General features: G+C 67.7%; 213 protein-coding genes and 5 tRNA genes (2 of these 218 only partly in view). 153 read left to right on the forward strand and 65 right to left on the reverse strand.

All coding sequences use genetic code 11. The features are described from left to right. Positions 1-951 carry the 5' portion of a PucR family transcriptional regulator gene (locus BJ980_RS12865; RefSeq protein ID WP_343047805.1) on the reverse strand. It extends 273 nt beyond the left edge of the window, so the window shows 951 of its 1,224 coding nt (coding positions 1-951); the start codon lies at positions 949-951; the stop codon falls past the left edge of the window. A 72-nt stretch (positions 952-1,023) separates the two neighbouring features. Between BJ980_RS12865 and BJ980_RS12870 the strand changes: the two genes are divergently transcribed. The 9 genes from BJ980_RS12870 (at position 1,024) to BJ980_RS12910 (ending at position 13,142) form a co-directional block, all read left to right on the forward strand. Then, positions 1,024-2,166, forward strand: coding sequence for a ferredoxin reductase (locus BJ980_RS12870; RefSeq protein ID WP_179502656.1), 1,143 nt, complete (start codon positions 1,024-1,026; stop codon positions 2,164-2,166). Between the two features lie 18 nt (positions 2,167-2,184). After that, a complete protein-coding gene (locus BJ980_RS12875; protein ID WP_179502657.1) occupies positions 2,185-3,432 on the forward strand; it encodes a fatty acid desaturase family protein in 1,248 nt (415 codons plus the stop codon). Positions 3,433-3,538: 106 nt separating this feature from the next. Next, on the forward strand, positions 3,539-5,185 hold the full coding sequence (locus tag BJ980_RS12880) for a PQQ-binding-like beta-propeller repeat protein (RefSeq protein ID WP_179502658.1): 1,647 nt from the start codon (positions 3,539-3,541) through the stop codon (positions 5,183-5,185). Positions 5,186-5,291: 106 nt separating this feature from the next. Next, on the forward strand, positions 5,292-6,824 hold the full coding sequence (locus BJ980_RS12885; RefSeq protein WP_179502659.1) for an acyl-CoA synthetase: 1,533 nt from the start codon (positions 5,292-5,294) through the stop codon (positions 6,822-6,824). Positions 6,825-6,868: 44 nt separating this feature from the next. Next, complete coding sequence (locus tag BJ980_RS12890) at positions 6,869-8,308, forward strand: flavin-containing monooxygenase (RefSeq protein ID WP_179502660.1); 1,440 nt, start codon at positions 6,869-6,871, stop codon at positions 8,306-8,308. Positions 8,309-8,489: 181 nt separating this feature from the next. Further along, the gene (locus BJ980_RS12895; RefSeq protein ID WP_179502661.1) at positions 8,490-9,986 is read left to right on the forward strand and encodes a DEAD/DEAH box helicase; all 1,497 of its coding nucleotides are present in this window, start codon (positions 8,490-8,492) and stop codon (positions 9,984-9,986) included. 185 nt (positions 9,987-10,171) lie between these two features. Continuing rightward, positions 10,172-10,816: a DUF5701 family protein gene (locus BJ980_RS12900; protein ID WP_179502662.1), complete on the forward strand. Its 645-nt coding sequence runs from the start codon at positions 10,172-10,174 to the stop codon at positions 10,814-10,816. A gap of 65 nt (positions 10,817-10,881) precedes the next feature. Next, positions 10,882-12,069, forward strand: a complete 1,188-nt coding sequence (locus tag BJ980_RS12905; RefSeq protein ID WP_179502663.1) for an acyl-CoA dehydrogenase family protein — start codon at positions 10,882-10,884, stop codon at positions 12,067-12,069. A gap of 56 nt (positions 12,070-12,125) precedes the next feature. After that, positions 12,126-13,142 (forward strand): luciferase domain-containing protein, encoded by a 1,017-nt coding sequence (locus BJ980_RS12910; protein ID WP_179502664.1) that lies wholly within the window; start codon positions 12,126-12,128, stop codon positions 13,140-13,142. Between the two features lie 202 nt (positions 13,143-13,344). On the opposite strand, the gene BJ980_RS12915 is transcribed toward BJ980_RS12910, so the two are convergent. Beyond that, complete coding sequence (locus BJ980_RS12915) at positions 13,345-14,070, reverse strand: MerR family transcriptional regulator (protein ID WP_179502665.1); 726 nt, start codon at positions 14,068-14,070, stop codon at positions 13,345-13,347. 169 nt (positions 14,071-14,239) lie between these two features. On the opposite strand from BJ980_RS12915, the gene BJ980_RS12920 reads away from it, so the two are divergent. Then, positions 14,240-15,451, forward strand: a complete 1,212-nt coding sequence (locus tag BJ980_RS12920; RefSeq protein WP_179502666.1) for an acetyl-CoA C-acetyltransferase — start codon at positions 14,240-14,242, stop codon at positions 15,449-15,451. 34 nt (positions 15,452-15,485) lie between these two features. Next, positions 15,486-17,690, forward strand: coding sequence for a 3-hydroxyacyl-CoA dehydrogenase NAD-binding domain-containing protein (locus tag BJ980_RS12925; protein WP_179502667.1), 2,205 nt, complete (start codon positions 15,486-15,488; stop codon positions 17,688-17,690). Between the two features lie 430 nt (positions 17,691-18,120). On the opposite strand, the gene BJ980_RS12930 is transcribed toward BJ980_RS12925, so the two are convergent. Next, entirely contained in the window at positions 18,121-18,669 is a 549-nt protein-coding gene (locus BJ980_RS12930) for a hypothetical protein (RefSeq protein WP_179502668.1), read from the reverse strand. A 75-nt stretch (positions 18,670-18,744) separates the two neighbouring features. On the opposite strand from BJ980_RS12930, the gene BJ980_RS12935 reads away from it, so the two are divergent. Beyond that, positions 18,745-19,518, forward strand: coding sequence for an SDR family NAD(P)-dependent oxidoreductase (locus BJ980_RS12935; RefSeq protein WP_179502669.1), 774 nt, complete (start codon positions 18,745-18,747; stop codon positions 19,516-19,518). A 49-nt stretch (positions 19,519-19,567) separates the two neighbouring features. Next, positions 19,568-20,242, forward strand: coding sequence for a histidine phosphatase family protein (locus BJ980_RS12940; RefSeq protein ID WP_179502670.1), 675 nt, complete (start codon positions 19,568-19,570; stop codon positions 20,240-20,242). 52 nt (positions 20,243-20,294) lie between these two features. Here the strand turns inward: BJ980_RS12940 and BJ980_RS12945 are convergent, their stop codons facing one another. Then, complete coding sequence (locus BJ980_RS12945) at positions 20,295-21,041, reverse strand: SDR family oxidoreductase (protein ID WP_179502671.1); 747 nt, start codon at positions 21,039-21,041, stop codon at positions 20,295-20,297. Between the two features lie 29 nt (positions 21,042-21,070). Here BJ980_RS12945 and BJ980_RS12950 point away from each other — a divergent pair, with 29 nt between their 5' ends. The 14 genes from BJ980_RS12950 (at position 21,071) to BJ980_RS13015 (ending at position 38,893) form a co-directional block, all read left to right on the forward strand. Then, on the forward strand, positions 21,071-21,448 hold the full coding sequence (locus BJ980_RS12950; RefSeq protein WP_179502672.1) for a VOC family protein: 378 nt from the start codon (positions 21,071-21,073) through the stop codon (positions 21,446-21,448). A gap of 120 nt (positions 21,449-21,568) precedes the next feature. Then, on the forward strand, positions 21,569-22,291 hold the full coding sequence (locus BJ980_RS12955) for an ATP-binding cassette domain-containing protein (RefSeq protein WP_218855505.1): 723 nt from the start codon (positions 21,569-21,571) through the stop codon (positions 22,289-22,291). A 5-nt stretch (positions 22,292-22,296) separates the two neighbouring features. Beyond that, entirely contained in the window at positions 22,297-24,843 is a 2,547-nt protein-coding gene (locus tag BJ980_RS19475; RefSeq protein ID WP_179502673.1) for an FtsX-like permease family protein, read from the forward strand. After that, positions 24,843-25,997 carry a DUF6801 domain-containing protein gene (locus BJ980_RS12965; RefSeq protein ID WP_179502674.1) on the forward strand — a complete coding sequence of 385 codons (1,155 nt, stop codon included), beginning with the start codon at positions 24,843-24,845 and terminating at the stop codon, positions 25,995-25,997. The genes BJ980_RS19475 and BJ980_RS12965 overlap by 1 nt, the downstream gene beginning before the upstream one ends. 78 nt (positions 25,998-26,075) lie before the next feature. Continuing rightward, positions 26,076-26,717, forward strand: a complete 642-nt coding sequence (locus tag BJ980_RS12970; protein WP_343047806.1) for a TetR/AcrR family transcriptional regulator — start codon at positions 26,076-26,078, stop codon at positions 26,715-26,717. Then, a complete protein-coding gene (locus BJ980_RS12975) occupies positions 26,714-27,514 on the forward strand; it encodes a TIGR03084 family metal-binding protein (protein WP_179502675.1) in 801 nt (266 codons plus the stop codon). The genes BJ980_RS12970 and BJ980_RS12975 overlap by 4 nt, the downstream gene beginning before the upstream one ends. Continuing rightward, positions 27,511-29,250 carry an acyclic terpene utilization AtuA family protein gene (locus tag BJ980_RS12980; protein ID WP_179502676.1) on the forward strand — a complete coding sequence of 580 codons (1,740 nt, stop codon included), beginning with the start codon at positions 27,511-27,513 and terminating at the stop codon, positions 29,248-29,250. Before BJ980_RS12975 ends, BJ980_RS12980 begins: the two co-directional genes overlap by 4 nt. 316 nt (positions 29,251-29,566) lie before the next feature. Beyond that, a complete protein-coding gene (locus tag BJ980_RS12985; protein ID WP_179502677.1) occupies positions 29,567-30,052 on the forward strand; it encodes an SRPBCC family protein in 486 nt (161 codons plus the stop codon). Beyond that, positions 30,049-31,647, forward strand: a complete 1,599-nt coding sequence (locus tag BJ980_RS12990; RefSeq protein ID WP_179502678.1) for an acyl-CoA carboxylase subunit beta — start codon at positions 30,049-30,051, stop codon at positions 31,645-31,647. The genes BJ980_RS12985 and BJ980_RS12990 overlap by 4 nt, the downstream gene beginning before the upstream one ends. Beyond that, positions 31,644-33,623, forward strand: coding sequence for an ATP-binding protein (locus tag BJ980_RS12995; RefSeq protein ID WP_179502679.1), 1,980 nt, complete (start codon positions 31,644-31,646; stop codon positions 33,621-33,623). The genes BJ980_RS12990 and BJ980_RS12995 overlap by 4 nt, the downstream gene beginning before the upstream one ends. After that, positions 33,620-34,795 (forward strand): acyl-CoA dehydrogenase family protein, encoded by a 1,176-nt coding sequence (locus BJ980_RS13000; RefSeq protein WP_246279971.1) that lies wholly within the window; start codon positions 33,620-33,622, stop codon positions 34,793-34,795. The genes BJ980_RS12995 and BJ980_RS13000 overlap by 4 nt, the downstream gene beginning before the upstream one ends. 178 nt (positions 34,796-34,973) lie before the next feature. Then, positions 34,974-36,404 carry an adenylosuccinate lyase gene (purB, locus tag BJ980_RS13005; protein ID WP_179502680.1) on the forward strand — a complete coding sequence of 477 codons (1,431 nt, stop codon included), beginning with the start codon at positions 34,974-34,976 and terminating at the stop codon, positions 36,402-36,404. Between the two features lie 239 nt (positions 36,405-36,643). Further along, on the forward strand, positions 36,644-36,937 hold the full coding sequence (locus BJ980_RS13010; protein WP_179502681.1) for a hypothetical protein: 294 nt from the start codon (positions 36,644-36,646) through the stop codon (positions 36,935-36,937). A 165-nt stretch (positions 36,938-37,102) separates the two neighbouring features. Continuing rightward, positions 37,103-38,893 carry a BCCT family transporter gene (locus tag BJ980_RS13015; protein ID WP_179502682.1) on the forward strand — a complete coding sequence of 597 codons (1,791 nt, stop codon included), beginning with the start codon at positions 37,103-37,105 and terminating at the stop codon, positions 38,891-38,893. Positions 38,894-38,956: 63 nt separating this feature from the next. Here BJ980_RS13015 and BJ980_RS13020 read toward each other — a convergent pair whose 3' ends face one another. Both BJ980_RS13020 and BJ980_RS13025 read right to left on the reverse strand, forming a co-directional pair. After that, positions 38,957-39,265: an antibiotic biosynthesis monooxygenase family protein gene (locus BJ980_RS13020; protein WP_179502683.1), complete on the reverse strand. Its 309-nt coding sequence runs from the start codon at positions 39,263-39,265 to the stop codon at positions 38,957-38,959. Between the two features lie 28 nt (positions 39,266-39,293). Further along, positions 39,294-39,914 carry a hypothetical protein gene (locus tag BJ980_RS13025; protein WP_179502684.1) on the reverse strand — a complete coding sequence of 207 codons (621 nt, stop codon included), beginning with the start codon at positions 39,912-39,914 and terminating at the stop codon, positions 39,294-39,296. 64 nt (positions 39,915-39,978) lie between these two features. On the opposite strand from BJ980_RS13025, the gene BJ980_RS13030 reads away from it, so the two are divergent. The 12 genes from BJ980_RS13030 to BJ980_RS13085 all read left to right on the forward strand — a co-directional run bounded on the left by BJ980_RS13030 (position 39,979) and on the right by BJ980_RS13085 (position 50,753). Then, positions 39,979-40,863, forward strand: coding sequence for a phosphoribosylaminoimidazolesuccinocarboxamide synthase (locus BJ980_RS13030; RefSeq protein WP_179502685.1), 885 nt, complete (start codon positions 39,979-39,981; stop codon positions 40,861-40,863). After that, on the forward strand, positions 40,860-41,282 hold the full coding sequence (locus tag BJ980_RS13035) for an SRPBCC family protein (RefSeq protein WP_179502686.1): 423 nt from the start codon (positions 40,860-40,862) through the stop codon (positions 41,280-41,282). Before BJ980_RS13030 ends, BJ980_RS13035 begins: the two co-directional genes overlap by 4 nt. Continuing rightward, positions 41,279-41,749: a ribonuclease HI gene (rnhA, locus tag BJ980_RS13040; RefSeq protein WP_179502687.1), complete on the forward strand. Its 471-nt coding sequence runs from the start codon at positions 41,279-41,281 to the stop codon at positions 41,747-41,749. Before BJ980_RS13035 ends, rnhA begins: the two co-directional genes overlap by 4 nt. A 100-nt stretch (positions 41,750-41,849) precedes the next feature. Further along, positions 41,850-43,400: a long-chain-fatty-acid--CoA ligase gene (locus BJ980_RS13045; protein ID WP_179502688.1), complete on the forward strand. Its 1,551-nt coding sequence runs from the start codon at positions 41,850-41,852 to the stop codon at positions 43,398-43,400. 85 nt (positions 43,401-43,485) lie between these two features. Further along, positions 43,486-43,797: a hypothetical protein gene (locus tag BJ980_RS13050; protein ID WP_179502689.1), complete on the forward strand. Its 312-nt coding sequence runs from the start codon at positions 43,486-43,488 to the stop codon at positions 43,795-43,797. Beyond that, the gene (locus BJ980_RS13055) at positions 43,797-46,220 is read left to right on the forward strand and encodes a DUF6571 family protein (RefSeq protein ID WP_179502690.1); all 2,424 of its coding nucleotides are present in this window, start codon (positions 43,797-43,799) and stop codon (positions 46,218-46,220) included. The genes BJ980_RS13050 and BJ980_RS13055 overlap by 1 nt, the downstream gene beginning before the upstream one ends. A gap of 113 nt (positions 46,221-46,333) precedes the next feature. Further along, entirely contained in the window at positions 46,334-47,068 is a 735-nt protein-coding gene (locus BJ980_RS13060) for an SGNH hydrolase domain-containing protein (protein WP_179502691.1), read from the forward strand. 309 nt (positions 47,069-47,377) lie between these two features. After that, entirely contained in the window at positions 47,378-49,060 is a 1,683-nt protein-coding gene (locus BJ980_RS13065) for a sodium:solute symporter family protein (protein WP_179502692.1), read from the forward strand. Beyond that, positions 49,060-49,197 (forward strand): putative transporter small subunit, encoded by a 138-nt coding sequence (locus tag BJ980_RS13070; protein ID WP_179502693.1) that lies wholly within the window; start codon positions 49,060-49,062, stop codon positions 49,195-49,197. The genes BJ980_RS13065 and BJ980_RS13070 overlap by 1 nt, the downstream gene beginning before the upstream one ends. 124 nt (positions 49,198-49,321) lie before the next feature. Further along, positions 49,322-49,594, forward strand: a complete 273-nt coding sequence (gene purS / locus BJ980_RS13075; protein WP_179502694.1) for a phosphoribosylformylglycinamidine synthase subunit PurS — start codon at positions 49,322-49,324, stop codon at positions 49,592-49,594. Further along, positions 49,594-50,265, forward strand: a complete 672-nt coding sequence (purQ, locus tag BJ980_RS13080) for a phosphoribosylformylglycinamidine synthase subunit PurQ (RefSeq protein ID WP_179502695.1) — start codon at positions 49,594-49,596, stop codon at positions 50,263-50,265. Before purS ends, purQ begins: the two co-directional genes overlap by 1 nt. Continuing rightward, positions 50,262-50,753: a DUF3817 domain-containing protein gene (locus tag BJ980_RS13085; protein WP_218855506.1), complete on the forward strand. Its 492-nt coding sequence runs from the start codon at positions 50,262-50,264 to the stop codon at positions 50,751-50,753. The genes purQ and BJ980_RS13085 overlap by 4 nt, the downstream gene beginning before the upstream one ends. Positions 50,754-50,825: 72 nt before the next feature. On the opposite strand, the gene BJ980_RS13090 is transcribed toward BJ980_RS13085, so the two are convergent. Beyond that, positions 50,826-52,154 carry a glycoside hydrolase domain-containing protein gene (locus tag BJ980_RS13090; protein ID WP_179502696.1) on the reverse strand — a complete coding sequence of 443 codons (1,329 nt, stop codon included), beginning with the start codon at positions 52,152-52,154 and terminating at the stop codon, positions 50,826-50,828. Between the two features lie 153 nt (positions 52,155-52,307). On the opposite strand from BJ980_RS13090, the gene purL reads away from it, so the two are divergent. Continuing rightward, positions 52,308-54,569, forward strand: coding sequence for a phosphoribosylformylglycinamidine synthase subunit PurL (gene purL / locus BJ980_RS13095; RefSeq protein WP_179502697.1), 2,262 nt, complete (start codon positions 52,308-52,310; stop codon positions 54,567-54,569). Between the two features lie 83 nt (positions 54,570-54,652). Here purL and BJ980_RS13100 read toward each other — a convergent pair whose 3' ends face one another. Both BJ980_RS13100 and BJ980_RS13105 read right to left on the reverse strand, forming a co-directional pair. Beyond that, positions 54,653-55,462 (reverse strand): ABC transporter permease, encoded by an 810-nt coding sequence (locus tag BJ980_RS13100; protein WP_179502698.1) that lies wholly within the window; start codon positions 55,460-55,462, stop codon positions 54,653-54,655. Beyond that, positions 55,459-56,553: an ATP-binding cassette domain-containing protein gene (locus BJ980_RS13105; RefSeq protein WP_246279972.1), complete on the reverse strand. Its 1,095-nt coding sequence runs from the start codon at positions 56,551-56,553 to the stop codon at positions 55,459-55,461. Before BJ980_RS13105 ends, BJ980_RS13100 begins: the two co-directional genes overlap by 4 nt. A gap of 62 nt (positions 56,554-56,615) precedes the next feature. Here BJ980_RS13105 and BJ980_RS13110 point away from each other — a divergent pair, with 62 nt between their 5' ends. Continuing rightward, positions 56,616-57,578: a helix-turn-helix transcriptional regulator gene (locus tag BJ980_RS13110; protein WP_179502699.1), complete on the forward strand. Its 963-nt coding sequence runs from the start codon at positions 56,616-56,618 to the stop codon at positions 57,576-57,578. 209 nt (positions 57,579-57,787) lie between these two features. Here the strand turns inward: BJ980_RS13110 and BJ980_RS13115 are convergent, their stop codons facing one another. Continuing rightward, entirely contained in the window at positions 57,788-59,176 is a 1,389-nt protein-coding gene (locus BJ980_RS13115) for a hypothetical protein (protein ID WP_179502700.1), read from the reverse strand. A gap of 105 nt (positions 59,177-59,281) precedes the next feature. Between BJ980_RS13115 and BJ980_RS13120 the strand changes: the two genes are divergently transcribed. The 12 genes from BJ980_RS13120 to BJ980_RS13175 all read left to right on the forward strand — a co-directional run bounded on the left by BJ980_RS13120 (position 59,282) and on the right by BJ980_RS13175 (position 74,969). Beyond that, a complete protein-coding gene (locus tag BJ980_RS13120) occupies positions 59,282-59,626 on the forward strand; it encodes a sterol carrier family protein (protein WP_179502701.1) in 345 nt (114 codons plus the stop codon). 69 nt (positions 59,627-59,695) lie between these two features. Beyond that, the gene (locus tag BJ980_RS13125; protein ID WP_179502702.1) at positions 59,696-60,919 is read left to right on the forward strand and encodes an aminotransferase class I/II-fold pyridoxal phosphate-dependent enzyme; all 1,224 of its coding nucleotides are present in this window, start codon (positions 59,696-59,698) and stop codon (positions 60,917-60,919) included. Between the two features lie 86 nt (positions 60,920-61,005). Then, positions 61,006-62,136: a steroid 3-ketoacyl-CoA thiolase gene (locus tag BJ980_RS13130; RefSeq protein WP_179502703.1), complete on the forward strand. Its 1,131-nt coding sequence runs from the start codon at positions 61,006-61,008 to the stop codon at positions 62,134-62,136. Then, positions 62,136-62,975, forward strand: coding sequence for an SDR family oxidoreductase (locus BJ980_RS13135; protein ID WP_179502704.1), 840 nt, complete (start codon positions 62,136-62,138; stop codon positions 62,973-62,975). Before BJ980_RS13130 ends, BJ980_RS13135 begins: the two co-directional genes overlap by 1 nt. 110 nt (positions 62,976-63,085) lie before the next feature. Further along, positions 63,086-64,096 (forward strand): iron ABC transporter substrate-binding protein, encoded by a 1,011-nt coding sequence (locus BJ980_RS13140; protein WP_179502705.1) that lies wholly within the window; start codon positions 63,086-63,088, stop codon positions 64,094-64,096. Positions 64,097-64,132: 36 nt separating this feature from the next. After that, positions 64,133-65,713 (forward strand): ABC transporter permease, encoded by a 1,581-nt coding sequence (locus BJ980_RS13145; protein ID WP_179502706.1) that lies wholly within the window; start codon positions 64,133-64,135, stop codon positions 65,711-65,713. Beyond that, complete coding sequence (locus tag BJ980_RS13150; RefSeq protein WP_179502707.1) at positions 65,710-66,789, forward strand: ABC transporter ATP-binding protein; 1,080 nt, start codon at positions 65,710-65,712, stop codon at positions 66,787-66,789. The genes BJ980_RS13145 and BJ980_RS13150 overlap by 4 nt, the downstream gene beginning before the upstream one ends. Further along, positions 66,786-69,359, forward strand: a complete 2,574-nt coding sequence (locus BJ980_RS13155) for an AMP-binding protein (RefSeq protein WP_179502708.1) — start codon at positions 66,786-66,788, stop codon at positions 69,357-69,359. The genes BJ980_RS13150 and BJ980_RS13155 overlap by 4 nt, the downstream gene beginning before the upstream one ends. A gap of 10 nt (positions 69,360-69,369) precedes the next feature. Then, positions 69,370-70,722, forward strand: a complete 1,353-nt coding sequence (locus tag BJ980_RS13160; RefSeq protein WP_179502709.1) for a dipeptidase — start codon at positions 69,370-69,372, stop codon at positions 70,720-70,722. Between the two features lie 7 nt (positions 70,723-70,729). Further along, complete coding sequence (locus BJ980_RS13165; protein WP_179502710.1) at positions 70,730-71,938, forward strand: PucR family transcriptional regulator; 1,209 nt, start codon at positions 70,730-70,732, stop codon at positions 71,936-71,938. Between the two features lie 151 nt (positions 71,939-72,089). Further along, complete coding sequence (locus BJ980_RS13170) at positions 72,090-74,444, forward strand: molybdopterin cofactor-binding domain-containing protein (RefSeq protein ID WP_179502711.1); 2,355 nt, start codon at positions 72,090-72,092, stop codon at positions 74,442-74,444. Between the two features lie 24 nt (positions 74,445-74,468). Next, on the forward strand, positions 74,469-74,969 hold the full coding sequence (locus BJ980_RS13175; RefSeq protein ID WP_179502712.1) for a (2Fe-2S)-binding protein: 501 nt from the start codon (positions 74,469-74,471) through the stop codon (positions 74,967-74,969). Positions 74,970-74,999: 30 nt separating this feature from the next. Here the strand turns inward: BJ980_RS13175 and BJ980_RS13180 are convergent, their stop codons facing one another. After that, positions 75,000-76,832, reverse strand: coding sequence for a sensor histidine kinase (locus BJ980_RS13180; protein ID WP_179502713.1), 1,833 nt, complete (start codon positions 76,830-76,832; stop codon positions 75,000-75,002). A gap of 133 nt (positions 76,833-76,965) precedes the next feature. Between BJ980_RS13180 and purF the strand changes: the two genes are divergently transcribed. The 3 genes from purF (at position 76,966) to BJ980_RS13195 (ending at position 80,120) form a co-directional block, all read left to right on the forward strand. Continuing rightward, the gene (gene purF, locus BJ980_RS13185) at positions 76,966-78,558 is read left to right on the forward strand and encodes an amidophosphoribosyltransferase (RefSeq protein ID WP_179503907.1); all 1,593 of its coding nucleotides are present in this window, start codon (positions 76,966-76,968) and stop codon (positions 78,556-78,558) included. A gap of 18 nt (positions 78,559-78,576) precedes the next feature. Continuing rightward, positions 78,577-79,674 carry a phosphoribosylformylglycinamidine cyclo-ligase gene (gene purM, locus BJ980_RS13190; RefSeq protein ID WP_179502714.1) on the forward strand — a complete coding sequence of 366 codons (1,098 nt, stop codon included), beginning with the start codon at positions 78,577-78,579 and terminating at the stop codon, positions 79,672-79,674. Positions 79,675-79,925: 251 nt separating this feature from the next. Beyond that, positions 79,926-80,120: a DUF3073 domain-containing protein gene (locus tag BJ980_RS13195; RefSeq protein ID WP_179502715.1), complete on the forward strand. Its 195-nt coding sequence runs from the start codon at positions 79,926-79,928 to the stop codon at positions 80,118-80,120. Positions 80,121-80,270: 150 nt separating this feature from the next. Here BJ980_RS13195 and BJ980_RS13200 read toward each other — a convergent pair whose 3' ends face one another. Beyond that, positions 80,271-81,368, reverse strand: a complete 1,098-nt coding sequence (locus tag BJ980_RS13200; protein ID WP_343047808.1) for a Glu/Leu/Phe/Val dehydrogenase dimerization domain-containing protein — start codon at positions 81,366-81,368, stop codon at positions 80,271-80,273. A gap of 206 nt (positions 81,369-81,574) precedes the next feature. On the opposite strand from BJ980_RS13200, the gene BJ980_RS13205 reads away from it, so the two are divergent. Continuing rightward, on the forward strand, positions 81,575-81,769 hold the full coding sequence (locus BJ980_RS13205) for a BldC family transcriptional regulator (RefSeq protein WP_179502717.1): 195 nt from the start codon (positions 81,575-81,577) through the stop codon (positions 81,767-81,769). Between the two features lie 51 nt (positions 81,770-81,820). On the opposite strand, the gene BJ980_RS13210 is transcribed toward BJ980_RS13205, so the two are convergent. The 3 genes from BJ980_RS13210 to BJ980_RS13220 all read right to left on the reverse strand — a co-directional run bounded on the left by BJ980_RS13210 (position 81,821) and on the right by BJ980_RS13220 (position 85,214). Beyond that, positions 81,821-84,355 (reverse strand): SCO7613 C-terminal domain-containing membrane protein, encoded by a 2,535-nt coding sequence (locus tag BJ980_RS13210; protein ID WP_179502718.1) that lies wholly within the window; start codon positions 84,353-84,355, stop codon positions 81,821-81,823. Between the two features lie 51 nt (positions 84,356-84,406). Then, on the reverse strand, positions 84,407-85,045 hold the full coding sequence (locus BJ980_RS13215) for a hypothetical protein (RefSeq protein WP_179502719.1): 639 nt from the start codon (positions 85,043-85,045) through the stop codon (positions 84,407-84,409). 95 nt (positions 85,046-85,140) lie between these two features. Further along, positions 85,141-85,214: transfer RNA gene (locus BJ980_RS13220), tRNA-Phe, on the reverse strand. A 133-nt stretch (positions 85,215-85,347) separates the two neighbouring features. On the opposite strand from BJ980_RS13220, the gene BJ980_RS13225 reads away from it, so the two are divergent. The 3 genes from BJ980_RS13225 to BJ980_RS13235 all read left to right on the forward strand — a co-directional run bounded on the left by BJ980_RS13225 (position 85,348) and on the right by BJ980_RS13235 (position 86,006). Then, positions 85,348-85,420, forward strand: a tRNA-Glu gene (locus BJ980_RS13225). Positions 85,421-85,506: 86 nt separating this feature from the next. Next, positions 85,507-85,580, forward strand: a tRNA-Asp gene (locus BJ980_RS13230). Between the two features lie 75 nt (positions 85,581-85,655). Beyond that, positions 85,656-86,006, forward strand: coding sequence for a metallopeptidase family protein (locus BJ980_RS13235; RefSeq protein WP_179502720.1), 351 nt, complete (start codon positions 85,656-85,658; stop codon positions 86,004-86,006). A 39-nt stretch (positions 86,007-86,045) separates the two neighbouring features. Here the strand turns inward: BJ980_RS13235 and BJ980_RS13240 are convergent, their stop codons facing one another. The 3 genes from BJ980_RS13240 to BJ980_RS13250 are packed head-to-tail and all read right to left on the reverse strand — an operon-like array spanning position 86,046 to position 87,729. After that, positions 86,046-86,390, reverse strand: a complete 345-nt coding sequence (locus BJ980_RS13240; RefSeq protein WP_179502721.1) for a fluoride efflux transporter FluC — start codon at positions 86,388-86,390, stop codon at positions 86,046-86,048. After that, positions 86,387-86,761, reverse strand: coding sequence for a CrcB family protein (locus BJ980_RS13245; RefSeq protein WP_218855507.1), 375 nt, complete (start codon positions 86,759-86,761; stop codon positions 86,387-86,389). Before BJ980_RS13245 ends, BJ980_RS13240 begins: the two co-directional genes overlap by 4 nt. Beyond that, complete coding sequence (locus tag BJ980_RS13250; RefSeq protein WP_246279973.1) at positions 86,758-87,729, reverse strand: ATP-binding protein; 972 nt, start codon at positions 87,727-87,729, stop codon at positions 86,758-86,760. Before BJ980_RS13250 ends, BJ980_RS13245 begins: the two co-directional genes overlap by 4 nt. Before the next feature lie 152 nt (positions 87,730-87,881). On the opposite strand from BJ980_RS13250, the gene BJ980_RS13255 reads away from it, so the two are divergent. Then, positions 87,882-89,339, forward strand: a complete 1,458-nt coding sequence (locus tag BJ980_RS13255) for an NAD(P)/FAD-dependent oxidoreductase (RefSeq protein WP_179502723.1) — start codon at positions 87,882-87,884, stop codon at positions 89,337-89,339. A gap of 182 nt (positions 89,340-89,521) precedes the next feature. Here the strand turns inward: BJ980_RS13255 and BJ980_RS13260 are convergent, their stop codons facing one another. Then, positions 89,522-90,178 (reverse strand): PaaI family thioesterase, encoded by a 657-nt coding sequence (locus BJ980_RS13260; RefSeq protein ID WP_179502724.1) that lies wholly within the window; start codon positions 90,176-90,178, stop codon positions 89,522-89,524. Positions 90,179-90,261: 83 nt separating this feature from the next. Here BJ980_RS13260 and BJ980_RS13265 point away from each other — a divergent pair, with 83 nt between their 5' ends. After that, complete coding sequence (locus BJ980_RS13265; protein ID WP_179502725.1) at positions 90,262-90,771, forward strand: GNAT family N-acetyltransferase; 510 nt, start codon at positions 90,262-90,264, stop codon at positions 90,769-90,771. 11 nt (positions 90,772-90,782) lie between these two features. Here BJ980_RS13265 and BJ980_RS13270 read toward each other — a convergent pair whose 3' ends face one another. Then, a complete protein-coding gene (locus tag BJ980_RS13270) occupies positions 90,783-93,917 on the reverse strand; it encodes a hypothetical protein (protein WP_179502726.1) in 3,135 nt (1,044 codons plus the stop codon). A gap of 135 nt (positions 93,918-94,052) precedes the next feature. Further along, positions 94,053-94,125, reverse strand: a tRNA-Lys gene (locus tag BJ980_RS13275). A 385-nt stretch (positions 94,126-94,510) separates the two neighbouring features. Here BJ980_RS13275 and BJ980_RS13280 point away from each other — a divergent pair. From BJ980_RS13280 to BJ980_RS13295, 4 genes are all read left to right on the forward strand, one after another. Next, entirely contained in the window at positions 94,511-94,714 is a 204-nt protein-coding gene (locus tag BJ980_RS13280) for a cold-shock protein (RefSeq protein WP_045548871.1), read from the forward strand. A 205-nt stretch (positions 94,715-94,919) separates the two neighbouring features. Further along, positions 94,920-95,072, forward strand: a complete 153-nt coding sequence (locus BJ980_RS13285) for a hypothetical protein (protein WP_179502727.1) — start codon at positions 94,920-94,922, stop codon at positions 95,070-95,072. A 165-nt stretch (positions 95,073-95,237) separates the two neighbouring features. Further along, the gene (locus BJ980_RS13290; protein WP_179502728.1) at positions 95,238-95,855 is read left to right on the forward strand and encodes a DUF47 family protein; all 618 of its coding nucleotides are present in this window, start codon (positions 95,238-95,240) and stop codon (positions 95,853-95,855) included. A 3-nt stretch (positions 95,856-95,858) separates the two neighbouring features. Then, on the forward strand, positions 95,859-96,860 hold the full coding sequence (locus tag BJ980_RS13295; RefSeq protein ID WP_179502729.1) for an inorganic phosphate transporter: 1,002 nt from the start codon (positions 95,859-95,861) through the stop codon (positions 96,858-96,860). Between the two features lie 150 nt (positions 96,861-97,010). Here BJ980_RS13295 and pstB read toward each other — a convergent pair whose 3' ends face one another. From pstB to BJ980_RS13320, 5 genes are all read right to left on the reverse strand, one after another. After that, positions 97,011-97,790 (reverse strand): phosphate ABC transporter ATP-binding protein PstB, encoded by a 780-nt coding sequence (gene pstB / locus BJ980_RS13300; protein WP_179502730.1) that lies wholly within the window; start codon positions 97,788-97,790, stop codon positions 97,011-97,013. A 19-nt stretch (positions 97,791-97,809) separates the two neighbouring features. After that, a complete protein-coding gene (pstA, locus tag BJ980_RS13305) occupies positions 97,810-98,880 on the reverse strand; it encodes a phosphate ABC transporter permease PstA (RefSeq protein WP_179502731.1) in 1,071 nt (356 codons plus the stop codon). Beyond that, on the reverse strand, positions 98,877-99,830 hold the full coding sequence (pstC, locus tag BJ980_RS13310) for a phosphate ABC transporter permease subunit PstC (protein WP_343047809.1): 954 nt from the start codon (positions 99,828-99,830) through the stop codon (positions 98,877-98,879). Before pstC ends, pstA begins: the two co-directional genes overlap by 4 nt. 88 nt (positions 99,831-99,918) lie before the next feature. Continuing rightward, the gene (gene pstS / locus BJ980_RS13315) at positions 99,919-101,013 is read right to left on the reverse strand and encodes a phosphate ABC transporter substrate-binding protein PstS (protein ID WP_179502733.1); all 1,095 of its coding nucleotides are present in this window, start codon (positions 101,011-101,013) and stop codon (positions 99,919-99,921) included. Positions 101,014-101,194: 181 nt separating this feature from the next. Then, positions 101,195-102,067 carry an NUDIX hydrolase gene (locus BJ980_RS13320; protein WP_179502734.1) on the reverse strand — a complete coding sequence of 291 codons (873 nt, stop codon included), beginning with the start codon at positions 102,065-102,067 and terminating at the stop codon, positions 101,195-101,197. Between the two features lie 38 nt (positions 102,068-102,105). Between BJ980_RS13320 and BJ980_RS13325 the strand changes: the two genes are divergently transcribed. Beyond that, positions 102,106-103,119, forward strand: coding sequence for a hypothetical protein (locus BJ980_RS13325; protein ID WP_179502735.1), 1,014 nt, complete (start codon positions 102,106-102,108; stop codon positions 103,117-103,119). Between the two features lie 116 nt (positions 103,120-103,235). On the opposite strand, the gene BJ980_RS13330 is transcribed toward BJ980_RS13325, so the two are convergent. Further along, positions 103,236-105,431: an RNA degradosome polyphosphate kinase gene (locus BJ980_RS13330; RefSeq protein ID WP_179502736.1), complete on the reverse strand. Its 2,196-nt coding sequence runs from the start codon at positions 105,429-105,431 to the stop codon at positions 103,236-103,238. 219 nt (positions 105,432-105,650) lie between these two features. Here BJ980_RS13330 and BJ980_RS13335 point away from each other — a divergent pair, with 219 nt between their 5' ends. The 3 genes from BJ980_RS13335 (at position 105,651) to mshD (ending at position 108,697) form a co-directional block, all read left to right on the forward strand. Then, entirely contained in the window at positions 105,651-106,724 is a 1,074-nt protein-coding gene (locus tag BJ980_RS13335; protein ID WP_179502737.1) for a hypothetical protein, read from the forward strand. 75 nt (positions 106,725-106,799) lie between these two features. Continuing rightward, a complete protein-coding gene (locus BJ980_RS13340; protein WP_179502738.1) occupies positions 106,800-107,846 on the forward strand; it encodes an alpha/beta hydrolase in 1,047 nt (348 codons plus the stop codon). After that, positions 107,843-108,697, forward strand: coding sequence for a mycothiol synthase (gene mshD / locus BJ980_RS13345; protein WP_343047810.1), 855 nt, complete (start codon positions 107,843-107,845; stop codon positions 108,695-108,697). The genes BJ980_RS13340 and mshD overlap by 4 nt, the downstream gene beginning before the upstream one ends. Before the next feature lie 51 nt (positions 108,698-108,748). Here mshD and BJ980_RS13350 read toward each other — a convergent pair whose 3' ends face one another. After that, positions 108,749-109,498 (reverse strand): response regulator transcription factor, encoded by a 750-nt coding sequence (locus tag BJ980_RS13350; protein WP_179502739.1) that lies wholly within the window; start codon positions 109,496-109,498, stop codon positions 108,749-108,751. Positions 109,499-109,553: 55 nt separating this feature from the next. Here BJ980_RS13350 and BJ980_RS13355 point away from each other — a divergent pair, with 55 nt between their 5' ends. Beyond that, a complete protein-coding gene (locus BJ980_RS13355) occupies positions 109,554-109,841 on the forward strand; it encodes a MoaD/ThiS family protein (RefSeq protein WP_179502740.1) in 288 nt (95 codons plus the stop codon). A gap of 88 nt (positions 109,842-109,929) precedes the next feature. Here BJ980_RS13355 and BJ980_RS19050 read toward each other — a convergent pair whose 3' ends face one another. Beyond that, complete coding sequence (locus BJ980_RS19050; protein ID WP_343047811.1) at positions 109,930-110,412, reverse strand: TlpA family protein disulfide reductase; 483 nt, start codon at positions 110,410-110,412, stop codon at positions 109,930-109,932. A gap of 198 nt (positions 110,413-110,610) precedes the next feature. Between BJ980_RS19050 and BJ980_RS13365 the strand changes: the two genes are divergently transcribed. From BJ980_RS13365 to BJ980_RS13375, 3 genes are read left to right on the forward strand one after another with little or no spacing between them, the layout of a single operon-like run. Further along, a complete protein-coding gene (locus BJ980_RS13365) occupies positions 110,611-111,417 on the forward strand; it encodes an LpxL/LpxP family acyltransferase (protein WP_246279974.1) in 807 nt (268 codons plus the stop codon). 12 nt (positions 111,418-111,429) lie between these two features. Further along, a complete protein-coding gene (locus BJ980_RS13370) occupies positions 111,430-112,716 on the forward strand; it encodes a lipopolysaccharide biosynthesis protein (protein WP_179502743.1) in 1,287 nt (428 codons plus the stop codon). A 21-nt stretch (positions 112,717-112,737) separates the two neighbouring features. Then, positions 112,738-113,829, forward strand: a complete 1,092-nt coding sequence (locus tag BJ980_RS13375) for a glycosyltransferase (RefSeq protein ID WP_179502744.1) — start codon at positions 112,738-112,740, stop codon at positions 113,827-113,829. Between the two features lie 12 nt (positions 113,830-113,841). Here the strand turns inward: BJ980_RS13375 and BJ980_RS13380 are convergent, their stop codons facing one another. Continuing rightward, positions 113,842-114,495 carry a methyltransferase domain-containing protein gene (locus BJ980_RS13380; protein WP_179502745.1) on the reverse strand — a complete coding sequence of 218 codons (654 nt, stop codon included), beginning with the start codon at positions 114,493-114,495 and terminating at the stop codon, positions 113,842-113,844. A 79-nt stretch (positions 114,496-114,574) separates the two neighbouring features. Here BJ980_RS13380 and BJ980_RS13385 point away from each other — a divergent pair, with 79 nt between their 5' ends. Next, positions 114,575-115,282 carry an FkbM family methyltransferase gene (locus tag BJ980_RS13385; protein ID WP_179502746.1) on the forward strand — a complete coding sequence of 236 codons (708 nt, stop codon included), beginning with the start codon at positions 114,575-114,577 and terminating at the stop codon, positions 115,280-115,282. Between the two features lies 1 nt (position 115,283). Further along, on the forward strand, positions 115,284-115,877 hold the full coding sequence (locus BJ980_RS13390; protein ID WP_179502747.1) for an LbetaH domain-containing protein: 594 nt from the start codon (positions 115,284-115,286) through the stop codon (positions 115,875-115,877). A 6-nt stretch (positions 115,878-115,883) separates the two neighbouring features. Here BJ980_RS13390 and BJ980_RS13395 read toward each other — a convergent pair whose 3' ends face one another. After that, a complete protein-coding gene (locus BJ980_RS13395) occupies positions 115,884-116,561 on the reverse strand; it encodes a CatB-related O-acetyltransferase (RefSeq protein WP_179502748.1) in 678 nt (225 codons plus the stop codon). 164 nt (positions 116,562-116,725) lie between these two features. Between BJ980_RS13395 and BJ980_RS13400 the strand changes: the two genes are divergently transcribed. From BJ980_RS13400 to BJ980_RS13425, 6 genes are all read left to right on the forward strand, one after another. Beyond that, positions 116,726-116,983 carry an acyl carrier protein gene (locus tag BJ980_RS13400; RefSeq protein WP_179502749.1) on the forward strand — a complete coding sequence of 86 codons (258 nt, stop codon included), beginning with the start codon at positions 116,726-116,728 and terminating at the stop codon, positions 116,981-116,983. A 6-nt stretch (positions 116,984-116,989) separates the two neighbouring features. Then, on the forward strand, positions 116,990-118,357 hold the full coding sequence (locus BJ980_RS13405) for a class I adenylate-forming enzyme family protein (protein WP_179502750.1): 1,368 nt from the start codon (positions 116,990-116,992) through the stop codon (positions 118,355-118,357). Next, positions 118,354-119,121, forward strand: coding sequence for an SDR family NAD(P)-dependent oxidoreductase (locus tag BJ980_RS13410; protein ID WP_179502751.1), 768 nt, complete (start codon positions 118,354-118,356; stop codon positions 119,119-119,121). Before BJ980_RS13405 ends, BJ980_RS13410 begins: the two co-directional genes overlap by 4 nt. Beyond that, complete coding sequence (locus tag BJ980_RS13415; RefSeq protein WP_179502752.1) at positions 119,118-119,924, forward strand: SGNH/GDSL hydrolase family protein; 807 nt, start codon at positions 119,118-119,120, stop codon at positions 119,922-119,924. Before BJ980_RS13410 ends, BJ980_RS13415 begins: the two co-directional genes overlap by 4 nt. Positions 119,925-119,973: 49 nt before the next feature. Further along, complete coding sequence (locus BJ980_RS13420; protein ID WP_179502753.1) at positions 119,974-120,966, forward strand: class I SAM-dependent methyltransferase; 993 nt, start codon at positions 119,974-119,976, stop codon at positions 120,964-120,966. A 76-nt stretch (positions 120,967-121,042) separates the two neighbouring features. Then, positions 121,043-121,933, forward strand: a complete 891-nt coding sequence (locus tag BJ980_RS13425; protein ID WP_179502754.1) for a class I SAM-dependent methyltransferase — start codon at positions 121,043-121,045, stop codon at positions 121,931-121,933. Between the two features lie 23 nt (positions 121,934-121,956). Here the strand turns inward: BJ980_RS13425 and gmd are convergent, their stop codons facing one another. Beyond that, positions 121,957-122,934 (reverse strand): GDP-mannose 4,6-dehydratase, encoded by a 978-nt coding sequence (gene gmd, locus BJ980_RS13430; protein ID WP_179502755.1) that lies wholly within the window; start codon positions 122,932-122,934, stop codon positions 121,957-121,959. A 64-nt stretch (positions 122,935-122,998) separates the two neighbouring features. Here gmd and BJ980_RS13435 point away from each other — a divergent pair, with 64 nt between their 5' ends. Further along, positions 122,999-123,874, forward strand: a complete 876-nt coding sequence (locus BJ980_RS13435) for a class I SAM-dependent methyltransferase (protein WP_179502756.1) — start codon at positions 122,999-123,001, stop codon at positions 123,872-123,874. Between the two features lie 148 nt (positions 123,875-124,022). Here the strand turns inward: BJ980_RS13435 and BJ980_RS13440 are convergent, their stop codons facing one another. Both BJ980_RS13440 and BJ980_RS13445 read right to left on the reverse strand, forming a co-directional pair. Further along, positions 124,023-124,937, reverse strand: a complete 915-nt coding sequence (locus BJ980_RS13440) for a hypothetical protein (RefSeq protein WP_179502757.1) — start codon at positions 124,935-124,937, stop codon at positions 124,023-124,025. Between the two features lie 369 nt (positions 124,938-125,306). Beyond that, the gene (locus tag BJ980_RS13445; RefSeq protein WP_179502758.1) at positions 125,307-126,347 is read right to left on the reverse strand and encodes a glycosyltransferase family 4 protein; all 1,041 of its coding nucleotides are present in this window, start codon (positions 126,345-126,347) and stop codon (positions 125,307-125,309) included. Between the two features lie 198 nt (positions 126,348-126,545). Here BJ980_RS13445 and BJ980_RS13450 point away from each other — a divergent pair, with 198 nt between their 5' ends. The 7 genes from BJ980_RS13450 to BJ980_RS13480 all read left to right on the forward strand — a co-directional run bounded on the left by BJ980_RS13450 (position 126,546) and on the right by BJ980_RS13480 (position 132,533). Then, on the forward strand, positions 126,546-127,523 hold the full coding sequence (locus tag BJ980_RS13450; protein ID WP_179502759.1) for an NAD-dependent epimerase/dehydratase family protein: 978 nt from the start codon (positions 126,546-126,548) through the stop codon (positions 127,521-127,523). A 22-nt stretch (positions 127,524-127,545) separates the two neighbouring features. Continuing rightward, on the forward strand, positions 127,546-128,736 hold the full coding sequence (locus BJ980_RS13455) for a glycosyltransferase (RefSeq protein WP_179502760.1): 1,191 nt from the start codon (positions 127,546-127,548) through the stop codon (positions 128,734-128,736). After that, entirely contained in the window at positions 128,733-129,536 is an 804-nt protein-coding gene (locus BJ980_RS13460; RefSeq protein WP_179502761.1) for a hypothetical protein, read from the forward strand. The genes BJ980_RS13455 and BJ980_RS13460 overlap by 4 nt, the downstream gene beginning before the upstream one ends. Beyond that, positions 129,533-130,369: a sugar transferase gene (locus tag BJ980_RS13465; protein ID WP_179502762.1), complete on the forward strand. Its 837-nt coding sequence runs from the start codon at positions 129,533-129,535 to the stop codon at positions 130,367-130,369. Before BJ980_RS13460 ends, BJ980_RS13465 begins: the two co-directional genes overlap by 4 nt. A 483-nt stretch (positions 130,370-130,852) precedes the next feature. Then, positions 130,853-131,296, forward strand: coding sequence for a DUF4395 domain-containing protein (locus BJ980_RS13470; RefSeq protein WP_179502763.1), 444 nt, complete (start codon positions 130,853-130,855; stop codon positions 131,294-131,296). A 56-nt stretch (positions 131,297-131,352) separates the two neighbouring features. Beyond that, positions 131,353-132,207, forward strand: a complete 855-nt coding sequence (locus tag BJ980_RS13475) for a sulfurtransferase (RefSeq protein ID WP_179502764.1) — start codon at positions 131,353-131,355, stop codon at positions 132,205-132,207. Between the two features lie 29 nt (positions 132,208-132,236). Then, entirely contained in the window at positions 132,237-132,533 is a 297-nt protein-coding gene (locus BJ980_RS13480; protein WP_179502765.1) for a DUF1416 domain-containing protein, read from the forward strand. A 167-nt stretch (positions 132,534-132,700) separates the two neighbouring features. On the opposite strand, the gene BJ980_RS13485 is transcribed toward BJ980_RS13480, so the two are convergent. Beyond that, the gene (locus tag BJ980_RS13485; protein ID WP_179502766.1) at positions 132,701-133,639 is read right to left on the reverse strand and encodes an endonuclease domain-containing protein; all 939 of its coding nucleotides are present in this window, start codon (positions 133,637-133,639) and stop codon (positions 132,701-132,703) included. A gap of 361 nt (positions 133,640-134,000) precedes the next feature. On the opposite strand from BJ980_RS13485, the gene BJ980_RS13490 reads away from it, so the two are divergent. From BJ980_RS13490 to BJ980_RS19485, 18 genes are all read left to right on the forward strand, one after another. Further along, entirely contained in the window at positions 134,001-135,251 is a 1,251-nt protein-coding gene (locus BJ980_RS13490; protein WP_179502767.1) for an ABC transporter substrate-binding protein, read from the forward strand. Positions 135,252-135,282: 31 nt separating this feature from the next. Further along, a complete protein-coding gene (locus BJ980_RS13495; protein WP_218855510.1) occupies positions 135,283-136,077 on the forward strand; it encodes an ATP-binding cassette domain-containing protein in 795 nt (264 codons plus the stop codon). Further along, positions 136,074-136,778, forward strand: a complete 705-nt coding sequence (locus BJ980_RS13500) for an ABC transporter ATP-binding protein (RefSeq protein ID WP_179502769.1) — start codon at positions 136,074-136,076, stop codon at positions 136,776-136,778. Before BJ980_RS13495 ends, BJ980_RS13500 begins: the two co-directional genes overlap by 4 nt. Before the next feature lie 9 nt (positions 136,779-136,787). Next, positions 136,788-137,672: a branched-chain amino acid ABC transporter permease gene (locus BJ980_RS13505; RefSeq protein WP_179502770.1), complete on the forward strand. Its 885-nt coding sequence runs from the start codon at positions 136,788-136,790 to the stop codon at positions 137,670-137,672. Further along, on the forward strand, positions 137,669-138,751 hold the full coding sequence (locus tag BJ980_RS13510; RefSeq protein WP_179502771.1) for a branched-chain amino acid ABC transporter permease: 1,083 nt from the start codon (positions 137,669-137,671) through the stop codon (positions 138,749-138,751). Before BJ980_RS13505 ends, BJ980_RS13510 begins: the two co-directional genes overlap by 4 nt. A gap of 120 nt (positions 138,752-138,871) precedes the next feature. Beyond that, entirely contained in the window at positions 138,872-140,023 is a 1,152-nt protein-coding gene (locus BJ980_RS13515; RefSeq protein ID WP_179502772.1) for an acyl-CoA dehydrogenase family protein, read from the forward strand. A 105-nt stretch (positions 140,024-140,128) separates the two neighbouring features. Continuing rightward, a complete protein-coding gene (locus tag BJ980_RS13520; RefSeq protein WP_179502773.1) occupies positions 140,129-141,655 on the forward strand; it encodes an AMP-binding protein in 1,527 nt (508 codons plus the stop codon). Between the two features lies 1 nt (position 141,656). Continuing rightward, on the forward strand, positions 141,657-142,466 hold the full coding sequence (locus tag BJ980_RS13525) for an enoyl-CoA hydratase/isomerase family protein (RefSeq protein ID WP_179502774.1): 810 nt from the start codon (positions 141,657-141,659) through the stop codon (positions 142,464-142,466). Beyond that, positions 142,463-143,548 carry a CaiB/BaiF CoA transferase family protein gene (locus BJ980_RS13530; RefSeq protein ID WP_179502775.1) on the forward strand — a complete coding sequence of 362 codons (1,086 nt, stop codon included), beginning with the start codon at positions 142,463-142,465 and terminating at the stop codon, positions 143,546-143,548. The genes BJ980_RS13525 and BJ980_RS13530 overlap by 4 nt, the downstream gene beginning before the upstream one ends. 66 nt (positions 143,549-143,614) lie before the next feature. Next, a complete protein-coding gene (locus BJ980_RS13535; protein WP_179502776.1) occupies positions 143,615-144,808 on the forward strand; it encodes a lipid-transfer protein in 1,194 nt (397 codons plus the stop codon). 1 nt (position 144,809) lies between these two features. Beyond that, positions 144,810-145,271, forward strand: a complete 462-nt coding sequence (locus tag BJ980_RS13540; RefSeq protein ID WP_179502777.1) for a MaoC family dehydratase N-terminal domain-containing protein — start codon at positions 144,810-144,812, stop codon at positions 145,269-145,271. Then, complete coding sequence (locus BJ980_RS13545) at positions 145,268-145,678, forward strand: MaoC/PaaZ C-terminal domain-containing protein (protein WP_179502778.1); 411 nt, start codon at positions 145,268-145,270, stop codon at positions 145,676-145,678. Before BJ980_RS13540 ends, BJ980_RS13545 begins: the two co-directional genes overlap by 4 nt. A 36-nt stretch (positions 145,679-145,714) precedes the next feature. After that, positions 145,715-146,542 (forward strand): SDR family NAD(P)-dependent oxidoreductase, encoded by an 828-nt coding sequence (locus BJ980_RS13550; RefSeq protein WP_179502779.1) that lies wholly within the window; start codon positions 145,715-145,717, stop codon positions 146,540-146,542. Then, complete coding sequence (locus BJ980_RS13555; RefSeq protein WP_179502780.1) at positions 146,539-147,396, forward strand: enoyl-CoA hydratase; 858 nt, start codon at positions 146,539-146,541, stop codon at positions 147,394-147,396. Before BJ980_RS13550 ends, BJ980_RS13555 begins: the two co-directional genes overlap by 4 nt. A gap of 50 nt (positions 147,397-147,446) precedes the next feature. Further along, positions 147,447-148,616: a TetR family transcriptional regulator gene (locus BJ980_RS19480; protein ID WP_179502781.1), complete on the forward strand. Its 1,170-nt coding sequence runs from the start codon at positions 147,447-147,449 to the stop codon at positions 148,614-148,616. A gap of 173 nt (positions 148,617-148,789) precedes the next feature. Beyond that, on the forward strand, positions 148,790-150,337 hold the full coding sequence (locus BJ980_RS13565; protein ID WP_179502782.1) for a long-chain-fatty-acid--CoA ligase: 1,548 nt from the start codon (positions 148,790-148,792) through the stop codon (positions 150,335-150,337). A gap of 65 nt (positions 150,338-150,402) precedes the next feature. Beyond that, complete coding sequence (locus BJ980_RS13570; RefSeq protein WP_179502783.1) at positions 150,403-151,158, forward strand: SDR family NAD(P)-dependent oxidoreductase; 756 nt, start codon at positions 150,403-150,405, stop codon at positions 151,156-151,158. Further along, positions 151,155-151,811, forward strand: coding sequence for a hotdog domain-containing protein (locus BJ980_RS19485; RefSeq protein WP_179502784.1), 657 nt, complete (start codon positions 151,155-151,157; stop codon positions 151,809-151,811). Before BJ980_RS13570 ends, BJ980_RS19485 begins: the two co-directional genes overlap by 4 nt. A gap of 19 nt (positions 151,812-151,830) precedes the next feature. Here BJ980_RS19485 and BJ980_RS13580 read toward each other — a convergent pair whose 3' ends face one another. From BJ980_RS13580 to BJ980_RS13590, 3 genes are read right to left on the reverse strand one after another with little or no spacing between them, the layout of a single operon-like run. Beyond that, positions 151,831-152,601 (reverse strand): SDR family NAD(P)-dependent oxidoreductase, encoded by a 771-nt coding sequence (locus BJ980_RS13580; protein ID WP_179502785.1) that lies wholly within the window; start codon positions 152,599-152,601, stop codon positions 151,831-151,833. An 11-nt stretch (positions 152,602-152,612) separates the two neighbouring features. After that, the gene (locus BJ980_RS13585) at positions 152,613-153,818 is read right to left on the reverse strand and encodes an acyl-CoA dehydrogenase family protein (RefSeq protein WP_179502786.1); all 1,206 of its coding nucleotides are present in this window, start codon (positions 153,816-153,818) and stop codon (positions 152,613-152,615) included. A gap of 9 nt (positions 153,819-153,827) precedes the next feature. Continuing rightward, positions 153,828-154,850 (reverse strand): phosphotransferase family protein, encoded by a 1,023-nt coding sequence (locus BJ980_RS13590; RefSeq protein WP_179502787.1) that lies wholly within the window; start codon positions 154,848-154,850, stop codon positions 153,828-153,830. A gap of 136 nt (positions 154,851-154,986) precedes the next feature. Here BJ980_RS13590 and BJ980_RS13595 point away from each other — a divergent pair, with 136 nt between their 5' ends. Then, positions 154,987-155,826 (forward strand): TetR/AcrR family transcriptional regulator, encoded by an 840-nt coding sequence (locus BJ980_RS13595; protein ID WP_179502788.1) that lies wholly within the window; start codon positions 154,987-154,989, stop codon positions 155,824-155,826. A 179-nt stretch (positions 155,827-156,005) separates the two neighbouring features. Here BJ980_RS13595 and BJ980_RS13600 read toward each other — a convergent pair whose 3' ends face one another. The 6 genes from BJ980_RS13600 to BJ980_RS13625 form a co-directional block, all read right to left on the reverse strand. Beyond that, positions 156,006-157,214: a glycosyltransferase family 61 protein gene (locus tag BJ980_RS13600; protein WP_179502789.1), complete on the reverse strand. Its 1,209-nt coding sequence runs from the start codon at positions 157,212-157,214 to the stop codon at positions 156,006-156,008. A 7-nt stretch (positions 157,215-157,221) separates the two neighbouring features. Then, entirely contained in the window at positions 157,222-158,031 is an 810-nt protein-coding gene (locus BJ980_RS13605; protein WP_179502790.1) for an FkbM family methyltransferase, read from the reverse strand. 106 nt (positions 158,032-158,137) lie between these two features. Further along, complete coding sequence (locus tag BJ980_RS13610) at positions 158,138-158,632, reverse strand: hypothetical protein (protein WP_179502791.1); 495 nt, start codon at positions 158,630-158,632, stop codon at positions 158,138-158,140. Beyond that, complete coding sequence (locus tag BJ980_RS13615) at positions 158,629-159,900, reverse strand: winged helix-turn-helix transcriptional regulator (RefSeq protein ID WP_179502792.1); 1,272 nt, start codon at positions 159,898-159,900, stop codon at positions 158,629-158,631. The genes BJ980_RS13610 and BJ980_RS13615 overlap by 4 nt, the downstream gene beginning before the upstream one ends. 43 nt (positions 159,901-159,943) lie before the next feature. Continuing rightward, on the reverse strand, positions 159,944-160,705 hold the full coding sequence (locus tag BJ980_RS13620) for a hypothetical protein (protein ID WP_179502793.1): 762 nt from the start codon (positions 160,703-160,705) through the stop codon (positions 159,944-159,946). Further along, positions 160,702-162,144 (reverse strand): glycosyltransferase family 2 protein, encoded by a 1,443-nt coding sequence (locus BJ980_RS13625; RefSeq protein ID WP_179502794.1) that lies wholly within the window; start codon positions 162,142-162,144, stop codon positions 160,702-160,704. The genes BJ980_RS13620 and BJ980_RS13625 overlap by 4 nt, the downstream gene beginning before the upstream one ends. 295 nt (positions 162,145-162,439) lie before the next feature. Between BJ980_RS13625 and BJ980_RS13630 the strand changes: the two genes are divergently transcribed. Then, on the forward strand, positions 162,440-163,351 hold the full coding sequence (locus tag BJ980_RS13630; RefSeq protein WP_179502795.1) for a sensor histidine kinase: 912 nt from the start codon (positions 162,440-162,442) through the stop codon (positions 163,349-163,351). 41 nt (positions 163,352-163,392) lie between these two features. Here the strand turns inward: BJ980_RS13630 and BJ980_RS13635 are convergent, their stop codons facing one another. The 6 genes from BJ980_RS13635 to BJ980_RS13660 all read right to left on the reverse strand — a co-directional run bounded on the left by BJ980_RS13635 (position 163,393) and on the right by BJ980_RS13660 (position 171,057). After that, positions 163,393-165,957 (reverse strand): LuxR C-terminal-related transcriptional regulator, encoded by a 2,565-nt coding sequence (locus BJ980_RS13635; RefSeq protein WP_179502796.1) that lies wholly within the window; start codon positions 165,955-165,957, stop codon positions 163,393-163,395. A 307-nt stretch (positions 165,958-166,264) separates the two neighbouring features. After that, positions 166,265-167,695 carry an O-antigen ligase family protein gene (locus BJ980_RS13640; RefSeq protein ID WP_179502797.1) on the reverse strand — a complete coding sequence of 477 codons (1,431 nt, stop codon included), beginning with the start codon at positions 167,693-167,695 and terminating at the stop codon, positions 166,265-166,267. 3 nt (positions 167,696-167,698) lie between these two features. Then, on the reverse strand, positions 167,699-169,087 hold the full coding sequence (locus tag BJ980_RS13645) for a polysaccharide biosynthesis tyrosine autokinase (protein ID WP_179502798.1): 1,389 nt from the start codon (positions 169,085-169,087) through the stop codon (positions 167,699-167,701). Between the two features lie 70 nt (positions 169,088-169,157). Further along, the gene (gene dtd / locus BJ980_RS13650; protein ID WP_179502799.1) at positions 169,158-169,607 is read right to left on the reverse strand and encodes a D-aminoacyl-tRNA deacylase; all 450 of its coding nucleotides are present in this window, start codon (positions 169,605-169,607) and stop codon (positions 169,158-169,160) included. Further along, positions 169,604-170,122, reverse strand: coding sequence for a hypothetical protein (locus tag BJ980_RS13655; RefSeq protein ID WP_179502800.1), 519 nt, complete (start codon positions 170,120-170,122; stop codon positions 169,604-169,606). The genes dtd and BJ980_RS13655 overlap by 4 nt, the downstream gene beginning before the upstream one ends. Positions 170,123-170,217: 95 nt before the next feature. Continuing rightward, the gene (locus BJ980_RS13660) at positions 170,218-171,057 is read right to left on the reverse strand and encodes a beta-keto acid cleavage family enzyme (RefSeq protein ID WP_179502801.1); all 840 of its coding nucleotides are present in this window, start codon (positions 171,055-171,057) and stop codon (positions 170,218-170,220) included. 68 nt (positions 171,058-171,125) lie between these two features. Here BJ980_RS13660 and BJ980_RS13665 point away from each other — a divergent pair, with 68 nt between their 5' ends. The 3 genes from BJ980_RS13665 (at position 171,126) to BJ980_RS13675 (ending at position 174,100) form a co-directional block, all read left to right on the forward strand. Then, on the forward strand, positions 171,126-171,692 hold the full coding sequence (locus BJ980_RS13665) for an arsenate reductase/protein-tyrosine-phosphatase family protein (RefSeq protein WP_179502802.1): 567 nt from the start codon (positions 171,126-171,128) through the stop codon (positions 171,690-171,692). Positions 171,693-171,859: 167 nt separating this feature from the next. Beyond that, positions 171,860-172,273: a hypothetical protein gene (locus tag BJ980_RS13670; RefSeq protein ID WP_179502803.1), complete on the forward strand. Its 414-nt coding sequence runs from the start codon at positions 171,860-171,862 to the stop codon at positions 172,271-172,273. A 126-nt stretch (positions 172,274-172,399) separates the two neighbouring features. Next, positions 172,400-174,100 carry a DUF4012 domain-containing protein gene (locus BJ980_RS13675; RefSeq protein WP_179502804.1) on the forward strand — a complete coding sequence of 567 codons (1,701 nt, stop codon included), beginning with the start codon at positions 172,400-172,402 and terminating at the stop codon, positions 174,098-174,100. A 20-nt stretch (positions 174,101-174,120) separates the two neighbouring features. On the opposite strand, the gene BJ980_RS13680 is transcribed toward BJ980_RS13675, so the two are convergent. Beyond that, positions 174,121-174,483 carry a DsrE family protein gene (locus BJ980_RS13680; RefSeq protein WP_179502805.1) on the reverse strand — a complete coding sequence of 121 codons (363 nt, stop codon included), beginning with the start codon at positions 174,481-174,483 and terminating at the stop codon, positions 174,121-174,123. A 23-nt stretch (positions 174,484-174,506) separates the two neighbouring features. Here BJ980_RS13680 and BJ980_RS13685 point away from each other — a divergent pair, with 23 nt between their 5' ends. Both BJ980_RS13685 and BJ980_RS13690 read left to right on the forward strand, forming a co-directional pair. Beyond that, a complete protein-coding gene (locus BJ980_RS13685) occupies positions 174,507-175,001 on the forward strand; it encodes a heme-binding beta-barrel domain-containing protein (RefSeq protein ID WP_179502806.1) in 495 nt (164 codons plus the stop codon). After that, positions 174,998-175,462 carry a Fur family transcriptional regulator gene (locus tag BJ980_RS13690; RefSeq protein ID WP_179502807.1) on the forward strand — a complete coding sequence of 155 codons (465 nt, stop codon included), beginning with the start codon at positions 174,998-175,000 and terminating at the stop codon, positions 175,460-175,462. Before BJ980_RS13685 ends, BJ980_RS13690 begins: the two co-directional genes overlap by 4 nt. On the opposite strand, the gene BJ980_RS13695 is transcribed toward BJ980_RS13690, so the two are convergent. Continuing rightward, a complete protein-coding gene (locus BJ980_RS13695) occupies positions 175,401-175,868 on the reverse strand; it encodes an acyl-CoA thioesterase (RefSeq protein WP_179502808.1) in 468 nt (155 codons plus the stop codon). The two genes, BJ980_RS13690 and BJ980_RS13695, sit on opposite strands and share 62 nt — an antisense overlap. Positions 175,869-175,901: 33 nt before the next feature. On the opposite strand from BJ980_RS13695, the gene ygfZ reads away from it, so the two are divergent. From ygfZ to BJ980_RS13790, 19 genes are all read left to right on the forward strand, one after another. Beyond that, complete coding sequence (ygfZ, locus tag BJ980_RS13700) at positions 175,902-176,858, forward strand: CAF17-like 4Fe-4S cluster assembly/insertion protein YgfZ (RefSeq protein WP_179502809.1); 957 nt, start codon at positions 175,902-175,904, stop codon at positions 176,856-176,858. Between the two features lie 36 nt (positions 176,859-176,894). Next, positions 176,895-177,260, forward strand: a complete 366-nt coding sequence (locus tag BJ980_RS13705) for a phosphomannose isomerase type II C-terminal cupin domain (RefSeq protein WP_179502810.1) — start codon at positions 176,895-176,897, stop codon at positions 177,258-177,260. Between the two features lie 61 nt (positions 177,261-177,321). Further along, positions 177,322-177,395 (forward strand) — tRNA-Gly (locus BJ980_RS13710). A 118-nt stretch (positions 177,396-177,513) separates the two neighbouring features. Beyond that, entirely contained in the window at positions 177,514-177,810 is a 297-nt protein-coding gene (locus BJ980_RS13715) for a DUF4193 domain-containing protein (RefSeq protein ID WP_179502811.1), read from the forward strand. Between the two features lie 102 nt (positions 177,811-177,912). Then, positions 177,913-178,368, forward strand: a complete 456-nt coding sequence (locus BJ980_RS13720; RefSeq protein ID WP_179502812.1) for a hypothetical protein — start codon at positions 177,913-177,915, stop codon at positions 178,366-178,368. 242 nt (positions 178,369-178,610) lie between these two features. Continuing rightward, the gene (locus BJ980_RS13725; protein ID WP_343047812.1) at positions 178,611-178,808 is read left to right on the forward strand and encodes a cupin domain-containing protein; all 198 of its coding nucleotides are present in this window, start codon (positions 178,611-178,613) and stop codon (positions 178,806-178,808) included. Between the two features lie 270 nt (positions 178,809-179,078). Beyond that, positions 179,079-180,593 (forward strand): hypothetical protein, encoded by a 1,515-nt coding sequence (locus tag BJ980_RS13730; protein WP_179502813.1) that lies wholly within the window; start codon positions 179,079-179,081, stop codon positions 180,591-180,593. 240 nt (positions 180,594-180,833) lie between these two features. Further along, positions 180,834-181,604 carry an FkbM family methyltransferase gene (locus BJ980_RS13735; protein ID WP_179502814.1) on the forward strand — a complete coding sequence of 257 codons (771 nt, stop codon included), beginning with the start codon at positions 180,834-180,836 and terminating at the stop codon, positions 181,602-181,604. 215 nt (positions 181,605-181,819) lie between these two features. Next, positions 181,820-182,848: a polysaccharide biosynthesis protein gene (locus BJ980_RS13740; protein ID WP_343047813.1), complete on the forward strand. Its 1,029-nt coding sequence runs from the start codon at positions 181,820-181,822 to the stop codon at positions 182,846-182,848. Then, complete coding sequence (locus BJ980_RS13745; protein ID WP_179502815.1) at positions 182,845-183,822, forward strand: MraY family glycosyltransferase; 978 nt, start codon at positions 182,845-182,847, stop codon at positions 183,820-183,822. The genes BJ980_RS13740 and BJ980_RS13745 overlap by 4 nt, the downstream gene beginning before the upstream one ends. After that, complete coding sequence (locus tag BJ980_RS13750; protein WP_179502816.1) at positions 183,819-185,051, forward strand: glycosyltransferase family 4 protein; 1,233 nt, start codon at positions 183,819-183,821, stop codon at positions 185,049-185,051. The genes BJ980_RS13745 and BJ980_RS13750 overlap by 4 nt, the downstream gene beginning before the upstream one ends. Beyond that, positions 185,041-185,982, forward strand: coding sequence for an NAD-dependent epimerase/dehydratase family protein (locus BJ980_RS13755; protein ID WP_179502817.1), 942 nt, complete (start codon positions 185,041-185,043; stop codon positions 185,980-185,982). Before BJ980_RS13750 ends, BJ980_RS13755 begins: the two co-directional genes overlap by 11 nt. Then, on the forward strand, positions 185,979-187,100 hold the full coding sequence (locus BJ980_RS13760) for a polysaccharide biosynthesis C-terminal domain-containing protein (RefSeq protein ID WP_179502818.1): 1,122 nt from the start codon (positions 185,979-185,981) through the stop codon (positions 187,098-187,100). Before BJ980_RS13755 ends, BJ980_RS13760 begins: the two co-directional genes overlap by 4 nt. Positions 187,101-187,105: 5 nt before the next feature. After that, complete coding sequence (gene wecB, locus BJ980_RS13765) at positions 187,106-188,227, forward strand: non-hydrolyzing UDP-N-acetylglucosamine 2-epimerase (protein WP_179503911.1); 1,122 nt, start codon at positions 187,106-187,108, stop codon at positions 188,225-188,227. 1 nt (position 188,228) lies between these two features. Then, positions 188,229-189,197 carry a glycosyltransferase gene (locus BJ980_RS13770; protein ID WP_179502819.1) on the forward strand — a complete coding sequence of 323 codons (969 nt, stop codon included), beginning with the start codon at positions 188,229-188,231 and terminating at the stop codon, positions 189,195-189,197. 1 nt (position 189,198) lies between these two features. Further along, the gene (locus BJ980_RS13775; protein WP_179502820.1) at positions 189,199-190,062 is read left to right on the forward strand and encodes a glycosyltransferase family 2 protein; all 864 of its coding nucleotides are present in this window, start codon (positions 189,199-189,201) and stop codon (positions 190,060-190,062) included. A gap of 304 nt (positions 190,063-190,366) precedes the next feature. After that, on the forward strand, positions 190,367-191,425 hold the full coding sequence (locus BJ980_RS13780; protein ID WP_179502821.1) for a glycosyltransferase family 4 protein: 1,059 nt from the start codon (positions 190,367-190,369) through the stop codon (positions 191,423-191,425). 2 nt (positions 191,426-191,427) lie between these two features. Then, entirely contained in the window at positions 191,428-192,696 is a 1,269-nt protein-coding gene (locus BJ980_RS13785) for an oligosaccharide flippase family protein (protein ID WP_246279977.1), read from the forward strand. Beyond that, positions 192,693-193,838 (forward strand): glycosyltransferase, encoded by a 1,146-nt coding sequence (locus BJ980_RS13790; protein ID WP_179502823.1) that lies wholly within the window; start codon positions 192,693-192,695, stop codon positions 193,836-193,838. The genes BJ980_RS13785 and BJ980_RS13790 overlap by 4 nt, the downstream gene beginning before the upstream one ends. On the opposite strand, the gene BJ980_RS19595 is transcribed toward BJ980_RS13790, so the two are convergent. The 4 genes from BJ980_RS19595 to cysD all read right to left on the reverse strand — a co-directional run bounded on the left by BJ980_RS19595 (position 193,835) and on the right by cysD (position 198,781). Continuing rightward, positions 193,835-194,815 (reverse strand): CgeB family protein, encoded by a 981-nt coding sequence (locus BJ980_RS19595; protein WP_425490326.1) that lies wholly within the window; start codon positions 194,813-194,815, stop codon positions 193,835-193,837. The two genes, BJ980_RS13790 and BJ980_RS19595, sit on opposite strands and share 4 nt — an antisense overlap. A gap of 353 nt (positions 194,816-195,168) precedes the next feature. Continuing rightward, positions 195,169-196,449 (reverse strand): nucleotide sugar dehydrogenase, encoded by a 1,281-nt coding sequence (locus tag BJ980_RS13800; protein ID WP_179502825.1) that lies wholly within the window; start codon positions 196,447-196,449, stop codon positions 195,169-195,171. A gap of 110 nt (positions 196,450-196,559) precedes the next feature. Further along, entirely contained in the window at positions 196,560-197,804 is a 1,245-nt protein-coding gene (locus BJ980_RS13805; RefSeq protein ID WP_218855872.1) for a sulfate adenylyltransferase subunit 1, read from the reverse strand. Positions 197,805-197,866: 62 nt separating this feature from the next. After that, positions 197,867-198,781 (reverse strand): sulfate adenylyltransferase subunit CysD, encoded by a 915-nt coding sequence (cysD, locus tag BJ980_RS13810; protein ID WP_179502827.1) that lies wholly within the window; start codon positions 198,779-198,781, stop codon positions 197,867-197,869. A gap of 257 nt (positions 198,782-199,038) precedes the next feature. On the opposite strand from cysD, the gene BJ980_RS13815 reads away from it, so the two are divergent. The 3 genes from BJ980_RS13815 (at position 199,039) to BJ980_RS13825 (ending at position 200,530) form a co-directional block, all read left to right on the forward strand. After that, positions 199,039-199,476, forward strand: a complete 438-nt coding sequence (locus BJ980_RS13815; RefSeq protein ID WP_179502828.1) for a helix-turn-helix domain-containing protein — start codon at positions 199,039-199,041, stop codon at positions 199,474-199,476. A 9-nt stretch (positions 199,477-199,485) separates the two neighbouring features. Then, positions 199,486-200,142 carry a hypothetical protein gene (locus BJ980_RS13820; protein ID WP_179502829.1) on the forward strand — a complete coding sequence of 219 codons (657 nt, stop codon included), beginning with the start codon at positions 199,486-199,488 and terminating at the stop codon, positions 200,140-200,142. A 91-nt stretch (positions 200,143-200,233) separates the two neighbouring features. After that, a complete protein-coding gene (locus BJ980_RS13825; RefSeq protein WP_218855512.1) occupies positions 200,234-200,530 on the forward strand; it encodes a DUF2516 family protein in 297 nt (98 codons plus the stop codon). Here the strand turns inward: BJ980_RS13825 and BJ980_RS19490 are convergent. After that, positions 200,463-201,953 (reverse strand): polysaccharide biosynthesis tyrosine autokinase, encoded by a 1,491-nt coding sequence (locus BJ980_RS19490; protein ID WP_179502830.1) that lies wholly within the window; start codon positions 201,951-201,953, stop codon positions 200,463-200,465. The genes BJ980_RS13825 and BJ980_RS19490 overlap by 68 nt on opposite strands. 224 nt (positions 201,954-202,177) lie before the next feature. Here BJ980_RS19490 and BJ980_RS13835 point away from each other — a divergent pair, with 224 nt between their 5' ends. After that, the gene (locus BJ980_RS13835; RefSeq protein ID WP_179502831.1) at positions 202,178-204,016 is read left to right on the forward strand and encodes a polysaccharide biosynthesis protein; all 1,839 of its coding nucleotides are present in this window, start codon (positions 202,178-202,180) and stop codon (positions 204,014-204,016) included. A 28-nt stretch (positions 204,017-204,044) separates the two neighbouring features. Here BJ980_RS13835 and rfbB read toward each other — a convergent pair whose 3' ends face one another. Then, the gene (gene rfbB / locus BJ980_RS13840) at positions 204,045-205,043 is read right to left on the reverse strand and encodes a dTDP-glucose 4,6-dehydratase (protein ID WP_179502832.1); all 999 of its coding nucleotides are present in this window, start codon (positions 205,041-205,043) and stop codon (positions 204,045-204,047) included. Between the two features lie 59 nt (positions 205,044-205,102). Between rfbB and rfbA the strand changes: the two genes are divergently transcribed. Continuing rightward, a complete protein-coding gene (gene rfbA, locus BJ980_RS13845) occupies positions 205,103-206,002 on the forward strand; it encodes a glucose-1-phosphate thymidylyltransferase RfbA (RefSeq protein ID WP_179503913.1) in 900 nt (299 codons plus the stop codon). 24 nt (positions 206,003-206,026) lie between these two features. Here the strand turns inward: rfbA and cysC are convergent, their stop codons facing one another. Both cysC and BJ980_RS13855 read right to left on the reverse strand, forming a co-directional pair. Continuing rightward, positions 206,027-207,187, reverse strand: coding sequence for an adenylyl-sulfate kinase (cysC, locus tag BJ980_RS13850; RefSeq protein ID WP_343047814.1), 1,161 nt, complete (start codon positions 207,185-207,187; stop codon positions 206,027-206,029). Positions 207,188-207,394: 207 nt separating this feature from the next. After that, positions 207,395-208,465 carry an LCP family glycopolymer transferase gene (locus BJ980_RS13855; protein WP_179502833.1) on the reverse strand — a complete coding sequence of 357 codons (1,071 nt, stop codon included), beginning with the start codon at positions 208,463-208,465 and terminating at the stop codon, positions 207,395-207,397. 157 nt (positions 208,466-208,622) lie between these two features. On the opposite strand from BJ980_RS13855, the gene BJ980_RS13860 reads away from it, so the two are divergent. The 5 genes from BJ980_RS13860 to BJ980_RS13880 all read left to right on the forward strand — a co-directional run bounded on the left by BJ980_RS13860 (position 208,623) and on the right by BJ980_RS13880 (position 212,560). Further along, on the forward strand, positions 208,623-209,444 hold the full coding sequence (locus BJ980_RS13860) for an N-acetylmuramoyl-L-alanine amidase (RefSeq protein WP_179502834.1): 822 nt from the start codon (positions 208,623-208,625) through the stop codon (positions 209,442-209,444). A gap of 56 nt (positions 209,445-209,500) precedes the next feature. Continuing rightward, complete coding sequence (locus BJ980_RS13865) at positions 209,501-210,418, forward strand: quinone oxidoreductase family protein (RefSeq protein ID WP_179502835.1); 918 nt, start codon at positions 209,501-209,503, stop codon at positions 210,416-210,418. A gap of 44 nt (positions 210,419-210,462) precedes the next feature. Further along, entirely contained in the window at positions 210,463-211,371 is a 909-nt protein-coding gene (locus BJ980_RS13870; RefSeq protein ID WP_179502836.1) for an alpha/beta hydrolase, read from the forward strand. 19 nt (positions 211,372-211,390) lie between these two features. Continuing rightward, a complete protein-coding gene (locus BJ980_RS13875; RefSeq protein WP_179502837.1) occupies positions 211,391-211,537 on the forward strand; it encodes a DUF1059 domain-containing protein in 147 nt (48 codons plus the stop codon). A 147-nt stretch (positions 211,538-211,684) separates the two neighbouring features. Then, a complete protein-coding gene (locus tag BJ980_RS13880) occupies positions 211,685-212,560 on the forward strand; it encodes a PDDEXK family nuclease (RefSeq protein ID WP_179502838.1) in 876 nt (291 codons plus the stop codon). A gap of 118 nt (positions 212,561-212,678) precedes the next feature. Here BJ980_RS13880 and BJ980_RS13885 read toward each other — a convergent pair whose 3' ends face one another. Further along, positions 212,679-213,440 (reverse strand): SDR family oxidoreductase, encoded by a 762-nt coding sequence (locus BJ980_RS13885; RefSeq protein WP_179502839.1) that lies wholly within the window; start codon positions 213,438-213,440, stop codon positions 212,679-212,681. Continuing rightward, positions 213,440-214,609, reverse strand: a complete 1,170-nt coding sequence (locus BJ980_RS13890) for an acyl-CoA dehydrogenase family protein (protein WP_179502840.1) — start codon at positions 214,607-214,609, stop codon at positions 213,440-213,442. The genes BJ980_RS13885 and BJ980_RS13890 overlap by 1 nt, the downstream gene beginning before the upstream one ends. 110 nt (positions 214,610-214,719) lie before the next feature. On the opposite strand from BJ980_RS13890, the gene BJ980_RS13895 reads away from it, so the two are divergent. The 3 genes from BJ980_RS13895 to BJ980_RS13905 all read left to right on the forward strand — a co-directional run bounded on the left by BJ980_RS13895 (position 214,720) and on the right by BJ980_RS13905 (position 218,421). Next, a complete protein-coding gene (locus BJ980_RS13895; RefSeq protein WP_179502841.1) occupies positions 214,720-216,372 on the forward strand; it encodes an AMP-binding protein in 1,653 nt (550 codons plus the stop codon). Next, positions 216,369-216,998, forward strand: a complete 630-nt coding sequence (locus BJ980_RS13900) for a TetR/AcrR family transcriptional regulator (RefSeq protein ID WP_246279978.1) — start codon at positions 216,369-216,371, stop codon at positions 216,996-216,998. Before BJ980_RS13895 ends, BJ980_RS13900 begins: the two co-directional genes overlap by 4 nt. A 220-nt stretch (positions 216,999-217,218) precedes the next feature. Continuing rightward, entirely contained in the window at positions 217,219-218,421 is a 1,203-nt protein-coding gene (locus BJ980_RS13905; protein ID WP_179502842.1) for an acyl-CoA dehydrogenase family protein, read from the forward strand. A 120-nt stretch (positions 218,422-218,541) separates the two neighbouring features. On the opposite strand, the gene BJ980_RS13910 is transcribed toward BJ980_RS13905, so the two are convergent. Then, positions 218,542-221,184: a LuxR C-terminal-related transcriptional regulator gene (locus tag BJ980_RS13910; protein WP_179502843.1), complete on the reverse strand. Its 2,643-nt coding sequence runs from the start codon at positions 221,182-221,184 to the stop codon at positions 218,542-218,544. A gap of 336 nt (positions 221,185-221,520) precedes the next feature. Between BJ980_RS13910 and BJ980_RS13915 the strand changes: the two genes are divergently transcribed. From BJ980_RS13915 to BJ980_RS13930, 4 genes are all read left to right on the forward strand, one after another. After that, positions 221,521-221,916: a nuclear transport factor 2 family protein gene (locus BJ980_RS13915; RefSeq protein ID WP_179502844.1), complete on the forward strand. Its 396-nt coding sequence runs from the start codon at positions 221,521-221,523 to the stop codon at positions 221,914-221,916. 186 nt (positions 221,917-222,102) lie between these two features. Further along, a complete protein-coding gene (locus BJ980_RS13920) occupies positions 222,103-222,546 on the forward strand; it encodes a flavin reductase family protein (protein ID WP_179502845.1) in 444 nt (147 codons plus the stop codon). After that, entirely contained in the window at positions 222,543-224,144 is a 1,602-nt protein-coding gene (locus BJ980_RS13925; RefSeq protein WP_218855513.1) for a fatty acyl-CoA synthetase, read from the forward strand. The genes BJ980_RS13920 and BJ980_RS13925 overlap by 4 nt, the downstream gene beginning before the upstream one ends. A 30-nt stretch (positions 224,145-224,174) precedes the next feature. Beyond that, complete coding sequence (locus BJ980_RS13930; RefSeq protein WP_179502846.1) at positions 224,175-225,524, forward strand: MFS transporter; 1,350 nt, start codon at positions 224,175-224,177, stop codon at positions 225,522-225,524. Positions 225,525-225,718: 194 nt separating this feature from the next. Here the strand turns inward: BJ980_RS13930 and BJ980_RS13935 are convergent, their stop codons facing one another. Both BJ980_RS13935 and BJ980_RS13940 read right to left on the reverse strand, forming a co-directional pair. Continuing rightward, positions 225,719-226,336, reverse strand: coding sequence for a PaaI family thioesterase (locus tag BJ980_RS13935; RefSeq protein ID WP_179502847.1), 618 nt, complete (start codon positions 226,334-226,336; stop codon positions 225,719-225,721). 37 nt (positions 226,337-226,373) lie between these two features. Beyond that, positions 226,374-226,847, reverse strand: a complete 474-nt coding sequence (locus BJ980_RS13940) for a RidA family protein (protein WP_179502848.1) — start codon at positions 226,845-226,847, stop codon at positions 226,374-226,376. A gap of 192 nt (positions 226,848-227,039) precedes the next feature. Here BJ980_RS13940 and BJ980_RS13945 point away from each other — a divergent pair, with 192 nt between their 5' ends. After that, the gene (locus tag BJ980_RS13945) at positions 227,040-228,239 is read left to right on the forward strand and encodes an ABC transporter substrate-binding protein (RefSeq protein ID WP_179502849.1); all 1,200 of its coding nucleotides are present in this window, start codon (positions 227,040-227,042) and stop codon (positions 228,237-228,239) included. Between the two features lie 92 nt (positions 228,240-228,331). Further along, positions 228,332-228,525 carry the 5' end (the start) of an ABC transporter permease subunit gene (locus BJ980_RS13950; protein WP_179502850.1) on the forward strand. 688 nt of this gene lie beyond the right edge of the window, so only the first 194 of its 882 coding nucleotides appear in the window; the start codon lies at positions 228,332-228,334; its stop codon lies beyond the right edge, outside the window.

Raw genomic sequence — 228,525 nt, forward strand, 5'->3', positions numbered from 1 at the left:
GACCAGGTGATCCGCGGCGTCGGAGGAGGCATCGGTCGCGGCCAGGCCCAGGTCGAGCGCCCGCTTCGCACGCACGTATGACGACTGCGCGGCCTCCCAGGGCAGCGTCGGGCCGATCATCGCCTCGCGGTCGCCGAGTGAGTCGAGCAGGCGCGTGCGAGCCAGCTCGGTGAGGTCCGCCGCCAGGATCGCGGTGAGGTCAGGACGATCCTCGAGCCCGGGCGCCTCGCCCCCGGCATACAGACTGCTCGCCGCCAGGTGCGGACGGACTCCGGACAGCGCCGACTCCGGGACGATGAGTGCGGTCAGTGACTCCGGCGGCTCCCACCCCGCCCGCTCGGACATGGTCGCCACGGTGTCCGGTCCGGATCCGTTGAGCAGGGCCACCGCGAGTCGCTCGAGATGCCGCTCGCGCACCCGGCCGGTGGTGGCGAGCTCGTCGGCGTGGCCGGAGACACTGACGTCGGAGAGCTCGTCGATGTAGTCGAAGACCAGCTCCGCAAAGCGGCCGAGCTCTCCGGCGGAGAGGCCGGCCTCGACGGCGGCGGTGCTGAGGTCGTGCCAGGCGGTGCGGGCGCCGACCCGATAGGCGGCGGTCAGCGCGTCCATCGTCCGACCGCTGCGCGCCTCGCCGCGGCCCAGGGCATAGGCGGCCTGGAAGACCGACTCCACCCGGATGCCCTGGTCCTCCTCGACCGGTCCGTCGGTAGCCATCATGTCCAGGAAGCCACCCAGGGCCAGGGCCACCGCGTTCTCGATGTTGCGGCCCATCCGGCCGCGGAACGGCTCGGAATAGCTCGGCACCTCGCCGACGACTGCGACGACCACGCGCTCGGCGCACCCGGGCAACTCGGCACGCATCGCCGCGATGACGTGGTCGGGGAGGCGGAGCCCGGCCAGTCGGCGGGCATCGCTCCTCGACACTGAACCTCCGCCAACTTCACTCTTCACGAACAAAAGAGTACTCCTGTTTCACGCACAACGGGTCATGAATCATTCGCATTGACCCGCCACTATGGAGTCATGGCACTCCTCGAAGCATCTGGGCGCGGCTCCCGTCCGAGCAATCGCCTGGCGGACCGCGTGGTCCGGCTCGTCGAAGCGGCGACCACGCCGCTGCTGCCGGCCGACTACCTCGACCTGTTCGCCCCCTTGCGCAGTGGGGCGCCCCTTCGGGGTCGCATCGAGCAGGTCATCCCCGAGACCCGGGACGCGGCCACCATCGTGATCCGTCCCGGGGCGGACTGGGCCGGCCACGTGCCCGGGCAGTACATCCGCCTGGGCATCGACGTCGACGGTGTGCGCCAGTGGCGCGCCTACTCGCTGACGCACGGCCCCCGTGCCGACGGGTTCATCTCGATCACGGTCAAGGCCGTGCCCGGTGGCGTCGTCTCCAACCACCTGGTCCACGAGGCCCAGCGCGGCACCCTGGTCCACCTCGAGCAGGCCACCGGCGACTTCGTCCTGCCCGACGACCTCGCGGGACGCAAGCTGCTCTTTCTCACCGCCGGCTCCGGGGTCACGCCGGTGATCGGCATGCTGCGCAACCTGTTCCCGGTCACCGACACCGGCGTGCTCAAGCTGGAGCGCAGCGACGACCTCGACATCACCGTCGTCCACGTCGCCCCCAGCGAGCCGGACTCGATCTTCATCCAGAACCTGCGCGAGCTCGGCGAGGCCGACGCGATCAACCTGATCGCCCGCTACGACGACGAGCACGGGGTTCTCGCCGTCGACGACCTGGCCTCGCTGGTGCCCGACCTGGCCGAGCGTACGACGTACGCCTGCGGCCCGGCGGGACTGCTGGACGCCCTCGGCGCCCACCACACCGAGCGCGGTCTGGAGCTGTTCACCGAGCAGTTCCGCCCGGTGACCATCGCTGCCGGCGAGGGCGGCACGGTGGTCCTGGAGAAGTCCGGCGTCGAGCTCGACCTCGACGGAGCGACCACCATCCTGGACGCGGCCGAACAGGCCGGCGTCCTGATGCCCAGCGGCTGCCGGATGGGCATCTGCATGGGCTGCGTGCTGCCGCTGCGCGAAGGGGCGGTGCGCGACCTGCGCAACGGGGAGATCACCACAGCGACCCCCGGCGAGACCAACACCGGCGGCGTCTCCATCCAGACCTGCATCAGCGCGGCCGCCGGGCCGTGCCACATCGACCACTGATCCTGGGAGGACACCCACATGACCACGATCACCCGCAAGGAAACCAACCCGACCGCGCACCTCACCGAGGCCGACGTCGAGCAGGTCGGCATCGAGCTCGACGCGATCCGCCAGGACATCATCGACTCGCGGGGCGCCAAGGACGCGGCGTACATCCGCAAGGTCGTCGACGCCCAGCGCAAGCTCGAGCTCGGCTCGCGCGCCGTCCTGCTCGCCTCCGCGTTCCCGCCCGCCTGGATCGCCGGCACGATCGGCCTCTCGATCGCCAAGATCCTCGAGAACATGGAGATCGGACACAACGTCATGCACGGCCAGTGGGACTGGATGCGTGACCCGAAGATCCACTCGACCACCTGGGAGTGGGACAACGCCTCCACCGCCGAGGGTTGGAAGCACTCGCACAACCAGGTGCACCACACCTACACGAACATCGTCGGCAAGGACAACGACCTCGGCTACGGCATCATGCGCGTGGACGAGGACCAGAAGTGGTACCCGATGTACCTCGGCCAGCCGCTGTGGAACTTCATCAACGCCTGCTTCTTCGAGTACGGCATCGCGGCCTACGACCTCGAGCTGGGCAAGAACCTGAAGGTGCCCAAGGCCAAGCGCAGCGAGGCCTTCAAGCGCAACGCGAAGAACACCCTTGCCAAGATCCGCCGCCAGGCCACCAAGGACTACGTCGTCCACCCGGCACTGTCGATCCCGACCGGCTCGTTCCTGCCGACCCTGGCCGCGAACTTCACCGCCAACCTGGTCCGCAACCTGTGGACCCACTCGGTGATCATGTGCGGTCACTTCCCCGAGGGCGTCGAGACGTTCGAGAAGAAGTCGATCCCCGCCAACGAGACCCGCGGCGAGTGGTACGTCCGTCAGATGCTCGGCTCGGCCAACATCTCCGGGTCCAAGCCGATGCACCTGATGACCGGCAACCTGAGCTTCCAGATCGAGCACCACCTGTTCCCGGACCTGCCGAGCAACCGCTACTCGGAGGTCGCACCCAAGGTGCAGGCGCTCTTCGAGAAGTACGACCTCAACTACCACTCGGCCTCCCTGCCCCGCCAGGTCGGCAGCGCATGGCACAAGATCGTCCGGCTCTCGCTGCCCAACGGCTGGCTCGAGCAGACCAACGTCAAGAACGCGCCCCAGCAGGCCGGCCTGCTCTGGAAGCTCGCCACCGGCGGCCCCAAGGTGCGTCGGGCGTACGACGCCGCGCAGCGTCGGGCGGAGAACCAGCGCAAGGCTGCCGCACTCACCGCTGCCTGAGGTTTCGCACCCACGCCACACCAGCGCGCCGTTCGTGTCGCTTCGCACCCTGCCGACAGGGTGCAAAGCGACACGAACGGCGCGTTGCATGTGCCAGCATGTCGCCGTGCGCGCTCCCTCCCTGAGCCGGATCACTCCGCTCCTCATCCCCACTGCAGCTGTCCTGGCCGCCCTGGTGGTGATCTGGGCGATCGGGCCGCTCGGAATCGTGCTGGTCCTCGCGCCGCTGCTGGTCCCGCGGCTGCGGCACCGGATCCTGGGCGGGGCCCGGGACCTGGTCGGCTGGCGTTCCACCGGGACCGGAGTCGTAGTGGTGGCCGCCCTGGCCGGGCTGGTCCTGCTGCTCCCGGACGGCCTGCTCCCGATCCCGCCGGGCATCGGTGCGCTGACCACCCCGTCGTACGTCGGTCATCCGGCCACGGCACGTCCGATCAGCGGGGTGGAGCTGCCGCAGCACCCGTTCCTGGCTCGCAACGGTGCCAACAACATGCACAACGACGCGGGTGCGAGCGACGCATACACCTGGGCCGGGCCCCGCGGAAGCGAGCCCTCGGTGAAGACCGCTTGGTATGGCATCGAGGAGTGCGCGACGCTGGCCTTCGACCGGCACGAGCGGTTGATCGCGCTGTGCGGTGACGTGAACAGCGCCAACCTGCACATCATCGACCCGGACTCGATGCGCAAGCTGGACAGCTTCGCGCTTCCGGCGCGGCCCAAGGTCGAGGGGACCAAGCCCTGGGAGAACCTGTGCGGCGGGGCCTACTTCTACCTGGACGCCCAGGACCGGGCCGTGGTCGCGACCAGTGACCGCCGGGTGCTCACCTTCACCACGTCCGACTCCGATGGCGAGGCGCAGCTGGCCAAGGTCGAGACGCTGGACCTCTCCACCGAGATCCCCGACGGCGACTGCCTGATCGCGCTGCTGCCCGACTGGGACGGCCGGATCTGGTTCGAGTCCCAGGGCGGGCTGGTCGGGGTGTTCAGTCCGGACACCGGCCAGGTGCGGGTGCACGATCTCGGCGAGGAGCTGGTCAACTCGTTCTCCGTCGACGAGACCGGAGGCGTCTACATCGTCTCGGCCGAGGCGTTCTACCGCTTCGAGGCAGATCCCAAGGGCGCGCCCAGGGTGGCCTGGCGCACGACGTACGACCGCGGGGTCAAGCACAAGCCCGGCCAGCTCAGCCAGGGGTCGGGGACGACGCCGACCGTCGTGGACGAACGCCTGGTCGCGATCACCGACAACGCCGACGACCGGATGAACGTGGTCTTCCATGACCGCGAGACCGGCAAGGTCGTGTGCAAGGCACCGGTCTTCGAGAGCGGGCGCAGTGCGACCGAGAACTCCCTGGTCACCGTGGACGGTGGGGTGATCGTCGAGAACAACTACGGCTACACCGGCCCGCAGCGGGTGATGCTCGGCCGGGCGAGCGAGCCCGGCATCGCACGAGTGAACGTCAACGGCGACGACTGCGAGGTCGCCTGGACCAGTGACGTGGTCGCGCCGACCTCGGTGCCGAAGGTCTCCCTGGAGACCGGCCTGCTCTACGTCTATGCGAAGCGGCCGAACCTGTGGGGCGTGAACGCGTGGTACTTCACCGGGATCAACGCCCGCACCGGCAAGACCGTCTTCAGCGTCCGGACCGGGCTCGGCACCCTGTTCAACAACCACTATGCCGCGGTGACGATCGCCCCGGACGGCTCGGCGTTCATCGCGACCCTGGCCGGGATGGTGCGGGTGCGCGACCGTTCCTGAGGGTTGGCGGGGCATCGACGGGGTTCTGTGACGGGCGCCACATGCCGACTGGCAGACTCACCGCAGGCACTCATCGCCCACGCCGCTCGCGAGCCAGGAGGAACCGATGTACCCCGGAGTCCACGCAGCCAAGAACCCAGACAAGCCCGCGCTGATCAAGGCCGACACCGGTGAGGTGGTCACCTATGCGCAGCTCGAGGAGCGGTCGGTCCGACTGGCGCACGTGTTCCACGACGCGGGGCTGCGCAAGGGCGACAACGTGGCGTTGCTCAGCGAGAACAGCCTGCGCTACTACGACGTGTTCTGGGCGACGATGCGCAGCGGGCTCTTCCTGACGGCGGTCAACTTCCACCTCTCGCTCGAGGAGCAGCTCTACATCCTGCGCGACTGCGGCGCGAAGGTGCTGATCGTCTCGGCCGAGCAGGCCGACGCTGCCCGGGCGATCCTCGAGGAGGTCCCGGACCTCGGCCTGAAGCTGGTCTTCGGCGGTGAGATCGAGGGGTACGACGACTTCGAGGCCGCCCTGGCCGGCGCCTCGGACGTGCCGTTCGAGGTGCAGCCTGCCGGCGCTGACATGCTCTACTCGTCCGGGACCACCGGGCGTCCCAAGGCGATCCAGGTGGCGTTGCCCGACCGGCAGATCAGCGAGCCCGGCGACCTGATGGTGGCCGTCTTCGGCGGCATCTACGGCTTCGACGAGGACACCGTCTATCTCTCCCCGGCACCGCTCTACCACGCGGCCCCGTTGCGTTATGTCGGCATCGTCGGCGCGACCGGCGGCACCGCGGTGATCATGCCGCGCTTCGATCCCGAGCAGGCGTTGATCAACATCGAGAAGTTCAAGGTCACCCACAGTCAGTGGGTGCCGACGATGTTCGTCAGGCTGCTCAAGCTGCCCGACGCCGTCCGGGAGAAGTACGACGTCTCCAGCCTCAAGATCGCCATCCACGCGGCCGCGCCGTGCCCGATCGAGGTCAAGCAGCGGATGATCGCGTGGTGGGGCCCGATCCTGCAGGAGTACTACGCCGCGACCGAGGCTGCCGGTGTCACCCTGATCAACTCCCAGGAGTGGCTCGAGCGACCGGGCTCGGTCGGCAAGGGCGTCCTGGGCACCGTGCGGATCTGCGACGAGTCGGTCCCGGATCGTCCCGAGCTGCCCGTCGGCGAGACCGGCCTGGTCTACTTCGAGCGCGACGTGATGCCGTTCAGCTATCACAACGACCCGGAGAAGACCCGCGAGGCGCAGCACCCCGTGCACGACAACTGGGCGACCACCGGGGACATCGGGCACCTCGACGAGGACGGCTTCCTCTACCTGACCGACCGCAAGGCGTTCATGATCATCTCCGGCGGGGTGAACATCTATCCGCAGGAGACCGAGAACGCGATGACCCTGCACCCGAAGGTCCTCGACGTCGCCGTGATCGGCGTGCCCGACGAGGAGATGGGGGAGCGGGTGCACGCCGTCGTCCAGGTCGCCCCGGGGCACGAGGGCGGCCCGGCGCTGGCCGACGAGCTGACCGCCTACCTGCGTGAGCGCATCGCGACCTACAAGGTTCCGCGGTCGTTCGCCTTCGTCGACGAGCTGCCGCGCACCCCCACCGGCAAGCTGCAGAAGCGCAAGTTGCTGGACGCCTGAATCTCGGGGTTCCGCAATTGAACTTCATTCAGTAGCCTGTGTTCATGGCCGAACACGTCGACGTCCTCATCATCGGTGCCGGGCTCTCGGGCATCGGCGCAGCCGCGATGCTCACCCGCGAGCAGCCGGGCAAGAGCTTTGCGATCCTCGAGGGGCGCTCGGCGAGCGGCGGCACCTGGGACCTGTTTCGCTATCCCGGCGTGCGCTCGGACTCGGACATGTACACCCTCGGCTACAAGTTCAAGCCGTGGCTGGGGGAGAAGGCGCTGGCCGACGGCGCGTCGATCCTCGACTACGTCCGCGAGACCGCGCGCGAGCACGACATCGACCCGCACATCCGCTACGACCACTGGGTGACCGGCGCCGAATGGGACACCGCGAGCAAAACCTGGTCGGTCACCGCGACCGTCGACGGTGAGGAGAAGGTGCTCACCTCGTCGTTCCTGTGGGCCTGCAGCGGCTACTACGACTACGACCAGGGCTTCACGCCCGACTTCGCCGGCACCGAGGACTTCGCCGGACAGATCGTGCACCCCCAGCACTGGCCCGAGGACCTCGACCACACCGGCAAGAAGGTGGTCATCATCGGCTCCGGCGCGACCGCGGTCACGCTGGTTCCGGCCCTTGCCGACGAGGCCGCTCACGTGACCATGCTGCAGCGCTCCCCGACGTACATCCTCTCGCTGCCCTCGCGTGACCCGCTCGCGCTGGGCATGCGCAAGGTGCTGCCCGGCAAGGCCGCCTATGCCGTGACCCGGCTGAAGAACATCACCCAGGCGAGCGCGCTCTACACGATCAGCCAGAAGCAGCCGAAGCTGGTGCGCAAGGTGATCCGTCGGCTGACGATGAAGCAGCTGCCGCAGGACTACCCGGTCGACGTGCACTTCAAGCCGACCTACGGCCCGTGGGACCAGCGACTGTGCCTGGTGCCCAACGGCGACCTGTTCCGCGCGATCCGCAAGGGCCGGGCCGAGGTCGTCACCGACACCATCGAGACCTTCACCGAGAAGGGGCTGCGGCTCGGATCGGGTGCCGAGCTCGAGGCCGACATCATCATCACCGCGACCGGCCTCAACCTGAAGATCTTCGGGGGAGCCCAGCTCAGCGTCGACGGGGAGAAGCTCGATGCCCCCTCGACGATGGCCTACCGCGGGCTGATGCTCAGCGGCGTGCCCAACTTCGCCTACACGATCGGCTACACCAACGCCTCGTGGACGTTGAAGGCCGACCTCGTTGCCGAGTTCGTCTGCCGGACCCTGGCCCACATGGACGAGGTCGGCGCCAGCGAGGTCGTGCCGGTGCGCGATCCGTCGGTGGGCGAGGAGCCGTTCATGGACTTCGAGGCCGGCTATGTGCTGCGCTCGATCGACGAGCTGCCCAAGCAGGGTGACCGCGAACCGTGGAAGCTGAAGCAGAACTGGTTCTATGACGTGCGCCAGATCCGCAACAGCGACCTGGGCGACGGAGTGCTGCAGTTCACGTGAGCTCGATGGGGTGATTCGGTGCCCGGTGCTCTAGGCTGGGAACAGCGATCCGTCCAGTCTTGCCTCGGATCGCCGGCGCGCGGCTCGATTGATTGAGCTGCCTTTCACATGCGTCACCTTCCGGACTTCCGAGTCCGTGATCGTTTGGTGAGACACACCAACGGATAGCGAATCTCTCAACGTGTCTTCTTCTTCCTTTGCCGATCTCGGCGTGCCCGCAAACCTCGCGGCCATCCTCGCCGGACTCGACATCACCGTCCCCACGCCGATCCAGGCAGCGACCCTGCCCGACTCCCTCGCGGGTCGCGACGTGCTCGGCCGTGGCCGCACCGGCTCCGGCAAGTCCTATGCGTTCCTGCTGCCGCTGGTCGCTCGCCTCGACGCCCAGCGTCGTACGCCGCGCAGCAAGGCGCCGCGCGCGCTGATCCTGGCCCCGACCCGTGAGCTGGTCAACCAGCTCCTCGAGGCCCTCAAGCCGCTGGCCGCTGCTGCCGGGCTCTCCACCCAGACCGTCTTCGGCGGCGTGGGCCAGAACCCGCAGGTCGCCGGCCTGCGCAAGGGTGTCGACATCGTCGTCGCCTGCCCCGGTCGTCTCGAGGACCTGATCCAGCAGGGTCACTGCAACCTCGGCGACGTCGAGGTCACCATCCTCGACGAGGCCGACCACATGGCCGACCTCGGCTTCCTGCCCGCCGTGCGCCGCCTGCTGAAGCAGACCCCGCCCAAGGGTCAGCGCCTGCTCTTCTCGGCCACGCTCGACAACGCGATCGACACCCTGGTCAAGCAGTTCCTGCACGACCCGGTGACCCACGAGGCCGACTCGGCGCAGTCGCCGGTCGCCAAGATGAGCCACCACGTGCTGCACCTCGATCGTGAGCACCGCGTCCCGGTCCTGGTGGACCTGGCCAGTGCTCCCGGCCGCACGGTGATCTTCACCCGCACCAAGCACGGCGCCAAGGCGCTCGCCCGCCAGCTCAACAAGAACGGCGTGCCCTCGGTCGACCTGCACGGCAACCTGTCGCAGAACGCCCGCACCCGGAACATGGACGCCTTCCACAGTGGCAAGGCGACCACCCTGGTGGCGACCGACGTCGCGGCTCGCGGCATCCACGTCGACGACGTCGCACTCGTCGTCCACGCCGACCCGCCGGCCGAGCACAAGGCCTACCTGCACCGCTCGGGCCGTACCGCCCGCGCCGGTGCCGAGGGCACCGTGGTCACGCTGATGACCAGCGACCAGGTCGGCGACGTCCGCGCGCTGACCCGCGCGGCCGGCATCAAGCCGACCACCACCCGCATCAATGGCTCTGCCCACCCGATCCTGATCGAGCTCGCCCCCGGTGAGCGGTCGGCGCCCGGTGGCCTGGTCATCGAGTCCGGCGGCAGCGCGATGGCCTCCGGCGGCTCGCCCAAGAAGAGCGGTGGCGGTGGCGGACGCAACCGTCGTCGCACCGGCGGCGGTGCCGGTGGCGGCGCCTCGGCCAACGCTTCGGGTGGCGCGCGCAGCGGCGGCGGTCGCTCACGCAGCGGCTCCGGCTCTGCCTCCACCTCGGGTGGCGGCAACTCCGGCCAGCGTCGCAGCGGCGGTGGACGACGTACCGGCGCCGGTGCCGGCTCCAGCGGTGGCAACGGCGGCGGCTCGCACAGCGCGGCGTCGTTCAGCTCCGGTCGTCGCTGACCAGAACCCCTTCATGACGTCCTGCGTCCTGGCTGCTTCGGCAGCCGGGCCGCGGGACGTTGTGCATTTCGGCGACGACGACGAGCTGCCGCGTCACCAGGTGGTGGAGCCTTGGCCCGCCTCGTGAGGGGAACGATCGGCGCGCGACAGGCGTTGAACTCGCGTCACCGACAAGAGGAGAGCCCTTGACCGACGCATCCCGCATCGAGTTCGACCGACAGACCGAGCGCCTCGTGGAGCTGGGCCTGCCAGCACTCGCCGGCATCTCGGAGGAAGACCTGCGCGCGCTGGTCGCGCCACTGGCCGATCGCCTGCCGGAGCCTAGTGTGCCGCGTGAGGGACATGCGCCGTTCGTCATCGTCCTCACCCGGGAGCTGGTCGATCCCTGTGCGGCCGTGCCGCTGCTGCGGCTGATGGGCGCGCGTGGGCTCGGCAGCAAGCCGGGCATCGTCGACCGCAATCACGGCGAGGGCGATTTGGCGACGTACCACCCGCTCGAGGAGCTCGGCGTCCCCGAGGCGAAGGCCTACCTGCTGGTCGACGTCGAGCGCGGCGAGGAGTTCTGCGACGTCCGCCCCGAGGACGCGCTGCCGGTGATCCGGGGCCGCGGCCGCACGCCTCTCACCATCGACGAGGGGATCGCCCTGGTGATGCAGGCGCCGCACCTGCTGGAGAAGAACAAGTGCTTCATGCTCTCCGGCTCGCGGCGCAGCGACCGACGGGTGCCTGCCCTGTGGATCAGCGAGAACGCGCCCAAGCTCGGCTGGTGCTGGGACGGCAACCCGCACACCTGGCTCGGGGTCGCCTCGGCAGGGCAACGGCGTCACTGAGCGACCCCGTGGAGTCGCCGCCCGAGTCGTGGTCCCGGACCCTCGATGACTGACATGCTGGGGGGATGACCTCACCGCTCGGCCTGTTCGACACCGACTCGCTCCTCTCCGACGAGGAACGCGCGATCCGCGACACCGTCCGCCGCTGGGTCGACGAGAAGGCCAGGCCGCACCTGGGGAGCTGGTACGAATCGGCCAGCATCCCCGGTCGTGAGCTCTCCAAGGAGCTCGGTTCCCTGGGTCTGCTCGGCATGCACCTGGAGGGCTATGGCTGTGCCGGCACCAGCGCCACGGCGTACGGCCTGGCCTGCATGGAGCTCGAGGCGGGTGACTCCGGTTTGCGTTCGCTGGTCAGTGTCCAGGGGTCGCTGGCGATGTATGCCATCTGGAAGCACGGCTCGCAGGCGCAGAAGCAGGAGTGGCTGCCGCGGATGGCCGCCGGCGAGGCGATCGGCTGCTTCGGCCTGACCGAGCCCGACTTCGGCTCCGATCCCGGTGGCATGCGCACCCGGGCGCGCAGGTCCGGGACCGGCGAGGAGGCCGACTGGATCCTGAACGGCAACAAGATGTGGATCACGAACGGCTCCATCGCCGATGTCGCGGTGATCTGGGCGCGCGCCGACGAGGCTGCCGGCGGCCGGATCCGCGGATTCGTCGTGCCCACGGACACTCCCGGCTTCAGCGCCCACGAGATCAAGCAGAAGCTGTCCCTGCGTGCCTCGGTGACTGCCGAGCTGGCACTGGACGACGTACGTCTGCCGGCATCGGCCGTGCTGCCTGAGGCGGAGGGGCTCTCCGGCCCGTTGTCGTGCCTGACCGAGGCACGGTTTGGGATCATCTTCGGCGCCCTGGGGGCCGCACGCGACTGCCTGGAGACCGCGCTGCGCTATGCAGGCGAGCGGGAGATCTTCGACAAGCCGCTGGCCGGGTTCCAGCTCACCCAGGCCAAGCTCGCCGACATGACCCTCGAGCTGGGCAAGGGAATGCTGCTCGCCCTGCACCTGGGCCGGCTCAAGGACTCCGTGGGAATCGCGCCGGCGCAGGTCAGCCTGGGCAAGCTGAACAGCACCCGCGAGGCGATCGCCATCGCCCGGGAGTGCCGCACCATCCTCGGCGCCGCCGGCATCACCCTGGAGCACCCGGTGATGCGCCACGCCAACAACCTCGAGTCGGTGCTCACCTACGAGGGGACCTCCGAGGTACACCAACTGGTGATCGGGCAGGCGCTGACCGGGGAATCCGCCTACCGCTGAGCCGGACGGTTTCCGGTTGCCCCCACCGGCGTCCGGATAGTGCCAGAATGCGGCACATGACTGAGACCTCGACTGCGGCAGTGTTCGTCCTCCTCCACGAGGCAGGTGCTCCGGCCGATGCCCGGGCGCTGGTCAGTGCGCTTCCCGCAGCGTTGTCCGCGACGACCCTTGCGGAGGTCGAGGGGGAGAGCGCCGAGGCGCTGCGCGGGCGGATCGACGAGGCGGCCGCTGGCCGTCCCGTCATTGTCGCCGCGCACGGTCACGCTGTTCCCGCCCTGGCTGCGGTCGTACTGGCCGACCCGGCAGCCTTCGCCGGTGCCGCCTTCGTCAACGGTGCCTTCGAGCCCGTCGAGGGCGCGCCGCTGACCGGGCTGCCGGTCTTCTTCGCGCTCGGCGAGCAGGACCTCGAGGTCCCGATCCCGGTGCAGAACGTCACCTGGCGCTGGATCATCTCCGAGTCAGGCGCCCCGGTCACCGCGCACCTCGACGACGGTGGCCACGGCCCGACCACTCGCACCTGGGCCGAGCTGGTGAAGTGGGCCGAGCACCGCCTGGCGCGGATCGCCGAGAACGGCGTCGGCCAGGTCGGCGTCGTCGGCCAGGCCGACTGGTCCTTCGGTGAGTTGCCGGTGCGCAACAGCGGCGGTCGCCCGCTGGTGACCTGGTCGGTCCCGCAGCAGCAGTACACCGACCAGGCGATGCTGCCGTTCCAGGAGAAGCTCTTCGAGAAGGTCTCAGCACTCGACGGTGTGAAGCTGGGTGACTCGGACTTCGCCGTCCCCGGCGCCCGCGCCCTGTTGATCGAGAACGGCAGCACCGACACGGCGCGCTACCTCGACGCGGCCTCCGGCGAGTTCGCCCACCTGCACCCTTGGTACGACGGTTCGCTGCACGTCGTACTCCCCGCGGACAAGGCCTCCGACGCGATCACGAAGGGCTGGGCCCAGCCGCACATGTGGGCCGGCACCCGCTTCACCGAGGGCTTCGTGCTGGTCTACGGCCCCCGCAACGACGCCGAGGTCGAGATCGTCGCCGGGATCGTCGACGCGGGTCGGGAGTACGCCGCGGGCTGACGCCTGCGGCTGTGGCGCTTGCGGCGAGGCGGCGGAGTCACCGGGTACCGGGTTCGCCTGCGGCGAGGCGGCGGAGTCACCGGGTACCGGGTGACTCCGGTGGTTCCCGGGCAAGATCTCGCCCGGGAAGCGCCAGACTTGCCCGGGAAGTTCCGCGAAAAACTGACCGCGAACGTCTTCTGGCCCAGATGGTGGCGCAGGGTCAGCGCGCGCGGCGCTGGATCGTCTCGCGCTTCTGGGCGTTCATCGCGTGCTCGAAGGCGGAGACCAGGGTCGCGATCGAGAGCGGCTTGAGCACCTCGATCGCCTCGGCGAGCTCGGCATCGCTGGCGCCGGAGGCGCGGTAGGCCGGCCAGACCTCGTCGCGGAAGATCTGCGTGATCGCCTCGGCGATCGCATCCGCGTGATGGCTGAAGATCTTGCTCGCGGCAGTCGCTGCTGCCTTCGGATAGCCGATCGAGATCAGCTTCAGCCCGGCCTCGAGATGGCCGATCGCGACGTCATACTTCCCGCGCTCCGCAGGAGTCAGGATGCCCAGCTCGGCGAGGGTCTCGATGTCGCTGCTGGTCAGCTTGCGTCCGCACCGCTCGGTCAGCTCGGCCATGCCCAGCGTCTCCGGGTGCTCGGCCATCCAGGGTGCCAACAGCGTGCGGTGCAACGAGATCGTGGAGGCTGAAGCGTCCTCGGGGATGCGTCCGACGTACTTCTCGATCGCGGCGAGGGTGAACCCGTGGGCCTGCAGCTCGAGGACGAGCTCGAGCCGGGCGACGTGATCGGCGGTGTAGTAGCCGGAGCGACCACGACGGATCGGTGGCGGCACCAGCCCCCGGGTCGTGTAGAACCGCACGTTGCGGACGCTCATTCCGAGGCGCTTGCACAGCTCATCGAGGGTCATCAGCTCCTTGAGGGAGTCGACCGTCTCCTGCATGTGGTTCCGTCCTTGTGACGAGCGGATGTATCTATGAAGCGGGTCACATGTTGACCCCGCTCTTGACCATACTGACAGTAATGGTGTCACAATCGAAGCAGTGCGGCGCACTTCTCTACGGATGCGTCTCGCTCCACACACCGAAAACGCAAGGAATACAGGGACGGTCATGGCTGAAGCATTCGTGTACGACCACATTCGTACGCCGCGTGGCAAGGGCAAGGCGAACGGCTCACTTCATGAGGTCAAGCCGATCGACCTCGCGGCAGGACTGATCGAGGAGATCCAGAAGCGGAACCCCTCGCTCGACCCGAACACGGTCGACGACGTCGTCCTCGGCGTGGTCTCCCCGATCGGTGACCAGGGTGGCGACATCGCCAAGACCGCTGCCCTCAAGGCCGGCCTTCCCGACACGGTCGCCGGCGTCCAGCTGAACCGCTTCTGCGCGTCCGGTCTCGAGGCCGTGAACCAGGCCGCCTCCCGCGTCCGCGGTGGCTTCGAGGAACTGATCTTCGCCGGTGGCGTCGAGTCGATGAGCCGCGTCCCGATGGGCTCCGACGGTGGCGCCTGGGCCGGTGACCCGGCCACCGCGCTGGCCACCGGCTTCGTGCCCCAGGGCATCGGTGCCGACCTGATCGCGACCCTCGAGGGCTGGAGCCGCACCGACGTCGACAACTTCGCCGCCGAGTCGCAGGCCCGTGCCGCCAAGGCCCAGGCCAACGGCTACTTCGACAACTCGATCATCCCGGTCAAGGACATCAACGGCCTGACCATCCTGGACAAGGACGAGTTCATCCGTCCCGGCACGACCGCCGAGAGCCTCTCCGGCCTGAAGGCGTCGTTCGCCCAGATCGGTGCGGACGCCGGCTTCGATGACGTCGCCCTGGAGAAGTACCACTGGGTCGAGAAGATCAACCACGTCCACCACGCCGGCAACAGCTCGGGCATCGTCGACGGCGCCTCCCTGGTTGCCATCGGCACCGAGGCCGCGGGCAAGGCCAACGGCCTGACCCCCCGCGCCCGGATCGTCTCCGCCGCCGTCTCGGGCGCCGACCCGACGATCATGCTGACCGGTCCGGCCCCGGCCGCCCGCAAGGCGCTGGCGAAGGCCGGCCTCGAGGCCAAGGACATCGACCTCTTCGAGATCAACGAGGCATTCGCCGCAGTCGCGATGCGCTTCATGCGCGACATGGACATCAGCCACGAGATCACCAACGTCAACGGTGGCGCGATCGCGATGGGTCACCCGCTGGGTGCGACCGGCGCGATGATCCTCGGCACCCTGATCGACGAGCTGGAGCGCCGCGAGCTCAAGCGCGGCCTCGCCACGCTCTGCGTCGGCGGCGGCATGGGCATCGCCACCATCGTCGAGCTCGTCTGATCTCCCTCCACGACTTCCAAGGACTTATTCCGAAATGACTGAGACGCAGAACCAGACCGCCGTCCACTACGAGCGCGATGCCGACGGCATCGTCACCCTGCTCCTGGACGACCCCACCTCGAGCGCCAACACGATGAACGACCTCTACAAGGACGGGATGAACGCCGCAGTCGAGCGTCTCCTGGCCGAGGTCGACGACGTCACCGGCGTCGTCGTCGCATCGGCGAAGAAGACCTTCTTCGCCGGCGGAAACCTGAAGAACATGATCACCGCGACCAAGGAGCAGGCGGCCGAGATCTTCGCCCTCTCCGAGGGCATCAAGGCAGCCCTGCGCACGCTGGAGACCTACCCCCGCCCGGTCGTCTCGGCGATCAACGGCGCCGCCCTCGGTGGTGGCTTCGAGATCTGCTTGGCCACCAACCACCGCATCGCCGTCGACGACAACTCCGTCAAGGTCGGCCTCCCGGAGGCCAGCCTCGGCCTGCTCCCCGGTGGCGGCGGCGTCACCCGGATCATCCGGATGCTCGGCATCCAGTCCGGCCTGATGGACGTCCTGCTCCAGGGCACGCAGTTCAACCCGGCCTCGGCCAAGGAGAAGGGCCTCATCGACGAGCTCGTCGCCACCCGCGAAGAGCTCGTGCCCGCCGCCAAGGCGTGGATCAAGGCCAACAAGGACAACCCCGAGGCTGCCCAGAACCCGTGGGACCGCGCCGGCTACAAGATGCCTGGTGGCACCCCGTCCAACCCCAAGCTGGCTGCGTTCCTGCCCGCCTTCCCGGCGTTGCTGCGCAAGCAGCTCAAGGGCGCTGACTACCCCGCGCAGAAGGCGATCCTCTCGGCCGCCGTCGAGGGTGCCCAGGTCGACTTCGCGAACGCTTCGCGGATCGAGTCGCGCTACCTCACGAACCTGATCATCAACCAGGGCTCGAAGAACATGATCCAGGCGTTCTTCTTCGACCTGCAGGCCATCGGCGCCGGCTCGCTGCGTCCCGACGGCTTCGAGAAGTTCAAGGCCACCAAGGTCGGCGTCCTCGGCGCCGGCATGATGGGCGCCGGCATTGCCTACTCCTGTGCCCGCGCGGGCATGGAGGTCGTGCTCAAGGACGTCTCGACCGAGAACGCGGAGAAGGGCAAGAACTACTCCGAGAAGATCCTCGACAAGGCGATCTCCCGCGGCAAGAGCACCGAGGAGAAGAAGGCCGAGCTGCTCGGCCGGATCAAGGCGACCGCAGACCCGGCCGACCTGGCCGGTTGCGACCTGGTCATCGAGGCCGTCTTCGAGGACCCGTCCCTCAAGGCCAAGGTCTTCGGCGAGATCCTCGAGCACGTCAACCCCGACGCGCTGCTGTGCTCGAACACGTCCACCCTGCCGATCACCGAGCTCGCCGAGGGCGTCTCCCGCCCCGCCGACTTCATCGGTCTGCACTTCTTCAGCCCCGTCGACAAGATGCCGCTGGTCGAGATCATCCGCGGCAAGGAGACCTCCGACGAGGCGCTGGCCAAGGCGTACGACGTCGTCCAGCAGATCAAGAAGACCCCGATCGTGGTCAACGACAGCCGTGGCTTCTACACCTCGCGCGTCATCGGCTTCATGGTCAACGAGGGCCTGGCCATGCTCTCCGAGGGCGTCCACCCGATCAGCATCGAGCGGGCCACCACCCAGGCCGGCTACCCGGCTCCGGTGCTGCAGCTCTCCGACGAGCTCAACCTCGAGCTGATGGGCAAGATCGCCAAGGCCACCGCCGAGGCAGCCGAGCGCGACGGTACGCCGTACACCCCCCACCCCGGCCAGCACGTGGTGGAGCAGATGCTGGAGGCCGGCCGTCCCGGTCGCCTGCGGGGCGCCGGGTTCTACGACTACGACGAGTCCGGCAAGCGCGGCTCGATCTGGTCGGGCCTCTCGGAGCTGTTCCCGCTCGCCGACAAGCAGATCCCGCTCCAGGACATCAAGGACCGGATGCTGTTCGCCGAGGCGATCGAGACCGCGAAGACCTTCGAGGAGGGCGTGATCACCTCGTCCGTCGCGGCCAACATCGGCTCGATCATGGGCATCGGCTTCCCGGCCAACACCGGTGGCGCGGCGCAGTTCATCACCGGCTACGAGGGCGCTGACGGCGAGATCGGTATCTCGGCCTTCATCAAGCGTGCCGACGAGCTCAAGGCGGCGTACGGCGAGCGCTTCGACGCGACCGACTACCTCCGCAACCTGGCGGCGAAGGGCGAGTCCCTCCCCGCCTGATCGATCACTGGCACCACCAGAGCCGGCGCAGGCCTCCGTTTCCGGAGCAGCTTGCGCCGGCTCTGGCCATTTCGTGGCGCGAGGCTTATGTCAGGCGAGCGGTCGCGCGGTAACTGATGGGTTGGTCGTGGCGCGCCCGGTAACTGATGGGTTGGCGCGAGGCCCCGCGGCAACTGATGGGTTGGTCGTCCAAAACACCCGGATATCGGCCCCAAAGCATCAGTTGGTTGCCATGCACTCCCCAACCCATCAGTTGGTCCGCGTCAGCAGAGATCGATCGCATGAGGCGTCAACAACTGCCGGCTCGACGAGAAACCAGCCCGCGCAGGGCGTCAACAACTGCCGGCTCGACGAGAAACCAGCACGCGCAGGGCAGTCAACAACTGACGGGTCGGCGCGAACAGAGCGTCAACAACTGACGCCTCGGGGGTCAGCTGACCTTGGGTACGCCGAGCATGTCGGTGCAGGGCTTCGTCGCCTTGAGGTACTTCTCCGACGCGGTGCTGCTCTTCGCCTTCGTCGCGGACTCGAGCACCGCGGCGCGGAGCAACTTCGGGTCGACGTCCTCCATGCAGGCCACGTAGTCGTCGACGACCTGATCGGTGGCGTCGGGATAGAACTCGCGACTGCTCTCGATCTCGGCGCGCGGGTCCTGGCACTCGACGACCGCATCGGCATAGGCCGCGGCGATCTCCGGCGGCACCACCTCGGGCAGCTCGGCGTTGATCGCGAGGTCCTCGGTCAACATCCCCGAGGAGACCAGCTTCTTGACCCCGGCGCCGCTGACGAGTGCCTTGCCCAGGCAGATCCCACTGTCGCGCTGGGCGGCGGTGGGCTGGTTGCCCTGGAACTCGGCGGCCAAGGAGCGGGCCGCCTTCTGCTCGTCCCCGGAGAGCTTGGCCGTGTCGTCGGCGTCCCCACCGCACGCGGTCAGGGTCATGACGGCAGCGAGGGAGAGGGCGAGCAATGCGCGATGCATGGGGGTCATCATGGCAGTAGTGGTGACCCGAGCCACATGAATGACCGTTCCATGGAGCCGACTAGATTCTCAGCCATGGAGAACACAACGGGCAGGCGAGTGCTGATCACTGGCGCGGCATCCGGTCTCGGGGCCGCACTGGCAACGGCCTTCGAGGCCCGCGGGGACAGGGTCCTGCGCACCGACCGGAGTGCCGAGGGCGTCGACCTGGCCCTCGACATCACTTCCGAGCAGGACTGGGCGGCCGCGCGAGCCCACGTCGCCTCCACCTGGGGTGGTCTCGACGTACTGGTCAACAACGCCGGCGTGGCTGGGGGAGGCCGCCTCGACATCGCCACCCTCGAGGAGTGGCAGTGGATCACCGACATCAACCTCTTCGGCGCCGTGCGCGGGCTGCGCGAGTTCGTGCCGATGTTCAAGGAGCAGGGGACCGGCGGCCACATCGTCAACGTCGCGTCGCTGGCCGGGCTCGTCCACCCAGCAGGCATGGGCTCCTACAACGCCGTCAAGGCCGCGGTGGTGGCGCTCAGCGAGACCGCCGGGCACGAGCTTGCGGCGTACGACGTGCAGGTCTCGGTGGTCTGCCCCTCCTACTTCCGCACCAACCTGATGGACAGCCTGCGAGGTGCCGACACCGGCCTCGGGGCCGTGATGTCCTCCCTGGTCGAGCGGTCACCGATCACCGCCGAGGAGGTCGCTGCCGCAGTACTCGCCGGGATGGACGCGGGGGAGCAGGTGATCATTCCTGACGATTCCGCACGCGGCGCATGGTCTTTGAAGCAGAATGACCGCGCGGGGTACGACGAGGTCATGCGACGGCAGGCAGCCAAGCTCGACCAGATGGAGTGACGGTGCGCGAGAACGATGCACGGAACCGGTCCCGTCAGGTGAATGCCTGATGGGACAACTGCTGTTGGTACGTCACGGCCAGGCCTCCTGGGGCGCCGACGACTATGACGTGCTCTCCCCACTCGGCTGGGAACAGTCCCGGATGCTGGGGCAAGCCCTCTCGGCGCGCGCCCTGGCACCGACCGTGCTCATCCAGGGCACCATGCGGCGGCACCGGGAGACCGCGGAGTCCGTCGCGGCCGGGGCCGGCTGGGTCGACACCCCGATCATCGAGGACGGTGGCTGGGACGAGTTCGACCACCTCGCCATGCTGCGTCGCCACCCGGCGCCCTTCGGGGACCGCGAGCCCACCCGGGCCGAGTTCCAGGAATGGTTCGTGCAGGCTGCGACCCGATGGACCAGTGGTGAGCACGACGAGGACTACGACGAGACCTTCGCGGCCTTCGCCGACCGGGTCGACGGCGCCATCGACCGGGCAGCAGCGCGCGTCGGGTCGCACGAGACCGCCCTGGTCTTCACCTCCGGTGGGCCGGTGGCCTGGGCGGCCACCTCACTGGTGGCGGCCGCGGGCGAGGCCAGGACCCACGCGTTCGTGTGGAACCAGTTCAACAAGGTCGTCGTGAACTCGTCGCTCACCAAGATCGTGGTCAGTGCGCGCGGGGAGACCCTGGTCTCCTTCAACGAGCACTCGCACCTCGAAGGGGACGGGCTCACCTACCGCTGAGGGCTGGCGCCCCCACGCAACCGCAGGCCCTCAGCAAGAACAGACCGACGGGTCAGGTCAGCTTCTTGAACAACGGCAGCGGGGCGTGCTTCATCACCACGCTCATCGGTGCCCACGGCAGTGCCGGCACGCAGGCCGACTGCTTCTCCTTCTCGATCGCGTGCACGATCGACCTGACGCCCTTCTCGGTGGAGACCTGGAACGGCTGGGCTCCCGGGGTGTCGTTCATCTCGGAGTCGATGAAACCGGGATAGATCACCGAGACCTTGATCGGCGTGCCGTGCAGCTCCGCACGCAGACCCTCCGCCAGGTGGGCGACCCCTGCCTTCGTGGCGGCGTACGTCGCCATCGCCTTGGGCATGCCGCGCATCGCCGACATCGACGAGATCATCACGAAGTGGCCCGTGTCCTGGGCCCGGAAGACCTCCATCGCCGCTTCGGACTGGGCGAGGGCGCCGACGAAGTTCGTCATCGCGGTCTCCTTGTTGGCCCAGAACTTGCCGGTGCCCAGGGGCGCGCCCTTGCCAAGGCCGGCATTGATCACGATCCGGTCCAGGGTGGTGAAGTCCTCGGCGAAGCCGGCGAACACCTCGAAGACCTGGTCGTGGTCGTTGACGTCCAGCTGCCGGATCTCGATGCGGCGATCGGGGTGAAGGTTGAGGATCTCGTCGCGGAGCTCCTCCAGCTTGTCCGTACGGCGCGCACACAGCGCCAGGTCGTTGCCGTGGTGAGCGAACTGGCGGGCCATCTCGGCGCCGAGACCTGCGCTCGCTCCACTGATCAGGATCGTCTTCGTCATGGGTTGAGTGTCGCGTACTGTTCGGAACCATGAGCGGACGCGTGGTGCATTTCGAGATTCCCTTCGGAGACAGCGACCGAGCGCAGGAGTTCTATGCCAGCGCCTTCGGATGGCGCCTGAGGGACTCCGCGACCGGAAGCTCCTACATCCATGCCGACACCGGCCCCTCTCAGGCCCTCGAGCCGACCGAGGTCGGGTTCATCAACGGCGGACTGCTCCGCCGCGAGGACCCGGGCCAGGGGCCGATCGTGGTCATCGAGGTCGACGACATCGAGGCCGCGCTGGCCAAGGTCGTGGATGCGGGTGGCTCGGTGGTCCTGGCCGCGAGCAAGGCCGGAGACACCGGAACGGCGGCCTACTTCAAGGACGTCGAGGGCAACATCATGGGTCTCTGGCAGCGCGCCTGACCCAGTCCGAGGCCCTTGTCGCGCCGTGTGAGTCCAGCCACAAGGCGTGACTGATCGCCGCCTCGGGCGTTCATCTTGAGGGACACTCGTCCCGACGCGGGCAGACGTGAAGGGTGGAGCGTGGTGAAGACGGCCGACGCTGTCGTTGTCCAGGACCTGGGCAAGTCCTTCCGCCGTCGCGACGGCGAGACCGTGGTGGCCCTCGACGGGGTCACCCTCAGCGCACCCGCTGGCGCGATCACCGCCGTCACCGGCCCGTCTGGCGCCGGAAAGACCACGCTGCTGCAGTGCCTCGCGGGGCTCGAGAAGCCGGACTCCGGCACGGTCCGGATCGCCGGCGACGATGTGACCGCGATGCGGGAACGGGAGCTGACCCGGTTCCGCCGCGAGCGTCTCGGGTTCGTCTTCCAGTCGCTCAACCTGCTGCCGAACATCTCGGCGCGCGAGAACATCCTGCTGCCGCTCCGGCTCGACGGGGCAGCCGTCGAGGAGACCCGCCTGGCCGAGCTCGCCGAGCGCCTCGAACTCTCCTCGCGACTCGGTCACCGCCCCGGTGAGCTCTCCGGGGACCAACAGCAACGCGTCGCCATCGCACGTGCCCTGCTGCCGATGCCCGACGTGCTGCTGGCCGACGAGCCCACCTCCGCGCTGGATCCGACCTCCCGCGGAGCCGTGCTCGACCTGCTCGACGAGTGGGTCCGTGAGCACGGCCTGAGCGTCGTCGCGGCCACCCACGATCCCGAGGTCGAGGCGCGAGCGGGCCGGGTCCACCGCCTGACGGCTGGCCGCACGGCCGGCGCTGTCGCCGCCGAGCGCCCCCTCACGACGCGAGCCACCGTGTGAATCTCGTGCCCACCTCTCTGTTCGCCACCGCGTGGGCGGAGGTTCGCGCGCACCGCACCCGCAGCCTCGCGCTGGTGCTCGTCGCCGTCCTGGGGGCAGTGCTGATCAGCGCCGCCCTGGTGCTCGGCGCCAGCATGCAACGCGCCGTGGACCAGGGGATCGGTGTCGACGTCGAGAACGCCGACCTGATCCTCGAGGCCGGCCTCTCCACCAGCCAGGTGAAGGAGATCGCGGGCACCGACGGCGTCGAGGTCGTCGGCACCCACGTGCGCACCCGTGCGGTCGCCCAGGTCGTCGGCGTCACCCGCGGCATCCTGATCGATTCCCAGTCCAGCTCGGACGAGTTCCGCTGGCAGCGCTGGTCCCGGGGTCGGGCACCAGCCGCGCCGACGGAGATCGCGCTGACCAGGCATGCCCTGGACCAGCTGCGCATCCACGTCGGTGACGAGGTGGCGCTCGGCCGGGCCGGCACGGAGCGGACCAACTTCCGCGTGGTCGGCGAGGTCGACACCCGGGGTTCCTTCCGTCACGCCGCGATCGCCTACGGCATCCTCACGCCCGACGCAGCGCACGAGCTGTCCGGTTCGCGACGCGACAACGTCGCGCTGGTCTCGGTGGATGCGGGCGCGGACCGCGACGCCGTGGCCGATCGGATCGAGACCGTCGCCTCGGTCAAGCCCCGTGCCACCGCCGACCTCGCACGCGCAGGCGTGGGCGGGCAGGCAGAGCGGTTGGCCGACCTGGCGAGTGTCGTCAAGGCGTTCGCTGCCACGGCCGTCGTGGTGGTCGGGCTCCTGCTCCTCGCCCTGTGCCTGATCAGCATGGAGTCCCGACGTCGCGCGGTCGCACTGCTCCGCAGTGCCGGGGCCTCGCGGGCCCAGGTGCTGCTCGGCGTCGCGTTCGAGACGCTCGTGCTCGGCCTGACAGGTGCCGTGCTCGGGACCCTGTTGGGCGTGCTGGTGGTCCGCGGTCTCGTCCCGGCGGCCGCTCAGGTCTCCTTCCTGCCGGCCCTGCCCCCGGACGCGGTGACCGTGCCCGGCGGGGCCTGGGTGTGGCCGGTGGTCGTCACCGTCGCCGCGGTGGCGGTGGCGCTCCTGGTGCCCGCGATCCTGGCCAGCAGTGTCCGCCCCGCGCGAGCGATGCGCGAGGTGGCTGCCCCGTTCTCGACCCGCGCCGCGATCATCTCCGCCGGACTGGGCGCGGTCCTCCTCGCGGGGGCCGGGTTCCTGCTGGCCGACGCGGTGGCGGCGACCGCCCTGATCGCCGGGGCCGTGCTGCTCCTGGCCGGTATGGCGCTGCTCCTGCCGCTGCTCATCGCTCGCATCGCCACAGTCCTGCAACGCCTCGGATTCGTACGCCGCGACGCGGGCCGCTCCCTGGCCGCCGGCTGGATCCTCGAGCGACCGGGTCGCGCCGTCGGTGAGGTGCTCCCTGCGGTGTTGGCCTTCGCCCTGATCGCCTTCTCCTGGCTCGTGGTCGGTTCGGTCAACGAATCGGCGACCTCCCGGCTGAGTGCCACCGGTCAGGCGGACCTCGTGCTCGGCTCACCGACCGCGGCCGTTCCGCTCGGGCAGGACACCCTCGACGCCCTGGCCGGCGTCGACGGGGTGGACCAGGTGACCCCGGTGCCGTTCGGCCAGAAGGTGAGCATCATCGGTCGCGGCGTCGACGGCAAGAAGGTCAAGTTCACCGGCGGGACCGTCGCCGGGGACGTCGCCGAGCTCGACCGCAGCCTCCCGAGCGACTTCCCGGTGCGCACCATCGAGGAGGACCGGATCTATCTCCCGGCCTCACCGGACTCGCCCTTCGCCGAGGGCGCGAAGGTCTCGCTCAAGGGTCCGGACCGCACCCTCGAGGGCTTCCGCGTGGTCCATGTCGACGGACTCGACCTGCCCAGCGTGGCCAGTGTCGACCCGGTCTTCCAGGTCACCGAGTTCAACGACATCCGGATGGCGTGGCTCTCCCTGGATCCCGGCGCCGATCGCAGCCGGGTGCTCGAAGAGGTCACCGGGATCGTTCTGCAGTCCGGTGAGCTCTCGAACGGAGCCTCGCCGCGTGGCGGCGTACAGCCGGTCGGCACCGCCGAGGTGGTGGCCGTCGGCGGCTCCGTGCCCATCGACCTGAGCATCGCCGCCGCGGTGGGCCTGGTCGGCGCGGCCGCATCCGGCCTGTTCCTGCTTGCGGTGCTGGTCGCGGTGGCCGGGATGCTCTGCGCCGGCTGGCTCGGCATCCGAGGGCGTCTGCGCGAGCAGGCGATGTTGCGCGCCCTGGGGCTCGAACGCCCCGGCCTGCGGCACCTGCTGATGCTGCGCGTCCTGCTGACCGGCGTCATCGGCGTGCTGGTGGGGCTGCCACTCGGCGCCGCCCTTGCCGTCCTCACCACCCGCGCGGTCGCGGCCAGTCTCGGCGTGACCACTGAGCTGTCGGTGACGTGGCTGCCGATCGTGGTGCTGGTTCCCCTTGTCCTGATGGCCCTGCGCATCGTGTCTGCGACCGCCATGGACCGCCCTTCCTACGTCCGACCGGCCCGTGTGCTGGCAGAGGAGATGTGATGAGAAATCGGATGATCACCGGCGCCGCGGTCGCGGCCCTCGCCGTACCCCTCGGTGCGTTCGGTGCCCTCGGCGTGGCCCCGGCAGCGCATGCGGCCACGGGCTCGGGCAGCGCGAGCTATGCCTGCCAGCTCAGCGGCGGCCTGGATCGCAACACCGACGTCAGCGTGCAGGTGGATCTCTCAGTCCCCGACTCGGTCACGGCCGGCGACACCGCGACGGCAACCGGCACGCTGCGCGTGAAGCTGCCCGAGGACGTACGCCGTGAGGCGCGGGCATCGTGGGCCGCCAACGCCACCCTCTCCTCCTCGACCATGTCGCTGGTGGTCACCGTCGGCGGTGAGAGCCGCAACATCGTGGTCTCCGTCCCGGCCAACAAGCAGAAGCTCAGCTCGCCCGTGACCTACACCTATGACATCTCGCTGAGCGACGTGACCGTGCCCGAGAACGCGACCGGTGCGCTGGAGGTGTCCCTGCCGGGCAACGGTTATGCCACCAACACGGCGAACTCGTCGTCGACCAAGGTCGCATTCAACGCAGTGATCGCGATGGACGGGGTGACCCGGTCCCGCAACCTCGCCTGCGCGCTGCCCAGCAGTGCCAACCCGCGGGTGGCGAGCGTCCCGGTCACGGCGCGGGCAGAGACCCCGGCACCCGACCCGGGCGGCGAGACTGGCGGTCCCGGCGACGGCAGCGGCAGCGGGGGCACCGGTGGATCCGGCGGCGGCGGTGGCACGGGTGGCAGCGGGGGCAGCACTGGTGGGGGCGGAGCCTTCGGGCTGCCCACCATCCCCGGCGGAGGCTCCGACTTCGGCGCGTTCGACCCGCCCGCGTCCGGAGGGTCTGCGGGGGTGGCACCACCCGGTGGCACCGTGCCGGGCACTCCCAAGCTCGGCTCGCTGCTGAGCCCCGGGTCGGCGTTGACCGGCAGCCCTGACGGCGAGACCCCGGTGCCGCTGGCGCCCGGGTTGGAGTCGCGCGCCGATCAGAAGGACACGGCAGACACCGGCCTTCCGCCGCAGACCCGGACAGGCCTCTCGCTCCCGTCGAACGAGATCCTGGTGGGGGTCGCTGGGGCGATCGTCCTGCTTGCGCTGGGCGTGCTGCTTCCGGCGCGGCTGCACCTACGCCGCCGGCGCGAGGAAGCTGCCTGAGCTCGTTCAGGACTGACCCCGTCCAAGAACTAAAAAGCAGGCTTGACTGTTTGTTCACGGCCCGTCAGAGTGGTCACCGTGAGCACCCCGACCCGCGTCCCCCAGGAGGAGCGCACCCGCGTCATGCGCCAGCGCCTCCTCGAGGCGACGGTCGAGTGCCTGGTCGAGGTCGGCTTCGCGCGCACCTCCACGACGCTGGTCTCCCAGCGCGCTGGCGTCAGTCGCGGCGCCCAGCTGCACCACTTCCCGACCAAGAACGACCTCGTCCTGGCCGCGGTCGGGCACGTGACCCAGATCCGCGGCAGCGACCTGGAGACCGCGGCAGCGACGATGCCGCACGGAACACGACGTACCCGCGCGGTCCTGCAGATGCTCGGAGACCACTTCGCCAGCCCGGTCTTCTCCGCCGCCCTGGAGCTCTGGGTCGCCGCGCGCACCGATCCCGCCCTGCTGGCCGCAGTGGGTCCGCTCGAGCAGCGGGTCGGACGCGAGGTGCACCGGCTCACCGTCGAGCTGCTAGGCATCGACGAGGAGGTTCCCGGCAACCGGGAGCTGATCCAGGCCACCCTCGACCTGGTCCGTGGGCTCGGCCTGGCCAACACCATCTCCGACGACACCCGCCGTCGCGCTCGGATCCTCGACCGTTGGGCGGACCGGCTCGACGCCGTACTCGCCGCTCAACCGTCATCTCGTGACCACTCGACGAAGGAGCAGCCGTGAACGCAGTCCTCGAAGGGGTCCTCGCAGACCTCGATGCACAGAGCAACGAGCTCGACCAGCACGTCTCGGCGCTGGCCGAGGACGCCTGGCGGCAACCGACCCCGGCAGCGGGCTGGGACATCGCCACCCAGGTCGCGCACCTGGCCTGGACCGACGAGGCCTCCGTGGCCGCCTGCGGCTGGGTGCATGGTGAGAAGGAGCCCTGGGACAACCTGGTCCTCGACGCTATCGCGGACCCCGAGCACGTCGTCGACACCGCGGCCCTTGAGGGCGGCAAGGCGCCGGCCGCCGAGCTGCTCGAGCGGTGGCGCACCGGCCGCAAGGCACTGCACGAGGCCCTCCGCGCGGTCCCCGAAGGACAGAAGATCCCGTGGTTCGGCCCGCCGATGTCCCCGACGTCGATGGCCACCGCCCGCTTCATGGAGACCTGGGCACACTCCCTCGACGTCTTCGAGGCGCTCGGTGTCAAGGTTGCTCCGACCGATCGGATCGTGCACGTGGCCCACATCGGGGTCCGCACCCGCAACTTCTCCTTCGCCGCGAACGACCTGGCCCCGCCCGCGGACGAGTTCCGGGTCGAGCTGACCTCGCCGAGCGGTGAGCTGTGGGCCTACGGTCCCGAGGACGCGGCGCAGCGCGTGACCGGCTCGGCCCACGACTTCTGCCTGCTCGTCACCCAGCGCGTCAACCGGGCCGACACCGACCTCGTTGCCGTCGGGCCGGACGCCGAGACGTGGCTCGGCATCGCCCAGTGCTTCGCAGGGAACCCGGGCACCGGCCGGGAGGCGCGCAGATGAGCGTCGTACGGATCGGGAACTGCTCCGGCTTCTACGGCGACCGGCTCTCCGCGATGCGGGAGATGCTCGAGGGCGGACAGCTCGATGTCCTGACCGGTGACTACCTGGCCGAGCTGACCATGCTCATCCTCGGCAAGGACACGATGAAGGACCCCTCGCTGGGCTATGCGCGCACCTTCGTGCGCCAGGTCGAGGACACGCTGGGCCTCGCGCTCGAGCGGGGAGTGAAGATCGTCAGCAACGCCGGCGGCTTGAATCCCGCCGGGCTGGCCGACCGGCTCCGCGAGGTGGCCCGCGGCCTGGGCCTCGACGTCGCCATCGCGCACGTCGAGGGCGATGACCTGCGCGGCTCCGGCCTCGAGCAGCTGGGCAGCAACGCACTCACCGCCAACGCCTACCTCGGCGGCTTCGGCATCGCCCGAGCCCTGCAGCAGGGTGCCGACATCGTGGTCACCGGACGGGTCACCGACGCCTCGGTCGTGGTCGGCCCGGCCATTGCGCACCACGGCTGGGACGAGACGGCGTACGACGCCCTCGCCGGCGCGGTCGTCGCCGGCCACGTGATCGAGTGCGGGACACAGGCGACGGGCGGGAACTTCTCCGGCTTCCGCAGCCTGATCGCCAGCGGCGCGATGGGCAGTGCTCTCGAGCCGCTGGGCTTCCCGATCGCCGAGGTCGCCGCCGACGGCTCGTGCGTGATCACCAAGCACGACGGGACCGGCGGCGCGGTCACCGTCGACACCGTCACCGCGCAGCTGGTCTATGAGATCCAGTCGACGCGCTACCTCAACCCCGACGTCACTACGCTGCTCGACACGATCGAGCTCGAGCAGTCCGGCCCCGACCGGGTTGCCATCACCGGGGTGCGCGGCGAGGCGCCGCCGTCGCAGCTGAAGGTCTGCGTCAACGAGCTCGGCGGGTTCCGCAACACCATGGAGTTCGTCCTGACCGGGCTCGACATCGAGGCCAAGGCCGACTGGGTGCGGATGCAGATGGATTCCGCTCTGGCGAAGAACCCTCCGGCCGAGGTCACCTGGTCGCAGACATCCCAGCCGCGCAGCGACGCCGAGACCGAGGAGGCCGCCTCCTGCCTGCTCCGGGTCACCGTCAAGGACCCCGACGCCGGACCGGTCGGCAAGCCGTTCACGGCCGCCGCGGTCGAGCTGGCACTGGCCTCCTACCCGGGCTTCACGATGACCGGCCCGCCCCCGAGCCCGACACCCTTCGGGATCTATCGCGCGGAGTACGTCGACCGCTCGGCCGTCACCCACACAGCCGTCCACTCCGACGGTCGCCGCGAGGTCGTGGCGGACCCGACTGCGTTCCTCGATCGGGAGTCCGAGCCGGGTGGCCGACCCTCGCCCTATCCCTCTCCGTCCGACAACCTCACCCGCCGCCTGCCGTTGGGCACCTTCGTGCACGCCAGGTCCGGGGACAAGGGCGGCAACGCCAACCTCGGCCTGTGGGTGGTCAACGACGGCTCGCCCAAGCGGGCCGAACGCGTGACCTGGTTGAGCAAGCTGATCAACCCGCGCAAGATCCGCGAGCTGGTCCCGGAGGCGGCCGACCTCGAGGTGGAGGTCTTCCTGCTGCCCAACCTTGGTGGCGTGAACGTGGTGATCCACGGGCTGCTCGGCGACGGTGTCGCCGCCGCCACCCGTTTCGACCCGCAGGCCAAGGGCCTCGGCGAATGGGTGCGCTCGCGGATGGTCAGCATCGAGGAAGGACTGCTGTGAGGAGCGCCGTACCGGCTCCCCGGGCGGGGTCCTTCCTGGGGGCTGTCGTAACTGATGGGTTGGCGGGGCAGGACGGACTAACTGATGGGTTGGGGACTGATTTGGCCGTGTTTGGTCGCCCAAAGCATCAGTTAGCGCGACCGTTCCGCCCAAGGCATCAGTTAGCGCGACCGTTCCGCCCAAGGCATCAGTTAGTCGCAACGGCCCGCCCAACCCATCAGTTGGCGCAACCCGAAACCCCCAACCCATCAGTCAACGCAACCAGACCAGCCTCGCCCGCACGACTTCCCAACCCCACGAACTGAAGGAGCACACGATGGAGATCATCAAGCCGCTCGGCGGCGAGGTGTCGATGCAGATCGAGGCACCGCCGGAGAAGATCTGGGCGCTGGTCAGCGACGTGACCCGGATCGGGGAGTTCTCCCCGGAGACCTTCGAGGCGAAGTGGACGCACGGCGCCACCGGCCCCGCGGTCGGGGCCCGGTTCAAGGGACACGTGAAGCGCAACGGCGTCGGGCCGACCTACTGGACCCCCTGCACCGTGACCAAGTGCGAGGAGCCCGGCGCCGATGGGCAGGCGCAGTTCGAGTTCTCCGTCGGCCTGGACAAGAACCCGGTCAACAACTGGGGCTACCGGATCGCACCGTCCGGCACCGGCTCACTGGTCACGGAGTACTTCCGGCTCACCCCGGCGTGGTACCTCCGCGCCTACTGGCTGGTCCTGGGCCGGCTGCGCGGTCGGACCAACGAGCGCGGGATGCGCACCACCCTGAGCAGGATGAAGGAGGTGCTCGAGCGATGACGGTGGACGCGGCACCCGAGAGCCGACGGGACTCCATGCTCGCCAAGATCGAGGAGCTCCACGCCGAGCAGACCAAGGCTGTGGAGGCCGGCGGCAAGTACATCACCCGGCACAAGGAGCGCGGCAAGCTCACCGCCCGCGAGCGCATCGAGCTGCTCGTGGACGAGGGCTCGGCCTTCCTCGAGCTGATGCCACTGGCCGGGTGGGGCAAGGACTTCGCAGTCGGCGCCAGCCTCGTCACCGGCATCGGCGTCGTCGAAGGCGTCGAGTGCATGATCGTGGCCAACGACCCGACGGTGAAGGGCGGCGCCCTCAACCCCTGGTCGGTGAAGAAGAACTTCCGTGCCCTCGACATCGCGGCCGAGAACAACCTGCCGACGGTGAACCTCACCGAGTCCGGTGGCGCCGACCTGCCGACCCAGAGCGAGATCTTCATCCCCGGCGGACGTGGCTTCCGCGACCTCACCCGGTCCTCGGCCCGCAAGGTGCCCACCGTCTCGGTGGTCTTCGGAAACTCGACCGCCGGTGGCGCCTACGTCCCGGGGATGAGCGACTACGTGATCATGGTCAAGGAGCAGGCCAAGGTCTTCCTCGCCGGCCCTCCGCTGGTCAAGATGGCGACCGGTGAGGAGACCGACGACGAATCACTCGGCGGCGCCGAGATGCACTCGCGGATCTCCGGATCCTCCGACTTCCTCGCCGTCGACGAGCGCGACGCGATCCGGATCGCCCGCCGGGTCGTCGCCCGGCTCAACTGGCGCAAGCGTGGAGCGGTGCCGACCCCCGGCCTCACGACGTACGCCGAGCCCGACCTGGATCCGGACGACCTGCTCGACCTGATCCCCACCGACCTCAAGGAGCCGTTCGACCCGCGCGAGGCAATCCTGCGGATCGTCGACGGCACGTCGGCGGACAACGGCGTCGCCTTCGACGAGTTCAAGCCGCTCTACGGGACGTCCCTGTGCGTGGGGTGGGCCAGCCTGCACGGCCAGCCGATCGGCATCCTGGCCAACGCCCGCGGTGTATTGATGAGCGAGGAGGCCCAGAAGGCTGCCCAGTTCATCCAGTTGGCGAACCAGAAGGACACCCCGCTGCTGTTCCTGCACAACACCACCGGCTACATGGTCGGCAAGGACTACGAGCAGGGCGGGATCATCAAGCACGGCGCGCAGATGATCAACGCGGTCTCCAACTCCAAGGTGCCGCACCTGACCGTGATCATGGGTGCCTCCTACGGCGCCGGGAACTACGGCATGAACGGTCGCGCCTACGACCCGCGGTTCCTGTTCACCTGGCCCGGCGCGAAGTCCGCGGTGATGGGCCCGCAGCAGCTGGCCGGGGTGCTCGAGATCGTCGCCCGCGAGTCCGCGGAGAAGAAGGGCCAGGTCTTCGACGCCGACGGCTTCGTGGCCGTCAGGGAGATGGTCGAGGGGATGGTCGAGGAGCAGTCGCTGCCCTACTTCCTCTCCGGGATGGTCTATGACGACGGGGTCATCGACCCGCGCGACACCCGCACCGTCCTGGGCATCTGCCTGTCCGTCATCAACAACCAGCCCATCGAGGGCGAGATGAACTTCGGGGTGTTCCGGCTGTGATCACGAGACTGCTCGTCGCCAACCGCGGCGAGATCGCCCGCCGCGTCCTGCGCACTTGCCGCGAGCTCGGCATCGAGACCGTCGTCGTCCACTCCGACGCCGACGCCGAGATGCCGTTCGTGCAGGAGGCAGACGCCGCCGTACACCTGCGGGGCAACAGCCCCGCGGAGACCTACCTGCGCGCCGACCTCGTCCTCGAGGCCGCTCGACGCACCGGCGTGGACGCGATCCACCCCGGCTACGGCTTCCTGTCGGAGAACGCCGACTTCGCCCGCGCCGTGACCGAGGCCGGCCTGACCTGGGTCGGTCCGGCACCGGAGTCGATCGTGTCGATGGGCTCCAAGATCGAGTCCAAGAAGCTGATGGCCGCGGCCGGCGTACCCGTCCTGGCGAACCTCACCGTCGAGACCGCCACCCAGGACGACCTGCCCCTGCTGGTCAAGGCGTCCGCCGGCGGTGGCGGGCGCGGCATGCGCATCGTCCGCACGCTGGCCGAGCTTCCCGGCGAGATCGAGACCGCACGGGCCGAGGCCGAGTCGGCGTTCGGCGACGGCACCGTCTTCGTGGAGCCCTACATCGCGCACAGCCGTCACGTCGAGGTCCAGGTCGTCGGCGACCGGTTCGGTGAGGTGGTGGTGCTCGGTGAGCGCGACTGCTCCATCCAGCGCCGGCATCAGAAGGTCGTCGAGGAGGCGCCCGCCCCGAACATCGACGCTGCTGTCGTCGCGGCGATGCACGAGGCCGCGCGCAGCGCCGCCAAGGCGATCGACTACCTCGGCGCCGGCACCGTCGAGTTCCTCTACGACCCCGACCGAGAGCGGTTCTTCTTCCTCGAGATGAACACCCGCCTGCAGGTCGAGCACCCGGTGACCGAGGCGATCCTCGACGTGGACCTGGTCGCGTTGCAGCTCTCGGTGGCCGAGGGCGGTGCCGTGCCGAGCGCGGCAGAACCGGCCGGACACGCCATCGAGGTCCGGCTCTATGCCGAGGACCCGGCCCAGGACTGGCAGCCGCAGAGCGGACACCTGACCAGCTTCGGGATCCCGGGCGCCACCACGTTCGCGCGGTCCCCGCGAGCCGGGATCAGGGTCGACTCCGGCTTCGCCGCGGGCAACGACGTGTCCACGCACTACGACGCGATGCTGGCCAAGGTGATCGCCTGGGCACCCACCCGCACCGAGGCCGCACGGATGCTCGCCGGTGCCCTGCGCCGGGCTCGCCTGCACGGCGTCGTCACCAACCGGGACATGCTCGTCGCCGCACTGACCAACGAGGCATTCCTTGCCGGAGAGGTCAGCACCGACTTCTTCGACCGCCAGCCGGGCGTCCAGGCGGCCGGCCTCGCTGAGCCCGACGTCACCACGCTCTTCGCCGCCGCGGTGCTGCGCGCCGAGCACGTCGCGGCTGTGCGCAAGGTCCAGCAACGGATCCCGACCGGGTGGCGCAACGTGGTCTCCCAGCCGCAGCGCACCACGTTCGCCGTCGGCGAGCAGGAGCATGTCGTCGAGTGGCTGGCCGGACGCAACGGCCCCGTCCCGGCCTCTGCGGACACCGACATCGAGGTGCTCGAGTCCTCGCCGTACGCCGCACAGCTGCGGGCCGGCGGGATCTCGACGACCTTCCACGGCGTGGTCACCGACGACCACGTCCACGTCGACGGCCCGATGGGGTCGCTGAGCCTGCGCGTCGTACCCCGCTTCGTCGATCCCGCCGACCAGGTGGCCGAGGGCTCGCTGCTCGCGCCGATGCCCGGCAGCGTCGTCGCGGTGCACGCCGCGCTCGGGGACACCGTCGCCGAGGGCCAGCCGATCGTCGTGATGGAGGCGATGAAGATGCAGCACACGGTCTCCGCGCCGTACGCGGGAACCGTCACCGAACTCCCAGCACACACGGGTGACCAGGTTGAGGCGGGCGCAGTGCTCGCCGTCGTCGAACCCACCGAGAGTCAGTCCACCTCCCAAGGAGCAGACGCATGACCGCAACACAGACCATGTTCAGCGAGCCCGAGGAGCGCGTCGCGCTTCGCGAGTCGGTGAAGAAGCTTGCCGGCAAGTACGGCCACGAGTACGTCGCCAAGCAGGCCCGCGAGGACGGCAAGATGACCGACATGTGGCTCGAGATGGGCCGCAACGGCTTCCTCGGGGTCAACATCGCGGAGGCGTACGGCGGCGGCGGTGGCGGCATGTCCGACCTCGCAGCGGTGCTCGAGGAGTGTGCGGGTGCCGGGGCGCCCTTGCTGATGATGGTGGTCTCACCGGCGATCTGCGGCTCGATCATCATGCGCTGCGGCACCGAGGAGCAGAAGAAGCAGTGGCTGCCGGGCATCGCGGACGGCACGCACCTGATGGCGTTCGGGATCACCGAGGCCGACGCCGGCTCCAACTCGCACCAGATCACCACCACCGCCACCCGCGACGGCGACGACTGGGTGCTGAACGGCCAGAAGACCTTCATCTCCGGCGTCGACGAGGCGCAGTCGGTGCTGATCGTCTCGCGCACCGAGGACGCGAAGACCGGCAAGCTGAAGCCGGCGCTGTTCGTGGTGCCCACCGACTCCGAGGGCTTCGAGAAGCAGGTCATCCCGATGTCGTGGCAGGCGCCGGAGAAGCAGTTCACGCTGTTCCTCGACAACGTGCGTGTGCCGGCGGACGCACTGGTCGGTGACGAGGACGGTGGGCTGTGGCAGCTCTTCGCCGGCCTCAACCCCGAGCGGATCATGGGCGGTGCTTTCTCGTGCGGGATGGCCCAGTTCGCGCTGGACAAGGCCGTGGCCTATGCCAAGGAGCGCTCGGTCTGGAAGGACCAGGCGATCGGTTCCCACCAGGGCATCGCGCACCCGCTGGCGAAGATCAAGATCGAGCTCGAGCAGGCGCGACTGCTGTGGCAGAAGGCCGCCGCGCTCTATGACGCCGGCGACGACATGGAGGCCGGCGAATACGCCAACATGGCCAAGTACGCCGGTGGCGAGGTGGCCTGCAACGCCACCGACGTCGCGGTGCACACCCATGGTGGCAACGGCCTGACCGAGGAGTACGGGCTGGGCAACATGCTGGTCGCCGCCCGGTTGGGCCGGATCGCTCCGGTCTCCCGCGAGATGATCCTCAACTTCGTGGCGATGCACTCGCTGGGGCTGCCGAAGTCCTACTGAGTCAGAGCCGCGGTGTTCGAACCGCGTGATCCAGCCGGGGTGGTCGCAGTCGAGTGGGCAATGAGCCCGCTCGGCCGCGACCACCCCGGTCGCGTTCCACCGGTCGCGACCACCCCGGCTACGGCAGGCGGATGGGACGTGTGGAGGCCGCTGGCGCCGGGATGGGAGAATCCCCAACGTGACCGTTCCCAACGTCCTCGCCACCCGCTATGCCGCCGCCGACCTCGCCGCGATCTGGTCGCCCGAACACAAGATCGTCCTGGAGCGCCAGCTCTGGGTCGCCGTGCTCCGTGCCCAGAAGGATCTCGGCATCGACGTCCCCGACGGCGTCATCGAGGACTACCAGCGCGTCGTGGACGGTGGCGAGGAGAGCGTCGACCTGGCCTCCATCGCCGCCCGCGAGCGGGTCACCCGCCACGACGTGAAGGCGCGCATCGAGGAGTTCTGCGCGCTCGCCGGGCACGAGCACATCCACAAGGGAATGACCTCGCGCGACCTGACCGAGAACGTCGAGCAGCTCCAGGTCCTGCAGTCCCTCACCGTGATCCGTGATCGCGCCGTGGCCGCCCTGGCCCGCCTCGGCCGTCTGGCCACCGAGCACGAGACCACCGTGATGGCGGGCCGTTCGCACAACGTCGCCGCCCAGGCCACCACCCTCGGCAAGCGCTTCGCGACGATCGCCGACGAGATGCTCACCGGCGTCGCCCGGGTCGAGGACCTGATCGCGCGTTATCCGCTGCGCGGCATCAAGGGCCCGGTCGGGACCGCCCAGGACATGCTCGACCTGCTCGACGGCGACACCGCCAAGCTGGCCGAGCTCGAGTCCCGGGTCGCCGCGCACCTCGGCTTCGACAACGTGCTGACCAGCGTCGGCCAGGTCTATCCGCGCTCGCTCGACTTCGACGCCGTCTCCGCGCTGGTCCAGCTCGTCTCCGGCCCCTCCAACCTGGCCACCACGATCCGGCTGATGGCCGGCATCGAGCTGGTCACCGAGGGCTTCAAGGAGGGCCAGGTCGGCTCCTCGGCGATGCCGCACAAGATGAACACCCGCTCGTGCGAGCGGGTCAACGGCCTCGCCGTGATCCTCCGCGGTCACCTCTCGATGGTCAGCGAGCTCGCCGGCGACCAGTGGAACGAGGGCGACGTCTCCTGCTCCGTCGTACGCCGGGTCGCCCTGCCGGACGCGTTCTTCGCCGCCGACGGCCTCTTCCAGACCTTCCTCACCGTCCTCGACGAGTTCGGCGCCTTCCCGGCCGTGATCCAGCGCGAGCTCGATCGCTACCTGCCGTTCCTGGCCACCACCAAGGTGTTGATGTCCGCGGTCCGCAACGGGGTGGGCCGCGAGGCCGCCCACGAGGCGATCAAGGAGAACGCGGTCGGTGTCGCGCTCGAGATGCGCCAAGGCCTCGCCGTCAACGACCTCTTCGACCGGCTCGCCGCCGACGAGCGGCTCGGTCTCTCCAGGGACCAGATCGACGCCCTGGTCGCGGAACCGATCGCGTTCACCGGGGCTGCCGTCGACCAGGTTCAGGCCGTCGTACGCCGTGTCGCGGAGCTGGTGGACGAGCACCCGGCGGCCGCCGCCTACGCCCCCGGGGAGATCCTGTGACGGACATGACGCCCCCTCCCCACGGCGGGCAGCCCCAGGTTCCGGCACAGTTCCCGGGCCAGTTCCCCGGCCAGCCGTCCGGGCCGCCGTACCAGGGACCGCCGCCCGGACCGCACCAAGGACAGCATCAAGCGCAGCATCAAGCACCGGGCCAGCTCCCCCCGCCCGGATTCATCCGGGTGCACGCCTCGCACAACGTCTGGATGAGCATGGTCCCGCCGACCATCACAGTCGACTCCATGCCGGTCGCCCTGTTCCAGGGCCAGCAGGTGGTGCCGGTGGTTCCCGGCAACCACCTGGTCGCCGGGCACGGCCAGTGGATGTGGCAGTACGGCCGCGCCGAGCTCCCGGTCCACGTCCAGCAGGGCCAGACGGTCGACGTGCACTACAAGCTGCCGATGATCACCTTCATGAAGGGCGCGATCGGCTTCGGGCCGGTGAAGGCGCCCGGAAAGCTCGCGCTGGTGCTGCTGCTCACGGCCATCATCGCGATCCCGGTGCTGCTCATCCTCGTGGGTGTGCTCGCCTCCTGAGGGCTGTCCCGCCTGATCGGCCTGGCCCCGATCCGAACGAATCCGGACGGGCGTCTGCGTCGGGGGCGGCTTGCAATCCACCTTCGCACCTGTCACGGTCGATGAGTTTGGGACCAATCACTCGTGAAGGAGGATGACGCCCGATCTGGGGCGTCGTGACACAACGTGAGCATCAAGCAGGGTGGCCAGCCGCCCGAATCAGAGACCAACGAGGACCAGCATCCGGCCCTCGACTTCCTCCCTGTTGAGGAGGCACGCGACACCTCGAAGCTCGACTGGGTCGTGTTCGGTGTCACCGCGACGATTGCGATTGCGTTCCTGCTCTGGGGCTTCATCAGCGCCGCGTCCCTGCGTGAGGCATCGGGGGAGGGGCTCGCCTGGACGATGGACTACCTCGGCTGGGTCTTCATCCTGACCTCGTCGGCGTTCGTCGTCTTCGTGTTGTGGCTCGCCCTCGGCAAGTTCGGCAACATCCCGCTCGGCCGTGACGGTGAGGCGCCTGAGTTCCGGACCATCTCGTGGATCGCGATGATGTTCTCCGCGGGCATGGGCATCGGCCTGATGTTCTATGGCGTGAACGAGCCGCTCACCTTCTTCGCCGACAAGGCCGGCTACGGAGTCCCCGGCACCAGCTCGGCGGAGGTCGCCGAGCTGCAGCGAATCGCGATGGCGCAGACGCTCTTCCACTGGACGCTCCACCCGTGGGCGATCTATGCGGTGGTCGGTCTCGCCGTGGGCTACGGCGTGTTCCGCAAGGGCCGCCTGCAGCTGATCAGTGCCGTCTTCGAGCCGATCCTGGGCCAGCGCGTCCACGGCCCGGCTGGCAAGGTGATCGACATCCTGGCCATCTTCGCCACCCTCTTCGGCTCAGCGGCCTCGCTCGGCCTCGGTGCCCTGCAGATCAGCGCCGGGCTCGAGATCGTCGGCGGAATCGGCGCGGCCGGCAACGGCGTCCTGGTCGGGATCATCGTCGTACTGACGATCTGCTTCATCCTCTCCGCGGTCTCGGGTGTCTCCCGGGGCATCCAATACCTCTCCAACATCAACATGGTGCTGGCCCTGGTGCTCGCCGTCTTCGTCTTCGTGGTCGGCCCCACGCTGTTCATCCTCAACGTGATGCCCTCCGCGATCGCCGAGTATGTCGGCCAGATGCCTGAGATGGCCGGTCGCTCCAACGCCGAAGGCGCCACCACGGCCGCCTGGCTGAGCAGCTACACCGTCTTCTACTGGGCCTGGTGGATCTCCTGGACACCCTTCGTCGGGATGTTCATCGCGCGGATCTCGCGTGGTCGCACGATCCGGCAGTTCGTCACCGGCGTGCTGCTCGTGCCCAGCCTGGTCAGCCTGGTCTGGTTCGCGATCTTCGGTGGCAGCGCGATGAAGCTGCAGGAGCAGGGCAAGCCGATCTACAACAACGCCGACGGCACCGCCGCGGACGTCAACCACCAGCTGTTCAACCTGCTGGAGCAGTTCCCGCTGACCACGGTGGCCTCCATCCTGGTGATGGTCCTGGTCGGCATCTTCTTCGTCTCGGGTGCCGACGCGGCCTCGATCGTGATGGGGTCGCTCTCGCAGAACGGTGCCCTCGAGCCCAAGCGGCTCCCGGTCATCTTCTGGGGTTGCGCCACCGGTGGCGTCGCTGCGGTGATGCTGCTGGTCGGTGGCGAGAACGGCCTCGAGGGGTTGAAGACGATCACCATCCTTGCCGCGGTGCCGTTCGTCTTCGTGATGGTCGGAATGTGCGTGGCGCTGGTCAAGGACCTCAGCAACGACCCGCTGATCGTCCGTCGCCAGTACGCCGTGGAGGCGGTCACCCAGGCCGTCATCACCGGTGTCACCGAGCATGGTGACGACTTCGAGATCTCCGTCCAGGAGGCCGAGGTCACCACCGACCCCGCTGAGGTCGACGTGAAGAAGTCGACGACGCCAGCACAGACACCGCCCCCGGTGGGCTGAGCCAGCCCGCACCGGAGGACGTGGCCGCGACACGCCGTGAAGACGGCGTGTCGCGGTCATTTGTCAGTTTGTGGGGCGCACGTCCAGCACGACCTCGAACTCGAGCAGGTTCGCGCCCTGGGCGACCGGCTTGCCGTGCTCGCCGGAGTGCGCGGCCCGGGCGTCGCCGTCGCGCCATGCGGCGAACGACTCCTCGTCCTCCCACTGGGTGACGACGAAGTAGCGCTCCTCCCCGGCGACCGGGCGGAGCAGCTGGAAGCCGAGGAAGCCCGCGGCTGTGTCAATGGTGCCGGCGCGCGCGGAGAAGCGGCGCTCGAGCTCCTCGTGGGCCTGGGGCGGGACGTTGATGGCGTTGATCTTCACGATGGGCATGACACCAGCGTGGCAGAGCGCAACCGGGTCACACCAGCGCCCGTCCTCCGTGGGTGGCCAGCTTGCGGGCGACCGTGGCGAGGTCTGCGCGCCACACCGGTTCCGGACCTGGCGGCAGCATCGCGTCCCACTCGAGGGCCATCGAGCCACGGATCATCGGGAAGCGCGCCGGACGCGCGAGGAACCACGCGTGCATGTGCTCGGCGCCGTCGCCCCAGCGGCTCATGTGCACCCGGCCGATGTGCTCCATGTTCGACATGATCCGGGTCAGGATCACCGACAGCTGGCCGAACTCTGCGGCCTGGGTGTCATCGAGCTCGGTGAAGTCGAGGTGGTCGTTGCTGTTCAACCACAGCACCAGCGGGAACCCGCTGGGCGCGGCGGGCGCCTTCACGTGGAAGTTCCAGCTCTCCCAGATCCGCTGCGGGTCCGACTCACCCTCGTCGCAGAGCTTGCAGTCCACGCCGTCGCGGCCTTCGCGGGGCTCCTCGGCCGCGACCGGTTCGGGCAGCACCTTTGGCATCAGCTCGCCGTCGACCAGCTCCCACGGGAAGGTCTCCCAGTCGGCCACCGGGGGCATGGGCAGGCGACCGTCGGGACCGACAGCGGCCGCGACCCGGGCGTGGATCACTTCGGGGGACTCGGGCATGCGCTCAGCGTGCCATGACCAGCGTGCCATGACACGAGATGTCGGGCCTCGATAGGCTCCGGACATGCTGAACATCCCGGCCGCGCCGGCCATCGAGGGCACCACCCACCTCCACTCGGGCAAGGTCCGCGACCTCTACCGCATCGACGCCGGTGAGCACGCCGGCAACCTGTTGATGGTGGCCAGCGACCGGATCAGCGCCTATGACTTCGTGCTGTCCAGCACGATCCCGGACAAGGGGGAGATCCTCACCCGGATGTCCCTGTGGTGGTTCGAGACCCTCGGGGTCGACAACCACGTGGTCTCCACCGACGTGCCGGCCGAGGTCGCCGGCCGCGCGGTGATCTGCGAGAGCCTGGAGATGTTCCCGGTCGAGTGCGTGGCGCGGGGCTACCTGACCGGCTCCGGCCTGGCCGACTACCGCGGCAGTGGTGCCGTCTGCGGGGTCGAGCTCCCCGCCGGGCTCGAGGACGGCAGCCGCCTGGCGCAGCCGATCTTCACCCCGGCCACGAAGGCCGAGGTCGGCGACCACGACGAGAACGTCTCCTACCAGGCCGTGGAGTCCGCCGTCGGCGCCGAGGTCGCCTCCGAGCTGCGTGAGCGGACCCTTGCCATCTATCGAACGGCCGAGGAGATCGCCCGCGGCCGCGGGATCATCCTGGCCGACACCAAGTTCGAGTTCGGCGCCCGCGCCGACGGCACGATCGTGCTGGGCGACGAGGTGCTGACCCCGGACTCGTCGCGGTTCTGGCCGGCCGCCGAGTGGCAGCCCGGGCGGACCCAGCCGTCCTACGACAAGCAGAACGTGCGCAACTGGCTGACTTCGCCGGCGAGCGGCTGGGACAAGTCGTCCGGTGAGGAGCCGCCGGCCCTGCCCGACGAGGTGGTCGAGCTGACCCGCGCGAAGTATGTCGAGGCCTACGAGCTGCTCACCGGCAACCGCTGGTGAGCTTCACCCTCGACGTCGACTTCGCTGCCTCCCCGGCGGAGGCGTTCGCGCTGCTCTCCGATCCGGTACGCCGTCCCGAGTGGCAGTCGAGCCTGCGCACGGTGCAGGTGCTCACCGAGGGGCCACCCCGGGTGGGCACGCGCTGGCACGACGTGACCTGGCCCGGCCTGCGCCCGCTGATGGAGATCACCGTCTTCGAGCCGGAGCAGCGATGGGCCGAGCGTGGCACCTGGCGCGGCGTCACCGTCGACCTGCTGCTCGACTTCGTCGCCACCCCGACGGGCACCAGGGTGACCGCCACCTGCACGGCGTACGCCGTTGGCCTGCTGCGCCCGGTCGGCCCGGTGCTGGACCGACTCGGACCGCTGGCAGCCCGCGACGACCTGCGCCGGGCCGCCCGCATAGTCTCTGCCGCATGAACGACGCCGCACCCGAGGACATGCCCAAGGTCGAGATGTGGACCGACGGGGCCTGCAAGGGCAACCCCGGTGTCGGCGGGTGGGGAGCCTGGATGCGCTCCGGCGGCCACGAGCGCGAGCTCTTCGGTGGCGAGCTGATGACCACGAACAACAAGATGGAGCTCCAGGCTGTCATCGAGGGACTCACCGCACTCACCAAGCCGTGCGAGGTCACCCTGCACGTCGACTCGTCCTATGTGATGAACGGGATGAAGACCTGGATCGCCGGCTGGAAGAAGAACGGCTGGAAGACCTCGGCGAAGAAGCCGGTCAAGAACGTCGACCTGTGGCAGATGCTCGACGAGCAGGTCGCCCGGCACACGATCCACTGGATCTGGGTCAAGGGGCACTCCGGTGACCCGGGCAACGACCGCGCCGACGAGCTGGCCAACCGGGGCGTCGAGATGGTGCGCTCGGGCACCAGCTGACAGCGACGCACCCGACGGGTGTGCGTGCACGCCCCGACACCGCCAAGTTGCAGTGCCCGCATCGGTGACGTGGGGCACTGGTGCGAGATAGGTTCTGTCCATGAACCTCGCCTCGCTCCTCGAGAACTCAGCCCGTGACTTCGCCGACCGCGACGCCGTGGTCCTCGGTGACACCCGACTCAACTATGCCCAGGTCAACGGTGCGGCCAACCAGGTCGCCAACCTGCTCGTCGAGCGTGGCATCGAGCCCGGTGACAAGGTCGCCCTGACCTGTCCAAACCTGCCCTTCTTCACGATCGTCTACTACGGCATCCTCAAGGCCGGGGCGACCGTGGTGCCGCTGAACGTCCTGCTCAAGGGCCGCGAGATCGCCTACCACCTTGAGGACTCGGACGCGAAGGCCTACTTCTGCTTCGAGGGCACCGCGGACCTTCCGATGGCCAAGGAGGGCAGCGTCGGGTTCGAGCAGGTCGCAGGCTGTGAGTCGTTCTTCGTGATCACCGCCGACCCCGCTGCCGCGTCGCCGATCGAGGGTGCCGAGACGTTCGGCTCGGCCCTTGCCGGCAAGGCACCGGCCTTCGAGACGGTTGCGGCCGACTCCTCCGACACCGCGGTGATCCTCTACACCTCGGGCACCACCGGCCAGCCCAAGGGCGCCGAGTTGACGCACTCCAACATGATCTCGAACGCGCTCTCCGGTGAGCAGCTGTTCGGTGCCGACTCGGCCAACCCCGACACCTATCTGTGCGTGCTGCCGCTGTTCCACTCCTTCGGCCAGACCGTGATCCAGAACGGCGCCTTCGCCTTCGGCGGCACCGTCGTGATGCTGCCGCGGTTCGAGGCGCAGGCGGCGCTCGGGTTGATGCTCAAGGAGAAGGTCACCTTCTTCGCCGGTGTGCCGACGATGTACTGGGGCCTGCTCGGCGCACTCGAAGAAGGCGTGGACGTCAGTGCGCTCGCCAAGAACCTGCGCATCGCGGCGGCTGGCGGGTCCGCGCTCCCGGGTGAGGTGCACAAGAACTTCAAGGAGCGCTTCGGCGTCACGATCCTGGAGGGCTACGGGCTCTCGGAGACCTCGCCGGTCGCCTCCTTCTCGCCCTACGGCGAGGAGCCGCGGGTGGGATCGATCGGGCTGCCCATCCCGGGCGTCGAGATGAAGCTGATCAACGACGACTGGACCGACACCGCCGAGGGCGAGGAGTCGGTGGGCGAGATCGCCATCAAGGGACCGAACGTGATGAAGGGGTACTACGACCGTCCCGACGCCACCGCCGAGGCGATCCACGACGGCTGGTTCCGCTCCGGCGACCTGGCCCGCAAGGACGCCGACGGCTTCTACTACATCGTCGACCGGTCCAAGGACATGATCCTGCGCGGCGGCTTCAACATCTATCCGCGCGAGATCGAGGAGGTCCTGCTCTCGCACCCGGACGTCAGCCTCGCCGCCGTGATCGGCGTACCCCACGAGAGCCATGGCGAGGAGGTCAAGGCGGTGGTGATCCTCGAGGAGGGCGCGAGTGTCACCGCCGAGGAGCTGGTGGCGTGGGGCAAGGAGCAGTTCGCGGCCTACAAGTATCCGCGCATCGTCGAGATCGTGGACGCTCTGCCGATGACGGCCACGGGCAAGATCCTCAAGCGCGAGCTGAGCTAGTCACAAGAGTTTGCCGTCCACGTCGCCGGGTATGCACCTGTGATCAACACGTGTCGATGCTCGGCGCATCGCGGGAGGAGTTCCGGTGGCTGGAGAAGGAACCGAGGTCATCACCAACGATGTGACTCGGGCTGCTGCGCAGATCAAGGCGGCGGCCAAGGATGTCGCATCGGCCGATCCCAGTGAGGACCTCACCATCATCGGAACTGCCCTCCCGGGGAGCAAGAGCGCCACGGCGGCCACCACTTTGAGCACCACCTGGGAGAAGCGCTTCACGAACTGGAAGAAGGACGCCAAGGACCAGAGCGCCGAGATGGTCGCGAGTGCAGACACCTACGACCAGGCCGATGCGGACGTGAACCGCAACATGGGCCGACTGAAGCCGGAGCTGATCTGATGGGACTCACGGCCAAGACCCTGTTGAGCTGGACGCCCGCCGATCTGGCCGGCCTCGGCGACACGCTGGTGACCAAGCGCAAGACGTTGATCGACCTCAACGACGAGATCCTGGCGGCCGAGCCGCCGGAGACCTGGAGCGACGAGGCGGCGACTGCCGCGCGGACCAACCACAGTGATCTCTCCACCCGCCTGGCCGACATGGTGGCCGAGGTCTCCCAGGTCACCACTGAGGTCGACGAGGCGGAGATCTCCCTGACCAAGGCCAAGGCCGACCTCGAGTCCGCACTGGGCACCGCGCGAAGCCGCGGGATGACGGTGAATCTGACCACCGGGACGGTCAACCCTCCCGAGGGAGACACCGACGTGACGCAGGGCGAGGTCGACGAGATTGCCGCGCTCATCTCGGACGCACTCACCGACGCCGACAATGCCGACACCGCCCTGAGCGCGGTGCTCACTCGCGCCCACAACAGCTCCTACGACGGTGGTGACGGGTCGCTTGCGGACGCTGCCCTGCCCGCGCACATGCGCGACATGACCGATGCCGAGCTGGTCCAATATGCGCTGGACCACCCCGACCAGGTCGACAACTTCATCTCGGCCTACCCCGAGCGTGTTCGCCAGGACCTCGGCGACAAGTTGGGCGAGATGGGGACCGACATCGCCGACAACGGCAGCGACGACTACCCGGCGTACGTCGATCTGCTCGAGGCCTATGGTGACGACGAGGTCGTGGCGACGAGCCAGCTCGAGACGATGGGGCCGGAGAACTTCATCGACCTGAGCGGCCGGATCATCGGTGCCGACACCGACGACTCCACCAAGAGCGACCTGCAGAAGGCCCTGGGCAACGTGTTGGCCAACGGCACCCGGGGGACGGCTGCGACAGATGACACCGGCAGCCCGAGCCACGTCTCCTCCGACTGGATCGACGCCCTGCTCGAGCGTGGCGAGGAACGGATCCCGATCCCGGGGATGGACTCCGACGGTGGCAAGCACACCTACATTCGCGGCTACCAGCTGCTCGGTCCCCTCCTCGGCACCGGCGACCATGGCGAGGGGTTCCTCGACCGCGTGGGCGACGGGATGTATGAGTTCGAGCGGGAGTGGGTCAAGGAGCACGGCAACACGCCGTGGGGTCAGGTCACCCAAGCCATTGACGGCCCGGGTGCGGGCACTCGCGCCGGCTACATCCCCAACCCTCCCCTCGACATCGACTTCACCGACGGTTCTGGCACCGACAAGCCGCTGGGCCACGATCCGATGGCCGGCCTGATGGAGGCGCTGACCCGCAACCCTGAAGCGGCCCGCGAGTTCTTCGCGCCCAGTGATCATGACGACTCCAACGGGCTGGAGCGCGTGGACTACCTGCTCACCGACCGCGACTGGCCCCAAGGGTTCGCCGTCGACATGGAGGCCGACGACTACCGCCACGAGTTCCCCTCGAGCATGTCCACCCTGGGTGATGCGCTCGAGGCCGCGACCACGGTCGATGCCAACGACCGCTCGGTGCTCATCGTGGAGTCGATCGTCGACGAGACCTACACCGACTTCACGAGCGAGGGGAAGCAGGGGAAGTTCTCCGAGGAGAACACCCTGGATCCCTCGGTTCGCGAGCAGCTGTCCCGGGTCCTGGGTCGCTACATGCCGTCGGTGCACACAGCGCTGGGCTCTGACCCCAGCGCGGGTGACCTGACGCCCGGCTATGTCTTCGACGACGCTCGGTTCAACACGGGGGGAGAGGACGGTGGGAACGCCACGCGATTCGTGCTCGCTGAGCTGGCCAAGGACGCGGAGGGTCGCGAGATCCTGCGCGGGATGTCGAACGCCACCGCACTGGACGCGCTCAACGGACGACTTCACGGGGTGGACACCCCCGGGTCGGCCGAGACGGACATCGATCCGGTCGCGCGGGTCAACGGCGAGGTCCTCGGCTCGATCGACTTCGGGGCATCCACTGAGATCGCCCAGGACAACCTCAGCAAGGACGAGGCGTACAACGCTCGGATAGATGGCTACGTCGATCTGGGCACAGCGGTGCTCGGCGAGCTCGACCCCGGCAAGGTGCCGCTGACGGGCTATCTCACCGATCAGGTGGCGGAGGCCATCAAGGAGGGGCTGCACCAGGACAGCACCGGCGAGACCAACCTGCTCACCAGCAGGCTCTTCGAGGGATCGCACGAGGCCAATGCCCACTTGGTTCGTGACGCCTACTGGCACAACATGCCCGCCGAGGCCTATCCGGAGGGCATGGGGCCCAAGACGAACCTCGATGACCTGACCCCGGAGCAGCAGCGGAAATACTCGGAGTGGCTCACCACCAGCGACTGGGGTCAGCGGCTCGACACCGAGATGGGTCGTGCCGGCGACAGCACGGACGACGGGCGGGAGCGGGCCAAGTCCCGGCTGGAGAACTACTGATCGGCGGTCGTCGGGATCCTCGAGCGCGAGCTGGGCTGAGGCCACACATCCTGACCCGACGCCCGCAGGCAGGGGGTGGCCAGCATGCGGCGGCGAACGTACGATCGACAGCGATGACTCCTCTCGGCTCGGTTCCGACCCGTCGTCGTCGGGTGCGGTGCACCCGGCTGGTGGCGGCGCTGGTCAGTGTCCTGGTGATCGGCATGCCGCCGCCCGGGACTGCGGCGCCGATCCCTTACCGACCCAATGACAAGCCGTTCGTCTATGCCACCGGCGAGCACCGTCCGGCCGACGCGACCAAGCCGCTGTGGAGCTCCTACGGCTCGCGGAGCTCGAAGTCGCGAGTCGTCTACCTGGTCGGCGACTCGATGGCGGCCCAGCACGCCGATGGCCTGCGGGCGGCCACGAAGTCGCGTGGTTGGGGCTTCAAGCCGCGCACCCGGTCGGGCCGGCCGTTCATCCTGCCCGCCGCCGACTCCTACAACAAGGCGCTCTATCGCCAGATCCACCGCGACCGCGCCCGGCGCCCGATCGTGGTCCTCTCAGGGATCAGGAGCTCGCGCGCGCAGTTGAACGGGACCCTGTGGCGGTTGCGCTACGTGGGTGCCGACGTGGTCTTCGCGACCGCGACGACGCTGAGTCGCACCACCTCGGCCAGCTCCACGGCGCCGATGCGCACGGTGGCAAGGGAGAAGGACGTGCCGCTGCTGGAGACCGACGAGATCGCCGATCGCGGGTATGTCCAGAAGGGCGTGGTGGTCTGGCGGGGTGTCGGCAACCACACCACCGGCTCCTTCTCGCGCAGGCTCCTGACCTGGCATGACAACAAGCTGATCGGTCGCGCCTGAGCGCACGCCGCTGCCGCTGGCCCAGCACGTGACCAGCATGTGACCGGCAACTGACCGGTCGATGACCCGTCGGCTGATCGGCAGCCCTGCCGCCGACCTGGCACCGTCCGCCGCCGATCTGGCGCCGCCTCCCGCGCTCCGTGGTCCCCGACGACGAATGGGCGCCCGTGCCCGACCTTGTTATGGTGCGCCAGCAGCATTGAACTTTGTACAACACAACAGTGAATTGAGGCGGATGCCGCGGGAACCATGCCTGTCCACCCGACAACTCTCGACATTTTGGGAGGTGACGCGTTGAACGCGTCAGAGATGGAACAGTTCGGCATCCCCTTGGTGGTGTTGCTGCTGGTGATCTTCTATGGGGGGACCTTCTGGATCTCCCTCAGCATCGGCAAGAAGAACGAGAACGCCGACGGTTACATGACCGCCGGGAACGACATCGGATTCGGCATCTCCGCCGCGAGCATGACGGCCACCTGGATCTGGGCATCGTCGATGTATGCCTCGGCCACCTCCGGCTACACCTACGGGATCTCCGGCCCCATCCACTACGGGCTGTGGGGTGCGTTGATGATCCTGTTCATCTATCCCTTCGGCAAGCGGATCCGTGAGGTCGCGCCGAAGGCGCACACCCTCGCCGAGGTGATGCACGCGCGGCACGGGGCCTCGAGCCAGTTGCTGCTGGCCGGCTCCAACGTGGTCGGTTCCCTGATCAGCCTGATGTCGAACTTCCTGGCCGGTGGCCTGCTGATCGCCCTGCTCTCCCCGTTCAACTTCGTCCAGGGCGTCTTCATCGTCGCGCTCGGCGTGCTGCTCTACTCGCTGTGGTCCGGCTTCCGTGCCTCGGTGCTGACCGACTTCGTGCAGGTCGCGGCGATGCTCGGGGCGGTGGCCATCCTGGTTCCGGTCATCTTCTTCTCCGCGGGCTTCCCGGCGGCCTTCGAGACCGGTGCGGGCAACCTGACCGCGCACCAGTCGAACTTCTTCTCCAGCGAGGCATTCCTCAACCAGGGTGCGCCATACATCGCCGCAGTCCTGGCCTATGCGATCGGCAACCAGACCATCGCGCAGCGGCTGTTCGCGGTGCGCGAGAGCCTGATCAAGCCGACCTTCATCACGGCGACCATCGGCTATGGAGCGATGGTGATCGGGGTCGGGATGCTCGGCGTGCTCGCGCTCTACCTCGACATCGACGTGCTGGAGGGGGACGTGAACAACATTGTCCCGCAGATGGCCTCGTCCTACCTGCCGCTGGCCCTGCTGGTGCTGTTCTTCATCATGATCATCGGCGCGCTCTCCTCGACCGCGGACTCGGACCTCTCGGCCCTTTCCTCGATCGTGATGGCCGACATCTATGGCCAGAACATCGCCGGCAAGGAGAACGCCGACCCGAAGACGATGCTGCTGATCGGGCGGATCACGATGGTGGTCGCCACCGCGATCGCGATCGCGCTGGCCAGCCTCAAGCTCGACATCCTCGACCTGCTGGTCTTCGTCGGGGCCCTCTGGGGTGCGCTGGTCTTCCCGGTGATCGCCAGCTTCTACTGGCGCAAGGTCACCAACTCCGCCTTCACCGTCTCGGTGATCGCGGCGCTGGCCACCTTCATCCCGGTCCGCTTCGGGTGGATCCCGATGGACGGCGTGGCGGGCATCGTGGTCGACCTGCTCAACGTCGTCGGGATCGGCGTCGTCGCAGGGCTGATGGTCTTCGGCTTCCTCGGCCAGCGGGTCGCCCTCATCGTCGGCGTCCTCGCCGCCGTGGTGTCGGGACCGTTCGTGATCGGGTTCCTGCACGACTACGCCACGTTGAGTGGATCGCTCGTCGCCTACGCGGTGAGCACGATCGTCTGCGCGGCCATGTCGTTCCGTTCCGAGATGGAGTTTGACTTCGCGCTGATCAAGCAGCGGACCGGCGACTTCGACACCGGCGAGCAGGCAGCGGTGCCTGACGCCGGCGACGAGCCGCTGCCCGCAGGAAAGGCAGGCAAGTGATGGATGCAACCGCACTGGCACTCACCATCTATGTGCTGATCTGGCCGATCATCGTGGCGATCGTGCTCGCCGTCATCGGCGGTGCGTTCTTCCGCGAGTGGGCGCAGGCCCGCCGTGACGGCCGTCCGATGATCTGAGCAACGTGCGGCCTCGGGTGACCACCGTGACAACCACCGTGGTCACCCGAGGCCCGCCAGCGGCTCAGGCCCAACTAGACTGACCCCTGTTCGCGCAACCACCCCGTGCACCTAGGAGCCTCCCGTGGCCCGAGTCGTCGTCGACGTCATGCTCAAGCCCGAAATCCTCGATCCCCAGGGCAAGGCCGTCCACGGTGCGCTGCCGCGGCTCGGCTTCGGCGGCATCGTCGACGTCCGCCAGGGCAAGCGTTTCGAGCTCGAGATCGAGGGCGAGGCCACCGAGGAGCGCCTCGCCGAGGTGCACAAGATCGCCGAGACGCTGCTGTCCAACCCGGTGATCGAGGACTACGCGATCCACGTCGAGGGCGCCACCGCCAGCGGAAAGCACACCGCCTGATGTCCCGCATCGGTGTCGTCACCTTCCCCGGTTCGCTCGACGACGTCGACGCCCGCCGCGCGGTCCGGATCGGTGGCGGCGACGCCGTCGCGCTCTGGCACGGCGACGAGGACCTCCAGGGCGTGGACGCGGTCGTCCTTCCGGGGGGCTTCTCCTACGGCGACTACCTGCGTTGCGGTGCGATCTCCCGCTTCTCGCCGATGATGACCGTGATCATCGAGGCGGCCGGCAAGGGCATGCCCGTGCTCGGCATCTGCAACGGCTTCCAGATCCTCTGCGAGTCCCACCTGCTGCCCGGCGCACTGATCCGCAACGACCACCGCAAGTTCGTCTGCCGTGACCAGCAGCTGCGCATCGAGAACAACCGCACCCCGTGGACCTCGGCCTTCGCCGAGGGCGCCGAGATCACCGTGGTCCTCAAGAACGGCGAGGGCTCGTACGTCGCCGACGCGGCCACCCTGGACCGGCTCGAGGGCGAGGGGCGCGTGGTCGCTCGCTACCTGGGCGGCAACCCGAACGGCTCGCTGCGCGACATCGCCGGCGTGAGCAACGAGGCCGGCAACGTGGTCGGCCTGATGCCTCACCCCGAGCACGCGATCGAGGACCTGACCGGTCCCGGCACCGACGGGCTCGGCTTCTTCACCTCGCTCGCCGAGAGGGTGTTTGCGTGAGCAACACCGAGACGGCCGTCCAGCAGACGTCCGCCAAGAGCGGACCGCGCACGCTGTTCGTGCGACTCGGCGCGCTGGAGGCGTTCACCTGGGCCGGGCTGCTGGTCGGCATGTTCCTGAAATATGTCACCGAGACCACCGAGCTCGCCGTCCGGATCTTCGGTGGCCTGCACGGCTTCGTGTTCCTCGCCTACTGCGTGATGGCGGTCCTGGTCGGGATCGACTCCCGATGGAAGCTGACCCGCCACGCGACCGCACTGGTCGCCGCGGTGGTCCCGTTCCTCACCCTGTGGACCACGGTCAAGGTCGAGCGTGGCGACTGGGGTGTGGAGCCTGCCTGGCGTCTGCGCACCGAGCAGCCGACCGGTCCCCTCGAGCGGGTCACGGCCACCGTCGTGCGCAACCCGGTCAAGGGCGTGGTCGTCATCCTGGCCCTGGTCGCGGTGTTGTTCGTCGTGCTGCTGTTCGTGGGCCCACCCGGCAAGTAGCCGACCTGCTTCGGTCCGCGGGCGTCGTCGTACCCGTTCCGTGCAGCCGAGGCGGGATTCGTCGGCCGCGACTCAGCGCTTGGAGAGCCCCCGGCCCAGCAGTCGCCAACCTTCGGTGTTGATCACGCCGGACTGACGCGCGTTGATGTTGTCCTGCCACAGCTTCGCGGCCTTCTCGGTGGCGGCGTCGAAGGTCCCCGTGGTCGGGACGTGGTTGGCCGTGGCTGCGGTCAGGGTGCGCTGCAGTCGGCTGATCGCCGGCGAGGTGTGTCCGCGCTTGACGGTGCGGGTGCCGCCGTCGCTGAGCAGCATCATCCAGAACCGTCGTGTCCAGGTGCTGGCAGGCGTGGCGCCCTTGGCGCTCTGGAACTTGTACTGCGCGCGACGGACCCCGACGTCGAAGATCCCGTCGATCTTGCCCCAGTAGAGGCGCTTGGAGCGCAGCAGGCACTGGAGGGCGAGCACCGAGGCCTTGTCGTTGTCGCGGGTGGCCGAGAGCGTGCGGTACGTCGACAGGTTGATGTCCACGCCCGAGCACGTCGTGCCCTCCCGATAGCGGAGCGAGCCGCGACCCAGGCTCATCCAGTTGCTGTCGATGTTGATCGTGGTCGCGCCCCACTTCTCGTTGTGGCCGCCCTTGTACTGCTTGACGCGGCGGTGCGGCATCCAGCCGCTGTTGGAGATGTAGGACGTGGTCAGGTTCGCCTTGCCGTCCCAGCGAGCGATCCAGATCGCGTCGGGGAGCTCGATCACCCGGGGACCGTTGATGCGGACGTCGTCGAGCATCTTGATGCCCGAGGACGCGCTCGAGTAGACGCCCGACTTCCAGCCCTTGTCGTGCAGCCGCTGGGTCCAGGCGTGCAGGAAGCGGATCGCCGACTCGCGGCAGGTGGTCTTGTCGATGTCGAAGGCCTCGAGGTCGTACCAGAGCGTGCTGCCCTTGGTGATGCCGAGACCGGTCGCGGCGGTGATCGCCTTGTCCACCTCGCGGCGTGCCTGCAGCTTGGCCGTGGCATAGGCGTTCCACTTCGAGGCGCTGATCACCTCGTCGTTGCCGTAGCGCGGGAAGGACGTGGAGCAGCTGGCCTGCGGGCCGAGCGTGATCGGGAGCAGGACCCAGCGGTTCGCGAGCTGCTTGGTCACCCAGGTCCTGGTCAGGTTCGGCTGGCTGCGGCAACCACGCGAGTCGCCGGAGATGTAGATGCCGACGGCGGAGAACGGCGAGTTCTCCATCCAGTCGTCCATCGCACTCTGGGTCGGTGCGACGCACTGGTCGAACCCATATCCGGTGAAGTTCCCGGGGGTGACCCGGTTGTCGGCGTGGGCGGGTGCCGCCAGGGCGAACGAGGTGAGCATCGCGCTGCAGATGGCAGCGGACAACAGGGCAATGAGGGGGCGCATCAGGGACTCCAAGGGGAAGGCTCGGGTGACCTTAACCCCACGAGTCACACCCGTAACAGTCCTCGCGTTGAACTACAGATCTGTAATTCATCGGCTCCCGGGTGCCGCGAGACCGGGGCCGCCACCAGACGGCGTACGGCTTAGGATTGCGCCGTGCCTGAGACTTCCCGCCCTGTCCTCGACACCGTCGCTGTCGCCGCCGAAGATCCCCAGCGCGAGCAGCCCTGGTCCGACCTCGGGTTGAAGCCGGACGAGTACGCCGAGATCCGTGAGATCCTCGGCCGTCGTCCCACCAGCTCCGAGCTGGCGATGTATTCGGTGATGTGGTCCGAGCACTGCTCCTACAAGTCGACCAAGGTGCACCTCAAGCAATTCAGCGAGGTGCCGCAGGAGACCCCGGTCGGCAAGATGCTGGCCGGCATCGGCGAGAACGCCGGCGTGATCGACATCGGTCAGGGCTATGCCGTCACCTTCAAGGTGGAGTCGCACAACCACCCCTCGTTCGTGGAGCCCTACCAGGGCGCCGCGACCGGCATCGGCGGCATCGTCCGCGACATCCTCGCAATGGGCGCGCGCCCGGTCGCCGTGATGGACCCGCTCCGCTTCGGCCCGCTCGACGCCGACGACACCCACCGCGTGCTGCCCGGGATCGTGGCCGGCGTCGGTGGCTACGGCAACTGCCTCGGCCTGCCCAACATCGGCGGCGAGGCGGTCTTCGACGAGACCTACCTCGGCAACCCGCTGGTCAACGCTCTCTGCGTCGGCGTGCTCCGCCACGAGGACCTGCACCTGGCCAAGGCATCCGGTGTCGGCAACCAGGTCATCTTGTACGGCGCCCGCACCGGCGGCGACGGCATCGGCGGCGTCTCGGTGCTCGCCTCGGAGACCTTCGACGAGGGTGGGCCTGCCAAGCGTCCCGCCGTCCAGGTCGGCGACCCGTTCATGGAGAAGCTGCTGATCGAGTGCACGCTCGAGCTGTTCGCCGCCAAGGTCGTCGCCGGCATCCAGGACCTCGGCGGTGCCGGCCTGTCCTGCGCCACCTCCGAGCTGGCCTCGGCCGGTGACGGCGGCATGTCGGTCCACCTGGACCGGGTCCCGCTGCGCGACTCCACGCTCTCGCCCGAAGAGATCCTGATGAGCGAGTCCCAGGAGCGGATGATGGCCGTCGTCGAGCCCGACGACGTCGCCGCCTTCATGGCGATCTGCGCGAAGTGGGACGTCGAGGCCGTCGTGATCGGCGAGGTCACCGACACCGGTCGCCTCGAGATCGACTGGCACGGCGAGCGCGTCGTCGACGTACCCCCGCGCTCGGTCGCCCACGACGGACCGACCTACAACCGCCCCTACGCCCGCCCCGAGTGGCAGGACGCGCTCCAGGCCGATGGCGCCGAGGCGCTTGCCCGCCCGGGGACCGGTGACGAGCTCAAGGCCACGCTGCTGCAGCTGATCGCCTCGCCGAACCTGTGCGACAAGTCCTGGATCACCGACCAGTACGACCGCTACGTCCAGGGCAACACCGTGCTCGCGCAGCCGTCCGACTCCGGGATGATCCGCGTCGACGACCAGACCAACCTCGGCGTCGCCGTCTCCACCGACTGCAACGGTCGCTTCGCCAAGCTCGACCCCTATGCCGGTGCGCAGCTGGCGCTGGCCGAGTCCTACCGCAACGTGTCGACCGGCGGCGCGGTGCCGATGGCGATCTCCGACTGCCTCAACTTCGGCTCGCCCGAGGACCCGGACGTGATGTGGCAGTTCGCCGAGGCCTGCCGTGGCCTCAAGGACGCCTGCCTCGAGCTCGGCATCCCGGTCACCGGCGGCAACGTGAGCCTCTACAACCAGACCGGTGAGACCGCGATCCTGCCGACCCCGGTGGTGGCCGTCCTCGGTGTGATCGAGGACGTCACCAAGCGCACCCCGACCGGCTTCGTCGCCGAGGGCGAGCAGATCTTCCTGCTCGGCCAGACCCGCGAGGAGCTCTCCGGCTCGGAATGGGCACACGTCGTGCACGGCCACCTCGGGGGTCGACCGCCGGTCGTCGACCTGGCCGCCGAGCGGGCACTGAGCCAGTTGCTCGTCGCCGGCACCGGGCTGCTCACCTCGGCCCACGACCTCTCCGACGGTGGCCTGGCCATCGCCCTGGCGGAGTCCGCGATCCGCAACGGCATCGGCGCCTCGGTGGCGCTCGCCGGCGACGCGTTCGTCGACCTGTACGCCGAGTCCGCAGCGCGGGCGGTCGTCACCGTGCGTGACACCGACGCCGACGCCCTGGTCGCCCTGGCCGAGCAGCACGGCGTACCCCTCACCCCGCTGGGTCGCACCGGCGGTTCCGTGCTCGCCGTCGAGGGCCAGTTCGAGGTGCCTGTCGCCGAGGTCCGTGAGGCCTGGACGGCGACGTTGCCGGCTGCCCTGGCCTGATCCTCACTACCGGCGTTCCACGCCCACAGTTCCCCGACCGGATACCCGGTCGGGGAGCTGTGGCGTTCAGGCCGACAACCGGGTCAGGACGAGTTGCGCATCGCCCGCAGCCCGATCCCGATCCCGAGTGCTGCCACGAGGCCCGCACCCAGGAATCCCTGGCCGATCGTGGCCATCGGCCAGTCCCCGGCGAAGAGCGCTCGGCTCGCCTCCACCACATAGGTCAGCGGGTTGAGGTCGGAGGCGGTCTGCAGCCATCCCGGTGCACCGTCGAGGGGGAGCAGGATCCCGGCCAGCAGCAGCACCGGGAAGATCACCGTCTGCTGGACGGTCCAGAAGACCCACTCGTTGTCCTTGGCGGCGAGGGCCAGGGCGAACGACAGCGACCCGATGCCGATGGAGAAGAGCGACAGGAGCGCCACGGCGACGAGCACTCCCGGCAGGTGCAGGTCGAAGCTGAACGGCGTCACGATGACCAGGATGATCGCCGTCTGCATCAGCATCGGCACGACCTCCTTCAATGCTCGCCCGACCAGGAGTGCCGAACGGTTCAGCGGCGAGACCAGCAGTCGCTCGTGGGAGCCGGTCATCATCTCCGTGGTCAGCGCCGACCCGGTGAAGGACGCGCCCATCAGGCAGGTCATCGCCACAATCCCGGGCACGAACCACTGCAGGGCCGACCCGTCCGGGGTGCTCGGCAGCAAGGGGGCGAAGAGGCCGAGGAAGACCAGCGGCTGCACCATCGCGAAGAGCACCGAGGCCGGTTCCCGCACGAGTGGCTTGAGCTCGCGGGTCATCACGTTCCACGTGTCGGCGAGGAAACCGGGATCCTTCGTGGGAACAGCGCGCGGGGTGGTCAGGGTGCTCGGGTCGGTGGTGGTCAGGGTGCTCATGCTGCGGTCTCCTCGGTGGCGGTGGGCCGGTTGTTGTTGTTGGGCCCGTCGTTGTTGGGCTCGTCGTGCGTGGTCGAGTCATCGGCAGTCGGGGAACCCGCGCCCTCCGAGGCCTCCCGCAGGCTGCGTCCGGTGAGGTCCAGGAACACGTCGTCCAGCGTCGGCCGGGAGACCTCCATGGAACAGGCCACGACGCCGCGCGAGTGCAGGTCATGGATCAGGTGCGGCGCCAGCTCGTGGCCACCGGTCACGCGGAGCTCGACGGCCGCGCCCTCACGGCGTACGACGGCTCCCGCCACGCCTCCGGCCAGGTTGCCGGCCCGCTCCGCTGCCACGCCCGCGTCCTCGGCGTCGGTGAAACCGAGCAGGATCCGATCACCCAACCGGGACTTGAGGGAGAACGCGGTGTCGTCGGCGATCACGCTGCCGTGGTCGATCACGATCACCCGCTCGGCCAGGGCGTCGGCCTCCTCGAGATAGTGCGTGGTGAGCACGATCGTGGACCCGGTCTCGGCATGCAGCTTCTGCACCAGTGACTGCAGGTTGGCGCGGTTCTGCGGGTCCAGTCCGGTCGACGGCTCGTCGAGGAAGAGCACCCGGGGTGTGTGCACCAGCCCCATCGCTATGTCGAGGCGTCGGCGCTGTCCGCCGGAGAGCGTCATCACCGTGCGGTCGGCGACGGCCGAGAGGTCGAGGTCGGCGACCAGCTCGTCGGCGCGAGCGCGCGCCGACGCCCGCGACAGGCCGTGGGCCCGCCCCTGCGAGACGAGCTCGTCACGCCCGCGTTGCTGGTGCCCCGCGCCATTGCCCTGACCGACGTAGCCGATCGAGCGGCGTACCTGGCGCTGCTCGTCGACCACATCGTGTCCCGCCACGCTCGCCGTTCCGGAGGTCGGTGGGATCAACGTGGTCAGCATGCGCAGCGTGGTCGACTTCCCTGCGCCGTTGGGGCCGAGGAAGGCGACGAGCTCGCCCTGCCCGATCTCGAGATCGAGGCCGCGAACGGCCTCGACCGTGTGGTTGCGTGTGGTGAACGTCCGGGTGAGGTTCTTGGTGACGATCACTGGTCCGGTCATCTGGTTCGGTGTCATGTCCCGAACGATTCCGTGGCTTGCGGCCACATCTTGACCGCAATCAGATTTACTCTGGATCCATGTCCACCAGCGCCCGCATGTTGCGTCTCCTCTCCCTGCTGCAGACCCACCGTTATTGGCCCGGCGGCGAGCTCGCCGATCGGCTCGAGGTCAGCCCGCGGACGCTGCGCCGCGACATCGATCGGCTGCGCGAGCTCGGCTATCCGGTCGACGCCGCTCGCGGGGTGACCGGTGGCTACCAGCTCCAGGTCGGCACCACGTTGCCTCCGTTGCTGCTCGAGGACGACGAGGCCGTCGCGATCGCGGTCGGTCTGCGTACCGCCGCGGCCGGTGCTGTCGCCGGGGTCGAGGAGACCTCGCTGCAGGCACTGACCAAGCTGATTTCCCTGATGCCGCCACGGCTGCGTCGTCGGATGGACGCGCTCACCTCGCAGACCATCCCTGCCCCGTCCCATGCTCCGCCGATCGACGCGGCCACGCTCACCACGCTGGCCCAGGGCTGCCGGGACTCCGAAGCGGTGCGCTTCGGCTACACCGCGCGCGAGTCGGACCCCACCCGTCGCCACGTCGAGCCGCACCGCCTCGTCTCGATGGGCCGCCGGTGGTACCTCGTCGGCTATGACCGCGACCGCCAGGACTGGCGTTCCTTCCGCGTCGATCGAGCCAGCGACGTCGCCCTCACCGGTGCCCGCTTCCGCCAGCGGGAGCTGCCGGCCGAGGATGCGCTCGCGTTCGTGCGCAGCGGCTTTCGCCAGATCCCGAGGCGGCACGACGTCCGGGTGCGGTTCGCCTGCGACGCGGCCACGGTGGACGCCGTGGTCGGCCGATGGGGAGATCTCGTCGAGAGCGAGGGATCGACGGTGCTGACGATGCAGGCCGACGACCTCTTCTGGCCGCTGGCGGTGCTGGCCTCGGTCGACGCCGAGTTCACCGTTGAGGAGCCCGAAGAGCTGCGCGAGGCGGTACGTCGTACCGCCTCGCGCTTTGCTGCTGCGGGGGAGCGTCCTCGAGCGACCAACTGATGGGTTGGGAGCTGGGGCGGAACCAACTGATGGGTTGGGAGCCGGGGCGGAACTAACTGATGGATTGGGAGCCCCCGAGGGCCCGATTGAGCGACCAAAGCATCAGTTACCTGGCAGGGGCCGCCCAACCCATCAGTTACGCGGCACCGACCCCGCCCAACCCATCAGTTACGCGGCACCGACCGCCCAACCCATCAGTTGCGCGTCAATCAGTCGATGACCTGATCGGTCGTGGCGTCGTCGTCGAGCCAGCCGTCCTGGTCCTCGTACTCGAAGTGCTCGGCGGCTGCGTCCTTGTCGCCCTTGCCGCGCCCGCGTCCGGCAGCACCGCTACCGGGGAGCATCCCGCGGCCCGCGGCACCGGTCGAGCGGCCACCGGGCGCGCCGCGCCCGCCGCTGCCGGGAACGCCCTTGCCGTTCGCGCCACCGGTGCCGGGCATCATCGGGGTCCGGCCGCCGGCTGCGCCACGGATGCTGGCCGAGCCACGACCGGACGAGGTGGTGCCTCGGCCGGAACCTGCGGCGCCGCCGCGACCTGCGCCGCCGCTTCCGGGAACCATCCCGTTGCGACCCAGGGCGCCACTCGCCGCGCCACGGGCGCTCGCCGAGCGACCCAGGGTGGCCTTGGTGGACTTGGCCGGCGCATTGGTGCCCGGCGTCATGCCGCGCCCCGACATCGCTCCGGGCCGGCTGGCCGCGATCGCACCGGCACCGGCCACTGCCGCTCCGCCGATGGCACCGGCGACGCCCGGTCCGACGCCCGCGGTGCTGCCCGTGCTCGGCTGTACCGAGGGGCCCGGCGTGCCGGTCGTCGGGACCTGGCCGGGGGTCGGCCCCTGAAGGTTGCCGGTCTCTGTCTCCGGGTGCGGGTTGATCGTCGGAGGCGTCGTCACGACAGGGGGCTGCTGGGTCGGCGGGGTCGAGTGGATGCCGGTGTCGACGACCTGGCTCTGGCTGCTCTGGGCCAAGGTCGCGTGCGGCCGCGAGCTCGGGACGCTCTGCCCCTGTGACAACGGCCCGCTCGGGGAGCTTCCCGTCGGCTGGGGACGGTCCACGGGCGGTTCGCCCGCGATCTCGCGGAAGACGTCGCTCGAGGAGGTGACCCTGGACTCGAAGTCGCGCAGGATCTGCCCGGCGCGGGCGTTCCGGTTCTGCTTCTGCTGCTCGTGGACGAGCTTCTGCGCCGCTCCGGAGAGGCTCACCGCCGCCACGGGGCCGGGTTCGGCCACGGTGACCGTGGGCATGCCGCCCCAGCTGGTCCGGGCGTCGTCGATCGCGGTGAGCACGTTGTCGAGCGCGGTGACCGCCTTGTCGACCTCCGCGATCCGGGGCTCCAGCGAGTCCACCACCGCCATGTAGGCAGCCGCGGCCCTGTCGCCCGGCCCGTCGCCGTTGCTCTGGCCGAACAGGGTCCGCAACGAGTCGGCCTGGGTCTTGAGGTCGTCACGTGCCGAGACCAGGGAGGTCTTCCCCTGCTTCCAGCGGTCCCTGGTCTCCTCCAGGGACGTCGTGCCAGCCATGAAGATGCTGTAGAGCTTCTCCTCGTTGGGGCCACTCCATGTGCGGGGGCCACCTCCACCGTCACTGATCGTGTACATGCTGGGGTGATTCCTTCCGCCGAGTCAGAGAGCCCTCGCTGGCTCCGGAATAGTCGATACCCGACCTCGTGGGAGCCAAACCCCGCGAGCGGGGATACTTGGAGGATGGCACGACGACTGGTCCCGGCGGAACCCTCCGCGGTGGCCCTGGCCCTCTCCCGACGCGAGCCTGCGGACATGCGGCTGCTCACCAAGCACTTCCTCGCGGTGCTCGAGCAGCGCGCCCCAGGAAACTCGGTGGAGGTGCGCGTCCCGCCCTGGGCCGCGGTCCAGGTGATCGAGGGCGTGCGGCACAAGCGGGGTACGCCGCCTGCCGTCGTCGAGCTCGATCCGGCGACGTGGGTGGCCCTCGCCGTGGGGGAGGAGACCTTCGCCGACGCCGAGGGCGATGGTCGGGTCCGGGCGAGTGGTGAGCGGGCCGACCTGACGGCATACCTGCCCCTGGCTTGAGGTCCGCGGCTCGGGACTTCCGGTGAAACTGCTGCGACAGGGCACCCATCGGCCTGCGATCATGGGGCGGTGCGCCGAATCAAGCAGAGCCAGAAGCTGAAGAACGTCCGCTACGACGTGCGGGGACCGATCCTGGTCGAGGCCCAGCGCCTCGAGGCCATGGGCCACCGCATCCTCAAGCTGAACATCGGGAACCCGGCCCCGTTCGGCTTCGAGGCTCCGGCGGCCATCGTCGCCGACATGGTGCACCACCTGCCCGAGGCGCAGGGCTACTCCGACTCCCGCGGCATCTTCTCGGCCCGCACCGCAGTCGCGCAGTACTACCAGTCCCGCGGGCTCCAGGACGCGCACGTCGACGACATCTTCATCGGCAACGGCGTCTCGGAGCTGATCTCGATGGTGCTCCAGGCCTTCGTCGACGACGGCAACGAGATCCTCGTGCCGGCACCGGACTATCCGCTGTGGACCGGCGCGGTCAGCCTCTCCGGCGGCACCCCGGTGCACTACCTGTGCGACGAGGAGAACGGCTGGATGCCGGACCTCGAGGACATCGAGTCGAAGATCACCGAGAACACCCACGGCCTGGTGATCATCAACCCGAACAACCCGACGGGTGCGGTCTACAGCGAGGAGACCGTCAAGGCGCTGGTCGACATCGCTCGGCGCCACGACCTGGTCATCTTCAGCGATGAGATCTACGAGAAGATCCTGTTCGGCGACGCGGTCCACCACCACACCGCCGCCTACACCGACGACGACGTGCTGTGCCTGACCTTCAGCGGTCTCTCGAAGGCCTACCGGGTCTGCGGCTATCGCGCCGGTTGGCTGATGGTCTCGGGGCCCAAGCACCTGGCCGAGGACTTCCTCGAGGGCCTCACCCTGGTCGCCAACATGCGGATGTGCGCCAACGTCCCGGCCCAGCACGCGATCCAGACGGCGCTCGGCGGCTATCAGTCGATCGAGGAGTTCATCGGTCCCGGCGGGCGGTTCTACGAGCAGAGCATGCTGGCCCACCGGATGCTCAACGACATCCCCGGCGTCTCCTCGGTCGAGCCCAAGGGCGCGCTCTACTGCTTCCCGAAGCTGGACCCCGAGGTCTATCCGATCAAGGACGACCAGCAGTTCGTGATCGACCTGCTGCGCTCCAAGCACATCCTGGTCACCCACGGCACCGGCTTCAACTGGCCCACCCCGGACCACTTCCGCCTGGTCACCCTGCCCGACGTGACCATGCTCGAGGAGGCGATCGGCCGGATCGCGGAGTTCCTGGCCGAGATCCGCGCCACAGCCTGAGCTTTCCGCTGGGCGGGAGAGACCCACGCGCCGATCCCGCCGCGGATCTAGCGTCGCCACACATCGTCTCTTCCAGGAGGACCCCTGTGGCAGCACCCGTGATCGTCGACGCCGCTCGTACGCCGTACGGCAAGCGGGGTGGAGCCCTGTCCGGGATCCACGCCGTCCAGCTCCTGGCCGGAGCCCAGCGGGACATGGTGGCGCGTGCCGGGATCGACCCGGCCGAGGTCACCGAGGTGATCGGCGGCTGCGTGACCCAGGCCGGCGAGCAGTCGAACAACGTGACCCGCTTCGCCTGGCTGCACGCCGGACTGCCGGAGGAGACCGGCGCGACCACCCTGGACGCCCAGTGTGGCTCGGCCCAGCAGGCCGTGCACCTGGTCTCCGCCCAGATCGCGGCCGGCCACTACGACCTCGGAATGGCCTGCGGTGTCGAGGCGATGTCGCGGGTGCCGCTGCTCTCCAACCTCGGCGAGGTCGGCAAGCCCCGCCCGGAGGACTGGACCGTTGACCTGCCCGCACAGTTCGAGGCGGCCGACCGGATCGCCGTACGACGAGGCCTGTCGCGCGCCGACCTCGACGCCTTCGGGGCCCGCTCGCAGCAGCGTGCCCGGGCGGCCTGGGACGAGGGTCGCCTGGACCGCCAGATCCTGCCGGTGACGCTGCCCGACGGCACCACGTTCACCCGCGACCAGGGCTTGCGCGAGACCACCGTCGAGGGACTCTCCGGACTGCGCGCCATCCGTGAGGACGGCCTGCACACCGCCGGGACCTCCTCCCAGATCTCCGACGGCGCCACCGTCGCCGTGATCGCAGCCGAGGACCGTGCCCGCGAGCTCGGCCTCACCCCGCGGGCCCGGATCCGGGCCCAGGTGCTCGTCGGCGCCGAACCGCAGTTCCTGCTCGACGGCCCCGTCCGGGCGGCCGAGCGGTTGCTGGCCCGGACCGGTATGACGATCGGCGACATCGACCTGTTCGAGGTCAACGAGGCCTTCGCTGCCGTGCCGATGTCGTTCGCCCAGGTGCACGGTGTCGACCACGACAAGCTCAACGTCAACGGCGGCGCGATCGCCCTGGGCCACCCGGTCGGTTCGACCGGGATCCGGTTGATCGCCGCGCTGATCGACGAGCTGGAGCGCCGCGACCTGTCGATCGGCATGGTCGCGATCTGCGCCGGTGGGGCGCAGGCGACCGGTGCGATCATCGAACGCATCTGATGACCGCCGCACCCCGCGGCCACGCGCTGGTCACCGGTGCCAGCAGGGGCATCGGCTGTTCGACGGCCGAGGCCCTGGCCGCAGCCGGCTTCGACGTCGCCTTCACCGCGCGCACCGTCAACGAGGGCGAGGGGACGGTGCCGCCACGCTCGTTGCACGGGTCCCAGGAGGCGATCGCGGTTCCCGGCAGCCTGGCCACCACCGAGTCGTTGATCCGTCGCCACGGCGTACGGGCGCTGCCGGTGCCGATGGACCTGACCGACACCGATTCGGTCGCCGCAGCCGCCAAGACGGTGCTCGACACCTGGGGCGCGCCCGCAGTCCTGGTCAACAACGCCTTGCTGCACCTGCCCCAGGCTCGCTTCCTCGAGCTCAGCGTGGACACCCTGCGCGCCTCGCTCGAGGCCAACATGGTCGAGCAGGTGCGGCTGACCCAGATGCTGTTGCCGGCGATGATCGCCAACGGTGGGGGAACCGTCGTCAACCTCTGCTCCGGCTCCGCGACCCACGACCCGCGTGCCGCCCCCGGCGAGGGCGGATGGAGCCTGTCCTACTCGGCTGCGAAGGCTGCCTTCGGCCGGATCGCCGGTGCGATCAACGCCGAGCACCGCGGCGACGGGATCCGCGCCTTCAACATCGAGCCCGGCTTCGTCGTCACCGAGGCCGGTGCTGCGCGGGGCGGGACCGATTCGGTCAGCGCGACCGGCTTCGCCGGTTCACCGGTGGACGCCTCGGGGCGGGTGATCGTCTGGCTGGCCACGGCTCCGGGCGCCGAGACCGAGCGCTTCCTGGGCAAGGTGGTCAACGCGCCGCGCCTGGCCGAGGACCTCGCCGGCTGAAGCTGGCCAAACGTCTGGTCGAGCGCCTGGCCGAGCGTGGCTTTCGTCACTTTGCGTACAGAACGGACAAAGGACTAAGGTTAGGCGTGCCTAACGCGAATGGAAGTCCGATGAAGAAGCAGCGCCTGCTCACCGTCCTCGCACCCCTGCTGATGATCAGCGGCCTGCTCACGGCCTGCGGTGGGGACGACGGCCCCTTCATCACCGTCTACAACGCGCAGCACCAGGAGCTCCTCGAGGAGATGGCGCCGATCTTCGAGAAGGAGACCGGCATCGAGGTCAAGCTCCGCAACGGGAAGGACTTCGAGCTCGCCAACCAGCTCGTCGCCGAGGGCAAGTCGTCGCCGGCCGACGTCTTCCTGACCGAGAACTCTCCGGCGATGTCACTGGTGGAGTCGAAGGGCCTGTTCGAGCCCCTCGACGAGAAGACCCTGGCGCTGATCCCCGAGCAGTACCGTCCCGCCAGCGGAGCCTGGACCGGCTTCGCGGCGCGTTCCACCGTGCTGATGTACAACAAGGAGCAGATCGCCGAGAAGGACCTGCCGACCAGCATCCTCGACCTCGCCGATCCCAAGTGGAAGGGCAAGGTCTCCTTCTCCCCGACCGGGGCCGACTTCCAGGCGATCGTCTCGGCCGTCCTCGAGCTCAAGGGCGAGGCAGCGACCAAGAAGTGGCTCAAGGGCCTGGCCGCCAACGGCGAGGTCTACGACGGCAACAACATCGTGATGCAGTCCGTCAACGACGGCGAGACGGCAACCGGCATCGCCTACCACTACTACTGGTTCCGCGACCAGGGCGAGTCGGGCGAGAACAGCGACCAGACCGCCCTGCACTTCTTCGGCAACCAGGACCCGGGCGCGTTCCTGAGCATCTCCGGCGCGGGCGTCCTGAAGTCGAGCAAGAAGCAGAAGGACGCGCAGGCGTTCGTGAAGTTCCTCGCCGACGAGGCCGGCCAGCAGGCACTTGCCGACAGCTATGCCCTCGAATATCCGCTCAACCCCGACGTGCAGCTCGACGACTCGGTCAAGGCCTTCACCGAGCTCGAGCCGCCGAGGGTGGACGTCTCCGCGCTGAACGGTCCCACGGTCATCGAGCTGATGCAGGACGCCGGACTGCTCTGAGCCCCTCGGACATGACGACCAGACAATGACAGACCGATGACGAGCACCACGCTCACCTCGCCGCGCAGCACGCGGCGGGTCCGTGACCGCGCTCCCGTGGCGCTGGTGCTGATCGGGATCGTCGTGGCCGTGTTCGCGCTGATCCCCCTGATCCACGTGGTCATCTATGCCTCCACGGTCGATCCCGACGTGATCCGTGAGCAGCTGTTCCGGCCCCGGATCGGGATGCTGCTGCGCAACACCCTCGGCCTGATGGTGACCTGTGTCGCGGCCAGCATCGCGCTCTCGGTGGCCTGCGCCTGGCTGGTGGTGCGCACCAACCTGCCCCTGGCCGGGTTGTGGCACGTGCTGCTCACCGCGCCGCTGGCCGTCCCGGCCTTCGTCAACGGCTTCGGCTGGGTCTCGCTGACCCACTCCGTCGAAGGGTTCGCCGGGGCCAGCATGATCGTCACGCTCTCCTACTTCCCGTTCGTCTACCTGCCGGTGTGCGCGGCGCTGCACGGCCTCGACCCGGTCCACGACGAGATGGCGGCAAGCGTCGGCCTCGGCCGGACCGCGACCTTCTTCCGGGTCGTGCTGCCCCAGCTGCGCCCGGCCATCCTCGGCGGCTCGCTGCTGGTGGCGCTGCACATGTTCTCGGAGTTCGGCGCCCTCAAGACGCTGCGGTTCCCGACCTTCACCACGGCCATCTATGACCAGTTCAACAGCACCTTCAACGGCCCCGCCGCACACCTGTCCTCGGCGCTGCTGGTGCTGCTCTGCCTGGCCGTGCTGACCCTGGAGCTCGCCCTGCGCGGGCGCAGGCGCTATGCCCGCACCAGCAGCGGTACGCCGCGTGCGGCCCGCCGCATCGACCTGGGCGCCTGGCGCTGGCCGGCCACACTGGCGCCGCTGGTCGTGGTCGCCCTCGCCCTCGGCGTGCCGATCTACAGCCTCGTGCACTGGATGCTCGTCGGATCCTCCACCGGCGACGGTCTGGCCGAGCTGCTGCCCACGGCCGCAACCACGATGGCGTACGCCGCACTCGGCGCGCTGCTCTCGGTCGTGCTGGCTCTGCCGGTGGGCCTGTTGGTGGTGCGGCACGCGTCGCTGACCAGCACCCTGGTCGAGCGGAGCACCTACACCGCCAACGCGCTGCCCGGCATCGTCGTCGCACTGGCCCTGATCACCGTCACCATCAACTACGCCGTGGACCTCTACCAGAGCGCGGTCGTCCTGATGGCGGCCTATCTGATCCTGTTCCTCTCCCGTGCCGTGGTCAGCGTCCGGGCCTCGCTCGAGCAGGCGCCGCCAGTGCTGGAGAACGTGGCCAAGAGCCTCGGCCTCAGCGGGCTGGCCACCACCTGGCGGGTCACCGTGCCGATCGTGCTGCCCGGCATCGGCGCCGGTGCGGCGCTGGTCTTCATCGCCATCTGCACCGAGTTGACCGCCACGTTGCTGTTGGCGCCGCTGGAGACCCAGACCTTGGCCACCGAGTTCTGGTCGCACTCCTCGGGCCTGTCCTATGGGGCCGCTGCGCCCTATGCGCTGGTGATGATCGCGATCTCGATGCCCGCCGTCTTCCTGCTCAGCCGCACCTCGAGGGCAGCACGGCCCCTCGCCAAGGAGAAGCCATGACTGTCCTCGACGCCCGCGCGCTGGTGCGCACGTTCGGCTCGGTCCGGGCCCTGGACGGGGTCGACCTGCGCGTCGAGGACGGCCAGGTGCTCGCCGTGCTCGGCCCGTCGGGATGTGGCAAGACGACGCTGCTCCGGATCATCGCCGGCTTCATGGCCGCCGATGCCGGATCCGTCGAGCTGGGCTCACGCCCGGTGCTCGTCGACGGTCGCTCCCGGGTCCCGACCCGGGAGCGCAACATCGGCTACGTGCCCCAGGAGGGCGCACTGTTCCCGCACCTCGACGTGGCCGCCAACATCACCTTCGGGCTGAGTCGCAGCGAGCGACGCGAGGCCGACGTCAGCGGCCTGCTCGACCTGCTCGGCCTCGACCGGTCATTGGCCGGACGGGCTCCGCACGAGCTCTCCGGCGGTCAGCAGCAGCGGGTCGCCGTGGCCAGGGCCCTGGCCCGCAAACCCACGCTGCTGCTGCTCGACGAGCCCTTCTCCTCCCTGGACGCCTCGCTGCGCGAGACCACCGGTCGGGCCGTGGTGGACGCGGTCCGGGCCACCGGTGCGGCAGCGTTGCTGGTGACCCACGACCAGAACGAGGCGCTCTCGTTGGCCGACGTCGTCGGCGTCATGTCGCAGGGCAAGGTGGTCCAGGTCGGCGAGCCGCTGCAGGTCTATGCCCGGCCGGCGACTCCGTTCGTGGCCTCGTTCGTCGGCAGCGGAACGGTGCTCCGCGCGCGCGTCGCCGACGGCATCGCGGACTCGGTGATCGGCAGCTTCCCGATCGCCGGGAGCCCCGGTGGCACTGATGGCTCTGGTCGCCCCGACAGCCCCGGCGCCAGCGCAACTGCCGGCGAGACCGACATCTTCGTCCGCCCCGAGCAGGTGCTGATCGATCCCGACGGTCCGGTGCAGGCCACCGTCGACCGCTTCGACTTCTATGGCCACGACGCCTGCGTCCACCTCCACGTCGAGGGCCACGGCGATGTGCTGTGCCGGGTGCGCGGCGACCGGGTGCCGAGCCCCGGCGAGCAGGTACGGATCTCGGTCACGGGCAACGCCACCGCCTTCGGACGCACGTCATGACCGTCACCTGGACCCCTACCGAGCTCACCGAACGCCCCTTCGGCGACCTGGCCCGGTTCGGCGACCGGCCGGCCCTGGTCACCGACGACGGGTCGCTGACCTACGCCGAGCTGGCCGAACGGGTGGCCGAGCGGGCCGCTGCCTGGCAGGAGAGCCGCCGGCTGATCGTGCTCACCGGCGCCAACACCGTCGACTTCGTGGTCACCTACCTGGCAGCCCTCACCGCCGGCTGCCCGGTGGTCCTGGTCCCGGGCTCGGCCGAGGAGAACCTGGCCGGCGTCATCGCCACGCACGACCCCGACCTGGTCGTCCGGGCCAGCGCCGAGGGCATCGTGGACGACGTACGCCGCGACGGCGGCCGGTACCCGATGCACCCCGACCTGGCTGTGCTGCTGTCCACCTCGGGGTCGACCGGCTCACCCAAGCTGGTCCGGCTCTCGCACGACAACCTGGCCAGCAACGCCGCCAGCATCGCCTCCTACCTCGCCCTCACCGAGGACGACTGCGGGATCACCAGCCTTCCCCTGCACTACTGCTATGGCCTCTCCATCCTCAACAGCCACCTGTCGGTCGGCGCCAGGATCGCGCTCACCGAGGCCTCCGTGGTCGATGACGAGTTCTGGTCGCTGGTCCAGACCGCCGGGGTGACCGGACTGGCCGGAGTGCCTCACACCTTCGACCTGCTCGAGCGCACCGGCTTCGCCGAGCGGTCCCTGCCGACACTGCGCTACGTCACCCAGGCCGGTGGCCGGCTCGCGCCCGAGCGCGTGCGCGAGCTGCACCGGTTCGGCCGCCGTCACGGCTGGGACTTCTTCGTCATGTACGGCCAGACCGAGGCCACCGCCCGGATGGCCTACCTGCCACCCGAGCTGGCCGAGAAGTGGCCGCACGCGATCGGTCGCGCGGTGCCGGGTGGCGAGTTCACTCTCGAGATGACCGACGGCCTCCCCGAGGGCGTGGGGGAGCTGGTCTACCAGGGCTCCAACGTGATGATGGGCTACGCCGAGCACCCCCGAGACCTGGCCCTTGCGGCGATGCCGCCCCGGCTGCGCACCGGTGACCTTGCCCGCGCACTGCCGCACGGCCTGTTCGAGGTGGTCGGGCGCCGCAGCCGGTTCACCAAGGTGTTCGGACTGCGGGTCAACCTAGACGAGGTCGAGGCCCACCTGGCCGCGAACGGCGTGAGCGGCCGCTGCGTCGGGGTCGAGGGCAGCATCGACGTCTTCGTCACCCGCCGCCGCGACCTGGCCACCGCAGGCGACCTGGTCGCGGCGCTGTGCGGCGTACCCACCTGGGTGGTCCGCACCCACCGCCTGCGTGAGCTGCCGATGACGCCCAACGGCAAGACCGACTACCGGCGGCTGGCCGAGCTGGCCGATGAGCGGCCGGACTCCGCCCCCGTCGGGCCGATGGACGCCGAGGACCTGCGCCAGCTCTATGCCCGGGTGCTGGACCGCGACGACGTCACGGTGGACCAGAGCTTCGCCGACCTCGGTGCCGACTCGCTCTCCTTCGTCGAGCTGGCAGTGCGGCTGGGGGAGCGGGTCGATCCGCTGCCGCGCGAGTGGCACCGGATGCCGATCGCCGAGATCGCCGGCGGGGCGACCGAGCGCAGGCGCTGGGGCGTCTCTGTGGACACCACCGTGATCCTGCGCGCGGTCGCGACGCTCCTGATCGTCGGCTCGCACGTCGAGCTCTTCGACCTAACCGGTGGCGCACACCTGTTGCTGATCCTGGCCGGCTACAACCTGGCCCGCTTCCACCTCGCCGGCGGTGGAGGACCGTCCGTCGGCGCGCCGACCTCGTCGCGGATCGGCTGGGCGCTGGCCGCGATCGCGCTGCCGAGCATCCTGTGGATCGGGGCGATGGCGGCACTGACCGGGGACTATGACCTGGGCACCACGGCGTTCCTCAACTGGGCGTTCGGCTCCGAGACCTGGGACGAGCGCTGGCGATTCTGGTTCCTCGAGGCGCTGGTGTGGATCCTGCTCGGCACCGCGGTCCTGTTCCGGTTCAGCTGGGTACGCCGTGCCGAGGCGGCGCGTCCGTTCGCCTTCGCGCTCGGCGTCTTCGCCGCCGCGATGGCCGTCCGGTGGGTAGCCACCGGCTGGACCGCCGACGACATCGACCGCTACACGCCGCCGGTGGTCATCTGGTGCGTGGCGCTCGGTTGGCTGGCGGCACGCGCGACGACCCTGCCGCGGCGGATCCTGGTCAGCGTGATCGGGCTCGTCGCGATCCTCGACTTCTTCGGGGAGCCGTCCCGCGAACGCGTGGTCGCGCTCGGGCTGGTCCTGACGCTGTGGGGGCCGCTGGTCCGACTTCCCCGGATGCTGGCCCTGGGCGTCGGCGTGCTCGCCACCAGCTCGCTGGCGGTCTATCTGACGCACTGGCAGATCTATCCGCACCTCGAGGTCAACCACCCCGAGCTCGCCCTGCTCGCCTCGCTCGTGGTCGGCGTGGCCTACCACCACGCGACCAAGCCGCTGGTCGACCTCGCCCGACGTACCCGCCCCGGAGTCAACCGGTCGCGACCACGCACGCAAGGGGCCCTCGACACCCACGGATAGTGTTGCCGGCATGACTTCGATCGATGACATCAAGACCCGTCTCACCGAGCTCATGCCCGCGATCCGGGCTGACCTCGAGGACCTCGTCCGCATCGAGTCCGTGAGCGCCGACCCGGCGCGCGCGGGCGAGGTGCAGCGCAGTGCCGAGAAGACCCGCGACCTGTTCGCCGCCGAAGGCTTCGAGGCGCAGATCCTCAGCGCCGACGGAGGCGCTCCGGCCGTCGTGGCGACCAAGGCCGCCCAGTCCGGTGACCCGGCCGCCGCCAAGACCGTGCTGCTCTATGCGCACCACGACGTACAGCCCGAGAACGACCACGCCGAGTGGAACACCGCGCCCTTCGAGCCGACCGAGGTGGGCGACCGCCTCTACGGCCGCGGCGCGGCCGACGACAAGGCCGGCATCGCCGCCCACCTGGCCGCACTGCGGATCCTCGGCGACGACCTCCCGGTCAACGTGGTCGTCTTCGTCGAGGGCGAGGAAGAGGTCGGCTCCGACTCGCTGCCGGCCTTCCTCAACGAGTACAAGGACCAGCTCGAGGCCGACGTCATCGTGATCGCCGACTCCGGCAACTGGGACATCGGCGTCCCGGCGCTGACCACCAGCCTGCGCGGCCTGGTCCGTGCCGACGTCGAGGTCCGCACCCTGACCCACGCCGTCCACTCCGGCATGTGGGGAGGCCTGGTGCCCGACTCGATCATCGCGCTCAGCCGCGTGATCGCCTCGCTGCACGACGACCAGGGCAACGTCGCGATCGAGGGCCTGCACTCCGGCCCCGCCGCCGACGTCGACTATCCCGAGGACCGCCTGCGCGCCGAGTCCGGCGCCGTGCCCGGCATCGACTGGATCGGCTCCGGCAGTGCCGTGGAGCGGCTGTGGACCAAGCCCTCGCTGAGCATCACCGGCCTCGACGCCCCCAAGGTCGACGGCGCCAGCAACACCCTGGTCGCCGCGGCCCGGGCCAAGATCTCGCTGCGCATCGCGCCCGGCGACACCAGCGCGAATGCCGTGGAGTGCCTGCGCAAGCACGTCGAGGCGAACATCCCGTGGGGTGCCGAGCACACGTTCACCGTGGTCGACACCGGCGAGGCCACCCAGATCGACGCCACCGGACCGGCGTACGACGTGGCCCGCGACGCGTTCACCCAGGCCTGGGACGGCACCGCGCCCGTCGACATGGGTGTCGGCGGCTCGATCCCGTTCATCGCGGAGTTCCTCGAGGCGTTCCCCGCGGCCAGCGTGCTGGTCACCGGCGTCGAGGACCCCGACACCCGTGCCCACGGCGCCAACGAGGGCCTGCACCTGGCCGAGTTCGAGCGGGTCTGCGTCGCCGAGGCGCTCTTGCTGGTCAACCTGGCGAACTGATCCGACGATGGGTGGCGACAGTCGGCTCGCCGGGTTCCTGGCGGTGCATCGAAGCTCGAGCGTCGCGCACCTGACCGAGCTGCTGGTCGCCACCATCATCGCGGGCAATCCGGGGTACGACGCCGCCGGCGTCGTACCGCTGGCCGATCTCGAGCGGTCGTGCGAGGACAACGTCCTGCGCGTCCTCGAGCTGCTCGCGCTCCGGGTCGCCGGCGAGGACCCGGACACCGCCGGCCCCTACTTCGACGCCGCCCGGGCCACCGGGACCCGGCGCGCGGAGCAGGGCCTGCCCCTGGACGACGTACTCCGCTCGTTCCGGATGGGCGGCAGGTTGATCTGGGAGGACCTCGTCGACAAGGCCGACCCGGCCGGCTTGCTGCAGGGCGATGACCTCAGGCTGATCGGCACCGAGCTGTGGCAGGTCGTCGACGACACCTCCGCCGAGGTCGCCGTCGCCTACCACGCAGCCGCGCGGTTGCGGGTCCGCGCCGACGAGGAGCGACGGGCCAATCTGTGGGAGGGCCTGCTCTCCGGGCGAGGCTCCGAGCCGGGCTTCGCCCAGGAGGCCGCGCGGGTGCTCGGTCTGTCGCCCGACGGTCCGATCGCCGTCGTCGCGATGGACCACCCGGTCCCCGGGCGAGAGCGGGCCGAGGGCGTCGCCACCGAGCTCCTCGCCCGCGGCGTGCGCTCCACCTGGCAGGAACGATCCGGACGCTGCGTGGGCGTCCTGGAGCTCCCGGGCCACGACGTCGAGCCCGCGCTGGCAGCCCTGCGTGAGGTGGCCGGGGTGCGGATCGGGCTCTCGTCGGTGATCGAAGGCCTGGCCGGCACCGGTCAGGCGCTGCGTGAGGCGATGCTGGCGCTGCAGACCGTGCGACCCGACCGACCCGAGGCGGTCTGCTATCTCGACCGGCTGCCGGAGGCGTTGCTGCTCAGCGCCCCCGATGTCTCCGGTCGCCTGGTCGACTCCTGGCTCGGCCCGGTGCTGGGGCTCCCGGGACCCGAGCACTCCGTCCTACTGACCACCCTCGAGTCGTGGGTGGAGGGCGGTGGCTCGGCCAGCCGGGCGGCTGCACTGGTCCCGTGCCACCGCAACACCGTGGTCAACCGGCTGCGTCGGGTGAGCGAGCTGACCGGCCGGCCACTGGTGGAGGGCCCGCCCCCGGTCGAGCTCTCCCTGGCCCTGCGGATGTGGCGGCTCTCCGAGACGGAGTGAGCCCCGATGTGCAACCTGCCCAACGAGAGGGCAGATTTCTGGCAGCGCGCGGCATGGTGCGGGTTCGTGACCGGGCCCACACTGGAGTCGGGAGGGAGTACGCCCGCGGCGATCGGTTGAGGGACCGGGTGCCGCATCGAGGAGGACTCCCATGACGAAGCAGGAAGCAACGAACTCGGACGTCGCGCCGTCGACGGCCGGTCTTGACGCGAGCGGCCCGCTGCACTTCGGCCGACGTCGATTCCTCGGTTATGTCCTCGGCGGGGCCACGCTGATGGCCGCCGCCGATCTCGGGTTGATGCCCGAGCGCGCCGCGGCGGCGGTCCCGACGCTGCCGTCGATCCCCGAGCTCTATGACCTCAACGACCTGCTCACCCATGCCGCGGCTCCCACGGCGAACCTGATCACGATCAACATCAACGAGGACGGCACCGCCTCCTTCGCGCTGCCTCGCGCCGAGGTTGGCCAGGGCATCACCACCTCGACGGCGATGATCATCGCCGAGGAGCTCGACCTGCCTTTGGAGAAGGTCATCGTCACCTTGGCGCCGGCCCGTCCCGAGCTGCTGTTCAACCAGCTCACCGGTGGCTCGAACACGACGATCTCCACCTACACCCCGATCCGGGTCGCTGCCGCGATCGCCCGCAAGCAGCTGCTCGAGGCAGCCGCGATCCTGCTCGGCGACACGGTCGGCAACCTGGTCGCCAAGGCTGGGGTGATCGAGGCGCCTGACGGCTCCAGCGTCAGCTATGGCGAGCTGGCGACCAAGGCGGCCAGCCCGACCACCGAGCAGGTCGAGGTGGAGCTCAAGGAGGACAAGGGCTTCAGCATCGTCGGCACTCCCCGCAACCGGGTCGACGCCCTCGCCGCGGTCACCGGCAAGAAGGAGTTCACCACCGACCTGGCCATCCCCGACGCGCTGCCCACGATGGTCTGCCGCGCCCCCACCTTGAACGGCATCCCGCTGGCCATCGAGAACAAGGCCGAGGTGCTCGCCCTGGACGGCGTACGCAACGTGGCCCTGATCGACACCGGCGTCGCGGTCCGGGCCGACACCTTCGGGCAGGCCATCGACGGGGTGCGCGCCCTCAAGGTGCGCTGGCGTGACGGACCGGTCGCCGGCGACTCGGACGAGGACGTGCTGAAGGGGCTCCGCAAGGCAGAGCTCCCGTTGCCGACCCTGCCCGGCAAGGGCCTGGCCCGCACCGTGGGTGGTGACTTCACCTTCTGGTTCCGCAGCAACTCCGCGATGGACACCAACTCCGCGATCGCCGACGTACGCGACGGCAAGGCAAGGATCTGGTCCGGGCTCAAGTCACCGATCGTGGCGCAGCAGGCGATCGCCCGCGAGCTCGGTCTCAAGGACTCCGACGTCGAGGTGAACGTCGTACAGTCCGGTGGCTCGTTCGGTCGTCGGCTGTTCTACGACGCAGCCCTCGAGGCCGCCAAGATCTCCAAGGCGATGGGCGCACCGGTCAAGCTGATGTGGCACCGGGCCGACGACGCGCGCGCCGGGCGGGCCCACCCGATGGCCACCTCGCGGGTGCGCGCGGCCCTGATCGGCAAGGAGGTGGTGGCGCTCCAGCAGTCGCACACCAGCGTGGAGACCGACTTCCGGCACGGACTCGGCGACATCATCAGCGCCACCGCCGCCGACCTCCCGGCCGGCGTGGGCAACCTCGGCTTCGCCGAGACCATCTTCACCCTCACCCAGGAGGTTCCCTACAACTTCGGCCTGGTCACCCAGACCCTGTTGGAGACCGACCAGAGGTTCAACACCGGCAGCATGCGCAACATCTACTCCCCGGACGTGCGCTGCGCCAACGAGCTGGTCGTGGACATGCTGGCCAAGGACGCCGGGCTGGACCCCTACGAGTACAGGCGCAAGATGCTGCGGCTCGGCGTGGTCCGCCGCGTGCTGGACAAGGTCGCCGAGGAGGGCGAGTGGGGACGCTCGCTGCCCTCGGGAGTGGCCCAGGGGATCGCGATCCACAAGGAGTACAAGGGCGCCAGCGCCTGCCTGGTCGAGATCGACACCCGTCCGCAGACGGTCAACCGCAAGGTCCGCAACGCGGTCACCGGGCCACGGGTCACCCGGGTCACCTTCGCGATCGACGTCGGCCTGCCGATCAACCCGCGCGGCCTGGAGGCGCAGATGCAGGGCGGGATCAACGACGGCATCGCCCTCGCGCTGACCTCGAGCCTGCACCTGCGTGACGGGCACTTCATGGAGGGCAGCTGGGACAACTACTTCTACACCCGCCAGTGGAACACCCCGCCCGAGGTGAACGTGATCGTGATGCCCCCGTCCTCCGACCAGCCCGGCGGGGCCGGCGAGGCCGGAGTCGCGGCCAGCTTCGCGGCCGTGGCGTGCGCCTATGCGCGGGCCACCGGCACGGTGCCGAAGGAGTTCCCGATCAACCACGGCCAGATCGCGTTCGAGGAGAAGCCGCGGGTGCCACCCGTGCCGCAGTCCCCGACCGACGGCCTCTCGCACACCTACTGAGCCCCCAGCGATCAAGGAGTCGACATGCCTCGACAGAGCTTCATCCTCAACGGCGAGACGGTCACCGTCGACGTGGCCGACGACGTACGTCTGCTGTGGGTCCTGCGCGACCTGCTGGGAGTGACCGGCCCGAAATATGGCTGCGGGATCAACGTCTGCAAGGCCTGCACGTCGCACATCAACGGCAAGGCGTTCAACCCGTGCGCGGTCCCGGTGGGTGCGTTGAAGAAGGGCGACGAGGTCACCACCATCGAGGGCCTGCCCGACACCGCCCCCCAGGCGCAGCGTGGTCCGAACGGCCTGCACCCGATGCAGGAGGCGTGGCTGGAGCGGGACGTGGCCCAGTGCGGCTACTGCCAGCCGGGACAGATCATGGCCGCGGTCGCCGTCGTACGTCGTGCCCAGGCGGAGAACCGGACCGTCACCGACGAGGACCTCGACGGGATCCGCAACATCTGCCGCTGCGGCACCTACACCCGGATCCGCGAGGCCCTCCGCGAGGGCGAGCAGGCGATGCGCGGCTGATCGCCGTCGGGCGGGTTCCGTCTGGGTCGCTCAGCTGGTCCCGGAAGCCGAGTCCCTCGTCGCCCGAGCGGTCGCGGCCGGGAGAGTGACGGTGAACGTGGTGCCCTTGCCGAGCTCGGAGGCGACCGCAATCGTGCCGCCGTGGCGGCGCACGGTGCGTTGCACGATCGCCAGTCCCAGGCCGGTGCCGGGCATCCGGAGAGCCTCGGGGTTGCTCGACCGGAAGAACTCGGTGAACACCTGCTCCTGGTCCTTCTCGGAGATGCCCAGCCCCTCATCGCGAACCCGCAGGATGACGTTCGAGTCCTCGACCCGCGCGCTGATCGCGACCGCGCCCCCGTCGCGAGAATATTTCACGGCGTTGCTGACCAGGTTGCCGCAGATGCGCTCGAGGTCTGCGGCCTCGGCGCTGACCAGCGCCTTGGGCGGGGCGTCGACCTCGAGTCGCAGGCCGCGACGCGCAGCCTCGAGCGAGTTGAGGTCGATCACCTCGTCGATCACCGCGACGAGGTCGATGGGGAGTGCGACCACGCGACGGTGCGGGTCACCGGCTCGGGCCAGGGCGAGCATGTCCTGCGCCAGGGACTCGAGCTTCCCGGCAGAACGGCTGATCACGTCGAGCGAGCGGCGTACCTCAGCATCGACGTCGGCGTCCTCGAGCAGCTCGAGGTGCCCCAAGATGCCGGTCAGCGGGTTCTTGAACTCGTGGGAGACCGTCGAGATGAGCTGGCTCTTGTAGCTGTCCAGGGCACGCAACTCGGCCAGCAGTTGCTGGTCTCGTTCCGCGGTGCGCACGTTGAAGACGGCACGGCCGAGATCGCGGCCCAGGTCCGCGGCCCACTGGGCCTCGGCATTGTTCCACTCGGGGGACCCTGGGTTCCGGCACAGCACGAGCATCCCCATGCACTCGTCGCCGGCGCTGAGCGGGACCAGCATCGCGGTCTCGACGTTGATCGTGGAGAGGAAGACGACGGCCTGGTCATGGGAAGGTTGATGCCTCACCTGGTCGGGGCGGTTCTCCGAGATGAACACGATCTCGTTCCGCTCGCAGGCGATCTCGGCGGTGTCGTGCGCGACCTCCCTGAGCCAGTCAGGAAGGTCGATCTCCCGGTCGTCGGTGGAATAGATCGCGTCGCGGCCGCGGCCGAAGTTGTCGAAGGCCTGCAACCACATGCCCTGGGCACGGAACCCTTCGGCGATGCTGGGCTGGATGGTCTCGATCAGCTGGTCCAGGGAGAAGACGCCACTGGCTCGTTGCACGATCGTGCGCGAGGCTCGGGCCAGCCGCACGTGGTCAGCGGCCCGGTCGCGCTCCAGCAATGCGGCAACGGCCTGCGCGGCTTGGTTGACATATCGAGACAGCAGTCGCAGCCGTTCCGCATTCGGGAGCATCCCGTCGACGGGCAGGTCCACCGACATGGAGCCGACCAAGTTGCCTTCCACGTCGTGCAGGAGTGCGAAGAGCAGGTTCAGCGGGAGCCACGCATCGGGGTGGTCCAGTGGCTCGAAGTCGGCGACCCAGCCCAGGTCGTCCTCGCGGCCGACGACTGCCTCGTGCGGGACGAAGCGCAGGCTGTTGCCCCAAGGGATCGAGTCGGCGACGTCCTTCTCCAGCTCCGAGACCGGACGGAAGGTGCCGAGCAGCAGCTTCTCCGCGGCCGGGTCACCGGCAACCGCAACCATCTCGAGCTGTCCGGAGTCGCGCAGTACGCTCAGGCCGGAGACGCCGAATCCGGCAACGTCGCAGACCCCTTGGGCGATGACCTTGAGTGATGCTTCGAGGTCGGTGGCAGCCCAGGCGCCGATCAGAATGCGATAGAAGTCCGGTTCGGACCGTCCCTCACTGTTGTCACGTGGTGTCATCAATCTCCCTTTGTCCTCACTTTACCGAGTAACCCATGGAGAAGTTGTGAACTCGTGCCGGTCCGTGGGAGACGACGAGTCGGCGGTTGACCACCACCGCGTCTAGAATCGGTGTGTGCCCCAGCCCAGCAGCATGCGCAAGGGTGGCGACGGCCGCCTCACCAACGCCCTCGACCCCCAGGACCAGGGACCCCAGGATGCCTGTGGCGTCTTCGGTGTCTGGGCTCCCGGGGAAGACGTCGCGAAGCTCACCTACTACGGCATCTTCGCCCTGCAGCACCGCGGGCAGGAGTCCGCCGGCATCGCGGTCAGCAACGGCCGGCAGATCCTCGTCTACAAGGACATGGGGCTCGTTTCCCAGGTTTTCGACGAACCGACGCTGGAGGCGTTGAAGGGCCACCTCGCGATCGGTCACTGCCGCTATTCGACCACCGGTGCGAGCACCTGGCACAACGCGCAGCCGACTTTCCACCCCACGGCCAAGGGCTCGATCGCGCTGGCCCACAACGGCAACCTGACCAACACCGCCGACCTCGCCCAGATGGTCGACGACCTGGCCAGCCTCGATCAGGAGCTGGACCTGAAGGTCCGCAAGTCCGAGGCCGCCACCAACGACACCAGTGTCGTCACGGCGCTGCTCGCCAACCACCCCGACAGCACCGTCGAGGAGCGGGCGATGCAGTTGCTGCCGCAGGTCAAGGGCGCCTTCTGCTTCGTCTGGATGGACGAGGACACGCTCTACGCCGCCCGAGACCCGCAGGGCATCCGACCGCTGGTGATCGGTCGTCTCGAGCGGGGTTGGGTGGTCGCCTCGGAGACCGCCGCCCTCGACATCGTCGGCGCCTCCTACATCCGCGAGGTCGAGCCCGGCGAGATGGTCATCGTCGACGAGGACGGCCTGCGCACCCGCACCTTCGCCGAGCCGGAGCCGAAGCACTGCCTGTTCGAGTTCGTCTATCTCGCGCGTCCCGACACGATCATGACCGGCAAGCGCGTGCACAGCGTCCGGGTCGAGATCGGCCGTCGACTGGCGCGCTCGTTCCCCGCCGACGCGGACCTGGTCATCCCGGTGCCGGAGTCCGGCACTCCCTCCGCGATCGGTTATGCGGAGGAGTCCGGCATCCCCTATGGCGTGGGACTGGTGAAGAACTCCTACGTCGGGCGCACGTTCATCCAGCCCAGCCAGACCATCCGCCAGCTCGGCATCCGGCTCAAGCTGAACCCGCTGCGCGACATCATCGAGGGCAAGCGCCTCGTGGTCGTCGACGACTCGATCGTGCGCGGCAACACCCAGCGCGCGCTGATCCGGATGTTGCGCGAGGCAGGTGCCCGCGAGGTGCACGTGCGGATTTCCTCCCCGCCGGTGAAGTGGCCGTGCTTCTACGGCATCGACTTCGCCACCCGGGCCGAGCTGATCGCCAACGGGCTCACCAACGACGAGATCTGCCGCTCGATCGACGCCGACTCGCTGGGCTACATCGACCTCGAGGACCTGGTCGACGCGACCGAGGTGGCCAAGGACGACCTGTGCCGAGCCTGCTTCGACGGGGTCTATCCGGTGCCGCTGCCTGAGCCGCAGCACCTCGGCAAGAACCTGCTCGAGGTGTCCGAGTCGGTGGACACCAGCGCCCTCGCACTCAGCATCGACTCAGTCCAGGTGGAGGCCGAGGGGTTGGCCACGTCGCTGACCGGTGGCGGCGCCAACGACGCCCTCGACCGGCCCTGACGCTCCTGTCGTTCCCAGATGCCATCCGATGAAGTCCAACCAGAGAGAACAGCCGTGACCCAGTCGCACGAGAACGCGTACGCCGCAGCCGGCGTCTCCATCGAGGCCGGCGACCGTGCCGTCGAACTGATGAAGGGCTGGGTCGAGAAAGCCCGTCGCCCCGAGATGATCGGTGGCATCGGCGGCTTCGCCGGGCTCTTCGACGCCAGCGCGCTCAAGTCCTACGAGCGCCCGCTGCTGGCCTCCTCGGCCGATGGCGTCGGCACAAAGGTCGCCATCGCCCAGGCGCTCGACAAGCACGACACGATCGGCTTCGACCTGGTCGGCATGCTCGTCGACGACCTCGTCGTCTGCGGCGCCGAGCCGCTCTTCCTGACCGACTACATCGCCACCGGCCGGGTCGTGCCCGAACGCATCGCCGCGATCGTCAAGGGCATCGCCGAGGCCTGCGTCCAGGCCGGCTGCGCCCTGATCGGTGGGGAGACCGCGGAGCACCCCGGACTGCTCGGTCCCGACGAGTACGACGTCGCCGGCTCGACCACCGGTGTCGTGGAGGCCTCGCGCCTGCTCGGTCCGGCGCTGGTCCGTCCCGGCGACGCAGTCATCGCGATGGAGGCCTCGGGCCTGCACTCCAACGGCTATTCGCTGGTGCGCCACGTCCTGCTCAACACCGCCAAGTGGGAGTTGGACCGTCAGGTCGACGAGCTCGGCCGCACCCTGGGCGAGGAGCTGCTCGAGCCGACCCGGATCTATGCCAAGGCCTGCCTGGCACTGGCCGACGAGACCGAGACGCACGCGATGTCGCACATCACCGGAGGTGGCCTCGCCGCCAACCTCGCGCGAGTGATGCCCGAGGAGCTCTCCGCGACGCTGGACCGCTCGACCTGGACCCCGCAGCCGATCTTCGACCTGGTCCGCAAGGTGGGCGACGTCGCGCAGCCGGATCTCGAGCAGACCCTCAACTGCGGCGTGGGCATGGTCTCCCTGACCGCTCCCGACGACGCCGACCAGGCAGTCGCCGTACTCGCCCGTTTCGGGATCAACGCCTGGGTGGCCGGCACGGTTGCCGCCGGTGACGGCTCGGTCGAGCTGGTCAACCAGCACCCTGGCTGGTGAACTCCCCGGGCAAGACTGGTGGTTCCCGGGCAAGATCTTGCCCGGGAAGCGCCGGAGTCACCGGGTACCCGGTGACTTTGGCAGCGGCATCTGTTCGCCCGTAGGGAAATTCCGGCCAACTGGCGGACCTCGGTGTGCATCAATGCCCACCGAGCAGGTAGCGTTGCCCTCACGAATAGTTAACCAGGAAGTCCGGGGTGCTTCGGCTTGCCGCCGAAACCCCCGGCCAAGCGCGCGAAGGGGTCGATCCTATGGGACGCGGCCGAGCCAAGGCCAAGCAGACCAAGGTCGCACGCGACCTGAAGTACCGCACTCACGAGACGGACTTCGGGGCGCTCGCCCAGGAACTGCACGGTGCCACCGGTAGCAACAAGGACACGTCGGAATCGACCCGTGAGGACGATGCCGACGACTGGTCCGACTACGCGGAACCTCCGCGCGACTGACCCTGCTTCACCGCTGTCCCTGCCGAGCCATGCTCGCCGGGACAGTTCTCGCCGGTCCTGGCGCGATTCGTCGCGCCCGGGGTTCCGGATGAGCTGAGCTGACGTCTGGGACGCCCCTGGCCTGTGAGGGTCAGGGGCGTCCCGACGGGTTCAGCCCTTCAGCCACATGCCGCGCAGTCGGCTGACCTCGCGCATGCGACGCTCGGCCAGACGGTCGGCAGCGATGGCGGGAGGTACGCCGTCCTGGCGCGCCGTCTCGAAAACGGTGCGGGTGGTCTCGAAGATCCCGGTGGCGCGCTGCTTGGCGCGCTCGAAGGAGAAGCCCTCGAGCTCGTCGTACACCTGGATCAGGCCGCCGGCGTTCACGCAGTAGTCGGGCGCGTAGAGGATGCCCTTCGCCTCGAGCGCCTTCTCGACGCCGGGGTGCGCGAGCTGGTTGTTGGCGGCCCCGCAGATGATCTTTGCCGAGGTGGCCTCGACCACCTCGTCGCTGATCGCGCCGCCCAGGGCGCAAGGTGCATAGACGTCGAGCTGGGAGGCGACCAGTTCGTCGGTGGACTCCACCACCTTCACCTGGGGGAACTCGTCGCGGACCCGGTCCACGGCCGGCTGCCACACGTCGGTGATCACCACGCTGGCGCCGTCCTCGACGAGGTGGCGGACCAGGTGGTGACCGACCTTGCCCACGCCGGCAACACCGACGGTGCGGCCGGCCAGGGTGGGCTCGCCCCACACGGACTCGGCTGCGGCGCGCATGCCTTGGAAGACCCCGAAGGCAGTCAGCACCGAGGAGTCGCCGGCGCCACCGTGGGCGACGGTGCGCCCGGTGACGTAGTCGCACTCCCGGGCGATCTCGTCCATGTCGACACTGAACGTCCCGACGTCGCACGCCGTGTAGTAGCGGCCGTTGAGCGACTGTACGAAGCGACCGTAGGAGCGCAGCAGCGTCTCGTCCTTGATCGTCTTCGGGTCGCCGATGATGACGGCCTTGCCGCCGCCCAGGTCCAGGCCGGCCAGCGCGGCCTTGTAGGACATCCCGCGGGAGAGGTTGAGGACGTCCCTCAGGGCCTCGTCGGTACTCGCGTAGGGATGGAATCGCGTGCCGCCGAGGGCCGGACCGAGGGCGGTCGAGTGGATCGCGATGATGGCCTTGAGGCCACTGGCCTCGTCATGGCAGTGGATGACCTGCTCGTGCTCGGACTCGAAGACGTCGAGCGGAGGGGTCGAGGGGGCGGTGGAACGGGTCACGAGTGGCGACCTCTCTGTGCGGGAGCCGAGGGGTGTGCGGCTCGGTGCGGAAGTGACCCACATGGGTGACGTGGGTCTCATCCCAGAGTAGTTCGCGCGCGCGTCCCGGTGCCAACCGGCGCAACACGTGCACGCCTGTTGTGATGCATCGTTTGGACATGGCAAACTGTTCCACAGATTCGGACATATCTCATGAAAGAGGATGCATGCCCACCCCTCGCACGGACGCGGACAACCTGCTCACCCCCTCGGAGGTCGCCGCGCTGTTCCGCGTGGACCCGAAGACCGTGACCCGCTGGGCCAAGGCCGGCAAGATCGGCTCCATCCGCACCCTCGGTGGCCACCGCCGTTTCCGCGAGTCCGAAGTCATGGAGCTCCTGGGCGCCGAAGTCTCCGAGTGAGACGGACCGGACCCCATCGGGACCCGGTCCCGCACCGGCACCCGCCGGAGCTCAGCGCATTCGACGCAGTCTGGCCGTAGCGTCCTTGAACCGGGCCAGGCTGCGTTCCCATGTCACGCCGAGTGCGGTCAGCACGATGCCGATCAGGCCGATCACCATCCACTGGGGCAGCACGTCCGCGTGCCCGACCTCGCGCAGTACCAGCGCGACTCCCACGGCCCCACCGATCAGCATCGGAGCCGACCAACGCTGCAGCGCGCCCACGAGTACGACGAGCGCACAGGCGAGCCCGAGCGCCAGTGCGCGCAGGGAGACCGGGTCGGCCATCGCGATCACCAGTGACGGTGCCAGCGCCAGGACCAGACCGGAGCCCAGCGCCCTGAAGCTGCCGACCGGACCGCGAGCCATCATCACCGCTCCCACAGTGAGCAGGACCAGCGCCAGGGGCAGGGTGTAGGCCTCGACGGTCTCCACGCCGACCTGCTGCAGGCGGACCCACTGAGCCAGCGTCAGCAGCCCCAGACTGGCCCAACCGAACCGGCGACGGCTCGGGTTGACCAGGGCGGTGATCGCCGCCAGCACGCCTGCCACGGTCAGGTCGATGGCCAGCCACGACTGCACGGACGAACCGTCGTCGGCCTGGCCGATCATCGCCAGGCTGGCGCAGGTCGCCACCAGACCGGTCACCACCGCGGGCACTTCGCGCGTGGGTCGAGCGGCCAGCATCGACCAGGCGCCGAGGATGACCAGGATCGGCGCGGCACGCCATTCGACGTCGATCCCGGCCAGGTGCATCAGCGTCCAAGTGAAGCCGGCGACCAGTGGCGCGAAGCCGACCTCGCCCATGGCGCGGGCGGCGCCGCTTCGACTGGTCAGGCCCAGGGCCGCGACGGTCAGCAGTCCGGTGGCCACCGCCGTGAGCACGTCGTTGGCCAGCGACACAGCAATCGCGCTGAGGCTGGCGAAGGTCACCACCACGGCCGCCGTGTTCACCGTGATCTCCGAGCGCGAGCTGGTTGCGACGAGGCCGGCGACCGCGGTGAGGATCAGCAGGGAGGCGAGAGTGAGCGCCGCGGGTACGTCGTACGTCGCGGGCAGCAGGGCGATCGTGGAGACGGCGACCAGCCCGCCTGCGCCGATCCAGTGGGCCGGGGCGAAGTGCGCGTGCACCAGTGGCGCGAGCAGGCTCACACCCGCGCCGATCGCGACCAAGCCGACGGCGACGGCGAGTGGCAGCAGCGGTGGCTCCCACCAGTCCAGCGAGTTGGCTTCGAGATGTACGCCGATGCCACCGCTCCACGTCGGACTACTGGTCAGTGCCGTGCCGGCGACGTTGCCGAGCAGGACTGCGATCACGACCTGGACGAGTCCAGCCACGGCGACCGGGACCGCAACGATCCAACGCCAGAGGTCGCCCAGCGCGAGCATGGCGCCAGCACCACCGAGCGCGACAACCGCAGAGACCAGGGCGACGCGGGTCAGCGACTCGTCGATGACGGGGGCAGTGAGCAGGACGACGATCAGCGCCACGCCGGCAGCCAGTCCCGCCACCCGTGCGCCACGCGGCAGGGCCCGGACCAGCGCCAGACCGGCGGCGAAGCCAGCTGACACCAGCACCAGCCAGGTCTGCGGACCACCCCACACCTCGCCGATGCTCGGGGAGGTGTCGATCGCGGCGAGCCCGCGGGTCAGGGTGACCAGCCACCAGCACAGCGTGCCCACGCCCAGGATCGACGTGGTCACGGTGAGCGCGAGGCGGTGCGCGGCCCACGTGCAGGCTGCGGTGAGCAGGAGTGCGATCACGAACGCGGCGTCGCCGTCGACGAAGATGTGCACGCCGATCACCGCGACGAGTGCCCCGATCCCGGCACCAGCCTGCGCACTCCACAGCGCCGCCAGAGGAGTGCGTCGGGCGCCCAGGGCGGCGGCCATTGAGGTGGCCGCCACCACGGTGCCGAGCAGCACGATGAACCCTGCGTCGGAGACGGCGTCGAGCCAGCCGGCTGATTGTGCGCCGAGCACGTCGAGGGTGAGCAGCCCGAGCGCCACCGTGGTGAACGCCTCCGCGCCGCCCCGCAGGTCGCGGCGGGCCAGGAAGGTGGCCGCGGCACCTGCGGCAACGGTCGCTGCGACGAGTACGCCGGTCCGCCCGCCGACACCGAGCGCCGACCAGGCCACCGCGAGGAAGACGACCGCCGCGACCAGCAGGCACAGGGCGCCCAGCCCGAGCAGGATCTTGGGGCCGGAGGCGGCGGTGAGTCGCGGCGTACGCCGTCCGGCTCGGCTCTCGTGCGCCGGGACCGGGAAGGACGGCATCGGGCCGATCATCGATCCAGTCACTGCGCCAGCCGTTGAGCCAGTCATTGAGCCGGCCAGCGCCGGCTGGGGAGCGGTCCGGTTGAGGGTGGAGGTGGCAGAGAGGCGGAGCAGCTCGGCCACCAGGCCGTCGGCATGGGTCAGCGTCCGGAACAGGTTCACCGCGACCGGGCCGCTGAGTTGGATGCCGCAGGTGTCACAACGAGAGGTGCCGGCGGCGATGGGCGCGCGGCAGGCCGGGCAGGCCTCGGGATCGGCATATCGGAACATGCCCTGAGCCTGTCAGCGATGGGCGCCCACCGGATCGGTTTCTGCACCCATTCAGGGCTGAGTATCAGCACTCAGATCTGGGGGAGGGGACTGACGGTCCGCATCCGAGTTCGGCAGGAACTGGGAGGCGATCTCGGGCCAGGCGTTGTCGATCAACGGGATCAGCTCGATCCGCATCGCCTTGCGTACATGGGGCTTCTCCAGCTCGCGACCCACGAAGCGGACGATGAAGCGGCGAAGCTCGGCATCGATCCCGGCCACCTTCTGCAACAGCGCCGAACGACGGCTGTCGGCCTGCAGGGTGAGCGTGACCTCCTCCTCGACGGGCGGGCGGATCGCCCAGATGATCGTGAGCGGGTCCTCCAGGGCCATGGTCAGCTCGAGCGGGAGCGACACGTCGGCCAGGAAGCGGGCGTGGTCGACCTGCAGGTCGAGGTCGAAGGTGACCGAGACCGGCAGGATGAGCCGGTAGCCGGGCCGCCCGTCGGGGAGCGCGTCGCCATACGTCTTGTCGAAGGTCCCCTGCGCGGTGATCCGGGCGAGCTTGCGACCGGGGCCGGCGCCGATCGGCCCCAGCGAGAAGGTGTCGCCGAGCACCCGGTCGATCGAGCTGAACACCCGCTCCTTGTGCAGGATCAGCCGCATGAAGTCGGCGCCGAAGTGCTCGAAGCCCGCGAAGGTGTCGTCCACGCCCGCAACCTATCGCGAACCCGGGTGGACGGGCCGCGACAATACGGCCGGAAAATGACCGAAGCCGCGATCCGGGGATCGCGGCTTCGGGGGTGTGGCCAGGGGCGGGGTCGAACCGCCGACCTACCGATTTTCAGTCGGTCGCTCGTACCAACTGAGCTACCTGGCCGGGCCGCGCAGAAGATTACCGCACCTGCGGCCGATGGGTGAAAACGCGGTTCGCTTTGGTGCTCGCCCGCCGCACCCCCTATGCTGTGTCGGCCTGCTGGAGAGTCTCGCCACTTTCCGGCAGGTGCACCAAGGCCCCCATCGTCTAGCGGCCTAGGACGTCGCCCTTTCACGGCGGTAGCACGGGTTCGAATCCCGTTGGGGGTACTCCACCGAGGTCGATGCTCGCCCGATTGGGAGAGTCCGGCCGAGATGGGTTATCGTTCATCCGCTTCCTAGTGAAGCAAACACCTGGCCCCGTAGCGCAGTTGGTTAGCGCGCCGCCCTGTCACGGCGGAGGTCGCGGGTTCGAGTCCCGTCGGGGTCGCAGAGACATGAGAGCCCCGCCCAGATCGCCAAGATCCGGGCGGGGCTTCATGCATTTCCCGCTAGGTTGGTGGCGATGATCGAGATGGACCGCCCCGAGTTCGAAGCGCTCGTCGACCGCTCCCTCGACGAGATCCCGGACCAGATCGTCGCGTTGGTGGACAACGTCGTCGTGCTGATCGAGGACGACCCGCCGCCGGACGAGCCGGGACTGCTCGGCCTCTATGACGGCGTCGCCCTGACCGAGCGACAGGCCAACCACGCGATGGAGCTGCCCGACCGGATCTTCATCTACCGCAACCCGCTGCTCGAGATGTGCGCGAGCGTCGAGGAGCTCGAGGACGAGGTCCGGATCACCGTCGTCCACGAGATCGCGCACCACTTCGGCATCGACGACGCAGCGCTGCACGACCTCGGCTACGCCTGAGTGATCGGCGTGCGCCGCGGCGATCTCAGTGGGGCGATCTCAGTGGGGCGGGGTGACGAACCCGAGGGCACACGCTGCGAGGCAGGCAACCACGGTGAGCACGGAGTACGCCGTACCGCGTCGGCGTCCCAGTCCGAACGCCTGCACGGCGAAGCTGGAGTAGGTCGTGAAGGCGCCGCAGAAGCCCACGCCGAGCAGGGCGGCCTGATCGCCGGACAGGGACATCGAGGTGATCCAGCCGAGCAGGAACGAGCCGAGCACGTTGACCGTCAGGGTGCCGGTCGGCCAGGACCGCTCGGCTTCGAGCCGGTCGAGGTGGTGCGCCACGTAGTAGCGCGCCGGCGCCCCGAAGAACGCGCCGAGGGCGACGAGCAGTGGCGTCATCGCTCGAGTCTCCGGCGGGGAGTGGCCAGGGCGACGGCGAGGACGGCCGCGAGCAGGGTTGCCGTCAGGTAGGCCAGCGCGATCACGAGGTCGCCGTCGGCCAGCAGGGCGCGCCCCTCCTCGGAGGCAGCGGACATCGTGGTGAAGCTACCCAGCAGGCCGGGACCGAGGAACAGGGCAGCGCGGCCGGTGGTGACCACGCGGGGGAGCAGCGCCAGGAGCAGGCAGCCCACGACGTTGATCGCGAACGTCGTCCAGGGGAAGCCGTCCGCGTTCGGCGTCGCCTGGCCCGCGCCCCAGCGCATCAGGGCGCCGAGTGCCCCACCGAGACCGATTGCGAGGAGGTCGACGGCTTGCGGTCGCCGATTCACCTGGCCCGCTGTTCGAGGCCCTGCTTGCCCAGCCAGGGCAGGGGCGAGGCCCCGTTGGACTGGCGGAGCACCTCCCCGACGAACCACGTCTGGAACTCCCGTTGCTGCGGCGTGGCAGCGAGCGCGAGCAGGCGCTCGCCGCGACAGAAGGCATCGGCGAGGTCGAGCACGTCCGCGACCTGGCCGAGCAGTGCCGGGGTGTCCGGCCCGATCGACATCGTGATGTCGGCGGACGCCTGGTCGGCGGCGATGGCCTCGGCGAGGCTGTCGTCGACGTGGGCCGTGCTGATCTCGTCGTCGAAGCGCTCGAAGAGCTCGGTGATGGTGTGGGCCACCGGATAGTCGCTGTGGTGGGCCAGGGCCAGCAGGCGCAGCTCACGGCGCAGCTCGCGGAAGTGGCGTCGCCAATCGAGGAAGACGCTCACCGGGAACCCGGCGAACACGATCGTGTAACCCTCGCCGGCGCGACGCGGACCGGCGATCCGGACCTTCGCGGGCTTCTTGAAGACCTGGCCGACGAGGTCGGGTTCGTCGACCGGCTCCGCGGCCGGTTCGAACCAGACCACCTTGCCCGGCTCGTCCGGGTCGGCGCCCCAGCGGTGGGAGCACATCGCCACCATGCCCAGGCCGCGGCCGAACGTGGAGAAGAGCTCCTCCTCCTTGGCCATCGCCGCATTGATGCGCGGGGGCTCGGGTGAGCCGTCGAGGACTTCGATGCGGGGATAGCGGTGGGTGCCGCGCACGCGCACCGCAATCGGGGGAGCGGCGTGCAGGAGGGCGTTGGTGACCAGCTCGGAGATGCCCAGCTCGGCAGTCTCGACCAAGTCGTCCCGACCGAGTTCATGGCAGGCGTCGGCGGCCCAGCGTCGCGCTTCGCCCACGGAGCGCGGACTGGCCTCGAGAGTCAATTTCCCCCTGCTCAGAGGCAATGCATGCACCCTTGACTGTATGGAGTGGTGTCGGACCATTTTGAAGCCCGCAAGGCCCTTACCCACTTTGATCGTGTCTAACACCACACAATTTAGTGCCAGTTCGCGGAATGAGACGCCGTGATGGGAACATTGGCTCTGGTAGACGCACGCGACTCGGCACAAGTCATCAGAAAGGCCACCGAGGGGACATGGCAAGCAAGGACAATGGCAAGCACCAGGTAGTCGTCATCGGCTCCGGATTCGGCGGCCTGTTCGGCACCAAGGCCCTGAAGCGGTCCGACGTCGACGTCACCATGGTTGCGAAGACCACGCACCACCTCTTCCAGCCACTGCTCTACCAGGTTGCCACCGGCATTCTGTCGCAGGGCGAGATCGCTCCTCCCACGCGTGAGGTCCTCGCCGGCCAGAAGAACGCCCAGGTCCTGCTCGGCACCGTGACCGACGTCAACCTCGAGACGCGCACCGTCACCCACCACGTGCTGGGTCGCGAGACGACGACGTCCTACGACACGCTGATCGTCGCCGCCGGCGCCAGCCAGTCCTACTTCGGCAACGACCACTTCGCCGAGTTCGCCCCGGGCATGAAGAGCATCGACGACGCCCTCGAGCTGCGTGGGCGCATCTTCGGAGCCTTCGAGATGGCCGAGAACGCCGCCAAGCGCGGCGAGCCCACCGACCACCTGCTCACCTTCGTGGTCGTCGGGGCCGGGCCGACCGGTGTCGAGATGGCCGGCCAGATCGCCGAGCTGGCGCGCAAGACGCTGCGCAAGGACTTCCGCTCCATCGACACCCGCAACGCGCGGATCATCCTCGTCGACGCCGCTCCGCAGGTGCTCCCGCCGTTCGGCGCCAAGCTCGGAGCCAAGGCGAAGGCCGAGCTGGAGAAGATCGGCGTCGAGGTCCAGCTCGGTGCGATGGTGACCTCGATGGACGAGCGTGGCCTCGAGCTGAAGGACAAGGACGGCTCGGTGCGCCGCATCGACTCGGTCGCCAAGGTGTGGGCTGCCGGTGTGCAGGCCAACCCGCTCTCCAAGACCCTGTCCGAGCAGAGTGGTGCTCCGCTCGACCGCGCCGGCCGGATCTCGGTCAACCCCGACCTGACCCTTCCGGGTCACCCCGAGGTCTTCGTCCTCGGCGACATGATCTCCCTCGACAACCTCCCGGGCGTTGCCCAGGTGGCCATCCAGGGCGCGAAGTACGCCGCCAAGGAGATCGACAACCGCCTCAAGAACAAGGCGCCGCAGCAGCCCTTCAAGTACTTCGACAAGGGCTCGATGGCGATCATCGCCAAGTTCCGTGCGGTCGCCAGCGTCGGCAAGCTGAAGCTCAACGGCACCATCGCGTGGCTGATGTGGCTCGCCGTGCACCTGGTCTACCTGACCGGTTTCAAGAACCGCGTCGGTGCACTCCTGTCCTGGGCGATCACGTTCATCGGCAACGACCGCTCCGAGCGGACCGTGACCGAGCAGCAGATCTTCGCCCGTCTGGCGCTGGAGAAGCTCGAGGGCGGGTCCCAGGACCTCGTCACCGCTCCCGGTGAGTTCGACGCCGCCCAGGAGGCGCAGCGTGCGGAGCTCGAGGAGAAGGCCGCGGAAGAGGCTCGCCTCACCGATCAGGGCCAGCGCGGCGTACACGTCGACGCCTGAGCGTCGAACCGGCAGTTCTTGTGCGTCGAACCGGCAGTTGTTGCGCGCCCAACGAGCAAGTCTTGGACGTCGAGCCGGCACTTGTTGACGCGCTGACCGCAACGACTGCAGGCTCGAGCCTCAACAACTGCAGGTTCGTGCCACCACAACTGCAGGTTCGCGGCGCAACAACTGCAGGTTCGTCACTCGAAGATGGACGGCTTGCCCTCGCCGTTCTCACGCGCCCAGCGCGGCATGATGAAGATCCCCTCGCACCGTACGGTCGGCCCCTCGCTGTCGCTGATGTGGCCCACGACGATGGTCTTGATCCCCTCGACCCGGTCGACCTTCGCCTCCGCGTGCAGCTCACCCAACGGGGTGGGGCGCTCGTAGCGCAGGCTCAACGTCCCGGTCATGCCTGCCTTGTGCCCGGCGGCGGCGGCCTCGCCGGCGACCTGGTCCAACAGGAGGGCGCTCACACCTCCGTGCACGAGTCCGGGCGGTCCCTCGTAGGCCGCTCCGAGGTGGAAGTCGGTGGTGACGAGTCCGTCCTCGTGCCAGGTGATGTCGAGCGGCGGCGCGATCGGGTTACGCATCCCCACGACGGCGTTGCCGTAGTTGCGTGAGGTCCCGCCCTCGGGATTGATCGTGACCCCGTGGCTGGACGGGATCTGGCTGGCCCGCAGCCGCTCGGTGATCGCAGCGAGCTCCTTGCGGATCTCGATCATCTCGTCGTCGGGGACCGTGCTGCGCAGGACCGCATCGATCAATTCACGGGTGGTCGCTGCCAGGCCGCCCTGCACCTCGCGCTCGCGCGCCAGCTGCTCCTCGGTGACCTCTTCGATGCGGTAGTCGGACATGCGAGCCACCCTAGACGTGTGCAGGAGCCAACTGCGCGCAAACCCAGTGGAAACCAGCCTCGTGGCGTGATGGGATGCGCCACATGACCGAGCTGATCACCCCCGACCTGCAGTGGTACGACGAGTGGCGCGCGGCGTACGACGAGTTCGGCGGCGTGCACATGGACGGCTCGGGCTATTTCGGGACGCCGCCGCCGGAACCCTCACGCGACGACTATGCGGCGATGGTCGAGAACCGGCTCGCCCAGGGCGATCCGTCCACGCAGATGGACCCCGGGATGGTGCACTGCTCCTTCTTCTGGATCACCGAGCAGGACTCGTTCATCGGCTGGCTCGCGATCCGGCACGCGCTCAACGACTTCCTGCTCGAGCAGGGGGGCCACATCGGCTATTCGGTGCGCCCGTCGCGTCGCCGCGAGGGTCACGCGTCGCGCGCCCTCGGTCTGGCCGTTCCGTTGTCTCGGGAGCTCGGCATCGACCGGATCCTGCTCACCTGCGACGCCGACAATGACGCGTCGCGACGCACGATCGAGGCCAACGGCGGCGTGTTCGAGGACGAGCGCGTGGGCAAGCTGCGCTACTGGATCGGCTGAGCTGCGGCACCTCAGTGGGTGGCGCGGTTCCTGGCCGATTCGTAGTGGTCGAGGATCCGGGTGAACTCGTGCGGGTCGACCAGCGAGTCGTTGATGACGTAGGGCGGCATGCTCTTGCGCAGGATCAGCACCTTCCAGCCGCGCCTGCCGGGCCGTCCGACCACCTCGATCCGGGTGTACGGGCTGGCCAGGTCGAACCGGTGGTGGCTGTCGTTCGAGCGGATGTCGAGCAACCCGCGCTCGCAGACCACCTTGGCCGGTTCGGCAGTCGAGTGCGCGCCCCACAGGATGAGCGTCAGCAGGGCGGCGGTGGCGGCATAGGCGATGTACGTCGTCTCCCGCGTGTCCCAGGCGAGCCAGCCGAGCAGCAGCGTGGCCATGAGCGCGAACAGCAGCAGGGTGCCCAGGAACCGCTGGGTGCCCTTCTGGGGGGTGAGGTGGATCGTGGTCGGGAAGGGCTCGGTCGCGGAGGTCCGGGCGGGCTTCTCGGCCTTGGCAGGCTGGGGGCTCTTGGTGGCCTTGGGCTTCCGGGCGGCCGGCTGCGGGCGCTCCTTCTTCGGTGCGGCGGCCGGAATCTTGTCGACCGGTGCCTTGGTTGCCTTGGGCTTGGCGGCCGGTTTGGTGTCGGGGGCGGTAGCGCTTGCCGCAGCGAAGACCGAGGTCGCCGCGGTGGTCCGCGGGTCGAGCGTCGCCTCGGTGCTGGTCTCCTCCGGTACGTCGGCCTCGGGCGCGGCGCTCGCGTAGGTCGAGGCAGTCGCGGCGGCCGTGGGGGTCGCGGTTGGCGTCCAGTCGGGGCTGGGTGCGGAGTCGTCTTCGGCGGAGCCGACGAGTTCGGGAGTCTGGGGTGTCTCTGCGTCCGTGGGCGGCGGGGGGTTGCCGGTGGTCTCGGGGGCGTCCCCAGTGGCGGCACCGGCGTCGGGAGCGTCGACCGGCGCTGACGGGGGTTCGATGACGGGCTTGGAGATGGTGCGCTCGGCACCCTTGGCCGCCGTGGCCGCGGCGAGGAGCTGCTCGAGGGTCTCGAACTTGGGCTGGGAGTCCTCGCTCGGCGAGTCCGCATCGGAGCCGGCTGCGGTGCCGGTCTCTGCGGTCGGCGCGTCTGCGGCGGGTTCGTCCGTGGCGGGTGCGCGGGCGGACGGAGCGTCCTCAGCCGGGGCATCTTCGACCGGGGTGTCCTCGGTCGGGATGTCGACGACCGGTGTCTCGGCGGTCGGCGCCCCCTCGGGCTGGGGGGTGCTCTCGGTCGCGGCGACCTCGACCTCGGGCTCGGGAACAGAAGCTTCCGCGGCAGCCACATCGGCCAGGGTTGGGGTCTGCGGCGGGGCGAAGGGGGTCGTCGACTCGGGCGCTACTGCTGCAGTCCCCGCCGTGGTGACCGTCTCGGCGGTCTGTGGCTCGTCGACGATCTCGGGTTCCTCGACCGCGGCGACGGTCTCGACGGCAACGGGCTCCTCGACGGGTTCGGGTTCCTCGACGATCTCAACCGTCTCGACGACCTCAGGCTCCTTGACAGGTGCGGGCGGCTCGAAGCCTGTCGGCTCCGCAGCGACCTCGCCCGCGGTCGTCGTACCGCTGTTGTCCTCGTCGGGTGACGCGACATCGGACTGGCCCAGCTCGCCGCGGGCCGGGTCTTCCGCGGGGACCGGCACGGCCGCCGCGGCCGTACGGGCCGGCTCCTCCGGAGCGTCGTCGCTCGGCGGGACCTCGTCCGCGCGCTCCGCGGCCTTGCGGGCCTCGGCCTGTTCCCTGGAGGTGCGAGCCGCATCCTCCTTCAACCAGTTCGGTACCTGGTCCTCGGGCTCGGCCCCGGCCGGCTGCGCAGCCCTGCGGATCGCGTCCGCACTGTCCTTCTTGCGGCCACGCCGACCCAGCAGGCCACCCTTGCGGGGCTTGGCCGGAGTGTCGATCGAGTGCATCACGGCTTCGAGGGCGGGGCCGACGATCGCGGCGTCCGAGAGCCGGGGCGTGTTCTCCTCCCCGGAGTGAGTGGGGACGTGCTCCCGCTCCGACGGCTCAGTGCCCGCCGGTTCGTCCTGAGGGCGCTTCAGCCCGGCCACATCCGCACGGGTGTCGACCTCGGCGGCCGGCGCGTCCGTGTCGCGTAGCGCCGCGAACACGTCGGTGGGTGCCGCCGGCGTGAAGGCCTTCTCGCCGGTCTCGACCGCGGTGAAGGAGTTCGGGGACGCGAGCCGAGGCCCGATCTCGGATGTCGTAGCCGTTGCGGTCTCGTCGGCCGGCTCGTCATCCTCCACGACCTCGTCGGTTCCCGGAGCCTTGAGCTCAGCGGGCGGCACCGTCGCGGCTGCCTCCGCCGAATCCTCCGTCGAGTCCTCATCCAGTTCCTCAACCGGTGCGGCGTCGGCAGGCGCCGCGGAAGCCACGTCCGGGGTCCCGAACAGGTTCCGCTGCCACTCGATGCTGCCGATGGCCGGCCCTGCGGTGCTGGGCCCCGTGTCGGTGGGCTCCGCCTCGATGGACACCTTGTCGCTGGGTTCCGGGTCGGACGTCGCGACGGGCTCACTCGCGGGCTCGACGTACCCGTTCTCCCCGGGCTCACTCGGTGCAGCCAGATCCGAGGGGTTGAACAGCGCGCGCTGCCAGTCGGTGTTCGCAGCCCGCGGCTCGAGCTTCGGCAACCGTCCGCCGATCACGTGCGACGAGGCAGCCTCGGGTACGTCGTCCGTCGGCGAGGTGGGCGCGTCGGTGCCGCGCGGTTGCTCCTTGGAAGCCAGGCGGTTCTTGACCATCCGGCTCAGCCGCTCGCGGCGTTCGTCATCACTGAGGTGACCACTGGCGGCCGGCCGCGATGCAGTGGCTGGAGCAGGCGAATCGGCTTGCTGCGAGGAAGCGGACTGGGCGGGAGACGAGTCGCCGAAGATGTCGTGACCGATCGTGTCGTGCTCGACGATTCCGTGCTCGACCAGGTCGGGCAGCGGCGCCGTCAGTGGGTCGAGATCGTCGGTGTTGAACGTGGAGATCCCGGCTGCCGGTGCCGCCTCGTCCTCACCGGGCTGATCACCCGGGGCCGGATCCTTCGGGGCCTCGTCTGAGTCCCCGGCGGTCGCCCCAGCAGTCTCGCGGGTCGCGAGCCACTCGTCGATCAGGTCGATGCCTGGATCGTCGGGGTTCTCCGGCGTTGTGCCCATGCCGACAAAACTAGTCACTTCGTCAGGCGTTATGGGGAGGATGCGCAGATTTGGACGAGCGTGCGCAGCGTCACCTGCAGGTGCGCGGGGGTTTTCGGTCTTGATCGAACCGAAAACCCCCACGCAACGTTGTCGTAGGCCCTGTGGGACTCGAACCCACAACCAACGGATTAAAAGTCCGGAGCTCTGCCAATTGAGCTAAGGGCCCGCGCGCGAACGCGACCTGCGCGCATCGCCCAGACACCCTATCCATCGGGACTTTTGCGGGCCAAAGCCGGCGACCAGCCACGGCGTACGTCGTGCCTCGTCGCCCCCGCGCGGCGACCAGACCGGCACCGCGTAACACCCCCGTTGCGAGAAGTTCACCCGTTTCGCGAAATTGGGACTTCTGTGGGAGTTCCATTTCGGGATTACGTTGGTAGGCTCAGGCTCGCACCAGGTGCAAGTTCCAGCATGGCTGACGCCCGCGGAGTTTGTGATCCAACGGCGTTTCTTCTTTGTGGACCTCCACAAGTCGGAGCGCAGTGTCACCGCACTTGGTGTGGGGTTGTCGAAGTGATGACCTCTCGCCCCGACAAAGGAGTATCAGAGCAATGGCTCAGGGCACTGTTAAGTGGTTCAACGCTGAAAAGGGCTTCGGCTTCATCGCGCAGGAAGACGGCGGCGACGACGTCTTCGTGCACTACTCGGCGATCCAGACCAACGGCTACAAGTCGCTGGACGAGAACCAGAAGGTTGAGTTCGACGTCACCCAGGGCCCGAAGGGCCCGCAGGCGGAGAACGTTCGCCCCCTCTGATCCAGTCTGAGGACTGAATCACCACGAAGAAGGTCATCTGACCAGACTTCACCGAAGGCCCCACCCGATCGGGTTGGGGCCTTCGGGTCATTTTGTGACTACTTGTCCCCGAATGTGTTTGAAACTTGGACACCTCGGGCACAGTGGTCTTGGAGCCACGCCCAAAGGGGCTGGGGAGGGTTCGAGGATTCAGGAGACAGGGAGCGTGAGCGATCAGTTCGACGTCTCGCTGGAGGACGCCGACCTCCTCGACGAGGTTGAGCTGACCACCAGTTTGATCATCGCTGCGAGCGAGTCCGACGGCGACCTCAGCCAGGCTGAGATCGACCGGATCCTGGGCGTCACGCCCAAGTCCTGACATCCGGCCGCGTTTCGCTGCGGCCGCTCCACGGCGTACTGTCGCTGTGTTTGTGCTCACCCATCGAGCCGCCTGAGCGCGTCATGTGACGTCGCGACTTGCACGACACGCCGAAACAGCCCCTAGCATGTCCAGCGTTCAGGTCCTCCTCATCAGGAGTTATCCGTGGCTTTACGTTTCCGTCCGGTCGACGCGTCGTTCTACGACCTCTTTTCCGAGCAGTCCCAGCACCTCGTTCGTGGTGCCGCGCTGCTCGCCCAGATGCTGGGGGAGGGGGCCGATCGCGAGGCCGTCGCCAAAGAGATGCGCGCAGCAGAGCACGCGTGCGACGAGACCACCCACGCCATCGTGCGTCGGGTCAACAGCACCTTCGTCACGCCCTTCGATCGCGAGGACATCTATTCGCTGGCCTCCGCCATCGATGACGTGATGGACGAGATGGACGAGGCCGTCGACCTCGTCCTGCTCTACGGCGTCACCGTGCTGCCCCCCGAGGCAGCCAGTCAGGTCGAGGTGCTGCAGCGCTGCGCCGACCTGACCACCAACGCGATGCCGCGACTGCGGGCGATGCAGGACCTCAACGAGTACTGGATCGAGATCAACCGTCTCGAGAACCAGGGCGACAAGAGCCACCGGCGGATCCTGGCCAGCCTCTTCAACGGCCAGTACGAGCCGCTCGAGGTGATCAAGCTCAAGGACATCGTCGAGTCGCTCGAGGGTGCCATCGATGCGTTCGAGACGGTGGCCAACATCGTCGAGCAGATCGCCGTCAAGGAGTCCTGACGCGTGGAACTCGCGATCATCATCGCGGTGGTCATGGTGGCCCTGGTGTTCGACTACACCAACGGCTTCCACGACGCGGCGAACGCCATCGCAACCTCCGTCTCCACGCGAGCCCTGACCCCGCGGGTCGCGCTCGGCATGGCGGCGGTGATGAACTTCGTCGGCGCCTTCCTGGGCCAGAAGGTTGCCCAGACCGTCAGTGAGGTGATCACTCCTCCGAGCGGTACGCACGGCCTGATCATCGTCATGGCCGGCCTCCTCGGGGCGATCGCGTGGAACCTGATCACGTGGTACTTCGGACTGCCCTCGTCGTCCTCGCACGCCCTCATCGGTGGCCTGGCCGGTTCCGCGCTTGCCGCCGGGGTCACCGTGCACTGGGAGACGATCATCGACAAGGTGGCCATCCCGATGGTCCTCTCACCGATCTTCGCCTTCGCCGCCGGCTTCGCGGTGATGATCGCGATCCTGTGGATCTTCCGCCGGGCCAACCCGTCCAAGGCACAGCGCGGCTTCCGGTTCGCGCAGACCGTGTCGGCCGCGGGGATGGCGCTCGGCCACGGCCTGCAGGACGCCCAGAAGACGATGGGTGTCATCTTCCTGGCCCTGCTCGCCGGCGGTTATGTCGGCGGCGGTGACGACCTCCCGCTGTGGGTGATCTTCTCCGCAGCTGCTGCGATCTCGCTCGGCACCTGGTCGGGTGGCTGGCGGATCATGCGCACCCTGGGTCGCCGGATCATCCACCTCGACCCCCCGCGCGGCTTCGCAGCCGAGTCGGTGGCCGCCTCGGTGCTCTACACGACGGCGTACGTCTATGAGGCGCCGATCTCCACCACGCACACGATCACCTCAGCGGTGATGGGTGTCGGTGCGACCAAGCGCCTGTCCGCAGTCCGTTGGGGCGTCGCGAAGTCGATCCTCACCGCGTGGGTGCTGACCTTCCCGGCCGCCGGCGCGATGGCTGCGGCCTCCTACTTCGTCTGCCACCTCGTGCTCGAGGTCCTCTGAGGCTTGTCGCTGGCGTCGGTGCGTACGACGTCGTGTGACCGCAACAACTGCCGGCTCGGCGCGCAAGAACTGCAGGTTGAACGCGCAACAACTGCAGGTTCGCGCAGCAACAAGTGCAGGTTCGGCGCGCAACAAGTGCAGGTTCGCGGGTCAGCCGAAACGACCCGAGATGTAGGCCTCGGTGGCCTCGTTGTCCGGGTTGGAGAAGACCTGCTTGGTCGGGTTGAACTCGACCAGGTGGCCGGGCTCGCCGACGGCCTTGAGGTTGAAGAAGCCGGTGTCGTCGGAGACGCGGGCGGCCTGCTGCATGTTGTGGGTGACGATCACGATCGTGTAGTCCGACTTCAGGTCGTGGATCAGGTCCTCGATCGCGGCTGTCGAGATCGGGTCCAGCGCGGAGCACGGTTCGTCCATCAGCAGCACCTGCGGCTGTACGGCGATCGCGCGGGCGATGCACAGGCGCTGCTGCTGCCCGCCGGAGAGCCCCATCCCGGGCTTGCCGAGCCGGTCCTTGACCTCGGTCCACAGGTTGGCGCCCTTGAGTGAGCGCTCGACGATGTCGTCGGCCTCGGACTTCTTCATCCGCTTGTTGTTCAGCTTGTTGCCGGCCAGGACGTTGTCATAGATCGACATCGTGGGGAACGGGTTCGGGCGCTGGAAGACCATGCCGATCTCACGGCGTACGGCGACGGGGTCGACACCGGGGTCGTAGAGCGACTGGCCGTCCACGACCACGTCACCCTCGACGCGGGCGCCGGGGATCACCTCGTGCATCCGGTTGAGCGAGCGCAGGAACGTCGACTTGCCACACCCGGAGGGACCGATGAAGGCGGTCACTGCCTTGGACTTGATGCTCATCGTGACGCCCTGGACGGCGAGGAAGTCGCCGTAGTAGATGTCCAGGTCCTTGACGGAGATGCTCTTGGCCATTGTCTTGATTCCTAGCCTTTCAGTGCCCGGTCTTGGGGGCGAAGATCTTCCCGACGATGCGGGCGATGACATTGAGGATCAGCACGATCACGACCAGCACCAGCGCAGCGCCCCAGGCGATCGCGAAGTCGCCCTCGGTGCCCTTGCGGAACTGGCTGTAGATCAGCACCGGCAGGGTGCTCATGAAGCCGTCGAAGACGTTGAAGTTGGTGCGCGCGGTGAGCCCGGCGACCAGCAGCAGCGGTGCGGTCTCGCCGATCACCCGGGCGATGGCCAGCGTGACCCCGGTGACGATGCCGCCCAGCGCGGTGCGCAGGACCACGTTCACGACCGTGCGCCACTTGGGGGTGCCCAGGGCATACGCCGCCTCGCGCAGGTCGTCCGGCACCAGTCGCAGCATCTCCTCCGACGAGCGCACCACGATCGGGATCATCAGCAGCGACAGGGCCACCGAGCCGCCGATGCCGGCGTTGAACCCGGCCCCGAACAGCAACGCGAACAGCGAGTAGGCGAACAGGCCGGCCACGATCGAGGGGATCCCGGTCATCACGTCGACCAGGAAGGTGATCGTGGCGGCGATCTTGCTGCCGGCGCCGTATTCGACGAGGTAGATCGCGGCCATGATCCCGATCGGGACCGAGATGATCGCGGTGAACAGCGTGATCATCAGCGTGCCGACGATCGCGTGGTAGATCCCGACCGGCTGGTCCATCGAGGTCCGGTAGAACGAGTAGGTGAGGAAGGTGGAGTTGATGGCGCCGGCGCCCTTGACGAGCACCGTCCACAACAGCGAGACCAGCGGCACGAGGGCGATCAGGAACGCCGTCCAGACCAGGGAGGTGGCGAGCCGGTCGGCGGCCGCCCGGCGGCCCTCGACGACCAGCGCCCACACGGGCAGCACGGCGCTGAAGAGCAGCACGGCGACGATCGCCCAGGCGATCAGACCCGCGCCCAGGGTGAGGGTGACGAGTCCGGCGGCGGAGGCCGCGATGACCCCGGCCACGGCCGGTGCCAGTCGGGGCAGTCGCGCGCGCACCAGCGGCGAGCTGGCCGTGGCGGTCACGGGCGAGGCGGTGGTGGTGACGCTCATCGGTTCATCTTCCTTTCGGCGCGACCGGCGATCCAGCGGCCGGCGAAGTTGACCAGGAACGTGACCAGGAAGAGCACCAGGCCGGTGGCGATCAGGACCGCGACGGTGCCCGGCGTACCTTCCTTGTAGCGGCGCGCGATGTTGCCGGCGATGCTGTTCGGGTTCTCGTTGCCGATCAGGTTCAGCGTGTAGAGGCCGCCGGGGGCCAGTACCATGGCGACCGCCATCGTCTCGCCGAGCGCGCGGCCCAGGCCGAGCATGACCGAGCTGATCATGCCGGAGCGGGAGTAGGGGAAGACCGTCATCCGGATCATCTCCCAGCGCGTCGCGCCCAGGGCCAGGGCTGCTTCCTGGTGCAGCTTCGGCGTCTGGGCGAAGACCTCGCGGGAGATCGCGGTGATGATCGGGAGGATCATGATGGCCAGCACGACGCCGGCGGTGAGGATCGTCGTACCGGCCGGGTTGACCGGGTCGGCGAAGAACGGCAGGAAGCCGGCGTTCTCCTCGAGCCAGACGAAGAGCGGGACCAGCTTCGGGGCGAGTACGTCGATCCCCCAGAGGCCGAAGACGACGCTCGGCAGGGCGGCGAGCAGGTCGATCACATACGCGATCGGCCCGGCCAGCCAGCGCGGGGCGTAGTGGCTGATCACCAGCGCGATCGCGAAGGCCAGCGGCACGGCCAGGATCAGCGCCAGCACCGCAGCCAGCACCGTGCCATAGACCAGCGGACCGACGTAGCCCAGGAACGTGGTCGCGTCGGGACCGTAGAAGCGCGCGTCCTGGGTGAACCCGGGGATGCCCTCGATCGCCAAGAAGATGAAGACGCCGGCGAGCGCCACCATGATGGCCAGCCCGGCGACGAGCGCGATCCGGGCGAAGACGACGTCGCCGACCTGGCGCTTGGACCGGGTCGGGGTGAGCCCGACCTCTTCTTCGGTCGTGGTGGTCACGATGCTCCCTCGGGAGTGTTGGTCAGTGGCACATGCCTGTGGCGGGCCGAGGTCTCGGCCCGCCACACGCGTGAATCGGAGGGGCGAATTACTTCGCCGCGATCTTGTCGACGATGGCGAGCGCCGCGTCGCGGGTCTCGGCGTCGAGCTGGGCCGAGCCGGCCTCCTTGGCGGCCGTGTCCTGGCCCTCCTCGGAGAGGACATAGCTCAGGTAGGCCTTGGTCTTCTCGGCGTCCTCGGCCGAGTCGTACTGCTGGCAGGCGACCAGGTAGGAGGCGAGGATGATCGGGTAGGTGCCCTCCTCGGTGGTGGTGCGGTCGACGTCGACGGCCATGTCCACGTCGGGGCGACCCTCGACGCGCGGGGAGACGGCGATGACCTTGGCGGCCGCCTTGGCGCTCGGGTCGACGTAGCTCTCGCCGACCTTGACCGCGACCTGCTTCAGGTCGCCGGTCTGGCTGGCGTCGGCATAGCCGATCGCGCCCTTGGCGTTCTTGACCGCGGAGACGACACCCGAGGTGCCCTCGGCGCCCAGACCGCCCTTGGCCGGCCAGGCGTCCTCGGCCTCGTGGCTCCAGGACTTGGTTGCCTTGCCGAGGTAGTCGGTGAAGTTCTTGGTGGTGCCCGAGTCGTCCGAGCGGTGCACCGGGGTGATCTTGGTGGAGGGGAGCTCGACACCCTCGTTGTCCGCGGCGATGGCCGGGTCGTTCCAGGTCTTGATCTTGCCGTCGAAGATCTGGGCGATGGTGTCACCGGAGAGCTTGAGGCCCTCGATGTCGACGTTGTAGATCACGGCGATCGGGGAGATGTAGGCCGGGACCTCGATCGGGTCGGTGCCACCGCACCGCTCCTTGGCGGCGCTGAGCTCGCCCTCGTCGTCCTTGAGGTAGGAGTCCGTGCCGGCGAAGAGGGTGCCGCCCTCGATGAAGCGCTTGCGACCATCGCCGGAGCCGATGGACTGGTAGTTCACCACTGCTTCGGCGTTCTTGCCCTGGAACCCGACGGCCCAGGCCTCCTGCGCCTTCTCCTGCGACGAGGCGCCGCCACCGTTGATGTCACCGGTGATGTTCGCTCCGGCGTCGCCCGAGGCGTTCTCGTTGCTGGCGCCGCACGCGGCGAGGGACAGGACTGCGGCGGTGGCGATGGCGGGTGCCGCGATGCTGCGGAAAGAAGTGCGCTTCACTTCACTGCTCCTGGTGGTGGCGGGGTGCACTCGATGGTGCTGACAACCGTGAACGTAGGCAGGGCAGATGACCGGATCACTCGGGCTCGGTGAATGAACGGTGAACGCTGATGATCAGTTTGGTCGCCACGTGGCGGAGAAGAGACGACGATCACGTGAACTGGTGCGCGGGACCCTTGACTCAGCCGATTTGGTGAGTCTCGGTCTCCAGCACCTCGCCGCGGCGGTGGTGCACCACCAGCATCTGTCCGGGCTCCAGTTGGGGGTCGGCCAGGCCGAGGGTGGAGAACACGTCGGGCAGCACCGGACGGTGGGTGCACAGCACGGCCCGCTTCTTCGAGGCGAGCAGGGTGTCGACACTGATCAGCACCGACTCGGGTGTCGCGTCCTCCTCCGAGAGCCCGTCGAGGGTGCTCACCGGCCGTCCGCACGCCTCGGCGTACGGCGTCAGCGTCTGCACGCAGCGCGTCGAGGAGGAGGAGACCAGTCGGGTGATGTCGTATGCCGCGAGCACGTGGGCGAGGCGCTCGGCCTGTCCTTCGCCGAGCTTGAGCAACGGGCGCAGGCGGTCGTCGGGGTGCCAGTGCTCGCGGGAGCGGGCCTTTGCGTGCCGCAGGACGATCAGGGTCCGGGTGCGGTTGGGCAGGGCGGCGGCCTCGGCGAGGGTGGCCCGGTCACGGGAATGGGTGAGCAGGGTGGCGGCCTCGTCCAGCGGCACCCAACGGACCTCGTCGATCTCGGCGTTCGGCCGATAGCCGGAGACGTCCCTGTCACCGACCACGCGGCCGGCCCAGTAGTGCACGACCTTGTTGGCCAGCTTGACGCTTCTTTTGTCGACTGGCCGGACGCGGTAGTGCTGATCGGCCAACGGCAGCCCCAGACGTACGTCGAGCCCGGTCTCCTCGCGCACCTCCCGCACGGCACACGCGGTGATGTGCTCGCCACGGTCGAGCTTGCCCTTCGGAAACGACCAGTCGTCGTACTTCGGGCGATGCACCAGCAGCACCTGGTCCTTGGAGCGGACGACCACACCTGCGGCGGTGATGACGGGCATGGCGCTAGTCTCACACCAATGTGCCCGACCGATCGAGAGTGCCTGTGCTGACCAGGCGTCGCGTTGCGCTCGGCACTGCCCTCGCCGTGCTGCTCGGTGCGCTGGCATGGGTGGGGTACGCCGTGTGGTTGCGGCCCACGGAGTTCGAGCGGGCGTCCTCGCTGCTGCCGGCCTCGACGCTGCGGGTGACCTGGACCGACTGGGCGGGGCTGCGCGACGAGCTCGGCTCGCTGTCCACCCAGGAGCTGATCGATCGTGACCTGACCACCTCCTCGCTGCTCTCCTCGGCCGCCGAGATCAAGGAGGGCCTGGGGTTCTCGCCGCTCGACGCGGAGTGGGAGCTGATGGGCCAGGGCCGCGACGGTCTTGCGCTGGTGCTGAAGTTCGACGACGTCGACAAGGTGGCTGACGGTCTCGAGGAGGCCGGCTATTCGCGGCCCGGCTCCGACGACCTGGCCGGTGCGACCTGGCAAGGGTCCACCGACCTGCTGAACCGGATGGGACTGACCAGCTTCGAGCTGACCAACGTGGCCTTCCTCGCCGACGAGGGGCTGATGATCGCCTCCGACCAGTCCGCCTACCTGGCGGACGCGGTGAAGAGCGCGAAGGGTGACGAGGACGGGCTCGACCTGGACGGCTTGGCGCCGGACGGGGATCCGCTGGCGCTGACCGCCTTCGTCGAGGACTACGCCTGCGAGGCGCTGTCGATGACCCAGGCCGACGATGACGCGCAGACGGTCGCGGACTCGCGGATCTCCGAGGCCGGGGGTGTCTCTCCCCTGAAGGGCTATCTGGTCTCGATGGAGGCCGACGGCGTGATGAGCATCGTGCTGGCCTTCGAGGACGACGACCAGGCCGAGCGCAACCTCGAGGCGAGGCGGGCGCTGGCCGGTGCCGAGGACCCGGGGCAGGGGATCGCCTATCCGGACTCGTTCCTGGTCACCGACGCGGTGGCGAGTGGGCACCATGTGGTGATCACGGCGAAGGCGACCAAGGATGGTTATCCGCTGACGAACCTGACCACCGGGCCGGTGCTGCTCGCGTCCTGCTGAGTGCTCTGGGCTCTGACCGCTGGGCTCAGGACTCAGCGCGGTGTGGGACCGTGCTGGACGCCAGCGCTCGGTATGACCGTGCTGGGCGTCAGTGCTGCGTACGCCGGCGCCGGACCTCAGCGCTTGGTACGACGGTGCCGCGCGATCAACATGTCGTGCAGGTGCCGGGTGCCAGCCGTGCGCGTCCACTCTGCGTCCGGGCCGAGCTCCCAGGCCATCGTGTCGGCGTCGAAGGCCATGTCGAGGATGTGACCGACCTCGGCGACCAGTTCTTCGGTGGGCAGCTTGACCAGCACCTCGACACGGCGGTCCAGGTTGCGGTGCATCAGGTCGGCACTGCCGATCCAGGTCATCGTCTCGCCGCCGTTCGCGAACTCGAAGACCCGGCTGTGCTCCAGGAAGCGGCCCAGGATCGAGCGCACGGTGAAGGTGTCGGAGAGGCCCGGGACGCCCGGTCGCGCGGCGCAGATCCCGCGGACCAGCAGGTCGACCGGCACGCCGGCCTGGCTGGCGAGGTAGAGCGAGTCAATGATCGCCTCGTCGACCACGGAATTGGCCTTGAGCCGGATCCGCGCGGGACGGCCGGCCCGGTGGTGCGCTATCTCGGCGTGGATCTGGTCGATCAGCCCGTCGCGGATGTTGTCGGGAGCCACCAGGAGCTGGTCATAGGAGGCGTTGCGGGAGAACCCGCTCAGGTTGTTGAACAGGTGGGCGACGTCCTCGCCAATGGTCTGGTCGGCGGTGATCAGGCCGAAGTCCTCATAGGCCCGAGCGGTCTTCGGGTTGTAGTTGCCGGTGCCGATGTGGGTGTAGCGACGGATCCCGCCGGCGGGTGCGTCGGCCTCGTCGCGGATGACCATCGAGAGCTTGCAGTGTGTCTTGAGGCCGACCAGGCCATAGACCACGTGGCAGCCGGCGTGCTCCAGCTTGCGGGCCCAGCGGATGTTGTTGGACTCGTCGAAGCGGGCCTTGATCTCGACGATCACCAGCACCTGCTTGCCGGCCTCAGCGGCGTCGACCAGGGCGTCGATGATCGGGGAGTCCCCCGAGGTGCGATAGAGGGTCTGCTTGATCGCCAGCACGTGCTTGTCCGCGGCGGCCTGTTCGATGAAGCGCTGCACGCTGGTCGCGAACGAGTCGTAGGGGTGGTGCAGCAGGATGTCCTGGCGGTTGGCCGCCTTGAACACGTCGACCGGGCTGGCCGAGTCGACCTCGGCGAGCTTGACGTTGGTGGTGGGCACGAAGCCGGCGAACTTCAGGTCCTCGCGCGGCAGGTCCGCGATGTCGTGCAGCCCGCGCAGGTCCAGCGGGCCGGGGAGGCGGACCACCTCGGCCTCGGAGACTCCGAGTTCGGAGACCAGCAGGTCGAGCACGCGCCCATTGATCGACTCCTCGACCTCGAGCCGCACCGGCGGACCGAACTTGCGACGCAGCAGCTCCTTCTCGAGCGCGGCGAGCAGGTTCTCCGCGTCATCCTCCTCGACCTCGAGGTCCTCGTTGCGGGTGACCCGGAAGGTGTGCGACTCGACGACCTCCATGCCGGGGAAGAGGCGCTTGAGGTGCTCGCCGATGACGTCCTCGAGCGGCACGAAGCGCTGGTTGCCGACGGCGACGAAGCGGTTGAACAGCGGCGGCACCTTCACCCGGGCGAAGTGCTCCTTGCCGGTCTTCGGGTTGCGCACCAGGACGGCGATGTTGAGCGAGAGCCCGGAGATGTAGGGGAACGGGTGCGCTGGGTCGACGGCCAGTGGGGTGAGCACCGGGAAGACGCGCTCCTTGAAGAGCCGCTTGCACTGCTTCTGCTCGTCCTTGTCCAGGTCCTCCCAGCGGACCAGCTCGATGCCCTCGTCGCGCAGCGCCGGGATGATGTCGCGCTGGAAGGCTGCCGCGTGGCGAGCCATCAGCTCGTCGGTGTTCGCCCAGATCGTCTCGAGGACCTCGCGCGGCAGGTGTCCGCTGGCGCTGCGCACCGCGACGCCGGCGGCGATGCGGCGCTTGAGACCGGCCACACGAACCATGAAGAACTCGTCCAGGTTGCTGGCGAAGATGGCCAGGAACCTGGCGCGCTCGAGCAGCGGGATGCTCGCATCCTCCGCCATCTCCAGCACGCGCTGGTTGAAGTGCAGCCAGGAGAGCTCGCGGTCCAGGAACCGATCCGGGAACGCCTCCAGCCCGGCGGTCGCCTCGACGTCAGGGAGGTAGGGCGGCTCGACGTCGAACGTCTCGGTGAACGCCACCGCATGGAGCCCGGGCTCGGCGGGCCCCTCATCGATCGATCCCGTCGCGTGCGAGGGCAGGCTGTCTTGCGTCATTCTTCGAGTGTGGCAGTGCAGGGTGAACGGAAGGTGTCACCAACCTCAGCCTGATGCCCTCCCTGTCCGCCAGCGCCCTTCCTTCCGGGATACGGATTGGCTTTTCTTGAGCCCAAAAACAGCCAATCCGTATCCCGGAACGAGAGCCGGAGGGCGGCTGACCGGGGGCCTGTGGAGAGAGCGGGTGGGCCAGGGGCCCTTCCAGTCATCCTCTAGTCCATGGAGCTCCCCGTTGATCCGCTGGCCGATCAGTGGTTGGACCTGGCCAACGCCGAGGTGCCGCCTGCGCCACGGATCGTCGTACCGCGCATCGTCGTGCCGGTCCCGGTGGATCCCGCAGGCATCGCCGGTCCCACCCGGGGCAGGTCGCGCGGGCCGCACTGGCGGCAGAGCTCACCGAACCGCTTCGTGCCGGCTCACGTCGACGGCACGGTCCCGGCGCAGCGGATCGCCGAGGTCCTCCAGCAGGCACCGTCGGGGGTGGTGACCGGCTGGGCCAGCCTGCACCTGGCCGGTGCCCGCTGGTTCGAGGGGAGGCTCGCCGACGGTCGGCAGCGAGGGGTACCGGTGGCGCTGGGACGCGGGGTGGCGCGACGTTCCATCCCCGGTGGCGTGGTGACCCGGGCGATCCTGGCCGACGACGAGGTCGTGCTTCGCCACGGGATCAGGTGCACGGGCGTACACCGGGCGATCTTTGACGAGGTTGTGCTCCTCGATGACGTACGCCGTGGGGTCGAGGCGATCGAGATGGCCTTCCACGCAGAGCTCACCTCGCGCGCCCGGCTCGGGGCCTGGCTGTCGACCTCTCCCCGTCGGGTCGGGAACCGGCTGGTCCGCCAGGCGCTCGAGCTGGCGCTGGAGGGTGCCGAGTCTCCGCAGGAGACCAAGATGCATCTCGTCTGGCGCCTCGACGCCGGGCTCCCCACGCCGATGCTGAACCAGAACATCTTCGACCTCCAGGGCAGGTTCCTCGCCCGGGTCGACCTGCTCGACCCGGTGGCCGGGGTGGTCGGCGAATATGACGGCGAGTCCCATCGGGCAACCCGGTCGCGGCGCAACGACGTACGCCGTGAGGGCGACCTGCGCCGAGCGGGACTGGAGTTCTTCTCGGTCGTGGCAGGTGAGCTCGCCCGTCCCGAGCACGTGGTGCAACGGATGCGGTGGGCCCGGGAGAAGGCACTCTCTAGCGCGCTGGCTTCCAAACGACACCGAGCGTGGGCGCTGACGCCGCGCAACGGCGTACGCCCGATGACCCTGGATGAGCGGATCGAGCGTCGTCGGCACCCCCGGTGAGACTCCGGGATACGGATTGGCTGTTTTCGGACGACAGAACAGCCAACCTGTATCCCGGAAGGTAGGTTCTCGCCCATGAGCACCCTGAACGAGATCCAGCTCGGACTGAAGCGCGCCCTGTTGGCCGGCACCCTCGCCCTGCCGCAGCCGGTCAAGGAGAAGCTCGCCGGGACGCCGGTCGTGCGTGACGGCCAGCAGCTCTCGACCGACGTACAGCTGATGCTGCGCCTGCAGAAGGTCGCCCGCGAGGACCCGGCCGAGGACTTCCCGATCCCCCAGGGGCGCAAGCGGCTCACCGTGCAGGCGGGCCTGGTGGGCGGCAACCAGCCGGTCGCATCGGTCGCCGATTCCACGCTGGCAGGCGTGCCGGTGCGCACCTATGTGCCTGCGTCCGTGCTCGGCCAGTCCGCCCGGGCGACGCTGGTCTTCTTCCACGGCGGTGGCTTCATCTATGGCGGCGAGCACAGCACCCACGACGCCGCGTGCCGATTCCTGGCCGAGCAGGCCGGCGTGCAGGTGATCTCGGTCGACTACCGGATGGCGCCCGAGCACCCGTTCCCCGCGGCCTACGACGACTGCGTGGCGGCCTACCGAGCCGTCGTCGCCCATGCCGAGTCGCTCAAGGTGGACCTGACCCGGATCGCCGTCGGTGGCGACTCCGCGGGCGGCAACCTGGCCGCCGCGACCGCGCTGGCCGCGGCCAGCGAAGGGCTCCCGCTGACCTTCCAGCTGCTGGTCTACCCGCTCACCGACGTGGTCGGCACGAGTGAGTCGCGACGCATGTTCGACAGCGGCTTCTTCCTGACCCGCAAGTTCATCGCGCTCGCCGAGGAGTCCTACACCCCCGTCGAGGCCGACCGGCCCGACCCGCGGGTCACTCTGCTCAACGCCGAGATCCCCCAGGGAACTGCTCCGGCGTACGTCGTCACGGCCGGGTTCGATCCGCTGCGCGACGAGGGCGAGGCCTACGCCGAGAAACTGCGGGCCGCAGGCGTCGACGTGCGCGTCCACCGCGAGACCGGGATGATCCACGGCTTCCTGAACATGGTCGGAATCGGCACGGACGGCCCGCGGGCGGTCGGTGACATCGCCGACCAGCTGGCGGCCGGGCTGTCGTCGTGAGCCTGCTGGTCACCGAGTGGACGCCGTCGGTGGCGGCCGCGGTGGAGCAGATCGCGTCCGACTGCCAGACCGTCGACGGGGTCAACCCGCTGGACGAGGCCGCCCAGCTGCGGTTGCGCCACCACGGGCTGTCGGGGTCGCGGCTGTGGCTGCACGAGAACGGCTTCGCCCTGCTGCACGAGGGCGACGTGGTGCTCGCAGTCTCCTACTGGAAGCGTGGCGAGGGGATCGGTTCGCTGCTGGCCGCCGAGGCAGTCGAAGGCGGAGCCACGTCGGCGTGGTCGCACGCCGACCACATCGCCGCCCGGAAGATCGCGGAGCGACTCGGCTTCGAGCGCACCCGCGAGCTGTGGGTGATGCGATGGCCGCTGACACCGTTCGCCGAGCCGGCGCCCGCGGCACCCGAGGGTGTGACGGTGCGGTCGTTCCGCCTCGGTGACGAGGCCGAGCTGCTGCGGGTGAACGCGGCCGCCTTCGCTGCCCACCCGGAGCAGGGGGCGATGGATGCCGCGAACCTGGCCGAGCGGATGGCTGAACCGTGGTTCTCGCCCGAGGGGCTGTTCCTGGCCGTCGAAGATGGGGACGGAGCAGAGCAGGTGCTCGGCTTCCACTGGACCAAGGTGCACTCGGCGACCACCGGCGAGGTCTATGTCGTGGGGATCGATCCGAGCGCCCAGGGCCGGGGGATCGGCAAGCTGCTCACCCGGGTCGGCCTGGACCACCTGGCGTCGGTGGTCTCGGACGAGGTGATCCTCTATGTCGAGTCCGACAACCTGGCCGCGCGTGCGGTCTATGAGGGGCTCGGCTTCACGCACGAGTCCTATGACACGCACGTGCACTACACGAAGTAGCGCTCGCAACCTGCGCGACGCTGGACGTGCAGGATCGGGTTCAGAGCCCGATCAGGAATCGGCACCCTGGGACTGCTCGGACTCCTTGGCCGACGCCTCCGACTCGGCCTGCTCGCTCAGCTTGGCCGGCGGCATGAACCGGTAGCCCACGTTGCGCACGGTCCCGATCAGGGTCTCGTGCTCGGGACCGAGCTTGGCGCGGAGTCGGCGTACGTGCACGTCGACGGTGCGGGTGCCACCGAAGTAGTCGTAGCCCCACACCTCCTGGAGCAGCTGCTGGCGCGAGAAGACCCGCCCCGGGTGCTGGACCAGGAACTTCAGCAGCTCGAACTCCTTGAAGGTCAGGTCGAGCGGACGGCCGGAGAGCTTCGCGGTGTACGTCGCGTCGTCGACGACCACCTCTCCGCTGCGGATCACGTGGGACTCGGGATCGTCGGCGTCGCGCTGGGCGTTGAGCCTGCCGATGGCCAGCTTGATCCGTGCCTCGAGCTCGGCGGGGCCGCAGGTGTGCAGTACGACGTCGTCCATGCCCCAGTCGGCGGCCACGACTGCCAGCCCGCCCTCGGTCACGATCAACAGCACCGGCGCGTCCGAGCCGGTGGTCCGGATCAGGCGGCACAGGTCGCGTGCCTGGGCGAGCTCCTGGCGGCCGTCGACGAGCAGGAGATCGGCGTCGGGAGCCTCCAGGAGGGCGCTACCCTCGGCAGGAAGGATCTTCACGCCGTGGCTGAGCAACGCGAGGCCGGGCAGCACTTCGGCCGACGGCTGCAGGGCGCTGGTGAGGAGGAGGAGGGTGCTCATCTCGACTCCTTTCAGGCCGGCCCTCGATCGGAGCCGCTAGGGAAGGATATCGGGTGTGAGCCCCCAGAACGTCGAACAACCGGATCAAGAGACACAGGTCGTCGTCCGATATTGGGCCGCGGCACGTGCCGTGACCGGCGTGAACGAGGACCATTTCGACGGTCCGCTCACCCTCACCGAGCTCCGTGGCCGGATCCTCGAGCGGCATCCCGGCGCGGAACGGGTGATCGGCATCTGCTCGATGCTGGTCGACGATGAGCCCGCCGGATCGCTCGATCCCGACACGGTGCGGGTGCGTCCCGGGCAGTCGGTGGAGTTCCTGCCGCCGTTCGCCGGCGGCTGACCGGAGCAGTCAGTTCGAGCGGTCGGTTCGGGCGGTCTGTTGGTGCCGCCAGTTCGGTTGGCCAGTTCGGTTGGTCAGTCGAGCCGATTCAGGCGCGGGCGAGCGCGGTCAGCACCTGGTCCTTCGTGGGTGCCCCGGCTGCGCGGGTGACTTCCTGGCCGTCCGCGTCGAGGACGATCGTGGTCGGCGTACGCATGATGCCCAGCTCGCGCACCAGTGCCAGGTGCAGCTCGGCGTCCACCTCGATGTGGCTCACGCCCGGCACGATCTCGGCGACTTCGCCCAGGATGCGTCGGGTGGCCCGGCACGGCGCGCAGAAGGCGCTGGAGAACTGGAGCAGGGTCGCCTTCTCGCCGAGGTCGTCGCGCCACTGGGTGTCTGCCAGCAGTGAGATGGGCTGGGGCGCGCGCTCGGGATCGGCCTGCCCAAGAAGAGCCTGTTCAGCCGGAGTCGAGCCCTCGGCCCGGGGGCTGGAGGCAGCCTTGAACCGACCGTCGGTGCGCAGCCGCCACCCTCCGAGGGCGAGCACGAGCACCACGACGACGAGCAGGACGATCAGGCCGGGGTTCACGTGGGTGCAACGATCCGACCTGCCGCAAGATTCCCGCGCCCCAGATCCGTTCGGCCAGATCCTTGCCCCAGATTCCCCGCCGCGGCTCCCGTAGCCTTGCGACCCCCGGAGAGTTGTCCCTGCGACGAGGCCTCCGGGGGCCGCACGTCGGCACGGTGCGACCGGGGTGATCACGAGACAGGGCAGGAAGACGTGGGTGTGAAGGACCAGCTCCAGCAGGTACGCCGCCTTGTCCCGGCGAGCAGGTTCCCTGCGATGGTTGCCGCCAAGGTGGACACGCTCTGGGCCGACGAGGCCTTCCGCGCCGCGCAGGAGCACCAGATGCGCCACCTGCTCGAGCACACCGAGCGTGCCGACGAGATCCCCGAGCTGGCCCGGAAATATGCCGAGGCCCAGATGATGCGGCGCTGGCTGCGCTGGAAGCCGCACCTGATCACCCATCAGGAGGTCCGCGGCGTCGAGAACGTCGACCGCACCCGCTCGGTGGTCCTCAACTTCATGCACCACAACCAGTACTCCGGCCTCTTCTCGTCGCTCGACCGGGTGGGGATCCACTGCCACCTGCTGGCCCTGGCCGAGGCGATGGAGCGGACCGCCACCGTGGACATCAGGCAGCACATGCGGATCGTCACCAGTCGGGCCACCGTGATCCCCACGACCCAGGGGAGCAAGGCCGTCCTCGCGGCGATGACTCCCGGTGTGGTGATGGCGATCGCCTCCGACGTCCCCGGACAGACCGAGGTCGAGTTCCTCGGCCAACGGGTGACCGGCTCCTTCGGTGCCGCGCGCATCGCGACCCTGAGCGACAGCCCGGTCGTGGTCGCCACCGCGGTGCGTGAGGGCGACTCGCAGCACATCCAGCTGCACCCGCCACTCGAGCCCTCCGACTTCGCCGATCCCAAGGACCTGCTCGCCGAGATGCTGCGGATCCACGGCGAGGCCGTGCTGGCCTGGCCCGAGGTATTCGAGAACCCGACCACCAGGTTCGGCGCTCTTGATGGATGAGCCGGTGTTGCGGTGAGGAACATGCTCTACAGCGGGCTGGCCCGGTCGATCGGGTTCATCCCGCAGGGGATCGCCATGCTGGCGATCAGCTATCTGGTGATCCACCACTACGGGGTCGAGACGTTCACCGGCTATGCAGTGATCGCCTCGGTGATGCTGCTCATCCCGCTGAACAGCCTCGGCGTCGGCGCCTCGCTGACCCAGTCGATCGCGGCCAACGGAGTCGGTGACGAGCACGCGGTCCGCACCGGCCTGACCGCCTCGCGGGTGCTGACGGTCTCGATGCTGTTCCTGGCGATCGTCTCGACCGCGCTCGGTCTCGCCGGGGTCTGGCCCGAGCTGCTCGGCGACGCGGCCGGCGCCAACACGTTCACTGCGATCGCTCTGGTCATCTATGCGATGAGCTTCGTTCCCGGTCTCGGGCCGAGCGTGCTGCTGGGCGCGGACCGCAACCACGTCGCGATCCTGGGACAGTCGTTGCAGGCGCCGATCGCCCTAGCGCTGGTCGGCGTACTGATCCTGGGTGACTTCAGCCCCGACTGGGTGATCGTGGTGCCAGCGTTGGCGGCGTTCCTGGTCAACCTGGTCACGATGGGGCTCAGCGCCCGGCTCACCGGCTTCCCGTGGGCCCGGGTGATCGCGCGGATCCCGTCGCGCGCCAAGTTCCCGGGGGCGAGGATCCGCTCGCTGTCCGGGCCGATGCTGGTCACGTCGCTGTGCCTGCCGATCGCCTTCCTGTGCGACCGGATCATCCTGAGCCACGTCTCGACCACCGCCGCGGTCGCCGACTACACCGTCGTCACGCAGATCTTCGCGCCGGTCACCGGGCTGATCGTGGCGGGTGCCCAACCGCTGTGGCCGATGTACACCCGGGCCCGCGCGCGTGGCGAGGCCGGCCCCAACCTCAAGGCAGTGCTGGCGATCTTCATGCTCGGCACTGTCCTGGTCTGCGCCGTGCTGGTCGCGGTCGCGGACCGGATCGGGACGATCATCGGCGGTGACGAGATCAACCTGGGCTACTTCCTGCCGTTCGTCACGGCGGTGGTGATGTGCATCCAGGCGGTCACCTATCCGCTGGCGATGAGCCTGATGGACCCTGCCGGCGCCCGCTTCGTCGCGATCTGCGCCGTGATCACCGTGCCGTGCAACATCACCTTGTCGATCCTGCTCTCCGAGCGGATGGGCGCACCCGGTCCGCTGGTCTCGCTGATCATCGTCAGCACCGTCGTCCAGGTCATCCCCGTGTCGATCTTCGCCCGCCGGCGCAGCCGTTCCGGCGAAGAGATCGCCCTGTCCTGAATGGTGTGGTTGTCTACCCCCGTGAGCGCAACGCTGATCGTCGAGCCCGAGCCGAGCGGGCACCGTTTCCAGGCCGTGGCCAACGTCGCGAGGGTCGCCCTCCGCGAGGGTGAGGCGATCCTGCTCACCTCCGAGCAGGGCGCCGCGGACGACGCCTTCCACGTCTTCCTCGACGGCGTCGACATCGACGTGGTGGTCGCCTTCGACGGCGTACACCCCGACACCCGGGACCTGGCCGAGCGGGTCGCGGCGGTGTGCCGAGAGCGCGACGTGGCGACCGTGATCGTGATGGATGCGGACCAGTCGTTGAAGAAGTGGTGGTACGTCGCCCGCCCGGCGTTCAAGGGCCTGGCCAGGAAGCCGCGAGTCATCTTCATGCTGACCCGCTATCCGGCGAAGCTGGGTCTCAAGGACTCGTTCGGCTGGAAGCTGCGGATCTCCAAGGGAGCGCTGGCAGTCCTGTCTCGGGCCAACGGGACGGTGCACCGGTTCGCCGGATTCGCGGGCCGCGACGACATGTCGGTGGGCTGGATCGTCAAGCGGGCAAGGGATCCAGCGATCTGTCTGGCCCACTCACGTGACCGCGCACAGCTGCGAGCGAAGCACGGCCTGGACGCCGACCTGGCGTTGGTCGGCATCTTCGGGGTGGTGGGGGAGCGGAAGAACGCCCCGATAATCCTGGCCGCGATGCAGCACGCCGGGATCGACGCCAAGCTGGTCCTCGCCGGCAAGGTCGCGCCCGAGGTGCAGGAGTGGCTCGACGGCCTCGCTGCGGCCGATCGCGAGCGGATCATCGTGCGGCACGGATTCCTGCCCGACGACGTCCTGGACGAGATGGTGGCGGCGGTGGACGTCGTACCGCTGGCCCTGACCAACAACGGACCCAGCGGCATCATGGGCAAGGCCCTGGCCGCGGAGGTGCCGGTGGTGACCGCCGGCTCCGAGGTGCGCGCCCGCGAGATCCGCGCCACCGGTGGCGGCCTGGCCTGCGAGCTCACCGTGGAGGCCCTCGGTCGAGCGATGCGTGAGGTCCTCGAGGACACCTCGCCGCGGGTCAGCTCGGTGCCGCCGGCGACCGCCGAGGCGTTCGCGGAGACCCTGCTGGGGCTCTGAGACGAACCCCGCTCAGCGGGTCGCCTCGACCGCCATCTGCGCGTCGCCGGACACCCCGCGCTGATCCATCCCGGCCAGGGCAGCGTGCGAGCTCTCGCCGAGAGGGCAGCGCACCACGTCGCGGAATCCGGCTGCCTCGAGCTCGGCCTTCAGCGTCTCGAAGTCATAGACATAGCCGGTGTGGTGGCCGAACTCGCCGATCGGGATCCGGACCAGGTCCAAGGGGTGCTCGACGGTCAGGCCCATCGAGGAGTAGTGCTTCCCGGCCGGGGTCTCAGCAGGCGCCACGCCCGCGAGGTAGAGCTCGATGTGGTGGCGGATGTCGGGGGTGACCAGCCGGATCACGCCGCCGGGACGCAGGCAGCGCGCGGCCTCACGGAGCATCGCGCGGCCGGGCTCGAGCGGGATGTGCTCGATGACGTTGTCGGAGTAGACGAACTCCACCGAGTCGTCCTCGAGTGGCCAGGTCGCGGTCGCGTCGAGGTAGTTGCGAGTCACCGCGCTGACGTTGGTGACCACCCAACCGGGGCGCTTCGCGGTCCCGCCGATCTCCAGCTTCAGCGGGCGCGAGGCGTCGGCGAGCGTGCTGGTGATCCTCCGCTTGGCAACGGGGTGGTTGACCGTGGCGACGGCCGTGCGGACGATTGCGCGGAGGCGAGGGTTCACGAGCGGCAGGCTAGTGCAGTGGGACCGCGCCGACCAGATGTTGGGCAAACCGGGCACTCCTCGCCCTATGCTCATGCCCGTGCCAGTCATCCAGCGATCCATCGTGAAGGTCGCCGAACAGCTCGCCAAGCGTGGTTTCGAGGTACGCCGTCACCCGGCCGCCCGGCGCCAGAAGCTGTTCGCGCGCCACGGCGTCGACCTCGTGATCGACGTCGGCGCTGCCGATGGCGGCTATGGCCGGGACCTGCGGACCTTCGGCTATGCCGGCCGGATCGAGTCCTTCGAGCCCCTCGCCGCGGCGTACTCGCGGCTGGAGAAGAACCTCGATGCCAACTGGCACGCCCACCATCACGCGCTGGGCGCCGAGGAGGGCGAAGCGGTCATCAACGTGGCCTCCAACTCCAACTCCAGCTCGCTGCTGCCGATGCTCGACGCGCACCGCGAGGCCGCGCCGCAGGTGGACTACGTCGGGCAGGAGACGATCATCCTCAAGCGTCTCGACGACCTCGACGTCCTCGGTGCCGCGCGCGCACCGTTCCTCAAGATCGACACCCAGGGTTTCGAGAAGTCGGTGATCGAGGGCGGTGCCGAGACCATCGCGCGCTGCGTCGGGGTGCAGCTCGAGATCTCGTTCGTGCCGCTCTACGACGGTGGGATGCTGGCCGACGAGGCGATCTCGTGGGGCTATGCGAACGGCTTCCGGATCGCGGTGATCGAGCAGGGCTATGCCGCGCCGACTGGCGAGGTGCTCCAGATGGATGCGGTCTTCATGCGGGAGGGATCCTGAGATGTCCACGCTGACCTCCTCCGACGGCCTCGGCTTCAGCCAGCTGGTCTTCTCCGACCTCGAGCGCTATCGCCCGGGGCTGCCCACCAGCTGGCCGCGCGTGCTGATCCAGTGCATCGGCCACCCCGGGATGGTCGCCTCGATCATCCTGCGGGCACAGCAGATGGCCCGCCGGGCCGGCCGCAACCGGCTCGAGTTCGTGCTCCGCTCGGTGGGGATGTATCTGCTCAGCGCCGACTTCGTGCCCGGCATGGACGTCGGGCCGGGCCTGTTGATGCCGCACCCGAACGGGATCGTGATCGGCAACGGCCTGCGGGTGGGCGCCAACGTGACCTTCGGTGGCGGGATCACCGCCGGGGTGAAGCAGCCCGATGCTCCGCCCGATGGTGGTTTCCCGGAGATCTGTGACGGCGCGATCATCCTCGCGAACGCGGTGCTCGCCGGGCCGGTCAGGATCGGCAACTACGCCCAGGTCGGGGCGAACACGGTGGTGCTGTCCGATGTCGCCGACAACGCGGTGGTCTTCGGGGTGCCGGCCAAGAAGGTGGCGACCCGCAAGTCGATCCTGCCGGGTTCCTACGAAGAGCTCAGCTGATCGGGTTCAGCAGAACTCGCAGGGCTCGCGTGACTCCAGCGCGGGGTCGTGGCGCGCGACGAACTCGGCGACCTGGTCGGAGTGGATCATCGTCTTGTGCTGGGCGACCTTGTCGGTCGACCAGTCCCACCACTTGATCCGCAGCAGGGCCTCGCGGGTGGGCTCGTCGAAGCGATACTTGATGTGCTTGGCGGGGTTCCCGCCGACGATCGAATAGGGCTCGACGTCCTTGACGACCACGGCGCGGGTGGCGATGATCGCGCCGTCACCGACGGTGATCCCCGAGGTGATCACGGCCTCGTAGGCCACGAACACGTCGTTGCCGAAGACCACCGGACCGTTGCTGTGGATGGCGCCCGGGGTGTCCACCCACTCGCCGTTCTCGACATGGCCGTGCACGGTGGAGACCCAGTCCGCGTGGTGCACGCCGCCCGGGATCACCACGGCGGAGTAGTGGATCCCGGTGTACTTGCCGACCTTGATCCGCTCACCGTCGTTCTTGACCGACTGCAGCACGCGCATCGAGGGGTAGGACGGATATTCCCAGTCCATCCGGATGCCCTCGGGTGAGTCGAAGTAGGTCACCTGGTGCCCGTGCGCCCAGAGCCGCACCTTCGCCCGGAGCTTCTCGCGCAAGCGCTCCTTGAGGGTTCGGGGCTGGGGAAAGATCATGTCGGCCTTCACGCCGATGACCCTAGTGGGCCGCGCGCCGAACGGTCGAGGCTTCGCCAAGACGTCGTACGACGTAACTCTGCGCCTCATATTTCGTTGCCCCAGCGAGCCGGTCGCCGTGTGTGGTGCCATGGTCTCGCCCCGATCCCACGTGTGTCCCCCAAGGAGCAATCCCGATGGCAATCGCCGCCGCCGATGTCGAGAAGGTCGTCCGCGAGTTCGTCGCTCGCGTGAAGGACGACGCGCCCGAGTTCGGGAACGACACCCCGCTCTATGCAGACGGCGTGGGCCTGGACTCGCTGGAGACCGCCGAGCTCTCCGCCGTCCTGGAGGACGAGTTCGACACCGACCCGTTCGCCGGCGACGAGCTGCCCCAGACCCTGGGCGAGATCCTCGCGTTCTATGCCGGGGTTCCCTCCGGCGCCCGGGCCTGATCCGGCTTGATCGAACTGGTCCGGCAGGTCGCCGAGACCGACCCCACCCGGGTTGCGGTGCTCACCCACGAGACCTCGATGACGTACGCCGAGCTGTTGGCGTCGGCGGAGCAGGTTGCGGCCGGCCTTGAGCCCCGATCGCGCCTGGCGGTCGTCGATGCCGAGGCGACCACGCTGTTGCCGCTGCTGCTCGGGGCGTGCGAGGTGCGGGTGGAGCTGTGCCAGTACCCGCCGGAGGCCTCACCGGGCGAGGTGGCCGAGCTGGCTGAGCGGTTCGACCACCCCACCGTCCTCACCCCCACCTCGACCCGGCAGTTGTTGACCGACTCGGCAGGTGCCGGGGCGTCAACAACTGACGGTTCGGCGGGGGTTGGGGCGTCAACAAGTGCCGGGTCGGCGGGGCGGCCGCACCTGGTTCTCACCACCGGCACCAGCGGAGCACCCAAGGGTGTGCGACACGACTGGGACCGGCTGGTTCGTAGCGTGCGCCGGGTGAGCGAGGCCGAGGACGCGCCGGGCCAGCGCTGGTTGCTCGCCTACGGGCTTCACCAGTTCGCCGGCCTGCAGATCTTGCTCCACGTCTTCGCCGCCGGGGCCACCCTGGTGGCCCCCGCTCCACGCCGACCGCAGGAAGGATTGCGGGCGATGCGCGAGCTGGGCGTCACCCACGTCAGCGCCACCCCGACCTGGTGGCGCTTCCTGCTCGCCGAGATGCGCGCCGACAAGGGTCCCATCCCCGAGCTCGAGCAGATCACCCTCGGCGGAGAGGCGATCCCCGCACCGTTGCTCGCCCAGCTCACCAAGGCCTTCCCGAGCGCAACCATCTCCCAGGTCTATGCCGCCTCCGAGTTCGGCTCCACCGGTTCGCAACGCGACGGCCGCGCGGGTCTGGCCGCCAGCGTGCTCGAGCGCGACGAGACAGCCGACGTACAGATGAAGGTCGTCGACGGAGAGCTCTGGGTGCGCTCGCGGATCGGAATGCTGGGCTATCACGGCGACGAGCCGATCGACCCCGACGCGTGGCGCGCGACCGGTGACCTGGTGGAGATCGAGGGCGACCGGATCGTGTTCCGGGGCAGGTCCAGCGAGATCATCAACGTCGGCGGCGTGAAGGTGCACCCGCTGCCGATCGAGGAGCGCGTGGGCGCTGTCGACGGGGTCGACGTGGCCCGGGTCTTCGGACGAGCCAACGCGATGACCGGCGCGATCGTCGCCGTCGAGGTGGTCGCTGCTCCCGGGGCCGACACCGCCCAACTCAAGGACGCGATCCGCGAATCCTGCAAGGATCTTCCCGCGGCCGCACGCCCACGCAGCATCAAGTTCGTCGACGCCATCAGCACTGCTGGCAACAAGATCATCAGGAGAGCACCATGAGCCAGCCCGGCACCGAGCGCCCCCAGAGCGAGCAAGCAGAACCGCGCGTCGTCCTGGTCACCGGCGGCAGCCGCGGACTCGGCGCGGGCATCGTCCAGTCCTACCTCGACTCCGGCGACCGCGTCGCGACCTGCGCCCGCTCGGAGACCCCCGAGGTCAAGGCCTGGCTGGCCGAGCACCCCGACCGCTTCTTCTTCCAGGCCGCCAACCTGGCCGTGCGCGAGGAGGCCGACGCCTTCGTCAAGGCGGCCGGCAAGCGCTGGGGACAGATCGACGTACTGATCAACAACGCCGGCGTCGCCCGTGACGGCATCCTGGGCACCTTCTCCGATGACGACATCGACACCGTCGTCGACCTCAACCTCAAGGGCACGCTCTATGTCACCCGCGCCGCGAGCCGCAAGATGCTGGCCCGCCGCAGCGGCAAGATCGTGAACATCTCCTCGGTCGTCGGCCAGTCCGGCTACCGCGGGCTGAGCGTCTACAGCGCCTCCAAGGCAGCGCTCGACGGGATGACCCGCGCCCTCTCGCGCGAGCTGGGCTCGCGAGGGATCACCGTCAACGCGATCGCCTCGGGTTATCTGCGCACCGAGATGAGCCACGGCCTCGACGAGGAACAGCTCGAGCAGATCGTGCGGCGTACTCCCTCGGGTCGTCTCGGCGATCCCGACGACATCGCTCGCGCCTGCCAGTTCCTCACCGACCCGCGCAACACCTACATCACCGGGACGGTGCTGGTCGTCGACGGAGGCCTGACCGGATGAGCGAGCTCCCCCTGCGCGTGCTGGTCAAGGGAGCCTCGACGGTGAACTGGACCTCCTGGATGGGCGGCCCGCGCACCGACTTCACCTTCCCGCGCGCGCTCGAGGAGCGGCTCCTCCAGGATGGTCGGCCCTGCGAGGTCCGCACGATCACGATGACCTCGGAGAAGACTTCGACGATCCTGGGCACCTGGCAGCGTGAAATCCTCGGCTACTCGCCCGACGTGATCGTGCTGGTCTATGGCCACTACGAGACGATCCACCTGGTCCTGCCGCACTGGCTCGAGCGGCACGCGAACTCGCTGAAGGCCCGGCCACGCTGGTGGTCGGGGCTCTATCGCCGCCGGATCCTGCGCCCGCTGTGGATGCTGTTCGCCCACCTCCAGGCGACCCTGGACAAGGTCGTGCCGCCGACGATCCGGCACCGCGAGCGCGCCGTGGTCGCTGACCTCGAGCGCTACATCGAGCACGTGCAGAAGGTCGGTTCGCCGATGGTCCTGCTCTTCGAGTTGCTGGGCCCGACCAAGCGCTATCAGTCCTGGTTCCCCGGGATGAGCGAGCGGATCGCCTTGATGAACGAGGCCATCGAATCGCTGGTACGACGCCTCGACCTGCCGCACGTGCGTCACTTCAAGGTGACGCCGATCGCCGACCGCGTGTGTGGTGACCCGGAGCAGGCCACGCCCGACGGATTTCACTACAGCCCTGATTTGCATCGGGCGATCGGTGAGAGCCTGGCCGCCGAGATCGAGGAGTGGGCCGACACCCAGCCGCACCTCGGTTCGGTCCGCCGTGACGCCAGATGACAGACATCGTTAGGGCTGCGACGCCCCCGAGCACGACGAGGACATCTTGATGAGTGGCTCCACCCGCAGCGCCAAGCAGCGTGCCGCACGCCTGCTCCCGGCCTTCCTCGTCGACGCCCTGGACCGGCTGGTCTTCCGCCTGCGCCGCCGCCGGATCCGTGCGGTCCGTTGGTTCTTCGCCCTGTTCGGTTACAACATCGTCAAGAAGGACGACTACTACTCCACGCTGCCGGTGCTCGAGGAGATCGAGAAGACCCGCGAGCGCTGGGACCGGCCCAGCCCGCTGAGCGGCCTGGACATCGACGTACCCGCGATGAAGAAGCGCCTTGGCGCGCTGGCCGACAAGTGGGAGAGCGAGTTCCGCTCCTCGACCGGCGACTACCTGGCCAACACCGGCAAGGGGTTCGGCCCGGGCTATCCGGAGTTCGACGCCCGCACGCTCTACTACTTCCTTCGTGAGCACAAGCCGAAGCGCTATCTCGAGGTCGGCTCGGGGCTCTCCACCTTCTATGCCTCGCTGGCCGGCGCCCAGAACGCCACCGCCGGCTCACCGCTGGCGATCACCTGCATCGAGCCCTATCCGTTCGACGCGCTGCGCACCCTGGACGACTTCACCCTGGTCGAGGGCTTCGTCCAGGACATCCCGCTCTCCCGCTTCGAGGAGCTCGAGGCCGGGGACGTGCTGTTCATCGACTCCTCGCACGCGCTGAAGATCGACTCCGACGTCGCCTACCTCTTCCTCGAGGTGCTGCCGAAGGTGAAGCCCGGCGTCTTCGTCCACATCCACGACGTGCACTTCCCGTGGAACGGCCCGTTCCCCGCCGACACCTGGCTGTTCGGCGAGCGGTGGCCGGTCTATTGGAACGAGGCGATGGTCGTGCAGACCTTCCTGGCGTTCAACGACTCCTTCGAGATCCTGCTCTCGACCCCCTTGGTCCGCCACCACGACGAAGCGTTCCTGAGCGGCCGCTTCCCGACGTACACGCCCCTGGCCAAGGACCCCAACCCACCCTCATCACTCTGGTTGCAGCGCATACGCTGATTTCGCAGAAAGCCTGAATCGGGCGTCGCCGCGGATCTAGACTCCGGCAACGCTCCCTCCCGGACGGATCATCGTCATGCCCGAAGTTCTCCACTGCCCCGCGTGCCGCTCGCGCCGGATCCGACGCCTGCCCATCTCCCGGGTCACCGGCCGGTCCACGGTCAGCTGCCGGGTGTGCGGGATGTGCGCGCACGGGGAGTATGACGACGCACCGCCCGAGGTGATGACCGAGGACGCGCTCACCCAGGAGCTGTATGCGGCCTATGTCGCGGCCAAGCGCGACGGCGGGCGCCCGGAGATCTGGCGCCAGACCCTGACCGACTGCGCATCAAAGCTGGGGCAGGGACCGGTCAAGGTCTTCGACGTGGGTGCCGGCGATGGGGGATTCCTGCAGATCGCGCGCGACGAGTTCGGCTTCGAGGTGTTCGGCAACGAGACCGCGGCCGCCGCGGTGGCGATGGCCGCCGAGCGGCACGACGTCGAGCTCGAGCTCGGCGACCTCGGCGAGCTGGGGCACCGCGACGAGTTCGACCTGGTCACGATGTGGTGCGTGCTGGCCCATGTGCCCAACGGCGACAACCTGCTCAAGGACACCTTCGCGATGCTCCGCCCGGGTGGCCTGCTGACGCTGCAGACCCCGAACCGGACGGCCGTCGACCGGGCCGCGCTGGAGATGGCGCGGGTCACCCGCGGCCGGGTGGTCAAGCTGTCCGACCGCCGGCTGCCGGTGCACCACACGATCCTGCACACGCCCGAGAGCATCGAGCTGCAGCTGGTTCGGCTCGGTTTCACCGACGTCACGGTGAAGGCCCAGGCGCGCTACAGCCTCTCCTCCGAGCTCTACCTGCACTTCATGGGACTGCGCGGTGGCGCGCTGAAGGTGGGCAGCCGGGTGATGGACCGGATGGTGGCCAGTGGTCTCGCGCCGCGGATCGTGCTGGATGTGACCGCGCGCAAGCCCGGCTGAGGGGCCCAGCGATGGGGCGGTGCTCAGCCCTTGTTGAGCAGCCGGGCCAGGTCCTCGCGGTCGGCGTCAACCATCACCCGGGCCAGGTCCAGCGCGGTGGTCTGCGCCTTCCAGCCCAGCTTCTCGTGCGCCTTGGACGAGTCGCCGATCAGCGCGTCGACCTCGGAGGGACGCTCGAAGGACTCGTTGTAGCGCACGTACTTCTCCCAGTCGAGGTCCGCGTGCGCGAACGCCGCCTCGCAGAAGTCGCGCACGGTGTGCCCGACGCCGGTGGCGAGGACATAGTCGTCGGGCTCGTCGGCCTGCAGCATCCGCCACATGCCCTCGACGTACTCCGGAGCGAAGCCCCAGTCACGGATCGCGGTGAGGTTGCCGAGCTCGACGTGGTCCCAGATCCCCTCCTCGATCGCGGCGACGGCCTTGGTGATCTTGCGGGTCACGAAGTTCTCGCCGCGCCGCGGGGACTCGTGGTTGAACAGGATCCCGGAGACCGCGAACAGCCCGTAGGCCTCGCGATAGTTCACTGTCGTCCAGTGCGCCTGGAGCTTGGAGGCGCCGTACGGCGAACGCGGGTGGAACTTGGAGTCCTCGTTCTGCGGCGGCGGTGTGGAGCCGAACATCTCGGAGGTGGAGGCCTGGTAGAAGCGGCAGTCGATGCCGGCCGCGCGGATCGCGGAGAGCAGGTGCAGCGTGCCGATCGCGTTAGTAGACGTGGTGTAGTCGGGCATCTCGAAGGACACCTTCACGTGGCTCATCGCACCCAGGTTGTAGACCTCGTGCGGCTCGATCTCCCGGACCAGGTTGACCAGCGCCACGCCGTCGGTGAGGTCGCCGTAGTGCAGGGTCAGGTTCGGGTTGTTGTTGAGGTGGTCGATCCGGGTGCGCGTCATCGCGGAGGATCGACGCACCAGCCCGTGGACGTCGTACCCCTTCCCGAGCAGCAACTCTGCGAGGTAGGAACCGTCCTGGCCAGTGATGCCGGTGATGAACGCGCGCTTCATTGCGCCAACACTAGTGGCCGGCGGAACCGCGCGGTACGGTGCATGCCGATCACACGGAGGCAAGATGAAGTGCGACTGCTGCAGTGACGAGGCATGGCGACCACTCTTCGCCGAGAACGGGATCCGTCTCGGCACGTGCGCGACGTGCGACCTGCATTCCATCGAGGACATCCCTCAGGGCCAGGCCCGGATGACCGAGATGGAGGAGGGGCACTACGCCGGCTCGCGCGAGATCCTCGACGCCACCCGACAGATCGAGGCGGAGAAGATCCTCGAGCAGCGCTTCCAGAAGTACGTCGACCTCGCGAGCGGCACCACGCCGACTGGGAAGTGGCTCGACATCGGCTGCGGTGGCGGGCTGCTGGTCGAGCTCGCCCAGCGCGCGGGCTATCAGGGTGAGGCGATCGAGCTGAACGCCGATCGTCGCAAGATCGCCGAGAAGGTCACCGGCGCCGTCGTCCACGGCGTACCCGTCGAGGACTGTGCCTTCGCCGACGACTCCTTCGACGTGATCAGCCTGATCAATGTGTTCTCGCACCTGACCGCCCCCGGCTCGACGATCGCGGAACTGCTGCGGATCCTGCGCCCCGGCGGCGTGATCGTGATGGCCACCGGCGAGATCACCGCCGGCGCCCAGCGCAACCACATGTTCAACTGGAACCTCGGCGACCACTTGCACTTCCTCGGCGACCGGACGATGACCGCCTATGCCTCGCGGCTCGGCTTCGAGGTCGTGCACCACGAGCGGCACTGGCTGCCCGATGAGATGTTCAGCCGCGAGTGGCTCACGGTGAAGGGTCGATCGCCGGTGAAGAACGCGATCAAGACCGCCGTGCGGGTCACTCCGGGTGGCCTGGCGCTGATGCGTGCGGTGATGCTGCGCAAGCAGGCGAGTTCGACTGCGCATGCGTCGATCTTTCTGTTGCAGGCTTCTGACTGATGGGTTGGGGGTGCGGCTGACGCCTAACTGATGGCTTGGCGGGTGCGCTGGGCCTAACTGATGGGTTAGGGGTGCGCCCGGCGCCTAACTGATGGCTTGGGCGAACGACCGTCTGTAACTGATGGGTTGGGCGCCTGAAGGGGCCGATCTAGGCGACGAACCCATCAGTTTGTACGTCCGAAGAGCGCCGACCCGGCCCCAGGGCCCGCATTCGGAACTCTTGGGTTCCAGCGGGCGTGAACAACGAATGTCGGATGAGCTCATGCCACACGCGGATCCGTCCTGGTTCGTGCGTGCGACCGATGGTCAGGTCGGCGTCCCGGATGATCTCGTTCGGGGTCGCCATCACCTCATAGGCGGTGTAACCCCGCCGCTCCCACTCCGCAGAATTGACCAGCCTCCGAGCTCGCCGAAGGTCCTTGCGTTGTTGAGGCACCTCCAAGTGATGGCCGCCGTCGTACTCATGGATGGTGTTCGTCCCCGTGAGCAGGAGGTCGCCTCGGGCGATGAAGGTCCCTTCGTCATCCCAGATCTCGTACTGGGGCTCGGTCCTGATCCCGCTGGACTCATGGAGCACCCGGAGCAGCACCTCCCAGATCGACTCGGCCCTGCCATCAACCCAGCCCAAGGCCCGGCGCAGAGTCGGGGCACCGCGCCGGCGCATCCGCGAGATCTGGTCCAGGTCCGTGACAGTGATGTCCCCGGCGTGGACTGCGCACTCGATCACGGTCACTGCGTCGAGCAGATTGAGCACTCGACAGCACGCCAGGATCGTCTCGGACACCGTGGCGACGCGGAGGCCGAGGAGTTCCTCGGCGCCGGCATCCGTGCGCGGGCGGCTCACCTTCAGGCCCGGTCTGACCGCGTTGTTGCCGCATTCCTGCGAAGTGACGAAGACGGGTACGTCGTCCGGTAGTGGCGGGAGCCACCAGCCTCGGATCTCGGCTGAGGTCAGTCCGGTGAGCATGGCATCGGGACGCAGTACGCCGAGCCATCCGCGTAGCTCGGTGATCCGCTCGGCCTCGGGGTCGAGGTCTTCGAGGCGATGGACACCCCGGGTCACGGGCAACCATGCCTGCCCGGGACTGCGGCCAAAATGAAGTCCAGTCGTTTCCATCGTCCAGAGCATGCGGGCACTCGCGCGTGTTCGCGGGCCGCGCGGGCGCAGCTGTGGAGGAGCGAGTGCGGGTGGCGCCCTGTGGATGACAACTGGCCCGGGCACATCTCCCAACTGATGGGTTGGGCGTGCTCGCTTACCGAAACTGATGGGTTCGGGGAGCGGCCTTGAGCAACTGATGCTTTGGGAGCCGAATCGGCTGGTTTTGGAGGCCCAACCCATCAGTTGGGCGAGCCGCCAGGCCCAACCCATCAGTTAGGCGAGATGCCGACCCCAACCCATCAGTTAGGCGAGCCGCCGGCCCCAACCCATCAGTTAGGCGAGCCGCCGCTCGAGCTCCTCGTGCAGGTTGACCGCCCAGATCTCAGGGGTCAACCGCGAGCCGAGCGCTTGCGAGCCGCGCGACATCGACTCGAGCCGGGCGGGGGAGGCCGAGGACATCCGCACCATCGCGGTGACCAGCTCCGAGCGGGAACCCGCCTCGACGGTCCAGCCGTTGAAGCCGTCCTGGAGGAGGTGGGGGACAGCGCCGACGCCGTCGGAGCAGATCACCGGGAGGCCGGCGACGGCTGCTTCGTGCACGACCACGCCGTACCACTCGATGTGCGAGGGGAGGATCAGGCAGGAGACCTCCTGCATCCGTTCGGCGAGCGCCTCGGGCTGCATGAATCCCTCGAGTCGCACACCCTCGATGCCCGCGAAGTCCGCGGCCAGGGGACCGCCGCCGACGATGTCCAGGTCCCACGGCGAGGAGACCGCCGAGCGATACTCCGCATAGGCCTCGGCCAGCAGCGTCGGGGCCTTGTGCCAGATCAGTCGCCCGGTGAACAGGAACCGCGCACGCGAGGCCAGCTCCGAGCCCGAGCGAGGACCCCGGGAGAAGAGCGAGACATCGGCCGAGTTCGCCCCCCGAATCACCTGGCGACCACGGAACCCGATCCGTCGCGCGAACTCCTCCGATCGCTCACCGGGCACCCAGACCGCGTCGAAGAGCGGGGTGACATAGGCATGACGCGCGACCAGGCCGGCGTACTGCTTCGCGGTCCCGTGCCAGAAGTTCGAGGAGAACATCACCCGCAGCGCCCGGCCACGGAAGTGCTTCATCACCGCGCGATAGCCGGCGCCGTCCCACGACCACATGATCACCACGTCCGGGTTGAACGCCTCGATCTGCGGCACTAGTTCGGCGGCGGACGGCATCTCGGGCGACCAGACGATCCGGGTCACCTCGCGGGAGAACTTCGTCTTGTCGAAGTCCGCGAACGGCATGGTCGGGGGGTGCACGAGCAGTACGTCGTCCCCCAGCGCGGCGAGCTCGCGGAAGCAGACATCCTGATAGGCCGTGAGTCCGGTCATGAGTACGGCGATGCGCACGGTTGCCCCATAGGTCTAGGCGGGATCGAGACGGCGCGACAGTAGCAGCCACCCGAGACCCGATCGGTGAAATCAGAACTTGTTCCCAAAACGGACGTGACCCTTCAGTAGGTCCCTCGTTGTAGGCATCACAGGTCCGCTGCACCCCAAGGCAGCGGAACAGGAGTTTCGGAGGTTTCAGTGGCGCCCGTAGACGTTCTCGTAGCAGGTGGTGGCGGATTCATCGGCGGGCACCTTGTCGCCGATCTTCTCTCTCAGGGCCTCAGTGTCCGTTCGGTCGACGTGAAGCCCCAGAGTGAGTGGTACCAGGTCCACCCCGACGCGCAGAACGCGGTCGCGGACCTCTCCCTGCTCGACAACGCGCTCGAGCACACCGAGGGCGCCCGGCAGGTCTACATGCTGGCCGCGGACATGGGCGGCATGGGCTTCATCGAGAACAACAAGGCGCTCTGCATGCTGACCGTGCTGACCAGCACGCACATGCTCGAGGCGGCCCGCAAGCATGAGGTCGAGCGCTACTTCTACTCCTCCAGCGCCTGCGTCTACGCCGCCGACAAGCAGACCGACACCGACATCACCGCCCTCAAGGAGGCCGACGCCTACCCGGCGATGCCCGAGGACGGCTATGGCTGGGAGAAGCTCTTCACCGAGCGGATGTGCCGCCACTTCGAGGAGGACTTCGGTCTGACCACGCGGGTGGCGCGCTACCACAACGTCTATGGCCCCGAGGGCACCTGGACCGGTGGCCGCGAGAAGGCCCCCGCCGCCGTCTGCCGCAAGATCGCCACCGCCGCGATCACCGGCAAGCACGAGCTGGAGATCTGGGGAGACGGCGAGCAGACCCGCTCCTTCATGTACATCGACGACTGCGTCAAGGGATCCCAGATGATCCTGCACGGCGACTCGAACGTCCCGGTCAACCTGGGCTCCGACGAACTGGTCAGCATCAATCAGCTGGTCGACATCGTCGAGGACATCGCCGGCATCAAGTGCGAGCGCAACTACAAGCTCGACGCTCCTCAGGGTGTGCGTGGTCGCAACAGCGACAACACGCAGATCAAGGAGACCTACGGCTGGGCGCCGTCGATCACTCTGGCCGACGGCCTGGCCAAGACCTATGCGTGGGTCTACGACGAGGTCAAGCGGTCCATCGGCTGATCGGCCGGAGACCCCAGAGCCAGTGAAGATCCTCGTCCACGACTACAGCGGACATCCCTTTCAGGTTGAGCTGAGCAGGGAGCTGTCCCGTCGTGGGCATGCCGTGACGCACTCGTTCTGCCCGGCCTGGCCCTCGGGCAAGGGCCACCTGGTCGCCGAGCCGGGCGAGAGGCTGGTCTTCGACCCGGTCGGCCCCAGCGAGTCGATCGACAAGTCCAACTTCGCCAAGCGGCTGCTGGTCGAGCTGCAGGTCGGCTTCGAGCTGCTCAGGCAGGTACGTCGTACCAAGGTCGACGTCGCGATGCTCTCCAACGCCCAGATCCCCACCCTGGTGGTGTTCGCGATCGGCATGTTGCTGCTGCGCAAGCCGTGGGTGCTGTGGCACCAGGACGTCTATGCGGTGGCGATCAAGTCGTTCGCCGGTGAGAAGCTCGGCCGCGGCTTCCGCCTGGTCGCGGCGAGCTTCAACGTTGCCGAGCGGTGGACCTCGCAGCGGGCCGCGGCGATCGTCGCCATCGCCGACGCCATGGTCGCGGTGCACGCCGAGTGGGGCACGGCCGACAAGGTCACCGTGATTCCCAACTGGGCGCCGATCGACGAGATCGTCCCGGTCGAGCGCAAGAACGACTGGGCCGTTGAGAACGAGCTCGATGACACCCTCACCCTGCTCTATGCGGGCACCCTCGGCCTCAAGCACAACCCGGCGCTGCTGGTGGAGCTGGCTGAAGCGGTCCGTGACAACGGTCGCGAGGCCCGCCTGGTCGTGGTCAACACCGGGCCCGCCGAGCAGGTGCTCCGCGAGGAGGCCGCGCGCCGCGACGTACCGCTGACCCTGCTGACGTTCCAGCCCTATGACCGGCTGCCCGAGGTGCTCGGCGCCGGCGACGTGCTGGTGGTGCTGCTCGAGCAGGACGCGGGAGCCTTCTCGGTGCCGTCCAAGACGCTCTCCTACTTGTGCGCCGGGCGCCCCGTCGTCGGGTTGATGCCCGCCGAGAACCTGGCCGCCACCCTGATCGAGAAGGTCGGCGGCTGTGTCGTCTCGCCGTCCTCGGCCTCGATCCCGACCGCGGCCGCCTGGACGGCCGCGGTGCTCGGTGACGACGAGCGCCGTGACGAGCTCGGTCGCGCGTCGCGCCGGTTGGCGGAGGACGAGTTCGCGTTGGCGGGCATCGCGGATCGCTTCGAGACCATTCTTGAGGGGGTTGTGCGATGACGCACACCTCGATGCCCCAGACCGACGCGCAGGCCAACACGGACCTGCTCGCCCAGGCCTCGCGCACCGGCAGGCTGACCGCCGTGATCGGGCCCAAGACCCGGCTCGGCGCCGAAGTCCTGGCCCAGGCGAAGGCCCGCGGCGACGCCACGGTGGTGATCGCTCGCGGCGAGGTCGACGAGGCAGTCCTCGCCGACATCGGTCACGACGTACGCCGTCCCGCCGGGGTCGCCGCCGCGCTCGCCGCAGGCACGCGCGACCCGCGGCACACGAACCCCGCGATGCACCTGGTGATCTGCGCGCTCGGCCCGGTGCACACCTGGCAGACCGCGATCGACCGTGAGGTCGTCGCCCGCGAGCTCGGCGCGATCGACGAGATCCTCGCCGCGACGACGGGGACGACTCGCGTCACCTATGTCTCCTCGGTGGTCGCCCTTGCTCCAGGTGCCGACCGTCGCTCGTACGCCGGCTGGAAGCTGCTCATCGAGCACCGGCTGCGCGAGATCACCGCCCGCCACGGCGCCCAGCTGTCCGTGGTCTATCCGGGCAGGCTCGTGGAGCCTGCCGACGTGCAGAAGCCGTGGCACCGGCTGCACACCCTCTACTCCCGTCTGGCGGCTCACCTCGAGCAGCTCGGGCGGAAGGGGCCGTCGTCGAAGGTCATTGGCCTCGACGCTCGGCTCTGGCTCTTGCTACGCGGGCTCTCGGTGACCGCGGCGTCCGTCACGGGAAATGGCGGATCTGCTCCAACAACGAAGTCCGAGGGCCCTGCGGCCCCGAATCAGGAGTTCAGATCATGAGGAACAAGAGAGCATTTGACCTCGTCCTGACCATGGCGAGCGCGATCATCTGGGTGCCTGTGGTGCTCGGTGCGTCGTTGCTGGTCCTGATCTTGTCGGGTCGGCCGGTCTACTACCGGTCGATGCGACGGATCTCCACCGGTGAGCCGGTCAAGGTGGTGAAGTTCCGCACGATGGTGCGCAACGCCGCCCAGATCGCGAACCGCGAAACCGTCTCGGTGGAGGAGGCCGGCACCCGGTTCCTCAACATCTCTGCCGACTCCCCGCTCTACACCCGGATCGGGCGCCTGCTCGAGAAGGTGGCGCTCACCGAGCTGCCGCAGTTCACCCACGTGCTCCGCGGCCAGATGAGCGTGATCGGCAACCGCCCGCTCCCGCAGAACGTGATGGACTGCCTGGGCGAGGAGTTCGCCGACGTCGAGGACCGCTTCCTCACCCCCGCCGGTCTCACCGGCCCCTCGCAGCTGGTCGGTCGCGACTTCATCACGGATGCCGATCGGCTGATGCTCGAGGGCGAATACTGCCGCGGCGCCCTGCGCTCCTACTCGGTGCGCCTGGACCTGCTGATCCTGGTCTACACGGTGCTGATCGTGCTGCGTCTCAAGCGCGGCTTCGAGCCGGCCGAGGTCAAGGACCTGATCCGTCGCTACACCAAGGGTGCCACCGCACCGGTGCTCAAGCCGACCGTCGTGGTCGTCCCGGTCCCGCCGGCGATCCGGGTCACCCCGCCGCGCACGATCCAGGTCGCTCGTCCGATCCCGGCCCCGCGGGTCCCCGAGACCGCAACTCAGACCGCACGCGATGCGGCTGGCGCCCGGATGGCCGCCGGCTGACCCCCGCTGCACACGAGCCGGCTGATCCCGGCCGCACGACACGGCGCCCGCCGTGGAGTGCCCAGTGGCTGCCTTCGCGGGTGCTGGCCACTGGGCACTTCACGACGGGCGCCGCGTGTTTCGTACCCCCCGTACCGTTCGGGTACGTCGCTCCTGTACCCACCTCGCTTCGTCTCACTAAATGGAACGCCCATCCATATCGTGAGATCACGAATAGGTCGGCCACCCACCCCGACGTACTCTTTGACCATGTTCACGACATTGCTGACGAAGCGCCGCGCAGTGGATCACTGCCGCACGCGCTCCTCGCTGTGTCGAATGTCCTGACCGGACACCCCCTCGTTCGCACCTGAATCGAACGAGTCCGTGCCACCAAGAGTGTGCGCACAAAGCGGTGTCCTGCTGCCCGGCGTCGTCATGCCGGCCGGCCACCCCGACCGGTCCTCGACCGGCGGGCATCCCAGACCAGGACCCGGGAGCATCATGTCCAACCAGATCGATCCGCGCGGACCACAGTTCGCCGCCGCACTGACCGCGGTCGTGCTGGCGGTGGTGCTGCTGAGCGCCCCGGGCACCTTCGGCGTCGCGCTGCTCGGCGTACAGGCTCTGCTGTTCGCGATCGGCGCTGCATTCGGGGTGCAGAAGACTCCTCACGCAGTGATCTTCAAGCACCTCGTCCGCCCGCGTCTGGGGACACCCACCGAGCTCGAGGACGCAGCCCCACCGCGGTTCGCGCAGACCGTCGGTCTCGCGTTCGCCGTGGTCGGACTGGTCGGCTACCTGACCGGCGTGACGCTGCTCGGTCACATCGCGGTCGGCTTCGCGCTGGCCGCGGCCCTGCTCAACGCGATCTTCGCGTTCTGCCTCGGCTGCGAGATCTACCTGCTCAGCAAGCGCCTGACCACCCGCTCCACCGTCCTCGCCTGACCCTGCGGCGAGCGACACCCCACAAGCCCTGCACCACAACGGAAAGAGAGACACAGATGAGCCGCGAAGACACCCTCGTCACCACCCAGTGGGTCGAGGACAACATCGACAGCGACAAGATCGTCCTGGTTGAGGTCGACGAGGACACCACGTCCTACGACAAGGGCCACATCAAGAACGCGATCAAGTTCAACTGGACCACCGACCTGCAGGACCAGGTGCGTCGCGACATCATCAGCAAGGAGGGCTTCGAGGCCCTGCTGTCCAAGAACGGCATCAGCAACGACCACACCGTCGTGCTCTACGGCGGCAACAACAACTGGTTCGCCGCATACGCCTACTGGTACTTCAAGCTCTACGGCCACAACGACGTCAAGCTCGTCGACGGCGGCCGCAAGAAGTGGGAGCTGGAGTCGCGTGAGCTGACCCAGGACATCCCCGAGCGCACCCCCACGACGTACACCGCCCAGGAGCTCGATCAGTCCAAGCGCGCCAACCGCGACGACGTGGTCGCCGCGATCGGCGTCAACAACCTGGTCGACGTGCGCAGCCCCGACGAGTACGCCGGTCGCCTGCTCGCCCCGGCCCACCTCCCGCAGGAGCAGGCCCAGCGTGCCGGCCACCCGCCGACCGCCTCGAACATCCCGTGGAGCAAGGCTGCCAACGACGACGGCACCTTCAAGTCCAACGAGGAGCTCAAGGCGCTCTACGAGGAGGCCGGTGTCGACTTCGGCAAGGACACCATCGCCTACTGCCGCATCGGCGAGCGCTCCTCGCACACGTGGGTCGTGCTGCACGAGCTGCTCGGCTACGAGAACACCAAGAACTACGACGGCTCGTGGGTGGAGTACGGCTCCCTCGTCGGTGTGCCGATCGTCCTGGGTGACGCGCGCGGCGACGTCCCCGCCTGATTCACTCGATTCGAACAGAAGGAATAGCAATGTGCGGAGCAACTGAAGGCGGGCTGTCGCTCGACGGCATCGACGTCACCAAGCAGGCCGTGGTGCAGGGCCAGGTCACCCGTGGCGGTGAGCCGGTGGGCAACGCCTACGTCCGCCTCCTCGACAGGACCGGTGAATTCACTGCCGAGGTCCCGACCTCGGCGACCGGACACTTCCGGTTCTTCGCCGGGAACGGCGAGTGGACCCTCCGCACGCTGGCAGCCGGCGCAGAGACGACCGACAAGAAGGTCGTCGCTACCGTGGGCTCGGTGGCTGAGGTCGCCATCGCGATCTGATCCACCTGTACGCCGCGACGCGGGGTTGCCGGATTCACCTCCGGTGGCCCCGCGTTCGCCATCTCAGTGGACCGCGTCAGCAATGGTTCATATGGCGTCCTGCCGCAACGAAATCGCTGAGAAGCCGACAACAGCACGCCATATGAACCATTGCAGCGCGAGAGCTCTCACGACCGCTCGAAATGCGGACGCCACTGCTCGCTCGGTCGTGCCGGTAGGCCCGGAAGTCGGCGCGCCTTCAGCACCGTGAACACCCGGCGCACGGTCTCGCCCGGCTCCTTGTAGACCCCGCTCGCGGTGATGACGATGATCCGCCAGCCGTCCTCGTCGATCGCCTCGCGCCGCTTGAGGTCGTTCTCCCAGTTCTCACGGACCTCGACGTGCTGGCGGCCGTCATACTCCACGATCACCCGCACGTCCTTCCAGCACAGGTCATATCTCCGGGCGACAGTGCCGTCCCCTAGCCGAATCTCCATGTTCACCTCGGGTTCGGGCAGCCCGGCCAGCACGAGCAGCATGCGCAGCCTGCTCTCCATCGGGGAGTCAACCCGTTCCCGCACATGGGCGAATGCCTTCCGGGCTGCCCGAACTCCCGGCAAGGTGCACCCGTCGAGATAGTTCTCGAGGGACGTGAGGGATGCGTGCCCCCACCGCACCATCGAGTCGCCGGCAACCACCAGGTCCACCAGCCCGAGCTGGGAGGCGAGTTCGACGAAGGTCCGTTCCGACGACGACACCCGCGCTGACCCCGACCACACGACATCACCGGTCGGCGCGACGTGGCACCTCACCCCGGCCGTCCGGCGCCGGTCCTCGGGTCGGCTGACGGTCACGTGCTCGTCGGTGATCGCCGGGACAGGTACGCCGTGCGCTCGCGCGGCACTGACGTGGCTCAGGTGGGCATCGGGCGCGGGCACCGCCTTCAGGGCAGCGAGGCTCCGGTGTCGCCAGGTCACCCGGATCGCCGAGGTGATGTCCACCCCGCGGAGGATCGTCTGGAACCGGCTCCCGCGCAGATCCCAGTCGGTCAGGCCAGCGGCGAGCGCCTCGGTCCGGTGAAACGGACTGCGGGTGTCGAGCGGTGGCGTGGAAGGTGCTGTGGACATGCCCACAACGCTGCCCGAGCGAGCGAGTCGGGTCCGGAGTTATCCACAGGGCGCCGACGGGCCGACGCCAACCGGCGGCCAGCGACGCCAACGGCCGACGCCGACCGGCGCTCCGTCGGCAATGGTTCATGTGGCGCGCTGTCGCGACGGAATCTGTGATCAGACGACCACAGGCCACCAGATGAACCCTAGCGGCGCTGTACGACGGTCTACTGCAGAGTAACTGATGATTCAGAGATCAGTCACGCGAAAAGAGGCGATATGGGCGCTTATTTGCGGAAGTAGTTGCGGACTAAGCAAATCTCAATTTAGTATCCGTCCCATCGCAATGTTGCGTGGCTCACATACCGAAAGGCTCGTCATGAACCGTCGTTTCGTTCACGCCCTCGTTGCCGGATCCCTGGCTGCGCTCGCACTCTCTGGCTGTGGCAACAGCCGCGAGGCAGCTGGCGGCGTCGATGGATGTGATCCCGGAATCACCGATGACACGATCAAGCTCGGCGCCAGCACGATGCAGTCCGGCGCCGCGGCTGCCTACAAGGCGATGCCGCAGGCCTCCCTCGCGCTCTTCGACGAGGTCAACGAGGCGGGTGGCGTCACGATGGGGGACGGCAAGAAGCGAAAGATCGAGTTCGTCAGTCTCGATGATGCCTACGACCCGGCGCGTGCGGTCAAGAACACCCGTCAACTGGTGGAGAAGGACCAGGTGTTCGCCATCTTCCAGGCCGCCGGAACGTCGCCGACGCTGGCGATCATGGACTACACAACCAAGGCCGGGGTGCCGATCGTCTTTGCCGCGACAGGCTCGGACGAGTTCCAGAAGAAGCGTGACGAGGGCGCCACGATCGCAGCGTTCATGCTCCCGCAGGTCGGCTTCGAGAACGAGGTGATGGTGCGCTCGATCGAGCAGATCGATCCCGACGCCACGATCGCCGTCCTCTACCCGAACGACGGGTTGGGCAAGGGCAGTCTCGCCGGTCTCAAGGACCTGGTGAAGGACACCGGGCTCAAGGTCGTCGCCGAGGAGTCCTACGAGCAGACCTCGACCTCGGTCGACTCCCAGATCGTGAACCTGAAGAGCTCGGGAGCGGACGTCTTCGTCAACTTCGGTACCGGCACGTTCGTGACCCAGGCCCTGAAGAAGGCCAACGAGATCGACTGGGACGTGGAGAAGTTCGTGATCTCCGCGTCGACCGACGTCTCGACGGTGCTGGCTCCCGCGGGCGAGGACGCCGCCGAGGGGGTCAGGTCCGTGGCCTGGGTCTATGACGTCAGCAGTGACGCCAACAACGACATGCCGGGAGTTGAGAACTGGCGTGAGTTCGCCGAGCGCAACAAGGACCGGGTCGACACCCACAACTCGATCGCGGCACTGGGCTACAACAACTCCCAGATGATGCTCAAGGCGCTCGAGGAGTTCGACGGGTGCACCCGCGAGGGCCTGCTCGAGACGGTGCAGAAACTGCGGGGCGTCGAGACCGACCTCGGCCTCGAGGGCATCACCTTCGGGAGTGGCGACGCCGACTACCCCTATGCCATCACCTCGATGGCCACGATGCAGTTCCTCGACGGCAAGTGGGAGTACGCCGATGTCATCACCCGTGACAAGTGAAGCCGCCGCCCAAGTCAGGCCGACTGGTCCCGTGAGCGACCCGGAGCCGTCGAGAGGCACGCCGCCGGCGCTCTCGATCCTTGACGTGCGGGTGGAGTTCGGCGGGATCATCGCGCTCGACGGGGCCACGGTCGGTGTGGCGCCTGACCAGGTGATGGGCCTGATCGGACCCAACGGTGCTGGCAAGACGACGCTGTTCAACTGCGTCAGCAGGCTCTACGAGGTCCAGTCGGGCTCGATCGAGGTCCACGGGACCGACGTACTGGCCCGTCGACCGGACCAGGTAGCGGGGCTGGGGGTCGCCCGGACTTTCCAGAACGTGGGGGTCTTCCCCACCGAAACCGTCCTGGACAACGTGCTCGTCGGTGCCTATCCACGCACGCGAGGCGGGATGTGGGCGACTGCGCTGGGTTTGCCATCGATTCGCCGCTCGGAGCGGACCGAGCGCGAACGGGCCCGGGCCCTGCTCGCCGAGCTCGAGCTGACGGCGTACGCCGATGAGGTGGCTGGTCAGCTGCCGTTCGGGTCGCTGAAGCGTCTTGAGCTGGCCCGGGCCCTGATGATGGAGCCTCGCCTGCTGATGCTCGACGAGCCTGCAAATGGACTCACCCACGGTGAGGTGCTCGAGCTCGCCGAGCTGGTGCGCGGACTCAGAGGGAGCCACGGCTTCGCGGTCCTCCTGGTCGAGCACAACATGGACATGGTCGCCAGTCTGTGCGACGAGGTCACTGTGCTGGAGCTGGGTCGCACCATCGCGGTGGGGACTCCGGACCAGGTGCGCTCCGATCCACGAGTGATCGAGGCCTACCTGGGAGGTGCCGAATGACCTTCTTCGCCACGAAGCAGCTGACCGCCAGCTATGGGCGGGGCACCGTGCTACACAACGTCGAGGTGAGCGTTGACCAGGGAGACATCGCCGTCATCCTGGGCGCGAACGGGGCCGGCAAGACCACCTTCATGCGAGCCATCACCGGCCTGGTCAAGACCCAGGGATCCATCGTGCTCGACGGTCTCGAGCTGGTCGGAAAACGCACCCACTCAATCGCTCGTCACGGCATCGCCCACGTCCCTCAGGGCAGGGGCACCTTCAAGGACCTCACCGTTGCCGACAACCTGAGGGTGGGTGGCTATCGCCTGCCCGAGCGGCAGGTGGCCGCCTTGATGGACCGCTGGTACGACTTCTTCCCCAAGCTGAAGAGCCGGTCGAACCAACTGGCCGGAGGCATGAGCGGCGGGGAGCAGCAGATGCTGGCGATCGCCCGGGCGCTCATCTCTCAGCCGCGGTTGCTGCTGCTCGACGAACCCTCCCTGGGGCTCGCGCCGAAGGTGACGGCCGAAGTCTTCAGTGTGCTCACCGAGATCAACGCGGAGACCGGCATCACCGTGCTGGTCGTCGAACAGAACGCGAAGGTGGCACTGGCCGCGGCGAGCAAGGGATTCGTCATGGAGACCGGGCGGATCGTCCGCTCGGGTCCCGCGGAATCGATGCGAAATGACGACGAGATCCGTCGCGCATACCTGGGATGAGGATCTGACATGACATTGCTTCTTCAGCAGTTGATCGACGGGATCGCCTGGGGCTCCCTCTACGGAGCCCTGGCACTCACCTTGGTGCTGGTCTATCGCGCGTCGGGGATCATCAACTTCGCCCAGGCCGAGTTCGCGATGGTCGGCGCCTTTGTCGCCTGGCAGTTCACCGAGTGGGGACTGCCCGTCGTCATGGCGATCGTCATCGCCATGGTGCTCTCGTTCTTCGGAGGGGCCGCAGCGGAGCTGGTGTTCGTGCGCCCCCTCTCCAGGACGGCCTCGCACTTCACGCTCATCATCATCACGCTCGGCCTGATGCTGGTCTTCAACAACGGTGCAGGCTGGGTGTGGGACTTCAGCGCCCGCGGGTTCCCGGAGATCTGGCCCGGGCCGGTGATCAACATCGGTCCGGCGGTCATCTCGCGCCAGGGCTTCGCGATCATGGCCGCAGCCGGCGTCATCGCGGTGGTGCTCTATGTGCTCTTCCAGCACACCCGCATCGGACTCGCGATGCGCGCTTCGGTCGGAGACCCCGACTCGGCCTCGCTGTCGGGCATCGCGGTGGCCAACCTGACCACGATCAGCTGGGGTCTCGCTGCCGTGATCGGCACGCTGGTCGCCTCACTCGCGGCACCCCAGCTGTTCCTGCAACCGAACATGCTGGCCACCACCCTGATCTATGCGTTCGCGGCGATGATCCTGGGCGGTCTGAACAGCCCGCCCGGGGCACTCGTCGCCGGGATCATCGTCGGCGTGGTCGAGAACCTGGCCGGGACCTACCTCCCGGGCATCGGTGGGGACTTCAAACAGGCCATTGCCCTGCTCATCATCATCGGCGTGCTGATCGTGCGCCCCCAAGGCCTGTTCGGGAAGAAGGAAGTGGTCCGGGTATGAACGTCTTCACGATGCTGCGTGAGCAGCAGCGACCTGTCCGCGCCCCACGTCCGCTGGTGATCCTCGGGTTGGTCGCCCTGCTGGGCTGGTTGATCTGGCAACCCATGGTCTCCGCGCCCTACGTCAACTTCGACAGGTCGATGGTGCTGGTCTTCGTCGTGGTCGGGCTCGGGCTCAACCTGCTGACCGGCCTGACCGGACAGATCTCCCTGGGCCATGGGGCGTTCTTCGCGCTGGGGGCCTATCTGTCGGCCACCCTGGTCAACGAATACGCCTGGAACTACCTGGCCGTCGTACCCCTCGCGGCCGTGGTCGCCTGGGCTCTCGGCTATCTGGTCGGGCGTCCGGTGCTGCGGTTCTCCGGGCTCCAGCTCGCCCTGGTCACGCTCTCGCTGGCCCTGATCACGCCGTCGATCATCAAGGCGTTCGACGACATCACCCATGGGCAGGAGGGCATCATCCTGGACACCGCCGAGCCCCCCGGCGCCGTCGGGCTCGAGCGGGACCAGTGGGTCTACTACCTGTGTCTGGCTGCGGCGATAGCGACGTATGTCGTGTGCCAGCGGCTGGCCAGCGGGCGGGTGGGGCGCAGCCTGATCGCGATCCGCGACAACGAGACGGTGGGTGCCACCCTCGGGGTCCGGGCAGCGGTCATCAAGACCCGGGTCTTCGCGTTGAGCACCGCTCTGGCGGGGGTGGCGGGGGTCCTCTACACCTGGGTCGTTCAGTTCGTCGGTCCCGATGCCTTCGGTCTGACGCTGGCGATCACCTTCATCATCCTCATCGTCGTCGGAGGACTCGGCGCGATGCCCGGCGTCGTGTTCGGGGCACTGTTCGTGGTCTATGTGCCGACCTACACGGCAAGTCTCGACCAGTCCGCGGCGGGGCTCTCCTTCGGCGTCGCGCTGCTGTTCTTCATGTTCCTCCTGCCCACCGGTGTGATCGGGCTGGTCCGGGTGATCGCCCGCGGGCTGACCCGCGGTCGGCGGAAGGGCGCGGCGGGCCGGACCACGGGGGACACGGCACAAGAGAGCGCGGAACGAGCGGACAGGGAGGCCGCACTTCCCCTCGACGCGTAAGAGATCACGCGTTGGGCCTTGACGTTAAGTAAATGACGAGTAAGAATCAGAACAAGGCACATGCAGGCCTGTGAGTGGGAAGATGTATATGAAGATTCATCAGATGAAGAGGATGAGTAGATGACAGGCCCGTATCGGTCGTCGTGGAAGGACGAGTCGGTCTCGGCCGTCCTCGACACCTCGCTCACGTTCGTCGAGACCGAGATCGTGGCTCACCTCGACACGTGGGAGAAGCAGCACCACGTCGATCGCGACGTGTGGCTCAAGGCCGGCGAGCTGGGCCTGCTGTGCTGCTCCATCCCCGAGGAGTACGGCGGTGGCGGCGGCACCTTCGCCCACGAGATGGCGATCTGCGAGGCCCAGGGTGCGGCGGGCGACACGTCGTGGGGAAACATGGTGCACAGCGGGATCGTGGCCCACTACATCCTGGCCTACGGCACCGAGGTACAGCGCCGCACCTGGCTCCCGCTGATGGCGACGGGTGAGGTGGTCGCGGCCATCGCGATGACCGAGCCCGGTGCCGGCTCCGACCTCAAGGGAGTGCGCACCAAGGCCCTCGAGGACGGCGACGACCTCGTCGTCAACGGCGCCAAGACGTTCATCTCCAACGGCCACACCGCCGACCTGATCCTCGTCGTCGCCAAGACCGATCCCGCGGGAGGCCACTCGGGGATCTCCCTCGTGCTCGTGGATGTCCGCGACGCTCCCGGCTTTGCCCGTGGCCGGATCCTCGACAAGGTCGGCCAACACGGGGCGGACACCTCCGAGCTGTCGTTCAGCGACGTGCGGGTCCCGCGGAGCAACGTGCTCGGCGGTGTGCCCGGCAAGGGCTTCAAGCAACTGATGACCCAGTTGGCCCAGGAGCGCCTGCTCGTTGCTGCCGTCGCGGTCACCGCGATGGAGAGCGCGCTCCGCATGACCACCGACTACACCAAGGAACGGCGCGCGTTCGGGCAGTCGATCTTCGACTTCCAGAACACGCAGATGGTGCTGGCCGAGGCGGCGACCGTCGCGCACGTCTCGCGCGTCTTCCTGGACAGCTGTGTGGAGCGGCACCTGGCCGGCGACCTCGACGGGACGACCGCGGCAATGGCCAAGTGGTGGCTGACCGAGCAGCAGGGCCTGGTCCTGGACAAGTGCGTCCAGCTCCATGGCGGCTACGGCTACATGCGCGAATACGCCATCGCCCGGATGTATCAGGACGCCCGCGTCCAGAGGATCTACGGCGGCTCCAACGAGGTGATGAAGCAGATCGTCGCGCGCAGTCTCTGACCCACCGCGTCACACCTGACGCACATGCCGGACCTCGGGACGGCACCGCTCCACAACACCAGTCAATGCCACCAGTCAAGCAGGCTCCAGCGAGAGGAAACACCGATGAGTGAACCGTTCGTCCGGTTGGGCAACCGCGTGAAGACGTTGGCCGAGGTCAAGGGCCGCGCCGCCAGATTCGCCAGCGCCCTGCAGTCGATGGGGCTGGAGCACGGCGACCGCTACGCGATCGTGATGGTCAATGACATCGGCTTCGTGGAGGCCAACCTGGCCGCCTCCGCGGCCGGCGCCGTCCCGGTGCCGGTGAACTGGCACTGGACGGGTGTGGATCTCAAGCACCTGCTGACGGACTCCGGCGCCAAGGTCGCGGTCGTCCACTCCCATCTCATCCCGGGGGTGGAGGCCCAACGGCCTGAGGGGATGCAGATCATCGAGGCCGAGGTCCCCCAGGAGATCCGCGAGGCCTACCACCTGGGGGACGTGCCGCTCACCGGCCGCTATCCGGTGCTGGCCGACCTGATCGAGGGTGCCGAGCCTGCGGTCGCGGCCGGAGGAGCGCCGCCCCTCGCCGTCATCTACACCTCAGGCACCACCGGGTTGGCCAAGGGCATCCTGCGGGACCCGATCACGGCCGACAAGGCGGAGGGCGTGACTCGCTTCATCTCCGAGTTCCTGCGCATGGGGCCAGGACTGACGACCGTGCTGCCCGCGCCGCTCTACCACACGGCTCCGAACGTGAACATGACCTTCGGGGCAGCCCTCGGGATGAGCCTGATCATCATGCCGAAGTTCGACGCGGAGGAGTTCCTGAGGCTGGTCCAGGAGCACCAGGTCGACACCGTCCAGATGGTGCCGACGATGTTCCACAGGATGCTCGACCTCCCCGAGGACGTGCGCGGCAAGTATGACCTCTCCTCGCTCAAGCACGTCGTGCACGCGGCGGCACCGTGCCCGGCCGAGACCAAACGGGCGATGATCGAGTGGCTCGGGCCGATCATCTCCGAATACTACGGCGGGTCCGAGGGCGGTGCCTGGACCTACAGCACCTCCGAAGGCTGGCTGACCCATCCGGGCACCGTGGGCAAGGCGGTGACGGGCGCCGACGTCCGCATCCTCGGGCCGGACCTCGAGGAGCTGCCGGTGGGTGAGACGGGCGTGATCTACGGCCGCTCCGAGTTCTGGCCCGACTTCACCTACATCGGCAACGACGAGAAGCGGCGTTCCATCGAGGCAGCCGACGGATTCATCACGGTGGGTGACGTCGGACGTCTCGATGAGGACGGCTACCTCTACCTCAGCGACCGGCTCAACGACATGGTCATCTCCGGAGGCGTCAACATCTATCCGGCGGAGATCGAGTCGACGTTGCTGTCGCTCGAGGGTGTCTTCGACGCAGCCGTCTTCGGCATCCCCGATGCCGACATGGGCGAGGCGCTCGCCGCGCACATCCAGCCGCGGCCCGGGGTGCAGCTCACCGAGGAGCAGGTCAAGGACCACGTCGCCTCCCACCTGGCGAAATACAAGGTGCCCAAGGTGGTGGTCTTCGAGGAGGAGCTGCCCCGCGAGGACACCGGCAAGCTCTTCAAGCGTCGGCTCAAGGAGAAGTACTGGCCCGCGAAGGCGCAGGCGTGAGATGACGGTGAGGCAACTGCCCTCGGAGACCACGCACGTCGTGGACACCGAGGTCCGCGGTGAGGTCGGCATCGTAACCCTGGCCCGCCCCGATCGGCTCAACGCTCTCATTCCCGAGTCGATGCGCCAGCTGCGTCGTGCCCTGCTCGACCTGGGCGAGCGGCGCGACGTACGCGTGATCGTCCTGCGCGGGGAGGGCCGCGCGTTCTGTGCGGGGCTCGACCTCGAGGCGGGCAGGCCCGACGCCCTGCTCGAGACCCCGGTAGAGGCGTTCACCGAGATGATGTCGGTCGCCGTCGAGGTGATCATGGCGATCCGCTCGATCCCCCAGCCCGTGGTGGCGGCGGTCCACGGGCACGCCGTGGGTGCCGGGTTCGCGCTGGCCGCGGCGGCGGACGTCCGGTTCATCGCTGCCGACGCCCGGTTCTCCGCCCCGTTCCTGCGCCTGGGCATGAGTGTGGGTGACCTCGGTCTGTCGTGGTTCCTGCCTCGGCTCATCGGCCACGGGCGGGCCTCGCGGGTCTTCTACGAGGCCGGTGTCATCGACGCCGACCAGGCGGTGGCGTGGGGACTTGCCTCGGAGGTCAGCGTCGACCCCCTGGCTGATGCGATCGCCTTTGCCCAGCAGACGGCCGCCCTTCCGCACTATGGAGTCCGGGCCAGCAAGAACCTGATTAACGCCAGTGCCAGCTCCAGCCTCCGGGACCACCTCGACGCAGAGGCGCGTGCCCAGGTCATCGGTGGGGTGACCCCGAGCGCCGTACAGGCGATGGACGCTGCACTCCAGCACACCAAGGAGAAGAAGCAATGACGCACCGTGAGGGACCACTCGCCGGACTTCGGGTCGTGGAACTGGCCGGGATCGGACCGGGCCCGCTGGCCGCGATGATCCTGGCGGACCTCGGCGCCGACGTGGTGCGCGTCGAGCGCGCCGCGCCGCACGCCGCCGGGGACGCACCCGAGGACTACCTGCTCCGCAGCCGCCGGATTGTCAGCGCCGACCTCAAGGACCCCGCCGACGTGGCCATGGTCCTGGACCTGGTCGCCGAGGCCGACGTGCTCATCGAGGGCTTCCGTCCCGGCGTCACGGAGCGTCTCGGCCTCGGGCCCGACGCGGCGCTGGAGCGGAACCCCCGTCTGGTCTATGGCCGGATGACCGGCTGGGGCCAGGAGGGCCCGCTCGCACACACGGCCGGCCACGACATCAACTACATCTCCCTGCTCGGCATCCTGGAGAACATCGGGCGCTCCGGAGAGCGTCCCGTGCCACCGCTCAACTTCATCGGTGACTATGGCGGCGGCACGATGTTCCTCCTCCTGGGTGTGCTCTCCGCGCTCTTCGAGCGCCAGGCCTCCGGGCGTGGGCAGGTCATCGACGCGGCCATGTGCGACGGGGCCAGCGTCCTGGCCCAGATGATGTGGTCCCTGCGCGGTGCCGGGCAGTGGTCGGACCAGCGCGGCACCAACCTGATCGACGGCAGCAAGCCCTACTACGACACCTACGAGTGCGCGGACGGCCGGCACATGGCGGTCGGCTGCATCGAGCCCCAGTTCTTCGCCACCATGATCGGGCTCCTCGGCCTCAGCGCCGACGAGCTGCCCGCGCAGTACGACGAAGCGCGCGAGGCCGAACTGCGGGACGCCCTGGTCGCGACCTTCCGGACCCGGACGATGGCCGAGTGGAGCGAGGTCTTCGCCGGCACCGATGCCTGTGTCACACCGGTGCTGACCTATGCCGAGGCACTGGACAACGAGCATCTCGCCAAGCGCGGGATCCACACCGCCATCGGCGGGGTCGACCAGGCGCGACCAGCGCCGCGCTTCTCCCGAACCCCGTGGGGTGAGCCAAGCGCTCCCGAGCGGGTCGAGGCAGCGCACTGGCTGAGCGTGTGAGCCGCGGCCGGGAGGACGATCCTCCGGCCGCACCAAACGGACAACACCACCATTGAGGAGAAACAGATGTCGGACAAGGTAGTGGTCGCGGGCGTGGGGATGATTCCCTTCACGAAGCCCGGCAAGAGCGAGAACTATGACGTGATGGGAGCCGAGGCGACCAGGCGGGCGCTGGCCGATGCGGGCATCGGCTATGACGCCGTGCAGCAGGCCTATGTGGGCTATGTCTTCGGGGACTCCACCTCCGGTCAGAAGGCGCTCTATCACGTCGGTCAGACCGGCATCCCGATCGTCAACGTCAACAACAACTGCTCGACCGGGTCCTCGGCGCTCTACATGGCCCGCCAGGCCGTGGAGAGCGGTGCCGTCGACGTCGCCCTCGCGCTCGGGTTCGAGCAGATGACCCCCGGCGCGATCACGGCCTCCTTCACCGACCGTCCCGGTGCGCTCGAAGCCTTCGAGACGGTTCGCGACCGGGTGCGCGGCATCCCCGACGACGCCGTGCCCAACGCGGCCACCTTCTTTGGAGCCGCCGGACAGCAGTACGTCGAGGACCACGGCATGGATCCGGCCGTCTTCGCCCACATCACCGTCAAGTCCCGCAAGCACGCGGCGGCCAACCCCTACTCGGTCTTCCGCGCACCGCTCTCGCTCGAGGAGGTCCTCGGCTCGCCCCACATCTATGGCCCGTTGACGCGCTTCCAGTGCTGCCCACCCACGTGCGGTGCTGCTGCCGCCGTCGTCATGTCGCAGGAGTACGCCGCCAAGCACGGCATCCGGGCCGACGTGGTGATCGCCGGTCAGGCCATGGCGACGGACTTCAACTCGACCTTCGAGGGCGACATGCTGCGCCTGATCGGCTATGACATGGCCGCCGATGCCAGCCGCCAGGTCTATGAGCAGTCCGGCATCGGTCCCGAGGACGTCCGGGTCGTCGAGCTGCACGACTGCTTCACCACCAACGAGCTGCTGACCTATGAGGCCATCGGCCTGACGCCTGCGGGGACAGCGGAGAAGTTCATCCTCGAGGGCGACAACACCTATGGCGGACGCGTGGTGACGAACCCGTCCGGAGGCCTGATCTCCAAGGGACACCCGCTGGGCGCCACCGGGCTCGCCCAGTGCGCCGAGCTGGTGTGGCAACTGCGTGGCCAGGCCGAGGACCGCCAGGTCGAGGGCCGTCTGGACGCCGCCCTGCAGCACAACCTCGGACTGGGCGGCGCCTGCGTCGTCACGATGTATCAGAAGGTGTCGGCCTGAGATGGGACTCACCACCGACCTGATCGGCACCTCCCGCCCGGGCGGGACCCTGCTGATCACGCGGAGCAGGCTGCGCTTCTTCGCCCGGGCCACGGGACAGAGCGACCCGGTCTTCATCGACGAGGCCGCGGCCAGGCGGGCCGGTCACCGCGACCTGCCCGTGCCCCCGACCTTCTTCTTCAGCGTCGACCTGGAGGCGCCCGATCCCTTCGCCTATCTCGACGCCCTGGGGGTGGACCTGCGTGCGGTGCTGCACGGCGAGCAGGAGTTCGTCTACCACCGGACCGCCCATGCAGGGGACGAGCTCAGCTCCTCGACGGTGGTCACCGATGTCTATGACAAGAAGGGCGGAGAGTTGCAGTTCATGGTGACCGAGACACCCATCGTGGACCAGGACGGCAAGCGCGTGGTGACCATGCGCAACACCCTCGTCGTACGCCAACTGGCGGGGGTGGGCGCATGACGACCACGCCCCTGACCGTCGGCGACCACCTGACCGACCTGGTCATCGAGCCGATCTCCCGGACCACCCTCGCGTTGTTCGCGGGCGCCTCCGGCGACCACAACCCGGTGCACATCGACTCCGACGTGGCTGCCTCGGCCGGTCTCGACGACGTGTTCGCCCACGGCATGCTCTCGATGGCCTATCTGGCCCGGCTGCTGACCGACAACTTCGGCATCGACAACGTCCGCTCCTATCGGACGCGCTTCGCCTCGATCACGCCGGTCCACGGACAGCCCACCTGCCGTGGGGTCGTCCGCGAGGTCTCGGAGGTGGACGGGGAACGCCTGGCCACGCTCGACCTCACCGTCGAGCTCTCCGACGGCACCACGACCATGCTCGGCGAAGCGGTCATCTCACTCGACTGAGCCCGGACCGGGCTCCTCAGCACACGAAGGAACATCATGGGAAAGCTTGAAGGAAAGACTGCTCTCGTCACCGGCGGAGGGCGCGGGATCGGGCGCTCGGTCGCCCTGCAGCTGGCGGCGGAGGGTGCACGGGTCGTGCTCAACGACCTGGACGCCGCTCCGGCCGAGGAGGTCGTGGAGGAGATCCGCAAGAACGGTGGTGACGCGGTCGCAGTGCCGGGCAGTGTCACCGCACCGGACTTCGCTCCCCGCTTCGTGCAGGCGGCCACCGACAACTTCGGCGGGATCGACATCATCATCAACAACGCGGGCTACACGTGGGACTCGGTCATCCAGAAGATGACCGACGAGCAGTGGCACGCCATCCTCGACCTCCACCTCAAGGCGCCCTTCGACATCCTGCGGGCCGCCCAGCCGGTGATCAGCGCGGCGGTCAAGAAGGAGAAGGCCGAAGGTCGTGCGGTGCACCGCAAGGTGGTCAACATCTCCTCGGTCGCCGGCGTCTTCGGCAATGCGGGGCAGGCCAACTACTCCGCGGCCAAGTCAGGTGTCATCGGCCTGACCAAGACCCTCGCCAAGGAATGGGGCCGCTACAACGTCAACGTCAACTGCGTGGCGTTCGGCTTCATCACGACCCGGCTCACCGAGGTCGACGCCGATGCCGGGTCGACCATCGAGGTGGAGGGCCGCGAGATCAAGGTCGGGGTGAATCCCCAGATCCTCGAGGCGATGAAGTCGGCGATCCCACTCGGGCGGCCTGGCACTCCCGAGGAAGCAGCTGGCTCGGTGGTCATGCTGACCTATCCGGAGGCCGACTATGTCTCTGGCCAGCTCCTCGTCACCGGCGGGGGCTTCGAGGGGTGAACCCCGGAATCAGGCTCGAACGACCCCGCCCCGGCGTCGTACGCATTGTCCTGGCCAGGCCGGACAGGCGCAACGCGCAGGACCCGCCGCTGCTGCGGGCGCTCGACGCGGCCTTCCTCGAGGCGGTTGCCGACGACGACTGCCATGTGATCGTGCTGGCCGCGGACGGCCCTGACTTCTCCTCGGGTCACGACCTCACCGGGTCCTTCGACCTCCCCAGTCCACCCATCGCCACGATGCACTCCAGCTCGGACCAGGAGGGCATCGAGGGGCACTTCAACTTTGAGTGCGAGCTCTATCTGGGGCTGTGCCTGAGATGGCGGGACATCCCCAAGCCCACCATCGCCCAGGTCAACGGCCGCGTCATTGCCGGTGGCTTGATGGTGATGTGGCCGATGGATCTCGTCGTGGCCTCCGATGACGCGAGCTTCAGCGACCCGGTCACGGCCTTCGGTGTCAACGGTGTCGAATACTTCACCCACATCTATGAGGTGGGCGTGCGGAGGGCGCGGGAGATGCTCTACACGGGCGAGGCCATCGGCGCCGAGGAAGCACATCGGCTCGGCATGGTGAACCACGTCGTACCCCTGGCCGACCTCGAGGAGTTCACCCTCGACCTGGCAGAGCGCATCGCGGCACGACCCCAGTTCGGCCTGCGCCTGTCCAAGGCGACCATCAACCAGCAGCTCGACGCGATGGGTCAGCGACAGTCACTGGAGGCTGCCCTGTCGCTGCACAACCTCGGACACGCGAACAACCTGCTCAAGCACGGCTCGCTGATCGATCCGTCCGGGGCCGCCGTGATCCGGAGTGCCGCGCAGCGTACGCCGGCCGAGTCGGGCGGGGCTGCATGATGCTCGAGAGCCACGAGTCGCCATGACTGACGTCGTTTAAGGTGTGACCCGTGAACACGACGGCGGCCCATGTGGACGGTTCTCGGCGCCGCCCACGCGATCGCAAGCAGCAGATCCTCGTGGCGTCCCTCGAGCTCTTCGCCGAGCATGGCTATCCCAACGTCACGATGGCGCAGATCGCGGACGCCGTGGGCATCACCGCTGGGGCGCTCTACCGTCACTTCTCCAACAAGGCGATGTTGCTCCAGCGGGTGGTGGCCGACAGCTTTGCCTGGCTCAACGACCCGCCCTCGTTCACCGGTTATGAGGACACGGTCGAGCGGATGATCGTCACGATCTCCGACCGACCGTTCCTCTCCGACCTGTGGACCCACGAGGCTCGCTACCTTCCCGAGGACCAACTGCGTGACCTGCGCAAGCGGATGCGGACCTACACCGAGGGGTTCCTGCCGGGCATTCGGCAGCGCCGGCCAGACCTCACCCCGGGCCAGGACGACCTGCTGGCCTGGGCGATGCAGTCACTGCTCTCCGGGCTGGGCCGGCGGTCGATGCGCTCGCTCGCCTCGGTCCGGGTGCCCTCGGTCCGTGCGGCGTTGCTGGCCGTTCCCGCCGCCGAGCTGGTGGAGATCGGCCCGGTGGCCGAGCCGGTCAAGCCCAACCTGACCCCGGTCTCGATGCGCGAGCGGCTGCTCACCGTGGCCTTCGAGCAGTTCGGTGAGCGCGGCTATCAGGACACGACAATGGCCAGCATCGGTGCTGCGGCGGACGTCACGGGGCCCAACGTCTACGGCTACTTCGCCAGCAAATCCGAGTTGCTGCGTGCCGTGACCGATCGGGGCACTCACGCCTTGTGGCTGAATCTGGACCGCACGCTGGCCAGCGCGGCGACCCCGGCCGATGCGCTGCACGAGCTCGTCCGGAGCTACACATCGCTCATGGGGTCATGGGCGTCCACGCTCGAGGACCCCTCCGGGGAGCATGACGTGATCGACACCATGAGGGCCGGACAGCGCGAATACATCGCTGAATGGGTTGCTCTGCTGCAGGCAGTCGTCCCGGGCCTGGACCAGCAGCAGGCAAGAGCGCGCTGCCAGCTCGCGATGTTCCTGATCTCGGACCTCCACAAGACGCGTCACATCGTGCGGCACGCCAACTTCCACGAGAACCTCGTGGCCATGGTGCTCGCCGTGCTCCTCGACCGGTCCGTCCCCGGCTCCTGACCCTGCGCGGGCACCTCACTTACTCGGACACCTCCCTGGCGGAACTCATGTTCACTTATTCGTCGACAACCCTTGACGTGGCTCTTTGTGCGCGTCAATACTCGCTGCAGGCACTCTGAACTAGCATTTACAAACGCCGCCTTCTCAGGCAAGACACCGCGAGGTTGTGCACGATGCAGATCACTCAGTCCCTCCACCAGGCCGTGCAGTCACGACCCGATCAGGTCGCCACGATCTTCGGCAGCCGCACCCGCACGGTCGCCGAGACCGCCGACCGAGTTGCCCGCATGGCCGGGGCCCTGCGTGAGCTCGGTGTCGTCGACGGCGAGCGGGTCGGCATCTATGCACTGAACAGCGATCGCTACCACGAGCTCCTCTATGCCGTGCCGTGGGCCGGCGGGGTGGTGAACCCGGTGAACAGCCGGTGGAGTGTGACCGAGGTGGCCTACTCCCTGGTGGACTGCGGCACCGACATCGTGCTCGTGGACGACGCGTTCGCCGGGACGGTCGACGAGCTCCGGGCCAAGGCGCCGAACCTGCGTGAGGTGATCTACTGCGGCGAGGGCGAGACGCCCGATGGCCTGCTGTCCTATGAGGACCTCGTCGCCGGCGCCGAGCTGCTCGAGGATGCTCGGCGCAGGGACGAGGACCTCTACGGCGTCTACTACACCGGTGGCACCACGGGCGCTCCCAAGGGCGTCATGCTCGATCACCGTGCGCTGCTCACCTCCGCGATGGGCTGCATGGTGACCACCGACATGCTGTCGCGCGGCGGCGTACTCCTTCACGCAGCGCCGATGTTCCACCTGGCAGACGGCGCTGCCTGGAACATCGCCAACCTCACCCACGCGGTTCACGTCATCGTGCCGTCCTTCACCGTGGCCGGCGTGGTGGACGCCATCGAGAAGCACGGCGTGACCGATGCGCTGCTCGTGCCCACCATGATTCAGGCGATCGTGGACTCCCCGGAGGCCGCGACCGCCGACCTCACGAGCATGCAGCGAGTGATGTACGGCGCCTCGCCCATCTCGGAGAGCGTCCTGAACCGTGCCCGGGCTACCTTCGCCAACGCGAGGTTCACCCAGGCATACGGCATGACCGAGCTCGCGCCGGTGGCCACACTGCTGACCGCCGACGACCACGACGTGTCGAGTCTCGCGCGCTCCGCTGGGCGAGCCGCCGCACACGCCGAGGTCCGCGTGGTCGGACCCGACGACCAGACCCTCCCGCGCGGCGAGGTGGGTGAGATCGTCTCGAGGGGCGACCACGTGATGCAGGGCTACTGGAACAAGCCCGACGAGACCGCGCAGGCCCTCGCGGGCGGATGGATGCACACCGGCGACGCGGGCTACATGGATGCCGACGGTTATCTCTTCGTGGTCGACCGGATCAAGGACATGGTCATCAGCGGCGGTGAGAACGTCTATTCCGTCGAGGTCGAGAACGCTCTGGTCAAGCACGACAGGATCATGCAGGCAGCAGTCGTCGGCGTTCCGGACGACACGTGGGGTGAGCGGGTGCATGCGTTCCTGATCCTCCGGGAAGGCGAGGACATCACCCTCGAGGAGGTTCGCGAGTGGTGCCGTCAACACATCGCGAACTACAAGCTGCCGCGAAGCATCGACGTCGTCGACTCCTTCCCCGTCTCCGGTGCCGGCAAGGTGCTCAAGCGTGAGTTGCGCAAAGAGTTCTGGGGCAACTCGGACCGCTCCATCAACTGACTCCCGGGATCCACGCGGGGCCGCTGCTGCCCACACCGCCACCACCATACGAACGAGGGACGGACATGCAACTCGCAGGAGCTTCAGCACTGGTGACCGGCGGCGCTTCCGGGCTGGGAGCGGCAACGACGCAGCGCCTTGCGGCGGCTGGCGCAACCGTGGTCGTCGCGGACCTGGTCAGCGCCTGGGAGCGCAGGACCACCGACTTCGGTGACGAGGTCCGGTTCGTTGCCACCGACGTGACCGCCGAGGACGAGGTCGTGGCCGCGGTGCGCGCAGCCGTCGAGCTGGGTGAGCTGCGGGCCGCGGTCGCGTGCGCCGGAATCGGCCACCAGGGCCGTCTCCTCGGGTCACGCGGACCCGTCGACGCTGCCACGGTGCGTCGGGTGATGGACGTCAACTTCGGCGGAACGGTCAGCCTGCTCGGGCATGCGGCTGACGCCATGCAGCACAACGAGCTGCGTGATGGGGAGCGCGGCGTAGTGGTGATGGTGGCCTCGGCAGCCGGGCTCGACAGCTCCTCGGTTGCCTATGGCGGCTCCAAGGCTGCCGTCGTTGGCGTGACCGCTGCGGCCGCCCGCGAACTCTCGAGCCGCGCGATCCGCGTGGTCACGGTCGCTCCGGGCATCTTCGAGACTCCGATGGTGGCCGGGATGAGCGAGTCCGCGGTGGCCAGCGTCGGGCGCCCCGCGCACCCTGACCGTCTGGGCCGTCCCGACGAGTTCGCCAGCTTCGTGGCACACATCGTGGAGAACGCGATGATCAATGGAGAGGTGGTTCGTCTCGATGCCGCACTCCGTGCTCCGGCGGTGATTCAGTGAGCACCGACCAGCAGACGGGGCACGCGACCGAGGCGGGAGCACCGTTCGACGGTCGGGCCGCGATCGAGGCACTGATGGTCGCGCCCGGTCCGCCCGCGCTCGGATCGGCCTACCAGGCGATGACCGAGGAGCTCCGCGGCTTCCTCGACGTGCTCGCCGGCGCGGCCATCGACACCGAGCACGCCGCACGCCTGCGGGCTCAGCTCGCGCAGATGACCTCAAGGCTGCGCGGTCTCGAGGTCGGTGAGCCGCAGCGCCTGTGGGGACACTGGACCGACAGGCCGGGACGAGGACAGGCGCTGATCCCGTCGTACGACGTGCCGAAGGGCTCCCTGGAGGCGAGCGCAACGGTCACCTTCGGACGGTTCCACGTCGGCGAGAACATGGCCGTCCACGGCGGTGCGATCTCCATGCTCTTCGACGACTTGCTGGGCTGGCTGCTCGCCCGCAGTGACCTGCCGCCGAGCCGAACCGCCTTCCTGACCACGAACTTCCGGGCCGTGACGCCGGTCGGCGTCGAGCTCACGGTGCACGCCCGGATCACTCACGTCGAGGGACGCAAGCGCTTCCTCGCTGCGGAGCTGAGGCACGGCGACACCGTCTGCGCCGACGCCGAGGGACTCTGGGTGGAGTTGCGACCCGGACAGCCCTGAGGCTGGACCTGACCTGCGGTCAGACCGTCGCGGACAGGCCACCGTCCACGATCAGGGAGCCTCCGGTCATGTACGACGATGCCGGCGAGGCCAGGAAGAGCAGCGCCGAGTCGAGCTCTTCCTGCTCGCCGAACCGGCCGAGGATGGAGTTGCTGATGACCAGGTCGCGCAACAGCTCTCCGCCTTCGGCGTTGGTCATCTCGCTGGCGAAATATCCCGGACACAACGCGTTGACGCGGATCCCGCGCCGGGCCGACCACTGCTGGGCCAGGTCACGCGTCAGGCCGAGCACCCCGGACTTGCTTGCCGCATAGTGCGCCTGGGGGAACCGTGAAGCCACATGGCCCAGGACGCTGGCGATGTTCACGATCGACGAACCCTCCGGCATGTGCGGGGCGCAGGCCCGAGCCATCCAGTAGGACCCGTTGAGGTTCACGTCGACCACCTGCGCGAAGACCTCCGGGGCCTCGCGCAGCGCGGATCCGGCGATGCCGACGCCGGCGTTGTTCACCAGCACGTCGATGCGTCCGAACTCGGCCGCGGCGGCGTCTGCCACGGCAGCGCAGTCCTGGGCGACCGAGACATCGGTGCGGTGGGTGAGCACCGTCGTACCCGCGAAGCGCAGCTCGTCCGCGAGGGCACTGAGCCGGTCCTCGCGCCGTGCGGCCAGCACCAGGGTGGCGCCGACGGCTGCAGTGGCGCGGGCGAAGCCGACGCCGAGGCCGGAGCTGGCGCCGGTGATGAGGACGACCTTGTCGTCGAGGCGGAACCGGTCGAGTGGGTTGGTCATGACTGCACCGCTCAGCCGACGTAGGGCGCAGTGCGCTTGAGTTCCTGGCGGGCAATGGTGCGGCGGTGTACGGCGTCGGGGCCGTCCACGATGCGCAGCACTCGCGCCCAGGCATAGAAGCCGGCCAGGACGGTGTCGTCGGAGACGCCCATCGCCCCGAAGATCTCGATCGCCCGGTCGATGACCGCCACCGCGACGGCGGGGGCAGAGACCTTGATCTGGGAGATCTCGGACTTCGCGCCCTTGGCGCCGTGCTGGTCGATCAGCCAGGCAGCCTTGTAGACCAGCAACCGGGCCTGGTCGATCTCGATCCGCGAGTTGGCGATCGCATCCTGCACGTTGGCGAACTCGGCGAGGGGCTGGCCGAAGGCGACCCGGTTCGAGGCCCGGTCGACCATCAGCGCGAGAGCGCGCTCGGCCATCCCGATGGCACGCATGGCGTGGTGGATCCGGCCGGGACCGAGACGGGCCTGGGCGATCATGAAGCCGTCGCCCTCACTGGCCAGCAGATTGCTCATCGGCACCCGGACGTCCTCGAAGAGGATCTGGGAGTGACCGTGCTGGTCCTGATAGCCGAAGACCGGCAGGTGCCGCTCGATGGTGACGCCCGGTGTGTCGCGAGGGACCAGCACCATCGACTGCTGCCGGTGGGTGGGGGCGTCGGGGTCGGTCTTGCCCATCACGATGAAGATCTCGCAGCGCTCGTCAGCGACGCCGGTGATCCACCACTTGCGTCCGTTGATGACGTAGTCGTCGCCGTCACGGGTGATCGAGGTGGTGATGTTGGTGGCGTCGGACGAGGCAACGTCGGGCTCGGTCATCGCGAACGCCGACCTGATCCGGCCCTCGAGCAGCGGCTCGAGCCAACGCTTGCGCTGCTCCTCGGTGGCGAAGAGCTCCAGCGTCTCCATGTTGCCCGTGTCGGGCGCCTGGCAGTTGATCGCCTCGGGCGCGATCACCGGCGACCAGCCCGAGATCTCGGCCACCGCGGCGTACTCCAGGTTGGAGAGGCCCGAGAGCTTGGGCAGGAAGAGGTTCCACAGGCCGCGGCGCCGGGCTTCGGCCTTGAGGTCCTCGAGCACGGCGGGCGTGGAGTGCTCGCCGTGCTCGGCGAGCTGCGCGGCCCAGACGGGTTCGGCGGGGAAGACATGCTCGCGCATGAACTCCCACATGTTCTCGGAGGCCTCCTGGGCCTTGGGTGAGAGAGCGAAGTCCATGGTGTCTCCTTAGATGTGGTCGAGTCCGGCCGTGGCCAGGCCGAGGATCTCGTCGTCGAGGTTGCCGAAGTCCTGGCCGCCCATGTCGCCAGCCGCGGAACGCGCTGCGACTCCCTGAGCGATGACGGCGAACTTGAAGTGGGCGAAGGCCTGGTAGTAGCCCATGTCGGAGAGGTCCGCGCCCGAGCTGGCGGCGTACCTCTCGAGCATCGCGTCGCGGTGCGGGAAGCCGGGCAGGTGCGTGATGCCGGGGATCAGGCTCAGCGGGCCGTCGGCGGCGCTGCGCCAGAACAGCATCAGCAGGCCGAGGTCGGTCAGTGGGTCGCCGAGGGTGGAGAGCTCCCAGTCGAGCACCGCGTTGATGCGGCCGGGATCGTCGGTTGCATAGACGACGTTGTCGGTGCGGTAGTCGCCGTGCACGATCGTGCTGCGCTCCTGGGCCGGCACGCCGTTGGTCAGGCGCCGCGCGAGCTCGTCGATCTCGGCGACCTCGTGGGTGCGGCTCGCCTCCCACTGACCGGTCCACCTCCGGACCTGGCGCTCCATGAACCCGGCGGGACGACCGTAGTCGCCCAGCCCGACGGCGTCCTGGTCGACGGCGTGCAGCGCGGCGAGGGTGTCCACGAAGGTGAACGCCATCTGCTCACGCTCCATGGGGGTCGTCGCATAGCCGGCGGGCAGCTCGCCCCGGATGATGTGCCCGGGCACCTTCTCCATGACATAGCAGGGGAGGCCGATCAGTTCGCCGTCGTCGTGGAGGACGATCGTGGCGACGGGTACGTCGGTGCCGAGCAGGCCCGACTGGACGCGCGCCTCGCGCCCCATGTCGTGGGCGCTGGGCAGGAGCTTGCCAGTGGGCGGGCGGCGCAGGATCAGCTCCCCGGCGGGGCTGGACAGGGTAAAGGTCAGGTTGGACTTGCCGCCGCTGATCATCTCGGCGGTGACCTCGCGCCAGGCGTCGTCCCCGGTCGCGTCGACCAGGGCGGGACCTAGCCTGTCGGGCCGGACCAGCTCTGCAACATCTCGTGCCATGTGCTCGCTCCCGTGGTTGTGTGCGCTCCTGTGCCAGTGATCGCGGCCGTGATCCCTGGTTCGTGCGGTGTTGAACGTGACCGAATGATCGTATGGGTTAGTTCAATCGAAGGGAAGGGGGGTTATGCTGTTTGCTATGACTGAACAGACCGGTGTTGCGTCTGTGGGCGCGGCCGTGCGCAGCGCTCGCAACGCCAGTGGTCTGTCGCTGCGGGCACTCGCCGCTGCCCTGGAGCTCAGCCCCGCGACGATGAGTGCGATCGAGAACGACCGGACCCCGCTCACGGTCGAGCGCCTGCAGCGGATCGCCGACGCGGTCGACGTACCCGTGGAGCGACTCGTGCGCGGTGAGATGACCCGGCCTGCGGCTGCGGCCGGGGCGGTGCGTCCGCCCGTCGAAACGGGGGAGTGGCGCCGCTATGACGACTCCCCGCTCAATCCGATCCTCGAGGCAGCGACCCGGTTGTTCGTCCGGCAGGGCTTCCACGCGACGAGCATGCGCGAGGTCGCCGCCGAGGCCGGGGTGAGCGTGGCCGGGATCTATCACCACTACCCGGCCAAGGAGCTGATCCTGGTCGCGTTGATGGACGTGACGATGTCGGAGATCCGCTGGCGCCTGTTCGCGGCGCGTGACGAGGCGACCGGCTCGCGTGAGGAATTCGCCGCGATGGTCGAGTCGCTGGCGCTCTTCCACGCCGTACGCCGCGACTTGGCCTTCCTGGGGGCCAGCGAGATGCGTGGCATCTCGGGTGACGAGCTCGTGCGGGTGACCGGCCTGCGTGACGAGGTGCAACACCTCCTCGACGAGCAGGCAGCGCTGGCCTTCCCCGGAATCGAGGTGCGTACGCCGTGCCGCGCTATCGCCACGATGTGCACCTCCCTGCCGTCGTGGTTCCGGGAGGAAGGTCCGCTCGCCGCGCAGGAGGTGGCCAAGCAGTACGCCACCTTTGCGCTCGCGATCCTCGACCGTTCCTAGTCGTCGACCCGGCACTTGTTGGCGTGCGGTCCCGCCGACCCGGCAGTTGTTGACGCAGGTTCTCGCCGAGCCGGCAGTTGTTGACGCCGGAAACCGTCAACAACTGCCGGGTCGGCGAAGGGGACGGTCAACAAGTGCCGGGTCGGGGAGGGGACCGTCAACAAGTGCCGGGTCGGCGATCAGGCGAGGACGTCTTCCAAGGCCACCCGGAACGCATCCATCGGCACCGTGATGTCGCCATAGACTGCGCGCATCGGCGCGCCCGCGGCCGGCGCGGGGCCGGACCCCACCAGATAGCGATAGCGCGAAGCACCCAGGTTCGAGGCGATCGCCCAGAAGCCAGGGTTCAGATAAGAGGGGTTGAAAAGCTCCAGAACCCGCACGTCCGGTGGCGCGAAGACCAGATTGGTCAACCCGGCCCCGTGCGGCGCGACCACGACGGACGCGGCGGCGAAGGTATCGATCTGCTGCTGCACCGACAACGCCCCGGGGTCGACGACCTCGAACCCCAGCGGCCTCAGCACGGCAAGGACCTCGGCCTCGTTGACCACGCGCCGCGAGTTCTTCGCCGAGCCGCGGGTGACGTAGAGCCGGGTCGGTCGCCCCGAGGCAGCAGAGACCGGGGGCAGGTTGCGCCGCAGCCACTCGGTCGTCCAGCGCGGTGCCAGGCACGCCTTGTTGGTGATGTTCGGGACCAGCAACCGCGAGGCGCGCACCGCCGAGTGCTTGCGCGGCGAGATCGTCTCGATCCCCGAGAGCCCCGCCAGATCGAGCAGTTGGCGCCCGAACCGGGGCTCGGTGTTCGCATAGAGATAGTCGGGTCGGAACCCCGGCATCGCCTCGGCGAGGATCCCCCACCTCGGCAGCAGATCCATCAGATAGTGGTAGTAGTTCACCCCGGTCGCGCGCGTCGCCAACGACACCAGCGAGCCGGGCACCGTGACCGGCTCGGGCAGCCGCGTGCGCAGATAGATCGGGTGCTCGCGCGGACCCTCGACATCGAAGTAGTGCGACGTCTCATGGTCCAGCACCCCCCGCGCGCTCAGGTGCGCCGAGTAGTTGCCGATCACCTGCCCGCCCGGCAGCTCCAGGACGAACCGTGGCGGGACGTCGTACGACGTGACTCCCCGCCACCACTCGAGTCCGGCGGGGGTGCCGAGTGGAGCCTCGCGCTCGAGGTGCTCGGCGGGCCCTGCCTCGTGCAGGACGGCGCCCGGCTCAGCGGCAGCGGTGGCCGCGGAGGTCGGATGGGCGTGGAGCGGTACGCCGCGCTCGCCCAACGCCGGTGAGATCGCCCGCGAGATTGCGCCGACCCTGCGAGTGGCGAAGCGGTGGCCGCGTTTGACCACGGGGAACAGCGGCTCGAGTGCGGGGGGCAGTCGAGGCATGGCCAGCTCAGTCGAGCGGCGTGCGCGAGAGCCAGGCCAGCCCGAGGTTCTTGTACGGGTCCGCCTCGCGGTCCTGCTCGACCAGCCCGGCGTCGGAGAACCAGTCGCGCAGCTCGGTCCAGTCGCGGCCCGGCAGGTCGTGATATTCCATCACCACTCGCTGCACCGACGCCCAGTCCGACGGCGAGGAGTTGAGGATCATGTCGTATTCCGCGCCCTCGATGTCCATCTTCACGACCTCGACCGGGCCCGCGGCCATGTCGAACGCGGCGGCGGCGGGCAGACACGGCACGGAGATGGTCTGCAGCCCGGCCTCGCCCAGGTGCAGCACGCCGTTGTGGCCGGACCCGTCCCCGTGCGAGGCCATCACCAACTCGCCCTCGTGGTCGGAGACGGCGATGTTGTGCGCGACGACGCGGTCGGACAGGCCGTTGCGGGCGATGTTCTTCTGGAGATAGGTGTAGGTGCCCGGCGTGGCCTCGAAGCAGACCACGCGACCGGTCGGGTGCACGCCGGCGAAGGCGAGCGCGAACGAGCCGATGTGCCCGCCCATGTCGACCGCGACCGGCGAGTCGGAGAGGCCGGCGGTCAGCCACGGGATCCGGTAGGCGTCCTCGACCAGCGCCTCATAGACCGGGAACCGGGCGCCGGGCACGTTGGGCGCGAGCACGTCGAAGCCCTTGAGTTTCAGCGAGATGTCTTCGGGGCTGCCGGTGACCCGCTTGCGCAGCAGGTCGACGAGGATCCGCGGACCGTTGTCGAAGCTGGTCACGGTCTGCTTGGTGCGCTTGGCGGCGTGGCCCACGCTACGGATCACTGGGGCTCCTTGGGGGATGAAATCGCTGCTCGACCCACCGGCCGGGATGCACGGTGGCGAGGTCTACGCAGTCAACGACCAGGCGCCCGAGAGGGTACGCCGAGACTCACCGCTGGTTCGCGGCCACCGCCCGTCGCTTGCACGACCGCGTCGCGTCGGTATAGCCGGGGTCGAGGCTCACGTCGGTCCCGGTCACGTGGATCTGACGTCCGGGAATCGCCCACATCGTGGTTCCGTGGACGATCACCTCGCAGGAACCCTCCCGCACTCCCGCGACCGGCTCTCCGTCCTGGTCCGAGCACCATTCGTAGTTCGCCGGCAGCTGTGCGCCGCCGATCCAGACCTGGGTGCACGGCGCCGCTGACTGGGCGACGAACTGCAGCTTGGACAGGCCGGTGGCGGGGGTGGCGACCGTGTTGGCCTGGGCGGCAGCCGGGGCCGCCGGGGCGGCCGCGGCCCCGTTCTGCTGTGCGGGCTGCTCGCTCGAGTCCGAGGAGGGCTGGCTGCAGCCGCCGACGGTGAGCAGCAGCGCCGCGGCGACGGCGCCGGCTGCTAGGAGCCGAGGAGTGCCACTGGGCACTGTCGCGCGGAGCGACCTCACCGCGACACCATCCGGTAGCCGACGTCGCGCACGGTCTCGATCCAGGTCGGGGAGTTCTCGGAGTCGCCCAGCTTGCTGCGCAGGCTACGGATCTGCGCGGCGACCTCACTGCGGTCCGCGGCAGTGACGAACCACGCCGTCACATAGCTCTGTCCGCGCATCGCCAGCACCAGGCTCGAGGTCGAGCGAACCTGGTTGCGGTGCTCCATCAACGTGGCCAGCAACGCGAACTCGCGCTCGGTCAGGTCGATCTGGCGCTCGTGGAGGAACACCTGGCCGGTGGTTCGGTCGACGGTGAGCCCACCGTGCCGCATCACTGCGAACTCGTCGGACATGGCCTCGTCGATCCCGGCGGGTTCGGCATAGCCGTTGACCTGGCCGTATGACGAGGAGGCCGGGGCGAGTGCGCGGGCGCGGGCCGGGTCCTGGGCGCGGGATGCTCGCTCGATGAATGACGGCTCGACCGGAGCCGGGCGCCGCGACGACGCAGCCGCCCTCGACGGCGCCGAGGGCATCGAGCGCGCAGCAGGTGCAGCGGGCACCGGCGGCATCGACGGCACCGACGGCACCGCACGCGCAGCGGGGGCAGCGGGGGCAGCCGGGGCAGCGGGGGCCGCGGGAGCAGAGTGAGCAACGGAGGCAGAGGACGCCGAGGACATCGAGGAAACCAGGGGCGAGCGGAGCGGCTGCCCCGGCCGCCAGGGCGGAGTGGAATTCGGCAACCGGGGACCGGGAACGCGCGCACCCTCGGCCCCGATCGCCTCGGCCTGCGGCGCGGAGTCGGCCAGCTCTCCAACCGCGGCAGCATCGGTCGCCGAAGCGGACGCGGTCTCCTGCGACGCGGCACCGACAGGGGCAGAGACGGAGCCGGCTGACGCTCCGAGGCGTGTGCGACGGGTTCCGGCTTCGATCCTCGCCCTCAGCTCCCGCACCCGGAACGGCTTGAAGACATAGTCGTCGGCGCCGGCGGCGAACCCCTCGATCACGTCGATCTCCTCGGCGCGCCCGCTGACGATGACCAGGAAGGTGTCGCTGGTCTCCCTGATCGCACGGGTGGCGGTGAAGCCGTCCATGCCGGGCATGGAGACGTCCATCAGGGTCAGCGCCGGATCGAAGGTCCGGACAGCCTCGATACCGTCCCGGGCGGTCTCGACGGGCACCACCGTGTAGCCGGAGAGCACGAGGATGTCCTCGAGCAGTGCCCTGATGTCGGCGTCGTCGTCGATCACGACGGCCACCTTCTCCTCGTGCAGGTCCTCGCGGTTCATCGCGCCTGTCCCTCTCGTTGTGATTTCGTCGTCATGGGCGCCCTCACGTTGCGTTGTAGGGCACGGGTTGTGGCCGCGTGGCGACCTCGGACTTGAAGATCGAGATCGGCACGGTCTGCACGACCTGCTGGGTCTCGAACCTGCCGGTGCGGGCGCCGGTCTCGATGTGCACGGTCGCGGTGAAGGTCAACGTGACGCCCTCCGTGTCCGCGGCCATGGTTCCGATCCGCTGGTTGCGCAGCTCGAAGGCGCCCTTGGGGGAGGTGATCAACATGCCGTAGCGCCGCGACTGAACGGCTTCGGGGTCGAAGGTCACGTCACGTGCCTTTTCCCGCAGGTTGTACGGCGACTCGGTGGTGCCGCTGGCCGAGGTGGTGACCGAGGTGATCGCGACGTCGTCGAGATAGATCCGTCGCTTGGTGGCGAACTTGTCCCTGAGTCGTCGCCGCGTGTCATAGCCGGTGAAGGTGAAGGAGAAGAACTTGTCGCCTTGGGGATACCACTCCTGCATCCGTGGGGTGGTCTTCGCGGACCAGATGGTGAAGACGAAGTCGACCTCGTCGATCGGGATGTGCGACTGGAAGGTCCCGTCGCGGGAGAACTCCGAGTTGAACGGCACGTCGGTGTCGGCCGGGGCGGCCAGCGGAGCGGCCTCGGCGGGGGTGCCGGAGCCACCGAGGGAGTCCTCGATGGCACCACACCCGCCGGTCACGACGAGGGCTGCAGCGAGCAGGACCACCCGAAGACGGGGCGAGCGTGGACGGAAGCCGGGCAGGTGGGGACGGCGTACGGTCATCTTCTTCACACCTTGAATCCGCGGTAGCGGCGCACGCACTTGAGGAAGAGCCATGCGCTCTGGAGAATCGTGACGATGGCGAGCACCGTCCAGTTGACGTAGAGGAACTGGGGCTGCACACCTTCGGGCAGCTGGAGGAAGACGATCACCATCGTGGCGATCAGCACCAGGGCGGCGCCGAACGGAGCGAGGAACGCGGACTTGCCCTGGCCGCTCTCGGCTCGTGCCTGCGCGGCCCAGTTGTCGTTCTCGCTGGTGAAGGCGAACTTGGTCCAGGCCCTCACGAAGTGCCCCATCCGGGTCCAGATGTAGGCCTCGGAGGGCAACCACAGCAGGGCGAACAGGGTGTCGCGCGGCCCGCGGTCGGTCATCGAGCGGGCCACCCGCAGGTTGAGTGCGGTCGAGATGAGCGGCGGGACCAGCCAGAGCGGGTTGAAGACCCAGGCACTGATCAGCAACGAGCAGATGACCAGCGAGACGAACGTCAGTCGGGTGTACATGTTGAGCACCATCGACATCATCTCGAACCAGCGCAGGCGCAGGTTCGGGTGGAACGGCTGTCCCTTGGTGTCCCCACGCTGGCCGGGCCACATCAGGTCGATGGCGCCAGCGTTCCACTTGACCTGCTGGGCGTCGAGGGCGGCGAAGGTGGGCATCCCGCCGACGTTGGCCCGGGCCGTGGCGCTGATCTTGGTGAGATAGCCGGCGCTGCGAATCTGCAACGACAGCAGGGAATCCTCGATCTCGCTGTCGCGCACCCAGGGCGTTCCCTGGTGGTTGTCGACGGTGACTTCATAGAGCGAGGTCATCCGGAAGATGGAGAACTGGCCGCCGAGCACGGCCATCTGGCGCCCGCGCAGCAGGTTCTGCATGTTGAACGTGGCGAACTGCTGCCGCTGGCCGGCGATCAGGAACTTCGAGGTCCAGCTGGTCAGGTCGGTGTCGTCGATCGAGTAGATCGCCGAGATCCCGCCGATCCGCCGATCGCTCTCGATCTCCTCCAGCAGGTGCTCGACCGCGTCGGGTTCTGCGGTCGTGTCACCGTCGACGCCGAGGAAGTAGTCCATGCCCCGGACCATCTCGAAGCCGTAGTTGAGCGCACCGACCTTCTTGTCGGGGTTCTCGCCGATGTCGTGGACGAAGACCTCGGTCTCGTGCACGCGGCCATTGATCTCGCGCAGGTGCGGGCCGGCGAAGTGCGAGGCCACCTCCACGGTGTGGTCGGTGGTGTTGTTCACGACCACGTGTACGACGTCGGGCACGACCGTCTGTCCGAGCAGGGAGTCGAGGACGGCGCCGATCGTCTCGCCCTCGTTGTATGCCGGGATGACGCAGCCGATGGTGGCGCGTGTGGTCTCGACCTCGATCTGCGGCATGACCACGGGCTCGGTGCGCAGGTAGTAACCCTGGGCAAGGGTGCTCCCGCGGCGAGTGGATTGTTCAGCCATCAGTCCCAGCTCTCGGTGTTGTGTGGTGTGGCATCTGCTGCCGGAACCTCACCCGAGAACGTCGCTGCAACAAGCACAATCCTGACATCGCAGGTGGCGTCATCGCGGCGACTTCACCCGCGATCACCCGCCGGTTCACCCGCTCGTGAGTGCAGTCACACGGGGGTGAATCGTGGGTGAGGCCGGGCGATTCCTCGGGCGCTGCGCCCTGCCACGGCTAGCGTTTTCTGCATGGCCTGGTCTCGGGGTCGCGGGGGAACCCCGAGAACACGCAGGGCCGGGGACTGGGGGAACGATGATGGACGCAAGTGGGTGGGGCCTTCTCGTGGTGGCAGGTGCGCTGGTCGCGATCGTGGGGATCGCACGAGCGTCGTACGTCGCGGGGCGTGCAGGCAGCGGTGGGGCGATGGACAAGCCACGCAGTGGTGTCTGCGTCGTCAGTGATCCCGTCAGGGATTTGGGCATCGAGGACGTGGTGGCCAAGCTGTGCCACGAGCTGCGCACCCCGTTGGGAAGCGTGCTCGGGAACATCGACCTGGCGCTGACCGGCACGACCATCGATGCTCATGCGCGCACTCGTCTGGTCACCGCGCAGCGCAACGCCCAGCGCCTCAAGACGATGCTGGAGCAGAGCGGCGTCACGGCCGGGGCCCCGGCGGAAGACCTCGCGGAGTGCGATCTGTGCGACATCGTCGACGAACGCCTGGCGGCCTTCGAGGTCGGGTTCAGCGCCCGCTCGTTGGCGCTCAGCGTGGAGGCGTCCGAGATCGAGCTGCTGGTCAACGGCGCCGAGCTGCAGCTGGGCCAGGCGGTCGACATCGTGTTGAGCAACGCCCTGAAGTACACCGATGACCATGGCTGGATCGACGTCGGTCTGCACCGGGACGACACGGGATTCGTGGTCCTGACGTGCATCAACTCGGGCCAGACATTCGAGGACGCAGAGGTGGAGCAGGTCTTCGAGTCGGGTCACCGCACCACGGCGGCGGTGGATTCCGGCATGCCCGGGCAGGGACTTGGCCTGGGCATCGCCCGCAAGATCGTCGAGGGGCACGGCGGCACCCTGCAGCTGACCGCGTGGCCGGACCGCGGCGTCACCAGCGTGCAGATGCGACTGCCGGCACTGGACGTGAGCGACAGGGTGGCTGCGCTGCACGGCACCGACGCCGCAGACTCGGTGGCGGCCGGGGGCCTGGGAGTCTCCTGACGAGCGGCGTGGGCACCAGTCAGGCCTAGCGACGACGGTCGTCAGCTGGGCGACCGGCTCTCGACACCAGGGACCAACCGGAGCTCGACGATCCGGTCGATCGCCTCCCTGCGGTTGGTCACACCCAGCTTGCGATAGATGCTGCGCATCTGCGTCTTGATGGTGTTCTCCGAGACGAAGAGCGCCTTGGCGATCTGGTGCCGGTTGGTGTGGGTGAGCAGGGCCTCTGCCACCGCCTGCTCGCGCTCGGTGAGCCGCGCCACCCGGGAGGTCACGAAGCGCGGAGAGGGAATGGTCTTGCCGTGGAAGGCGGTCCAGCTGACCAGGCCGAGCCGGCGGCCCTCCTCGATGAGGCCGTCCAGGTCGTGCGCGGGCAGGTAGAGCAACGGCAGCTGGAGTCCGTGCTGGTGGTAGGCGTGGTCCAGGTTGCGCAGCAGGACCTCGGCCTGCTCGCGGTCCTGCTCACGCAGGGCCGCAGCGGCGGCGACCGTCTTCAGTGCGGTCAGCGAGCGCAGGGTGTGCCCCTCGGCCTCGCGGAGCTCGGGAAGCCGCTCGAGGGCTGTCCGGCTGTCACCGGTCAGCACCAGCGCGAGCAGGGTGGCCGGCGCGACCTGGCCCGGGAAGGGCGTCGGCAACGCGAACAGCTCGCGCACCAGGGTGTGGTCACCTCCGGACAGCAGGCCGATTGCGAGCACGTTGATCAACACCGCATCCGCCCAGCTCTGCGCATGCTCCGCTGGCCGGCAGAGGAGCTTCGTCTCCTCGAGGATGCGGGTGGCTTCGGCCCGACCGTTGCCCCCGGCGAGGGCAGCGTGCATCAGGATCCAGTCGTGGAACGGCCGCAGCTCTCCGGCGAGGGCCGTCGGGATCTCCTTCACGGCGGCGCGCGCGCTGACGAAGTCGAAGGACTCGATGTCGAGGGTGACGTGTCCGCTGCTGCGCAGCTCCATCAGGAACGGGGTGTCGTCCTGGTCCAGCTCGGGAGGGCGTGCCGGGTTCCGCTTGGCCAGTTCGCGTGCCTGGGCAACCCGTCCGCTGATCGCGTCCAGAGCGACCATGCCGACCATCAGGTCGGACCTCGCCTGCGCCCCCGAGGTGACCGACATCGCCCAGGCGATCGTGGCCTGGACCGCGTCGAAGTCCCCGGCCTGGGCCAGCGTGAAGAGGAGCTGGCGCAACAGCATCAGGGTCAGCACCGAGTTGCCGGAACGGGCGTCGTCGGGGGCCGTACGCATCAACGTCACCGCATGGTGGGCGGCACGACCGGCCTCCGGATAACGCTTGAGCAGTCGGAGCGCGATCGTTGCCATGGACAGCTCGACGAGCTCTGCTTCCGTCATCCGCTCCGGCAGCTCACGGGTGGCGGGAGCGGCCGCCCGGCTGAGGAACGCGGGCGCGGCCTCGGCCAGGCTCGGATCACTGATCAGGGCGATGCCCCTGGCGAAGGCGAGCACAGGCTGGGCGACGCTGACCTCCGGCGGGATCGCGGAGAGCACGTCGTGCAGGTCCTCACCCGTGCACAGACCAGGATCGGTGGCGAGGAGCCAGCCGTACGCCGCAGCGGCCTCGTCGTACAGCTCGAGCTCGAGGGCCAGGGTGAATGCGCTGGCGGGGTCGTGCGAGCGGAGCCAGGTGACCGTCGGCGCGCCGACCCGCTGGAGGGAGGCCTCGCCCAGCTCGGCGAGTGTGCGCTGGCGGATCGACTGGCGCAGGGTCTCGACATAGGCGAAGGTCCGGGAGCCGTCGGGAAGCACGTGGCTCTGGCCGAACCCGTGCCACTCCAGGTCGTCGAGGACCTGGCCGACCTCTTCGACGGTGAGGGCGGTGATCGATTCCGCGAGGGTGGAGTCGAAGAACGGGGGCAGGCAGGTCAGTGCGACGAAGGCCGGGTCGGTGAGCTTCCACAGCTCGGTCTCCAGGCTGACCGCGACCATCCGATGGCGCACCTCCTTGGTGGTCGCCGCGGGCCAGGGCCGACCTGCCAGGGCGCTCGCTGCCTGCACGGCCAGCGGATAGCCGCCGGTCTCGGCATGCAGTCGCTCGGCCGCCTCGTCCCCACCGACCGCGAGCCGGGTCTCCTCGAGGGTGTAGGCGAGCTGAGCGGGGGAGATCTCGGTGATCACGCCGCTCAGCAGTGCCCGGTCGCTGGTGAACTGGGTGGAGGAGCGGGTGGTGACCGCGATCCGCAGTCGCGGGTGGGAGACGGCGAGCTCGACCAGTTGCTCGTCGAGCACCTCGTGGTCGGGTCGGGTGGCCTGGTAGCCGTCGATCGCGAGCACGCAGTTGCGGCCTGCGGTCAGCCGTGCGGCGAGGCTCTGCAGGTCGAGCAGGCCTGCGGCGGCTGCGTTGCTCATCGCGTTGGCGTTGTGCGCGGGCAGGATGCCGGCCTGCTGGGCGGCGGCGATCGCCTCGATCCAGAACTCGCCCGCCGGGACCGGGTCGGGTCCGAAGGAGACCCAGACGACGTGGTGCGACTCGTCGAGCGAGGCGACCCACTCGCGCAGGAGCCCTGACTTGCCGAAGCCCGACGGTCCGCGCAGGATGAGCAGCGGTGCGGCCGTGTCGATGGCGCGCAGCAAGCGGTCTCGCCAGCTCACACTCAACATGTCCCCACAGCATCCCCCCGTGCGGCGCCCCCTCCGGCACCGTGCTCGGCCGTCCGCTTGGTCCGGCAGTCACCAGTGTGCCGCGAAGTTGCCGGGCGCCGTTGGAGAGTGGGCAAATTGGGCGCATCGAGCGGAACCTTGCCCACGGAGAGTCCGCGCGGTGTGCCGGCGGCGGGGCCGGTGGGTGCGCAGCGGGTCACGGGGTGCTCCGGGGTGTGGGGGAGTGCCCGAGAAGCGAGGATTCGCTTCCACATCATGCCGGATGGCAACAAGCGAGCCGGTGTCCGCGATGGCGGTCGACGGGTGATTAGCGGGTGAAGTGCGCCGCGGGGCCGGGTGAGAGCAGGTTCGGCGCCAGCGGTACGTCGTCTGTCCCACGTCGGTCTCGACCTGACGGGTCGACGCCGCTGCAGTTGTCGCCCGGCCCCTCCGTCGCATCCGATCCACCGGGCCCGTCCCTCTCGACGGTGCGCGCGGCCGCCGTACTCACCGCGACGGCGAAGGCCAACGCCAGCGGCGCCCAGATGAACCGGTCCCAGATCACCGAGGTCAGTCCGGCCAGCCCGGCATAGGCGATGACGGGATAGGCGATCCGGTGCAGCGGGCGCGGCACGGTCAGCAGCACCAGGCACCCGGCCAGGATGATCAGTACGAAGCCGATCGCGCCGACGATCCCCATCGAATAGGCCACCTGCAGCCAGACGTTGTGTCCCAGCACGGCCTCCTCGAAGCCGGACCCCAGCAGGGGCCGCTCGAGGAACTCGTTCCAGTAGTGCTCCAGCAGGTCGGCACGCGCGGAGTCCGAGGCGCCCGCAGAGCCGCCGCCGAGCAGTCGTGCGATCGCCGAGTCACCCGACTTGGACATGAAGTTGTCCGCGACCAGCAGCCCGACGGCACCGCCCAGCCCGAGCCAGAGCCCGCCGCGGAACGAGCGCTCCACGACCGGCCACATCAACACCACCATCACGGTCACCACCAGCGCGGCACGCGAGCCGCTGAACCACACGGTGGCGGCGTTGACAGCGGCGACGCCGAGCCAGAACCAGTGCCACTTCGCGTCGATGCGCGACCAGATGAACGGGATCAGCGCGAGCCCGATCATCCCGGTGATCCCCAGGACGTTGGGGTGCTCGGTCATCCCGATGAACCGCGCGCCGGGCCGCTCGCCGGTCTTGATCACGCCATAGCCGATCGAGGCAACGACCCCGAGCGAATAGGCCATCGCCAGGTGGCCGATCACCTGAATCCGGGGACGCCAGAGCATGAAGACCAGCGGCAGGATGATCACGCCGGCGAGATAGCGCGCATACATGTTGAACGACGCCAGGATGTCGCCGGCCAGCAGCGAGGCGAGGGTTCCCATCACCAGGGAGATCAGCACGCCGACGACCCAGACCAGCGGCAGGCGCAGCGACGTACGCCCCAGGATCATGATCGGCAGCAGCAGCCCGAAGCCCATCGCGAAGAGCACGTCGGAGAAGGTCACGAACGAGGCCATCGGCAGGACGACGCCGCTCCACGGGGCACAGAAGAAGCCGAGCACGACCAGATAGCGGCCGCCGCGTTCGAGCCCGAAATAGGCGACATAGAGCACGAACCCGGCCGCCGCGACAGCCAGGATCGCCAACGCCAGACCCTCGCGGGCGACGAAGATCAGCGCGGTGGTGAGCAGCCCCATCAGCAGCCACGGAGCGACCGCGGCGAAGGCCCGGCCGACCCTGAGGTCAGGGATGTTCACCGCTCAGTCCTTGTCACGGGCCTTCTGCAGCTTTAGGTCGATCAGTTGCTCGTCGTCGTAGTAATAATATTGATAGCCGCCGGCGTCCCGCTTGGGCACCATGTTGGTCACGACGCCGAACAGGCGCGCGCCCACGGAGTCGAGCCGGTCGGCGGCCGCGGTGAGTTCCTCGGTCGTGGTCTTGCCGTGGCGCATCACCAGCAGCGCGCCGTCGGCGCTGTGGGCGAGGATCGCGGCGTCGGCGACCGGCAGCAGCGGCGGAGCGTCGATGATGACGATGTCGAACATGTCGCGCAGCCCGCGAACCAGGTCGCGGGTGGCGGCCGCCTGCAGCACCTCGGTCGGGTTCGGCGGGATCGGACCACCGGCCAGGAACGAGAGCCCGGTGGGCTTGTGGGTCTGGATCGACTCGGCCAGCGTGGACTTCCCGACCAGCACGGTGGTCAGCCCGACCTTGGCTTCGAGGTCGAGCAGGTCCGCGACGCGCGGGCGGCGCAGGTCTCCGTCGACGAGCAGCACCCGGCGGCCGGCCTGGGCCAGCGCGATCGCCAGGTTGGTCGAGGTGCTGGTCTTGCCCTCGGCGGGCATCGGCGAGGTGATCACCAGCGACTTCGGCTGGGAGTCCAGGTCGAGATATTGCAGGTTGGTGCGCAGCAGCCGGAACGCCTCGGAGCGTGGGGAGAAGCCTTGTACGTCGCTGAGCAGCGGCGTCTTGGTGACCGTGCGGTCGAAGGCGACGCTGGCCATGATCGGCGCCCCGGCGACCTTCTCGATGTCGGCGGGGTTCTTCAGGGTGTGGTCGAGCAGGTCGCGGATCAAGGCCAGCGCGAGACCCAGGATCAGGCCGATCGCGGCCGCGGCGGCGAAGTTGATCACGGTCTTCGGGCTGACCGCATCCGCGTTGTAGGAGGCGGAGTTGGTGATCGTCGTCGTCATCTGCGAGCGGTTCTGCCCGCGTGGCGTCTCGATCTCCTCGATGTATTGCGCGAGAACCTCCGACTCGGCGCGGGCGATCCGCTGTGCCTCGGCCGGGTCTTCGTCGAGGGCCTTGACGGTCAGGATCACCGAGGTGGCCTCGGCCTCCGCGGAGACCTTGCCTTCGAGCTGGTCGGGTGAGAGCGGCGGGTCGAGCTTCTGCGAGACCCGGTCGAGCACTTCCTGGTGCGTGGCCAGGTTGGCATAGGAGCTGATCTTGTAGAGCACGCCCGTCGTCGCCGAGGTGTTCTCGGCAAGCGTCTGGGCGTCGCTCGAGATGAAGATCTCGGCCTTCGACTCATACTTCGGCGTCATCAGCAGTGTCACTGCGGTCGCCACAGCCATCGCGACGAGGAACATTGCAACGATCGTGATCCTGCGCCTACGCAGGATCTTGGCCAGTTCTTTGAGTTCCACGCCATGCCTTTGAACGATGGGGTGCCGGGAAGGCGATTGCCTCCCGCTCAACGAACTCTAGTGGCTGGGGTTATCCATTCCGGGGGGTTTCACGCGGTGACTCGACCACCAGTGTCACCGGCCCGTCGTTCACCAGGGCCACAGCCATGTCCGCCCCGAAGACGCCTCGCTCCACGCGCGAGCCGAGCGCGACCAGCTCGTCACAGAACGCCTGATAGAGCGGTTCGCTCACCGGGCCCGGTGCTGCGGCCGCCCAGGTGGGTCGGCGTCCCTTGCGCGCATCGCCATACAGCGTGAACTGGCTGATCACCAGGATCGGCGCATCCACGTCGGCTGCTGACTTCTCCTCGCGCAGGATGCGTACGTCGCGCACCTTGCGTGCCAGCCACGCCACGTCGGCCGGGCCGTCGTCGTGGGTGACCCCGAGCAGCACCACGAGACCCGGCGCGTCCAGCTCTCCGGTCACCGTGCCGTCCACGCTGACCGACGCGGACGTGGCGCGCTGGATGACTGCCCTCATCGCAGGGAGCCCAACGCGGTGCGCACGACCGGCCTGACACCGGCTGGCACGTTGGACTTCGGTGGATAGGAGGACAACGGGACGAACCCGAGCTCCTGGACGACCTGGGAGACGTTCGCCAGCAACCCCTCGACCTGCTCGAGGCTCCGGTTGGTCTGTGCGACCAGGTCGGTCACTACGTCTCGGCGGCGCACGGACGACCCGCCGTGCTCGGCCTGGAGCAACGCCAGATAGCCCTCGACGATCACGGTGATCTCATCGTCGTCCCAGGTACGTCGTCTCGCGGGCGGTGGCGGTGTCGTGTCGGTGAGCGACCACTCACCGTCGGCGAGCGCGAGGGTCCCCGCGGAGATCATCGCCGCGGCGGCGGTCTGCAGGTCGAGCTGCCAGGTGTAGAGCAGGTCTCCGCTGGCGCGGATCTCCTGCTCGTGCTGTGCCCAGATCGACTTTGCGACGGCGAGGGGTGAGGCGCTCGGCCCGATGACCCCCAGGGCTTCGGCAATCCAGGTTGTCATCTGTCGGTGCGGCACCCGACCACCCTGTCATCTGCGTCAGGTCGGCGACGGCAGAGCCCCGCAGAGTGTGAATTCACGACGGGTCGGCGAACAAGTCAGTTGGCGACGGCTCGGCGGATGCCGAGGAAGGAACGGGCCTCGTCGGGCGTCATCAACGACCGCTGGGCAAGCGTCCCCATCTCTGCCGCGCGCGAGACGAGCTGGGCATTCGAGGACACCGGAACGCCTCGCGACAGGGTCAGCACGTCCTCCATCCCGACTCGCAGGTGCCCACCCTTGGACAGTGCGGCCAGCCCGACGGCAAGTGTCGAGCGGCCGATCCCGGTCGCGCCCCACGAGGTGACTTCGGGCGGCAGCGCGGCGACGGCGGCGACCAGGGCGTCGGCAGTCCCCGGCATCCCGCCGGGCACCCCCATCACCAGGTCGACGTGCACGCGTCCGCCGAACGGCAGGCCGTGACGCGAGAGCAAGCGCGACAGTGAAGCGACGTGGCCGAGGTCGAACAGCTCGAACTCGGGCACCACCTCCCGCTCCTGGGAGAGCTGATAGAGGTCGCACACGAACGGCCACGGGTTCAGGAACACGTCGTCGCCGAAGTTCGTGGTGCCCATCGTCAGCGAGCACGAGTCCGGCTCCGCGTCCAGCACCTTCAGCCGCTCCGAGAGCGGGTCGTGCACCGAGCCGCCCGTCGAGAGCTGGACGACAAGTGAGGTCGAGGCGCGCAGTGCGGCGACGGTCTCCTTCAACTGGCCCAGATCCAGCGTCGGCGCGTGCGAGTGGTCGCGCACGTGCACGTGGATCATCGCCGCGCCGGCGGCTTCACATTCGACGGCCGTGGCCACGAGCTCCTCGAGGGTGGTGGGGAGCTGCGGGCAGTCGGCCTTGCTGGTCTCTGCTCCGGTGGGAGCCACGGTGATGAGCAACGGTTCGGACATGGCGTCACTCAACCAGATCGCCGGGGCACGTGGGTGGAGCCCACCACCGGCTCATTAGGGTTGGCCGGGTGCCCTCCGTCCTCTTCGTCTGCATCGGCAACGTCTGCCGCTCCCCACTGGGTGAGCGGCTGCTGCGCCTGCGCCTGGCCGAAGAAGGAGCAGGCGATGCGTACGACGTCTCGAGCGCCGGTGTCCGGGCCCTGAAGGGGCGCAGCATGCACCCGGAGTCGGTGCGCACCCTTGAGGAGCGCGGTGGCAGCCCCGAGGGGTTCGTCGCCCGGCAGATCACCGGCAAGATCGCCGACGAGGCCGACCTGATCCTCGCCGCGACCCGCGACGTGCGCTCCAGACTTCTTGAGGAGTCGCCGCGTGCCCTGCGCCGGACCTTCACCCTCACCGAGTTCGTCGCCCTGGCCGAGGCGGATCTGGCCGAGGGCAAGCGTCGCGCCGGAGGAGCCGCTGCGATCATCGAGCGCTGTGGGCAGGCCCGGGGCTCGCTCCAGCCCGAGCTCTATGACATCGAGGACCCGATCGGCAGATCTGCCGCGACGTTCGATCGGGTGGCCTCCGTGATCGACGAACAGACAGCGCGACTCGCCAAGATCCTGGCCCGCGAGAGCCTGATCTCAGGCTGATCGGGACCGAAATGATCAACATGGGCCATTGTGCAGATGAACACTTCGGGTCATCCATGCTCAAATCCCGATGACGGGGTGCGCTGCACCCCTGTCTTCGGCTAGGGTCACCTCGACAGCCCGTTACGGGGGGCATGGCGTCCCACACACTTAGCTCGGAGTTATCCATGAAGAAGATTCTTGCTGGCACGTCCGCCGGCGTCCTGATGGCTGGTGGCCTTCTCGTCGCCACCGCCTCGGCTCCGGCCCAGGCCGACCCCTATGGACCCACGCTCTACACGTTCTGCGACATCAGCGGCGTCAGCACCAGCGCCGGCCAGAAGGTCGTCTTCAAGCTGCGCGTGAGCTCCAACTCGGTCAGCGGCTGGTCGCCGTCGATGACCGTCAGCATCATCCACCGCAACGGTCGCGGCAACGCGATCGACAGCCACACCTCGTCGACCGCCGGCTCCGGCACCAAGACGATCTCCTACAAGGCGAAGTACCGCGGCCCGCAGACCATCTCGGTCATCGCGCAGCCGAAGGCCGGATCGGCCTACCAGGGCTGCACCGCCCGCTTCAGCCTCCGCGTCGCGAAGTGACGTCGGTCTGACCACAACACGTCCAGTCCACTGCCTCCCGGTCCCCCGGGAGGCAGTGGCATTTCTGCAGGAGTTGGGTTCTAGGTGTTGAAGCGGCCGCGGTTGTGGGTCCTCGGGTTTCTGTTCGTGATCGTCCTCGCGGGCGTGTGGGCCGGCTGGCAGGCCTGGCAGGTCCGTGCGGACCTGATGGCCGCCCAGTCGGACGCCCAGTCGCTCAAGGCATCCCTGCTGGCCGGTGACCAGCAGGCCGCCGAGGGCCAGCTCAAGGATCTGCAGGAGCACAGCGAGAGCGCCTCGGAGCGCACTGACAGTGCCACTTGGTCGGTCTTGGAGGTGCTGCCCGTCTTCGGCGATGACGCCAAGGGCGTGCAGGTCGTCAGCAGCGTGCTCGACGACCTGGCTCGTGACGGCCTCCCGGCACTGGTCAAGAGCGGGACCGACCTCGACGCGGGTAGCTTCGCGCCGCGCAACGGCAAGATCGACATCGAGTCTGTCAAGGCGATTACCGAGCCTGTCTCTGCCTCGGAGGGTGCCTTCGCCGAGGCGGACGAGCGTCTGCGCGCGGTGGACTCCGACGGCTTCGTCGGTGCCTTCAAGACGGCGTACGACGATCTCTCGGGGCAGATCCGTTCTGCCAGCAGGAGCATGGACGCCGCTGCCCGAGCCGCCGACATCCTGCCGAGCATGCTCGGTGAGTCCGAGAAGCGCACCTACATGCTGGTCTTCCAGAACAACGCGGAGCTCCGGTCCACCGGCGGCCTGCCGGGTGCCGGTGCGATCGTGACCGCCGACGACGGCGACATCGAGATGACTCGCCAGTTCGTCGCCACCGACTTTCCCTACAAGGAAGGCGACTCGCCGCTCCCGGTCACCTTGGAGGAGCGGGCGATCTTCGACACCAAGGTCGGCGACTACTTCCAGGACGCCAACTTCACCCCCGACTTCCCGCGCACCTCCGAGCTGATGGCCGCGCACTGGAAGCGCGAGTTCGATCAGAAGGTGGATGGCGTCATCTCGATCGACCCGATCGCGCTCGCCTATCTCCTCGGCGGCACCGGGCCGGTGACCGTCGACGGGGTCACCCTGACCAAGGCCAACGCGGTCGACGAACTGTTGAACAAGACCTACCTCAAGCGCTCCGGCACGGAGCAGAACGAGTTCTTCGAGAAAGTCGCGAAGCAGATCTTCGAGAAGTTCAGCGCAGGAGAGGGCGACCCCCGCAAGATCCTCGAGGCGCTGGCCCGGGCCACCGACGAGCGGCGGCTGCTGGTGACCTCCTTCGACAAGGCGGAGCAGGCCAAGCTGGCCGGCACCAAGGCGGCCGGCGAGATGTCGGCCGGCGACGGTGACGGCCAGATCGGGGTCTATCTCAACGACGCCACCATGTCGAAGATGTCCTACTACCTCGATTATGACGTGAAGGTCCGCGCCACCGGTTGCAACAACGGCGTGCAGAAATATTCGGGCACCTTCACGCTCAAGGCAGAGACGCCACCCAACATCGCCAAGCTGGCCGACTCCGTGACCGGCGTGGGCATCGATGATGCCAAGAAGGGCGACACGGCCGTCCTGGCGCACATCTATTCACCGGTGGGCGGTGACATCGACAAGGTCTTCATGGACGGCGAGGTGCTGCCCGACCGGTTCAATGAGCACGAGGGACACGTGGTCTCCTCCGTGGCCCTGATCTTCGAGCCCGGCGAGCGGCACGAGGTCACCTTCCGGATGACCGGCAGTCCCGGTCACCAGGGCGCGACCGACGTCGTGGTCACCCCCGGCACCAAGATGCAGAACGAGTCATCCCGGGTGCCTTCCCCCTGCAACTGACCGCCAGCAGCTGACGTCCGTCAATAGACGATCGCCTGCACGCCCTCGCCGAGTGCCTCCTCGACGAAGACGGGCGCCCCGGCGATCCGCACACCACTCAGGGTGTCTTCGGGCGTGATCCCACGCCGGTCGGCGCACTGGGTGCAGAGCGTCACCTGGCCGAGCTCGCGCACGGTCGAGAGCAGGTCGGCCAGGGGGGCGGCCAGCGGCAAGGAGAACTCCTCGGCCTTCCCGGGCACCGCGAACCACGCCGCCTCACCGGTCAGCCACAGTCCGACCTCCACGCCGGAGGCGGCAGCGGTGGCGGCAACGGTGAACGCCTGGTTGCACCGCTCCGGGTCCTCGGGGCCACAGGTCACCTTGATCAAGAGTCGTCGAGCCATGCCAGCAGCCTAGACTGACCCCCATGCCTTTCGAGTTGCCCGAGAACCTCCACCCCGACTGCGGCCCGATCGCCTGGATGCTGGGCACCTGGCGCGGCAACGGCCACGGTGACTATCCGACGATCGAGAAGTTCGAGTTCGGCCAGGAGCTGATTTTCACCCACGACGGTCGCCCGTTCTTCCACTACATGGCCCGGGCATGGATCGTCGACGAGAACGGCGAGAAGGTCCGCGACGCGGCGATCGAGACAGGCTTCCTCCGCGCGCGCGGCGAGGGCAAGGTCGAGTTCGTGCTCACGCATGCCAGCGGTATCGCCGAGGTCTGGTATGGCGAGGCGGGCGCAGGCAAGCTCGAGATCGCCACCGATGCCGTCGTGCGCACCGAGTCCGCCAAGGAGGTCACCGCCGGCAAGCGGCTCTATGGCAACGTCGAGGGCGACCTGCTCTATGCCTATGACATGGCCGCGGTGGGCCAGGCTCTGCAACCTCACCTGTGGGCTCGCCTCAAGCGCCAATGAACGACTTCGCCGACAAGATTCGCTCCAGCGGCAAGCGCCTGACCGCCCAGCGCGAACTGATCCTGCGTGCGGTCGACCACCTGGGCCACGGCACTCCTGACGAGATCCATGCTGAGGTGCACAAGCACTCGACGGCGGTGAACCTCTCCACCGTCTATCGCAACCTCGAGGTCCTCGAGGAGCTCGGTCTGGTCCGGCACACCCATCTCAGCGACCGGGCGCCGACCTATCACTCGGTGACTGACCACGAGCACTTCCACATGGTCTGTCGCAACTGCGAGAAGGTCACTTCGCTCGACCCCGCCATGCTGAGCGACTTCGTGGCGCGCCTGCGCGAGGAGCACGGTTTCGAGCCGGACATCGGCCACCTGGCCGTCTTCGGGCACTGCCTCGACTGCGTCAGCGCATCGCCACCGGCGCAGCCAGATAACGCGACAACACCTCACGGGCCTGATCACTGATCTCCCACCCGTCACCGGTCGAGGTGTCCCGCAGCACCTGGGTCGTCTCGGCCACCGCCGTCGGCTCTCCCTCGGCACTCGTGCGGATCTCGGTGGAGAGCCCGAACGAGGTCGTGCCGATCCGGCTGATCCACATCCGGGCCAGGTAGGGCTCGAAGGGAGAGAAGTACATCTCTGCGCGATATTCGACGCTCTGCGAGACGACGAGCTCGACCACGCCCACGGGCATCACCCCCAGCAGGCCGGTCCGTTCACCCGTGCCGATGTCGGCGAACCGCAGGAACAGCGTGCGCGCCTCGGAGATCACCCGGGCGATCTCGACGTTGTCGACATGGCCCCCGACGTTGAGGTCCCGCAGTCGGACCTGGATCTCGCAGTCATACACCTGGGGTGTCTCAGCAGTCATGTGCGCATTCTTGCCGCCGCGTAGGCTGGAAGCGTGAGCAGCCCACTTCTTGACCTTCCAGGAGCCGTCGCCGGCGACGGCATCGACGCCCCTGTCGCCGCGCACTACGGCTCCTTCAACACCGAGCAACGCGCACTGGAGGCGGGTGAGGGGTTCGTGGACCTGTCGCACCGCGAGGTGATCACCCTGACCGGCCCGGACCGGATCACCTGGTTGCACTCGTTGACCACGCAGCATGAGAGCGAGTTGGGATCGGGTCGGCCGACGATGGCACTCATCCTCACCCCACAGGGCCACGTGGAGCACGCCTTCTATGGTGTCGACGACGCGGCGCGGGAGACCTTCACTGCTCACGTCGAGCCCGGCACGGCGGCTGCGCTGATCGACTTCCTGCTCAAGATGCGCTTCATGATGCGCGTCGAGATCACTGACGTGACCGAGGACCTCGCCGTGACCTGGCGTCCCGCTGCGCGGCAGGACGTCGCCTTCGACGGCTATGAGTTCATCCCCCGGGACAAGCTGACCGACTATGCGGCGGCGGCCGGTCCGGCGGCAGGGATGTGGGCCTTCGAGGCATTGCGCATCGCCCGTGGGGAAGCGCGCCACGGGATCGACACGGACCACAGGACGATCCCCAACGAGGCGGGGTGGATCAACACCGCCGTCCACCTCGACAAGGGCTGCTATCGCGGCCAGGAGACGGTGGCCCGGGTGCACACGCTCGGTCGTCCACCGCGTCGATTGACGCTGCTGCACCTCGATGGTTCGGAGAACCGGCTGCCCGCGGCAGGTGCGGAGCTTCGTGACGGCGAGAAGGTGGTCGGTTTCGTTGGGTCCTCGGCGCGGCACCATGAGCTCGGTCCGATCGCGATCGGCATGGTCAAGCGGAACGTGTCGCTCGATGCCACCCTGGATGCCGACAGCATGCCGGCAGGCCAGGAGATGATCGTGGATCCCGATGCGGGACTGCACGTTCGCCCACTACGCTGATCCAGCATTGATCGATTGCAGCGAACGGATGAGCAGATGAATCTCGATTCAGCCGAGCGCCCCTGGGGCTCATGGCATGTCCTGGACGACGGACAGGGCTACAAGGTCAAGCGGATCCACGTGCATCCCGGGCAGCGGTTGTCCTATCAGACCCACAAGCACCGCTCCGAGCACTGGGTGGTCATCTTCGGCATCGCCACCTGCATGATCGACGGCAAGACCGTGGTCGCCGGCCCTGGGGAGTCGATCGACGTGGCCACCGGGGCCGCGCACCGGATCACCAACGAGCACGCCGAGGAGCTGGTGATCATTGAGGTCCAGCACGGTGCCTACACCGGCGAGGACGACATCTGTCGTCTCGAGGACGACTATGGGCGCCAGGACGAGGAAGCCACCGCCTGATCGCACCGTCGCGGCGGATGTGTCATGCTTCGACCTGCCAGGCTCGTCAGAGGCTGGCTGTGCGGACGTGGTGTAGTTGCAGCACGCTTCCCTTCCAGGGAAGGGGTCGAGGTTCAAATCCTCGCGTCCGCTCCACATTCTCAGGCCGAGTCGATCACTCCCGGCGCCTCACGAATTGTCGCTGAAGCGACCCTCGTGACGGACCGCGCGAACACTCGCCTAGCATTCGCCTTTCACGTGAGAGGACACAACCATGGCCACCGACTACGACGCATCCCGCAAGACTGAAGAGGAACAGAAGGAAGAGAGCCACGAGGCTCGACGCCTGACTTCGGGCGAGCAGGACAAGACCTCGGGCAAGATCGACGTCGACGAGACCGAGTTGGCCGAGTCGTTCGAGCTGCCTGGCGCGGACCTCTCCAACGAGACCCTGTCCATCGAGGTCGTCCCGAAGCAGGCCAACGAGTTCACCTGCACCGGCTGCTTCCTGGTGCAGCACACCTCCCGGCGCTCCGCGCCCAACGTCGATCTGTGCAACGACTGCGCCTGAGCTCAAAGAGCTTACGTTTGGCATCGCCGAAGTCGAGGACCGACCACGGGACAGCACATACACTCACCGCAGTGAACCCATCCCCAGCCTCGGGAGACCCTCATGAGCTCAGTCCGTCAAGACTCCGCCACGTTCACTGAGCCGCCCGAAGCCGTCTTCCGGGCTGCACTCGGTGTCCTGCAGAACGCGAAGGGCTTCACGCTTCTGGCAGCGCACAACGGCGGCGGCAGGCTGGTCGCGCGGGAGAAGGCGATGATGTCGAACCCCAAATTCTTCGACATCCGCATCGCCGGGGAGGCGGGAGCCTCCCAGCTGAACGTCGTAGTTGGCACCGACCCTCGAACGCCGAAGGCGCTGATGGACGGAAGAGCGAACGACAAGGCGCTCAAGAACTATCTCGCGAGCGTGCGTGGGGCTCTTGACGGGACCAGCCCCGCTCCCGCGACGCCCGTGACTGACCACTTCGTGCAGAAGAAGGCCGAAATGCCTTGGTCCGACCCGAGCCAGGACACGGCGATCGAGGTCGGCGGCAATCTCCGGGCGGCGTACGGGCTCTAGCCCGACGGACCTCTTGCAGAGAGAGGCGACCACGGTGAGCGCAATCGGCGACTCCGGGCTGCTTCTGGTCCTGCTGGCAGGTACGGCGTGGGTTGTCTGCTCGCACAGCTCGAGGTGACAGAGGTGGTCGGCGGATGGATGCTGGTCTGGTGCCTGGAATGGTCGATGCGATCGAGCCCCCTCGGGTCGGTGATGTAGCACCGTTCCGAGCACTGGGTGATCATTTTCGGCATCGCCACTGCGTGATCGACGGTGAGACCGTCGTGGCCGGTCCGGGCGAATCGATCGACGTCCCGACCGGTGCCGCGCACCGGATCACCAACGAGCACTCCGAAGCGCTGGTGATCAGCGAGGTGCAGCATGGGGCCTACACCGGTGAGGACGACATCTGTCGGCTCGAGGATGACTATGGGCGCAGGGACGAAGCGATCGCGGTCTGATCGGTCGCTTGATATCACCGCCGTGATGCATCAGCACCGCTCACTGCCCCGGGGAAGGGGCCGCTAACCGCGGAGCGCGGCGAGGAAGACGACGTCGTGCCGGGCAGAGTTCGCGACCGTCAGTGGGCAGGTCTCATGTCCGCCAGCGGGCACCTTCGCGGCCGATTGCGTGTTGCCGTGCGCTGTCGATTGACCGTCCCGCCTGGCTTCTCGCGTTACATACTGAGCCGATTGCGTGGGGCGGGCGTGATCTGACGTAATGTGCGCGCCATGACGTCCGCGGCCACTGCGATCCAGCAGGACAGCGCCTCCGGACTCGATCTCGCCGCCGCAGATCGGCCCCGGAGCGGGCTCCTCGCGTTGCTGTTCGCGGTGGCGGCCCCTGTGTTGGTGTTGTTCGCTGGGACCGACGACGCGTCGCCGAGCCGGATCTGGACAATGGCGCTAGCGACGCTCTGCATCGGCGTCAGCGGCGCCTTGTTCATCAGTCGTCGGACGGGCCTGCTTGTGGCGCTGAGCCGCGGCAAGTTCGGGCCTTGGGCGTCACTGTCGTTCGCGGTCGCCTTCGGAGCGACGTCGCTTCAGTGGCTGCAGCCGCAGGACGGGACCGCGGCGATGATTTCTCGCGACAGCGTCGTCACGGCTCTCGGCGTGGTGATGCTCGGTCAGATTCTCTGGATCGCTGGGTACCTTGCCAGCATCCTCAGTCCCCTGCACACGTCCGCGCGATGGGTGTTCGACCGCGTCATCCCGCCTGAGGGCGCGGACCGCCAATGGCGCACGTCCGGGGTCTGGCTGTTGTTCACCATGGGGTTGGTCGGGCAGGGCTTCCGGATCTACACCAACGGCTTCGGGTACCTCGCCGACGCTCAGACCTCCGTGTCCAGTTTCTCCGGCCTCGGCCAGGTCTCAGCAATCCTGAGCAACATGGGTCTGTACGCCGTGGTTCTCGCTGCCGTCAATTACTTCTCGACGCGACGGCAAGGTGGACTCGGAGCGCTTGTCATCGTCGCCACGGTGCAGGTCGGGCTCGGCCTTATCCAAGGCGTCAAGGAAGGCGTGGCCTTAACCAGCGTGGCCATCATCCTCAGCTACGCACTAGTCCGTGGCCGGCTACCTCTAAAATTTTTCGTGGTGTGCGTACTGCTGTTCACCTTCGTCGCGGTGCCGTTCGTCACCGCCTACCGGGACGCCGTCCGCGGTGGCGGCACGGACGGGTCGATCGGCTCTGCCGTGGCCGCTGCCCCGGGGGTCGCTGCCCAAGAGATCGAGAACGGGCAGTTCAGCAAGAGCTACATTGACCTGGCGGCTCGGCTTCGCATGATCGACAGCCTCGCGATCGTGACCCAGCGGTCTCCGGGGCAGATCGCCTACGCATCGCCCGCTGAACTGGTAGTGCAGCCCGTGATCGGACTAGTGCCTCGCATTTTCTGGCCGGGGAAGCCCGGGTACCTCAGCGGGTACGAGTTCACTCAGACCTACTACGGGCTGCCCCCCAGCGTCATCTCGGCGTCCGCCGTCACCCCACCCGGCGATCTTTATCGCCACGGTGGGCTGACCATTCTTCTGCTCGGGATGTTCTTCCTCGGCGGGGTGTACCGGCTGCTCGACGACATGATCAGGGCAACACGAGACTTCCGCCACCTGTTCGTGGTGGTGAGCATGTTCCCCCTACTGGTGAAGCACGAGGCCGACGTGGTGTCGATCCTTCTCAGCATTCCCGTGACCCTGGTCGGCGTGGCCATCGCCGTCCGCCTCCTCGCTCTTGTGGGTGAGCGCGAGTGAAGTACGTGTTCGCGCTCGCGACCGGTCTCTTTCTCGGTCCTGGGGCTGGCGCTGATCGAACCGCTCAAGGACTGGCCGCGGATCGCGGCGGGAGTGGCTGCGTTCGGTGTGGCCGGGGAATGGACAGCAGCCCTCCCGGTGCCCAATCGTGTTTTCCTTGGGACGCCGCCACGAGGCGGGCGCTATGGTACCGGCATGGGACACAGGGGACTCCGTGCTGCCGTGCATACAGCGGAGCGAATGGCAGGCAGACAGCGCCTAGCAAAACTAGCTCGCCTGGTAACGGATGAAGTCCGACTCGATACTGCAAACGACCTGAGCCACAACGGCGAATCCGAAATTCAACGCGCCGCGCTGACGGATCCCAACCCCACCATCTTCGACGTAGGCGCGCACTTTGGTGAATGGTCGGGCTCCTTGCTGAGCCAACCCGGATCCACTCCAAACCTGCACATGTTCGAGCCGTCTGCGTCAACGAGCTCGCGGGCGCGGAACATCGTCGGCGACCGAGGACAGGTGCATCAAGTCGCCCTTTCTGATCATGTTGGCGCCGCCGAGTTGCAGATAGTGCACGAAGGTGCCGGATCGAATTCGTTGGTCCCATTCACAGCAGTCGGGCGCACTTCAGGAGTAGTCGAAGAGGTGGAGCTCTCTACCGTCGACGCCTTTGCCGATCAAGCAGGCATCCCGAGGATCACGTTGCTGAAGATCGATGCGGAGGGTCACGATCTCGCGGTCATGCGCGGCGCTACCCGCATGTTGTCGAGGCAAGCCGTGGATCTAATCCAGTTTGAGTACAACATCCGCTGGATTGATAGCCGTGTCTTCTTGCTCGACGCGTTCGAGTTACTCATGCCGTTCGGCTACTCGATGGGCAAGGTGACGTCGCGTGGGGTGGAGACTTACCCGACGTGGCACCCCACCTTGGAGACCTTTCGCGAGGGCAACTACTTGGCATACCAGCCATCGTGGGCCGATCGCCTGCGCACCTTTGACTGGTGGGGCGGCTAGACGATCGTCCCCACGGCGTCTTTCCAGTTGGTGCCATCTGGTGAGGTCGAGGTGCCCCTCTGAGCCACGGTCGTTACTAGTGGTGTAGTCACTTCGGGTCATGCGCATATGACCCGTGGGCCTGAAGGCTCTCGTGCAGTGAGACCCTCGTCCCCGTACACTCGTTGGGGGCCAAACTGAGGGTCTCGGAACTGGTCCAAACATGGGGGAACTAAGTGTCAACGACGACTGCCGCAACGCAGGCGACAGTTCTGGTGACTGGTGGTACCGGCTCGTTCGGTTCGACGATGATTCGTCGTCTGCTCAACACCGACGTACGCGAGGTCCGCATCTTCAGCCGCGACGAACTGAAGCAGGACGACATGCGCCGCGCACTGAACGACTCGCGCGTCCGCTTCTACATCGGTGACGTCCGGGACTACGACAGCGTTGACCGCGCAACGCGTGGCGTCGACTTCGTGTTCCACGCGGCGGCTCTGAAGCAGGTTCCGTCATGTGAATTCTTCCCGCTTGAGGCCGTGAAGACCAACGTCCTTGGCTCCCACAACGTCATCGAAGCCAGCAACGCCAACGGCGTCGCGAAGGTCGTTTGCCTGGGCACCGACAAGGCGGTCTATCCGGTCAATGCCATGGGCATCTCCAAGGCCATGATGGAAAAGACCGCGCAGGCCTTCGCCCGCAACAACCCGACCGCGAACACAGTGGTCTCCACCGTCCGCTACGGCAACGTGATGGCTTCGCGCGGGTCCGTGATCCCGCTCTTCATCGAACAGATCAAGGCTGGCAAACCGCTCACGTTGACTGATCCGGAGATGACGCGCTTCCTCATGTCGCTGGACGAGGCCGTCTACCTGGTGGAGCACGCCTTCGAGCATGCCCAGCCGGGCGACCTGTTTGTCCGCAAGGCTCCCGCGTCCACTGTCCGTGACCTCGCGACCGCGGTCGCTGAGCTCGCAGGAGCCGACACCGACCTTCAGGTGATCGGCACCCGCCACGGAGAGAAGCTGTACGAGACGCTCGCGACGCGTGAGGAACTGGCGCGTGCGTCCGACCAAGGCGATTACTACCGAGTGCCGGTAGATGCGCGGGACCTCAACTACAGCCAATACTTCGAGGAGGGGGAGAAGGCCGTCGAGAGCGTCGACGACTATCACTCCCACAACACCGAGCGTCTGGATGTCGGTGGAGTGAAGGACCTCCTGAATTCGCTTCCGGCGTTCAAGGTGCTGCTGGAGACCTTGTGATCGCGTTCTTCGTCGCCCTTGCAGCGACGATTGTCTGTACGGCGGCACTCCTGCCGCTACTCCATGGTCGGCAGGTGCTCGATGTGCCGAACGAGCGGTCATCGCATGATGTGCCCGTTCCTCGTGGAGGAGGAATCGCCGTGATCGCCGGCATCATGCTGGCTGCTGCAGTCGCCGAGATGACGGGCGCTCCTGTCCCGTGGCCTCTGTTGGTCGCTGTAGTGGCATTGGCTGGCGTCGGATTCATTGACGACGTCCGCACCCTCGGTGGCGGGGTCCGACTGGGGCTTCAACTTCTTGCGGCTATCGCCCTCACGGCCTGGGCTGCCATCGAGTACGCCGGCCCCGGGCTCGCGACCGCGCTGTTCGTGAGCATCTCCATCGTGGCGATCGCGGGTTACGTGAATGCCTTCAATTTCATGGACGGCGTCAACGGGATCTCGGCACTGAACGCACTAGTTGCGGGTGGGTGGTTCGCTTTCGTCGGCCATGAACAGGCTACGGACGAGTTGATGGTCGCGGGACTGGCTCTGGCCGGGGCAAGCCTCGGATTCCTTCCGTGGAACGCACCCAAGGCACGCATCTTTCTGGGCGACGTAGGTAGCTACGGGGTTGGGCTGTTGATCGTTGGCATGGCGGTCGTTGCTTGGGCAGATGGTGCCTCGTGGCTCCTCTGTGTTGCGCCCTTGGTGCCCTACGGAGTCGACACCCTTTGGGCCTTGATCAAGCGCGGGCTCGGACGCCGCCCGTTGATGTCTGCGCACCGTGAGCACGTGTATCAGCGTCTGGTCGACTCGGGATGGCAGCATCTGACCGCGGCGGCGCTCACGGCAGTGGCATCTTTGGCTTGCATACTCGTAGCGTGGTGGGGAGACGACGTTCCATTGGTAGCGGTTCTGGCGCTGGCTGTGCTCTCCTTTGGATACCTCTCCCTCCCCAGACTCACTCATAGCTCGCTCGGACTTTCCGCATGAAAATCGCCTTCGTGACTCAGTGGTACGACCCCGAAGTCGGCTCGGCAGCCATCCCAGGGGCGATTGTGCGCGCTCTCAAGCAGCGCGGCCATGACGTAGAGGTGGTCACAGGGTTTCCGAACTATCCGCACGGCAGGCTGTACGACGGCTACCGGGTCCGTCCATACAAGCGGGAGACGATTCGTGGCGTGACGGTTCATCGCGTCCCGCTCTATCCGAGCCACGATGGTTCCGCGGCGCGCAGAGTGCTGAATTTCCTCACCTTCATGATCAGTGCCTCGACGCTTGGTGCTGCGGTCGCGCGGCGATCACAGGTCACGCTCGTCTACTCAACACCTGGAACAGTCGGACTGGTTGGCATCGTCCTGCGGAAGTTGATGCGTCGCCCGTTCGTGCTCTACATCCAAGACGTTTGGCCCGACACTCTGACGGCGACCGGCATGCTTCCTAGTCGTCTGGCTGGGCCCGCAGAGTGGCTCCTTCACAAGTTCTGCAATCAGGTCTATCGCTCAGCCGGGCGCATAGCTGTCATCTCTCCGGGCATGAAGACGCTGCTGGTGGGCCGTGGCGTTGATTCGGAAAAGATTGACGTCGTCTACAACTGGGTCGACGAGGATCTCTTCCAAGTTGCGCCGTCGGCTGTGAACGACAAGGCTTTTGAGGTTATGTACGCCGGGAGCATCGGTGATGTTCAGGGTTTGGAGGTCGCGGTGCGCGCGATTGCCCGAGTCGGGGGCGAGTCCAACGTCGTTCTCCGACTCGTTGGCACCGGTGTTGCCACCGATCGACTGGAGAAACTTGCATCAGAGTTGGGTGTCTCCGGTCGGGTGGTCTTTGAAGGGCCACGAAACATCGATGAGATGTCGGCAACTATGGCCACAGCGCACGTTCAGCTTGTTTGCCTGAAGGACGACCCGCTGTTTCACCTCACCATGCCCAGTAAAATCCAGGCAATCCTCGCTACGGGGTGTCCACTAATCACCTGCGCGCCGGGGGATGCGGCAGAGCTCACGATGGCATCGGGCGCCGGTTGGGCAGTCCCTGCAGGGGATGATTCGGCGCTCGCCGAAGCGTTCAGGGAGGCATCGCGTCTGTCCGCAGTTGAGCTTCGAGGTCTAGGCACAGCCGGCAGGAGCTACTACGAATCGCAATTGTCATCGCGAGTTGGCTCTCAACGACTCGAGGCGGCACTCGCCAAGGCAGCAGGGACGGATCGTCATGCAGGCTAGGAAAATCGTTTTGTTCGGTGCGAGTGGTTTCGTGGGGTCGGCGGTGGCACAGGAACTGGCTCCCCAGCACGATGTTGTGGCGGTTGCGGCTCCAAGGCTGTCTTCCGTGGCCCGGACCGCAGCCGAGGTCCTCGACGAGGCGGACTGCATCGGCGATGTGGATGATCTGGCTGCCCAACTCAGTGGTGCCGACGTAGTGATCAACGCAGCTGGCAATCCTGATGCATCGTCGCTGGACGAGGACGTGCTTTTCGGTGCGAACGCGCTTTTGCCAGCGATTCTGCTCAAGGCCTCGAACGCTGCCGGGGTTGGGCGATTCGTACACATCAGCTCGGCCGTGGTCCAGAATGACAAAGACACTCTGGACTCGACGGAGGACATGCGGCCGTTCTCGCCGTACTCCGCGTCGAAGGTGACCGGCGAGCTGGTTGTACGGGCGCTCAGCAAGCCGACCGTTGAAATTGTGCGCTACCGACCGCCGTCAGTGCACGCGCCCGAGCGACGCGTAACGCGAATGATCGGGCGAATCGCGAGCTCGCCCGCCGCTACGGTTGCGCGCCCAGGTGATCAGGGCACGCCGCAGGCGTTGCTGCTCAACGTTGCCGCAGCTATCGCCTTCCTCGCTACGACTGATGTGCGTCCGCCAGCTGTGGTCCACCACCCATCTGAAGGTGTGACCGTCACCAACCTGATGGTCGACCTATCTGGCGGGCAGGTGCCTCGTCGCCTACCCCGTTGGCTTGCGAAGGCGCTGGTGGCTGTCGCAAAGCGACTGGGTCGGATACATCGACCAACTGCAGCGAACGCACGCAGAGTGGAACTGTTGTGGCTCGGTCAAGCCCAAGCAGAGAGTTGGCTGTCCGACGTGGGCTGGGTCCCGCCAGTTGGTCGCAATGGATGGAAGGCGTTGGCTGCGGTGACAAAGTCATGAAAGTCGCCATCACTGGGGGGCACGGGTTCCTTGGCTGGCACACGTCGTGTCGCCTGCGAAGCACGCGGGGAATCGAACCCGTTCGTCTCAATAGAGCGGAGTACACCGACGGCACGCTGTTCTCCGCAGTTGGTGAGGCGGATATTGTCATCCACGTTGCGGGAGTGAATCGCGCAGACAGTGACACGGCCGTCGAGGCTGGCAACGTTGAGCTGGCACGGCTCCTTGCAGACTGCATTGAGAAGAGCGGTCGTGCAATCCACGTGGTTTATGCGAACTCGATTCAGGCCAAACTGGACAACCCTTACGGGCGCGGCAAAGCTGCCGCTGCAGAGATTCTGCGTACCGCCACCGACTCCAATGGCGGGACCATGAGCGACGTGCTCTTGCCCAACCTGTTTGGCGAGCATGGGCGTCCTGGATACAACTCCTTCGTGGCAACGTTCGCGAGCGATGTCGCTCAGGGTGGGAGTCCAACAGTCACGGGTGACCGTGAGATCGAACTTTTGCACGCGCAACGTGCGGCCGAGGTGCTGATTCGGGCTGCTGAGGAACGCATTGACGGACCCGTCGAACCGCGTGGGGTCCCACGTCGCATTGCCAAGGTCCTCAGCATGCTTGTGAGTTTCAATGAGCTATATGCAAGTGGAGAGATCCCCGACCTGACGGACTCGTTCGCGTTGGACTTGTTCAACACCTATCGGTCCTATCTCCGGACAGACCACTTCCCGATCCACCCTCAGATCCACGCGGACCCCCGCGGCGAGCTATTCGAAACGGCGCGCACCCACGGCGGAACGGGACAGGCATTCGTGTCCATCACTGTGCCTGGCGCGATGCGTGGGGATCACTACCACCTGAACAAGGTCGAACGCTTCTTTGTCGTCAAGGGGGAAGCCGAGATCAAACTGCGGCGCCTGCTACACGACGAGGTGTTGACGTACCGTCTATCCGGAGATCAGCCGGGGTTTGTGGACATGCCAACGATGTGGGTACACAACATCAAGAATGTTGGCGAAGGCGAGCTCATCACCATGTTTTGGGCAGACCAACTGCTCGATCCGGTGAACCCGGACCAGTTCCCTGAGAAGGTCACTGCCGAGGAGGCAACGCGTTGAAGGTCATGACAATCGTGGGCACCCGTCCGGAGATAATCCGCTTGGCACGCGTAATCCAGCGACTCGACGCCACGTCTGGGATCGAGCATGTGCTCGCTCACACCGGACAGAACTACGACCATAATCTCAACCAGGTCTTCTTCGACGACCTAGGACTGCGGGCACCAGACCACTACCTCAATGTAGACACGGCGTCCCTGGGAGCCGTGCTGGGTGGAACGCTGATCGCAGTGGAGAAAGTCTTGATCGACGAAAAGCCCGATGCGGTGCTCGTACTCGGCGACACAAACTCGTGTATTGCCGCGGTGATGGCGAAGCGGATGCGCATCCCCGTCTATCACATGGAGGCTGGCAATCGATGCTTCGATGAGAACGTCCCCGAAGAAACGAACCGACGCATGGTTGACCATGTCGCCGATTTCAATCTCGTCTACACGGAGCACGCGCGTCGGAATCTCTTAGCGGAGGGCCTCCACCCGCGACGCATCCTGCTGACCGGTTCACCGATGAGGGAGGTCTTGGAGCGTTATAGGCCTCAAATTGACGCCTCAGTCGTTCTGTCCGCGCTTGAGCTCGCCCCGCAGCAGTACTTCCTGGTTAGCGCCCACCGCGAGGAAAACGTCGACTCGCCCGAACGGTTGAGGATGCTCCTTTCCTGTCTCTCCGCAGTGCGGGAGCAGTGGAATTTGCCGATCATCGTTTCAACGCACCCCAGGACGCGCAAGCGGCTCGAGCAGTTGGACGGCTACACAAAGCCGCACGGGGTCACTTTCTTGGAACCATTCGGGTTCCATGATTACAACAAACTTCAGCTCGAGGCCGCGTGTGTTCTCTCCGACAGCGGCACCATTGCTGAGGAATCCTCCATCCTCGGTTTCCCGGCCGTGACACTGCGCGACGCTATCGAGCGACCCGAGGCACTGGACGCTGGTGCGATTTTGATGACGGGGTTGGCTCTGCAGGCCGTATTGACGAACGTCGCAGCTTCGATGGCGGATCCGAACACGGGCGACCATCTGCCAGCAGGATACGAGGTACGCGACACTTCTCGTCGAGTTGTCGCCTTCATGCTCTCCACAGCGGGACTGCACCACCAGTGGGCCGGCATTCGCCGGTCGGAAGGCTGACATGTGCCAGGACGTTGTCATTGATTGTGCGGGTGCCGCGATGGGTGGTGCTGCACGCTTCCTGAAGGAACTTGACGCATGGATTGGGGAGGGGACCAATGGCCCCAAGATCATTGGGCGTGATCAATCGCTCTCGCCGTCGTGGCTAGTGAAGCGTGAACGGCACATATGCGATTCGGCGCAGCGGATCGCGCTGAACAACGTGAGCTTCATCCTCGGCCGGGGACCGCGGACTGTCTTACTGCGCAACGCTCTTCACTTCGCGACGGCAGGAGAGTTGGCCGGACTTGGCTACGATTTGCCACCGGCGATCAAGGTACAGATCCCTATAGTTCGCGCCGCTGTGCGGAGAGCGGACACGGTGGTCGTCCCGTGCACCGCTATGGCCGACAGGGTTGCAAGGTTCGTGCCAAAGGTGGCCGAGCGCATTGTGGTGCGCCCGCACCCTGTGGCGTCCAGGCCCTGGGCTGGGTTCGGTGTCAGCGGGAAGGAACTCCTGATGCCCATCCTGAACGCTCCCTACAAGAATCTTGAGTTCCACCTCGCCAACGTTCTTGAGGCAAGCCAGGAGGCAACTCTGGACCGCGTCTATGTCACTGCGGAGGCTACCGAGTTCTCTGGACAGCTACGGTCAGATCCTCGGGTCGAGTTTGTGGGCCAGCTCAGCGCTTCTGACCTTGATCGTTACTGGCAGCTATGTCGAGCCATCTACTTTCCCACTCAACTTGAGTCCTTTGGTTATCCATTGGCGGAGGCACGAGCCAACGGACGACGAGTGGTAGCTCTGAACACGAGCCAGAATCGGGAGATCGCTGGGTCGGCGCTCGCGGCCTTCGAGTTGGATGATCGAGACTCGCTAGCGGCCGCAATCGATGACGCAATGGGTGTAACTAGATCACCGGACAGAGAGACCTTCGACCCGAACTCATACTTCTCTTGGCTGACGGGCGGCGGCGCTCATGAAAAGTGAGATGCCGGCGATCTACACGCCAGAATCGGGGCCCCCGCAGAAGTCAGTGGGTGTTTCAGTCATCGTCCTCACGAAGAATGAATCCCTCAACATTGTCCGATGCTTGGCCTCGGTGGCTTGGGCGGATCAAGTGCTGGTAGTCGATTCCGGTTCCACAGACGAAACAGTCCAACTTGCTTGTGATAGTGGTGCTGAAGTGGTTGAGACAACTTGGCGCGGATTCGGAGCTCAGCGGGAATACGCTTTGCGGCTAGACGTTCTACAAAACAACTGGATTTTCTTTGTCGATGCAGACGAATGGGTCTCCGGGGAACTGGCTCGTGAAATATTGCAAGCGATCAGTTCAGGATCGGATAAAGTCGCCTATTGGATGTTTTTTCGGCTAGTATTTCAAGGTCGATGGATTCAGCACTGTGGTTGGTATCCAAGTTCCCGAATCATACGGTTGATGGATCGCAGAAGAGTGCGCTTCGGATCTTCAAAGTTCAGCGAGCATCCTGACGTACAAGGCAGCGTGGGTCGGCTACAAAGTGACTTGGTGGATGACGACCAGAAAGGCTTGTCCGCCTGGCTGCATAAACACGTGGACTACGCCGAGCTTGAATCGCAGCGACGTCTTGCTCCAGCTCCAGGTAAGTCAGCGCGTCGAGAGCATGAATCGCGATTGCGGTACCTGCTGAAGGATCGTGTCGCCGGGAACGTGCCCATGCGTCCGTTGGTTCAGTTCATATACATGTATGTTCTGAAACGTGGCTTTCTTGATGGAAGTGCAGGCTTTGCCTTCTGTTTCTATCACGCATGGTTTCAGTTTGCTGTCTCGAATCTCCAGGCCGAGACAAACAGAGTTGGGCCAACTCGCAGTTGACTGCGGAGAGGGGGCCGTGCCGACTGGCGCCGCGGAAGGCGACTTCCCTGCACAAAGCTATGCTTCTGAGTGAACCGAACTGCTTACGGACCAAGTCTGTCGAGAGTCCATGGTCGTTCATTCGGAGCGGACAGCGCTTAGACCGGGTTGTCGTTGGCGTCCTAGCCTCACCGTCGTCCATCCGAATCGCTTCACCGGTTGGGCAGCGATTCAGGTGCCTAGGGTCTCGTCAATTACCGATATTGGTTTCTTTATGCGGATCGCGCTCCGAGGCTTGGCTTACATATCGAAAGGAAAGAGAAACATGACTTACCCACGCGTGCTACTGCTCGCTCCCTCGCGCAGCCTCGGGGGCGGTATCGAGCGATATGTGTCTACAGTCGTTGACGGTTTCGAAGCCAACGATGTGCACTACGAGCGGGTGGATCTGCGTACGGGCGAGGCCTCCACGCGTCTCGCTGACTACTTCAGAGTGTGGCGGGCAGGGTGGCGTTGGGGTCGGCGCAATATTGGTAAGCCCCTCACGATCGTGGTGGCCCATCGAACACTTCTTGCTTTGGCCTTGGTCTTGCGCAAACTGCTCCGTCAGGACGCAACAATCTCCGTGGTCCTGCACGGTAATGACATCTGGACCTCGAGGCGGCGCAATGAGATGCGGATGCTCAGAGCGCACGACGTTCGTGCCGTAGCTGTGAGCGCATATAGTTCTGGGGCCCTCGCTCAGCACGTCAATGCGACCATCTTGCCTCCAGGGGTGAGTCGGGAATGGTTTGAAGAATTGCAGCGAGCCGGGAGGGATCGGACTCGGGAGGCATCAGATGACCACATCGTTATGACCTCTTTCCGCCTCAATCAGTGGATCGACAAGGGTCTGCCAGTTCTTGTTGCTGCTATTGAGTCCGTTGAGCTTCCAGTCCGAATAGTGTTGTGTGGTAGCGGCCGAGTCCCTCCTGAACTGACGACCTACCTGAGTGATCATCCGTGCGTCACGCTTCGGGTGGGCATTCCGGATGCTGACCTTGCCGATCAGATGTCGGCGGCCGACCTATTCGTTCTAGCCACTCGCACTCGGCAAGGGGACTCGGCAAGCGGGGAGGGATTCGGACTGGTTCTTCTGGAGGCGCAACTGGCGGGGACTCCAGTCATCGGTCCGGCCTTCGGAGGTTCACATGATGCATTTGTAGAGGGCATAACGGGGCTGTCGCCGGTCGATGAGACCATTGAGAGTCTCGCAGAGAGCATCAAACTGTTGCTGCAGGACAATGCTATGAGGGCGCAGTTTGCGAAGTCTGGTCAGAAACTCGCCCGGGCACGGTTCGATCCCTCCAACTATTCGGCTCTTTTGCTTCGTCGATTGCTTTGAGCATGCCAAATGTTCGAAGTAGGGCTCGTCGGTTCCGCCAGTCGCCGACAATACAGGCGATTATTAGGACTGCAGGATTCAATGTAGTTAACACCGTACTTGCGGGCGTCGGTGGAATTCTGGTGGCCCGTGTTCTCGGAGCTAGCGGCCGAGGCGACTACGCGGTCCTAATGACGTGGTTGGGGCTGGCACTCATTGTCGGCGAACTAGGTCAGACGGCGTCGGTGACCTATCACGTGGCACGGAACCCCGAACGAGCGCGTGACTATGTGGCGACCTCGGTGCGGACCATGATCGTATCGGGTCTACTTTGTCTTCCTCTGGCCTTTGTCTTTGCCAAGTACCTCAGTGACGGAAGAGACGCTCGAGAGTCGGCATTTCAAATTCTCGCCCTGGTTCTTCCGGTGGCATTTGTGGCAGCCAGTTTCACGTTCGCCCTGCAGGCGACCCGAATCGATCTCTGGAACTGGGTTCGGTTCTCCCAGCCGTTCGTGTGGTTTATGGTCCTTGTCCCGTTGGCGTACTTCGGGGGCGTTTCTCTGACGCATCTGATGTGGATTTATCTGAGTTCGGTGGTCCTGCAATTTGGGATCGCACTCTGGTTCTGCAAGAAGACAAGCCTTTTAAGAGGGCGTTATGAGGGCAAATTCTTACGCCCCATGCTTGTCTACGGACTTAGCCACTTGGCCTCGACCCTTCCTGCCGGTCTGATTAGACAGTTGGATGTTCTATTCTTGGCAGTCTTTGTTTCTGCGTCACAAGTAGGTCATTACGCGGTTGCGGTCGCATACGCATCTCTAAGTTTTCCGTTAGCGGCGGCGGTGGGGAGTGTTCTTTTTCCTCGGCAGGCGCGATTGGGATCGCCTAACCGGACTCTGCGGCGTTCAGTATTCCTTGTTTCTCTCGCGACCATGCTCTGTATGGTCCCGATGATTCTGGTCGCTCCCTTCCTGCTGCCCCTTGTTTTTGGCGACGATTTCTCTGCCTCCGTGTCGATCCTATGGTTCCTATTCCCTTCTCTTTTGGCTCTCTCGGCCAATCAGGTGTGCGGCGACCTTTTACGTGGTATGGGCAAGCCACAGAGCGTGGCCTGGGCGACGTGGATCAGTCTCGTCGTCCTCGTCGTCCTTCTGTTTTTTTTGGTTCCATCATCTGGAATACGAGGGGCGGCGATCAGTACTAGTATCGCGCAAGTCGTGGCGTGCGGAACCCTGATGTTCCTGTTGTTTCGCAAGAATTCTGGCGTCTTGGAAGAAGGTGCAAACCTATGACGATCGATAACGTACCGCGGGTTTCCATTGTTGTATCCCATCCTATTCAGTATTTTACGCCGCTCTTCAATGCCTTGAGTAAATTTGATAGCTTTGAGCTTGACGTTGTGTATGGGAACGACGCCGGCGTGAGAAGCCAGTATGATCCGGGATTTGACCTGAATCATTCATGGGATATCGACTTGGTGTCTGGACACTCTCACCGCTTCATATCCCAAGGCGACGTATCGCGTCTTCGTCTAGGCGTCCTGTCTCTCTATGGACTTTTCAAAGTCACCAGAGGCCGTGATCTTGTTGTGATTCACGGTTACACGGAGCCAGTCAGCATTGCGGCCGTCTTAGTTTGCTGGGTGTTGCGAGTCCCGTACCTGCTGCGCATGGACACGTCTGAGCGAGCGAAGCACCCTTGGTTCAGCTTGCGTTCGTGGTGGCCCCGACTTGTTGCCCGGCTAGCCCACGGTGGCCTTGCTGTGGGGCAACGCAACATGAGTGTGTTGCGAGGGCTTGGTGTGCGCGATCCCAAATTGGTCCGGTTCGCGATCGATGACGCGCGTTTTCGACAGGCGAGAGTTGTTGACGGCGCCAACCGCCGGATAGTTCGGGAAACGCTTGGGTTGCCCGCAGATGCTGTTCTAGTGGTGTATGCGGGAAAATTTGTCCAATTGAAGGGCGTGCACGATTTGTTGGCTGCCGTGGCGGAGTTGGACGTGCATCTAGTCTGTATCGGTGACGGTGTGGAGATGTCGGCAATGCGCGATAGTGCACCGAGAGGAAAGGTCACGTTCACCGGGTTCAAGAATCAGACTGAGATTCCTGCCTACCTCGGAGTCGCTGATGTGGTCGTTCTGCCCAGCCATTATGAGCCTTGGGGACTCATTATCAATGAGGCCATGGCTGCTGGCTGCGTCCCTGTTACCTCGGACGCCGTTGGTTGTTCTCCAGATCTCGTCGAGGGCGTGGGCTGGGTGCACCGACCTGGTGATGTCGACGGTCTGCGTGTTGCGCTTCAAAACGCGACGAAGTCGGTAGGGAGTGCTGACGTTGCTCGTCGTGTGTCAGAGCGCGTGGCCATCTTTTCCCTGCGCAACAGTGTCGCTGACTTTGAATTAGCGTTGGTGGGGTACCTAGGCGCACGCGACTAGACCAAGTCGGTCAAGATGCGTCGCAGGCGGTGCTGGTATGTGTGCTCACTCAACGCCCGATGAGAAGCAGCCGCCCCAAGTGTGCGACCGAACCCTGGATCAGCCAAGAGCCTGCGGGCTTTGACCAAGAGGTCCGCGTACGACTCGTACGTGATGATTTCAGTTTCGCAATCAAAAAGATCGGCGATGGGTTCTCGGTGCTCGCACAGGATCGCTGCGCCGCTCGCGGCGGCTTCGAACAGACGACAGTTGGCTCCGTTTTCTGCCGGATGAAGGTTGTTGAGGACAGCTCGTGATTGCTGAAAGACGCGCGCCTTCTCATCGCGGGTCACCGAACGGCCTGTGTGGTGTGCGTGGATTGCACGCTGGGGCATCCATCTTGGGAAGCCGCTTCCATAAAGGGCAATGGGAATATCGTCCGCGAGTAATCGATCCAGCACTCGAACTCGCGATGGGTACATATTTCCAACGACAGCCACTGAGTTCGTAGTCTGACCCTGCCCGCTCGGGCGGTGCCATGCAGGATTGCAGGCTTCAGGGAGGTACTCGACCGATAGTTCTGTCTGCTGCCTCAGACGCCTCACGAGTTCTGGATCTTTAAAATAGACCGTGCTGTAATCGGCAGCCAGCATGAGTTGGCGCCCCAAGTTCGACACTGCGTCTGGGAACCAAAGCGCAATTGGAATGCCGGCCCCGCGGATGAGTTGCACCGTTTGGGGTAGGAGTCGGGCCGTGACGCTTAGGATGGCGTCGCACTCAGCCTCTATGGCGCGCTCAGCAAACCTTCGCTGTTGTCTCTCGTCCCATCGGAAGACTGACTCTGAGGCAAGGTCATTGAGTTGGTTCAATCGCGCGGACTGGCTATGCATCCTTGGAGTCCCTAGAGCGACAGGTTGAACGTCCAAGTCCGGCAGGCAGTGCATCAGATTATCGGCAAACGAGTCGGGGTGTTGTGGTCCCACGATGCCTATACGCATTAACGTAATCCTCTACTGAAGGGAGCTGAGTTGGAGGCTCATCGTTCGGAATAGCCCAATGGTCAGTTGATCATTCCGGCGCAGACAGCGATCCCAGTGGCCTCGTCGATCAGGATGAAACGACCCCATGGTGTGGTTCTTCGAGGAGGGATCGCGGCTGAGCGGCACCGTCGTACGGAACTGCACCCGACCTATATTGTATCCGCGTGGTCCGAGTCGTGTGGCGATCTCTGGAAAAGGTGAACGAGGTCCCCTGAGGATCAGAGACACAGGTTCGAACTCTATCCGAGGCTCGTTCCAGCCCGGGGGATTGAGGGCCAACGCCAAAACTTCTGGTGCACGGGCTGTCACGGTCATAGCCGTAGATCAGACTGATTCTTCGCCAGAGCGCTCTTGAGGTCGAACAGCACATGCGTGGCCTTGCCGAAGCTGTGGATGCCCTCAGCTCCCAGCTCGCGGAACGAGTCGTGCCCGACTGCCAGAACGATCCCGTCGTACGCACCGGGCAGAGGTTGTTCGATGACATCGACGTCGTACTCGCGCTTGGCTTCGCTGGGGTCTGCCCACGGATCATGGATGTCCACTGTGATCCCAAAGGACTGCAACTCGGCCATGACGTCGACGACCCGGGTGTTGCGCAGATCGGGAGTGTTCTCCTTGAAGGTCAGGCCAAGGATGAGCACTCGAGCCCCGCGCAGGTCCACACCCTTCTGGATCATCCCGCGCACCAACTCCTGCGCTACGTGGGCGCCCATGGCGTCGTTGAGGCGTCGCCCGGCAAGGATCACGTCAGGCTGATAGCCGACTGACTGCGCCTTGTGGGTGAGGTAGTAGGGGTCGACACCTATGCAGTGACCGCCGACCAGGCCCGGTTGGAACTTGAGGAAGTTCCACTTGGTGCCGGCCGCTTCAAGCACCTCCTGCGTGTCGATGCCCAGGCGGTTGAAGATGTGTGACAACTCGTTGACCAGGGCGATGTTCACGTCGCGTTGCGTGTTCTCGATGACCTTGGCTGCTTCGGCGACCCTGATGGAGGGGGCCAGGTGGGTGCCGGCAGTCACGACGGTGCGATAGAGCGCGTCGACGAAGGCGCCAGCCTCGGGAGTGGAGCCCGAGGTGATCTTGAGGATCGTCTCGAAGCGTCGTTCCTTGTCCCCGGGGTTGATCCGCTCGGGGCTGTATCCGACGAAGAAGTCTTGGTTGAAGACCAAGCCAGTGAGTTCCCCAAGGAGAGGGACACATTGTTCCTCGGTCGCGCCCGGATAGACGGTGGATTCATAGATCACCACGTCGCCGACCTTGAGTGCGGCCGCAACAGAGCGCGTTGCCGACAACACCGGGCGGAGGTCCGGGGTGTTGTGCTCATCGATAGGGGTCGGTGTCGTGACGATGTACACGTTCACGTCCTGGAGCGACGCCGGGTCAGTGGTACAGGTGAGGCGTTCCGCTGCCGCGAGCTCGTCGGCGTTGAGTTCACGCGTGCGGTCGCGCCCAGAGTTGAGCTCGGCGACCCGTTCTTCGTTGATGTCGAAGCCGACGACATCGAACTTCTTCGAGAACGAGACGGCCAGGGGTAGCCCGACGTACCCGAGGCCGATGACGCCGAGTCGTGCGTTGGTGATGTCCAGAACCATAGGGGCAACGCTAGTGGTCAGGGTGTCGGAATGTGCATGACTACAACAGCTGAGCGGCAGGTCACGCGGATTGGATCAAGGCAACGCTCGCTGCCAGCCCTGAACGCCGCTCAGCCGTTGATCATTCCCGCACCCACCGTGACCCCGGTGGCTTCGTCGATCAAGATGAAAGAACCTGTCGTTCGGTTCTTCGAGTAGGGGTCGCAGAGCAGAGGAACGGTAGTGCGGAACTGCACCCGTCCGATCTCGTTGAGCCCGAGCTCCTTGGTCTCCTGGTCGCGGTGCAGGGTGTTGACGTCCATCCGATATTGGACGTCCTTGACCAGCGCGCGTCCGGTGCGGGTGGTGTGCTTGATGGCGAGCTTCTGGCGCGGGCGCAGGGGCTCGTTGGTCATCCAGCAGACCATCGCGTCGATGTCCTGGCTGGGTGTCGGGGCGTTGCGCACGCGGGCGATCATGTCGCCGCGGGAGACGTCGAGGTCGTCCTCGAGGCGGACGGTGACCGACATCGGCGGGAAGGCCTCGGACACTTCCTGGTCGAAGAGGTCGATGCCGGCGATCTTGCTGGTCATGCCCGAGGGGAGCACGATGACCTCGTCGCCGGGGCGCAGGACGCCACCGGCGACCATGCCGCCATAGCCGCGGTAGTCGTGGTGCTCGTCCGACTTGGGGCGCACGACGAACTGCACCGGGAAGCGGACATCGACCAGGTCGCGGTCGGAGGCGACGTGAACGTGCTCGAGGTGGTGCATGAGTGAGGGGCCCTGATACCAGGGCATGTTCTCGGAGCGGTTCACCACGTTGTCGCCCTGAAGCGCGGAGATTGGGATGATCTCCAGGTCCGGGATGTTCAGCTTCGTTGCGAAGGCGGTGAACTCCTGGTGGATCTTGGTGTAGGTCTCCTGGTCGAAGTCGACCAGGTCCATCTTGTTCACGGCGAGCACCAGGTGCGGGACTCGGAGCAGGGAGAGCAGGACAGCGTGCCGACGGGACTGCTCGGTCAGACCGTGGCGAGCGTCGACCAGCACGATGCCCAGGTCAGCGGTGGAGGCGCCGGTGACCATGTTGCGGGTGTACTGCGCGTGCCCGGGGGTGTCGGCGATGATGAACTTGCGGTTCGGGGTCGCGAAGTAGCGGTAGGCGACATCGATGGTGATGCCCTGCTCCCGCTCGGAGCGCAGACCGTCCGTGAGTAGAGCGAGGTCGGTGTAGTCATATCCCTTGGACTGACTGGTCGCCTCAACTGCCTCGAGCTGGTCCTCGAAGATCGCCTTCGAGTCGAGCAGGAGCCGGCCGATCAGGGTCGACTTGCCGTCATCCACCGAGCCGGCGGTCGCGAAGCGGAGCAGGTCCATGTTGGGGTTGAGCGCCTCGGGGGAGGGCTGCTCGATGATCTGGTCACTGGTCTGGGCGGCCATCAGAAGTAGCCCTCCTTCTTCCGGTCTTCCATGGCGGCCTCGGAGAACCGGTCGTCGCCACGGGTGGCGCCGCGCTCGGTGACCCGGGCGATGGCGATCTCGTCGATGATCTGGGCGGTGTTGGCGGCGGTGCTCTCGACGCAGCCGGTCAGCGTCATGTCGCCAACAGTGCGGAAGCGAACCGTGCGCTTCTCGATGGTCTCGTTGCCCTTGGGCTGCACCGCATCACTGGCGGAGAGCAGCATCCCGTCGCGCTCGATGATCTCGCGCTCGTGGGAGAAGTAGATCGAGGGGATCTCGATCTGCTCCTGGTGGATGTAGTGCCAGATGTCGAGCTCGGTCCAGTTGGAGAGCGGGAAGATCCGCATGTGCTCGCCCTCGCGGATCTTGCCGTTGTAGAGACTCCACAGCTCGGGACGCTGCATCTTGGGGTCCCACTGGCCGAACTCATCGCGATGGGAATAGACGCGCTCCTTGGCGCGGGCCTTCTCCTCATCCCTGCGGCCACCACCGAAGGCGGCGGTGAAGCCGTGCTCCTCGATGCCGTTGAGCAGGGTGCCGATCTGGAGTCGGTTGCGACTCGTCTTGCCGTCGTCGACCACGACGCCGTCGGCGATCGCGTCGTCAACGCTGGCCACGATCATCCGGATGCTCAGGCGGTCCACCCAGGCGTCCCGGGTGGCGAGCACCTCGGGGAAGTCGAAGCCAGTGTCGACCTGCATCAAGGGAAACGGGATCTTGGCCGGATAGAAGGCCTTCTCCGCCAGCCGCAGCATGACGATGGAGTCCTTGCCGCCCGAGAAGAGCAGGACCGGCTTCTCGAACTCGGAGGCCACCTCGCGGAAGATGTGGATGGACTCGGCCTCGAGCTGGTCGAGCTGGCTCAGCCGATAGTCCGAATGTGGTGCAGTCATGAGGTCAACCATGCTCTCTCTCGGATCCTCGGCCCCACCATATCCGCGCTCCGAGACGGCCGCAGTACGTCGTGTGCCACCGGCGTCTTCCCCGCTGGTGTCCCTGCTGTGGTTCATGCCCGCGCGTCCCACGGCCCGGATTGCAGCCCTGTGCTAGCAGTTGCTTGCCAGTCAATCGCCCTTATTTCGATAGTGAAACGGGCCACTTCTGCGCTCGCGGGCTTGATCTTGCTAACTTTTGTTAGCACACTGGAGGCATGGCAAAGGGCAAGGTCTCCAAGACCGTCGAGACGTTGGGCGACTACCTCAAGGAGCAGCGGACCACCGCTCAGCTCTCGCTGAGGCAACTTGCCGAGCAGGCGGGTGTGTCCAACCCCTATCTCAGCCAGATCGAACGTGGTCTGCGCAAGCCCTCTGCCGACGTGCTTCAACAGCTCGCGAAGGCGCTCCGCATTTCCGCCGAGCAGCTCTACATCCGCGCCGGGATCCTCAGTCTCGAGGACGGTGCCGGCGGCTCGGTGGAGTTGGCGATCCTCGCCGACTCGAAGCTGACCGAGCGACAGAAGCAGTCCCTCCTCGACGTCTACTCGTCGTTCCTGGCGCTCAATGGCCAGGACAGCGATGTGGTGCGCGGGGATGAAGCAACCCACCCCACCACCGGGACGGCCGACAAACTGCCGACCGGCAACGAATAGGAGATCGAGATGGCCAAGGCCAAGTTCGACATCAAGTCCGAAGCAGTCCGCCCGTTCTATGCGACCGTCGGCGCCACCGACCTCGCCGTCGAGGCGGCCCGTCTCTACGTTGCCGACGCGCAGGCGCGCGTCAACGGCGTCCAGAAGAAGGTCGCCGCCTTCGACTATGAGCCCAAGAGCCTCAACAAGCAGGCGCAGAGCCTGGTGTCGTCGCGAGTGGACACCCTGACCAAGGAAGCCAAGGACGCCCAGGCTCGGCTCGAGACCAAGCTCGCCGAGCTCCAGGACGAGGCCAAGAAGGCGCAGGCCAAGTTCGAGGCGCAGATCGTCGAACTCCAGGACGAGGCCAAGGCCCTTCCCGCCAAGGCGCAGGCCCGCGTGACCGAGGCGCTCGCCGAGGCCAACGAGACCTACACCGATCTCGTCAAGCGCGGCGAGAAGGCCGTGGCCAAGCTCCGCAAGGTCGAGATCGCCGTCGACGCCGACTCGAAGAAGACCAAGACCACCGTCACCGCGTCGGTCAGCAGTGCCACTGGCACCGCCAAACCGGCCGCCAAGAAGGCCCCCGCCAAGAAGGCGCCGGCCAAGAAGGCGCCCGCCGCGAAGAAGACTGCTGCGCAGAAGGCCCCGGCCGCGAAGAAGACTCCGGCAACCAAGAAGGCCTGAAGAGAACCTGTGCAAGAGCAGTTGATGCTCTTCTGAGTGAACAGCCCCGCTGGTTTCCTGAACCGGCGGGGCTGTTGCGTAGGCTGGGGGCGTGTTTGAGGTCTTCGTAGCCCAGAGCTACTTCATGTTGGCGATCACGCTCATCGCGTTGGCTGTGAAGGCCTTCGCCTTCGTCAGCGCACTGATGTTCTCTGGCGAGGCCTATTCGGCCGCCGGCAAGTTGACCAAGCCGGCGTGGCTGGCAATCCTGGGGCTCGGCCTGGCGGCGCAGTTGCTCTTCCTCAACGCCTCACCGCTGGGCATCCTGCAGCTGATCGGCGCTATCGCCGCGATCGTTTTCCTCGTCGATGTCCGTCCGGCGCTGGCTGAGCTGACTCGGCGGCGCTGATCGTGTCGCCGGGGTCGGCCAGTGCCTCCTCCTCCTGGGCGGCCAGCTTGGCAGGATCCGGCGCATAGCCATATCCATAGCCATACCCGTAGCCATATCCATAGGCTCCGCCGCGCTTCTTCTGCGGCGTCATGTTGATCACCACACCGAGCACCTTGGCGTCCACGGCCTCCAAGCGATCCACGGCATGCGAGAGCTGGTCCTTGGTGGTCTTGCCGTGGCGGACGACGACGAACGCGCCGTCTGCCTGATTTGCGATCAGCGCGGCGTCGGTGACGGGCAGCAGCGGCGGTGCATCGATGATCACCACCTCGAAGCGCGCTCGCAGGTCGGCGAGCAGGCGCTCCATCGCGTGCGACTGCAGCAGCTCGGAGGGGTTCGGCGGGATCGGACCGCTGGTCAGCACCTTGAGGCCGGTGTCCTCATAGTCCTGCAGCGCGTCATCGAGGTCGATCTTCCCGACCAGCACCGAGGTGGTGCCGACAGCCCCGACCAGACCCATCCGCTCGGCGATCAACGGCCGGCGCAGGTCCGCCTCGATCAGCACCACGCGCTGGTTCGCCATGGCCAAGGTGACGGCCAGGTTCAATGCGGTCGTCGACTTGCCCTCTGCGGGCAGCGAGCTGGAGACCACGAAGACCTTCGTCGGTGAGTCGACCTGGACGAACTGCATGTTGGTGCGCAGCACCCGGAAGGCCTCTGCCCACGGGGTGGCGTCGTCGAGGGCCTGCGCCGGACTCAACTTAAGCGATGCAGGGTCGTTGAAGATGTTGCCGACCACCGGGGCGCTGGTGGCTTGGGCGACGTCGTCCGCATTGGCGACGCTGGTGTCGAGCATCTCGCGCAGGACGGCGACGCCGATCCCGAGGAGCAGGCCCAGGACGAGGGCAAGGCCCATGTTGCGCGGAATGTTCGGCGAGACCGGAGCGGAGTTGGTGCGGGCGTCGTCGACGATCGAGGCCTTGATCAGCGCGGTCTCGCCACCGTCGGGGGTCTCCAGGTCGGCAACCGTGGCGCTGAGCCCCTCGGCATAGGCCTGGGCGATGTCGCGAGCTGTCTCCGGGTCGGTGTCGGTGGCGGTGATCTCCAGGATCACCGTCTCCGGGACCACGACCGCCTTGACCTTGCCGGCCAGCGCGTCACCGTCATAGTCGCCACCGAGAGCGTCTGCGACACGGTCTCCGAGCTGACGGCTGCCGACGATGTCGGCGTACGACGCCACCCGCTGCGTGGCGAACAGGTTGCCCTGATAGGCGTCCGCGGTGTCCGAGGGAGATGTGGAGACGAAGAGGCGTGCGGTGGAGGCATATTGCGGGGTGGCGGTGAAGGTGAGCGCTGCAGCGGCCGCGACCGCCAAGATCATGAACGCCACAATGGTGGTCCATCGACGGCGCAGGATCCGGAGGTAGTCCTTGAGTTCCACGGTTGGTGCTGTCCCCGTCTGTTGAGTGCATGAAGCGGCTCAACCATAACGGCTGGAGCGCTCACGGGCGGGCTGCATGACCCATTTGGATCATTTGCAGCGGATGGACGTCTCATATTCAGCTCGTGGCTGGCCATTGGTGGCCGTTGGGGAGCACAATCATTGATTGTGCCCGGGACTGTCGTCCCGTTTCGGCCGGCCAAATCAATCCGGGGGGATTATCCATGAGCGACATCGAAGCCAATCTGCGCAGCCATCGGGCAACCGTGCTCGGCATCGCGGACTCGACAGCGTGGATCGGATCGTTCCTGATCTTCGGCTTGCTGCGGATGGGCTCGGACCTGGGCAAGGTCCCGTGGCTCGAGGTCGTGATCGTCGGATTCATCTGCGCCGGGCTCCACCTGCTGATCGGTCGCTTCGTCCGGCTCCACGAGGGTCGCGCGGCACTTGCGAGCTTCTATGAAATGATCCTGCTCGGCGCGGTCACGATGAGCGTCGGCGGTCTGATCTTTGTGGTCAACCTCTTCGGCATCTGGGTTCCGCGCAGCCTGCCGGCTGCAGCTGCCTTCTCGACGCTGGTGGTCGCCTCCTGGGTGCGGGCCGCGTTCCGTTGGATGCGCGAGCACGACGACATGCGGACGCTCCGGGGCAGTGAGGGCGCGACTCCGGTGATCGTGATCGGAGCCGGTGAGGCGGGCCGCGAGATCATCGGCTCGATGCTCCGCGACCCCCAGTCCCGCTGGCGCCCCGTCGCGATGCTGGACGACGACCCGGCCAAGAAGCACCGCCGGATCCGCAATGTCCCGGTCGTGGGCAACCTGGACGCCCTCGACAGGGTGGCCTCGAAGACTGGGGCCACGGCGGTCGTTGTGGCGATCCCGAGTGCCTCAGCCCAGACGATCGCCGACGTCTCCACGCGTGCCGCCAAGGCCAAGATCGACGTCAAGGTGCTCCCGGCCACGACCCAGATGCTCACCGACCACGTCGGCATCCGCGACCTGCGCGACATCAACCTCACCGACGTGCTGGGCCGCAATCAGCTCGACACCGACGTTGACTCGATCGCCGACTATGTCAAGGGCAAGCGCATCCTGGTCACCGGTGCTGGCGGGTCGATCGGCTCCGAGCTCTGCCGTCAGCTGTACCGCTTCGAGCCGGCCGAGCTGATGATGTTGGACCGCGACGAGTCCGCACTACACGCCGTGCAGCTCTCCATCCACGGCCGTGCCCTGCTCGACTCCAACGACGTGGTTCTCAACGACATCCGTGACCTGGATGCGCTGAAGAAGATCTTCGCCGATCGTCGTCCGCAGGTGGTCTTCCACGCGGCGGCGCTCAAGCATCTGCCGATGCTGGAGCAATATCCCGCCGAGGCCCTCAAGACGAACATCCACGGGACCTGGAACGTGCTCCAGGCAGCCGAGATGGTGGATGTCGAGCGTTTCGTCAATATCTCGACCGACAAGGCGGCCAACCCGACGTCGGTGCTGGGTTATTCGAAGCGGATCGCCGAGCGGATCACCGCGGCGCACGCCCAGCACTCTCCCGGCACCTATCTGTCGGTCCGGTTCGGCAACGTGCTCGGCTCGCGCGGCTCGGTCCTGACGGCCTTCGCCAAGCAGATCGCCGCCGGTGGTCCGGTCACGGTGACCGACCCCGAGGTGACCCGCTTCTTCATGACGATCGAAGAAGCGTGCCAGCTGGTCATCCAGGCCGGCGCCATCGGACGTCCGGGTGAGGCGCTGGTCCTCGACATGGGGGAGCCGATCAAGATTCTCGACGTCGCCAACCAGCTCATCGCGCAGTCCGGCAACGACGTCCGGATCGAGTTCACCGGTCTGCGACCCGGCGAGAAGATGCACGAGGAGCTCTTCGCCGACGACGAGCCGAAGGATGTCCGACCCGAGCACCCGTTGGTCTCGCACACTCCGGTCCCGCCGGTCTATCCGGACGAGATCCATGCACTGCCCGACCGTGGCGAGCGTGAGCTGGTCACGCGTGCGATGGCGGCGCTGTGCGAGATGAGCCCGAACAGCGTCGCCCAGCAGAACGCGCGCGACTGACTTTGCTCCGACCCGTCGACTGAGGGCCCTATTGACCCTTGGCGGCGTAGGCCGCCTCGGTGGCTTCCTTGTGCGGGCGCCACCAGTGCTCGTGGGTCTGGTACCACTTCACGGTGTCGGCCAGGCCTGACTCGAAGTCGGTGAACCGGGGCGTCCAGCCGAGCTCGGTGCGCAGCTTCGTGGAGTCGATCGCATAGCGCAGGTCGTGGCCGGAGCGGTCGGCGACATGGTCGAAGTCGTCCTCGTCGCGACCCAGCAGCGCCAGGATGCGGCGTACGACGTCGAGGTTGTTGCGCTCCCCGTCAGCGCCGATCAGGTAGGTCTCGCCGACCTGTCCGTGCTGGAGGATGGTGAGGACCGCGGAGGAGTGGTCCTCGGTGTGGATCCAGTCGCGCACGTTGAGCCCTGCGCCATAGAGCTTCGCCCTGCTGCCGATGAGGACGTTGGTGATCTGGCGGGGGATGAACTTCTCCACGTGCTGCCACGGACCGTAGTTGTTGGAGCAGTTGCTCAGCGTGGCCTCGACACCGAAGCTGCGCACCCAGGCGCGGACCAGGTGGTCCGAGGCTGCCTTGGAGGCGGAGTAGGGGCTGCTCGGGTTGTAGGGCGTGGCCTCGGTGAAGCGGAGCGGGTCGTCGAGCTCGAGGTCGCCATACACCTCGTCGGTGGAGACGTGGTGGAGCCTGGTGCCGTGACGGCGTACGGCCTCGAGAAGGGTGAAGGTGCCGACGATGTTGGTCTGGATGAACGGGCTCGGGTCGGCCAGGGAGTTGTCGTTGTGGGACTCGGCGGCGAAGTGGACGACGGCGTCGGACCTGCCGATCAGGTCATCGACGAGCGCGTGGTCGGTGATGTCGCCGACCACGAGATCGACACGATTCTCGGGCAGATCGGCCAACGCGTCACGAGACGCGGCATAGGTCATCTTGTCCAGCACGGTCACCCGGGCATCGGTGTGCGCCACGACGTGGTGGACAAAGTTGGAGCCGATGAAGCCGGCCCCGCCGGTGACCAGGATGCGGTTCATGTGGGTCAGCGTAGAGACTTTCCGAGGACTTCGTCGTTGATCAACGCATGCAGCAGAACATGAAGGGGATCATCCTCGCGGGTGGCACCGGATCGCGGCTGCACCCGATCACGTTGGGTGTGAGCAAGCAGCTGGTGCCGGTCTATGACAAGCCGATGATCTACTACCCGCTGTCCACGCTGATGCTCGCCGGCATCCGCGACATCCTGATCATCACCACCCCCGAGGACGCGCCCGCCTTCCAGCGGCTGCTCGGTGACGGGTCCCGGTTCGGGATCTCGCTGAGCTATGAGGTGCAGGTGTCCCCGGACGGTCTGCCGCAGGCGTTCCTGCTGGGAGCCGAGCACATCGGGTCGGACAACGTGGCCCTGGTGCTGGGCGACAACATCTTCTATGGGACCGGGCTCGGGCGGACGTTGAGCCGGTTCGGGTCGATCTCCGGGGCTGCCGTGTTCGGTTATCAGATGAACGACCCGTCAGCCTATGGCGTGATCGAGTTCGACGCGGCCGGCCGCGCGTTGTCGCTGGAGGAGAAGCCCGCCGTGCCGCGGTCGCGCTATGCAGTGCCGGGGCTCTACTTCTTCGACAACACCGTGGTCTCGCGAGCTGCTTCCCTGGAACCTTCGGCGCGTGGCGAGCTGGAGATCACCGACCTGATCCGGACCTACCTCGACGAGGGCCTGCTGCAGGTCGACGTGCTCCCGCGGGGGACCGCATGGCTCGACACCGGGACCTTCGACTCCCTCAACGATGCGTCGAACTATGTGCGCACGATCGAGTCGCGCCAGGGGATGAAGATCGGTGCGCCCGAGGAGATCGCCTGGCGTGCGGGGTGGCTCTCGGATGCGGAGCTGCTCGAGGTCGCCGAGCCGCTGGTGAAGTCGGGCTATGGGGCTTATCTGCTGGGGTTGATCGGGACGAATGATGAGCACTACTTGGCGAGTGCGCCTGCTTGGTGAGGTTGCCTGCTTCGCTGCTCGAGGTCAGAGGATCTCGAGCACGTCGTTGAGCGCGTCCTCGATGCTCCGCCCCGTGGTGTCGACGACGTCGGCATCCTCGGGGACCTCGTACGGCGAGGAGATGCCGGTGAACTCTCCGATCTCGCCGGCGCGCGCCTTGGCATAGAGACCTTTGCGGTCGCGGCGCTCGCACTCCTCGAGCGGGGTGGCGACGTGAACCAGGACGAAGTCGCCACCGGCCTGCTCGACCATCTCGCGCACCTGCTTGCGGGTCTCGTCGAACGGCGCGATCGGCGAGCAGATGGCGACGCCACCGTGGCGGGCGATCTCGGCGGCCACCCAGCCGATGCGACGGATGTTGGTCTCGCGGTCCTGTTTGGAGAACGAGAGGCCGGCGGAGAGATTGCGGCGTACGACGTCCCCGTCGAGGCTGGTGACCGTCTCGCCGTCCTCGAGGAGACGGTCACCGAGCGCGCGGGCGATGGTGGACTTGCCGCTACCTGACAGGCCGGTGAAGAAGATGACCTGGCCCTGCTTGCTGTCGTTCTCGCCTCTCGACCGCTCGGGGTCCTCGGTCAACGCATGGACCGGGTCGCCGGCGGCGTAGTTGTCGACCACTTGGTGACCGAGCAGGTGGTCAGCGGTCGGGTCGCCGTGGGAGGCGAGCGGGACGGCGACGACATGGGCGTCGGGCAGTGTCTCGGCGGCGGCCAACGCCGACCGGATCAGGCCCACCGGCGTCAGACCGATCGGCGTACCGGTCCCGCACAGTGCCAACAGCACCACCGTGCCGAGGCCGGCCAGCGAGGTGACGTCGGCATCGGTGAGCGCCCCGGAGACGGGCACGAAGGTGGCGCCGTGATGGCGCTCGCGCACCTCGCCGGGCGTGAGATGCAGGCGGCGGAAGGGCCCGTGCTCGGGCGGGGTCAACGACTCCACGCTGCCGCGCTCGTCCAGGCGTGCGATCGGGAAGCCTTCGGGGTCGACCAGCTCGATCTCATGGCCGACGAGTTCGTCCGGGAGGGACAGCGTGACTGGGGAACCCGGCTCGTTGAAACCGGTCAGCGGGGCGAGGGCGCCGGAGACGAGCAGCTCCAGATCGTCCAGCTCGCGCGGCGTCGGGCAGTGCTGGGGGAGCGATGCGGACGGGGCTTCAGGGTGGGAGGACTCAGACAGGGAAGGCACAGGCACAGTGTGGCATCCGTCGCTTCAGGTGTGGGGGGCTTGCCAGCCGTGGAACAATTGGGACAGTGGAGCCGGGGAGGGCGCCGAGGGTGAGGACAGCATGCTGTCGCATCACCGCGATCGGCCCGTCGCCGTGACCACCCCACAGACGCGCTGCCCGGTCGATCCCCCCGTAACCGGCCGGGCAGCGCTTGTGTCCATCAGTGGTCAGTCGACCACGCCGTTGGCAGCCATCTCGTCGACCTCGTTGTGCGCATACCAGCCCTCGAACCGGTCGGCTTCGACGGCGGCGAACATCTCCGTGGCCTTGGCCATGTCGAGCTTCACCACGCTCGCCTTGCCGACGGTGCCGGAGCCCAGGTTGGGCACGGTCAGGAAGCGCATCGCGTGACTGCGCAGCCCGCGGCTGCTGATCGCCAGGGCACGCATCTTCTTGGTGGTGAAGTGCTCGTCGACCGCGACCAGCTCGGAGGCCTCGTCGGCCAGCCTGGTGATCCGGACCGGGTTGAACACCGTGCCGCGCGAGACGACCCCGTCCAGGACGGCCTTGAGGAACGCCTGCTGGCGGTGCATCCGGTCGAAGTCGCCGCCGGCCAGGCCATAGCGCTGGCGCACGAACAGCAACGCGTCGTTGCCCTTCAGGTCGTGCGGGCCGGCCGCCCAGACCTTCCCGCTCAAGGTGTCCGTGGTGGTCTCGCTGACGTTGACCTTCACGCCGTCGAGGATGTCGCTCAGGTCGCGGAAACCCTGGAAGTCGATCAGCATCACGTGGTCGAGGTAGAGGTCGAAGGTGTCCTCCACGGTCCGGGCCGCGAGCTCGGGGCCGCCCAGGCTGAGCGCCGCGTTGATCTTGTTCTTCCCGTGCCCCGGCACGGTGACCCATGAGTCCCGCGGGATCGAGATCAGCTGCGCCTGCTGCCGGTCCTGGTTGATGTGCAGCACCATGATCGCGTCCGAGCGGAATGCCCCGGCCTGCCACTGTTCGCCCTCCACGAGCTCGTGCATGTCCGGTCCGACGTCGTCGAGGTAGTCGTTGTCGTCGAGTCCCAGCAGCAGGATGTTGGTCCCGACGCCCTGTGCCGGACGTCCGTCGCGGTCGAGGTTCAGTGGGAACCGATCGATCTCGCCGAGTTGCCGGTTGAGGTGGATCAGCCACGCGATCAGGAGCGCGAGCAGGAGCAGCGCGACCACGATCAACGTGGAGAGCGCCTTGTGCCGCCGGACCCAGTGCTTGAAGCGGGTATGGCGACTGCGCTTGCGGCTGCTGCGAATACGCACGCGCTCGAGGATCAAAGGGCGGACGAGGGTGTCGCCCGACATCGACGTATCTGTCATTGGCGCGTATCGCCTTTTCTGGGTTGGGAGGACGCTCTATCAACGAGGGGCGATCTCATAGGTGACGTGGGCTGCGCGCGCACTCCGTAGACTCATTTGCATGGGACGGGCGGGGGCACTTCTGGCGGCCTCGGCGTTGCTCTGCGTCGCTGGGTGTACGTCGACCGAGTCGCCGTCGGCGCCCGGAACTGAGGCTTCGGCCGGCTCCTCTGCTCCCTCGCCGTCGACCTCAGCCGCTTCCGTGTGGGACGGCGTCGTGGTCGTGCTCGACCCCGGCCACCGGCTGGGTAACTCGCGGTTCGCCTCGTCGGTGAACGCGCCCGTGCCCGACGGCGCGGGGTCGACCAAGGCCTGCAACACCGTCGGGGCCTCGACGAACTCCGGCTATCCGGAGTCGTCGTTCACCTGGTCGGTCGCCTCGATGGTGCGCCGCGAGCTGCGCGCGCTCGGCGCCCGAGTCGTGCTGACCCGCGAGTCGAACTCCGAGTCCGAGTGGGGCCCGTGCGTCGACGAACGGGGACAGAAGGGGAACTCGCTGGCCTCCGGCTCTGGCTCTGCCTCTGACTCTGCCACCGTGCTGAAGCTCAGCATCCACGCCGACGGCGGACCGGAGTCTGCGGCCGGGTTCCACCTGATCACCGCCCCCGGCCAGTCGCAGTCGGCTGAGTCCCTTGCGCTGGCGAAGGCGCTGAAGAGGTCGCTGTCCGCCTCGTTCCCGGTCGCGACCTACATCGCGGGTGGTGACGGTCTCGATTCGCGTCGCGACCTGGCCACCTTGAACCATTCCCGGATCCCGACCGTGATGGTCGAGCTGGGCAACATGCGCAACCCCGCGGATGCCCGCAGGATGACCACGGCGCGCGGGCGGTCGTCATACGCCAAGGCGCTGGTCGCGGGGCTGCTGGAGTGGCTGTCCCGCTAGCCCGGCGCCGGTCCGTCCGCTCCGGGGTGGTTCGGGCACGGGCTAGATTCTTGGCCATGGCCCAGATCGTCCAGTTCTCCCGCCCAGGTGATGCCGACGTGCTTCGGGTGGTCGAGGCGCCCGAGCCCACCCCCGGTCCCGGCGAGGTCGTCGTCGAGATGCGCGCGATCGGCGTGAACCCGTTGGAGTGGAAGCTGCGCTCGGGGATCCGCCCGCTGCCCGGGGACGGCCCGTGGCGACTGGGCTCCGACGGTGCAGGCGTGGTGGTCAATTCGGCCGTGCCCGACTGGGCGCCGGGCGACAGGGTGGTGATCAGCGAGGCGTCGGGGGTCTATGCCACCCACGTCTCGGTGCCTTCTTCTTGCCTGGACAAGTTGCCGTCGAACTGGGACTTCGCCGACGGTGCGGCACTCGGAGTCCCTGTCGGCACGGCCTACCAGGTGCTCACCTCGCTGGGACTCGCGAAGGGGGAGACCCTGTTGGTGCACGGTGGCTCGGGTGGCGTCGGGCAGGCGGCGATCCAGATCGCCCGAGCGATGGGTGCCCAGGTGATCGCGACCGCCTCACCGAGCAACCACGCGCGGCTCACCGAGTTGGGTGCGGTCCCGCTGGCTTATGGGGAAGGGCTGTTGGAGCGGGTGCGCGACGCGGGCACCGTAGACGTCGTACTCGACTGCGCCGGCACCGACGAGGCGATCTCGGTGTCGCTGGCCGTCGCCGCTCCGGAACGGATCGGGACGATCGTGCGCGGGGCCGATGCTTCTGCCTTCGGGATCCGCGCCTGGCTGGGTGGTTCGCCGGACCCTTTGACGGACGAGGAGAAGGCGCTGCGCCGGGCCGGTGTGCCCTACGTGCTGGGGCTGGAGGGCTACTCGGTCGAGATCGACTCGCGCTTCGACCTGCTCGCGGTTACCGAGGCGCACCTGCACAGCGAGGCCGGGCACGTGCGCGGGAAGATCATCCTCATTCCCTGACTCACGTGCGCCGAGCCGGCAGTTGTTGACGCTAGGTTCTTCCCATGGCACTCGACCCCGGCATCGCCTCGCTCCTGTCCTTCCTCGAGCAGTCCGGCTATCCGCCGATGCACGAGGGATCCGTGGAGGACGCGCGCAAGGGGTACGCCGCCATGGCCGCCGCCTCGATCGGTCCGGACGGGCCGGTGCCGGTCGGTTCGGTGACCGACACGAGCGTTGCCGACCTCCCCGCCCGCGTCTATCGGCCCGAGGTCGAGGGGCCGGTGCCGACGGTGCTGTTCTTCCACGGCGGCGGCTTCGTGATCGGCTCGCTCGACACCCACGACAACGTCTGCCGCCGGCTGTGCGTCGACACCTCCTCGGTGGTCGTCGCGGTGGACTATCGGATGGCGCCCGAGCACCCGTTCCCGGCTGCCTATCAGGACGCGATCGCCGCTGCTGAGTTCGTCGCCGCCAATCTCGACTCCTTCGGCGGCTCCACCGTTCTGGGCGTGGCCGGCGACTCGGCCGGCGGCAACCTGTCCGCCATCGTCGCCGCCGAGGTCCCGGGCGTCGCGGCGCAGCTGCTGATCTATCCCGCGGTCGACATGCTCGGTTCCTATGACTCGCGGACCTCGAACGCCGAGGGCTACTTCCTCGACATGGCGACGATGACCTGGTTCTTCATGCAGTACGCCGCCGGGGCGTCGCTGGACGCTGACGACGTACGCCACTCACCGTTGCGTGGCATCCGGCCGGGACTGCCGCCGGCGGTGGTGGTCACCGCGGAGTTCGACCCGCTGCGCGACGAGGGCCTGGCCCATGCCGAGGCGCTGGCCGCGGCCGGCGTACCGGTGGATTCCGTGCATTGCCCCGGCCTGATCCACGGGTTCGTGGACATGGGCACCTTCTCGCCGGCGGCGGCCGAGGCGATCACCGACATGAACCGTCGCTTCGGCGCACTGCTTCGCTGAACGCCGTATCGTGACGGCCATGAAGACCAAGCTGAACTGCCCCTGCGGCGAATACATCCAGGGTGAGAACGAGGACGACCTCGTCGAGAAGACCCAGGCCCACCTCGCGGCAGACCACCCGGGGATGGAATACGGACGCGACGAGATCCTGTTCATCGCCCGCTGACCTCCGCCGCGCGCACCAAGTACGGCGGTTCGTGGCTCAATCCGGACTGTCGTGCCTGCGATCTCCGGCTGTGGTGTTGAACTGCCGTAGTTGCGGACCTGTGGATGACCGTTCGCGCGCGGGGCTGCGTCGCCGCAGACTCCCGTCATGGATGCGCAGCAGGCACTGACCCAGCTCGGTGGGATCGCCGACAGCCGTGCGCTGCGCAGGATGGTCACTCACCGGAAAATCAAGAACGCCGTGCGCGCCGGGGAGATTACTCGTCTCTCCCGGGGTCGCTACACGCTGCCCGTCGTCGACGAGGCGTGGCAGGCAGCCGCGCGGGTCAACGGGGTCGTCTCACACCTGAGCGCGGCGATGCTCTGGGGCCTGAAGGTCAAGTCTCCGCCGGCTTTGCCCACGGTTACGGTCCCTCGCGGACGCAAGCTCTCACCGCAGCGCGGCGCTGGTGTCGACGTTCACTACGCGGGGGTGGCCGCGGAGGAGGCCAGCGCCCGGATCACGTCGGTCCCGCGCACGGTCATCGACTGCGCGCGGGCGCTGCCGTTTGACGCTGCCCTTGCCGTCGCCGACTCGGCGCTGCGCCAGGGCAAGGTCACCCGGACGCAACTCCTTGCCGCGGCGGAGGCATCGCCGCGGAGCGGTCGATCGAAGGCAGTCCGAGTTGCCCGGGAGGCCGACCGGCGTGCGGCGAACCCGTTCGAGTCCGTGCTGCGCGCCATTGCGCTGGACCGTGGGGTCCGGCTCGAGCCGCAGTTGCGTTGCCACGAGTTCATCTGCGCAGATCTGGGGAGCAACGACCTGCGTCTGGCTCTGGAGGCGGAGTCGTGGGCCTATCACGGTGACCGGCAGCCCTTCGACAACGACGTACGTCGCTACACGACCCTGACGCTGGAGCGCTGGATCGTGCTCCGGTTCCTGTGGAACGACGTGATGCATCGTCAGCAAGAAGTCGGGGACATCATCGTCGCCGTCGCCGAATGGTGTGCCGAAATACGGCAGTTCGAACGTCGAGCCTCCTGACCCGGGCGCGACGACGCGTCTGCGTCACCCGAACTGCCGTGGTTGGCGACGCAAGAGGGCGGCGTACCGCTGAACTGCATGTCCAACGGTACGCCGCCCTCATACGTGGAGCTTCAGGTCAGCGCGGCGCCATCCGCAGCGCGCCGTCCATCCGGACGACCTCACCGTTGAGGTAGTCGTGGGTGATCAGGAAGAGCGCGAGCTGCGCATATTCCTCCGGGCGGCCCAGGCGCTGCGGGAAGGGGATGCCGGCAGCCAGTTGCTTGCGGAACTCCTCGGCGACGGTGGCGAGCATCGGGGTCTCGACGATGCCGGGGGCAATCGTGTTCACCCGGATGCCATATTGCGCGAGGTCGCGCGCGGCCGGCAGGTTGAGGCCGACGATGCCGCCCTTTGACGACGAGTACGCCGCCTGCCCGATCTGGCCCTCGTAGGCCGCGACCGAGGCGGTGTTGATGATGACGCCACGGGCGTTGTGCTCCAGCGCCTCGGTCTCGGCGATCTTCTCCGACGCCAGTGCCAACACGTTGAACGAGCCGATCAGGTTGACCTGGACGATCTTGGCGTAGAGCGCGAGGTCGTGGACGCCCTTCTTCGACAGGATCCGCGAAGACGGGCCGATGCCGGCGCAGTTGACGACGATGCGCAGCGGGGCGGTCGGGTCGGCGGCGGCCTGGTTGACGGCGTCGGCGACCTGCTCGGGGTCGGTCACGTCGACCGGGACGTAGGTGAGGCCCTTGACCTCGGGTGCGCCCTCGATCGACGAGGGCAGGTCGAAGCCATAGACCTGGGCGCCCTGGGCGGCCAGCTCGGCGGCGGTGGCCGCGCCGAGGCCCGAGGCTGCTCCGGTGACGATTGCTGCGGTGTTCTCGACCTGCATCAGTTGCTCTCCTTGATGATTCCGTTGTTGTCGCCTGCCAGCGCGCGGCTGATCACCATCCGCTGGATCTGGTTCGTGCCCTCGAAGATCTGCATGACCTTCGCTTCGCGCATGAAGCGCTCGACCGGGAAGTCGCGGGTGTAGCCATAGCCGCCGAGCACCTGCACGGCGTCGGTGGTCACCTTCATCGCGTTGTCGGTGGCCACCATCTTCGCAATGGATGCCTCGCGACCGAACGGCTCGCCCCGGTCCTTGAGACGGGCGGCGTGCAGGACCATCGCCCGCGACGACTGGATCGCGGCCTCCATGTCGGCCAGCACGAACGCCAGGCCCTGGTGGTCGATGATCTTCTTGCCGAACGTCTCGCGGGTCTTGGCATAGGCGACCGCGTGGTCCAGGGCGCCCTGGGCGAGTCCGGTGGCGACGGCGGCGATGCCGAGTCGGCCCGAGTCGAGGCCGGCCAGGGCGATCTTGAGTCCGTCACCCTCGGCGCCGAGTCGACGCTCGACCGGGATGCGTACGTCGTCCAGGCGCATCGTGGTCGTGTGCGAACCGGTCAGGCCCATCTTTTTCTCCGGCGGGTCCGAGACGAGTCCGGGTGTGTCGGCGGGGATCAGGAAGCAGGAGATGCCGTTGCGGTCGTCCGAGGTGCGCGCCATCAGCTTGTAGAAGTCGGCGTTGCCGCCGTGCGTGGTCCACGCCTTCGCGCCGTTGAGGACATATTCGTCACCGACGCGCTTGGCGGTGGTCCGCATGGCGGCGGGATCCGAGCCGGCGTGTGCCTCGGAGAGGCAGTAGGCGCCGAGCAGTTCGCCGCCGAGCATGTCGGGGAGCCACTTCTGCTTCTGCTCCTCGGTGCCGTGCTCGAACAGACCGAAGCAGGAGAGTGCGTGCACGGAGACGCCGACGCCGACGCTCGACCAGACCGCCGCGATCTCCTCGAGCACCTGGAGATAGACCTCGTAGGGCTGACCGCCGCCACCGAACTCCTCCGGATAGGGCAGGCCGAGCAGGCCGGTGCGGCCCAGGAGGGTGAAGACGTCCCGCGGGAAGGCCTCGGTCGCCTCGGCCTCAGCGACGCGCGGAAGGAGCTCGCGGGTGGCGAGGTCGCGGACCAGCTTGAGCAGGTCGGCGGCTTCCTCGGTGGGCAGGATGCGGCGGGCGGTCATCGAATTCACTCCCGGTGGTTCATGGATTGATACGCAAGTCCAGCCTAGCGTACTGTTTTCAGTATCGTAAGGTCCCGACACCGTGACACCGCTCGACGAGAGGCACACCGATGACCCCCGACGCCCGCCCCGAAGTCCGCGTGGCCGAACTGCTCGCCACCTTCGATGCCGCCGACGTCGACCTCGGCGCACTGCTCTGCGACGACCACCCCGCTGACGGCGTCGCGTTCACCGTGGTCCAGCCCGACCTGACCCGTGTCGACATCAGCTATGGCGACCTCTCCGAGCGCTCGCGCAGGTTCGCGGCCTTCCTGGCCGCCGAGGGTGTGCGGCCCGGGGACCGGGTGGCAACGCTGATGGGCAAGTCGGCGGACCTGGCAGGCGTGGTCATGGGCATCTGGCGCGCGGGTGCCGTTCACGTGCCGCTGTTCACCGCCTTCGCCCCGCCGGCGATCGGGTTGCGCCTGGGCGGCAGTGAGGCGAAGTTCGTCGTCGCCGATGCCGACCAGGTCACCAAGCTCGCCCCCGGCGAGGACCTCCCCGAGAACCCAGCCTGGCAAGTCCTGGTCGCCGGCCAAGGCGCGACCGCGGGCCGCACGCTGAGCGACGTACTCGCCCAGGCAGACCCCGAGGCCGCGCCGCAGGTGAGCGTGCCCGGCTCGGCCGAACTCATCCGGCTCTTCACCTCCGGGACCACGGGCACGCCGAAGGGCGTCCCGATCCCGGTCAAGGCGCTGGCCACGTTCGTGGTCTATCTCGAATATGGCCTCGATGTCACCGCCGAGGACGTCTACTGGAATGCGGCCGACCCGGGTTGGGCCTACGGCCTCTACTACGGCATCGCCGCGCCGCTGGCCGCCGGGCGCCGCAACGTCCTGCTGCAGGCGAAGTTCACCCCGGAGACCACGTGGAAGGTGATCCAGGAGCTCGGCGTCACCAACCTCGCCGCGGCGCCGACCGTCTTCCGCTCGCTTCGCAGCGCCGAGACGCCGGCGCCCGAGGGTCTCGAGCTGCGCCGGATCTCCAGTGCTGGCGAGCCGCTGAACCCCGACGTCGTGAACTGGGGCGCCGACGTGCTGGGCGCGCCGATCCACGACACCTATGGCCAGACCGAGCTCGGCATGTCCATCGTCAATGGCTGGCACCCCGACGTCGCCGGCGAGATGCGGCACGGGTCGATGGGTCGGGCAATGCCCGGGTGGACCGCGACCGTGCTGAAGGACGACGCGGACGAGGTCGCTGCTCCCGGTGAGCTCGGCCGCGTGGTCATTGACCTGGCGAACAGCCCGCTGATGTGGTTCACCGGTTATGTCGACGCTCCGGAGAAGACCGCCGAGAGGTTCAGCGCCGACGGCCGCTGGTACTACACCGGTGATGCCGGGACGATGGATGAGGACGGCTATCTCTTCTTCTCCGCCCGCGATGACGACGTAATCATCATGGCTGGCTACCGGATCGGCCCGTTCGAGGTCGAGAGTGTGCTGGTCGGCGACACGCGGGTCCAGGAGGCCGCCGTGGTCGGAGTCCCCGACGAGTTGCGCGGCGAGGTGCTCGAGGCATTCGTCGTGCTCGCACCCGGTCAGGAGGGCGGTCCCGAGCTGGTCGAGTCGCTGAAGCAGCGCGTGAAGACCAAGCTCGCCGCGCACGCCTACCCGCGCCAGGTGCACATCATCGGCGAGCTGCCCAAGACCCCCTCGGGCAAGATCCAGCGGTTCCAGCTCCGCTCGCAGCGGGCTGCCGAGGTGGCTGCGAACCCCTCATGAGTGCATCGGGCGTACGACGTCCGGGTGCGGCCGGCATGGCGCGCATGGCCGGCGCGAGCAGACGACGGCGTACGGCCAGGCAGGCTGATCTCCTGGCCCGCCTCGTGGACCTGCTCGCGGCGGAGGGGTTCGCGGAGTTCACCCTCGACGACCTGGCCGCCCGGCTGCGGTGCTCCAAGACGACGCTCTATGCGCTGGCCCCATCGAAGCCCGAGCTCGTGGTCGCGGCAACGCGGGAGTTCTTCCGGGTGGCAACCGCTGCGGTCGAGGACGGCATCGCGGACGAGTCGGACCCGGCGCATCGCGTGGTGGCCTACCTGCGTGGGGTCGGTGTCGCGTTGACTCCGTTGTCCCGAGCGTTCATGGATGACCTCGCCCGGTTCGCACCAGCCCGCGAGGTCTATGAGCTGAACACCGGGTACGCCGCCGCGCGGATCCGCACCCTGATCGGTGCCGGCATCGCGGCCGGTGCGCTGCGCGAGGTCAACGCCGACTTCGTGGCCGAAATGGTCGCTGCGACGATGTTCGAGATCCAGCGCGGTGAGATGTTCGCGCGGCTTGAGCTGTCGGATGCGCAGGCGTATGCGGAGTTGGCGCGGTTCGTCACCGACGCGCTCGCGCTCTGAGTCCCCGACCCCTCGCGGAGTGTCGCTCTGACCCTCGCCGACCCGTCGCAGACTTTCATTCGGCGCAATCGCGGCGACGCCCGGTGTGTCCAGGACGCGTAGTTGATCACGTGGTCGACCACGTAGTTGTGCGGATCCGTACACACACTCCTCCGGGACATTGTGATGTGCGTCATACGTCACGCACCGGGCCCTACGCCCGGAGGAGAAAGGGCCACCCATGACCGCCGTACTCAATGAACCCACCACCTCCCCCAAGGTCGAGGACAGGACTCACCTCGAGCGCGCCAAGGCCGTCGCCGAGATCGTCGAGGCCGAGGCCAACGCCATCGAGGAAGGCGCAACGATCACCAAGCCCGTCTATGACGCGCTCGTCGAGAACCGCCTCTTCTGGATGGCCGTACCCAAGGAGCTTAACGGCATGGGCCTCGGCCTGGTCGAGAGCTTCGAGGTCATCGAGGAGCTCTCCCGCGCCGACGGTTCGACCGGGTGGGCGTTCATGGCCAACAGCCTGAGCACCTCCCTGGCCGCGGGCTTCCTCGCCCCCCAGGGCCAACAGGACCTCTTCGCCCACGACGTCCCGGGCATCACCGCCGGGATGATCCTCCCGACCGGATCGGGCAGGAAGGTCGAGGGCGGGTACGTCGTCACCGGCAACTATCAGTTCGCCTCCGGGTCCGCGCACGCATCGTGGATCGGGGCAGGGTTCGTGGTGAGCGACGAGGAGGGCAACCCGCTGACGACCCCGGAGGGCGGCCCGGTCTGCCGCACCGCCTTCGTCCCCCGCGACGAGGCGGAGTTCCGCGGCAACTGGAACGTGTGGGGCTTGGTCGGCACCGGCTCCTATGACTATGGACTCACCGAGGTGTTCATCCCCGAGGAGCACTGCTTCGACACGTTCACGACCGAGGCAGTCCGCTCCGAGCCGCTGTTCCGGTTCGGGCTGCTCGGCATCGGTGTCGGTGGCCACGCTCCGGTCGCCCTCGGCATCGCCCGCCGTGCCCTCGACGAGATCGTCAAGGTCGCCACAGTCAAGGGTCGTGTCGGCTACCCAACCGTCATCGCCGACTCGGAGATCTTCAAGCTCGAATTCGCCAAGACCGAGGCGCTCTATCGCGCCGCTCGCGCGTATGTCTATGAGGTGCACCGCGAGGCCGAGGACTGGGTCAACGCCGGCAACCCCCTGACCGAACTGCACAACGCCCGCCTGCGCCAGTCGATCACCTGGGTCCAGGAGGTCACCGCGACCGTCACCAACTTCGCGCACCGCTGGGGAGGCAGCCAGTCCTTCCGCAACCCGACCGCTCTGGGTCGGGCCACCCGCGACGCCGCGGTGGCGACGCAGCACCTGCTCGTCGACCCGATGTCGATGGTCGACGCTGCCGGCGCGATCATGGGCGAGTACGGCAACGGCCGCAGCTGACGCGCGAAGTGTCGATCCTTGCGCCTCGAGAGCTCAGTTGTTGATGAGCGAGAGCGCAAGGATCGACACCTCAGGCATCAACAGGTGACACTTCGCGCATCAAGAACTGACAGCTCGTGGTCAGGTGAGGGTGCCCGGGATCTGGGTGCGGCTGGTCAGGCACAGCTTCTGCAGCACGTGCTCGACATGCCCCTCGATGGTCCGGGGTGAGAGCACCAGCCTCGCCGCGATCTCCTTGTTGGACAGGCCCTTGGCGACCAGCCCGGCCACCTCCCTCTCTCGGGGTGTGAGCATCGCGAGGGTGTCGGCCACGGCCGCCGACTCGGGCAGCACGACGCTCTCGTCCAGCGCGAAGGCGATCACGTCCGAGACCGACATCGCTGCACCCTCGGCGTGCAGCTCGTCGTAGCGGTCTGCGCCGAGCTGTTCCCTGGCCAGTGACGAATAGCGCTCGCGTACGTCGACCCAGTGGTGGGAGCCGTAGAGCTGTCGGCCGAACGCGCCCCACAGGTTCGAGGCAGAACCGACCAGGAGGGCCGCTCGCTCCGTCTCCCCGAGAACCGCCTCGGTCCAGCCGAGCAGGTCGATGATCAGCGTCGCTCCGATTTCGTCGTCGAAGTCGCGGATCAGGGTGAGACCACCCAGCGCCATCTGGTGCGCGCGCTCGGCGTCCCCGTTGAGCAGCTCGACTGCGCCGAGCCCGAAGTCGGCGTAGGCCTTGAACCACCGCTCACCTGTGGCGCCGGAGCGCTCGTGCACCTCGCGGTAGTGCTGCTCGGACAACTCGGCCTGGCCTGTGAAGGCATAGAGCATGCCCAGGTGTACGTCGAGTGCCGAGCGCAGCCCGCCGCGTGGTTCGTTGGCCCGGTAGCGGGAGAGCGCCTCGAGAAGCAAGGGTTCCGCGGCGGGGAAGTCCCCGGCGAAGTACTCGCGCAGGCCCCGGGTGTGTTCGACGAAGTCAGCAGTCGCCGCATCGCCGGTGAGGGCTGCGATGCGCTCAGCCTCGGTCAGTGACGCGCCCGCACCGTCACGATCTCCCTGCAGGGTCTGGACCAGGGCCAGGGTGGCCAGTGCCTGGCCACGCACCTCGGAGTCCGCGTCCACGCGCTCGACGGCGCGGTCCAGCCAGAGTCGATGCTCGCGCACGGACGCGCCACCGGCCCACAGGAACCATGGCTCGGCGACCACCTGGGCAGCGGTGCGGCGTACGTCCTGGCAGGTCGACTCGTCGAGCGCCCAGTGCAGCGCCTTGCGCACGTTGGCACGGTTGGCGCGGAACCAGCCGTTGATGCGGCGCTGATCCGGGCCGGGCCACGCGACGACGAGCTCACGCACCTTGGCCAGGGTCCAGGCGAGCAGGCGTTCATGGAGGCCATCGAGCGCGTCCTCGCTCAGGTGGCTCTGGCCGTACTCGCGGATCGTCTCGAGCATCCGGAACCGGACCGAGGACTCGTGCTCCTCGCGCAGCAGAATCGACTTGCTTACCAGCGCCATGATCGCGTCGAGGATCCGCGGGGAGGTCAGTTCGTCGTTCGCGCAGATCTCCTCGGCCATGGCCAGGTCGAAGCCACCGGCGAAGACCGAGGCCCGGGACCAGAGAAGCTGCTGCTCCGCGGTGCAGTGGTCGTGGCTCCAGTCCAGAGTCGCGATCAGGCTCTGGTGTCGGGAAGGTGCGGCCCGGTTGCCCGTGGTCAGGAGGTCGAGGCGGTGGTCGAGCCGGTCGGCGAGCTCGGAGACCGAGAGCACCGGGAGCCGGGCGCAGGCCAGCTCGATGGCCAGGGGTAGTCCGTCCAGGCGCTCGCAGACACGGCGTACTGCTTCCCGATTGGAGTCGTCAATCCGGAACCCGCTCAGCACCGCGTCCGCGCGGCTCTCGAACAGGGCCGTCGCGGAGTCGAGTGGGTCATGACCGGGGGCGTCCGTGTCGGGCATCGGGAGCGAGCCGAGTGGGAGGACGAACTCTTCCGGAAGAGCCAGGACCTCCCTGCTGGTGACGATGATCGCCAATCCGGTGGTGGCCTGCAGCAGGGTGTGGACCAGGCCTGCCACGGCGTCGACGAGGTGCTCGCAGTTGTCGAGTACGAGCAGCATGCGTCGATCGCCAAGGTGGTCGATGAGGGCGGCCTCGGCGGTGGCGCCCTGCTGGTCCCGACCTGCGAGGTTGAGACCTTCGAGCACGGTCTGTGCGATCAGTTCGGGGCTGCGCAGAGAAGCGAGTTCGACGAAGCGGACGCCGTCACTGAAGGCGCGGCGTACCTCTTGGGCGGTGTGTGTCGCCAGACGCGTCTTGCCCATGCCGCCGGGACCGGTGATGGTGACCAACCGGTGCTCTCCGAGCAGTCCGCGCAACCGCGCGATCTCGGGGCGGCGGCCGATGAAGGTCGTGGAGAAGTGGGGCAGCGTCGGAGTGCCCGGCGCGGTCAGCTGGCGACCTTGTGCCGGATCCGGGAGTACGTCGGCCGCCAGCTCCTCGCGGGCGCGGGCCACCGCACGGGCCAGTGTCGAGGATGCGTGCTCCCAGCCAATGGTGTCCTTGATCGCCTGGACGGTGATCTCCGGATCCGTGCTGAGGAGTTCCTTGATGGAATCGGAATGGGCGTCGTAGAGGGTGCTCCGGGTGCCGCGGCGGTCATCGGGAGGAGCGGAGAGTTGGAGCGCGCGGCGAATTGTGTTGCGCGAAAAGCCGGTGCGACGGGATATTCCCTTGATGGTCTCTCCGGACGCGTGAAGCGTGCGAATTCGCTCCCACTCGTCTGAATTCATTCTAGGACTCCTGTACGCGCATAAATCACCATGATCTGGATCACTATTGGGTACGGGTCCGGCGTTGTCAATCAAGGGGGTCAACTTCGGTACTGGGGTGTCACGCCGTTCGTCGGATGTGACTCCGAGCCGTTGTTCTGCCGCTGATTCGAGTCTGTCGAGGGGGTCAACGACATCGCGTGGTCGACCACGTGGTTGCCCGGTTCAAGCATCGAACAGGGTCGGGCAAAGTGGCCTGTGTCACGTCAGGTGGCGGAGGTCAAGAAGAATCCAATTCAACGCAGAACGCCTATTTCGCTGACGACGGTTCTTTCAATTCTTTTGAGGAGATCAATCATGGCCAGCAGTAATATCGACGCCCTGAAGAATGCATTCGCTGCCGCAGACGCCGGTGACGCCGGTCCGTTGGTTGCGCTCTATGACGACAACCTCTCCTGGGCCGGCTTCACCCTCGAGGGCACCCAGACGGTCTACACCAAGGGCTCGTTCCTCGAGGCCTTCGGCGTGCTCGCCAAGCTTGATGAGTCGGCCAACGAGGTGCTGGAGGCGACCGAGACCCCGGAGGGCATCGTGACCGCCACCCTGCGTCTCTACCGGCGCCTCGGGGACAAGTCCCTGGACGTGCAGGGCGTCTTCACCCACCGCTTCGTCGACGGCAAGGTCACTCACGGCTCGGATGTCGTGCCGGCGGAGTTCGAGAAGTTCTGGGCCGAGACCGGTCTGTCTGCCTGACCCCTGTCTCCTCGGGCCTGTCGGCGGCCGCTGACTGGCCCGGGGCCTCCACCCCACCCACCAGATCACCCTTCGGAGATCGAGATGACACTCATGGCCACCCCGCGCAGCGCTACCTCGGCTGCCCTCGGTCGAGCAGTCCGCCCCACGCACTCGACCATGCAATGCACCCCCTTCCGTGATGTCATGGCCCACATGGCCGCGCCGGTCTCGGTGATCACCGCCGCCCGGGATGGCGTCGGCAGCGGCGCGACGGTGAGTGCGTTGATGTCGCTCTCGATGACCCCCGAGATGCTGGTGGTGGCGCTGGACCGCACCTCGGCGACACTCGAGGTGATCCGCAACTCGCGTCGCTTCGGCGTGAACATCCTGGCCGTCGACCAGCTGGATCTCGCCATGCACTTCGCCTCGAAGGTGCCGGAGAAGTTCGCCGACCTGGCCTGGCACCTCGAGTCCGGCGTCCCTCGTCTGGCCGGTGTCTCCGGGTGGGTCCGCTGCACCGTCGAGCGGATCCAGCCTGGCGGCGACCACGTGCTCGTCTCAGGCCTCGTCGAGACCGCGCACCACGACCCCGCGCAGTCGCCGATGACCTATCACGGGCGGACCTTCGGCACCCACGCACCGCGGTGACCAGCGTGCACGGGGTCGGTCTCCCCGAGGACGTGGTGGCCGCTCGGCAGCAACGCCTCGGCGACCTGCCACGCCGGGCAGCACGGCGTACGCCGTCAAGGCTGGCGCTCGTCGACGGCCCGGTGCGGCTGAGCTTCGCCGAACTCGACGAATACGTCGACCGCGTGTCCAGCGCGATGGCCGGGGTCGGCCTGGGTCGGGGCGATGTCCTCGCGCTGCTCAGCCACAACTGCTGGCAGTTCCCGGTGATCGCGTTCGCCGCGGCCCGTCGCGGGATCGTCCTGGTGCCGGTGAACTTCATGCTCGGTGCCGAGGAGATCGGCTACATCCTCGAGCACAGTGGCGCTGTCGCCCTGGTGGCGGAGGATGCGTTGGTGCCGGTCGCCCAGGAGGCGCTCTCACCGATCGCGTTGTCGCAGCAGGTTCGGGTGCGGGTGCGCCTCGACCTCGATCCCGGCGTGCCCCTCGTGGGCGCCTGGCATCCGGCGGCGACCTGGCTTGACCACGACGCGACCGGGTTGCCTGACGTGGAGCTGGCCGACGACGAACCGATCCGGATCATGTACACCTCCGGCACGGAGTCCCGGCCCAAGGGCGCCCTGCTGAGCAGTCGGTCGTTGATGTGGCAATACACCAGCTGCATCTCCACGGGCGGGATGGAGTCCTCGGACGTGGAGCTGCACTCGATGCCCCTTTATCACTGCGCCCAGCTCGACAATTTCCTCTCCACCGACATCTATCTGGGCGCTACGAGCGTGATCCTGCGTCGACCCGACCCGACGGTGATCCTCGAGACCATCGAGCGCGAGCGGATCACCAACCTGTTCCTGCCCCCGACGGTGTGGATCAGTCTGCTGGCCGCGCCCACGTTCGCAACGACGGACCTCTCCAGCCTGCGCAAGGGCTACTACGGTGCCTCGGCGATGCCGCGCGAGGTCCTGCGTGAGCTGACCTCCCGGGCGCCGGACCTGCGTCTGTGGAACTTCTATGGCCAGACCGAGATGGCGTCCCTGGCCACGGCCCTGCCGCCGGAGGAGCAGTTCACCCATGGTGGGTCGGCCGGATTTCCGGCGCTCAACGTAGAGACCCGCATCGTTGACGACGAGGATCGGGACGTCCCCGCAGGTGAGGTGGGGGAGATCGTCCACCGCAGCCCGCATCTGGTGCTCGGCTATCTCAACGACCCCGAGAAGACCGCCGAGGCATTCCGCGGGGGCTGGTTCCACTCGGGCGACCTGGGGTACGTCGACCCCGACGGCCGGCTCTATGTGGTGGACCGCAAGAAGGACATGATCAAGTCGGGTGGCGAGAATGTGTCGAGCCGAGAGGTCGAGGAGGTCCTCTTCGAGCATCCCGACGTTGCCGAGGTGGCGGTCTTCGGTGTCGATCACCCGCGGTGGGTCGAGGCGGTCACCGCTGCGGTGGTGCCGCGTCCGGGCGCCACGTTGGAGCCGGATGATCTGATCGGCTTCGCCCGCGGGCGATTGGCCGGCTTCAAGTGCCCGAAGTACGTCGTGGTCCTCGACGCGCTGCCGAAGAACCCCAGCGGCAAGATCCTCAAGCGGGACCTGCGGGAGGAGCATCGCGCGTTGGTGTGAGCCTCTTTGTGCGCGCGTCGGAGGAATGGAATGGGGGCCGTCGGGGTTGTCGACGTCGTGAACCTCCAGGACTCCCGCCGCATCTCTATCCTGCTGGGCGTCCTGTTCGGCCTCACCGGCATGGGTTCCGCCTCGGCGGCCATCGCCGTACCGCTTCTTGCCGAGGACCTGGAGACCACTGTCGGTCTGGGCACCTGGACGATCACCCTCTATGCCTTGATGCTCGCCGTGGCGACGCCGATCTATGGCCGGGTCGCAGACCTGGTCGGGGTGCGGCTGCCGCTGATGGTCGGCGTCGGACTGATGACCGCCGGTGCCGTGCTCTCCGCGGCCGCCCCCAGCTTCGAAGCCCTGCTGGTCGCTCGGGTGATCCAGGGTGCCGGAGCAGCCGCAATCCCGACCCTCGGTGTCACGGTGCTCTCGGCCCGCTATGACGGGCCGGTGCGTGGGCTTGCGCTCGGCCGCCTGGCCGGTGTCGCGGCCGCGTTGTCCTGTCTCGGCCCGCTGCTCGGCGGCCTCGTCGAGGCACAGCTCGGGTGGCGCGCGGTGATGGCGTTGCCGATCTTCGGCCTGCTGATCCTGCCGTTCGTGTGGCGTGCGCTGCACGGGGGCGGCACGCGAGCGAAGCTCGACATCGTCGGTGCGGTGCTGGTCGCGGGGACCTCGGCCGGACTGGTGCTGCTGATCCAGTCACCGTCGACCGGGTGGATCGTGGCCCTGGCCGGTGTCCTGCTGCTGGTGCTGGGCGTGCCGGCGGTGACGATGCAGGTACGTCGTCGCCCACAGGGCTTCCTGCCGCACGAGGTGATCACGAACTCCGTGGTGATCCGCAGTGCGATCGCCGCCGCCGCCGTGCCAGCTGCCTGGTTCGGCATCCTGATCGCGGTGCCGGCCGTGATGATCGGTCACGGTTGGGAGGCTTGGGAGGTGGGCCTGCTGCTGGCGCCGAGCGCCGTGGTCGGCCTCGTCGTACCGCGGATCGCGGGACCGTTCCTCAATAAGTACGGCGCCGCGCGCGCCCTCGCATTCGCCGGGGTGAACGCCGCGGTGTCGATGCTGGTCGCTTCGATTGGCGCCGAGAACGAGTCCGCCTGGGCCCTGGCCGTGGCCGTGCTCTTCACGACGATCTCGTTCGGTGTCGGTCAGCCGGCGCTGATGGCGTCCGTCGGTGACGCGGTCCACGTGGACGTGCGCGGAGTTGCCCTCGGTGTCGCGACCCTGCTGTTCCTGGTCGGCGGGTCCGTCGGATCGGCGGTCGTCGGCGGGCTGGGCGATGTCTACGGGATGCCGCGTTCGCTGCTTGTCCTGGCGGTGCTGCCGGTGCTCGGGATCGTGGCGCTGGTGCCGATGTTGAGGTCTGCGGCGCCTGCCGTGCGCTGATGTCCCCCGCGCTGACCCGTCGTTTGCGCGCTGACCCGCCGTTTGCGCGTCGACCCGTCGCTTGTTCACCTTCTGACCGAAGCCGACCCGTCGCTTGTTCACGTTCTGAAGCCATCAGAATGTGAATTGACGACGGGTCGGCGGGGGTCAGGATGTGAATTCACGACGGGTCAGCGTCAGGTCGGCCGCGTCGCTCAGGTCATGTGCTGGTCGCGGGGGATCTCGATGAAGGTGGCCTGGGCCTCGGCGGTCCGCTGGCCGGCGTGCGCAATCCACGACTCGGCGGTCGTCTTGCGGCCGGTCTGGTCGAGGATCCGGGCATGCAGCTCCAAGGGTTGCCGCAGCGGTGTCCTGTTGAGGTAGCGCACGGTGAGCGTCCCCGTGACGGAGGGTTTCAGGGTTGCCTGGACCAGGAGTCCGAACAGTGAGTCGAAGAGCCAGCTGATCGTTCCTCCGTGGACCGAGTCGGGAGGACCCTCGAACAGTGGGCCCAGGGCGACGGTGCCGCGGAGCGCGTCCCCTTCGAACGTGACCTCGAGCGGGACCGCGGCAGGGTTGCTCGCGGCATAGGTGAAGGCTTGGCCGGTCGCCCGTGCCACGGAAGGCTCCTCATAGGAGAGCCGATCGACCCGCTGGGTGGAGTGCTGGGACAGCACCCGGCTGGCCTCGTCAACGAGGGTTCGCGCCCTGTCCAGCTCAGCACCGGTCACGGTCGTCAGGCCGGTGCACAGCATGAGCTCACGCACTGCCTCGGCGAGTTCACGCTGGTCGGCTCCAGTGATGTCGCGCGGGTCCCGGCTCGGTTCCAGCATGCGCGATCACGCACCCGTGGGCGTCGTGGGACCCATCTCAGAGCGCTCCGATGGCCACGACCTCGACGAGCGCACCGGGCACCGTCAGACCGGTGACCCCGACGATCGTGGTGGGCACTGCGGGCAGTCCCGACTCACGCGAGGCGCGACCCATGCCCCGGTAGACCTGCGGTGCGAGGTCCGGAGTGAGCCCCACGACGAAGAGCTGGAGGTGCACGATGGCTGTCGCCGATCCGCCGGCGCCCTCGACTGCCCGGATCGCGTTCAGCACGGCCACCCTGGCCTGCTCGATCAGCTCGACGCCCTCTGCCGTGGCCTCTGCTCCGACGCCAGCGTTATCGGCAGCGCCATCGGCAGCGTCATCGGCGGGGGCGCTCTCGGGTGTCCAGGTCTGCCCGGAGGTGTGGATCAGCGTCCCGCGCACCAACGCCGCGTGCCGATAGCCGGCGGGTTCGGGGAGGGCGGGGTGGTCGGCGTACTCGACGGGGTTCACGGGGATCTCCTCGGTCATGGGTGGCAGTGGAAGGTGGCGCCAGCCAAACAATCAACTGTTCGGATCTGGGGTCTTGCAACCTTTCCGCGTCTTCTCGAATTCCTCACTTTACACGAGCGTAAAACGAGATTAGTATCGCCGATCGACAGCGTTGTGACCTGCAACACCGTCGTCTTCCATCCCCTCTCGGGCGGGCCAAGTGAGGAAAAAATGAAACTGTTCAAGACGAAGTTCCAGACCGGGCTCGTTGCTCTCGGCCTGGTCGCAATGGCTGGCCTGGCCGCCTGCGGTGCCGATGAAGGCGAGGTTGTCGCCGACGACGGGTCGGTCACCATCGCGACCATCGCGCCGATGTCAGGCCCCTCGGCCGTCTATGGCGAGAGCCAGGTGGCGATGATCGAGCACCTCTTCGATGAGGCCAATGCCGACGGCGGCGTGGAGATCGCTGGTGAGAAGCACAAGCTCAAGCTGAAGGTCTACAACGACGAGGGCACGCCCCAAGGCGCCCAAGCCGTGGCGCGCGACGCCATGGACGAGGGCCGCAAGTTCGTCATCGGCCCGTTCAACTCCGGGTCGACCTCGGCGATCCAGTCGGAGATGGCCAAGTCGGACGCATTCTGGCTGCTCAACTCGGCCATCGTGGACGGACCGACCAAGAACCCCAACGTCTTCCGCACCGCCGCACGGATCCAGGCCTACAACCAGCCGACGATCGACTATCTCAAGGCCCACCCGGAGATCAAGCGGGTCGCCACGATCACCGACCAGACGCACACCGCGATGATGTCCTCGCAGGACCAGTTCGTGAAGGACATCGAGGCCCTCGGCCGCGAGGTCGTGATCGAGCAGTCGATGAAGCTGGGTGACACCGAGTTCCGTGCGCCCGTCTCCGAGGTCATCAAGTCCGACGTCGACCTCTACGTGCTCCGGGTCAACCCCACGGAGGCCGGCCTGATCACCAAGCAGATGGATGAGCTCGGTGGCACGGTCCAGCTGCAGTGGTCGGCCACGATCACCAACGCCGACACCAAGGTGATGTTCCCCGACACCTCGCTCATGGACGGCGTTCTGCGTGCGGCCCCGGCCACCAGCCTGGACACCCTGATCGTGCAGGGCAACGAGCGCGCCAAGGCCCTCGACGCCGAGCTCGGTGCCAAGTCCGGCGGATACGGCGCGTTCAACCACGACGCGGTCCAGATCCTCTTCAAGGCCTTCGCCAAGGCCGAGGACCCGAGTGTCGAGGCCGTGATCAAGGCGATGACCGAGCTCACCGCGGAAGACGTCGCCGACGTCACTCTGAACACCTATGCCGGCCAGGACGGCGGGCTCGTGTTCAAGGACCGTGAGGTCGACTTCAAGGGCGAGATGGCCGTCTACAAGGACGGCACCGGCTGGATCCTCGCCGACTAGTCCGTCGCAATCCCGGTGTGCCGGCCGCCCCGGACGGATCGGCCGGCACTCGGGCCCCACAACCAAAACCCCGCCACAGCATGGGAGCTGACGTGGACCTCTTTCTCCAACAGTGTGTCAACGGGCTGGTGCTCGGTGGCGCCTACGTCCTGGTCGCGCTGGGCCTCTATCTGATCTTCAGCGCCATGCACATCCCGAACTTCGCTCACGGCGAGATGTTCGCCCTGGGCGCGTTCCTGCAATACATGTTCGTCGCCACCATCGGTCTGCCCTTCTTCGTCGCGAT

The organism is Nocardioides daedukensis, from assembly GCF_013408415.1.
GTDB classification, from domain to species: Bacteria; Actinomycetota; Actinomycetes; order Propionibacteriales; family Nocardioidaceae; genus Nocardioides; species Nocardioides daedukensis.

What these genes read in the sequence shown, in the direction of transcription:
- BJ980_RS13935 (WP_179502847.1), bottom strand. Translation starts at nt 226,336, where the DNA reads ATGCTGGAACCGAGCCGGGACCCGCGCGACATCACTGGAGCCGACCAG.
- BJ980_RS13870 (WP_179502836.1), top strand. Translation starts at nt 210,463, where the DNA reads ATGGCACTCGACCCCGGCATCGCCTCGCTCCTGTCCTTCCTCGAGCAG.
- BJ980_RS19595 (WP_425490326.1), bottom strand. Translation starts at nt 194,815, where the DNA reads ATGCGTATAGGCATCGTGGGACCACAACACCCCGACTCGTTTGCCGAT.
- BJ980_RS13690 (WP_179502807.1), top strand. Translation starts at nt 174,998, where the DNA reads ATGAACGACTTCGCCGACAAGATTCGCTCCAGCGGCAAGCGCCTGACC.
- BJ980_RS12925 (WP_179502667.1), top strand. Translation starts at nt 15,486, where the DNA reads ATGACTGAGACGCAGAACCAGACCGCCGTCCACTACGAGCGCGATGCC.
- rnhA (WP_179502687.1), top strand. Translation starts at nt 41,279, where the DNA reads ATGAACGACGCCGCACCCGAGGACATGCCCAAGGTCGAGATGTGGACC.
- BJ980_RS13180 (WP_179502713.1), bottom strand. Translation starts at nt 76,832, where the DNA reads ATGACACCACGTGACAACAGTGAGGGACGGTCCGAACCGGACTTCTAT.
- BJ980_RS13875 (WP_179502837.1), top strand. Translation starts at nt 211,391, where the DNA reads ATGAAGACCAAGCTGAACTGCCCCTGCGGCGAATACATCCAGGGTGAG.
- BJ980_RS12940 (WP_179502670.1), top strand. Translation starts at nt 19,568, where the DNA reads ATGGGACAACTGCTGTTGGTACGTCACGGCCAGGCCTCCTGGGGCGCC.
- BJ980_RS13490 (WP_179502767.1), top strand. Translation starts at nt 134,001, where the DNA reads ATGAACCGTCGTTTCGTTCACGCCCTCGTTGCCGGATCCCTGGCTGCG.
- BJ980_RS13155 (WP_179502708.1), top strand. Translation starts at nt 66,786, where the DNA reads ATGACCGTCACCTGGACCCCTACCGAGCTCACCGAACGCCCCTTCGGC.
- BJ980_RS13505 (WP_179502770.1), top strand. Translation starts at nt 136,788, where the DNA reads ATGACATTGCTTCTTCAGCAGTTGATCGACGGGATCGCCTGGGGCTCC.
- BJ980_RS13170 (WP_179502711.1), top strand. Translation starts at nt 72,090, where the DNA reads ATGACGAAGCAGGAAGCAACGAACTCGGACGTCGCGCCGTCGACGGCC.
- BJ980_RS13890 (WP_179502840.1), bottom strand. Translation starts at nt 214,609, where the DNA reads ATGACCGCCCGCCGCATCCTGCCCACCGAGGAAGCCGCCGACCTGCTC.
- purF (WP_179503907.1), top strand. Translation starts at nt 76,966, where the DNA reads ATGCGCAAGGGTGGCGACGGCCGCCTCACCAACGCCCTCGACCCCCAG.
- BJ980_RS13835 (WP_179502831.1), top strand. Translation starts at nt 202,178, where the DNA reads ATGAGCGACATCGAAGCCAATCTGCGCAGCCATCGGGCAACCGTGCTC.
- BJ980_RS13885 (WP_179502839.1), bottom strand. Translation starts at nt 213,440, where the DNA reads ATGCAGGTCGAGAACACCGCAGCAATCGTCACCGGAGCAGCCTCGGGC.
- BJ980_RS13090 (WP_179502696.1), bottom strand. Translation starts at nt 52,154, where the DNA reads ATGCGCCCCCTCATTGCCCTGTTGTCCGCTGCCATCTGCAGCGCGATG.
- BJ980_RS13820 (WP_179502829.1), top strand. Translation starts at nt 199,486, where the DNA reads ATGGCCAAGGCCAAGTTCGACATCAAGTCCGAAGCAGTCCGCCCGTTC.
- BJ980_RS13070 (WP_179502693.1), top strand. Translation starts at nt 49,060, where the DNA reads ATGGATGCAACCGCACTGGCACTCACCATCTATGTGCTGATCTGGCCG.
- BJ980_RS13020 (WP_179502683.1), bottom strand. Translation starts at nt 39,265, where the DNA reads ATGCCCATCGTGAAGATCAACGCCATCAACGTCCCGCCCCAGGCCCAC.
- BJ980_RS13585 (WP_179502786.1), bottom strand. Translation starts at nt 153,818, where the DNA reads ATGGACTTCGCTCTCTCACCCAAGGCCCAGGAGGCCTCCGAGAACATG.
- BJ980_RS13750 (WP_179502816.1), top strand. Translation starts at nt 183,819, where the DNA reads ATGAAAATCGCCTTCGTGACTCAGTGGTACGACCCCGAAGTCGGCTCG.
- purM (WP_179502714.1), top strand. Translation starts at nt 78,577, where the DNA reads ATGCCATCCGATGAAGTCCAACCAGAGAGAACAGCCGTGACCCAGTCG.
- BJ980_RS13335 (WP_179502737.1), top strand. Translation starts at nt 105,651, where the DNA reads ATGGAGCTCCCCGTTGATCCGCTGGCCGATCAGTGGTTGGACCTGGCC.
- BJ980_RS12930 (WP_179502668.1), bottom strand. Translation starts at nt 18,669, where the DNA reads ATGCATCGCGCATTGCTCGCCCTCTCCCTCGCTGCCGTCATGACCCTG.
- BJ980_RS13900 (WP_246279978.1), top strand. Translation starts at nt 216,369, where the DNA reads ATGAGTGCATCGGGCGTACGACGTCCGGGTGCGGCCGGCATGGCGCGC.
- BJ980_RS13000 (WP_246279971.1), top strand. Translation starts at nt 33,620, where the DNA reads ATGACCGCAACACAGACCATGTTCAGCGAGCCCGAGGAGCGCGTCGCG.
- BJ980_RS13145 (WP_179502706.1), top strand. Translation starts at nt 64,133, where the DNA reads ATGACGAGCACCACGCTCACCTCGCCGCGCAGCACGCGGCGGGTCCGT.
- BJ980_RS13010 (WP_179502681.1), top strand. Translation starts at nt 36,644, where the DNA reads ATGCCGGTCGCCCTGTTCCAGGGCCAGCAGGTGGTGCCGGTGGTTCCC.
- BJ980_RS12990 (WP_179502678.1), top strand. Translation starts at nt 30,049, where the DNA reads ATGACGGTGGACGCGGCACCCGAGAGCCGACGGGACTCCATGCTCGCC.
- BJ980_RS13800 (WP_179502825.1), bottom strand. Translation starts at nt 196,449, where the DNA reads ATGGTTCTGGACATCACCAACGCACGACTCGGCGTCATCGGCCTCGGG.
- BJ980_RS13785 (WP_246279977.1), top strand. Translation starts at nt 191,428, where the DNA reads ATGCCAAATGTTCGAAGTAGGGCTCGTCGGTTCCGCCAGTCGCCGACA.
- BJ980_RS13260 (WP_179502724.1), bottom strand. Translation starts at nt 90,178, where the DNA reads ATGTCCGACTACCGCATCGAAGAGGTCACCGAGGAGCAGCTGGCGCGC.
- BJ980_RS13135 (WP_179502704.1), top strand. Translation starts at nt 62,136, where the DNA reads ATGACCGCCGCACCCCGCGGCCACGCGCTGGTCACCGGTGCCAGCAGG.
- BJ980_RS13420 (WP_179502753.1), top strand. Translation starts at nt 119,974, where the DNA reads ATGAGTGGCTCCACCCGCAGCGCCAAGCAGCGTGCCGCACGCCTGCTC.
- BJ980_RS13940 (WP_179502848.1), bottom strand. Translation starts at nt 226,847, where the DNA reads ATGACCGAGGAGATCCCCGTGAACCCCGTCGAGTACGCCGACCACCCC.
- BJ980_RS13025 (WP_179502684.1), bottom strand. Translation starts at nt 39,914, where the DNA reads ATGCCCGAGTCCCCCGAAGTGATCCACGCCCGGGTCGCGGCCGCTGTC.
- gmd (WP_179502755.1), bottom strand. Translation starts at nt 122,934, where the DNA reads ATGAAGCGCGCGTTCATCACCGGCATCACTGGCCAGGACGGTTCCTAC.
- BJ980_RS13105 (WP_246279972.1), bottom strand. Translation starts at nt 56,553, where the DNA reads ATGACACCGAACCAGATGACCGGACCAGTGATCGTCACCAAGAACCTC.
- BJ980_RS13580 (WP_179502785.1), bottom strand. Translation starts at nt 152,601, where the DNA reads ATGACCAACCCACTCGACCGGTTCCGCCTCGACGACAAGGTCGTCCTC.
- BJ980_RS13760 (WP_179502818.1), top strand. Translation starts at nt 185,979, where the DNA reads ATGAAAGTCGCCATCACTGGGGGGCACGGGTTCCTTGGCTGGCACACG.
- BJ980_RS13530 (WP_179502775.1), top strand. Translation starts at nt 142,463, where the DNA reads ATGACGCACCGTGAGGGACCACTCGCCGGACTTCGGGTCGTGGAACTG.
- BJ980_RS13595 (WP_179502788.1), top strand. Translation starts at nt 154,987, where the DNA reads ATGACTGAACAGACCGGTGTTGCGTCTGTGGGCGCGGCCGTGCGCAGC.
- BJ980_RS13600 (WP_179502789.1), bottom strand. Translation starts at nt 157,214, where the DNA reads ATGCCTCGACTGCCCCCCGCACTCGAGCCGCTGTTCCCCGTGGTCAAA.
- BJ980_RS13265 (WP_179502725.1), top strand. Translation starts at nt 90,262, where the DNA reads ATGACCGAGCTGATCACCCCCGACCTGCAGTGGTACGACGAGTGGCGC.
- wecB (WP_179503911.1), top strand. Translation starts at nt 187,106, where the DNA reads ATGACAATCGTGGGCACCCGTCCGGAGATAATCCGCTTGGCACGCGTA.
- BJ980_RS13635 (WP_179502796.1), bottom strand. Translation starts at nt 165,957, where the DNA reads ATGTTGAGTGTGAGCTGGCGAGACCGCTTGCTGCGCGCCATCGACACG.
- BJ980_RS13695 (WP_179502808.1), bottom strand. Translation starts at nt 175,868, where the DNA reads ATGACTGCTGAGACACCCCAGGTGTATGACTGCGAGATCCAGGTCCGA.
- BJ980_RS13540 (WP_179502777.1), top strand. Translation starts at nt 144,810, where the DNA reads ATGGGACTCACCACCGACCTGATCGGCACCTCCCGCCCGGGCGGGACC.
- BJ980_RS13720 (WP_179502812.1), top strand. Translation starts at nt 177,913, where the DNA reads ATGAGCTCAGTCCGTCAAGACTCCGCCACGTTCACTGAGCCGCCCGAA.
- BJ980_RS13865 (WP_179502835.1), top strand. Translation starts at nt 209,501, where the DNA reads ATGGCCCAGATCGTCCAGTTCTCCCGCCCAGGTGATGCCGACGTGCTT.
- BJ980_RS13780 (WP_179502821.1), top strand. Translation starts at nt 190,367, where the DNA reads ATGACTTACCCACGCGTGCTACTGCTCGCTCCCTCGCGCAGCCTCGGG.
- BJ980_RS13250 (WP_246279973.1), bottom strand. Translation starts at nt 87,729, where the DNA reads ATGGTCCGACACCACTCCATACAGTCAAGGGTGCATGCATTGCCTCTG.
- BJ980_RS12935 (WP_179502669.1), top strand. Translation starts at nt 18,745, where the DNA reads ATGGAGAACACAACGGGCAGGCGAGTGCTGATCACTGGCGCGGCATCC.
- dtd (WP_179502799.1), bottom strand. Translation starts at nt 169,607, where the DNA reads ATGAGGGCAGTCATCCAGCGCGCCACGTCCGCGTCGGTCAGCGTGGAC.
- BJ980_RS13590 (WP_179502787.1), bottom strand. Translation starts at nt 154,850, where the DNA reads ATGGCACGAGATGTTGCAGAGCTGGTCCGGCCCGACAGGCTAGGTCCC.
- cysD (WP_179502827.1), bottom strand. Translation starts at nt 198,781, where the DNA reads ATGACTGCACCACATTCGGACTATCGGCTGAGCCAGCTCGACCAGCTC.
- BJ980_RS13655 (WP_179502800.1), bottom strand. Translation starts at nt 170,122, where the DNA reads ATGACAACCTGGATTGCCGAAGCCCTGGGGGTCATCGGGCCGAGCGCC.
- BJ980_RS13415 (WP_179502752.1), top strand. Translation starts at nt 119,118, where the DNA reads ATGAGCGAGCTCCCCCTGCGCGTGCTGGTCAAGGGAGCCTCGACGGTG.
- BJ980_RS13480 (WP_179502765.1), top strand. Translation starts at nt 132,237, where the DNA reads ATGTGCGGAGCAACTGAAGGCGGGCTGTCGCTCGACGGCATCGACGTC.
- BJ980_RS13500 (WP_179502769.1), top strand. Translation starts at nt 136,074, where the DNA reads ATGACCTTCTTCGCCACGAAGCAGCTGACCGCCAGCTATGGGCGGGGC.
- BJ980_RS12915 (WP_179502665.1), bottom strand. Translation starts at nt 14,070, where the DNA reads ATGCAGGAGACGGTCGACTCCCTCAAGGAGCTGATGACCCTCGATGAG.
- rfbB (WP_179502832.1), bottom strand. Translation starts at nt 205,043, where the DNA reads ATGAACCGCATCCTGGTCACCGGCGGGGCCGGCTTCATCGGCTCCAAC.
- BJ980_RS13270 (WP_179502726.1), bottom strand. Translation starts at nt 93,917, where the DNA reads ATGGGCACAACGCCGGAGAACCCCGACGATCCAGGCATCGACCTGATC.
- BJ980_RS13045 (WP_179502688.1), top strand. Translation starts at nt 41,850, where the DNA reads ATGAACCTCGCCTCGCTCCTCGAGAACTCAGCCCGTGACTTCGCCGAC.
- BJ980_RS13735 (WP_179502814.1), top strand. Translation starts at nt 180,834, where the DNA reads ATGGCAGGCAGACAGCGCCTAGCAAAACTAGCTCGCCTGGTAACGGAT.
- BJ980_RS13100 (WP_179502698.1), bottom strand. Translation starts at nt 55,462, where the DNA reads ATGAGCACCCTGACCACCACCGACCCGAGCACCCTGACCACCCCGCGC.
- BJ980_RS13030 (WP_179502685.1), top strand. Translation starts at nt 39,979, where the DNA reads ATGCTGAACATCCCGGCCGCGCCGGCCATCGAGGGCACCACCCACCTC.
- BJ980_RS13670 (WP_179502803.1), top strand. Translation starts at nt 171,860, where the DNA reads ATGAAGAAGATTCTTGCTGGCACGTCCGCCGGCGTCCTGATGGCTGGT.
- BJ980_RS13165 (WP_179502710.1), top strand. Translation starts at nt 70,730, where the DNA reads ATGGGTGGCGACAGTCGGCTCGCCGGGTTCCTGGCGGTGCATCGAAGC.
- BJ980_RS12875 (WP_179502657.1), top strand. Translation starts at nt 2,185, where the DNA reads ATGACCACGATCACCCGCAAGGAAACCAACCCGACCGCGCACCTCACC.
- BJ980_RS13475 (WP_179502764.1), top strand. Translation starts at nt 131,353, where the DNA reads ATGAGCCGCGAAGACACCCTCGTCACCACCCAGTGGGTCGAGGACAAC.
- BJ980_RS13550 (WP_179502779.1), top strand. Translation starts at nt 145,715, where the DNA reads ATGGGAAAGCTTGAAGGAAAGACTGCTCTCGTCACCGGCGGAGGGCGC.
- BJ980_RS13160 (WP_179502709.1), top strand. Translation starts at nt 69,370, where the DNA reads ATGACTTCGATCGATGACATCAAGACCCGTCTCACCGAGCTCATGCCC.
- BJ980_RS13280 (WP_045548871.1), top strand. Translation starts at nt 94,511, where the DNA reads ATGGCTCAGGGCACTGTTAAGTGGTTCAACGCTGAAAAGGGCTTCGGC.
- BJ980_RS12945 (WP_179502671.1), bottom strand. Translation starts at nt 21,041, where the DNA reads ATGACGAAGACGATCCTGATCAGTGGAGCGAGCGCAGGTCTCGGCGCC.
- BJ980_RS12905 (WP_179502663.1), top strand. Translation starts at nt 10,882, where the DNA reads ATGACCTCACCGCTCGGCCTGTTCGACACCGACTCGCTCCTCTCCGAC.
- BJ980_RS13815 (WP_179502828.1), top strand. Translation starts at nt 199,039, where the DNA reads ATGGCAAAGGGCAAGGTCTCCAAGACCGTCGAGACGTTGGGCGACTAC.
- BJ980_RS12985 (WP_179502677.1), top strand. Translation starts at nt 29,567, where the DNA reads ATGGAGATCATCAAGCCGCTCGGCGGCGAGGTGTCGATGCAGATCGAG.
- BJ980_RS13110 (WP_179502699.1), top strand. Translation starts at nt 56,616, where the DNA reads ATGTCCACCAGCGCCCGCATGTTGCGTCTCCTCTCCCTGCTGCAGACC.
- BJ980_RS13615 (WP_179502792.1), bottom strand. Translation starts at nt 159,900, where the DNA reads ATGAACCGCGAGGACCTGCACGAGGAGAAGGTGGCCGTCGTGATCGAC.
- BJ980_RS13140 (WP_179502705.1), top strand. Translation starts at nt 63,086, where the DNA reads ATGAAGAAGCAGCGCCTGCTCACCGTCCTCGCACCCCTGCTGATGATC.
- BJ980_RS13120 (WP_179502701.1), top strand. Translation starts at nt 59,282, where the DNA reads ATGGCACGACGACTGGTCCCGGCGGAACCCTCCGCGGTGGCCCTGGCC.
- BJ980_RS13915 (WP_179502844.1), top strand. Translation starts at nt 221,521, where the DNA reads ATGGCCAGCAGTAATATCGACGCCCTGAAGAATGCATTCGCTGCCGCA.
- BJ980_RS13115 (WP_179502700.1), bottom strand. Translation starts at nt 59,176, where the DNA reads ATGTACACGATCAGTGACGGTGGAGGTGGCCCCCGCACATGGAGTGGC.
- BJ980_RS13340 (WP_179502738.1), top strand. Translation starts at nt 106,800, where the DNA reads ATGAGCACCCTGAACGAGATCCAGCTCGGACTGAAGCGCGCCCTGTTG.
- BJ980_RS13520 (WP_179502773.1), top strand. Translation starts at nt 140,129, where the DNA reads ATGAGTGAACCGTTCGTCCGGTTGGGCAACCGCGTGAAGACGTTGGCC.
- BJ980_RS13065 (WP_179502692.1), top strand. Translation starts at nt 47,378, where the DNA reads ATGGAACAGTTCGGCATCCCCTTGGTGGTGTTGCTGCTGGTGATCTTC.
- BJ980_RS13330 (WP_179502736.1), bottom strand. Translation starts at nt 105,431, where the DNA reads ATGACGCAAGACAGCCTGCCCTCGCACGCGACGGGATCGATCGATGAG.
- BJ980_RS13515 (WP_179502772.1), top strand. Translation starts at nt 138,872, where the DNA reads ATGACAGGCCCGTATCGGTCGTCGTGGAAGGACGAGTCGGTCTCGGCC.
- BJ980_RS13895 (WP_179502841.1), top strand. Translation starts at nt 214,720, where the DNA reads ATGACCCCCGACGCCCGCCCCGAAGTCCGCGTGGCCGAACTGCTCGCC.
- BJ980_RS13930 (WP_179502846.1), top strand. Translation starts at nt 224,175, where the DNA reads ATGGGGGCCGTCGGGGTTGTCGACGTCGTGAACCTCCAGGACTCCCGC.
- BJ980_RS12980 (WP_179502676.1), top strand. Translation starts at nt 27,511, where the DNA reads ATGAGCGTCGTACGGATCGGGAACTGCTCCGGCTTCTACGGCGACCGG.
- BJ980_RS13445 (WP_179502758.1), bottom strand. Translation starts at nt 126,347, where the DNA reads ATGACCGGACTCACGGCCTATCAGGATGTCTGCTTCCGCGAGCTCGCC.
- BJ980_RS13880 (WP_179502838.1), top strand. Translation starts at nt 211,685, where the DNA reads ATGGATGCGCAGCAGGCACTGACCCAGCTCGGTGGGATCGCCGACAGC.
- BJ980_RS13470 (WP_179502763.1), top strand. Translation starts at nt 130,853, where the DNA reads ATGTCCAACCAGATCGATCCGCGCGGACCACAGTTCGCCGCCGCACTG.
- BJ980_RS13410 (WP_179502751.1), top strand. Translation starts at nt 118,354, where the DNA reads ATGAGCCAGCCCGGCACCGAGCGCCCCCAGAGCGAGCAAGCAGAACCG.
- BJ980_RS13390 (WP_179502747.1), top strand. Translation starts at nt 115,284, where the DNA reads ATGTCCACGCTGACCTCCTCCGACGGCCTCGGCTTCAGCCAGCTGGTC.
- BJ980_RS13055 (WP_179502690.1), top strand. Translation starts at nt 43,797, where the DNA reads ATGGGACTCACGGCCAAGACCCTGTTGAGCTGGACGCCCGCCGATCTG.
- pstB (WP_179502730.1), bottom strand. Translation starts at nt 97,790, where the DNA reads ATGGCCAAGAGCATCTCCGTCAAGGACCTGGACATCTACTACGGCGAC.
- BJ980_RS13625 (WP_179502794.1), bottom strand. Translation starts at nt 162,144, where the DNA reads ATGGCTGAACAATCCACTCGCCGCGGGAGCACCCTTGCCCAGGGTTAC.
- BJ980_RS13770 (WP_179502819.1), top strand. Translation starts at nt 188,229, where the DNA reads ATGTGCCAGGACGTTGTCATTGATTGTGCGGGTGCCGCGATGGGTGGT.
- rfbA (WP_179503913.1), top strand. Translation starts at nt 205,103, where the DNA reads ATGAAGGGGATCATCCTCGCGGGTGGCACCGGATCGCGGCTGCACCCG.
- BJ980_RS12950 (WP_179502672.1), top strand. Translation starts at nt 21,071, where the DNA reads ATGAGCGGACGCGTGGTGCATTTCGAGATTCCCTTCGGAGACAGCGAC.
- BJ980_RS13350 (WP_179502739.1), bottom strand. Translation starts at nt 109,498, where the DNA reads ATGAGCACCCTCCTCCTCCTCACCAGCGCCCTGCAGCCGTCGGCCGAA.
- BJ980_RS13150 (WP_179502707.1), top strand. Translation starts at nt 65,710, where the DNA reads ATGACTGTCCTCGACGCCCGCGCGCTGGTGCGCACGTTCGGCTCGGTC.
- BJ980_RS13630 (WP_179502795.1), top strand. Translation starts at nt 162,440, where the DNA reads ATGATGGACGCAAGTGGGTGGGGCCTTCTCGTGGTGGCAGGTGCGCTG.
- BJ980_RS13685 (WP_179502806.1), top strand. Translation starts at nt 174,507, where the DNA reads ATGCCTTTCGAGTTGCCCGAGAACCTCCACCCCGACTGCGGCCCGATC.
- BJ980_RS13545 (WP_179502778.1), top strand. Translation starts at nt 145,268, where the DNA reads ATGACGACCACGCCCCTGACCGTCGGCGACCACCTGACCGACCTGGTC.
- BJ980_RS13235 (WP_179502720.1), top strand. Translation starts at nt 85,656, where the DNA reads ATGATCGAGATGGACCGCCCCGAGTTCGAAGCGCTCGTCGACCGCTCC.
- BJ980_RS13320 (WP_179502734.1), bottom strand. Translation starts at nt 102,067, where the DNA reads ATGCCCGTCATCACCGCCGCAGGTGTGGTCGTCCGCTCCAAGGACCAG.
- BJ980_RS13195 (WP_179502715.1), top strand. Translation starts at nt 79,926, where the DNA reads ATGGGACGCGGCCGAGCCAAGGCCAAGCAGACCAAGGTCGCACGCGAC.
- BJ980_RS13945 (WP_179502849.1), top strand. Translation starts at nt 227,040, where the DNA reads ATGAAACTGTTCAAGACGAAGTTCCAGACCGGGCTCGTTGCTCTCGGC.
- BJ980_RS12870 (WP_179502656.1), top strand. Translation starts at nt 1,024, where the DNA reads ATGGCACTCCTCGAAGCATCTGGGCGCGGCTCCCGTCCGAGCAATCGC.
- BJ980_RS13240 (WP_179502721.1), bottom strand. Translation starts at nt 86,390, where the DNA reads ATGACGCCACTGCTCGTCGCCCTCGGCGCGTTCTTCGGGGCGCCGGCG.
- BJ980_RS13790 (WP_179502823.1), top strand. Translation starts at nt 192,693, where the DNA reads ATGACGATCGATAACGTACCGCGGGTTTCCATTGTTGTATCCCATCCT.
- pstA (WP_179502731.1), bottom strand. Translation starts at nt 98,880, where the DNA reads ATGAGCGTCACCACCACCGCCTCGCCCGTGACCGCCACGGCCAGCTCG.
- BJ980_RS13775 (WP_179502820.1), top strand. Translation starts at nt 189,199, where the DNA reads ATGCCGGCGATCTACACGCCAGAATCGGGGCCCCCGCAGAAGTCAGTG.
- BJ980_RS13465 (WP_179502762.1), top strand. Translation starts at nt 129,533, where the DNA reads ATGAGGAACAAGAGAGCATTTGACCTCGTCCTGACCATGGCGAGCGCG.
- BJ980_RS12910 (WP_179502664.1), top strand. Translation starts at nt 12,126, where the DNA reads ATGACTGAGACCTCGACTGCGGCAGTGTTCGTCCTCCTCCACGAGGCA.
- BJ980_RS13805 (WP_218855872.1), bottom strand. Translation starts at nt 197,804, where the DNA reads ATGGACCTGCTCCGCTTCGCGACCGCCGGCTCGGTGGATGACGGCAAG.
- BJ980_RS13460 (WP_179502761.1), top strand. Translation starts at nt 128,733, where the DNA reads ATGACGCACACCTCGATGCCCCAGACCGACGCGCAGGCCAACACGGAC.
- BJ980_RS13715 (WP_179502811.1), top strand. Translation starts at nt 177,514, where the DNA reads ATGGCCACCGACTACGACGCATCCCGCAAGACTGAAGAGGAACAGAAG.
- BJ980_RS13255 (WP_179502723.1), top strand. Translation starts at nt 87,882, where the DNA reads ATGGCAAGCAAGGACAATGGCAAGCACCAGGTAGTCGTCATCGGCTCC.
- purQ (WP_179502695.1), top strand. Translation starts at nt 49,594, where the DNA reads ATGTCCCGCATCGGTGTCGTCACCTTCCCCGGTTCGCTCGACGACGTC.
- BJ980_RS13425 (WP_179502754.1), top strand. Translation starts at nt 121,043, where the DNA reads ATGCCCGAAGTTCTCCACTGCCCCGCGTGCCGCTCGCGCCGGATCCGA.
- BJ980_RS13060 (WP_179502691.1), top strand. Translation starts at nt 46,334, where the DNA reads ATGACTCCTCTCGGCTCGGTTCCGACCCGTCGTCGTCGGGTGCGGTGC.
- BJ980_RS13905 (WP_179502842.1), top strand. Translation starts at nt 217,219, where the DNA reads ATGACCGCCGTACTCAATGAACCCACCACCTCCCCCAAGGTCGAGGAC.
- BJ980_RS13485 (WP_179502766.1), bottom strand. Translation starts at nt 133,639, where the DNA reads ATGTCCACAGCACCTTCCACGCCACCGCTCGACACCCGCAGTCCGTTT.
- BJ980_RS12885 (WP_179502659.1), top strand. Translation starts at nt 5,292, where the DNA reads ATGTACCCCGGAGTCCACGCAGCCAAGAACCCAGACAAGCCCGCGCTG.
- BJ980_RS13910 (WP_179502843.1), bottom strand. Translation starts at nt 221,184, where the DNA reads ATGAATTCAGACGAGTGGGAGCGAATTCGCACGCTTCACGCGTCCGGA.
- BJ980_RS13680 (WP_179502805.1), bottom strand. Translation starts at nt 174,483, where the DNA reads ATGGCTCGACGACTCTTGATCAAGGTGACCTGTGGCCCCGAGGACCCG.
- BJ980_RS13755 (WP_179502817.1), top strand. Translation starts at nt 185,041, where the DNA reads ATGCAGGCTAGGAAAATCGTTTTGTTCGGTGCGAGTGGTTTCGTGGGG.
- BJ980_RS12890 (WP_179502660.1), top strand. Translation starts at nt 6,869, where the DNA reads ATGGCCGAACACGTCGACGTCCTCATCATCGGTGCCGGGCTCTCGGGC.
- BJ980_RS13705 (WP_179502810.1), top strand. Translation starts at nt 176,895, where the DNA reads ATGAATCTCGATTCAGCCGAGCGCCCCTGGGGCTCATGGCATGTCCTG.
- BJ980_RS12965 (WP_179502674.1), top strand. Translation starts at nt 24,843, where the DNA reads ATGAGAAATCGGATGATCACCGGCGCCGCGGTCGCGGCCCTCGCCGTA.
- BJ980_RS13400 (WP_179502749.1), top strand. Translation starts at nt 116,726, where the DNA reads ATGGCAATCGCCGCCGCCGATGTCGAGAAGGTCGTCCGCGAGTTCGTC.
- BJ980_RS13660 (WP_179502801.1), bottom strand. Translation starts at nt 171,057, where the DNA reads ATGTCCGAACCGTTGCTCATCACCGTGGCTCCCACCGGAGCAGAGACC.
- BJ980_RS13535 (WP_179502776.1), top strand. Translation starts at nt 143,615, where the DNA reads ATGTCGGACAAGGTAGTGGTCGCGGGCGTGGGGATGATTCCCTTCACG.
- BJ980_RS13210 (WP_179502718.1), bottom strand. Translation starts at nt 84,355, where the DNA reads ATGTTCCGATATGCCGATCCCGAGGCCTGCCCGGCCTGCCGCGCGCCC.
- BJ980_RS13175 (WP_179502712.1), top strand. Translation starts at nt 74,469, where the DNA reads ATGCCTCGACAGAGCTTCATCCTCAACGGCGAGACGGTCACCGTCGAC.
- BJ980_RS12920 (WP_179502666.1), top strand. Translation starts at nt 14,240, where the DNA reads ATGGCTGAAGCATTCGTGTACGACCACATTCGTACGCCGCGTGGCAAG.
- BJ980_RS13730 (WP_179502813.1), top strand. Translation starts at nt 179,079, where the DNA reads ATGACGTCCGCGGCCACTGCGATCCAGCAGGACAGCGCCTCCGGACTC.
- BJ980_RS13435 (WP_179502756.1), top strand. Translation starts at nt 122,999, where the DNA reads ATGAAGTGCGACTGCTGCAGTGACGAGGCATGGCGACCACTCTTCGCC.
- BJ980_RS13565 (WP_179502782.1), top strand. Translation starts at nt 148,790, where the DNA reads ATGCAGATCACTCAGTCCCTCCACCAGGCCGTGCAGTCACGACCCGAT.
- BJ980_RS13920 (WP_179502845.1), top strand. Translation starts at nt 222,103, where the DNA reads ATGGCCCACATGGCCGCGCCGGTCTCGGTGATCACCGCCGCCCGGGAT.
- BJ980_RS13205 (WP_179502717.1), top strand. Translation starts at nt 81,575, where the DNA reads ATGCCCACCCCTCGCACGGACGCGGACAACCTGCTCACCCCCTCGGAG.
- BJ980_RS13510 (WP_179502771.1), top strand. Translation starts at nt 137,669, where the DNA reads ATGAACGTCTTCACGATGCTGCGTGAGCAGCAGCGACCTGTCCGCGCC.
- BJ980_RS13570 (WP_179502783.1), top strand. Translation starts at nt 150,403, where the DNA reads ATGCAACTCGCAGGAGCTTCAGCACTGGTGACCGGCGGCGCTTCCGGG.
- BJ980_RS13860 (WP_179502834.1), top strand. Translation starts at nt 208,623, where the DNA reads ATGGGACGGGCGGGGGCACTTCTGGCGGCCTCGGCGTTGCTCTGCGTC.
- BJ980_RS13525 (WP_179502774.1), top strand. Translation starts at nt 141,657, where the DNA reads ATGACGGTGAGGCAACTGCCCTCGGAGACCACGCACGTCGTGGACACC.